Origin of the sequence: Rahnella laticis (assembly GCF_015644585.1) — a bacterium.
GTDB classification, from domain to species: domain Bacteria; phylum Pseudomonadota; class Gammaproteobacteria; order Enterobacterales; family Enterobacteriaceae; genus Rahnella; species Rahnella laticis.
Genome location: NZ_JADOBI010000006.1, coordinates 113742 through 344427, shown reverse-complemented (window position 1 = coordinate 344427; position 230686 = coordinate 113742). Strand labels below are relative to the sequence as shown.

Below are 230686 nucleotides of genomic sequence, written 5' to 3'. Positions count from 1 at the left end.
GTAAGCGTGTTCCCAAACGTCCAGACCCAGCAGCGGGTAACCGGAAACGCCTGAAACAGCTTCGCCCATAAGCGGGCTGTCCTGGTTTGCAGTAGAAACAACAGCCAGTTTGCCGTCTTTCAGAACCAGCCATGCCCAGCCGGAACCGAAGCGGGTTGCTGCTGCTTTCTCAAAAGCTTCTTTGAAAGCATCAACGCTGCCGAAATCGCGTTCGATCGCAGATTTCAGTTCGCCCTGTAAGGTTGTGCCAGTTTTCAGGCCTTTCCAGAACAGGCTGTGGTTAGCGTGGCCACCTGCGTTGTTACGCAGTGCAACTTTCTTATCCGCAGGTACTTTGTCCAGGTTAGAAATCAGCTCTTCAACAGACAGCGCAGCCAGTTCTGGCAGGCTTTCCAGCGCGGCGTTAGCGTTGTTAACGTAAGCCTGGTGGTGTTTAGAGTGATGGATTTCCATCGTTTCTTTGTCGAAATGCGGTTCGAGTGCGTCGTATGCGTAAGGCAGTGATGGCAGTGAATAACTCATGTTCATCGTCTCCATAGTGTAGGGCGGCACCGTCTTTGTGAGCACCGCGTAATCAGTCGGATCATTATAGTTAATTAAATGATATTGAAAATGATTATCTAAACCCGACGCTTGGTAAGGCTACGCGTAAGCCCCTGTTATTGAGGGCTTAGAACCAGATAACCGCAAACAATCCTAAATTGTCTAAAGGCACTGAGTGCTTAGAGGGTTCAATCATTGATTCTTCAGCCAGCAAGATAAAACCGGTAAGGCAAATCATCCAGAGACAGATCGTGTGCGCCGCTGCGATATAACTTTTGCTGAGTACGGCGTTGTTTTTTGCGTGCAGGCAGATTTAGCCCGTAAAGGTCGATCGTTACTTGCGCCCTTTCCTGATCATGCACAGTTGCAGCGGCAGAGGGTTCAATCGAACCATCATCATTACATACAAAAAAGTGTTCAAAATCGTAGAGAACGTCATCGGGTTTTAGCAGCGCAGGATTGTACTTCTCGCCCTTCTGTTCCTGGCATCGGTTGCAGCAGGGGAATAAATTTCCCCACGTATAAGCCAGCGCTGGAAAATGTTTTTTCGGTTGAAAATGCTCAACAGTTTCCAGGCTTTCAATGCCGATGATTCCATCACAAAAAGCGCAATGATTCAGCGTCATGGCTAAAAGCGCTTCACGCATTTGCTGATAGCTTTTTTTGGATCGCCAGCTAAATTTTGAACTGGAATTTGCAGCTCTGGCGATCATAAAATCATCTGTCCATTTGGCATGCCCTTTCGCTAAAAGGGGTGGGCAAACCGGTCTGGTAATTTTCAACATGTTAATTCCCTTTAGGTTTGCGCCTTGCAACTTGTCTCATTTCCATCTGGACAATACCTTCCAATTCTTCGCTATTTTTGGCTAACAGCAATTCAACCGTTTTCTTCAGTTCACTGTCATCCTGCGTGCCAGCTAAGTAACCATTTCTTGCAAGCTGGAGCTGTTCTAATAACTCTTCCGTTTCAACATCAAATTGTTCTTCGACGCCGAACACTTCTTCCAGAATCACCTGATAACTTTTCCCGCCTGCGGATTCCGTCGGCGTAATCACCTCGGAAATATGCGGATCACGGCACACCAGACGCTGCGGATCGGGCAACCGGTAAACCCAGGCATCTTCCACTGAACCCACGACAAACGGTGAATGCGTGGAAACAAAAACCTGCGCATTGGGCAGTAATTTTTGAATCGCCGGAAGAATGCGGCGCTGCCATTTCGGGTGCAGATGAATATCGACTTCGTCGAGGAATAAGATGATCGGTTGCGAGAAGATATCGCAATCTTCTTCCCATGGTATATCCTCAAGACGTAAGGCGAGATCTGCCACCCAGGCAATAATAGATTTCATCCCATCAGGTAAAACATTTAGAGGCACAGTCTCGCTATTTATATCTAAAGATATAGAACGAGGTTTTCTTACTAAACGAAATACAATTTCGAGATCACAAATTGATTTAATGAAGTCAGTGATTCTACTAAGCGAAAAGTCATATTTATTTTTTTCTTCCCATTCACCATCTTGCATTGCGAGTGCGGCATTTGAACGGTTGATTGCTATCCAATTAGAGATGGTTTTTGGGCGAACAGTAGAGCTAAAAGACAGAGCATTCTTGAAAGGAGATTCTCTAATTTCGGTATAGGAAAAGTTATCGAATTTTTCAGATAGTGTGGTTTGGCCTGAATAAGAGAACACGGCAAATTTGGTGGTTGTAAATAATTTATCAAACGGAAGGATCGCCTTTTTTTGATAATCATTAATCTCTTTGTGATTAGAACCAACCCAAGCCTCTAAGGTATCTGAATGTATGAATTCTTGGTCGATAAGACGACCATGATAAGAACCTTCATCATTATTAAAGGAAAATTCTACCCGGCTGTTATCACTCCGAAATCTTTTAAGAATTAATAATTCATCAGACATCCTCCCCTCAAAAACCGCCGCCAGCGCATACAGCAGCGTACTTTTGCCGCAGCCGTTCGGGCCGGTGAAGATATGAATCTCCGCCTTTTCCGCGTCAGCCTCGGCGCTTTTAATCGGTGGGAAATCAAAATGCGTATTCTCAAATACGCCCACATCCCTGAGAGTTATGCTTTCCAGTCGGTACGGCTGTCGCATTTGATTTCCTTATAATTATTGTTGAGGGGAGCTGTTCAAATTCTGCGCTGAGTTTACCGCAACCGCTGAGGATGCGTATACACCGTTGCCCGGCCGGGTTTGCTGAAACCGACCAACGTCAGGTTACATTTTTCTGCGACGTCTACCGCAAGCGTGGTGGCGGCGGAGACGGCGAACAGGATTTCAACGCCGCACATCGCGGCTTTCTGCACCATTTCATAACTGGCGCGGCTTGAAACCAGCGCGGCGCCGGTATTCCAGTCATTTTGTCGGGCGCGCAGGCCGAGCATTTTATCCAGTGCGACGTGGCGGCCGACATCTTCGCAGCCACCCGACAGCGTGCCTTCCGGGGTGATCCACGCGGCGGCGTGCGTGCAGCCGGTCAGCTGGCCGATGGTCTGAACGGATTTCAGCTGATGCAGCGCGGCGTCCAGATTTGCCAGATCGAAGGTTTGCGTAAACGGCAACGGCGCGAGAGGGCGAAACAGATCGCCCAGCTGTTCGATGCCGCAGACGCCGCAACCGGTACGGCCCGCCATCGCGCGGCGGCGCTCTTTCAGCCCGGCAAAGCGGCGGCTCGATAACTCAATATTAACCTCGATTCCGTTACAGTTTTGCGCGACGTCCATTCCGTAAATGTCGCTGGCCGATTCGATAATGCCTTCCGAGAGCGAAAAGCCCAGCGCGAAGGCTTCGAAGTCTTTTGGCGACGCCATCATCACCACGTGCGATATCCCGTTATAGACCAGCGCGACGGGCACTTCTTCAGCAATCCAGTCCTCTTCGGGCGCATCCAGACGGGCGCGCTGCATCACCGTTTTTTGGCGCGCTCCGATGATCTGAGTCACTTTTTTGTCATCTTTTTCGCCCAGTTCGTTTACTTGATGGACATCCATTGGCAATAACCTTATAAACAATCCGGCTACATAAGCCGTACAAAAAATATGGGTACTGAGCCTTAATTTTACCGCTTCCGCGTCTGACGGGGAAAGCGCCAATTTGAAAAGCAATGTGTTAACAAATGATGGGAAGGAGTCTTTCATGCAGGTCAGCAGAAGACAATTATTCAAAATCTGTGCGGGCGGAATGGCCGGTACAACAGCCGCGTTACTAGGGTTCGCCCCGACGCTGGCGCTGGCGGAAACCCGCCAATACAAACTGCTCCGTTCGCGTGAAACCCGCAACAACTGCACGTACTGTTCGGTCGGCTGCGGAATGCTGATTTACAGCCAGGGCGACGGTGCGAAAAATGTCACCGAGAATATCTTCCACGTTGAGGGTGACGCCGATCATCCGGTCAGTCGTGGCTCGTTGTGCCCGAAAGGGGCCGGCGTGCTGGATTATATTCACAGCGAAGGCCGTCTGAGATACCCGGAATACCGTGCGCCGGGCTCAGATAAATGGCAGCGCATCACCTGGGACGAGGCGATTTCCCGTATTGCCCGCCTGATGAAAGATGACCGCGACGCCAACTTCGTTGAGAAAAATGAGAACAACGTGACGGTCAACCGCTGGCTGACCACCGGAATGCTCTGCTCGTCCGCGGCGAGTAACGAAACCGGCCTGCTGGATCAGAAATTCACCCGCGCAATGGGTATGGTCGCCATCGACTGTCAGGCGCGCCTGTGCCACGGGCCGACCGTTGCCGCCTTAGCGCCGAGTTTTGGTCGCGGCGCGATGACCAACAACTGGGTGGATATCAAAAACGCCAACGTCATTTTGATTATGGGCGGTAATGCGGCGGAAGCCCATCCGGTCGGATTCAAATGGGTGATTGAAGCCAAAACCAAAAATAATGCCAAAGTCATTGTTGTCGATCCGCGCTTTAACCGCAGCGCCGCCGTAGCCGATATTTATGCGCCAATCCGCGCCGGTTCCGACACCGCCTTCCTGCTCGGCATGATCAACTACCTGATTACGCATAATAAAATTCAGACCGAATACGTCAGGGAATACACCAACGCCAGCCTGCTGGTGCGTGAAGATTATGCCTTTAATGACGGGCTGTTCAGCGGTTTCGACGCCACGAAAAAAGCCTACAACAAAGACAGTTGGCATTATCAGCTTGATGAAAACGGCATTGCAAAGCAGGACAAAACGCTACAAGACCCGCGCTGTGTCTGGAATCTGCTGAAAGAGCACGTTTCCCGTTATACGCCGGAAATGGTCGAACGCCTGTGCGGTACGTCGAAAGAAGATTTCCTGCTGATAAGCTCGATTCTGGCGGAAACCTGCGCGCGCGATAAAACCTCCACCATCCTGTACGCACTGGGCTGGACGCACCACACCGGCGGCGCGCAAATCATCCGCTGTGCGGCGATGATTCAGCTGCTGCTCGGCAATATCGGCATGCCTGGCGGCGGCGTCAATGCGCTGCGCGGCCACTCGAATATTCAGGGTTATACCGATCTCGGTTTGCTGTCGCTCAATCTGCCGGGCTACATGCCGCTGCCGTCTGAGAAACAAACCAATATCACCGATTACCTGAAGCAAATTACGCCGGGAACGCTGGTCGAAAATCAGGTTAACTTCTGGAAAAACACGCCAAACTTCTTTGTCAGTATGATGAAAAGTTTCTGGGGCGAACACGCCACGGCGGACAACGACTGGGGTTATGACTGGTTGCCGAAATGGGACAAAAGCTACGACGTGCTGCAACAGGCCGAGCTGATGACCCAGGGCAAACTCAACGGGTATATCGTGCAGGGCTTCAACCCGCTGGCGGCTTTCCCGGACAAAAACAAATCCTCGCGCGCGCTTTCAAAACTGAAATACATGGTGGTGATCGACCCGCTGGTGACTGAGTCTTCGAACTTCTGGCAGAACCACGGTGCGATGAACGACGTGCAAACCGCCGACATTCAGACCGAAGTGTTCCGCCTGCCGTCTTCCTGTTTTGCGGAAGAAAACGGCTCAATCGTGAACTCCGGCCGCTGGCTGCAATGGCACTTCCAGGCGTCTGAGCCACCGGGTGAAGCGCTGCACGACGGCAAAATCATTGCGCGTCTGTTCATGAAACTGCGCGAGCTGTACCAGAAAGAAGGCGGGGCGAACCCGCTGCCGGTGATGAACATGGCGTGGGATTATCAGGATCCGCTTGACCCGCTGCCGGAAGAAATCGCCCGCGAAGCCAACGGCAAAGCGCTGGCGGATATCCGCGACGATCAGGGCAATATTCTGGCGAAAAAAGGCCAGCAGATTTTCACCTTTGCACACCTGAAAAATGACGGTTCGACCGCCAGTTTCTGCTGGATTTACGCCGGCAGCTGGACCGAAGCCGGTAACCAGATGGCGCGCCGCGATAACGCCGATCCGTCCGGTCTGGGCTGCACGTCCGGTTGGGCATGGAGCTGGCCGCTGAACCGCCGCATTCTGTATAACCGCGCCTCCGTTGACCCGCAGGGCCAGCCGTGGGATCCAAAACGCGAAATCATCCGCTGGGATGGCGCGAAATGGACCGGTTTCGACGTTGCCGATTACAGCACCGCCGCGCCGGGCACCGGTGTGGGGCCGTTCATCATGCAACAGGAAGGCGTCGGGCGTTTGTTTGCGACCGACAAAATGGCTGATGGCCCGTTCCCGGAGCATTACGAACCGATCGAATCGCCGATTGGCACCAACCCGCTGCACCCGGACGTCATTTCCAATCCGGTCGCCCGCATTTTTGCCAGCGATTTACCGAATATGGGCACCGCGACAGACTTCCCGTACGTCGCGACCACCTATTCGATCACCGAACTTTTCCGCCACTGGACCAAGCACGCCTTGCTGAACGCCATCGCGCAGCCTGAGCAGTTTATCGAGATCGGCGAAAGTCTTGCCGCCTCGAAAAATATCGCCCAGGGCGATGAGATTAAAGTCTCCTCGAAACGCGGTTTTATCGTGGCGAAAGCCGTGGTGACCAAACGCATTCGCCCGCTGACCATCGACGGTAAGCATGTCGATACCATCGGCATCCCGTGTCACTGGGGTTTTGAAGGTGCGACGCGTAAAGGTTATCTGGCCAATACGCTGACGCCGTCAGTCGGCGACGCTAACTCGCAAACGCCGGAGTTCAAGGCGTTCCTGGTTAACGTGGAAAAGGTTTAACGGAGGCGAATTATGGCAATGCAATCTCAGGACATACTTCGTAAGTCCGCAACCAACGGGTTCACGCCAGCGCCGCGTGCCCGCGATCATCAGCAGGAAGTGGCGAAGCTTATTGACGTCACCACCTGCATCGGCTGCAAAGGCTGTCAGGTCGCCTGTTCCGAATGGAACGACCTGCGCGATGAAGTCGGCGTGAACACCGGCGTTTACGACAACCCGATGGATCTCAGCGCGAAATCCTGGACGGTCATGCGTTTCTCGGAAGTGGAAGAAAACGGCAAGCTGGAATGGCTGATCCGCAAAGACGGCTGCATGCACTGCGCCGATCCGGGCTGCCTGAAAGCGTGCCCGGCGGAAGGCGCAATCCTTCAGTACGCCAACGGCATCGTCGATTTTCAGTCGGAACACTGCATCGGCTGCGGTTACTGCATCGCCGGTTGCCCGTTCAACATCCCGCGCATTAACCCGCAGGATAACCGCGCTTACAAATGCACGCTGTGCGTAGACCGCGTCAGCGTCGGGCAGGAACCTGCCTGTGTGAAAACCTGCCCGACCGGTGCGATTCATTTCGGGACCAAAACGGAAATGCAGGATCTGGCGGCAGAACGCGTCAGCGAGCTGAAAGGGCGCGGCTTTGAACAGGCCGGTTTGTACGATCCACAGGGCGTCGGCGGCACGCACGTTATGTATGTGCTGCATCACGCTGATAAACCCGACCTGTACCACGGCCTGCCAAAAGACCCGGCCATCAGCACGGCGGTTACGCTCTGGAAAGGCATCTGGAAACCGCTGGCGGCCGTGGGTTTTGCTGTGACCTTCGCGGCGGCGGCCTTCCACTTCCTTGGCGTGGGGCCAAACTACGTGAAAGAAGATCACGCAGATGAGAAAGAGGAAGAAAAACAGAATGATGAGGAGACACACCCATGAAAAAAGAGAAGTTAATCCAGCGCTATAGCCTGGTGGAACGCCTCAATCACTGGATCGTCGCTTTTTGTTTTGTGACGCTGGCGCTCAGCGGTATTGGTTTCTTCTTCCCGTCATTTAACTGGCTGATGAATGTTTACGGCACTCCGCAACTGGCGCGTATCCTTCATCCGTTCTTCGGCGTGGTGATGTTCGTTTCCTTCCTCGGGATGTTCTTCCGCTACTGGAAGCACAATCTGCCGGAAAAAGATGACATCGTGTGGGCGAAAAATATTCATAAAGTCCTGATGAATGAAGAAGTCGGAGACACCGGTCGCTATAACTTCGGTCAGAAATGCGTATTCTGGGCGGCCATCAGCTGTCTGGTTCTGCTGATGGCGAGCGGCGTCATTATCTGGCGTCCGTGGTTTGCCGGTTACTTCCCGATCCCGCTGATCCGCCTTGCACTGCTGGTGCATTCGCTGGCCGGTATCGGGTTGATTCTGGTGATTATCATGCATGTATACGCGGCGACCTGGGCGAGAGGCTCCATCACGGCCATGACGGAAGGCAAAGTTCCGGCATCATGGGCGAAATATCATCATCCTCGCTGGTATCGTCAGGTGCGTGCTGAACAACTGAAAAAAGACAAGGATGAAAGGAAAGCCGGATGAGCATACAGATTGTTCCACAGGACGAACTGGCTGACGGCAAAACGGCGGGAAATATCCCGCCCGTATTGTTCGCCAATCTGAAAAACCTTTACCAGCGCCGCGCCGATCGTTTGCGCGCACTGGCTGAAGACAGCCCGCTGGACGGGTATCTGAATTTTGCCGCAACGATTTGCGACGCGCAGCAGCGCGTTCTGGCGGCATTCCCGCTGGAAATTGACCTCAGCGAAGAACTGCAAAAAGCCGCCGGTAAACCGCCGCTCGATTGCAGCCTGTTTCCGCGAACACCGTACTGGCTGGTTTTGCTGGATGCGCTGATTGCGGAACTCAAACCGGGTGCCGATGAAACAGTGCGCCAGGTACTGGAACGCCTCGAACATTCCCCGAGCCTTCAGCGGGAAATGATGGCGACGCAATTACTGAACCAGGATTTCGTACACGTTCCTGCCGACAAAGCGCCGTTTATCTGGGCAGCGCTGTCGCTGTACTGGGCGCAGATGGCTGCGCAGCTTCGTGGCGTTGGCCGCGCGGATTACGGTGAAAGCCGCCAGTTTTGCCCGGTGTGCGGCAGCATTCCGGTTTCGGCGGTGATTGCGATGGGTGCTAATAACGGCCTGCGCTATCTGCACTGCAATCTGTGCGAAAGCGAATGGCACGTCGTGCGCGCCAAATGCAGCAATTGCGACGAAATGGGCAATCTTCACTACTGGTCTTTAAGCGAAGATTCCGCCGGTGCTGAGCAGGCGACGATCAAAGCCGAAGCCTGCGATGATTGCGGCGCGTATCTCAAAGTGATTTATCAGGATAAAGATCCGCAGGCCGATGCCGTCGCCGACGATCTTGCCACGCTGTTGCTCGACGACCGCATGGAAGATAAAGGCTTTACTGGCAGCGGCGTGAACCCCTTCCTGTTCCCCGCCGGATGACTCTGAAAGCTGGCAGCCCGTCGCGTCTTTACTGGTAAAGCGTGCCGTGGCTGCTAGCTTTAACAGAGGTTCCGGTGAAAAACGTGGAGGCTCTGATGAAACTGATCGGCAGTTATACCAGCCCGTATGTGCGCAAAATTTCGGTGATGTTGCTGGAAAAAGGTATCCCGTTCGATTTCATCAACGACGTGCCGCACGACGCGGGCTGCAAAATCACCCAGTTTAATCCCCTCGGCAAAGTCCCCGCGCTGGTCACTGACGACGGCGAAGTGTTTTACGATTCCCCCATAATTGTGCAGTACATCGAGCTGATGAACGTCGCGCCGACCTTTTTGCCGTGGCAGCCGCTGGAAGCGTTGCGGGTAAAACAAATTGAAGCGCTGGCCGATGGCGTGACGGACGCCGCCGTGGCGCTGGTGCTGGAAAACCGCCGTGAAGCCGGTAAACGCAACGAAGCCTGGATTTTACGTCAGCGGGAGAAACTTCTGCGCGGGCTGGACGCGCTGGAAAAACACGCCGAAAACCGCACGCTGCTGAATTCTGACCATCTTAACGTCGCCGATATCGCCACCGCCTGTTCGCTCGGTTATATCAACTTTCGCCGCATTGCGCCGGGCTGGTGTGTTGAGCGTCCTGCGCTGATCAAACTGGTTGAACGCCTGTTCCTGCGCGAGAGTTTTGCGCGTACTACGCCACCCGGAAGTGGTAACGCGGGTCTTGCGACAAAAAAGGTGTGAAGCGGCTCGAAGAGTTCTCTTTACATCCCGCCGGTTAAGTTTCCACTGCCTAAACTTTATGCAGCGCTCTGCTAAAACCTGCTGCATAAAGGAGTCCGATCATGGCTTATGATAAAAATCCTCATGCCGTAAAACCGGAAGAATACGGTTTCCCGCTTAAACTCAAAAAACAATACGACAACTTCATTGGCGGTGAATGGGTCGCGCCGGTGAAAAAAGAGTATTACGACAATCTGACGCCGGTGACCGGCGAAGTGCTGTGCAAAGTTGCCAGTTCCAGTACCGATGATATTGAGCTGGCGCTGGACGCCGCGCACAAAGCCAAAGGCGACTGGGGCAAAATGCCAGTGCAGCAGCGGGCGAATTTACTGCTGAAAGTCGCCGACCGGATGGAAGAAAACATTGAGTTGCTGGCGAACGCCGAAACCTGGGACAACGGGAAACCGATCCGCGAAACCAGCGGTGCGGACGTTCCGCTGGCCATCGACCATTTCCGTTATTTCGCGTCCTGCGTGCGTGCGCAGGAAGGCGGGATCAGCGAAATCGACAGCGAAACGGTCGCCTATCATTTCCACGAGCCGCTGGGCGTTGTGGCGCAAATCATCCCGTGGAACTTCCCGCTGCTGATGGCGTGCTGGAAAATGGCACCGGCGCTGGCTGCCGGTAACTGTATCGTGCTCAAACCGGCCAAACTGACCCCGCTTTCCGTGCTGTTGCTGATGGAACTGGTGCAGGACATTCTGCCAGCGGGCGTCATCAACGTGGTGAACGGTTCAGGCGGTGAAATCGGCGAATATCTGGCGACGTCCAAACGTATTGCCAAAGTCGCCTTTACCGGTTCGACCGAAGTTGGCCAGCAAATTGCCGGTTACGCGGCACAAAACCTGATCCCAGCCACGCTGGAACTGGGCGGCAAATCCCCGAATATTTTCTTTGCCGACGTAATGGACAAAGAAGACGACTTCTTTGACAAAGCGCTGGAAGGTTTCGCGCTGTTTGCGTTCAATCAGGGCGAGGTTTGTACCTGCCCGAGCCGTGCCCTGGTGCAGGAATCCATCTACGAACGCTTTATGGAACGCGCCATCAAACGCGTCGAAGCCATCAAAACCGGTAACCCGCTGGATATCGAAACCCAGATGGGCGCGCAGGTTTCTGCCGGACAGATGAAAACTATTCTGGATTACATCGAAATCGGTAAGAAAGAGGGCGCGGAAGTGCTGACCGGTGGCGCGAAGAAAAAACTCGAAGGCTCGCTGAACGACGGTTATTACCTGCAACCGACCATCCTGCTGGGTAAAAACAACATGCGGGTATTCCAGGAAGAAATCTTCGGGCCGGTGCTGGCGGTGACCACGTTTAAAGATATGGATGACGCGCTGCAAATCGCCAACGATACGGCGTACGGGCTGGGGGCGGGCGTCTGGAGCCGTGACGGCAATGTGGCGTATCACATGGGGCGCAACATTCAGGCCGGTCGCGTCTGGACCAACTGCTACCACGCCTATCCGGCACATGCGGCGTTCGGTGGCTACAAACAATCCGGTATCGGGCGTGAAACCCATAAAATGATGTTGGATCACTATCAGCAAACGAAATGCCTGCTGGTGTCCTATTCAAGCAAACCGATGGGCTTGTTCTGATTCGGCGTTGCCATTAATACCCCATTCCGGTCCTCCTTCGCAGGAGAGGGAGCAGATCGGTTTTCGGCTCCTCCCCCTGCGAAGGGGGAGGCTGGGAGGGGGTTTAGCAGGCGACTCAGGACTACATTAAACCACGCTGTTCGGCGGCAATACGACCTGACGGCTGCGCAGGAAAACGACCACCAGAGCCAGCCACGACAGGCCGCTCAGCAGATTGAACAGGTTAAACATTCCCGCACCGCCTTCGACGTAAGCCACTTTCGCCAGCTCAATCCCTAACGTGAAAATCATCATACTGATGACGCCCATCGCCGCGGAAACGGTGCCTTTACTCATGTCGCTGGAGAACAGCGTCAGGCGGTACAAACCGGCGTTCGCCACGCCAATTCCGAAAGCGTACAGGCTCAGACCGGCGGTCATCCACAGATAAGCATGGGCGGAGAAAAGCGTCGCCGCAGCGGCAATCAGCAGACCGACGACCATCGGACCGGCACCGAGTTTAATCAGATATTCGACAGTCCGTTTGCCGGTCAGGCGCGCCAGCGTGACGTTACCGATAATCAGCGCACCGAAAATCGGCACCTGCAACAGGCCGTAATCGTATGCCGGTAAACCTTCGCCGCTGATTAAAATGACCGGCGACTGCGCAATCCACGTCAGCAGCGGCAGGCTGGCAAAGCCAATCGCCAGTGCGCCACACAGGAACTGGCGGTTTTTGAGCACCAGTTTGTAATCGTGCAGCAGGCTTGGCATGGAAAACTTCTCGCCGAGGCGCGACGCGGTTTCTGGCATGGATTTCCACAATCCCCACAGCGAAATCGCAGCCAGTACGGCGAAAATCACAAACATCAGTTGCCACGGCGCAACGTGGATCAGCGCCGCACCAGCCAGCGGGCCCAGCAGCGGTGCGATCAGCGCGACGTTTGCCATCATGGCCGTGATCTTAATGCAGATGGATTCCTCGAAGGATTCCTGTATCGCGGCATACCCGACCGCGCCGATAAAGCACAGGCTGATACCCTGAAGGAAACGCATCACCATAAATTGTTCGATGTTCTGTACGAACAGAATCGCCAGACAGGTGACGATGAAAAAGCTGACGCCCGCAAGCATCACCGGCCGACGCCCGCGCCGGTCGGACAGCGGCCCGAGCAGCCATTGCAGGAACATTCCGCCCGCGAGATACGCGGTCATTGAGGTGGGCACCCATTCTTCCCCGGCATTAAAATTAGCCACGACGGCCAGCATGCCCGGCTGGATCATATCGTTGCCGATATAGGTCGCAAACTCGAACAGCACCAGACACAGAGGGAACAAAAGCGCCTGCCGCCCCAGAAGGGACGCAGTATTTGGAGAATTATGCATATTTTTATTTCACAGACGTAAGGCTAATCGTTTGATTATTAGCGAAAAAATAAGAGACTGTCCGGGCGGGATTCGCAAGCGAGGCAGTAATGGGCGTTATTTTGCCCATTTTTTGAGCGTAGCGCAATCTTCTGATTCACGTTAAGCACAATCTGAGATCGGCACTTTTGCCTTGTTTGCGTCCAAAAAGGTGACTACGCTGCAAACAGCACATCAACGGGAAGGAAATGGCAGGAAATGAGCCAAAAAATCAGCTGGATAGATAACCTGCGCGCGCTCGCCTGCATGATGGTGGTGATGATTCACGCCAGCACCTCGCTGGTGGTGAATTTCCCGGCAATACACGCGGCGGAATGGACCGTGGCAAACCTGCTGAATTCGGCGTCCCGCGTCTGTGTGCCGCTCTTTTTCATGATTTCCGGTGCGCTATTCTTTGGTGAGAAGAGTGCGCAGAAGCGCCATTTTCTACGCGTCAGTTTATGCCTTTTGTTCTACAGTGTGGTCTCGCTGATTTATATCGTCACGATGACCAAAATTGGTTTTTGGCCGTCTCTGCGGCTGATTCTGGAAAAACCGGTGTTTTATCACCTTTGGTTCTTCTACGCGATTATCGTCATCTACTTACTTTCCCCGCTGATCAACGTAAAAGCCGTCTCCGGGAAATATTTACTGATCGCCGGAATTATTACCGGCGTTCTGGCGAACCCGCAGCTTCCGGCGTTCTCCTGGCAGAAAATCCATCTTCTGCCGCTGGATTTGTACATCAGCGGTGACACGTTTTATTACGTCCTCTATGCCCTGATGGGGCGCGCCATCAGCCAGCTTGATACCCGGAAACCCGGCGTGACGCTGACCGCCTTGGCCGTTTTCGTACTCAGCACGCTGGCGATAGCGGGCGGGACTTACCGGCAGATGCTGATTAACCAGAATTTCGCCGATACTTTCTACGTCTACACCGGCCCGCTGGTGTTTATCTCCGCGATGGCGCTGTTTATTACGTTCAAAAATGCATTCGCAGAACGTATTCTGCCAGGATTTTCGCTTATCTCCCGTCATTCGCTGGCGATCTACGGCTTTCATGCGCTGATCATCATCGGGTTGCGCGGCCGCCATCTCGATTTCCCCCAATTCCCGCTGCTCAATGTCGCGTACCTGTTTATCTGCGGACTCGGCGGCGGCCTGCTGCTGGCTATGGCTCTGGGGAAAATTGACCGGCGGAATTGGGTGAGTTAAACCCACTCAACTCCACCTTTCCTGTGCCCGTCTGAATTGCCTGCCGGAGGAGAATCCGGCGGCGAGGGCGGCTTTCTCGATGCCTGATCCTTGCTGGATGCGTTGCTGTGCGACGGCGATGCGCAGCTGTTCGTGGTAGTCGCGTACGCTAATGCCCAGATGCTGGCGGAACAGGCGCGTCAGGTGGCGGCCGCTGATGTGGGCTCTGGCGGCGACGTCTTCCACCTGCCACGGAGATTCCGGTTCGGCGGCCATCAGGTTTTGCGCACGATGGACGGCAGGATGCAGATGATTACGGTAGCGCAGCCACGGGGAGAGTTGCGGGTCATCGCCGCCGCGGCGGAAATACACCACCATTTCACGGGCGACGTCCAGCGCGGCCTGCGGGCCGAGATGTGTGGCGATCAGGTGCAGTGCCAGATCGATACCGGCGCTGATCCCCGCGCTGGTCAGCACGGAGCGGTCCTCGACAAATATCCGGTTATCTTTCACCTGTGCGGCAGGCACCTGCTGGCGCAGACGCGCGATCACGTCGTGATGCGTGGTGCACTGATAGCCGTCGAGCAGCCCGGCTTTTCCCGCCAGAAGGCTGCCGGAACAGATACAAACCAGCGTCAGCAAACCGTTTTCGATGGCGTTTTTTTGCTGACGCAGCCAGTCACAGGCTATTCGGGCGACGGGTGAGGAAAAATTTTCTTCCGAACGGTCAACGCCGGGCATGATCAGAATGCTGCCTTCCGGCAACGTTTCCGGCAGTGGCTGCAAATGGCTGACCGTAAGCCCGGTGGACATCGTGATTTCCGGCAGCGGGCCGATGTAGTGCAACGCAAACTGCCCGGCGATACGCAGTGCTTCCGCCGGACCGGTCAGGTCTAAGGCCATCACACCCGGCAGCGTCATAAAGTAGACATTTCGTTGCATATCGCCTCACAGATTCATCATCACTGCGCCCATCTTCACACAGCGCGTTCGAGTTCCGCCAGTGCGCCGTCCACATCCGCAATCGTGGCAAAACGGTCGGCCAGTACCAGCTCGGTACGCAATTTGATTTCAGCCGCGCTCAGCGTCACGCCGCTGGCGTGTGTCATCGGAAACGTCAGCGTCGCTTCGGTAACAAACGTCACTGTGTAACCCAGATCGGACGCCACGCGCGCCGTGGTTTCACAGCATTGTTCGGTACGCATTCCGGCAATGATCAGATGTGTGATGCCGCGTTCGCGCAGCCACGCGTCGAGGCTGGATTCGGTCAGGGAATTGTGGACATGTTTATGGACAACGTGCTGCGGCTGATGGGTGAGAAAAGCCATCGGCGTGACCAGCCCGGACTCAAGCGAAAACACACCGTCAGGATTGACGTGGAACACGTCGATGACGGGAACGTTACGGGTCTGACAGCCGTCGATCAGGCGGGCTAATGCCTGGCTGAAAGCCGGTAAATCATCCTGCTGCCAGAAGTCTTTTTGCTCGAAAGAACGTTGCACATCGATATTTAACAGGGCGCTGTGGGTCATTTTCGGACTCCGTCTGGTGAATGTGAAACCAGTCTGCGCCTGAAAACCTGTCGTGAGAATGCCAAAAACGGACATGATGCTGATGATGGCGGACGACCTGCATCGCCCGCTGATAATAATCAGATTTTCTGGTCAGCCCGCCAGTGGTGATAATCGATGTGATCGGCCTGAAAATTGGTGGTTTGGGCGTCACCGGTCAGGCGATACGCCAGCTGGAAAGCGAAATCAAATGCCAGCCCTAGGCCTTTTCCGCTGAGCAGATTACCGTCCTCGACGAAAGACTGATTCACATAAACGCCGTCTTTGACGTCTTTGTATAAATCGCCGGAACAGACATAACGCCGCCCTTTCAGCAGGCCGTTACCGCCCAGAACGCGCGCGGCCGCCGAGCACAGCGGGCAAATCAGCTTTCCGGCTTCGTCATGACGGCGGACAAATTCTACGACGTCTTTGCTGGCCGCCAGCGCCACCGAGCCTTCCGGCCCGCCGGGCATCACCACCGCGTCATACAAACGATCGCCCTGTGCGCTCAGCAATTCATTGGCCTGCATCTGAATGCCGTGATAAGTGCGCAGCGTCAGGCTTTTCTGGCAGGCCAGCGTCGTCACCTGAATCTCCAGCCGCTCCAGAATATCCAGCACGATCACCGCTTCGCCTTCTTCGAATCCGTCCGCCAGCAGCAGGGCGACCTGCTTTTTCGCGTTGTCCTTCACCATAATGCAAATGTCCTCTGAGGATGAAAATCAGAGGACATCATAAAATGAAACGATGTTTTGATATTGTGAATCCGTCAGCAGACTAGAAAACCAGCTGAACTTTCGACGCTCTGGATTTATCCAGCGCAAACTCCAGCGCTTCCACCAGATCCTGTTGCGGGAATTCGGCGGAAAGCAGCGGCATCGGATCAACGGCTTTATTCGCCAGCCATTCCACCGCCGTATTGAATTCTTCGGTGAAACGGAAGCTGCCGACCCAGTTAATTTCTCTAGCAATCAGCATCATCAGCGGGAATTCATTCACCACCGGCCCCATACCGACCTGCACCAGCGTGCCGCGCGCACGGGTGACTTCCAGACAACGGCGGATAGAAGAGGGATGGCCGGAGGCATCGAAAGACACATCGAAAAAGCCCTTTTCGGCCTGATATGCGGAGAAATCGCCCTGCGCGGCGTCAAGTGCCTGGCTGGCACCGACCGCCAGCGCCAGCGTACGGCAGCGTTCGCTAGGGTCGGTGACCACAATTTCCGCAGCACCTTTGGCTTTAGCGGCCAGCACGATTAAGCAGCCAATCGGGCCGACGCCGGAAACAAACACCGTTTTGCCGCGAATATCCCCGGCCTGATTGACCGCGTGAATGGCCACCGCCAGGGGTTCAGCGAAAACCATCAGCTGGTCGCTGACCTGATTGTCGTAAGGAATGCACTGGTCGCTGTCGACAATTTTATACTGCGTGAACGCGCCGTTGATGTGCGGGAAATACATCGCGCTGCCGAAGAATTTCATGGTGGTGCACTGGTTTTCATCACCGGAAAGGCAATATTTGCAGGCCTTGCATGGCTTGCTGGGGTTCAGCGCGACTTTCTGGCCCGGCTGCAAACGCGGGTTATCCGATTTTTCCACCACGCCGACCACTTCGTGCCCGAGAACCATCGCTTCGCGGACTTTGAAATCCCCGACCTGACCGTGCTCGTAGTAATGTAGATCAGAGCCGCAGATGCCACCGCGGGTAATCTTCACCAGCGTGCCCTGGCCGGTGTAGTCGAGGGTCTGGCCGATCACCGAGACGTCTTTTTTCCCGGTCACTACGCAGGATTGAGTGGCAATTGTCATGGAATTCTCGCTCTTTAAAGGGGGCGTTTTTGGCCTGATGGCTCCCAGTAAAGAGCGTTTGGACGGCGGAAAATGTGACCGCCGTCACCTTGTTTCGTGTTACGAAAACCTGTTACCCATAACTTGAACGGACTCAACCTTTCGCGGGCGGTTGCGCCTTGTTACGCGCAGGAATGCTGAGGATCAGGTGCGTAATCACGCCGCCAATTAAGCCCCAGAACGCCGAGCCGACGCCGAGCAGCGTCACGCCGGATGCGGTGATCAGAAACGTGATAATCGCTGCGTCACGCTGACGTTCATTTTCCAGCGCCCGGTATAAACTCCCGGCAATAGTGCCGAGCAGCGCCAGCCCGGCGATGGTATGAATAAGCGCGGGAGGCAGCGCGGTAAACACCAGGCCGATCGAACCGCCAAACACACCGGCAATCAGATAGAAAATCCCGGCGGCGACGGCGGCCATGTAGCGCTTTTTCGGATCCGGGTGGATATCTTCGCCCATGCAGATGGCGGCGGTAATGGCGGCGATACAGACGGTAAAACCGCCGAACGGGGCTAAAACTAACGCGGTCAGCGCCGTCCATGAAATCAGCGGTGAAACCGGCAGGTGGTAGCCGTGGGCTTTCAGCGTAGCGATACCTGGCGCATTTTGTGACGCCATGGTCACCACGAAAAACGGAATGCCGATGCCGATAATGGAAGACCACGTAAAGTGCGGCATCACAAATGCCGGCGCGGCAAACGTCATGGTCTGGCCGTGCAGCGAAATATCGCCCTGTAATCCGGCCACCACCAGCCCGGCGGCGAGGGCGAGAACCACCGCGTAACGCGGCAGGGCGCGTTTCGCCAGCAGATAAACCAGACACATCGTGCCTGCCAGTGTGAAATTACTGTGCAGCGAGGTAAAAGCATCCAGCCCGAAGCGCAGCAAAATCCCGCCGAGCATGGCGGCCGAAAGCGCCTGCGGAATATATTGCATCAGCCTGGCGAATAATCCGGTCACGCCGCACAGCAGGATCAGCCCGGTCGCAAACACAAAAACGCCAATCGCTTCGTTGATTGTTGTGCCGTGCAGGCTGGTGACCAGCAGCGCAGCGCCCGGCGTCGACCACGCCGTCACCACCGGCGTGCGGTAATACAACGACAAACCGATGCTCGTCACGCCCATTCCCAGCCCGAGCATACTCAGCCAGCCCCCAATCTGCGACACGCTGGCACCGGCGGCTTCGGCAGCCTGAAAGATGATCGCCGCTGAGCTGGTATAACCGACCAGAACGGCAACAAATCCGGCGATAACCGCCGAAAACGTCAAATCGTGAAAGCTTAATCGCGAGGGCATTGTTAAAAATCCTTCTGGTTACCGGGCGCGGGCGTTATGCTGTTGTGCGTTATAGCGCACATCGTGGCGCTCAAGATATCACTGTGCGTTATAGCGCACAATTGCGATCGTTAAAAATCCGATTGCCAGAGGAGTCAGGATGCAGGAACTCACCCGCCACATCGGCAGCCAGCTCAAAGCCGTGCGCAGCGAACGGGGCTGGAGCCTCAGCCAGACGGCAGAAAAGACCGGCGTCAGCAAGGCGATGCTCGGCCAGATTGAACGCGGCGAATCCAGCCCGACCGTGGCGACGCTGTGGAAAATCGCCAGCGGGCTGAACGTCTCTTTCTCCGAATTTCTCGAAACGCCGCCCGCGCAGTCTGCGGCGCTGCACCGCCATGGTTTGCTGACCACGTTTAACAGCGACACCTCGGGAATGCGCGTCGTGCCGCTGTTTCCGTTCGATACCACGCTGCGAATGGACATGTTTGTTATCGATCTCGAGCCCGGCGGATGCAGTGAATCTTCGCCGCACGAAGCGGGTGTGATCGAACATGTCATTGTGATTGAGGGCGAACTGACGCTGACGGTGGACGGCGTCACGCGCACGCTCAGCGCCGGTGAAGCGCTGCGGTTTGCGGCGGATTGTGCGCACGCATACCGCAATAACAGTGACCATTCCGTGCGTTTCCACGACCTGATACATTATCCGCAGTCCCGCCCGTAACGATTTCATTTACCGAGGAGAATGACCGATGAGCCAGCCGCAAGATGTTGTTATCCGTCCGTTAACGCCTGCCGACCGCGAAGGTTGGGAAAATTTGTGGCGCGGTTATCTGGACTTTTACCAGTCGGAGCTGGATCCGGCGCAGTTTGATTTCACGTTCCGGCGGTTGTCGGATCCTGACTATGACGGCATGTTTGGCTATGTGGCGGAATATCAGGGGAGGCTGGTCGGGCTGGTGAATTGCCTGAATCACGATCACGGCTGGCACATGAATCAGGTGGTGTATTTGCAGGATTTATACGTCGATGAGTCCGCGCGCAAACTGGGTATCGGGCAGAAACTGATTGAAGTGGTCTACGCACACGCCGACAAAAACGAAAAAGCCAACGTGTACTGGATGACGCAGACCACCAATTACACCGCGCGTCAGCTCTATGACCGCGTGGGTAAACCAACTAACTTTATGAAATACATCCGCTAAAGCGGTTTGCGCATATTCATTTTTGTCGTGACATAACCCAGGCTGGCATAAAGTGCCTGCGCGCCGGGGTTGCTGGCGAAAACGTTCAGTTCAATCGCCACGCTGCCCAGCTCGCGCAGGCGTTCTTCCATCAGCCGGAACGCCGCGATGGCATGTCCCTGACGACGAAATTGCGGATAAACCGTCAGCTCATACACGAAAGCGCTGCGTACGCCGTAGCGTTCAATATTGGCAAACCACAGATATCCCACGGTTTCGCCGGGTTCTTCCTGCCTGATTTCATACAAATAGTGATCCGGTGTTTCAACGCCCTGCGGCAGCGCGTTTTGTGTGGAGCTGCGCGCGCGTTCCAGCGCCGTATCCGGCAGCCACAGCCCGGCGGTCACATTCTCTTCGGCGTAATCTTTCGCCAGCAGTTCTGCAAATTCTTCATAAAATGCAGCGCTCATCGGTACTAAAACAGTCATCATTTCCCTCTGATTTATCGGGCAGTTTCTGCCTTTTTATACGGCGTTACATAACATTCGCTGATGGTGGTGGAATGGCTTTCAACCTGAGTGATGATGTAGCCTTTTTCGGTCAGCGCCACCGAGCTGTACGGCGTTTCATTGTGCTTGTCGGAAATAACATCTTCGAAAGACTTAATGATTTTGGCTTTCTCACCGGCGCGCGCCGGGTCATCCATTCCCTCGACCTGAATCATGGCCTGTTTGAACTGGTTAGAGAATGACGTCTTCCCCATCTTGCTTTCAATCACGGCTTTGATGTTCACCGTGACTTCGTTACCCAGCAAAAACAGCGTATTACTCTGGTAAATCAGCGCATTTTTACGCTTCGACACCACAAAACCATTCTCGATGACCTTCATTTTGCTGTTGTTGGCGTAGGTCACGTCATCGAGGCAAATGGTTTTATCCCCGACCTTAAACTGGCTGAAACGTGCTCTGATTTCTTTCGGGGTAGATGCCGCCTGCGAGCACAACGGAACAAGCAACAAAAGCGGTAAGAGCCATGACTTCATAGGAGTTTCCCAAACAAGGTGCTGAGCCAGCCGACATAACAGCAGTATAGGGAGACACCGGCAGGATGCGAACGTTTATCTTTGCGGGACAGTTTTTTACCGTTTTGGCTAAAGACCCGCCCCTGTGATGCCGATAATTCAGGCGATAAGGGAATTCCTGCTTATCTTCAGGGGGCACACATCAGGGACAGATAATCCGCGTTTTTTCATCGTGAATTTCATAGTACGTTGACTGTTCCGGGGTAATTATGAGTCAGATGCAGGCGCTTTCACCGGCAGCCGGAGTTGGGGTTGCACCACAGAAAACTGTTCCTAAAAAAACCATGCGTACCCGTACGCTGATGCTGATTGTCGGGCTTCTGACGATAAGTCTCGGCTATATCATTACGGTCGGATTGCTGAGCTGGCAGTCCGCCGAACAGCAGCGCGACATCGCCCGCCGTTATCTTCAGCAGACCGCCAATACCGACGGCTATCTTGCCCGCCAGAAACTCGACACGGCCCTGCATGCCGCGCGCGACCTGGTGCAGAGCATGATCAGCCTGCGTGAAGCCGGGCACACCGACCGTAAACTCGCCGATACGCTGTTACAAAATGCGCTCAAAAGCCATCCGGATTTTTTATCGATGTCACTGGCCTGGGAGCCGGACGCGTTTGACGGCAAAGACGGCGATTTTGCCGCAAAAGAAGGGCAGGATCCCGACGGGCGTTATGTCCGCTACGTTGACCGCGATACCAGCGGAAATATCGTGCTCCACAATCTCACCGACTACGAAACGCCGGGCAGCGGCGACTACTATTTGCTGCCGCGAAAGCTGCAAAAAGAAGTCATTCTGGAACCGTACAGCTATCCGTATAACGGCGTGGATACGTTGCTGACGTCCATTGCCGTGCCGATCATCGTGGACGGAAAATTTCTGGGTTCGGTAACGGCGGATTTCTCGCTGCAAACCTTGCAGACGCTGGTCAACGGCATCAAACCGTATCAGGGAACCGGCTACGCAATGTTGTTCTCACAGACCGGCCATTTCATCTCTTCGCCTGAAAAAGAGCAGGTGACGCACCAGCTTGAAAACGATGCGCCGTTGCTGAAAAGCATTCAGGCCGGGCAGATGACCAGCCGTGAACAGCCGGATCCGGTGCTGGGCGAAAACGCGTTTGCCGAGTTTGTACCGATTCAGATCGGCAATACCGGCACGCCGTGGATGCTGGGCATTGTCGCGCCGGTAAAAGCGGTGATGAAAGAAAGTACGCGTCAGCTTTATTACGCGCTGGTGCTGATGGTGCTGAGCATCGTGGTGGTGTTTGCCGTGCTGAGCGTGATTTTTACCCGCAAAGTTTTGCGCCCGGTGGGCGGCGAACCTGCTGATGCGGCGAAAATCGCGCTGACGGTGGCCGACGGTGACTTAACGCACCCGATCGTCACGCAGAAAAAAGACCACAGCAGCATCTTCTTTGCGCTGCAAACCATGCAGGCGCAGCTGCGGCATGTGGTGAACGACATTATTTCGACCAGCCACGCGGTCGGCAGCGGCGCGTCGCAGATTGCCGCGGGGAATATCGATCTGGCTTCGCGAACCGAGCAGCAGGCGGCCGCGCTGGAGGAAACCGCCGCCAGCATGGAACAACTGACGGCGACGGTAAAACAGAACGCCGATAACGCGCATGTGGCGACAGAACTGACGGCAAACGCCACGGAAATTGCCGGAAAGGGCGATCGCATTATGTCCGACGTTGTCGGCGTCATGAGCGCGATTGACGACAGTTCGCGGCGAATTGGCGACATCACAACGGTCATCAACGGTATTGCTTTCCAGACCAATATTCTGGCGCTGAATGCGGCGGTAGAAGCCGCCCGCGCGGGTGAACAGGGGCGCGGATTTGCCGTGGTGGCGTCTGAAGTACGCAGTCTGGCGCAACGCAGCGCCGACGCCGTAAAAGAGATTTCTGCCCTGATTGAGGAATCGACGTCCCGCGTTGATCACGGCGTCGGGCTGGTGAAAAGCGCCGGGGAAACGATGAAAGAGATCATGAAAGCGGTCACCGACGTGCGCGATATCATGAGCGAAATTGTCGCAGCTTCCGACGAGCAGTCGCGCGGGATCAGCCAGGTGACGCAGGCCGTACACGAAATGGACGGTGTGACGCAGCAAAACTCCGCGCTGGTTCAGGAGGCGTCCGCCGCGTCAGCGTCTCTGGAAGAACAGGCCCGCCGCCTCAACGAAATTGTGCAGGTGTTCCGGCTGAGATAGGTTTTCTAACCGCCTTCATCCGCCCGGGTGAAGGCTTTTTTAACGACATCCCCCTGTTTGTACGCTATGTTTTTTATCCTTTCGTTTGATTCTTCAGGAGTTCGCCATGAGCCAGCCTTCGCTGATTTTGTATTCCGACGCCGATTATTTCAGCCCTTACGTGATGTCCGCTTTTGTGGCGCTGACCGAAAAAGGCATTCCTTTTGAGCTGGAAACGGTCGATCTGGCGCAGGCGGATAACCTGAAAGAATCTTATTCGGCGATTTCGCTCACCCGCCGCGTACCGACGTTAATCAACGGCACCTTTGTGTTGTCCGAATCCTCTGCGATTGATGAATACGTCGAAGAACTTTTCCCCGCGCCGATGTTTCCGGCCATTTATCCGGCCGATCCGGAAAATCGCGCCAAAGCCCGTGAAGTTCAGGCGTGGTTGCGCAGCGATCTGGTGCCAATTCGTGAAGAACGTACGACGGAAATCGTGTTTGCCGGTGAGAAACGCCCGGCGCTTTCCGCCCGCGCAGAGCAGGCTGCCGAAAAATTGTATGCGGCGGCAGAACGTTTGCTGGGAGACAAAGAGCATTTGTTTGGCGAATGGAGTATTGCGGATGTGGATCTGGCACTGATGCTTAACCGCCTGTACCTGAACGGCGATGCGATGCCGGAAAAACTGGCGGCTTACGCGAAAGCCCAATGGCAGCGTGCATCGGTTTCAGAGTGGTTAGCGTTATCTGCGAAATAAATACGGCGCGCAGCAGGCGGAAAATCCCTGCTGCGCGAAAAAGTCAGAGCAGTTTCTTCGTCAGAAAATAACGGGTATGCGTGGACGGCGCGTTTTCCGGTGCGCGCGAATCGGCGATGTAATCTTCCAGCGTCATCTGCGTCGCATACCCCATGCGTTCATAGAAAGGCCGCGCCTGAAAACTAAACGTATCGACCAGCGAATACCGGCAGCCGCGCGCCTGCGCCTCTTCTTCGGCCTCGCGGATCAGCTGCGTCCCCACATCTTTCCCACGCAATGACTCATCGACCCACAGCATCTGGATATACATCCAATTACCGATGGTTTCAGCCACAATTCCTGCCTGTTTGTGACCATTTTCATCTTCAACAAAAATCCCTAACTCGCGAAATTTCGGCTGCGGAATGAAGTTCCTGTTGAAACTGCGCAGACCGGCTTTGATTTCATCGAGATCCTCTGCGGTCGGGGCATGGCTGAGTCGGGTCTTCATGACATTCTTCCTTTTTCGTTAGCGTTTGGTCGTAGCGAGTCGGACTGCAAAAGCAATAAAAACGGTACCGGTGAGACGATCCAGCGTTCTGACGACTGCAGGACGGTGCAGCCAGCGAGAAAGCGGACGTGTGGCGGAAATCATCGTGACCGACCACAACGTACCGATGACCGCGTGCATGGCCGCCAGACCAAAAATGTACGGACCGACCGGGTAACCGGTGGCGACAAACTGCGGCAGGAAAGAGATGTAAAACACACCGACTTTGGGGTTCAGGATGTTGCCAAATAACCCTCTGATAAACGGCGAATTGCCGATGCGTAACGCTTTTTTGCTACTTTCCGGCGCGGCCATGTTCATTTCACTGCGCGGGTTCAGCAACATTTGTAGCCCGAGCCAGCAAAGGTACGCGGCGCCAATCCATTTCAGCACGTTGAAGGCGATTTCCGAGGCGGCAAGTACCGCGCCCAGCCCGAGTGCGACCATCGCGCCCCAGACCAGACAGCCGGTACTGATCCCGAACGCTGAAGACAGCGCTTTTTTACTGCCCTGACTGGCGGCGGTACGCAGTACTAATGCGGTATCCAGGCCAGGCGTGAGGGTCAAAATGCCGGCGGCAAGCGCGTAAGAAATAAGGGATTCGGTGACGGTCATGGCTTTTCCTGATGAGCGAAAAAACCAGAATAGTTAACAAAATAGGTAAGATGCAATCAGCATGTAAAAGAAATTATGAGAGGGTGTCGCAGAAAAACAAAAAGCCTGTGGAAGATGCGCTTCCACAGGCTTTTTAAGAGGGTTTTATCGGGCTACGGTTCTGCGCGGCGATTATTTGTAGATTTCAGCGTCAGCGTGCAGTTTGTTATTACCGGTTACGGAGATGATGCGGTAAGAAGAAGCACCCGCTTCTTTTGCCTGCTGAGACAATTTCGCTTCCAGGCCACCGATGGTGGTGGAGTTAGCGGCAGAAATCACACCGATTTTCTGCATGTCGCCTGATGGCTGAGTAATCTGCTGAGCCGCGAAGCTGCCGAAAGAAATCAGAGAAAGGGTTGCAGCTACAGCAAAAATTTTGACGTTTTTCATGATAAGTATTCCGTTCAGGTTTGTGTGAGTGAAAGGTGTTTGCCTTTCGATGGATGCATAATATGCCTGATGGCAGGAGATGAAAAACGGATTGATTTGAGTATCTCATTCAAAAAATTTGGTCTACTTTTTACGCAATTTTACGTCCAGATGCGGGTGCCTGACGAAACCGCATTCGTGCTGACACAGCCTGAAACTGCCTTAGATTTCTCTGCGTTTCCTCCCTTCCTGCTGATTTTGGGCGGTTTTGTTCAAACGGTGCTAGACTTTAGACGTAGTGCAAGAAGAGGGCTGTTTGTGTGGAAAACACATCCGGCTCGCAGAACCTGAGTTGTTCTGCTTTTGTTTGGCTGACTTTGCTGAACAATATTCACGGTAACGGAAATTCATTCGGAGGAGTCGAAAATGGGAATTTTATCCTGGATTATCTTTGGTCTGATCGCCGGTATTCTGGCTAAGTGGATCATGCCGGGCAAAGACGGCGGCGGTTTTATTCTGACCGTCGTTCTGGGTGTTGTCGGTGCCGTTGTGGGTGGCTATATCAGTACTTTCTTCGGCTTTGGCCGCGTAGACGGTTTCAACTTCGGCAGCTTCGTTGTCGCCGTGATCGGTGCGCTGGTGGTTCTGTTTATCTACCGTAAAATCAGGAGCTAATGGTTTTCCATTACGCCTGAAAGCAAAAGCCGCGCTGAGTCGCGGCTTTTTTGTTTTTTTACTCCACCGGCGATGTCGGCAACCTCACGATGTCCTGATTTTTGTTACCCGTCGTGGATTTACTTCCCGCACAACTTCCCTTTCACGCCCGGCTCCAGCAGGTAATCCATGCACCACTGGCAGACTTTCCCCATGCCGTCGGTGCGGGCGGCGAGGAACAGCTGGGTTGCATGTTTATGTTCCTGCATGGGTTTTTTCACCAGCAGGCCGCTGTTGAGCAGGGGAAGGGCAAGGTGATGCGGAAGATAACCAATCCCGGTGTTGCGCTGGAAAAGGGCGACGGCCATGGCGAAATCCGGCACGAACAGCGGTTTTTGCCCTTCGAGCAACCAGGCCTGCTGATGCGCAAAATTCACGGCGGTATCGCGGATGCATATCGCCGGATATTGCCGTAATTCCGTGTTGGTCAGCGGCTGCATCAGCGTCGCCAGCGGATGTTGCGGGCCGACGACGAAATCCCATTCCAGCTGGCCCAGTGCTTCGCTGAAAATGCCTTCGGTGCTCGGGACATTGTGTGGCGCGCCGATCACCAGATCGGCGCGTCTGCTGTAAAGCGCGTCCCAGCAGCCATTATAAACTTCGACATTCAGCGTCAGGCGCGTGGAGGGAAATGCCCGTTCGAACGCGTCGGTAAACTCTACCAGAATGGGCATCGGCACAATGTTATTCACCGCGATAATGAATTCCTGCTCAACGCCTTCGTGGATCAGCGTGGTATTGCGTTTCAGGGCATCCAGATCGCTGAGAAGCGTTTTACTGTGGCGGATAAAATAGTGCCCGGCGGGCGTGAGTTCAATGTGATTTCCTTTGCGGATAAACAGCGCCACGCCAAGGCTTTCTTCCAGTTTTTTGACCGTATAACTGATCGCCGACGGCACTTTGTTGAGCTGTTCAGCCGCCGTGGTGATGCTCTGATACTTCGCCACCAGATGGACGATACGGATACTCTCATCGGAAATCAGCATAGTAAGGCGCTCCTGCCAGCAAAAAGGGAAACCGGTCGTCAGTGAACGGTTTCCCTTAATTATGCCGTATTCTTCAGCTGCAAAACGCTGGCGTTAACGTTTTTGCATGCGGCTTAACAGCGCGTAGCAGACGCACGCCACCAGAATGGAATCCACGGAAGGAATGGTGGTCAGCGTAATCATCCCTTTGACCGTCATAAAACCGGCGGCGGAACCCAGTAACCAGGCGACAAAAGTCAGCAGTTTGATTTGCGGTTCACGCGTCAGAACGCCCGCGTCATAGCCGTTGCGGCGATACAGGAAGAAATCGGCGATATAAATCCCGGCCACCGGTGGCGTGGCGATGCCCAGAAACAGCAGGAACGGAATGAACCACGCCATGATATCCATGCTGCCGACCACCGCCGAAAGCACCCCCAGCGCCAGCGTAATCTGCCATTTCGGGAAGCGGGTCAGCAGGGTGGAAACCACCAGCGTACCCTGGAACATATTCCCCGCATTGCCGGTGATGCAGGCAAAAATCAGCAACAACGCCGCCGGTAATACCGCGCCGAATACCGCCATCGCGGCGAGCAAAGAGCCCTGCCCGCTGAGGGCGCTGGGCATCGCGCCGGCCCAGTACAGCAGCGGATACGCCACCAGAAATGCGGCGGCGGCTGCAATCAGCGCGTGTTTACGGTTATGCACGAAACTGCCGAAATCTGGCAATGTCGCGACCAGCACGATAATGGTGCCGACGACGGTAGAAACCGCAACGCCGGTGTTCATCTGGCTGAGACTTTCCAGCACCGGTGCCTGACCGTGCAGCGCGATGTAAAGGATGTAGCAGAGCATCAGCGCAATCACCGGCACGGCGACCTGCGCGATTTTGCCGAGAACGGCAAAACCAAACGCGGTCGATGCCACAAACACACAGCATCCCAGAGCGACCAGCAGGGGAGCCGGTAATTCCAGGCCGTGCTGCGCCAGCAAATCATGGACCGAGTGGCCGAACATGTTCGCCGTGACCGCAATCCAGCCGAACAGACTGACCGCCATCAGAATGTTGATCGCCACCGCCCCCTTTTCTCCGAACGCATATTTCACAATTCCGTACGTCGGCAGGCGTGCTTTTTCACCCACGCAAATGGTGATCGCGGAAAGCAGGGCCAGAATAATTCCGCCCAGCGCGACGACGGTAATCAGCTGTGAACCGGACAGCTGATTACCCAGACTTGAAGAGGAAAGCAAAACGGGTGTTACCGCAATGCCGAGTAAAATCATGGCAATACGCAAACCTGACGCGGTATCCGGAGCATTTTCTGTTTTACGCATGTTCCTGTCCCTGTTGAATTATGCCGTGTGATGATGCCCGGTATACTGGCGCCAGCCGCCGGTTTCGGTGATCTCATTTTGCCCTTCGACCAGCCACGGTTCGGCCAGCACGCCCAGCACTTCGCTGCCATCGCGCAACCTCACTTTGCCGATGCTCAGCCCGGCCGGTTCGCTGCTCAGCAGCGCGGCAAACGACGCCGGAGGCAGCGCCCAGATTTCCAGACCGACCGAGTTTCCGCCTTGCGCCACGCGGATCATACCCGGATGCCTGTCGTTGATGGTCCACAACCGGTAATGCGCATCGGTGCTGTCTTCGCGGACGAAAACGCCGCCCGCTTTGGTCATATTAGGGTTCAGTTCCAGACCGCGCATCAGCGTGCCGTTGACGGCGAGCAGAACGTGATTTTTATCGGGAGTGTTCATGATCTTGTCCTTAATGGTTTGAAATCCAGGTGCCGGTCTGGTGATTCAGTGCGGCTTTAATCGCGTCCGGGCTGGTGATCAGCCCCTGCGCACTTTTTCCCTTTTGCTGGCTGTTATTGATAAATTTCACGATGGCTTCTACTTTTGGCTGCATGCTGCCAACGCCAAACTGCCCTTCGCGAATAAACGCTTCGGCCCCGGCGACGCTCAGCTGACTCAGCCACTTTTGCTGCGGCGTACCAAAATTCACGGCGACCTGCTCGACGCCGGTTGGGATCAGCAGCAGATCGGCGCTCAGTTGTTCGGCCAGCAGAGCGGACGCCAGATCTTTGTCGATCACCGCTTCCACGCCTTCGAGTTGCTGATTTTCATTGCGGATGACCGGAATGCCGCCGCCGCCGCAGGCAATCACAATGCAGCCCTGCGCCAGTAAATTACGGAGTGTTTCGCGTTCGAGCACGTCGAGCGGCAGCGGCGAAGGCACGGTTCTGCGCCAGCCGCGTCCGGCATCTTCCGCGATGCTCCAGCCCAGTTCCTGCTGACGTTGCTGCGCCGTCGCGTGATCCATGAACGCACCGACCGGTTTGACGGGATTCTGAAACGCCGGATCCTGTGCGCTGACTAACGTCTGCGTCACGATGGCAACCACCGGGCGCGAAATCCCCCGGCTTTGCAGTTCGTTTAACAGCGCTTTCTGGAACATGTAGCCAATGGCGCCCTGCGTATCGCCCACCGCGTAATCGAGCGGAACCGGCGAAACTTCACCGGCGGCCAGCTCCGAGCGGCGCAGGATAAAGCCGACCTGCGGGCCGTTGCCGTGGGTCAGTACGACGTCCCAGCCTGCTTCAATCATGTCCACCACCGGACGAACGCTTTCTATAACGGCCTGATACTGATCCGGAATACTGTTTTTCTTATCATTGATAATCAGCGCATTTCCGCCGACGGCCACAACGGCTAAAGGTTTGTTCATAAAGGGATCTCCTGTGCCAGCGCCTGAAGTGCATCGACGAAACATGACATGGGCGCGGTGGTGATCCCGGCACCAATCTGCCCGACGCCTGCCTGTTTATGGGCGATGCCGGTATTGATGATCGGAAGGATGGCGCGGTCCGCGACTTTGCGGGCGTCGATACCTGCGGCGGTCGGGGCGAAATTCAGCGCAGGCAGCGTAAAGGCCGGATTACCGCCGACCGTAATCTGCTGCATTTTGCGGCTGTTATTTGAGGCATCGGCAGGCGTGCCACCGACGAATTTCACGATGGCCGGAGAAGACGCCATCGCAAAGCCACCGACACCGGCGGTTTCGGTGATCGCGCTGTCGCCCAGATCGGCGGCGGCGTCTTCCACGCCGTAACCCGGGAAGAACAGGCCTTCCACCGGATTCGCCGGCGCCTGATACCAGCGGTCGCCGGTACCGGAAAGCCGGATACCAAAGTTAACGCCGTTACGCGCCATCACCGTGACCATCGAGCTGTGCGGCACGCCGGAAGCGGCGTCCATCATGGCTTTACAGGCGGCCATCGACAGATTCAGGAAGAAGTGATCGTTTCCGGTGATAAACGCCACGCAGCGCTGGATCTGATCCAGCGGCAGCGGGCATTCCAGCAGGGCAGGCACCAGACGTTTGATCAGCAAACCCGTCGCGGCGGCGTTGCGGTTATGCACTTCGTCGCCCATGTGCAGCGCCTGCGCCATCAGCGGTTTCAGCTCCAGTTCGCCCAGTTGCTGAATTGCCGCTTTCAGTGCGGGAGCCAGCTCTTTTGCCATCCAGCGCAGGCGTTCCAGCACGTCGTCACTGTTCGCGCCAAAGCGTAAAACTTTGCCCAGACCTTCGTTGAAATTACTGAACGCCAGCCTGCCGTTCGTTTTGTTTTCAATGACCCACAGCGGCATCGACGGGCTGATAATGCCCGCCATCGGGCCGACCGCGTGATGGTGATGGCAGGGCTCGAGCGCAATCTCTCCGGCTTCGATCAGCTGTTCGGCATTCTGATGACCGGTTGCCCAGCCTTCGTACATGACCGCGCCGATAATCGCGCCTTTCACCGGGCCGCACATATCGCGCCAGGCAATCGGCGGGCCGGAATGCAGAATGAGTTTGCGTTCGTTCATGGCCGGAATGGCTTCGCGGGCTGAGAGCACATCCGTCAGTACCGGCTGGGCGCTGAGATAGCGTTCGAACGCCACTTTATTGGCCTCTTCCACGCGCGGATGACGCAGCAACTGTGCCAGTTCCAGCCCGGCGTCAATATTGCCCAGCGCAGGCGGCTGCCAGCTCAGCGCTACAACGTCGCCACCGGCGGTTTTCAGATTCTCTGCAAAGCTGTTCAGCCCGGCATTCACCACGCAAAGCGGCTGATTCAGTAACGTATTCATTATTTAGTTTCCTTTTTTTCCGCCTGAATGCGGGCAATCTGGCTGGCCCACAGCGCGGCCTGCGCGTTGCATCCGGCGACCAGAACGCCTGCCTGGCGCAATGCGGTAATCTGATGTGAACGTTGTTGCGGATCGGCTTCAGTACCGCAGACGTGCGCAACCAGCAGCGGACGGTTTTCACGCGGTTGTTGCATGAGGATTTCGAGCAGCTGAGTTGCCGGTTCTGACGTTGCGCCGTAGCCCAGCACCAGATCAAACAGCAGTACGGCGGTATTCGGATCGCTGATTTCTGCTGCAATGCGCTGGTTGCGCAGCGTCGGGTCAATCATCGGATGCGGTTTGCCGCGGGTGAAATCGTCGTCGCCCATATCAATCAGCGTATGACCGGTGCTTTTCCACAAATCAGCCAGTTTCTGATTTCCGGCAACCGGCGTGTTGGAAGCCGCACTGAAGCCCTGTTGCTGGCAGATAAGCTGGCTTTCGTAGCAGAAGGTGCCACCGGCGAAGACGCCGCGAATATCCGTGCGCGAAGCCGGTAAATCCCGGCATTGCTTTGCGCTGAGCGGTTCATTGTCCGCCGCAGCGGCGGGATTGCCGTTGAGAAGGGCAACCGCCATATCCGCCGCCTGTGCCAATGTTGCTGCCGCAAAAACGCCACGGCGGGTGATGCTGGCTGCGTCTGCGCCGAGGAAATTCACCACCACCGGTTTCCCGCAGGCGCTGGCCTGTTCAAGGATGCGTTCCGCCACGGCGCGGGCAGGGGGTTTGGAAATCAGCACGATCACTTGCGTGGACGGATCACCGGCCAGCATTTCCAGACCGTATTGCATCGAAATCCCGCCGATGTCTTCGTGCAAATCATGGCCGCCGGTGCCGAGCGCCTGTGAAATTCCCGCGCCCAGATGATCCACGCGGCAGGTGACTTCCTGCACGCCGGTGCCGGACGCGCCGACCACGCCAATCGCGCCGCGATTCACCACGTTCGCAAATCCCAGCGGCAGCCCGTTGATGATCGCAGTGCCGCAGTCCGGCCCCATCACCAGCCGGTTCTTTTCGCGGGCCAGTGTTTTGATCTGCTTTTCCTGCGTCAGGCTGACGTTATCGCTGAACAGCATCACGTTCATGTCCAGTTGCAACGCCTTGATTGCTTCGGCGGCGGCGTAATCGCCGGGGACTGAAATCAGCGCCAGATTGATGTCCGGGTGACGCCCGAGCGCCATGTCCAGGCTCACCAGATTGGGCGCAAACACGCCGTCGTTGCTGCTTTCCTGCGGTTTGCTGCTGAGCAGTTCGCGCGCCAGCGTTATCGCGCCGTTGCACGCGGCTTCGTCGCCCATCACTGCAATAATCAAATCATTCGGCCCGGCTTTAACGCCGTCGCCCAGCCCGGCATCCGCCAGTTGTGCCAGATTGGTTTGCGTCCCCATGACCACCGATGCCTGCTCAATCCCGGCCTGCTGGCTGATTTTGGCGGAGATTTGCATCAGCGAAACCGAGTCCTGATACATGTTGCTGAAAACCTGAAATATGACGCTCATAACTCTGTACCTGTGTTCTGACTGCCTGTTTTTTCAGGCAAAGGGATCCCCTGCCGGAGGCCTGAGGGCATCCGGCATGAAGAAAAAAGAGTGAATTACAACGCTGTCTGAATCGTGCGTATTCCGTGCAGCATTCCGGCCAGGCAGTCCGCGCCTGAGCTGGCGCCAAACTGCATCACGTTCCGGGCGGCGGTCTGGATCTGACCGTTGCTGGCCTGTTGCGTCAGCAACATCATCAGGTCGCACACCGGTTCAGAAAAATGTCCGTGTGCCGCCCGCCCGAGATAATGGGCGCTGATGTCGTTGGTGCGGTTCAGCTGCCCGGTGATAATTTCGCGCATCAGGCGAAAATGTCCGGCGATAAGCGGCGTGTCCTGCCATCGCCACAGCGCCGCCAGATAGCCAAGCAGGTAATCATCGCCGTCCGGCGTCAGCCCGTTGCCAAAACCGATCAGCTGCGCAACCTGAGCCGTCAGCGCCTGCGCTGAACTTTGCGCTGATAACAGTGGCTGGCGCTTAGTGCTGTCGCCACCCGGCAGTAACATCAGGGCGCTTTCAACCGGCTGTTTTTGCAGTGCTTCTGCCAGCGCGGCGTGGTGTGCAGGCTGTTCACCGGTCTGCGCAAGAGCCCGTTCCGGTTGCCAGATTACGGCCTTTTCCAGCCCGTCCATCGCGCCGGTCATTTCACGCCAGTCCCAGCCGTGCGGTAACTGCAACCGGACGGCGTCGGGAAGATTCGGATAACGGCAGGCATCGAGCAGCGTCAGCAGATGTCCGTCGGCCGCCATGAAGTTCATCGCGTGCCGGAAGCGGCTGTGAACCCTGAGGCGCTGAGCCAGTCTTCCGGCCGCCAGATAACCGACGGAAACGACGGGCAGCTGCACGTTATGCTTTCGCGTTCAGGCCGCCGACAATGGCGTCAGCATCGCTGATCCAGCCGAAAATCGCGCCCTGCGCTTTGATCATCTCCAGCGCAGATTTCTGGAATTCCGGGAAATAAGAACCGACGCAATCCTGAGGAATAATGCATTCATAGCCGCGGTCATTGGCCTCGCGGACGGTGGTGGTCACGCAAACTTCGGTGGTGACGCCGCAGACAATCAGCGTGCGGATGCCGTGGTTTTGCAGAACCAGATGCAGATCTGTCTGATAAAACGCGCCTTTACCGGGTTTGTCGATCACCGGTTCGCCCGCCACCGGATACAGCTCCGGAATAATGTCGTGGCCCGCTTCGCCGCGCACCAGAATGCGACCCATCGGCCCGGCGGTGCCAATAAATGTCTGGCCGCCGCGCGTCAGTTTGGCTGGCGGGCAATCGCTCAGATCGGCGCGATGCCCTTCGCGGGTATGAATCACCAGAATTTCACGGGCACGGGCGGCATCCAGCACTTTTTTGCACGGCGCGATGGCGGTGCGGACCCGTGAAACGTCGTTGCCCAGCGCTTCGCCAAACCCGCCGGGTTCAACAAAATCGCGTTGCATATCGATCATGACCAGCGCGGTGGTTTGCGGATCAAACATCAGCGGGAACGGTTCGGCCTGAAATTTATGTGTGGTCATCATCAATCTCCTGAACATCCAATGTGGGTAAGAGAGCTACTGGCAGGAAGTATATGAATTGCCAGAAAAGCGAACAGCGAAATGATTCTTTGGCCAGCGACGAATATTTTGCAGAGGGATTTTCCGGAGGAAATAACTGTGAGGCACCGCATAAGCGCGCGGCGCGCAGCAAATTATTTGATGCCGCACGCCGCTCAGTGATAAAAAATTTGTTGAAGGAGTGTGACGTGTATCAGCGATGCCGTCGCACAAGGATCAGTGAGAATGCACGAACTGATAGCGCATTGGTTTTGTGAGTTTTTTTACGGAGCCTTCGTCTTCAGCGCGTTTCAGCCAGTCGTTCATCTGAGATTTATTCAGCGACATTGCTTCAATCAGGTACTCGGCAGTGACAGGCTCTGCGGCTAACCGGCTTAATTCACGAAGGAAGATCTGGTAAAAATCCGCCTGAGGATAAACGGCCACTTCTTCACGCAGTGACAGACCCGGAGGGGCTTGCGGGCGACGCGGGTATTCGAACGCCTCTGGCTGCGGCTCATCAGAGGCTGCAAACATCTCCGCTTGCTCGCCGTTGACTCCTTCAGTGAAATTGCCGGGCACAAACAATTCTGCAATGTCTAAAACCTGGATCTCAGACGCACACCATCTCCCCCCTTTTGCGACCAGATCGGAATTGGCTGACTGATTGTCCCGGCTGGGTTTCACCCACAGCGGTACCCACTGTTTTTTCAGATTCTCTTCCGCACCACTGAGCGTTCCGCCTTTCTGGCCGGAATGTACAACCAGAGCGCTGTCGGCCAGACAGTAAATATACTTATTTCTGCCCATCGCATTGCCCGCGTTAAATACCGCTTCCGGATAGTAAGGTGAAACTAAGACAACATTTCCCTCCATCAGGCCTTTGCGCCATTTCGCGCTGGTGGCTGCTTTCAGCAAACTGTCCGCCATCACACCAATCACTGTGCCGCCCTGATGCATAGCACCGAGCATCGCCGTTTCATCAACCCCCCGCGCTCCACCTGAAACAACAGATTTCCCCTCAGCGGCTGCTTTTTCGCCCAACTCTTGAGAGAAGTGCAAATCCTCGTTATCTGCATTGCGTGAACCGACAACCGCAAGGCCACCAGAGTTGAGCAAGCCCTTGTTACCGCAGACAAAAAGCACCGGCGGCGAATCATTTTTTAACCGGGATTTCAGGCGGTGCGGATAATCGCGGTCGGAGCGGGTCACAATCCACAGGCCAGCCCGCTGCCATTTTTCTACGGCTAAAGCCAGACTGTGTCCGCGTCCCAGCAGTGCGAGGATTCGTTCAGCGCTGATACTTTTGTCCTGCAACCCATGAATCAACGAGGCCACGTCAGGTGCCAGTAAATCGGCAGGAGTCAGTCCTTTTGTTCGCAACCACAAAGCAAAACGCCCCCATTCACTGTTCGTGAGAGGCTTTATTCCGTCAGTATTCGCGTTACCGAAATAACTCGTCAGAAGTAACGTAGCTTGTGCGGCGGGCAATAAATTCATGAACCTTTTACCGAAGAAGAAGCTAAAGCGACCGGATAAACGCAGCCACTTCCTGCTTGTTGTAATAATGCGGCCATCACTGTCAGTGTCCATCCCGAGTCGATGATGTCGTCAACCAGAAGCACAGGGCCTGCCGGGAGTTGCGGATGAACGACAAAAGCGCCGTCGAGATTTCTGCACTGATGATAGCGGTTTTGCTGCCCTTTTTGAGGCTGATTGTCCTTAACTTTTGATATCGCATCGTTAAAAGGCAATCCGAGGCACGTTGCAAGACGGCGTGCGAAAATTGCCCACAAGCTCAGGATGACGCAATGACGGCACACAACACACCCAGGCTGGCGCGGGGTATGGCTGCCAGCGTTCATGGATCATCTCCGCCATGGCATCCACCAGATCATTGCCAAATACTCCACGGTGTTTCCCTTCTGCGGCAATTTTACCCCAACCTGCATCCCCCCAGCGGGAAAGCACTCTGCCTGCCTGAGCCCGAAGTTCAACCGGCAAGTTGCCCTTAAATCCATATTGCGTAAATGCGTCCGCAGCAACCTGCACTTTGGGATCAATGATCATCTCCGCCTGCCTCAGAAAACTCGCGGCCTGATGTGCCAGCGCTGAATCGACCTGAATATCAATCACCGACTGTCCGAGACAAATTTCGCATTTACCGCAAGGCGTTGGATCATGATCGTCCAGTGACCGGCGGAGGAAAGTCATCTTGCAGCCTTGTTCGCCCAGGTAGGACTGGACTTCATCCCATTCCAGTACCCGCTGTCGGGTAAGGTGTGCGATGCGGGCGTGATCCATGGCATAAGGCACCGGTGTTCTTCGCCACTGGGAACCCACTTTGATCACTGGCGCAGGGTTTTCCACGCTCAGTAATTTCAGTACCTTTTCGATCTGACCGTGGCGCAGATTGGTTTGTTCTTCAATTGCGCGCAAAGACAGCCCGTCGCTGTTTGTCAGAACCTCCAAAATTTCATTCACTTGTGCTTCGGAAGGAAATGCGGCATCCCGGAAGAATTCATGAATATTCTGGTCTTCAACGCCGGACATCAGCACGCCAACCGCATGTCTGATGCCACGCCCGGCACGGCCTACCTGCTGGTAATACGCGACAATTGAGCCTGGCGCCTGATAATGAATGACAAAGCTTAAGTCGGGCTTGTCATAACCCATGCCCAGCGCCGTCGTTGCCACCAGAACTTTTAGCTGATTCGTCAGAAGGAGAGTTTCAAGATGCTGGCGATAGTCGTTACTGTTGGCAAAACCTTCAGCTTCAACACTGCCGTGGTACGCTTTTGCAATAATTCCGTTTTGAGTTAGCCAGAGTGCGACCTGTTCCGCATCGCGAACGGTGAGTGTGTAAACAATACCGGTGCCGGGCAGCGAGGGAATAACCTGTGCCAGCCACGCCAGACGTGATGCCTGATCGGGCAAAACCATCGTCTGGAGTGCCAGGCTTTCACGGGTTAATTTTCCGCGCTGGATGTGAATTTCGCCCAGCTGGTGCTGGATGTCTTCGACGACACGATTGTTCGCGGTAGCGGTGGTGCCTAAAACCGGCGTGTTCGGAGGAAGCTGGCGCAGAATGCTCACAATCCGCCGATAATCAGGGCGGAAATCATGCCCCCAGTCGGAGATACAGTGCGCCTCATCAATCACTATCAAACCAATCCGGTCGGCGACGGGAACCAGCACCGTTTCGATAAAGCGGTCATTGGCCAATCGTTCAGGTGAAATCAGCAGGCAGTCAATTTCGTTATTTAGCATGCGCGCCGTGACGGCCTGCCAGTCGTCAATATTGGTGGAGTTCATTGTTTGGGCGACAATACCCAACCGCTGTGCCGACTCAATCTGGTTACGCATCAGCGCCAGCAGCGGAGAGACAATAATGGTCGGCCCCATGCCACGGTCACGAAATATTTTAGCGCTGATAAAATAGACCGAGCTTTTCCCCCATCCGGTACGCTGAACAACCAGTAATTTTTTACGCTCATTGACCAGTGCGTTTATAGCTTCCCACTGGCCGTCACGAAATTGCGCCGACGGGTCAGATAATGCGGTTTTCAGAAGCTGTTCAGCCTGTTCTCGGTTCATCGTCAATCCCTTGTTTTGAACGGCTGGCGCGTCAGTTCCTTAGCCGTCGCTGGCGGAAAAATCATCGGCTTTTACGGTGTCAGGTACCGGCGTGTGTATCAACGAAAATCGAAAACTATTGTTTAAATTGCCACCATGCCTCGCACATTTTCCGCTTCCATCTCTTCACCGCGTCCGCGTTTCACGATGCTGCCGCGCGACATCACCAGATAGCTGTCGGCGAGTTCGGCGGCGAAATCGTAGAATTGTTCGACCAGCAAAATCGCCATGTCGCCTTTGGCGGCGAGCTGTCTGATTACCGCGCCGATTTCTTTGATGACGGAAGGCTGAATGCCCTCGGTAGGCTCGTCGAGGATCAGCAGGCCGGGTTTGCAGGCTAACGCGCGGCCAATCGCCAGCTGTTGTTGCTGACCGCCGGACAAATCGCCGCCGCGGCGGTGCTTCATTTCCAGCAGGATCGGGAACAGATGATAGATTTCATCGGGCACCTGCTTTGCCGCGCTACCGGAAAAACGCGAAAGCCCCATCAGCAGATTTTCTTCTACGGTCAGGCGCGGAAAAATTTCGCGTCCCTGCGGGACGTAGGCTATTCCCGCCTGCACCCGCTGGTGCGGTTTGCGGGAATTGATGACCTGATCCTGCCAGCTGATGGTGCCCGATTTTGCCGGGATCAGTCCCATCAGGCATTTCAGTAACGTGGTCTTGCCCACGCCGTTGCGGCCCAGCAGGCAGGTGACTTCACCGATTTTTGCATCAAAGGACAGGCCGCGCAGAATGTGGCTGCCGCCGTAAAACTGATTCAGTTCTTTCACTTCCAGCATGCGTGTTATTCCTCGAAAAAAACTCAGCGCCCTAAATAAACGTCGATGACCTGCTCATTGGCCTGCACGTCGCGCAGCGAACCTTCGGCCAGCACCTGGCCCTGATGCAGCACGGTGACGTGGTCGGCGATGGTTTCCACAAACCCCATGTCGTGTTCAACCACCATCAGCGAATGTTTGCCCGACAGCTGTCTGAACAGCTCGGCGGTGTACTCGGTTTCGGCGTCGGTCATACCCGCCGCCGGTTCGTCGAGCAGCAGCAAATGCGGCTCCTGCACCAGTAACATGCCGATCTCCAGAAACTGTTTCTGGCCGTGGGACAGCAATCCCGCCGGGCGATGGCGTTCTGCCGCGAGGCGCAGCGTTCCGAGCATTTCATCAATGCGGTCGCGCTGTTCGCTGTTCATTTTGGCGCGCAGACACGCCCACACCGATTTATTGGTTTTCTGCGCGATTTCCAGATTTTCGAAGACCGTCAGCGCTTCGAAGACCGTCGGTTTCTGGAATTTACGGCCAATGCCCGACTGCGCGATGCGCACCGGATCGAGCTTCGTCAGATCGGTCCGCTGGTCGTAAAAAACGCGTCCGCTTTGCGGTTTGGTTTTGCCGGTGATCACGTCCATCAGCGTGGTTTTTCCCGCGCCGTTCGGGCCAATCACGCAGCGCAATTCACCGACGCCGATGTTCAGCGACAAATTGGTCAGCGCTTTAAAACCGTCAAAACTGACGTTGATGTTTTCCAGCTGCAAAATCGGATCGGTCTGTTCGCGGTGCTTATCCGCCCGCTGCTGCTGGGTAAAAAGGTCTTCGGTCATGGTCATCGGGCTCATCAGGATTTCCTTTTGCGCAGCAGGCCAATCACGCCTTGCGGCAGGAACAGCGTCACCAGAATGAACATGCCGCCGAGAACAAATTGCCAGTATTCGGGGATGGCGACGGTGAACCAGCTTTTCGCGCCGTTGACGATGCCTGCGCCAATAACCGGGCCGATCAGCGTGCCGCGCCCGCCCAGCGCCACCCAGATGGCGGCTTCGATGGAGTTGGTCGGCGACATTTCGCTGGGGTTAATGATGCCGACCTGCGGCACGTACAGCGCGCCCGCCAGCCCGCACAGCATGGCGGAAATCGTCCAGACGAACAGCTTGAAACCTTTCGGATCGTAGCCGCAGAAAATCAGTCGGTTTTCGGCGTCGCGCACGGCGGTCAGCACGCGGCCATATTTGCTGCGTGCCAGCGCGAACCCGAGCGCCAGGCTGAAGACCAGCACCAAAACGGTCATCAAAAATAATCCGACGCGGGTGCCGGTAGCCGTGACCTGAAAGCCGAGCAGCGTGGTAAAACCGGTGAAGCCGTTGTTGCCGCCAAAACCGGTTTCATTGCGGAAAAACAGCAACATACCGGCGTAGGTCAGCGCCTGCGTCATAATCGAAAAATAGACGCCTTTGATTTTTGAACGGAAGGCGAAGTAGCCGAACACGAACGCCAGCGCACCGGGCACCAGAACGATCAGGCATAACGCCCAGGCGAAATGCTGCGTCCCGGCCCAGAACCACGGCAGTTCAGTCCATGACAGAAACGACATGAAATCCGGCAGGCCGCTGCCCGCCGCCTGACGCATTAAATACATGCCCATCGCGTAACCGCCGAGCGCAAAGAACAAGCCGTGGCCGAGCGACAACAAACCGGCGTAGCCCCAGACCAGATCCAGCGCGACCGCGACAATGGCGTAACAGAGGATTTTACCGATCAGCGTCAGCGTGTAAGTGGAGATTGCCAGCGGGCTGTCATCCGGAAGCAGCGCAAGAAACGGCAGGATAATCAGGACGATCAGCCCCAGCGTGCCCACGGAAATCGCAATCTTTGGCGCCTTCTGTACGCCGGTAATCGTTAACGGTTGGCTCATCAGTCAATCACCCTGCCTTTAAAGGCGAAGAGTCCCTGAGGACGTTTCTGGATAAACAGAATAATCAGCGCGAGGATCAGGATTTTGCCCAGCACAGCACCGATTTCCGGCTCAAGAATTTTGTTCACGATACCCAGACCAAAGGCCGCAACGACGGTTCCCGCCAGCTGGCCGACGCCGCCGAGCACAACCACTAAAAATGAATCGATGATGTAACCCTGGCCGAGTTCCGGGCCGACGTTGCTGAGCTGCGACAGCGCTACGCCGCCCAGCCCGGCGATGCCGGAACCGAGGCCGAACGCCAGCATATCCACGCGACCGGTCGGCACGCCGCAGCAGGCGGCCATTGCACGGTTTTGTGTCACCGCGCGCACGTTCATGCCGAGCCGCGTTTTATTGAGCAGCAGCCAGGTCAGGCCAAGCACCAGCAGCACAAAAATAATGACGGCGATGCGGTTGTACGGCAGCACCAGATTGGGCAATAACTGAATGCCGCCCGAGAGCCAGCCGGGGTTGGCGACCTCGACGTTCTGCGCGCCAAACAGCACGCGCACGCCCTGGATCAGAATCAGGCTGATGCCCCAGGTTGCCAGCAAGGTTTCCAGCGGGCGGCCATATAAATGGCGGATCACCGTGCGTTCGAGCGCCATGCCGATCCCAGCGGTGATGAAAAACGCCACCGGCAGCGCGACCAGCGGGTAGATCGCCAGCAGGCCCGGCGCGTAATGCTGAAACAGCGACTGCACCATGTAGGTCGAGTACGAACCGAGCATCAGCATTTCGCCGTGCGCCATGTTGATCACGCCCAGCAGGCCGTAGGTGATCGCCAGCCCGAGCGCGGCGAGCAGTAAAATCGAGCCGAGCGATAAGCCGGTAAATGCCTGTCCGAGCAAATCGCCGATCAGCAGGCGGTGCTGAACCGCTTTCAGGCTGATATCCGCCGCCGCGCGCACGGTGGCGTCGGTTTCGGTTTTGGGATCGGTCAGGCTTTGCAAGCGGCCCTGCGTATCCGGGTCGCCGGAGGTACCGAGCAGCTCGACGGCTTTCAGACGCACCTGCGGGCTGGCATCGCTCAGCTGTAAATTCGCCAGCGCGACGGCAAGCGCATCGTGAACCGCGCTGTCTTTTTCCGCGTCGAGACGACGGGTCAGCAGCGGCAACTGGTCGGCCTGCGCTTCACGCTGTAAGGATTTTGCGGCCTGTAAACGCACGGCGCTGTCGGTGCTGACCAGCCGGTGCGCGGATAATGCGTTGGCAATCAGAATGCGCAGGCGGTTGTTCAGCCACACTTTTTTGGTGTCGCCCTGCGGTTTCACATCGCCGTCGAGGGACGTCAGCTGATCGCCGTTTTGAGTGAAAGCGTGTTTAGCGGCGTCGGTGACGACGTTTTCCTGCTTCAGCGCCTCAAGCAGGGGCAATCTTTCCGGCTGCGGATCCGCCGCCCATTGTTGTAATAAGTCGGCTTGCTGGCTGCGGCTGGCGGCAGCAAAGTCATTCGCCGCCCCGGCCTGCGCCAGCAACGGCAGGCAACAAAGCAGGAAAAGCAGTGATCTGATGAGGATTCTCATAATGTTCTCGCCGCATAAAGTTGATGCTGATTTGCTCCTCCCCCTGCGAAGGGGGAGGTTGGGAGGGGGTTTAGCAGACAACTCAAGATTCAACGTTGCCATTAATACCCCACCCCAACCCTCCCCTTCGCAGGGGAGGGAGCTGACCGGTTTATCCTTCAACCCTTCCTCTGGGGGAGGTGCTTATTAGTTCGTCGTTTTCACCGGGGTATCAGGCTTCTTGTCGTTGCCCGGAATGTACGGGCTCCACGGCTGGGCGCGGATCGGTTTGTCGGTCTGCCAGACCACGTTGAACTGACCGTTCGATTCGATTTCGCCGATCATCACCGGTTTGTGCAGGTGGTGATTGGTTTTATCCATGGTCAGCGTGAAGCCTGACGGTGCGGCGAAGGTCTGTCCGGCCATCGCGGCGCGGACTTTATCCACATCCGTCGTTCCGGCTTTTTCAACTGCCTGTGCCCACATATGGATGCCGACATACGTCGCTTCCATCGGGTCGTTGGTCACGGCGGTGTCCGCGTTTGGCAGTTTGTGAGCTTTGGCGTACGCCTTCCATTCGGCAACGAATTTCTTGTTTGTCGGGTTATCGACGGACTGGAAGTAGTTCCACGCCGCGAGGTCGCCGACCAGCGGTTTGGTGTCGATGCCGCGCAGTTCTTCTTCGCCGACGGAGAACGCCACCACCGGCACATCGGTCGCTTTCACGCCCTGGTTCGCCAGCTCTTTGTAGAACGGCACGTTGGAATCACCGTTGATGGTGGAGATGACTGCGGTTTTACCGCCTGCGGAGAATTTCTTAATGTTGGAGACAATGGTCTGGTAATCGCTGTAACCAAACGGTGTGTAGACTTCTTCGATATCGCTGTCTTTCACGCCTTTGGAATGCAGGAAGGCGCGCAGGATTTTGTTGGTGGTGCGCGGATACACATAGTCCGTGCCGAGCAGGAAGAAGCGTTTGGCCGCACCGCCGTCTTCGCTCATCAGATATTCCACCGCCGGAATCGCCTGCTGGTTAGGCGCCGCGCCGGTGTAAAACACGTTTGGCGACATCTCCTCGCCTTCGTATTGCACCGGATAGAACAGCAGGCCATTCAGCTCCTCAAAGACCGGCAGCACCGATTTACGCGACACCGACGTCCAGCAGCCGAACACCACGGCAACTTTATCCTGCGTCAGTAACTGGCGGGCTTTTTCAGCGAACAGCGGCCAGTTGGACGCCGGATCGACCACCACGGGTTCCAGCTTTTTGCCCAGCACACCGCCGTGCGCATTGATGTCATCAATGGTCATCAGCGCGACGTCTTTCAGCGGCGTTTCGGAAATCGCCATGGTGCCGGAAAGAGAATGCATAATGCCGACTTTAATGGTGTCGGCAGCCTGCGCGCTCCAGGCTAATCCCATGCTGACTACGGTGGCGGACAGAGCAAAGGCTTTAATAAAACGTCGACGTTGCATAGATGTACCCTCTGTAAAAAACGCTGTGATTTAAGTGATTTCAGAGAAAAGCTGGACTGTTTTGAGTCGAAAAATGCCTTAAGTCGAAAAAAGATAAAAAGTCATGACGGTGTGTTTTCGTCACTCTCCGCCCGCGCCCGGTGCAACATATGCAGGGTAATCTTGCGCACCTCGGCTTTGCTGACGGCAATGTGGTCGTGTAGCTGGCGTTGCGCCTCCCCGGTTTGTTGTTGAATGATGGCGAGCAAAATGCTCGCGTGTTCCTTGTACGTCGCGTTAACGCGCTCGTCTTTGGTGAAATCCAGACGGCGGATAATGCGGATTTTCTCCGTCAGTTCGCGGTGGATGCGGGCCATCTCGGCATTCCCGGCCGCCGCCACCAGCGTCATGTGAAACTCTTCGTCGTAACGCGAAACCACCTGACCGTCTTCGAGCCGGGGCTGGTCAATCCAGAACGCTTTCAGCTCGGCCAGTTGCAGCGGTTGTGCCGCGGGCGGCAGGGCGCACAGGCGTTTCACCGCTTCCAGCTCCAGCACAATGCGCAGGTCATAAAGCTGCTCGAAAAAATCGAAATCGAACGGACGCACCTGCCAGCCGCTGCGGAAAAACACTTCGACATAGCCTTCGCGTTCCAGCCAGAACAGCGCCTGACGCACCGGTGTACGGCTGACTTCCATACGATCGGCGATGTCGTTTTCGCTGAATTTGTCGCCCGGCAGCAGCCGGAAACTGAAAATGTCATCTTTGAGTTGCTGGTAAATCCGCTCCGCCAGCCCTTCCGGCCGGTTTTTACTGCGTGAAGATTTAGAGCCCGTCAGTTGCATACAATATTCCCTGAATTTTTAAGCCGCTTTACGCGGCCAGAACGGCGTTAAACGGCTGCGTCCAGCCACAACAAAGCATCGCCCGGCCCGACCGGATGGCCCTGCTGGCAACTGATTTTCAGTACCGTACCGGCGCACGGTGCGTTAACGGACAGCTCCATTTTCATCGCCTCGACGACAATCAGCGGCTGCCCTTCTTCGACCTGCTGGCCCGGTTCCACCAGAATTTTCCAGACGTTGCCGTTGAGATCGGCGCTGACTAAATGCCCGTCCTGATCGGTTTCGTCTTCCACTAACCGCACGGCATTGGCGGCGGCTTCCACGGCAGCGCTTTCCGCTTCATGCCAGTGCGCCACTTCACGGCTGAACGCGTCGGCCTGTCTGGCGCGGAATTCAGTAATATCGGCGGCGTTATCGGCTAAGAATTGGGTGTATTGCGCAAAGTCGAACTCGGTTTCTTCGATGCGAACCTGCGCGCGGCCTTCGCGGAAAGCGTCGCGCTGAAGATCCAGATCGGCTTCACTGACTTCATAGAAACGCACCTGATCGAAGAAATGCAGGAGCCACGGTTCGCCGTTTTTGAACTGTTCGTTCCTGAGGAATTTGTTCCAGATAGGCAGCGTGCGGCCGACCAGTTGATAGCCGCCCGGCGAATCCATGCCATAAATGCACATATACATGCCGCCGATGCCGACCGTGCCTTCGGCGGTGAACGTGCGCGCCGGGTTGTATTTGGAACTGAGCAGTCGATGACGCGGATCGACCGGCACCGCACAAGGCGCGCCGAGATACACATCGCCCAGCCCCAGAATCAGGTAGCTGGCGTCGAAAATGATTTTTTTCACGTCTTCGCGGCTGGCCAGCCCGTTGGTGCGCTGGATGAAATCCACGTTATTGGGCAGCCACGGCGCGTCGGCGCGCACGGTTTGCTGATAGCGTTCAACTGCGCCGAGCGTGGCGGAGTCTTCAAACGCCATCGGCATATGCACGATGCGGGTCGGGATTTTGAGCTGGCTGACGTCCGCCAGATGGTGTTCGAGCGTCAGTAAATGCTGAAGCAGCGCACTCTGGTGCAGCACGCGGCTGTCGTAGCGGATTTGCAGTGAACGCACGCCCGGCGACAGCTCTTCGATACCTGCCTGACCGGCCGCTTTAATGGCATTCATCAGCAGATAAATGCGCATGCGCACCGCCAGATCCAGCACGTTATCGCCGTACTCAATCAGCACGTAGCTATCGCCCGCTTGCCGGTATTCCACCAACGGGCGTTCCGCAGTGGCCGGTAACGCAGCAAGAACCGTCGCGGAAACCGTGGTGTCCGGCAGCTGCGACGGCACCGGCAGCGCCATTGCATTGACGGGCATCAGTGAATCAATCGTGCCTTGTTGCGCCAGTTCCAGCGCCTGCGCCTGTTCGAAACTGATCGGATGGAAACGGATTTTATCGCCCGGTTTGACCTGACCGACTTTCCACAGCTCGGCTTTGGCGATGGTCACCGGGCAGACGAAACCGCCGAGGCTTGGCCCGTCGCGCGTCAGAATGACCGGGAAATCGCCGGTGAAGTTGATTGCGCCGATGGCGTATTCGCAGTCATGCACGTTCGACGGATGCAGACCGGCTTCGCCGCCGTCCTGCCGCGCCCATTGCGGTTTCGGGCCGACCAGCCGCACGCCCAGGCGGTTGGAGTTGTAATGCACCTGCCATTCGGCTTCGAAGAACGTTTCAATAGATTCGCGGGTGAAGAAATCCGGCGCGCCGTGCGGGCCGTAAAGCACGCCAATGTTCCAGATTTCGCCATAAGGCTGAACGATATTGGCGGCAGCGGCCTGCGGTAAATCCACTGGCGCAGGTGTGGTGCAGGCGGCAAGTTCCGGCTGCGAAACGGTCAGCATATCCGCGACACGCAGCGTGCGACCTGCGTGGCCGCCAAACTGTCCGAGCGCAAAGGTCGAGCGGCTGCCGAGATAAACCGGCACATCAAACCCGTTACGCACCGCCAGATAAGTGCGGCAGCCCTGCGTGGCGCGGCCCAGCGTCAGCGTCTGACCGGCTTTCACCGGCACCGGCTGCCAGTAAGCGACGCTTTCACCATCGAGATCGGCCGGGCAGCGAGCGCCGGTCAGCGCGATGGTCGCGTCACAATGAAAACGCAGCACCGGCCCCTGAAGCGTGAATTCCAGCCCGGCGGCGTCGAGATGATTCCCGACAATACGGTTGGCGAGGCGGAACGCAAAATCGTCCATCGGCCCGGAAGGCGGCACGCCGATATCCCAGTAGCCGAGACGGCCCGGATAATCCTGCACGCTGCTGTACGTGCCGGGCGCAATCACTTCGACGGCGTTTGGCGCGTAGACAAAACTGTCGAGCATCCGCGTCCACATTTCGCCTTCGCGGAACACCGGCGTGGCGACGACCTGACGCAGGTAATCAATATTGGTGGCGATACCGTGCAGGCGGGTGGCGGCCAGCGCGGCAGACATTTTCGCCAGTGCGTCCTGGCGATCTTTGCCGTGAACAATCAGCTTGGCGATCATCGGGTCATAAAATGCCGACACTTCGCTGCCGGTTGAAACCCAGCCGTCCACGCGAACGTCTGGCGGGAAAAATACTTCGGTCAGCACGCCGGGGCTCGGCTGGAAATTTTTCAGCGGATCTTCGGCGTAAATACGCACTTCCATCGACGCGCCCTGCGGGGCTTTTTCCAGCGCAGGCCAGTCCATCGGTTCGTCTGCGGCGACCCGCAACATGCATTCGATTAAATCCAGCCCGGTGACCATTTCGGTGACCGGATGCTCGACCTGCAAACGGGTATTCACTTCGAGAAAATAAAATTCGTCGCGCGCGGCGTCATAAATAAATTCAACCGTTCCGGCGCTGCGGTAATTCACCGATTCGCCGAGCTGTACGGCGGCACGGTGCAGCGCTTCGCGGCTGGCCTGCGGCAGATTGGGGGCAGGGGTTTCTTCCACAACTTTCTGATTGCGGCGCTGCAACGAGCAGTCACGCTCACCGAGTGCAACTACGCGGCCTTTGCCGTCGCCAAAAATCTGCACTTCGACATGCCGGGCGCGATCGACAAAGCGTTCCAAAAATACGCCGGCATCACGGAAAAACTGTTCGCCGAGGCGCTTCACGCTGTCCCACGCGGCGCGCAATGCGTCTTCGTCGTCGCAGCGCGTCAGGCCAATGCCACCGCCGCCTGCGGTACTTTTCAGCATCACCGGATAACCGATTTTCGCAGCGGCGCTGACCGCATCGTCAATGCTGTCGAGCAAACCGGTGCCCGGCGTCATCGGCACACTGGCTGCACCGGCTAATTCACGGGCGCGATGTTTGAGGCCAAACTCGCGGATTTGTCCGGCGGTCGGGCCGATAAACGCGATACCCGCGGCTTCGCAGGCGTCGGCAAACTCTGCGCTTTCGGATAAAAACCCGTAGCCGGGATAAATCGCCTGCGCGCCGGATTCTTTCGCGGCGGCCAGAATTTTGTCGATCATCAGGTAGCTTTCGCTGGCCTTCTCGCCGCCGATCGCGATGGCAATATCGGCATCCGTGACGTGCGGCGCATTGCGGTCGGCGTCGGAATAGACGGCAACGCTGGCGATGCCCAGACGTTTCAGCGTGCGGATCGCGCGGCAGGCAATTTCGCCACGGTTGGCGATCAGAACTTTAGTAAACATCATCGTGGCTCCTCAGCTTTTTACCGGTGAATTGAGGCTCTGGATGTAACTTCTCCAGCCGCCAAAATGGGTGATATCGGTGGCGTCAGGAATTGCCCACGGCTCGCAGATAAAGCCTTTCACCGTGCGGCCATCGGCCAGTTCGAGCGAACCTATGCCCAGCGGGGCCGGGATTTCCGCGACAAACTCCCCGAAGCGTGCCAGCGGGATATCCCACAGTTCGACGATAATCGCGCTGCCGCCTTCTACCCTGACCAGCCCCGGCTTCGGCGGTGTGGTATTGGCGAGCGCATAAAGTTTGTAACGGGCGGCGGTGGTGGTTTGCTCTGCGCGAACCGCGTTGCGGCGGGTGAGCTGGAAATTGAGCGGCATGCCGGTCAGGTGCGCACCGACCACGGCGACGCGCACGCACGCAGGGCTGAGCGGCGCAGAAACCATGAATTCTTCCGGTTTCACCGCAAGACCGGTGGCACCGAGGGGCAGGTTCAGGCTGCGCTGCCACTGACGGCCAAAACTGGCGAGCGCATCGTCGTGCCAGGCCGGGGCGATCAGCGTGATCCCGGCGGGCAGGCTGTCTGCGCGCATTCCGGCGGGCAGCGCCAGCGCAGATAAATCCGCCAGATTGGTGAAGTTGGTGTAAATCCCGAACTGCGAGTTGTAGAGCACCGGCTCCTGCGCCATCTCTTCCAGCGTGCGGATGGTCGGCGAGGTCGGCACAACCAGCGCATCAAACCCTTCCAGCGCCAGATTGATTTTGCGCGCCAGTTCCGCCCGCAGATATTCCGCCCGCCACGCATCGCAGGCGGTGTAATTCAGGCCGCTGGCGACAATGCCGCGCACCACCGGATCCATCGCTTCCGGGTTTTCTTCAAAAACTGCCCCGACGGCCACCGTCCGTTCCGCCACCCATGCGCCGTAATAAAGCTGCCCGGCCAGCTCGCGGAACGGCGTGAAATCAATCGTTTCCAGCGTCACGCCGTTTTGGCGTAAACGCTCGAGCGCCTCGCTGAACGCGGCTTCGGCCAGATCATCCCCAAAAAACTCAAGACGATCGGGTACCGCAATGCGCGGCTGAAGCGGCAGGGCGAACGGCGCGGTGTGCGGGTTTTTACGCGAATAGGTATCGGCGGCGTCATATCCGCCAGCCGCATGAGCAACGGTTTGCGCATCGGCGACGGTCAGGGCAAAAACGGATACGGCATCATTGAGGCGGCAGGCTGGCACCACGCCGGTATTCGACAGCCAGCCTTTGGTGGGTTTCAGGCCGACGATATTATTAAAACCGGCGGGCACGCGGCCGGAACCGGCGGTGTCTGTCCCCAGCGAAAACGCCACCAGACCGCGCGCCAGAACCGATGCGGAGCCGGAACTGGAACCGCCGCTGACATATTGCGGATTGAAGGTGTTTCGCACCGCGCCAAACGGTGAACGCGTGCCGACCAGGCCGGTCGCAAACTGATCGAGATTGGTTTTGCCAATGACGATGGCGCCTTTGGCTTTCAGATTGGCGACCACGGTGGCGTCAGCTTGCGCGGTGTAGGCAAAGGCGGGGCAGGCGGCCGTGGTCGGCCAGCCCGCGATATCAATATTGTCTTTTACGGCAAACGGCACGCCAAACAGCGGCAGGGCGGAAAGAGAGCCTTCGGCCTGACTGCGCAGGGTTTCCAGACGGGTAATCTGCGCTTCAAGCTGCTCCGCCGTGGCGAGATAAAGCCAGGCATTGTCGGTTTTGCTCAGGCTGCCTGAAACCAGTGAAAGCGTGGTTCGCAGGCTGTCCGGCGCGGTGCGGTAATGTTGCTGCCATTCCCGCAGCGTAAAACCGCGGTAAGGCGAGGTAACGGAGTCTGAAGTTGCAGCCATGTTTTGAATTCCATCTAGTACACAAGATTGAATTCATCTAAGCAATCGCTGTGCCACATCATTATTCATTGATTTCAAATGATTTATTATTTATTTCCCGAATGGGTTGCTCATTTGTTGCACCACGGACGGAATGCAACTGAACAAAAATGGGGCGATTTTGTGCGCGATGTCTCGCAAGAATAAGATTAAAGCCGTTTGTTGATTGAACCGGTATATAGTTGTCTGAATCGATGATTTATTATTGTTTGCAGAAAAGTGAGCGAATTTATGACACAGGAAACGATCGACCATTCAACACTGGTTTGTCTGGCAGAAGCAGGCGCGATTGGTCATCTCAATGTGACTGCACAACAAGGAGGGTGGACAATAATGATCAGATACGGCGAACATCAGCGCACCTTAGTGGCACAACGCAGTGGGAAAATACGGGTATTTAAGCGCTTTGACACACTGGCAGCCTATCTTAAAGACATGGGGATAAATCAGTTTGAAGTGGATATTACCGACTATGATCCTGAAGGTAGCGGTAAAGGAACGCGCCCCGACCGTTCGGCTGCATTGAAACGCGCCCATGAAGCGGCAGCTTTCGACGAAACGGCCTTTGACCTCTGGTTTCGCGAAAGAGTTAAAGAATCACTGGATGATCCGCGTCCCGCCATCCCGCATGAAGACGTTAAAGCTCAGTTTGCCGCCCGCAAAGAGGCATTGCTGAAAGGGCGGGACAAGTAACGGATGACGATCAAACAGGTATGGAAACCACACGCTCTGGAGGATCGCGAGCATATTTTTAACTATGTCGCGAAAGCAAATCCGCATGCGGCCATTGAACTGGATGAGGAGTTTGATGCCGCCGCAGAACGCATTTTCCTGCGTCCGGATATGTATGTTGCCGGGCGGGTTGCCGGAACGCGCGAATGCATCGTGCATATGCACTTCAGAATGGTTTATTGCATCACGGAAACAGAAATTCAGATTGTCAGACTTGTACATACCGCTCAGCACTGGCCTTAGGAAAACACAAACTAATGCAATTCCGTCACCTCTTTGAACGCCTGAAAAAACTGTTACTGGCGGTTATTCTTATCGTGCTGACTTTGTTGGCGGTTCGCACTTATGACGCATTACAGGGGCCGGCGCTGGAGCCGTGGCACAAACTGGTTCCTGATGAACTGAGCGCGTCGCAGCTGGATAAAAGCGACTGGGCTGCGTATTTACGGGCCGAGCAGCAGGCATTTCTGGAAGTGAAGCAGCAGGTGACGGACAAACTCGATGCTGAAGACCGTATTCCGCTGAACCGGTATTACGACCGCAGCCCGGTTTATCCTGAACATTTTGCGCAGGACTGGAACCGCTCATATGAGCTGATGCCTGACGGTAAACCGGTCGGTGCGGTGGTGTTATTGCACGGCCTGACGGATTCGCCCTACAGCCTGCGTCACATTGCAGAAGATTATCGCCGCCGTGGTTTTGTGGCTGTGGGGATCCGTCTGCCGGGGCATGGCACCGTGCCGGGCGGCCTGACGCGCGTTGACTGGGAACAATGGCTGGCTGCCACGCGGCTGGCGGTGAGAGAAGCGCATCGTGCGGCCGGTGAAAATGTTCCGTTGCAGATCGTCGGTTTCTCCAATGGCGGTGCGCTGGCGATGAAGTACACGCTGGATACGCTGGATGACAAATCCCTGGTACGCCCGACGCGTGTGGTGCTGGTTTCCCCGATGATCGGCGTCACCCGTTTTGCACGTTTCGCCGGATACGCCGGCTGGCCGTCGATCTTCCCGGCCTTTGCCAAAACTGCCTGGCTGAATCTGATGCCAGAATTTAATCCGTTTAAATACAATTCATTCCCGGTGAAAGCGGCGCGGCAGTCTTATCTGCTCACCCATGTTTTGCAGCAGCAAATCAGCGAGGATGCGCAGTCGGGCAAGCTGGCGCAATTGCCGCCGCTGCTGGCTTTCCAGTCGGTGATTGATTCTACCGTCAGCACCCGCGCGGTGGTCACGGCATTATTTAATCAGCTTCCCGCCAACGGCAGTCAGCTGGTGTTGTTTGATATCAACCGCAACGCTTATGTTGGCCCGTTGCTGCGGCCTGCGGCGGAGACCGCCGTTGAACGTCTTCTGCCTGCGCCGCCGCGCGCGTATCAGACAACCATTATCACCAATGCCTCACCGGATGACGCCGCCACGATTGCGCAGGTGACGCAGGCAGGGCAGACCACAGTCAGCAGCAGCCCGCTGGGGCTAAATTATCCTTCGGAATTCTATTCGTTATCGCACGTTGCGTTGCCTTTCCCGACGGATGATTCGCTTTACGGACGAAACCCTCAAGGGCCGGCGCAGTTCGGTATTCATCTTGGCACGCTGGCTGCCCGGGGTGAAAATGGTGCGCTGGTGGTGAGTATGGATCAGCTGATGCGGGTTTCTTCCAATCCTTTTTATCCGTATATGCTGAAAAGAATTGAAGGGTTTTGAATGAGATGCGCGGAAATCATCCGTTGATGATTAAATAATCATTAAAAGCGCTTGCGATAATATAGCGCGCTATATATATTGAAAGCATGAAGACGACAACAGACACTGACTTAACGCACAGCAGCATGCTACATCTTGATCAACAGATGTGTTTTGCCCTGTATTCCGCGAATCTTGCGCTGCACAAAGTGTACCGCAAGCTGCTCGGGCAGCTCGACCTCACCTATCCGCAATATCTGGTGATGTTGGTTCTCTGGCAGCGTGATGAAGTCACGGTTTCTGATATTGGCGAAAAGCTGTTTCTGGATTCCGCGACGCTAACGCCGTTGTTGAAACGTCTCGAAGCGGCGGGTTTACTGGTTCGTCAGCGTGCAAAAGCCGATGAACGTCAGGTGATTATTACCCTGACCGGCGTAGGTAAAGCCTTACGTGAAAAAGCTCAGGGCATTCCGGAAGCGATTTTTTGCGCCACAGAATGCAATATGGGCGAGATTACTGCGCTGAAACAGCAACTTGAAGCACTGCGCGACCATCTTCAGGATAAAGCCTGAGAAGAATGATTCAGCAAACGGAACGGAAGGCAGCATTTTCACTCCGTTTGTTTGCGGTAAATAAGTAGCGTGCGATTAAATCGCATAATGAATTTTAAGTATTTTCCTCATCAATCTCATCGAAAAGGAACGAAATATGTCTATTGAAAAAGTGGTATATCGTGCTCACGCTTCTGCAACCGGTGGCCGTGATGGTCGTGCGACATCTGATGATGGCGTTCTGGACGTTAAGCTGGGCGTGCCAAAAGAGATGGCCGGAATGGGCGGCGGGACTAACCCTGAACAACTGTTTGCAGCCGGTTATTCCGCCTGCTTCCTCGGCGCACTGAAAGCCGTTGCCGCGCAGGAAAAAATTAAAATCCCTGCGGATGCAAAAATTGAAGGCGCAGTGGGTATTGGCGCAATCCCTGGCGGTTACGGGATTGAAGTTCAGCTTGATATTACGCTGCCTGGCTTTGAACGCAGCGAAGCCGAAGCGCTGGTCGCTAAAGCGCATCTGGTTTGCCCGTACTCAAACGCAACCCGTGGAAACATCGACGTAACGCTTAACGTAAAATAACTGAAGCAGAATCAGCGCCTTCACCAGGGAGCTGTGAGTGTACCAATAAGAAGAAAATGACAAGGGGGCTTCGGCCCCCTTTTTCGTGCCGCAAACAAATGCAAAAATGATCACGTCCCGCCTGCAAGGCACGCCAGACGCAGAACTTTCCGGAATTGTGTATATAAACGTAATCTCGGCATTATCTGTGAACTCGCCTCGCACAATCATGTCACAATGATTCAGAATTTTAAAAAACACATTTGGAATGTAACGTTTTATGAATAGAGTGAAGACTCTATCGCAGCAAAATATCTCTTTATTGTTAGCGATTTACATTGGCATATTCCTGAACGCCTCGGTGTTCCAGCGCCGTTTCGCCGCGTTAATCCATCAGTTCACACCCACTGAGCTGATTCAGGCGATCACGGAAGTATGCGCCATCGTCCTGTTTACCTTCTTTGTGCTGCGTTTGCTGTCGCTGGGCGGAAAAATGTTTTTCCGCGTGGTGGCCAGTTTGCTGGTGCTGATTTCCGTCGCCGCCAGTTATTACATGATGATGTTCAATGTGGTGATCGGATACGGCATCGTGGTGTCCGTGATGACGACGGATATCGATCTCAGTAAGGAGATCATCGGTCTGCCGCTGTTTATCTGGATGGCGCTGGTCAGCGCTTTACCGCTGGTTCTGATCTGGAAAAATGATCTGCGGCAGACGCTGATTGAGCAGATGAAAACGCCGGGACAGCGACTGCTCCCGCTGGGCGTGATGCTGGCGACGGTTCTGCTGGTCTGGCTCCCTCTGCGTTCGCTTGACCACGCGCAAAGCGTCAACGAGAAAAAAACCAACATTGATTTGCCAAGTTACGGCGGCGTTGTGGCGCACTCGTATTTGCCGTCTAACTGGCTGGCTGCGCTCGGTTTATATGCTTACACGCAGGTCGACGAAAGCCAGGACGCTGGTAATTATCTGGATCCGGCCAAAGAGTTTACCTACGTGCCGCCGGCGGATATCGACGATACCTATGTGGTGTTTATTATCGGCGAAACGACCCGCTGGGATCATATGGGAATTCTTGGGTATGAGCGCGACACCACGCCGCGCCTGTCAAAAGAAAAGAATCTGGTGGCATTTCGCGGGACATCCTGTGACACCGCGACCAAGCTTTCGCTGCGATGCATGTTTGTCCGTGAAGGCGGAACAGAAGACAATCCGCAGCGAACCCTGAAAGAACAAAATATCTTTGCCGTGATGAAATCGCTGGGTTTCACCTCGGAGTTGTTCGCGATGCAAAGCGAGCTGTGGTTCTACAATAATGCGGATACCAATAACTTCTCTTTCCGCGAAATTATTGCATCAGAGAAGCGCAACGACGGTAAACCGGTCGATGACATGCTGCTGGTGAATGAATTACAGGAATCGCTGAAGAACCATCCGAAAGGCAAACATCTGGTGATCCTGCATACCAAAGGCTCGCATTACATGTATTCCCAGCGTTATCCGCGCAGTTATGCCCGTTTTACCCCGGAATGTATGGGCAACACCTGTAGCAAAGCCGAGCTGATTAACGCCTTTGATAATAGCGTGTTGTATACCGATACCTTTATCGACAGCGTGATTGATCAGCTGCGCGATAAAAAAGCGCTGGTGTTTTATGCCGCCGACCACGGTGAATCTATCGATGAAAACTCACACCTGCACGGCACGCCGCGTGAAATGGCACCGCCGGAGCAGTTCCGCGTGCCGATGATCGTCTGGGCTTCGGATACTTTCCTAGAACAGGCTGATCACAAGCAGGCGTTTGAGCAGTTACAGGCGCAGCAGCGGGTCGGGGAGAAGAAGCGCCATGTCGAACTCTTCGATTCGATTTTGGGCTGTCTGGGATATACGTCGCCAGACGGGGGTATTAACCCGGCGAATAACTGGTGTGCAAAACCTCAGGCTGAACAGAAGCTTTAGGCTATTTTGACGGCGCATCGGATGATTTATGGTCAGTCAGCATTTAAGTTTTAAAAAGCCGTTGACGCTCTGAAACCGCCGCAGTAAGATGCGCCCCACTCGCGGCGAGTAGCGCAGCTTGGTAGCGCAACTGGTTTGGGACCAGTGGGTCGGAGGTTCGAATCCTCTCTCGCCGACCATATCCCGATCTGATGATGCAGTTAATCCTCAGACAACAAAAAGCCCGCAGCCTTATGGTTGCGGGCTTTTTGTTTTGTACGAAGAAAAATCAAATGATTTCTTCCGCCATTTTTTCCCCGTTTGCGGCTTCAAGCAATGCTGCCCAGCTGTCCGGCGGCTCGCCACTTTTAAGCATCTTGCGAAAAACACGGTACACGTCCGTTTTACTTTCATAGGCACGTAATTCTTTATCGTCATTTACCCACGCATAAATGATGATTCGGGTTCTGAGGTTATAGCGGAAAAAAAGGCGGTATTGCTGGAAGAATTTTGCTCTGAACCAATGAGAAAACTCACCCCCTAATGTATCGCCTTGCCGAAATTCCACTCGCGCAGGATCTTGTGGGATGACTTCATGCATCAGCTTATTGATCGCTGCCAGTCTTTTGGAGGCGTTTTTGGTTTTGTATCCCACCGGATCTTTACGGCGGAGCTGAATCACCTGGTCAGTGAGTTTTTGTATTTGCTGTTGGATCAACGGGTGAGACAGCAGGGTCCATCCATTAACCTCAATTGCCTGATTATGCATAATCCATTACTCATCATCGTCAGAAAGCGGACTGTTCAGGTCGGCATCTATGCCTGCGGTCAGCACATTGATTTTTTCATGCATTGCTAAGGTGAGCGGTTGCAGATTTTCCGGGTTATTGAACATATCCGCCTCAACGAAATCCAGAAAGGCATTGATAACCGGATCACTGTGTTCTTCGAGCTGCCTCGAAATAACCACCTGTCCGTCAGGCAACACTTTGTATTGAATGCGGTCATTCTCGGTGAGGTTGAGTGCTTTGCGTATCGCTGCAGGAATGGTGGTCTGAAAACGACGAGTCACTTTTGATTCCGCTTCAAGTTTGATTCCCCAAGTGGCTGAGGCAGACATAAGTGCGGTTCCTTGTGATGAATAATTGAACGATGCGGCAGCGTAATGCAAATGCATTGCCAATGCAATTGCATTGCTTTTTAATTTTCAGTGCATCCAAACCACTTCAGTTCCATCCTAAAACCTCTGACGGGTGACAAGCTTCACAGTCTTGCAAAAAATACGCCAGGATTTAAAAAGTCATTAACACATTAGTTTCAATCCATTTCCGCCCTATACGGTCCTGATGCCGGAAAAACAGGCGATTTTTGTACGAATATTCGTCTGCACCACGATCGCGCATTTGCGCTATTTTGGGGGCTTTTCAGGGAACAGAAGCCAACTTGCTTTCTGACGAGTCGGAGCCGTTTGCCGCACTTCCCAGCATTTTCCGCTGGTTTTCACCCCGATCTCAAAAATAACCGTTCATATATTCATCATTTAGCCAGAAATTTTTAGGGATTTAAAATGGGCGAAACCCCCAGGAATATTCTTTTACATGGCGGATTGTGTGGGTATTGGACGTCATGACTGAACATTCATCCTGCATTCGTTAATAAAATGTTTTTTTATGTTTGTTTGCTGTTACTCACAGTCTGTGTAAATGCCTGATGGTTATATTGACGTCAAGGATAGGAGTTGCCAAATTGATAGCCCCAAGGAAGACCAGTGATTATTTCCGGTAAGGTTTTGTAAAGCCAGCTTTACAGAACGCAGGAAAAAAATGGCAGTTCACCATGCTCTGGTTGGACTTATTGCAGCGCACGAGCAAACACAGTCACCCGCAAATAAAAATAAAGGGTGACGTGAGCTGTAAAACACAACACACACATCCACATCACCATTAATCGATGGAGCAGAAGCGATGACAATCTCTTTAGGTAAGTCGGGGCTACTGAAATTCAGTATGGGCCTGATTGCGCTGACCGTTGCGGCCAGTGTCCAGGCAAAAACGTTAGTCTATTGCTCCGAAGGTTCACCTGAAGGCTTTAACCCTCAGTTGTTCACCTCCGGCACCACGTATGACGCAAGCTCCGTGCCTATCTACAACCGTCTGGTTGAGTTCAAAATCGGGACCACAGAAATCCAGCCTGGTCTGGCAGAGAAGTGGGACGTTTCCGCTGACGGCAAAACGTACACCTTCCATCTGCGCAAAGGCGTGAAATGGCAGGATAACAAGGACTTCAAACCGACCCGTGATCTGAATGCGGACGACATCATTTTCTCCTTCGAACGTCAGCTGGATAAAAACAACGCTTACCACGGCGTTTCCGGCGGCAGCTACGAATACTTCGAAGGTATGGGCATGGGCGATCTGATCAACAAGATCGTGAAAGTGGACGACAATACCGTGCAGTTCGTCCTGAACCGCCCTGAGTCTCCATTCCTGGCTGACCTCGCGATGGACTTCGCTTCCATTCTGTCTGCGGAATACGCTGACAACATGCTGAAAGCGAAAACCCCTGAGAAAGTTGACCTGGATCCAATCGGTACCGGTCCGTTCCAGCTTCTGCAATACCAGAAAGATTCGCGCATCCTCTACAAAGCCTTCCCGGGCTACTGGGGCACCAAGCCGCAGATCGACCGTTTAGTCTTCTCCATCACGCCTGACGCCTCCGTGCGTTACGCGAAATTGCAGAAAAACGAATGCCAGGTCATGCCGTACCCGAACCCGGCTGATATTGCGGCAATGAAGAAAGATAAATCCATCAACCTGATGCAACAGCCAGGTCTGAACGTGGGTTACCTGTCCTTCAACGTTGAGAAAAAACCGCTGGATGAAGTGAAAGTGCGTCAGGCGCTGACCATGGCTGTGAACAAAAAAGCCATCATCGACGCGGTTTATCAGGGTGCTGGCCAGCCAGCTAAAAACCTGATCCCACCAACAATGTGGGGCTATAACAAAGACATCGTGGATTACCCGTACGATCCGGCTAAAGCCAAAGAGCTGCTGAAAGAAGCAGGTCACGCAGACGGTTTCACTATCGACCTGTGGGCAATGCCAGTACAGCGTCCGTACAACCCGAACGCACGCCGTATGGCTGAAATGATCCAGGCTGACTGGGCGAAAATTGGCGTGAAAGCCAACATCGTGACTTACGAGTGGGGCGAATACCTCAAGCGTGCGAAAAACGGTGAGCACCAGTCTGTGATGATGGGCTGGACCGGCGACAATGGGGATCCGGATAACTTCTTCGCGACCCTGTTCAGCTGTGCCGCTGCGAAAGACGGTTCCAACTACTCCCGCTGGTGCTACAAGCCGTTTGAAGATTTGATCCAGCCAGCCCGTGCTGAATCTGATCACGCCAAACGTGCAGCGCTGTACCAACAGGCTCAGGTTGTGATGCATGACCAGGCGCCTGCGCTGATCATCGCTCACTCCACTGTGTACGAACCTGTTCGTAAAGAAGTCAAAGGCTATGTGGTTGATCCGTTAGGCAAACACCACTTCGAAAACGTCTCAATGGAGTGATCGCCTGCTGAATAACCCGGGAGCTGCGTTGTGTGGTGCTCGCAATCTTCGCCTGCCTGAAGGTATGTCTTGATTGCTGTGCACCTTCGCCTTGCTCGCGGGCCATTCAGTACAGCCTTGATTCTCAAGAAAGAAATGTGAGCCACAATAAGCCCGGAGCGCTACGGTTCTCCGGGCATTTTATACAGAGAGTACGGGATATGTTGCAGTTCATACTCCGACGTTTGGGGTTAGTTATCCCAACGTTTATCGGCATTACTTTGCTGACTTTTGCCTTCGTACACATGATACCAGGCGACCCGGTCACCATTATGGCAGGCGAGCGCGGTGTTTCCCCCGAGCGTCATGCCCAGCTAATGGCAGATATGGGGCTCGACAAGCCTCTTTATCAACAATACTTCAAGTACGTGAATGGGGTGCTGCACGGCGACCTGGGCACGTCATTAAAAAGCCGCACGCCTGTCTGGCAGGAATTCGTGCCGCGCTTTAAAGCCACGCTGGAGCTGGGTATCTGCGCGATGATCTTTGCGATCATTGTCGGTATTCCTGTCGGGGTGCTGGCGGCAGTGAAAAGGGGCTCGATATTCGATCACACGGCCGTGGGAATATCGCTGACCGGCTATTCAATGCCCATATTCTGGTGGGGGATCATGCTGGTTATGCTGGTCTCGGTGCAATGGAATCTGACGCCCGTATCGGGGCGAATAAGCGATACCGTCTTCCTCGACGACAGCCTGCCGCTGACCGGCTTTATGCTGATCGACACGCTGTTCTGGGGCGAACCGGGTGATTTCGTGGATGCCGTCATGCACATGATCTTACCGGCTATCGTTCTGGGCACCATTCCGCTGGCGGTGATTGTGCGTATGACCCGTTCTTCCATGCTGGAAGTGCTGGGTGAAGACTACATCCGTACCGCGCGAGCCAAGGGCGTCAGCCGTATGCGGGTGATCGTCATTCATGCCTTGCGTAATGCGCTGTTGCCGGTCGTGACCATCATTGGTTTGCAGGTCGGTACGCTGTTGGGCGGCGCCATCCTGACGGAAACCATCTTCTCCTGGCCTGGACTTGGCCGGTGGCTGATTGACGCACTCCAGCGCCGCGACTATCCGGTCGTGCAGGGCGGGGTGTTGCTGGTCGCTACTCTGATCATCGTGGTTAACCTGCTGGTAGACGTGCTCTACGGCGTGGTCAACCCGCGTATTCGCCACAAGAAATAAGGGGCGCACAATGTCTCAAACCACTGAGCCAGTCGCTAACGAGTTAGTGACGGCTGCGCCAGCGCCGATGCCGCCGATGCGCGAATTCTGGCACTATTTTAAGCGTAACAAAGGGGCCGTTACCGGTCTGGTTTACATCATCATCATGCTGATCCTGGCGGTTGGCGCGAACTTCATCGCCCCGCACGCACCGGCTGAACAGTTCCGCGATGCGTTGCTGCGCCCGCCGGTCTGGATGCAAGGCGGCAGCTGGAAATTCCTGCTGGGCACTGACGACGTGGGCCGCGATATTCTTTCGCGTCTGATGTACGGCGCGCGTTTATCGCTGCTGGTCGGATGTCTGGTCGTGGTGCTTTCCCTGATCCTCGGCGTGGTTTTCGGCCTGTTTGCCGGTTACTACGGCGGTGTCGTGGACGCCATCATCATGCGCGTGGTCGATATCATGCTGGCCCTGCCAAGCCTGTTGCTGGCGCTGGTGCTGGTGGCGATTTTCGGTCCGTCGATAGTCAACGCCTCGCTGGCGCTGACGTTCGTCGCCCTGCCGCACTATGTCCGCTTAACCCGCGCGGCGGTGCTGGTGGAAGTGAACCGTGACTACGTGACTGCTTCGCGCGTCGCCGGTGCCGGTTCTGCGCGCCAGATGTTCATCAATATTTTACCTAACTGCTTAGCGCCGCTGATTGTTCAGGCATCACTCGGCTTCTCCAACGCCATCCTCGATATGGCAGCGTTGGGCTTCCTCGGGATGGGCGCACAGCCGCCAACGCCTGAGTGGGGCACCATGCTGTCTGACGTTTTACAGTTTGCTCAAAGTGCCTGGTGGGTCGTGACCTTCCCGGGTGTGATCATTCTGTTGACGGTGCTGGCATTTAACCTGATGGGTGATGGCCTGCGTGATGCCCTCGACCCTAAACTCAAGCAGTAAGGGGTTGGAGATGGAAACAACATTAACGAATGACGTTCAGGTCGGTAAAACATTGCTGACCGTGGACAAACTCTCCGTTCACTTTGGTGACGAAGGTACGCCGTTCCGCGCCGTAGACCGTATCAGTTACAGCGTGAAGCAGGGCGAAGTGGTCGGGATTGTCGGTGAATCCGGCTCGGGTAAATCGGTCAGTTCACTGGCGCTGATGGGGCTTATCGACTTCCCCGGCAAAGTGATGGCGGAAAAACTGGAGTTCGGTGGCCGCAATCTTCAGGGGATCAGCGAAAAAGAGCGCCGTCAGATTGTCGGTGCGGAAGTCGCGATGATTTTCCAGGATCCGATGACCAGCCTGAACCCGTGCTACACCGTCGGTTTCCAGATTATGGAAGCCATCAAGGTGCATCAGGGTGGCAACAAAAAGACCCGGCGTCAGCGCACCATCGACCTGCTGAATCTGGTCGGTATTCCTGATCCGGCTTCGCGTCTCGACGTGTATCCGCACCAGCTTTCCGGTGGGATGAGCCAGCGTGTGATGATCGCGATGGCAATCGCCTGTCGTCCAAAATTACTGATTGCCGATGAGCCGACCACCGCGCTCGACGTGACCATTCAGGCGCAGATCATCGAGCTGCTGCTTGAGCTGCAACAGAAAGAGAACATGGCGCTGATGCTGATCACCCATGACCTGGCGCTGGTGGCGGAAGCCGCGCATCACATCATCGTGATGTATGCCGGTCAGGTGGTGGAATCGGCCAAAGCCACGGAGATTTTCCGTGCGCCGCGCCATCCGTACACTCAGGCGCTGCTGCGCTCGTTGCCGGAATTTGCGGCGGATAAAGCCCGTTTGCAGTCATTGCCGGGCGTGGTGCCGGGTAAATACGACCGCCCGAGCGGTTGTCTGCTGAACCCGCGCTGCCCGTATGCAACTGACCGTTGCCGTAAAGAAGAACCTGCGCTGCGTGACCTCGCGAACGGGCGTCAGTCGAAGTGCCATTATCCGCTGGATGATGCCGGGAGACCTACTTATGAGTCCTGATAACACCCAACCGCAGCCGCTGTTGCATGCGATTGACCTGAAAAAACATTACCCGGTGAAGAAAGGGATGTTCGCCCCGGAACGTACCGTAAAAGCGCTCGACGGTGTGTCTTTCACGCTGGAACGCGGGAAAACGCTGGCAGTGGTCGGTGAATCCGGCTGCGGAAAATCCACGCTGGGCCGTTTGCTGACCATGATCGAAGTGCCAACCGGCGGTGAGCTTTATTATCGCGGTCAGGATTTGCTGAAACCGGATGCCACGGCAGAAAAGCTGCGTCGTCAGAAGATCCAAATCGTGTTCCAGAATCCTTACGGATCGCTGAACCCGCGCAAGAAAGTCGGTCAGATCCTCGAAGAACCGTTGCTGATCAACACCAAACTGACAGCGGCCGAACGCCGTGAAAAAGCGCTGGCGATGATGGCGAAAGTGGGCCTGAAAACGGAACACTACGACCGTTATCCGCACATGTTTTCCGGCGGTCAGCGTCAGCGTATTGCTATCGCCCGTGGTCTTATGCTGGACCCGGACGTGGTGATCGCCGATGAGCCGGTTTCCGCGCTCGACGTTTCTGTCCGTGCGCAGGTGCTGAACCTGATGATGGATTTGCAGCAGGATCTGGGGTTGTCCTACGTCTTCATTTCTCATGATTTGTCCGTTGTGGAACATATCGCCGACGAAGTGATGGTGATGTACCTTGGCCGCTGCGTGGAGAAAGGCTCGAAAGACGCCATCTTCAGCAACCCCCGCCATCCGTACACACAGGCGCTGCTGTCCGCCACGCCGCGTCTGAACCCGGACGAGCGCCGTGAGCGCATCAAACTGACCGGTGAGCTGCCAAGCCCGCTGAACCCGCCAGCCGGTTGCGCGTTCAACGCCCGCTGCCGCCGCGCGTTCGGCACCTGCAAGCAGTTCCAGCCACAGCTGAAGCAATACGGTGATCAGCTGGTCGCCTGCTTTGCCGTCGATCAGGATGAAAACGGAACCACGCAAACCGTCGCGTAATTCTGATGGATTTGCAGAAATGAAAAAGCCCGCGAAAGCGGGCTTTTTTGTGGAAACTTATTGCGTATATACAATAACTACAGCGCCAATTTATTGCATATATACAATAAATTGGCCTGCAATAAATCCCTTAACCTTTATGACTCGCCCACCAGCTCAGCAGCTGGAGGCAGGAAGAATAATAGTCATCCTTCGGTGCCAGAGTCGGGCTGATGGCGCTGGTGTTTGCCATGGTGAAATCACGGATGGCTAACAGGCCCGGCGACATGTTGTAGCTGGCTTTGGTGCCGGTCATGACGTCAATCCAGGCCGGTGTCGCGGTGCGCGGAGATTTCTGCCACCACAGAATAAACGGCGCCAGCTGCGGGCTGCCAGGATGTGCCCAGCCGAGATACAGCGGGATACGCACAGCGTCATAGCTGAAACGCGTTGGCCAGCGGGTGGCCGGTTTCATCGTGCCGTCTGCCTGCATATCGACCCAGTCTGTCGGCAGGCGGAATTCACCAAATGCCATTTTGCTGAGCATCGCGGTGCCGCTTTCATCCAGATCTTTCCACACTTTTAAATGGCTGCGCGCAAAAAACGACTGCCAGGCGGGGAAGATGAAGTAAGACGGGTTGACCGTGATATTGCTGGTCTGATTGAAGCCTGATACGCCCGGCAGCATCACTTTGTAGCCCGCGTAATCAATCACATTATGTTTAATCAGCGCGGCCTGCAATTTGTCAGAAGCCTGGGTATAGCGGGATTCATTCCATTTATCCCCCGCCAGCAACAACGCCCAGGCGATGAGCGTATCGCCGTCAGAGGCGTTATTCTTGTCCGCGACATGGACGCTGCTGTTCGGGTCATAGCGCCATGAGTAGAGGCCGATATCTTTACGGTAAAGCGTTGTATTTGCCCACTGCCACAGTTTGTCGAATGTCGCCTGATCGTCGTTGAACACGGCCAGCAACATGCTGAAACCCTGGCCTTCTGTGTGGCTGACGTTTTTATTGGCGGTATCAATAATTCGACCGTCTGGCATCAGAAAGCGGCTTTTATAAGCCGACCAGCCTGCATCCTGCGCCATTACTGAAGAACTGAAAAATGCAACAATAAGGCTGAACCACAGCACCAGGCTGTAGCGCCGAAATAACCACATATAAATTCCTTACAAACCATTTTGATAGCGGAAAACAAAGGCGCCTTCCGGTGTGCTTTCCTGCCAGCGCAGGGGAACATAAGGCTGCCCGCCTTGTGATAACAACCACTCAGCATACAGACCTTCAAACAACGAAATCAGGGCGATACGCCACAATTCGTCATCCTGTCCTTGCGGCGACACCGGCCAGGCAATATGAACCAGCGCGAGCTGTTGCTGAGTGGCTTCCAGCTTCACCACACCCCAGTCAAAATGGCTGAGAATGTGGTTAATGTTATCTTCCAGTTCACCCAGCGTTGAAGAAGCCGGTAACGCATGCTGACGCGCCAGATTATTGCCCATCAGTGTGATAAAACGACGGCCATCTTCATCGTCGGCCGACGCCAGAATACCTGAAAAAAGCACCTGCACCAGGCTTTGCCAGCCTGGTGTGGTGTGACGCTGGCGGTAATATTCCTGCGCAACTTGTGCATAGTTCTGTTCTTGCATGGTTTTATTCCACCGGTGTTAATTTTGGCCCATCAGGTAACGGAAGTAGACCTGCGCGGTGCTTTCGTTGTAATCACCGAAAGTATCGTAGCCAACTTTTCCGCCAATCTGCATATTTTTATTCAGATGGTAGTTACCGCCAACGCCTGCGTTCCAGCCGATGCCATTTTGCGTTTTCCCGCCGTAATACGCTTCGGTGCCGTAGCCTTCTGCGACCAGATCTTCCAGCTGTTTCTGCAAGTCCGGGTTATTCGGGAAGTACGCACTCTTATCCTGAGAATAGGACTGATAGCCCACGGCGCCTGACAGTTTCAGATCCCAGTCGTCATACTTCTGGGTGTATTCCACCGGGAAGGAGACGCTGACGTAGTTCTGCGGGCTGAAGTAACCGCCCTGACCGTAGGAGTAGTAGCTGAGGTTCTTGTCGAAGTTCATGTAACCGACGTTGATCCCCGTTTTCAGCTCGCGGTCGTCATAACGATACGGACGAACGTACAACCCGGCGTTGGCATTTACCGACTGGTTGCTCTTCACGTTGTTACCCAGATAGCTGTAGTAACCGCCTTCGGCATAGAAACCGGCGTCGCCGTCATCGTAGGACAGATTAATGCTGCCGCCGTTTTTGGTGACCTGACCCCAGGTTTTGCCGCTGTAGTTATCTTTGGTGCCGACATAAGACAGAATGCTGTCGGTGACCGCACGACGCTCAGCCGTCAGGCGCAGCGTGGTGAAATCAGTCAGTTTCGGTGCCCATTGCACACCACCGACCAGTGAGTTCAGATCCTGTCCGAGCGGCGTACTGCCGATATCCGCTTTATAGCTGTCGCCGGTCAGCGCGGCGTTCACTTCTACGCCGGTCGCGCTTTGGTTGCCTGCATCCGGAGCGCTGTAGGTTGTTGGGTCAATACTGTTAATTGTGCTGTAAGCCGAACATGTCGCTGCATCGCCAGTGCTCGCACATGCCGTGCTAAGGTCATTAGCAGTGATGCTTTTCCTCAGATTAGCCAGACTTAATGTAGGATCCAATCCCGCTGCGACAGCTGCCGCTGCCACGTCTTTCTGCGCCGACTGTGCCTGCGCCAGAGCACCCTGACCAAACCGGGTATTGCCGGTGCCGGACGGGCTGCCTGCGCTGAGGGAAACCGGCGTGACGCCGATGCTCAGACGCGACGTATCAAACGGCACGAAAGCAAAGGTCATTGGCGCTTTCGCTTCGGTCAGCTGGCTGAGGCCGCTTTCACCGTCACGCCCGCGAATCGACATATCGCCCTGCGCCCAGGTCGCGGTTTTGCCCTGCAAATCGTCGAGCATGTCGTCGATCTGTTTTTCCGTTGCGGTACGCTGCGCGACGGCGGTTGGTACGGCAGGTGTCGGAATATTACCCGGCACCGGAACCTGATCAGAGACCTGCCATGGCAATACGGTGCCGTAAGAAGATTGTGTTGCCGGACGGCCCGGTGAAGTCCGGGTTGAGCGGTTGATAAACGGGTTGTCGCTGATCTGCAACCCGGCCACCTGCGCCGTGCTGTCTGCGCCTTCCAGACCAATCATCTTGCCCTTCGCGGAGCGCAGCAACGCCAGCGCCTGCTGGTGATCGCCCTGCGCTTCGGCCACGCGGGCTTCGAGTAACAAACGGTCCGGCGTACGTTCGCCGCGCAGGCCGGTTAACAGTTCCTGCGCCCGTTTGTTATCGCCTTCGCCCAGCGCGACATTGATGGCACCGACGCGTGCATCCTGCGTCGGCGTATCGTTCAGCATCAGATAGTTATAAACCTGACCGGCCTGTTTATTGAGTTTGCCGGACTGATAAAGGCGCGCCATCGCCAGCATCAGATCGCGGTTTTGCGGATCGGCCTGAAGTGCGACGACCAGTTTGTCGTAAGCGGCGGCGTACTGACCTTGCTCACGCAGCTGATCGGCCTGAGTGATCACGTATCCGTTACGCAGATTGGCCAGCGCGGTTGCGGATGTGCCGGACTGAATTTGCGGATTTTGCAGGAAAGCCTGAGCTTCGTTGCCCAGACCGGCGGAATTGAGCACGGTGATCTGATCGGCATAATCGCCCGCATTGCCGTTCACCCCCTGACGCATGTTCTGGCGAACCAGCTGCACGGCCAGCGGTACTTGCCCGGTGGCGGCGAGGTTTTTTGCCAGCGCGCCGACATCGGCGGGCGCCGTTGGCGGGTTCTGCGCCAGTGCGCGCAACGTATTGGCGGCCGCGGCGGTATTGCCCTGTTGCAGATAATTTTCGGCATCCGCCATTTGCGCATTGAAGTTGGCGCGCTGCGCCAGTTCACGCATACCCTGATTCTGGCTGCTGCGCGGAATGCGCGAGAGCAGGGCGTTGGCGGTGGCCCAGTTTTTGGTTTCGGATGCAAACAGCGCGGCGGCGTAAAGGTCTGCCGATGACGCGCCCGGACGCGAAGACGGCGCCATGATGGACTGCGCTTGTGCGGTCTGTCCCTGCGATTGCAGAATGCGCGCCATATCCAGTTTGACCCAGACGTTAGACGGCTGACGTTCCTGCGCCTGCTGAAGAATATTCAGCGCGCGCTGCGGATCGTTGTTGGCGACGGCCTGCGCGGCCTGCCGGCGCATCGGTTCGATGACGTCGGCCACGGTCGGCGGATTCATCTTCGCCTGCAAACTGGCTGGCAGGGTTTTCAGAACCTGATTGGCTTCCGCCGTTTTGTTTTGCTGACGCAACACGTAGAAAAGCCCGGCGCGGGCGTCGGCGTTGTCACCGAGTGCGCTGTACTGCTGTTCCGCACCGGCCAGATCGCCTTTGCGGCGCAGAATATCTGCACGCAGTAAACCGGCTGACTGGCCTTTTTCTCCGCCGACTGACGCCAGCGGGGTGACGGCGGCCAGCGCGGCGTCATAACTGCCGGACGCTGCGGCGGCTTTGGCTTTCGCCAGCTGGGCGTAAAACGCAGAATCCTGCGCCTGATTGCTCAGCTGCGCACTGTTCGCGCCGCCCTGTGCGGCGGCTTTGCTCAGATACTGCGACGCTTCTTCAAAGTTTCCGCTGCGCTGCGCGATGTAACCCAGACCGGCCAGTGCATCGGCGTCGTTCGGGTTATCGGCCAGCACGCTTTCAAACTTGGCTTTCGCGCTGTTGACGTCGCCGCTGTTCAGCGCCGTAAAGCCCTGACCCTTCGCCGCGCCGCCAATGTTTTTCTGGAAGTACGCCATCACGGCGGTGTCATTCGGATGACGCGCCTGATAGCCCTGATACAAATCGCGGTCATCTTCCTGCGGTGCCATCCACAACAACGCCTGACGCAGCGAGCGGTCAGCTTCGGTGCTGGAACCGGCCATCGTGCTCAGCAGTTTGATCCCGTCGCGGCGGGTCGATTCCTGATACGTCAGCACTTTGCCTAATCCGAGGCGCGCCTGCGTGTCGTCCGGACGGGCGGCGACGCGCTGCTGCAATCCCTGAATGGCCTGCGGCTGGAGCGATTTGTCGCCCGCCATGGTCAGGTAATATTCGGTCGCCAGGCTGTCGAGCGGCTGGTTGCCGTTAAAAATAGTGCGGTAGGCAGAAAGCGCGCCGCTGACGTTCCCCTGCGCCGCCATCTGACGGGCAGACGCCAGCTGCGCCGGAGGAATAGACTGCATCGCTTTAGCGCTGTTGAGCGATGCCAGACGCGGGTCATCCGGCGAAACGCTGGACAGTTTCTGACGCCACTGGTTTGCCGCCGTTTTGTCGCCGCTTTGCATGGAATACAGCGACATCAGGTACAACGCCTGCGCGTTATTCGGCTCGACCAGCAGGACTTTCTGCAAGGCATCTTTTGCCAGATCATCGTGGGCGCGTTCATGCCAGTAAGCGGCCTGGTCAAACAGGGCTTTCATGGCCGGATTAGTGGTATCCGCCGCAAACGTGGTGGCACTGAAACTTGCAACTCCGGCGATCCCTACCAGATAAATAGCCCTGATCACCGCCAGGGACAGTTTATGTTTTTTCATTTTCCAGCTCCGGTAATCGCCAGGTTATAGCCGGGAGTAACGGCTACCTTCATTGTTATTGTTGTTCTTCTTAAGACGACGCTTTTCATTTCTGACCCAGACGTTTAGCAGCATGACGACGCAACACGACGAACAGGCTCAGGCCAATCAGCAGTGAAACCAGTGTGGCAATCAGCGAGAGGATCACGATATGCGTGCTGGCGTACCAGAGCACCATCATGTACCACGGCATCTGGCCGGTCGGGAATTGCTGCCCGACGGAGAAGCTGCGGATGCCATTTTCATCGGTAATAATCGCCAGATCGCCACGCACGTTGGCGTTGATTTTCGGCGATTTCAGGTCGTTATGAATTTTCAGCAGTTGCTGATCGTCCGTGCCCGTTGCGACGACCACGACGTGATCGTTTGACCAGCGTGAGCGGTAGCTGACGAAGCCGCGCCATGCGCCGGTTGAGGACAGATAACGGTCAGCATCCACCGGCTGGCGGTACCAGTCGCCGGTGAGCCAGGCCACGATACGCTGAACCTGCGTCGGCGTTTTCACGCCCATCGAACCGGCATTCACGCTGAACGGCGAATCGGCCAGTAACTGCTGGTTGAACGGCGTATCGCCCAGGGTGGTGACGGCCAGAATATCGCGGTCAAACAACGCGTTATTTCTTTCATCGCCTTTCAGGCCAAAGGCGACCTGCACGTGATTCACCGGTACACCCGTCGCTTTCCCGGCGCGTGCGGCCAGATTCAGCAGCGTGTGGATTTCATCGGCGGAAGGCATTTCCGGCAGCAACATCAGCGTGTCGGTGAAGTCAGCCAGTTTGGAGTACGGATAAGACGCACCGACGAAATACGACAGGTTCGGCAACTGTGCGAAATGGTAGCTTCCGCTCAGGTCGATGAAGGATTTCGGATCGATACGGCTCTTGATGTTGTCGCTGGTCAGAATGCTGCACGGCGCATCTTTTTTCGGCTTGATGTCGAAATAGAATTGCAGCTGGTTATCCCCGTAAATCAGGTATGGCGCGAGTTGCAGGGTATAACGTTCCTGACGGCTGTCACCGCCCAGGCGACGCCAGATGTTTTCCACCAGACCGACTTTGTTCACTGTCAGGCTGCGCAGGAAGTTGCTGTTGATGGACACATTGAGGCGCGAGCTGTCTTCATCAATCCAGTTTTCCGTCGGGAAACGGTAATCGATGCGCACCGGAATGTTGTGGCCATCCCACATGAACAGATCCGGCGCTGCGCGGAAGGCAACCTGAATGCCGTCGTGATAAATCCCGTTGGAAATCAGGGAGTCCGGATCTTTGCCTGCCAGTTCGCCCAGCGTGACCGGGCGCGAGGTATCAATCCAGCGCGGCGCGTCATACGGTTTGCTCGACGGAATGGTTTGCTGCGTAACATCCAGACGCTCGGCGTTGTTCGGCATTCCGCCGCTGATCAGGCGGTACGCGGCCTGACGCAGTTCGTTATCGTCATTGCCCAGCACCAGCAGCAGTTTATAAACCGGGTTGATCGGGTTATCGATAATCTGAATCGATGCGCCGTTGCTGGCTGGCAACGTCAGTGAACCGATTTTATCGCCCGGCTTACCAAACAGAATGCCGTTCTGGTCCGGTAAATCGTTCAGGATGACCGGGAAATCGACGCTGCGATAATCGGACAACATGCCGAGATAAGAAGAGACCATCGCCGCTGCGCTGACATCGCCGGGTTTCATCGCCGCGGAGAAGCCCATCGTAATTTTCGATTCCTGCATTTGCAGGCCATCAAAGAACGGACGCGGGAAGTTACCCAGATTGCGGCCAATATTCAGCTGCTGACCTTCCAGACCAATGCTGGTGGTCGGCAAAATGGTGACCCAATATTTGTCCGACTGATCTTTCTCGCAGGTCATGGTGTTGCTGTCATGCACGCGGAAGCTCAGGTTGTTGTTGGAGACCACCATCGCCGACGGAATATCCAGATCGTAAACATCGCCGCCGTTGCTGCTTTGATTGAGCGGCAGATTGCCCAGAGGCTGACCGTTAAGCATCAGTTCCAGCGTAGTATCGCGGGCAATCAGCGCCGGGGAAATTTTCAGTGCCAGCGACAGGTGGGCGTTGGTGACCACTTCATCGGCTGGCAGCGTAAAGATAATTCCGGACTGTAACTGGCCGCCGCTGAGGGTCAGGCCGTTGGTCTGCCCCATTTCAGCCACGGTAATAGTGCTGGTCACCGGCTGAACCAGCGGAATGACCGGCGCAGGGGCTGCCGACGGATCGGCAGCGGGCGCGGTGCTGCTGGTATTCACCGGCGTGGTGTCGGTCTGAGGTGCATCGCCCGCCGTTGCTGGCGCGGCAGGTGCTGCGCTGGTCGGTGCGCTTTCATCCGGCATCGGCGTGACAGGCGGCAACCATGATGGCGCAGCGGGCAGGCTGGTCGCCGGATCCACGGCAGGTGCTGCGGCGTCTTCAGCATGAGTAAAAGGCAGGCTGCTGAAGGTCAGCAGCAGGCCGGCGGAGATTTTCCTGAGCAGGGACGCGCCCGGCACAGCAGATAAAGGGCGTTTTACGGTCTGTTTACGTGGTCGATTCATGCTGCTTCACTCTTGCTGGTGGCGTCAGCGGGTTTATTTTTGGCACGGCGCTCTTTCCAGGTGTTGTAGAACAGCTCAAACACGCAACGGATAATGCTGACCAGAGATTTGAACGGGTTGTCCGGCGGATACTCTTCGCCAATCCAGGCGTCAGCACGGCATAACACAACGCGTACCAGCTCGCGGCGTTTCGACAGCGGCAGGTTTTCAAATTGCAGACGCAGGCGTTCTTTATTGCCGCTGATTTGCGTCACCGGGAAACTCTCTGCACCGGAAGAAAGCTGAATTTCCACTTCTTCAATTTCTTCGTCGATGTAACGCACATCCGGCGTCACCAGCTGCACGCCGCCCATCGACATATCAATTGTGGTGGTGCGCAGTGAAATCCCATTGGCGTAATGAATGATGGCCGGAATGGCGACATCAATACGGATGGTTTTACGCACCTGACGGGTTTCTTTCGCCACGGCAATCGCCGCCAGCAAAATCAGCACGCTGAAACTGCCCCATGCGACGTTCAGGGCGATAACGTTCGGATCGATGGCAAAGTAGTCATGGAAAATCGCGCGCACCACGCCGTAGCCAATGCCGATAATCATCAGAATCGCGACAATCAGGTGCGGTTTCACGATGTTGAAGTCAAAGAAGCCGACGTCCAGCAGGCCGCCTTTGTCGGTCACGTTAAATTTCCCGCGTTTTGGCGCAAACATCGTGACCAGCGTGGGCAGGATCAGGTGGAAAGCCATGACGGTTTCGTAGATTTCACCCCAGAACGTATAGCGGAACCGGCCATTCATGCGGGAGTTGATGTACAGCGACATCACCAGGTGCGGCAGCGCGTAAGCAAAAATCAGGCTGGCGGACGAGGAAATGATGTTCAGGTTGAAAAGCAGGAACGCCAGCGGGGCGGTCAGGAACACCACGCGCGGCAGGCCAAACTGGAAGTGCAGCATGGCGTTCAGATAACACAGGCGTTGCTGCCATTTCAGGCCACGTCCCAGAAGCGGGTTATCGACGCGGAAAATCTGCGTCATGCCACGCGCCCATCGGGTACGCTGAATGACATGCAGACCCAGACGTTCTGTCGCCAGACCGGCGGCCAGCGGAATATCCAGAAACGCAGTATTCCAGCCACGGCGCTGCATTTTCAGCGCGGAGTGCGCATCTTCTGTCACGGTTTCAACGGCAAAACCGCCGACTTCTTCAAGCGCCACGCGGCGGATAACCGCACACGAACCGCAGAAGAACGTGGCGTTCCAGTTATCGTTACCTTGCTGAACCGGGCCGTAGAACAGCGCGCCTTCGTTTGGCATGGTGCGGCCGGCGGAAAGGTTACGTTCGAACGGGTCCGGCGAGTAGAAATAGTGAGGTGTCTGGATCAGCGCCAGACGCGGATCTTTCAGGAAGCTGCCCACGGTGGCCTGTAAAAAGGCGCGTGTCGCAACGTGGTCGCAGTCAAACACGCAAATCAGCTCACCTTTGGTGAGTTTCATCGCATGGTTCAGGTTACCGGCTTTGGCGTGGGAGTTGTCGTTACGGGTGATATAACCCACGCCCGCATCGGCGGAGAACACGGCGAATTCGTCGCGCTTACCGTCATCGAGCACGTATATTTTGATTTTGTCTTTCGGATAATCGATACATTGCGCGGCCAGAACGGTATCACGCACCACATCCAGACTTTCGTTGTAAGACGGAATATACACGTCCACGGTCGGCCACAGGGTGGTGTCATCCGGCAACGGTTCGATGGTGCGTTTCAGTGGCCACGTGGTTTGCAGGTAGCCCAGCAATAAAATAATCCAGACATACAGTTCGGCGAGGAATAACCCGATCCCTAAGATGGCTTCTATCGTTGAATTAAAATGCAGTGTCTCTGTCGCGCGCCAGTAAATATAACGCGTCGACATAATAACGGACATGATGACCATGACCACACTGATACGGCGGCTCTTGCTGATACCGAGCAGGAATAACAGCCCGATGCTGATCAGACCAAAAATGTACTGTTTCTGGCTGTCCATAGGGGTGATGATGATCACTGCTGCCACCGGCAGCAGCAGAAGCACAAGTAAGGAAAACAGGAATTTATTCATCGCTTTGGGGTCGCTGTTAACAGTGATAGTTAATAACTGCCAGATTTAGGCGCGGCGTGTAATTCACCATCACCGACTTTAATCCCTAAAATAGCGGCGACTTTTTTGCTGATCAGTTCAATATCAAATGCCGAAGCCGATACCGGACTAAAATCAATAATAGAGCGCTGCGAGGCATTCGCCTCTGGCACACATTCATCCCTGTGGATCGTGCCTAATAATCTTTCGTTCAGACGTTGCTCAAAAAATTGCGTCACGTCGCGACTTAATGTCCGGCGAGTGTCACTTTGGTTAACGACGTAAAATTCACCTTTCTTATTATTTAAAGGCGTGCCAATTAATTTATTTTTTTCCATTAATGGCAATAAAGATAATGACGCGGTATCCGCTAACATCACCACAATATGTAAATCCGCAAGCGCCTGAACGGCTTTTAACGCCGGGCTCGGGCCGGGAGGAAAATCGGCGACAATAATTAAACCCGGATAATTCAGTACGGTATTTAATCCCCGCTGCAAGAAATGCGGATCGCTGGCTAACTGGTGTTCGAATTCCAGACGCTGATCTTCCGTCACTTCGCCGTAAGGTAATACAAAGGTATTTGAACCCGCCTTGAGAATAAACTGGCTCCAGTCGGATTCATTGCCTGAACCGGCGACAAAGCCGCGGGTATCGGAAATAGGCACACCAAAATGAAGGCGAAGGGCGTTTTGCACATCAAAATCGATGACCAGAACTTTGCTGCCACTGCGGGCAAGCGAATAGGCCAGGTTGGAGGCCACCGTGGTTTTTCCTACCCCACCTTTCGGTGAACAAACGCAAACTAACGGCATGAGGCAATCATCTCTAACAGGGGTTGAAGCGGTGTGTCGCGATGTAAATAGGCGCTGGCAGGCTGCGGAGCCCGCTGTTTAAACATTTGTTTAAAGCGCTGGTTAGCATCAGCAGACGCCGGGGACGCGGGTGTAGCAGGCGCCGTGCTGGTTGTGTACGCGTTGGCCGGTGCCGGTTTGTGTACCGGAGCCGGTTGATATGCCGGTGCCGCAGGCTGTACGGGCTGGCTGCGAACCGGTGCGGCCTGCTGAACAGGGGCTGGCGTGTGAACCGGAGCCGGCTGAACAGGCGCAGGTCGCGCAGCCGATTCCGGCATCACTTTACGCAGTGAATCGAGCAGACTTCCGCCGTTGTCAGGAATAACTGACTGGGCGTGGAACGTCGGCGCGGTGTGAACCGGCTGATGCTTTCCGGGCTGCGCGGCCTGCACGGGAGCAGGCTGTGGCGGCACCGGAGGCAGCGTTTCACGCAAGGCATCGAGCAACCCAAAACCCGCCGCGGGCGGAGGGACTTCCGATGACATCGGTGTGGCCTGATTTTGCTGCACCGGCTGTGCGGCCGCGGCTTGTGGCAACGGTTGCTGAGGCTGATTCACCGGGGATTGCGTGAAAGAAGGTTCACTCACCGGCTGCGACGCAGCGAGTGAAAACTCATCGGCAGAAATAGACTGAGGCGTGGGTTGTGTCGTGCGGCCATTGTCGAGTGGTCCGGCCGGATCTTCGCTGGCTGACACTTGTTTAATCAACGTCCACTGGTTCATAGAACCGGTAATGGATTCACCCGTTGATTTTTCGTTAAGCTCTTTATAATCAAGCTTTTCCAACTTCGTTTTATCCATAAAACGTTTAATGTCGTCATATTTATTCATAAATCCCGCCCGCTAGGATTATATATATCGGTGTTTTCTGGACGTCAAAACGAACCTAAAAAGGCCGTTAACAAAGCATGAGAAAAGTTTAATTTTCTTTAAGTTTTTAGTGGGAATGAGACTCTTCTTAATATATCAGCTCTTTTACAGCATAGAGCACTTTTTACAAAAAATAGGATTTTCACGCATAAATATCATCACATTGATAACTGTCTGTCACAGAAGGTTTTTGATATTTATTATCTGAATTTTTGTGTTAGCACAGACTAATCATTTGCCTTTGCTGTGATCGGTAGCACACAAACTTCATTAAGTGTATTGAAGCTGGCATCTTCTTATGATGCTTATAATTCAATTACTCCTGGTAATGTATGTTTTTCGTAAGCGAAATAACCCTATGAATTTTGAGTGTAGATGCTGATTGCCAAACGTGTTGTTTTTTATAGCCAAAACATCGTGTTTCACCTCGAAATAACCGGTTATGAGGTATACTGCGCAGAAGTACCGTTCCTGTTAGTGTATGTGGGGCAAATCAGCCCGGCAGTTGATGGAGAAATAAGTTGCGGGTCAGGCGTTCATTAACGATTAAGCAGATGGCGGCGGTGTCCAGTATTGCTGCAATCACCATTTGTATTTTTATCGTCATCCAGTTGTTTCACTTTGTGCAACAACGGAGGGACGATTACGCCCAGCAACTTGAAAATATTGCACATTCTGTCCGTGAGCCCCTTTCGCAAGCGGTGCTTGATGTCGATCTGGAAGAAACGCAGGACATTCTCAACACCCTGCAACCGGTCGGGATCCTCAGTCGCGCCGACGTCGTGATGCCTAATCAGATTGCCGCATTGCACACGCATTTCCCGCCCGGCAGACCGGTGCCGCAGTGGGTTACCCGCGGTTTCAATCTGCCCGTTACTATTTCAGTTCCCCTTTATTCTGCGGCTGCCAGCCCTAAAGCCCCCAAGCCGCTGGCGTATCTGGTCCTTCAGGCGGATTCGTACCGCATGTATCAGTTTATCGTCAGCGCGCTGTCGACCATGCTGACAACCTATCTCCTGCTGTCGCTGATCCTCACCATTTCGGTGAGCTGGGTGGTGAACCGTCTGATCGTCAAACCGCTGCGCACCATTGCCAGCGAGCTGGAATCTCTGCCGGAAAGCGAAGTGCCTTATCATCAGCTGGTGCTGCCGGAGCGCCATGAAGACGATGAAATTGGCATGCTGGTGCGCAGTTATAACCGCAATCAGCAGCAGCTGGAAAAAGCGCAGCAAAGCATGAATGACGCGCTGCTGCCCGCGGAAGACACCCTCAATAATGCCGAGCAGTTTATGCAACGCCTGCAACACCGGCTGCATTCGTCGGAGCCGGAAAAGGGCTTCCACCTGTTGCTGATTGGCATTGAAAGCCTGCGCGACGACGGCCATGTCAGCTGCCCGCTGATCTCTTCTATTATGGATGTGCTGCCGGAACACTGTTTGCTGGCGCGTCTGAGTTACAACGAATTTGCGTTGCTGGCGGGCGATGTGCCGCGGCCATTTATGGCGATGCGCCTTGCGCGGCAAATCATGGAACGCATTAATGCGCCGCAGGAAAGCGATTCCGGCAATATGTCGCTGCACCCGACCGGCAGCATCGGTATTGTTCAGCACACGGGCGAAACGCCGGTGACTGCGCAGCAGCTGATGGCCAATGCGCGCGCGGCCAGAGTGTCGGCGTATCAGCAGGGCAAAAACCAGATTCTGTTCTTCGAACCGGAACTGACCGAGAAAATTCAGAAACGCCTGTTGCAGGAAAACGAAATTCTGCACGCGATGGAACAGAACGATTTCACGCTGTTCATCCAGCCACAGGTCAATATGGAAACCGGCACGGTGGTGGGCGCTGAAGCCCTGTTGCGCAGAAAAATGGCCAACGGCAGTTATGGTCTGGAAAGTGACTTCATCGTGCTGGCCGAAGAAATCGGCGTGATGAGCATGCTGGGTTACAAAATCCTCGAACTGGGCTGCGGCATTCTTGCCGACTGGCAACAGCGCGGCATTACCTTACCGCTTTCGGTGAATTTGTCCGGCGTTCAGGTTCAGCAGCGTAATTTCCTGCCGGAACTGCGCAGCCTGCTCAGCCGCTACAAAATTAATCCGGGTCAGCTGGTGCTGGAAATCACCGAAACGGCGCGCATTGATGATTTGGATCGCGCGCTGCTGTTGCTCAGCGAACTCCGCGCCGTAGGCGTCTCGATTGAACTGGATGATTTCGGCCTGGGTTATTCCGGTCTGGATTACCTCAACCGCCTGCGCTCCTTGCCTATCGACGTCATTAAAATTGACCGCAGCTTCGTCAGCGTTCTGCCGGAAGACGAAGTGATGGTAAACATTGTGGCCTCAATTGGCCGCGCGATGGATATTCAGCTCATTGCAGAAGGCGTCGAAACCGAAGCGCAGCGCCAGTGGCTGCTGAAAGAAAATATCCAGTTCGGGCAGGGCTATTTATTCTCTGCGCCGCTTTCTAAAGAAGAGTTCGAACAGAAATTCTGTCAGCCCGCCTGAATCCGATAAAGGGCAGGAAACCCCTTCCTGTCCGGCCTTTTTCACCCCTCCTTTACTTTTTTTAATTACATTACTTATTGCTGAATGCTTTCCGCTCTGGTTTTTCATGAACCGTCATTGCAGTGCGAAACGAAATATTTCCATCATGTTGTGTATGTGTTATTTCCCTGCTGCCGCTCATTACCTTTGACCTTACAAAAATAGAAGGCGGCGCAATCACTTCAGGATGGGTATTTATGAAAAAATCACTCTTCAAGAGTCTGTATTTTCAGGTTCTTCTGGCAATCACCCTCGGTATTTTACTGGGACATTTTTACCCCGATCTCGGCGCTCAAATGAAACCATTGGGTGATGGTTTTGTTAAATTAATCAAAATGATCATCGCTCCTGTCATCTTCTGTACAGTAGTGACCGGCATTGCAGGCATGGAAAGCATGAAAGCCGTGGGGCGCACCGGGGCGATCGCGCTGCTCTACTTTGAAATCGTCAGTACGCTGGCGCTGATTATCGGTCTAGTGATTGTGAATATCTTCCAGCCGGGCGCGGGGATGAACGTCGATCCGGCGGCGCTGGATGCCAAAGCGGTCGCGGTTTACGCCGAGCAGGCGCAGAGCCAGGGCATTATTCCGTTCCTGCTGGATGTCATTCCGTCGAGCGTGATCGGCGCATTTGCCAGTGGCAATATCTTGCAGGTGTTGCTGTTTGCCGTGCTGTTCGGCTTCGCGCTGCACCGCATGGGCCACAAGGGGCAGCTGATTTTCAACGTCATCGAAAGCTTCTCACAGGTCATTTTCGGCATCATCAATATGATCATGCGTCTCGCGCCGTTAGGGGCATTCGGGGCGATGGCATTCACAATTGGTAAATACGGTGTCGGTTCTCTGGTGCAGCTCGGCCAGCTGATTCTGTGCTTCTACCTGACCTGTATTCTGTTTGTGGTCGTGGTGCTGGGGCTTATCGCCCGCTTCACCGGCTTCAGCATCTTCAAGTTTGTTAACTACATTAAAGAAGAGCTGCTGATCGTGCTGGGTACGTCATCCTCTGAATCCGCGCTGCCGCGCATGCTGGATAAAATGGAGCGTCTGGGTTGTAAGAAATCGGTGGTGGGTCTGGTTATCCCGACCGGCTACTCGTTTAACCTCGACGGCACCTCGATTTATCTGACCATGGCGGCGGTGTTTATCGCGCAGGCGACCAATACTCACATGGATATCTGGCATCAGATCACCCTGATTGTTGTGCTGCTGTTATCCTCGAAAGGGGCGGCGGGCGTGACCGGCAGTGGTTTTATCGTTCTGGCGGCGACGTTGTCAGCGGTGGGGCATTTACCGGTTGCCGGGCTGGCGCTGATTCTGGGCATTGACCGCTTCATGTCAGAAGCGCGTGCGCTGACCAATCTGGTGGGTAACGGCGTGGCAACCATCGTGGTCGCAAAATGGTGTGATCAGCTGGACGAAGGCCAGTTAAAAGCGACGCTGAATGGTCAGAAAGGTCTGACGGAAGCTGAGAAATCGGCGTCAGGTTTCTGAATAATGGTCTCTGAACGGATGAAAATATCGCTAACCGTTCCAAAAAACGCATTTATTTAGGCTCAAAATCCCCTAATAACCACCGGTTGCTTGATGTAACCGGTGGATTATCTTCATAATAACTCCCCCGAAGGCCACCTCCGGCGCTTTTTACCAGAATATTTTCACGGGCTGCGCGACATTGCGAAAAACGCGCGGTCTAACGAAGGGCTGTAATTTACGTCCTTAACTTACGCATTCAGTTCCTGTGGGCTCGCCAACCGGCACCGGCAGGACAGCATATTTGAACATTAGATTGTCATTACGTAGGGGTTCACATGCAGGGCACCAAAATCCGTTTACTCGTTGGTGGATTGTTGCTGGCAGCAGCCGCAAGTCATGTGCAAGCTGAAGCATTACAACCTGACCCGGCCTGGCAGCAGGGCAAGTTGGATAATGGATTTACCTGGCAGTTGCTGACCACGCCGCAACGTCCGAGCGATCGTATCGAATTACGTCTGGTGGTACGCACCGGCTCGCTGGCAGAATCTGCCCAGCAGGCGGGCTACGCCCATTTCCTGCCGCGTCTGGCGCTGATGCACAGCGAAGGCTTCAGCACGTCTGAGCTGCAATCACTCTGGCAGCAAAGTATCAATCCGCAACGGCCATTGCCGCCCGCGGTCAGTTCCTATGATTTCACGATGTATAACCTGAGCCTGCCGAATAACCGCCCGGAGCTGCTGAAAGATGCGCTGAACTGGTTGGCGAATACGGCGGGTAAAATCTCCGTGACGCCTGCGCTGGTCAGCGCCGCGCGCCAGGAATCGCAGGATCCGGTAGGTTCATTGCCGCAAAATACGCAGGATGCCTGGTGGCGTACCCGTATCGTCGGCTCAACGCTGGTGGGACATAGCCCGGATCAGCTGCCGACCAAACCGGTCAATATAGAAGCCCTGACGAAGTTTTATCATCAGTGGTATACGCCGGACGCCATGACGCTGTTTGTGGTGGGTAATGTCGACAGCCGCTCGCTGGGTGAACAAATCAACCGGACATTCTCGCCGCTGAAAGGCAGCCGTCAGACGCCACAAACGTTGCCGACGCTGTCGGAAGTCACCACCAAATCCATGACCACGATGGACGGCAACCTGACGCAAGATCGTCTCTCATTAATGTGGGATAACGCGTGGCAGCCGATTCAGGATTCGCAGGCGCTGGCCGCTTACTGGCGCAGTGATCTGGCCCGCGAAGCGCTGTTCTGGCATCTTCAGGAAGCCCTGAAAAGTGCTTTCGAAAGCAAAAAAGACGCCACAACACCGGGCCCTGGCCTTGGTTTTGACTGCAACGTGCAGTATCAGCGTGCGCAGTGCGCCATCCGTATTGAAGCGCCACAGGCTAAGCTGACCGAGCTGTTCAAGCGTCTTTCCGAAGAACTTCTGGTCGTGCGTGACAAAGGGATTTCTCAGGCAGAGTTTGATGCGCTGATTGCGCAGAAGAACGATCAGCTGAGCAAACTTTTCGCCACTTACGCGCGTACTGACACCGACGTACTGATGAGCCAGCGTTTACGCTCGCAGCAAAATGGCGTTGTCGACATCGCGCCTGAGCAATATCAGCAATTGCGTCAGCAGTTCCTTACCACGCTGACCTTGCCGGTACTGAATCAGGAACTCAAACAGCAGTTATCGCGGGATCCGGCGTTGCTCATTGCACAGCCGAAAGGGGAACCCGAGGTGAATGCCGGCGAGTTACGGGCTATTTACGATAAGATCATGGCACCGGCTGATGTTGCGCCTGCGGCGGATGCCCCGGCGGCTTCTCAATAAGGGTTGGGCCCTTATTTATCCCCGTTTTGGGATGGAGAAAGTTTCGGTTTATCAATTGCGGTGACCGCTTAGCTTGTTGCGCCCAAACCGACCAAAAGGGGAAAGTGCTTTTCCCCTTTTGGATTTCCCCACGCTTTTTCAACACGCGCTCCGCTCGCTGGCTATGTTTCAGCCACGTCAGTTATTGCCGCGAAATCTTGCCGCTACGCGGTTCCCTTGCTCGGTTTCGAGCCATAGGTCTCGAAACACTTCGCTCGGCAAGCTTTCTGAAAGCGGCCGGAGGCTTATCTAAATTCAACAGCATTCTGTTTTCTTGCTTAATTTCAGGCGAGAAAATTCACTCGTTTTATAATTAACATTCAGTAGTGAGGTTGCGAATTAGAAAGTTTGTGGCCGCTTTCAAAACGACGTCGAGTGAGTGGTGAGAAACAGCGAGAGTGTTTTTTCGAGCAGGTTCGAACCCGAAGTGAGAGTACCGCGCAGCGGCGGAGTTTGCGGCACTAGCAGGCGTTTCTGAAACATAGCCAGCGAGCGATAGCGCGCAGTAAAAAAGACGCGGAGATTCCAAAGAGGCCCCGTCCTGGGCCTCTTTGGTCGGTTTCGGCGCAGTGCGTCAAGTGATCACCGCAATTGAGAAACCGAAATCTTCTCGGTCCATCCGTACGCTGGCAAGCGAAAACCGCCCTTATGCCCGGTTTGGCATAAACTCCACCGGAATGATCGCCCCGCGATGCTGAATCACGGTACTTGCCGTCTCATGCCCGCGCACGGCGGCTTCCACCGCGCTGCCGCCGGTTAACCGAACAGCCAGATACCCGGCGCTGAACGAATCGCCCGCCGCAGTGGTATCAATCACTTTCTCTTTCGGTAATTTAACCGCCGGAACGTCGTGCAGCTCGCCTTCGGCGCTGGACACGATGCAGCTGTCGGCGCCGCGTTTTACCACGACTTCGCTGACGCCAAGCGCGTGAGTGCGGGCAATCACTTCGTCGTACGGCTTCTGGCCCCACAGCATATCTTCGTCATCAAGCGTCAGGAACGCGATGTCCGTGCAGGAAAGCATGGCGTTGTAAGCCGCCTGCGTTTGCTCTTTGCTGGCCCACAGACGCGGACGGTAGTTGTTGTCGAAAATGACTTTCCCGCCGCGTGAACGGCAGGCTTGCAGCAGCGTCATCAGACGTTTACGGCTTTCATCGTTCAGAATTGCCAGGCTGATCCCACTCAGATACAGATAATCAAACTCTGCCAGCTTCTGGCAAATCTCTTCAGATTGCGGGCTGTCGAGCCAGTAACGCGCGGCGGCGTCGTTGCGCCAGTAGTAGAACGTGCGTTCACCGGTGCTGTCCGTTTCAATCACATACAGGCCAGGGAGTTTGTTTTCCAGACGCTGCGTCAGCGCGGTGTGGACACCTTCCTGCTGCCACGCTTCCAGCATTTCATTGCTGAAGCTGTCATTGCCGAGCGCCGTCACGTAGTGAACGTTCAGCGCTTCAGGTGAAACCTGGCGGGAAATATAAACAGACGTGTTCAGCGTGTCGCCACCAAAACCACGGTGAAGGGCATCGCCTTTCTGAGACAATTCGATCATGCATTCGCCGATAACGGCAATGTTTTTGCTGGTCATTGTACCTGGCCTATGTCTGAAGCATTAAAACGAAAGGAAAGAAAAGACCGTCATTATTGCGCTCTAGTCTCTTCATAAGAATGCGGTCAGTCAAATAAATTAAAACGAGGTTTTATTTTTTTAGGCGGGAAGCGAAAAAATGAAATAAAAGGAGGGTAAAAGTGGAAGCAGCAGAACTTCCACCTGGGGCATCACCGTGGGAAGGTTACTGGCTTTCTTTACGCAGTTCGGTCACCGGGCGGCCCCCGATCCCCCAGTTATCGGTATCGACTTCATCAATGACCACCACCGTGGTGGCCGGATTTTTACCCAGCGTATCGACCAGCAGCTGAGTCACGCCGGCGATAAGCACTTTTTTCTGTTCGGCGGTCGCGCCTTCGCGGGTGATTTTGATATTCACGTAGGGCATTTTTTTCTCCGTATCGGGTAAGCAAAAGGGAAATAACGTGAGGCTAGTTCTCCACTGTAGAAGCGGATGAAAAGAACCGCCAGCCTGCCTTTTTGGTTTTTTATGCGGGCAGAACGGCGAGAAATGCGGAGTGATTAAAGTTTCCCCGCGCAGCGCCGATAGATATCTCTATTAATGAAAGCCAGGAAATCGGGCTACTAATCACCTTGTAGTCACGCAACACATGTTGCCGCATGTCCCCTGATGATCTGATTCTTATTCATGACGGCAGAAAAATATGATAACTAAGATGATGTTAGGGCTGATTACGCCTTCTTTTACCGCTATCGAACGCGTAAAAGCACAGTCTTACTGGCGTCAATGTCAGAGAGTGTACCGTTTTCAGCCGATTTATCGCACCACAGGAAAACTGTTGGGCATTGAACTGCTGACCGGGGTTTTTCACCCTGCGAACCCGCATAAATTCATTTCGCCCGAAGAATATTTTGTCGCGATCGCCGTCGGTAAACGCCTGCAAATCGTTCAGGAACAACTCGACCTGTTGCAGCGCTGGCAAAATCTGTTCATCGATAACGAATTACTGGCTTCTATCAACGTCGATGGTCAGGTGCTGGAAGTGTTGCAGTCTGATTCTGCGCTGCAAGCGCAAATCAACGCGATGCCGTACGTCCGTTTTGAGCTGGTCGAAAGTGCTGAGCATGCGCTGAGCATTCCGTTATCGCAGATTCAGCAGTCTGACCGGTTGTGGCTCGACGACTTTGGTCAGGGCATTGCCAACTTCTCTTCCTTCACCACCTGGCACTACGAATACATTAAAATTGCCCGCGATTTGTTTATTCTGCTGGGCCAGAGCGAAGAAGGCTCGCGCCTGTTTTACACGCTGGTGACGCTCATGAAGCGCTACAGCAAAGGCGTCATTATCGAAGGGGTCGAAACCGCCGCCGAATGGGCGATGGTGCGTAATTCTGATGCGCTGGCCGCTCAGGGTTATTATCTGGCGCGACCGGTTGTTTTCGACCATCTGGATAATCTGCCAATACATTTCAAAGGATAATGAATCACACCTAACTCGCTGAGGCTAAGTCTCAAAATGCCGGGTGAGTTGATGTGGTGTGATACATTATCATCGCACTGATTTTTAAGGCTTTACCATTGCCTCTCCTTCACGTTTTATCCTTCCTGATACAGGCCGTTTCCGGCAAGTTGCGACGAATTCAACTATGGTTAAACTCTGGGATTCGTTAACTGTTTGAAAGGAACAGCGTTATGACGCGCACAGGTAAAGTGATCTCCTGGGTTGTCGGTGTGATTGTTATTCTGTTGATTGCCATCGTGATTTTCATCGCGATGTTCGACTGGAACCGCCTCAAACCCACGATAAATCAAAAAGTCAGCACCGAACTCAACCGGCAATTCGCGATCCGCGGTGATTTAGGCGTGGACTGGTCGCGGCAAAAAGATGAAGCGGGCTGGCGCGCGTGGGTTCCGTGGCCTCACATCCATGCGGAAGATATTGTGCTCGGAAACCCTTCCGACGTTCAGACCGGCGAAAAAGATGCGCAGATGGTGAAACTCGCCCGCGTCGATGCCAGCATTGCGCCGCTCGCGTTGCTGCACAAAGAAGTGCTGATCCCGCGTATCTGGCTGAAACAGCCTGATGCCTCGCTGCTACGTTTGGATAACGGCAAAAATAACTGGACGTTCAATCTCGCTAACAGCGACACCAAAGACCCTGCGCAGCCGCCGTCAGCCTGGTCATTTACCCTCAACGATATCGTGTTTGATCGCGGGCAGATTGACTATAAAGACGCCAAACTCAAAGCCGATTTCCGCGCCGTGATTGATCCGCTGGGTAAACCGCTGCCGTTTACGGAAGTGGTCGGCGATAAGAAAGATGCGCCGAAAACCAAAACCCCGCCTTACGTATTTGGCTGGAAAGTGGACGGTAAATATAACGGTGAATCCCTGTCGGGCAGCGGGAAAATTGGCGGAATGCTGGCGCTGAAAGACCCTGACGCGCTGTTCCCGTTACAGGCGGATGTGCGTTCGGGAAAAACCCGCGTTGCCGTCGCCGGGACATTGCAGGATCCGATGAACCTTGGCGGTCTGGATTTACGCCTGAAATTCTCCGGGCAGACGTTGTCTGATTTGTACGGTCTGACCGGCGTTCTGCTGCCGCAAACGCCGCCGTATTCTACCGACGGCCATTTGTCGGCGACATTGCACGGGAAGAACGGCGCAATTTACCGTTATCAGAACTTTAACGGCGAGATTGGCGACAGCGATATTCACGGCTCGCTGACCTATGAGGCCACCAAACCAAGGCCAAAACTGACCGGCGACGTGGTGTCCAAACAGCTGCGCTTTGCCGATCTCGCACCGCTGATCGGGGCTGATTCCAATACGGATAAAGCGAAGCGCGGCGAAACGACCCGTCAGCCTTCTGACAAAGTGCTGCCGGTAGAGAAGTTTGATACTAAAAGCTGGCGCGTGATGGACGCGGATGTGAAATTCAGCGCCAAACGTATTGAGCACGGTAAATCGCTGCCGCTGAGCGATTTAAGTACGCACCTGAAACTCACCGACGGCGAAATCCTGCTCGACCCTCTGCGTTTTGGCGTGGCGGGCGGTAATCTCAATTCCACCATCCGGCTGGAGGGCGACAAATCGCCGATGCAGGCACGTGCGGATATTCATGCGCGTAAGCTGAAACTGAAACAGTTGCTGCCGAGCGTACAGTCAATGGAGCGTAGTCTGGGCGATCTTAATGGTGATGCGACGCTGACCGGTACCGGGAATTCGGTGGCCGCGTTGCTCGGCACCAGCAACGGCGACATGAAAATTCTCATCAACGATGGCGTGATCAGCCGTGGTCTGATGGAACTGGCCGGGCTGAACGTGGGGAACTACGTGGTCAGCAAACTGTTCGGTGATGACGAAGTGGCGATCAATTGCGCCGCCGCCAACGTGAACGTCAAAAACGGGCTGGTGACGCCACGGTTGTTTGTGTTCGATACCGAGAATGCGGTGATCAACATCACCGGCAGCACCAATATGGCGACGGAACGTCTGGATTTGTCGATCAATCCGGAAAGTAAGGGCGTGCGTATTCTGACGCTGCGTTCACCGCTGTATGTTCGCGGCACGTATAAAAACCCGGACGCCGGTGTCAAACCCGGCCCGCTGATCGCCCGTGGCGCCGCCGCCGTAGCCCTCGGCGCGGTCGTCGCCCCGGCCGCCGCGTTGCTCGCACTGATTTCCCCAAGCGACAACGAAGAAAACCAGTGCGGCCCGATATTGCAGCAGATGAAAGAGAAGTGATTGATACGCTCCTCCTGGCGAAAGGGAGGGGCTGATTTCACCGGGGCAGCGGATCCAGTACCGCGCAGTTATGGTCCTGGATTTCCTCGGTCGAGGCGTTGTTGAGTTTCAGTAAGTCGCGCTCGCTGGCGAGCAGCAGGAAATCACCGCTTTGCAGGCTGACCATCGCCATACCGAAGTGGCCCATTTTTTTATCCGCGTCCGGCACGCCTTGCGCCAGAATTCTGAACGCGCCTTTCTCATTGAGCTCGGCGGGCGTTACTTTACGCGCCAGATACGTGTGGCCCAGCAGTTTGTCCGGCAGTTCCTGCCAGTTATAACCCATCTGCGCGCCATCTCTGGCCAGCGTGGTTTTTACCTGCGGCAACAGGCAGGAAATATGGATGTGCAGCTGATTCTGCGAGCGTCCGTATTGTGAATTAATCGCCAGCGAGATATTGCTGTCATCAATCGGTTTGCCATATTTATCCGCCATAAAATGCCGCGCATTCCAGGCCTGATTGAAGAAGTTCGGCGTTTCCGGCTCCAGCAGCGCCGGGCTTTCCATACCGGTGATCCGCGCGCTGGGCATCAGTAAATACTGCAACGGCCCGTTCAAATCCTTCAGCACCACAAATCCCTGTTGTTCATCTACCTGCGCGCAGGGATCGGGTTTTCCCGTGCTGCGCTCATTCGGCACGCATTTTTTGCTGATGATGTTCCACAGGGCGTTAGGATTGGAAGAGTGGGGCCAGAAATACCAGAAAGCGGCGGCTATGATGATAAGCAGGAGCAGGACAGGCAAAACTAATCGTCGTAAACGCATAAGAAACCTTCGCAGAAGGCACCGTGCCGGGCGAAAAACCTGGCACGGTGTCCGGATCAGTTACAGTGACTGATGGGCAGTTTCTTTGGACAGCAGCAGCGCGATCAGCGTCAGCGTTGCCATAAAGGCCAGATAAACGCCCACATAGAACAACCCGTAATGAGTTGCCAGCCAGGTGGCGATGTACGGCGCGACGGACGCACCCAGTATCGAAGACACATTATAGGAGAAGGATGCGCCGGTGTAGCGGACTTCTGTCGGGAACAGTTCCGGCAGCAGCGCGCCCATCGGGCCAAACGTCAGCCCCATCACCATAAAACCGCACAGCAGGAAGACCATCACCAGCGCCTGCGAGCCTGAACCGAGGATGGTCGGGAAGCACAGTGCGAAAACAATCATCAGCAAGGTAATGCAGATCATCGTTTTGCGACGCCCAAATTTATCCGCCAGCTGGCCGGCAACCGGAACCATCACGCCGAAACCGACTACGCCAATCATCAGCATCAGCAGGAATTCATTACGCGGAATGCCCAGACCGACGGGCTGCGCTGCCGTGCCGTAACCCAGTGAATACACGGTCATGATGTAGAACAGTGTATATGTCGCCACCATGATGAACGTGCCGAGCAGGGTCGCTTTTTTGTATTTGGTGAACAGTGTGCCAATCGGTACTTTCACCTGTTTACCGGCTTTGGCGATTTTGGCAAAGACCGGCGTTTCGTGCAGGGAAACACGCACGTAAAGGCCAACCAGTACCAGCACCGCAGAAAGCAGGAACGGCACGCGCCAGCCCCAGGAAATAAACTGTTCGTCAGTCAGCAGCCAGGACAGCAGCAGGAACATGCCGTTAGCGAAGAAGAAGCCAATCGGCGCGCCAAGCTGCGGGAAAGAACCGTACAGCGCGCGTTTTTTCGGTGGCGCATTCTCCGTTGCGAGCAATGCCGCGCCGCCCCATTCGCCGCCCAGGCCGAGACCCTGACCAAAACGCGCCAGCGCCAGCAGCATCGGTGCGAAAACGCCAATCGTCGCGTAAGTCGGCAGCAGACCAATGACAACGGTGGAAACACCCATGGTCAGCAGGGACGCCACGAGCGTCACTTTACGCCCGACGCGGTCGCCGAAATGCCCGAACAGCGCGGAGCCAATCGGACGCGCAATAAAGGCGATAGCGAAAGTGGCGAGCGACTGTAGCGTGGCTGCCGTCGGGTCACCCTGCGGGAAGAAGATATGCGGGAACACGATCACCGCAGCGGTGGCATAAATGTAAAAGTCGAAAAACTCGATGGCCGTCCCGATCAGCGACGCAACGATGACTTTTCCGCGTGAGTTCTGATTCACCAGATTGGCGTCAGCTTCTAATTCTTGAGCGATGGAGGCTTGCATAAGTGTTTCTTATTTGTTGTTGATGAAATAGAGGGTTTGTAAATAAATGTGTGGTGAAAGGGCATCTTATGCAGAGCCAGACGGGTTTTCAACGAGGGAGAAATGCTCAAAAACGGCATTTCGGGCGGGATCGGGGGAATCTATTTTGGTGTCGCCCGTTTGCAAATCATAAGTTTGCTCAATGGAACAAATTCAGAGTAACTGACTGCAAAACCGTGAAATAAAAGTACGGCCATTAGTCAGTTATTCTGGTTTTAAGGGCAGCGAGAAGCGCTATCTGGTGTTATTCACTGCTTTTTGGTTTCATTTTCAGAATTAACGGCGGTTATATGCATTTCATCTGGCACGATGAGGTCGTCAGGCGTGTATTCACTGTCGTTTCCCGACGCCGCTTTTGCGCCTTTTTTCCCATGATCGGGCATGACCGGGTCATCTTTGTATTTCGCGGTGGCAATCCACGCGGCAACAAACAACGTCAGGCGGGCGAAGAAATAGAAGAACGCCATCAGGCCAATGACCGAACCGAACGCCGCGCCGGAAGGCGAGGTGGCCAGTTTCGGCAGCGTCATGGTCATCACGAATTTAATCACCTCAAAGCCAATCGCCGCCAGCAACGTCCCGCGTAGCAGGGCTTTCTTGCGCGGTTTATGGCGCGGCAACATCCAGAAAATCCACAGGAACAGCAGATAGTTGGCCGCAATGGAAATCACCAGCGTAATACTGGTCATCACCGGCCTCAGCCACTCGATACCGCCTAGCCCCAGCGCATCCACAATGGTTTTTTGCGCCGCACCGGCAATAGACGTCAGCGACAGCGTGATGATCAGCGCCAGCACCAGCCCGGTCAGCGAAATAAAATCGCGAATGTAGCGGCGGTAAATCTTCTCCTGATCCTGCGGATTGCGTTCCCAGACGTCACGCGACTGCGCGCGGATCGCCTCGCGCAAATTTCCCATCCAGCTGATGCCGGAGTACAGCGCAATCAGCAGGCCGGATAACCCGACGGCGGTACGTTGCTGAATGGCAGTGTTGACCGTGCTTTTCAGCGTATTTGCCAGATTCGGGTCGCTGATGCTGTTCACGATTTTATTGATGAGACCGGCCAGCAGGTCCGGATTGGACGCCAGCACGAAACCCACGGCGGCGAAGGAAACCATCAGAATCGGGATCAGCGAGAGGAACGAGAAATAGGTGATCGCGGCACCAAACTGGCTACCCAGACGATCGTTGAAACGTTCCGTGGCCCGCAGCAAATGCGCGACCCAGCCCCAGGACTGAACGTGTTCCACCAGTCGCGAAAATCTGCCGATATTTTTATCCACCGTCGAATTGCCGGTTTTGATGTTAATCAGCGGAGCGGGTTTTTCCTGTTTTACCGGTTCTTGCTTAGAAATAATGGGCATTGATCCATGTTGTCCTTAAAAGTGCATCCAGCCTTAAGTATAGACGCCTGAGCCGTCCGGGCGATGTCCGGCGGGTTTAACCGCTCAGGCAATGAACGTTTGGGTGATTTCTGTCAGCCAGTCCATGAAGACTTTCACGCGCCGCGAAAGGTTCAGGCGGTGCGGATAAACCAGCGTCACGGGCATCGGCGGCGCGCGGAATTGCGGCAAAATACTCACCAGCTGGCCGCCCGCCAGCGCGTTACGCACACCAATCAGCGGCGCCTGAATAATTCCCAGACCGGCCAGACAGGCAGAAACATAGGTTTCCGTGCTGTTGACCGTCACCGCGCCGCCGCTTTTGACGGTTTTCACCTGCTTGCCGTCGAGATATTCAAACGCAGACGTATGGCTGCCGAGCGTTTGTTCGTAATGCACCATCGCATGCTGCGCCAGCTGATCGGGGTGATCCAGCGTGCCGTAGCGTTGCAGATAACCGGGGCTGGCGCAGTTAATCACGCTCAGATGCCCCAGCGGGCGGGCGATCAGGCCGGAATCCTTCAAAGTGCCGCTGCGCACCACGCAGTCAAACCCTTCGCGCACGACATCCACGCGGTGATCGGTGCTGCTCAGTTCGATTTCCAGTGCCGGATAGCGGTTCAGAAACTCCGCCAGACGCGGCAACACCAGATGCGTCGCCATGCCGACCGACATATCCACGCGCAACCGCCCGCTGATGCTCGCCGGGTTCGACTGAAACATCGATTCGAGTTCGTCCATGCTGGAAAGCAGTTCCTTGCAGCGCTGATAAAACACCTGACCGTCCTGCGTCAGCTGAACGCGGCGCGTGGAACGGTGCAACAAACGGGCGGACATGCGGATTTCCAGTTGCTGGACCAGCCGCGACACGCTGCCTTTGGGTAATCCCAGGCTTTCGGCGGCACGGGTAAAATTGCTCAGTTCCGCGACGCGAACGAAAACCTTCATTGATTGAATTTTATCCACATTTTGCCCGATTGTTGTTGGTTCTGAGACAGTGAAACTCATTATGGACTATTTATCATTACAACGGAGTCCAATAGGCTGTGTTTTAAACAACGAAAACGTACCAAAAGCCAATGAGGTCTGAAATGAATCGTAAAATCGCTATCGTAACCGGTGGGAGCCGTGGTTTAGGCCGGAATGCCATTGAAAAACTGGCGAAAAAGGGTGTTGATGTCATTTTCACTTACCACAGTCAGATTGACGCGGCGAAAGCCGTGGTGCAGACCGTGGAAGCTTCGGGCGGAAAGGCGGTGGCATTAGCGCTCAATACCGGCGAAACCGGATCGTTTGATGCGTTTGTGGCTGAGGTAAAAACGCAGCTTCAGCAGATCTGGCAGCGTGAGACTTTTGATTTTCTGGTCAACAATGCGGGCGTGGGGCTGCATGAAGCGTTCACCGACACCACCGAAGAGCAGTTTGACCTGATGATGAATGTCCACCTGAAAGGGCCGTTCTTCCTCACGCAAAAACTGTTGCCGCTGATGGCCGACGGTGGCCGTATTCTGAATATTTCCAGCGGTCTGGCGCGGTTTGCGCTGCCGGGTTCTTCGGCTTACGCCATCATGAAAGGCGCAATCGAAGTGCTGACGCGTTATCAGGCGAAAGAGCTGGGTGCGCGTGGTATCACCGCCAACGTTCTGGCGCCGGGAGCGATTGAAACGGATTTCAGCGGCGGAATGGTGCGTGATAATCCGCAGGTGAATCAGATTGTCTCCGCGAACACCGCGCTGGGGCGTGCCGGTTTGCCGGATGATATCGGCGGCATGGTAGCGCTGATGCTCAGCGATGAAGCGGGCTGGATGAACGCCCAGCGCGTAGAAGCGTCGGGCGGCATGTTTATCTGAGCCGTTTATCTCAGATCTGAACGTTAACTTTCCTGGAAACGTCTGGCTTTGAGATGCTGCTGTTTTTCCAGCTCGAAAATCGCCCGTTGCAGATCACGTTCCTGCGCGGGCGACAAATGCGGAAACCTAAAACTCAGCCGCTGCGTGCTGACCGTTTCGCCTTTGTTGCTGACAGATTTACGCGGCATCGAGCCGATGTATTGCAAATCCAGCTTGAACGAGCCGAGTTCCGCCAGCTGAATCAGCGAATCTTTCAGCACCGCGCCGGAAGCCATTTCCGGTGGCGTTGTGCCGTCAATTTCCAGCCCAAGACCGCCGAGAGAGATATCGCGCACGCGATAGGCAAACTCTGACGCATCCGGCAGTTTTCCGCTGCAACGGTAATCCGGCAGCCAGGGAACGTTCACGCGGAAATACTCGCGGCGCTGGATAAAATACAGGACGGGCGGAATATCGCAGGTAAACGTCGGCAAACCTTCGTACGTCACCTGACGTACCTGACCGCAGGCAAATTCCACTTTCGCACCGGTCGGTTCCGCGACAAAGTTCAGCGTCCCGGCATTAATCGCCAGGCCGTTTTCATAATCTGAGCTGCCCAGATCGAACAAAAACTGATGGTTATCAGAATCTACGTCCAAAATTTTACTGATAAATTGCCCGCGGGCGTGACTGACCATGACCAGCGTCTGGTTCTTCTTCAAGTCACGCAGTACGGACAAGATTGCCAGCGTGTTCCGCTTAGCAAACGACTCTCGGGATACTTCGCTCACCTGCCACACCTCTATATGCAATGATCACAAAATGTTCGTCCAGCCCTCGAAATAAAAAGTGCCTATTACGGATATCGGTTATTCAGAACAAAACTTTAATGTGCAATAACGGGTATTTTCTCCGGCTTAAGGTGAAATTCCGCCGAAGGCAGGCCGGAGTTTGTGCCGTCTTCACTTTATATATAGGCTATCTTTCACACTATCGAAGGTTATTTTCCGCCCCTGTCACGGATTTTTGTTGTCCGGTTCGCAGCGGGTTGCAGGAGTTGTATGGAACAAGTGATCAAGTCGCTGGATGCGCTTTACATTAATATTTGCGTGACTTACGCCAGCCTGGTGTTTTTCTATTTTTTCCTCAGCAGCGACAGCCCGCTCGGGCCGAACTCCCCACTCTACAAGCGAGTGTTGTTCGGGGTGCTCTGCGGTGCCGTGGCGGCTTTTCTGGATCGCGATTTGTTCCGCCTCAGCGACACGGTGTATTACAGCTTTGAGATGATCCCGCTGGTGATTTGCGTGTTCTACGTCGGCTGGTTCAGCGTGCTCTGCGGGTTTATGCTGAAATTTTTCCTCACCGGAATGTTCACTATCGATAACCTGTTTGTCGCGGTGATGATTGCGGGCATCTGCTATTTCAGGCCGTGGCGCGACAACAACATTCGTACCTTCGCTATCGCGACGTCGATAGTCCTGGTGATCCGGCTGATTGTCTCAGCCCCATACCTGAATTCCTGGGCGATTATCTGGAGTTCACTTGGCTACCAGCTGGTCACGCTTTTTTGCATGTTTATCTGCTACCACGGGCTGGGAGGTAAATTCCGTTACGTGCGCGCGTTTTTCCGCGAGAAAGAAAACTCGTCGATGGATTTCCTCACCAAAACCTTTAACCGCATGGGGCTGGAAGAGCACCTGAAAGCGGTGCAGAAAAACCACAGCGGATTCGGGCTGGCGATGCTGGATATCGATTTCTTCAAGAAAGTGAACGATACCTACGGGCATGCCATCGGCGATGAGGTGCTGGTGCGCGTGGCGAATGTGGCGCGGATGATGCTGCGAAAAGACGACGTTCTGGCGCGTTTTGGCGGCGAAGAATTTGTGATTCTGATTGCCAGCGGCAACACCTACGAATGCGTGAAATGCTGTGAGCGTATCCGCCGTGCGGTCGAAAGCACGGTCTTTATCAATGCCGACGGCGAACCTTTCAAGATTACCGTATCGCTGGGCGTGGCGAACTACCAGACGGGTAAAAGTTTGCAGGGAAATATCATTGTGGCCGACGGCGCGCTGTATCAATCCAAAACCAACGGACGCAACCGGACGACCAGCGTTTAACGATTTCTGAAAATTATTTTTTCCTCATACCGAATAAAAAGCGGTGCTCAGGTGTTTACCTCATATCGAACACTTACGGGCACCGTTTTTTATGCAAACTTCCACTTCTGTTTCCCGCCACCGTTACGACGGGCTGACCATTCTTCTGCACTGGCTGACGGCGCTGTGCGTCATTTTTCTGTTTGCCAGCGCGCATATCTGGGAAGTGCTTGAGCGCGGCACGCCGCTGCGCAAAGGGCTGCAATCCGTGCATATTTCTGTCGGGATTTTACTGGCGGCGATTATCCTCGGGCGTTTGCTCTGGCGTCTGTTTACGGTCAGCACCGGGCGCAGCAAACAGGAACCTGTCGCCATGCCGGTGATGATGAAAGCGGCGGCGCATCTGACCCATCTGGCGCTCTACATTTTGCTGGTCACGCAGATCGTGCTGGGCTTTTTGTTCCGCTGGTCGCAGGCCGAGCCCTTCTACTTCTTCGGGCTTTTCCCCATTCCTGACGTTTTCAACTTCGACAGCGTGATGACCCGAACCTTCGGCACGTTACACAACAACGTGGCCTGGGCGCTGATTGTTCTGGCGGGCGTACATGCGCTGGCCGCACTGTTCCATCACTACGTTCTCCGCGACGGCATTTTGCGCCGCATGCTGCCGGGCCGCGTCAGCCGCCCGTAAATAAACTCTCCCCTACAGGAAGACAAAAACTATGAAGACAAAAACAGTGATTCAGGCGTTGTCGGTGGTGTGTCTGGCGGGTAATTTGCTGATGTTCAGCGTCGCCGCGCACGCGATGGGTGATGAATCTGATGAGAAAAAAACGCCGGACTGCCCGAAAGGGCAAATCTACGACAGCAAAACCAAAAGCTGTATGGTGGACAAAGGCAGCATGATTTCCGATCAGGACAAAACCCAGTACGCCTATCATCTGGCGAAATCGGGCCGGTATCAGGAAGCGCTGACGGTGCTCGACACGCTGAAAGACCCGAACACCAAAGAAGCCTGGAACTATCGCGGCTACGCTACCCGCAAACTCGGGCGTACCGACGAAGGCATCAGCTATTATCAGAAATCTATCGCCATCGATGCGAATTACGCCAAAGTCCGGGAATATCTCGGCGAGGCTTATATGATTAAAGGGCGTCCCGATCTCGCGAAAGCGCAACTGGCGACCATCAAAGGCCTGTGCGGCACCGGCTGCGAAGAGTATCGCGATCTGAGCGCGGCTATCGACGGACATCCTGAATCCTGAAACGGGGAAACGCTAAATTTCACCCACCGACTTACGTCATGAACTGAGTCAGTGTCTGGCGCGTCTGTGGCGCTACGCGATGGTGTTATCGCGCAAGCCGGACGTGGCAGATGATCTGGTGCAATCGACCTGCGTGCGGGCACTTGAACGCTGCGCGCAGGTGGTTGATCGCGCCGGAGCCGATCGCTGGTTCTTTTCGATTCTGCACTCCATATGGGTCAACGAACTCAGGGCGCAGCACGTCCGTCAGGGGCAGGGATTTGTCGATGTCAGTGAAACAGACGTGCCCGCCGATGCGTTCTCTTTTGAAGACCGGCACTGGCATACGCAGGTGATGCAGCGGGTGAATGCCCTGCCGGAAGCCCAGCGGAACGCGGTGTTTCTGGTGTATGTCGAAGGTTTTACCTATCAGGAAGCGGCAATGACGCTGTCAGTGCCTATTGGCACCATTATGAGCCGTCTGGCGGCTGCCCGGCTTTCGCTGGCAAAAGACACCGGTTCCGGCGCTCAGCCACAACAGGGAGAGAAAAAATGACCCGCGAAATCCCGCCAGCGCCATTCTCCGATGAAGTTCTGGTCGCCTATCTCGATAACCGGCTGAGCGAAAATCAGCGGGCGCTGTTTGATACACGGCTCGCCGCAGACGACCTACTGGCCGGGCGTCTGGCGCAGATGGCGCGCAGCAATTTGCCTTTCCACGATGCGTTCGGGTCGATGTTACAGGACGCGCCGGTGGGGCGTTTGCAGGCAGCTTTGGATGCGATACCGGATGCACCGGTTGCCCGTTCGCGCGGATTCAGCCGCCGTGCGTTGCTGGCAGCGTCGGTCAGCTTTATGGCCGTCGGGCTGCTCGCCGGACGCTATTCCGCGCTGCTTTCCGGTGAATCTTCCAAAGACAACTGGCGCGATCGCGTGGCGGATTACATGTCGCTGTACACCGCGCAGACGCTGGCCGACGTGAATGACTCTGCTGAACAACAACAAATTCAGCTGGCGCGGGTGCATAAAACGATGGGCATCGGGCTCAGCCCGGCAGCGCTGGAAGTGCAGGGTGCTGAGCTGAAAAACGCCCGTATTTTGCATTACGACGACTACGATATTGCGCAGATCACTTACCTTGATGCGCGCTACGGGCCGATGGCGCTGTGCATTACCCGCAGCGAACACCGGGATAATACGGCGCAGGAAAGCGAAATTCGGCAGAAAATGAACGTCGTATACTGGCGCGAGGCGGGTTATAACTTCATGCTGATCGGCCACAGTCCCGCTGCCGTTATGGCCGCGCAGGCCGCGGCTTTGCGGGCTAATCTCGCCTGAATAGTTTCTCAGCGAAACTAACTTATGTAATTATTTAAAGTATTAAACTATTTTTAATGCACGTAACGACGATGTTAAATTGTTTACGAAATCTCGATAATATGAGTATTCGGTAACATTTGTGTGGTTGATTTGTCGTTGTTCACCGCGGTTTTCGTTACTCCCCATTATTGTCCTTTCAGACTCTGAGGAAATAATCGCTTATTTCCCCACCGCACCGGGTTGTTGATTTCGTTTATCCAGGGAATCTGGATAGCTTTCACCTGCAAAACTAAAACTAAACATTCAGAGAAACAGACGTCATGAGAAAGATACTCGCCATGATCCTCTGCCTTAACGTGGTTGCATTCAGCCAGTCAGCGTTCGCAGAAGATGAAAAGCCCGTTGATGTGTTACTGATCGGCGGCGGCATTATGAGCGCGACGCTGGGGACATACCTTCAGGAATTAGAGCCGGACTGGTCAATCGACATGGTCGAGCGTCTGGACGGTGTGGCGCTCGAAAGCTCCAACGGCTGGAACAACGCTGGTACCGGGCACTCTGCGCTGGCTGAAATGAACTACACGCCGGAAAAAGCCGACGGCAGCATCGACATTTCCAAAGCGGTCGAAATCAACGAATCCTTCCAGATTTCCCGCCAGTTCTGGACTTATCAGGTACAGAACGGCGTTCTGTACAACCCGCGTTCCTTCATCAACAGCACGCCGCACATGAGTTTTGTGTGGGGTGATGACAATATCAATTTCCTGCGTAAACGCTTCGCGGCGCTGCAACAAAGCACGCTGTTCCGTGGCATGGAATATTCAGAAGACCCGGCGCAAATCAAACAGTGGATCCCGCTGGTGATGGAAGGGCGTGACCCGAAACAGAAAATCGCGGCGACCCGTATTCCGATCGGCACCGACGTGAACTTCGGTGAAATCACCCGTCAGCTGGTAGCCTCGCTGCAGAAAAAACCAAACTTCTCGCTGAGCCTCGGTCATGAAGTGCGCGGTATCAAACGTAACCCGGATAACACCTGGAACGTGACGGTGGCTGATCTGAAAAATGACGGCAAAGAAAGCGTCATCAAGGCGAAGTTTGTCTTTATCGGTGCGGGCGGCGCGTCCCTGACCCTGTTGCAGGAATCCGGTATTCCTGAAGCGGATAACTACGGCGGCTTCCCGGTTGGCGGCCAGTTCCTGGTGACTGAGAACCCGGAAATCGTGAAACGCCATCTGGCGAAAGTGTACGGCAAAGCTGCCGTCGGCTCCCCGCCGATGTCCGTTCCGCACCTCGACACCCGTATTCTTGATGGTAAACAGGTTCTGCTGTTCGGGCCGTTCGCGACCTTCTCCAGCAAATTCCTGAAAAACGGTTCCCTGTGGGATCTGTTCGGCAGCGTCAATTTCTCCAACATCATGCCGATGACCCATGTGGGTATCGACAACTTTGATCTGGTGAAATATCTGGTCAGCCAGGTGATGTTGTCCGACGAAGACCGTTTCGATGCGTTGCGTGAATACTTCCCGGATGCGAAGAAAGAAGACTGGCGCTTGTGGGAAGCCGGTCAGCGCGTGCAGATCATCAAGAAAGATGAGAAAGAAGGCGGCGTTCTGCGTCTGGGCACCGAAGTGGTCAGCTCCAAAGACGGCAGCATTACCGCGCTGCTGGGCGCATCACCGGGCGCGTCTACCGCCGCACCGATCATGCTGCACCTGATGGAAAAAGTGTTTAAAGACAAAGTCGCCACACCGGAATGGCAGGCGAAACTGAAGGAAATCATCCCTTCTTACGGCACTGAGCTGAACGGCAACGTCGCCGCCACCGAGAAAGAACTGGGCGACACCAGCCGCGTTCTGATGCTGGACAACCCGCAACCCAAAGCGGCTGAACCGGCACCGGCGGCAGAGACAAATGCTGCACCGAAAAAAGAGCAAAAAGTCGTCGCTGACGTCGCGCTCTGATCGGATTTATTAAGCAGTGATTTTGAAGGCGCGGGAGACCGCGCTTTTTTTTTGTTTCTGCTTTCCACCCCTTTCCTGAAAATCCGATTTAGCACGAATAGCGCATTCTTTGTATGGCTCACATCCGCCTTAAAACCCTTTCAAACGCCTAAAAAACCCAGTCAGGCTGCGGGCTGTGAGAGAGATCACATCATCGGCTACCGTTTTTTTGAAACGTTAAATACTTTTTTAAAATATGTAGTGATAATGTTATATTCGTAGCCGTCATTTGAAAAAATGAAGTTTCAGTAACGATCCCGCGTGTTTTTTTGCTAATTTCTTGTTCGATAGTCTTAACAAAACAGAACCGAACATTTAGAGAAACAGACGTCATGAGAAAGATACTTGGTATGCTTCTCAACCGTGACTCACTGGGTGCCAGCGAGCCTGCGGCCGCAGAAGACGAAAAATCCGTTGATGTATTGCTGGTCGGCGGCGGAATTATGAGTGCAACGCTGGGGACGTATCTCCAGGAACTCGAGCCAGACTGGTCGATCCACATGATCGAACGCATGGATAGCGTGGCACAGGAAAGCTCCAACGGCTGGAACAATGCGGGCACCGGTCATGCGGCGCTGGCAGAAATGAACTACACCCCGGTGATGCCCGACGGTTCTGTCGATATCACGAAAGCTGTGGCGATCAACGAAGCCTTCCAGGTTTCCCGTCAGTTCATGGCGTATCAGGTGCAAAAAGGTGTGCTGAATAATCCGCGCTCATTCATCAACAGCGTGCCGCACATGAGCTTTGTCTGGGGCGATGAAAACATCGATTTCCTGCGCAAACGCTTCGCTGCGCTTCAGGAAAGCACCCTGTTCCGCGGAATGGAATATTCGGAAGACCCGGAGCAAATCAAACAGTGGATCCCGGCCGTCATGGATGGCCGTGACCCGAATCAGAAAGTCGCTGCGACACGCACCACGGCAGGCACGGACGTGAACTTCGGCGAAGTGACCCGTCAGCTGGTTGAAGCGTTACAAAAAAAATCCAACTTCACGCTGGCGAACGGCCAGGAAGTGCGCGATATCCAGCGCAACCGCGACAAGACCTGGCGCGTCACCATTACCGATCTGAAGCACAGCCACAAACATCACGTTGTGAATGCGAAATTCGTTTTCATCGGCGCGGGCGGTGCATCGCTGACGTTGCTGCAAAAATCCGGCATCCCGGAAGCGCGTGAATATGGCGGTTTCCCGGTCGGCGGTGAATTCCTGGTGACTGAAAATCAGGACGTGGTGAAGCGTCATCTGGCGAAAGTTTACGGCAAAGCCGCCGTGGGCGCGCCGCCGATGTCCGTTCCGCACCTCGACACCCGTATTATCGATGGCAAACAGGTTCTGCTGTTCGGGCCGTTCGCCACCTTCTCCAGTAAATTCCTGAAAAACGGTTCCCTGTGGGATCTGTTTGGCAGCGTGAACAGCTCCAACTTACTGCCGATGACGCACGTCGGCGTGGGTAATTTCGACCTGGTGAAATATCTGGTCGGGCAGGTCATGCTGAGCGATGAAGATCGCCATGCCGCGCTGAAGGAGTTTTTTCCGCAAGCCGAGCAGAAAGACTGGAAACGCTGGGTTGCCGGGCAGCGTGTGCAGGTCATCAAAAAAGATGGCAAGCACGGCGGCGTTTTGCGTCTGGGCACGGAAGTGGTCAGCGCGAAGGACGGCAGTATTGCGGCCTTGCTGGGCGCCTCTCCGGGCGCGTCCACGGCAGCGCCTATCATGATGAAATTGCTGGAAACGGTCTTCAAAGAGAAAGCCGCCAGTGCTGAATGGCAGGCGAAATTCCGCGAAATCATTCCGTCCTATGGCACAAAGCTGAACGGCAACGTGGAAGCGACCGAGAAAGAGCTGCTGGAAACCAGCCGCATTCTTGAACTGGAAACCCCGTCAATGAAAACGACGCCGGTTGCCGAAGTGATTCAGTTGCGCCCGCTTGAAGCTGAAGCCAAAGAAGAACCGAAACAGCCCGCGGATATCGCACTGTAAGTTCGGATCTCAGAAAAACAAAAACCGCCTTTTTTCAGGCGGTTTTTTTATGCTCATAATTCCGATCTATACGCCGGACAGCGGCTTTACGATATTCGCTGCTTTCACGCGCGCCGTTTCGTTCTGTGATTCCAGCACTATTCTCGCCAGCGGTGTGTCTTCGTGATAACGCGTTTTATCATCCAGCCCTTTGGAATATTTGTTGTATTTCCACCACGCATAGCCGAGGAAAAGTACCAGCCCGCCGACGTTATAAAACACGATGGTAATAATGCTGGCACCGGTCGGGAAGGTCGAAGCAATAAACCCGACGGTAAAAATCACAATCAGCGTACTGACGATGGTGATGCCCTGCATTCTGGAACCCATTTTGAAATCGCGTTCGACGTTATCGTATTTCAGCCGCAGGTTCAGGTACGCCAGCATAATAAACAGCGGCGGAAGCATGGACGCCGCGGCGGTCATGTTGATCAGCGTATTCATTAATTCCTGTACGCTGTCGGAGCCTAACGTTGGAATTAACATCAGCGGAATGACGATTAAAAACTGGATCCACGCCGCGCGTGTCGGCACGCCGTGCTTATTCAGACGGATGGTTTTCTCACCAAAAATCCCCTTAGGAATTTCAGTAAAGAAGATTTTTACCGGTGCCGCTGTCCACATCAACAGTGATCCAAACATCGCGGTGAAAGAAACCACGCCGACAAATCGGTTCATCAGGACGGCCGGTAAACCAAAGTGCGCCGATAATCCTTCAAAAACCTGTACCGTGCCGCCGGTGAAATGCAGCGCGGACTGCGCCACAAAAACGTTGATCAGCAATGACGCGATGGAATACAGCACGCCAATTACCAGCCCGGAAATAATAATGACTTTCACAAACGAACGGCTGCCGCCTTTGACGTCATTCACATAAACCGCGACGGATTCCGCACCGCCTGCCGCCTGGAATATCCACGCGATAATGCCTAAGAATGCCCAGTTAAAATGCGGCGTCATGGCCTCCACGTTAATCGGATTCGCCGGTTCCACGCCACCCATTAATGCCGCGCCTGCCAGCACAATGTAAGAGAACGTCAGCAACAACATTAGCGTGGACGTTACCGATGTCATCGGGCCGAGTAATTTCGCGCCGCTGTTGGAAATTAATGTCGAAAATGCGAACAGACAGATGCTGATAATCGCCGTAGTGATTGGCGTGAAAATATAGTCGTGCCCTAAAAAGGCGTACGACGCATAAGCAATGACGCGCGGAAGTAATGCCGTGAAGAAGAACAAATTCACGAACCAGTAAGTGTATGCGGTCATAAATGCCCAGCGTCCGCCCAGTGCGCTTTTTACCCAGGCGTAAACTCCGGCTTCCGAGTTTTTATTGAGCGAGACAAACTCGGCGATGATCAGACAGAACGGAATAAAGTAAATGATCGTCGCCACCAGAAAGACCGGCGCAGAGGCGATGCCTAACTGAATATTGTTATTAATGACGTTATTGAAGCTAAAAACGGCGGCAAATGTCATGGATAACAATCCAAATTTACCGATTGTGTTTCTGCTCGACCCGGCCATAAGTTCTCTCCAACTGCTTTTTGTAGGGTTAGGTTTTTTATTATTTATTAACGAAATAACTTTCTTCGATGGTCACTTTTAAGATGACTTTTTTGACGTCTTTTTCCGGCCTGAACCGGCTGGCTTCGCGGTTTTCAAAGATAATGACATTGCCTTTTTGGGCCGTAATTTTTTCTCCGCGGCCGGTAAACAGCTCACGGTCAGTTTCGTCGCAATAGGGCGCGCAATTGTGCAGAGCGGATTTGGCGGCGAATTCGATTTCTTCGCGTCCTTCGAGGTAATAATGCACGTCGAAATAACGGCGGTGGCCTTCGAACGTTTCCCGCTGAGGTTCCGCGCCGGATGCCAGCCGGTACACCAGCGAATCCCCGATGGAGTGAAAGACGCCGGGACGGAGTTTCTCAATATTATTAATGGCTTCCCTGCAACGCTGCCATTTTTTTCCGGCAGGATAACGCTGCTGAAATTCAGCCAAAGACCCGAGAATAATCATCAGTTTGCCTCCTGCGGCTGGATGCTGAATTGCGCGAGACTCAGGCTGTCGTTGTCCTGCTGGCGGAACGGCAGCATCGTGAAGCCGTAGCGAAATGCCGTGAAATACACGCGGTAGGAATCGAGCACTTCCGATCCCCATGAGTTCGAGCCGAGCCCCATGATCTGGAGATCGAGATTGAGCGTCAGGCAGCTGTCCGGCGTGAGTTCGTCGATGTGCTGCGCCTGTTGCAGCCTCTGCGAACTGTAAGGCCACAGACTGAAATTGAGCGGCTGGCGCGGCTGAATAAAAATGCCGTTGCCCGAGTTGTCGCGAAGGCTCAGCCAGCGAACGTCCTGCCGGTTGCCGTTGTCCTGCGGCATCGGGTAGTTTTCAAACAGGCTGGCCGCCGGTTGCTGATAATGGCCGATCAGGTTGGCCTGACGGCTGTCCGGATAGTTTTCACCCGGTCCGCGCCCGTAATATTCCACCTGTCCGAAGCGGCGGCTGAGGCCAAAATCCAGCCCGATTTTGGGGATCACGTGGCTGAAATCTCCATACGGCGTGCCGGATAAATCGAGGCTTACCGCGCCCTGCGGCGATATCTGCCAGCGGTAAACGCAGCGCATCCCGAAATCAAAGACCGGCGGCGCGATGATGGTGTGAACTTCAATCACCACGTCGTCATTTTGATTTTTCCAGCTCAGTGAGCGGAAATGTTGCTGCAGGATTTGCAGATGATTCGGCTGCCAGATGCCTTCGAACTCAGGCTTATGGTTGTCGATAACCGGCTTGAAGAAGCTGAGTTTCGGCGCGCGCCCGACGATTTCTTCGCCGTCCGTCTGCCAGGATTTCAGTTCGCCGTCGAGACGGGAAAATTCGAGACGGAAGTTTTCGCCGCGAACGATCAGCTGATGTTTTTGCTCGTCGCAGACCAGCGCTGCCGTGGCTTTTAGATCCGGTAAATTCTCCAGCGGCTGATCCGCCTGCAACAACACCTGATAATGGCCGAGCGGATAATTCGCGTCGCTGTAAGCGGTCGGGCTGTTTTTGCTGATGCGGATGTTCAGGAAGGTTTCCTGCCCGCTGGCGTTGAATTCCGGCAGCGGAACCGTTTCGCTTTCGCCGGATTGCAGATGCGGCAGGACGATTTGATGGTCTTCAAGGCAGCGGCCTGCCACCTGCACGGTGAGCGTCAGCGTGATGTCTTCCAGTGAGCTGAACCAGTAACGGTTTTTGACCCGCAGCGTATTGTCGTCGTGGCTGATTTCCACCGGACACAACACCTGTTTGTATTCGCGCAGGCCGGGGCCGGGGGTCTGGTCCGGATAAATCAGGCCGTCCATGCAGAAGTTGTAGTTGTTCGGATAATCGCCGTAATCACCGCCGTAGGCGTAACGCGGCTGACCGTTTTCACCGGTTTCCAGCAGGCCATGGTCGCACCATTCCCAGATGTAATGCCCCTGAAGGCTGGCGTGGCGGTTCATGACGGCCTGGTATTCAGCTAATCCGCCGGGGCCGTTGCCCATCGCGTGGGCATACTCGCAGATGATGCGCGGTTTGGCGTGCGGGTATTCGCCGAACGCATTCATCATTTGCACGCGGGAATACATGGTGCTGATGACGTCGGTGACGTCGGCGTCACGATCTTCTTCGTAATGGATCAGGCGCGTCGGGTCGAGGGCTTTGCAGCGCGCGGCCATCGCGCGGATGTTACAGCCATAGCCGGATTCGTTGCCGAGCGACCACATGATGATGGACGGGTGATTTTTCTGCGCCATCACATGCCGCTCGATGCGCTCAACATAGGCGTATTCCCAGCGCGGATCGTCGGTGATGCGGCTCAGATCGCCGACGTTCGCGAAACCGTGGCTTTCCAGATCGGTTTCGGCCATCACGAATAAACCGTAGATGTCGCACAGTTCGTAAAAGCGCGGATCGTTCGGGTAATGCGCGGTGCGCACCGAATTGATGTTGTGCTGTTTCATCAGAATGATATCGCGCTCAACCCGCGCCATATCGACCGCGCGGCCTTTACGATGATCGTGATCGTGACGGTTTACGCCGTGCAGTTTGAGGTAGCGCCCGTTGACGTAAAACAGCCCGTCGCGCACGCAGATATCGCGAAAGCCTATGCGCTGCGGCACCACGGAAATCACATTGCCCGCCTCGTCGTACAGCGTCAAAAGCAGCTGATATAACGCGGGTTGTTCGGCGTTCCACTGCCGCGGCTGGCTGACCGGAATTTCAAGATGGCAGCGGGTTTTATCCGCGAGATAAAGGTCAGTGAGAGAAAGTTCCGCCACGCAATTTTCGCCATCCAGTAACTGCGCGTGCAGGCGATAACCCTTCACCGGTTCACGCTGATTATCCAAAACGGCATCAATTTTCAGCGTGGCGTCGCAGTAGTTTTCATCGAACGCGGTGACGACGGTCAGGTCCTGAAGATGCACGGCATTCTGCCCGGTCAGAGTTACATCGCGGAAGATCCCGGCCATCCACCACATATCCTGATCTTCTATATAGGTCGAATCCGCCCACTGCAAAACGCGCACCGACAACAGGTTTTCGCCCTGTTGCACAAAAGCGCTGATATCAAACTCCGCGCACAGGCGGCTGCCTTTGCTGAACCCTGCGTAATGGCCGTTCACGTACACTTCAAAGTAGGTTTCGACGCCGTCGAATTTAATGAGGGTTTGCACATTGTCCCATGCGGCATCGAGATGAAATTTCCGCTGATACGCGCCGGTGGGGTTATTGGTCGGAACATAAGGAATGTCGATCGGGAAGGGGAAGCCTTCATCGGTGTATTGCAGCTGGCCATGGCCTTCCATCTGCCACATGCCCGGCACGTTAATGTCGCCCCAGCCGGACACCGGCTGATTATAGAATTCGTCCGGGACTAAAGCCGGGTGCTCAAAATAGCGAAACTGCCAGCGGCCGCTGAGCAGCTGAAAATGCTGACTGGCCGCACGGTCAAAGCTCAGTGCCTGCTGTGCATTTTCATAGCTGAAAAAGCGGGCACGCGGCGGTAAACGGTTTTCTGACTGCTTGTCGATATTTTCCCAATTATTCACGTAATCTCTCCTGAGACGTGTTTCTATGGGAAATAAGATAGTAAATATTTAGTAAAAATAACTAAAAACATTTACCGATTGTTCAGGGGATCACAAAAATTAAAAAATACGCAGAAGGATCATGCAGTTAATTTTTACTGCAACTGATGATCCTTTTTAAAGCCGGGGAATTTAGCGGCGGGTGGTGTCGCGCAGCTGGAGAGAGCTGGGTACAAACACGGAAAGCGGGACGCTGCGTTCATCACGCAGACGTTCGGTCAGCAGGTTAACGGCCTGCGCGCCCATGGTTTCGGAATGGATGCGAACCGTTGATAAAGAAGGGAAAACAAAGCGTGCGGTCGGGATGTCGTTGACGCTGATCAGCGCGATTTGCTCCGGGATTTTCACACCGTGTTCCAGCAGCGCGCGGGTGACGCCCAGCGCCATGGTGTCGGTGGCGATCAGCAGCGCCGGTGGAAACGGCATATTCTCCTGCAACATTTTCTTCGCGCACTGGTAGCCGGACTGGCTGGTGAAATCGCCGTAGTAAATATCCTGCGGCTGCACGACATTTTTCAGGCGGCCATATTCCACAAATGCCTGTTCCCGCTGGTCGGCAAATTCCGGGTGATCGCGCCCGCCGATAAAGCCGATCCGCGAATAACCCTGGCCGATAAAGAAGTCGATCACTTTCTGGCTGATCTTTAAGAGATCGACGTTCACGCAGTCGAACTGTGCGTCTTCCATCACGCCATCAATGAAAACTACCGGGCTGGATTGCTGACTGAGCTGAGTATGCAGCGCCGTTTGCGGCTGGCCGATAACCAGAAAACCGTCGGCGGCAGGCAGCGGTTTATCACCGGTGAAGTCATAGCCGGAAATCAGGGTGACGCCGAGTTTTTCGCACTGTGTTTCAATGCCATAGCGCATGGAAAGGTAGTAAGGATCGTCGATTTCCAGCCCCTGCCGGTAGGTGAAAAGCGCGGCGAAGGTCATCCGGTGCGTAGCATTACGTTTGGACGGCGACAGTTTATATTCCAGGCGTTCTGCCGCTTCTAAAATCTTCTGCCGGGTTTGCGCTTTCACGCTCAGGCTCGGATCGTCATTTAGCACACGTGAAACCGTCGCAACGGATACGTTCGCGGCCTCAGCGATTTCCTTCAAAGTAGCCATCAGCGTCTCATAATCAGGTAAACCAAAGCCGTAGCTTAATGTGATCAGCGGCTTATGTACACCAGCCCCGGATGCGTAAGCCCCCAAAATCTCAATGTGACAGGGTTAACGCTTTACCGATATTTAAGTATATTTTAGTAAAATATTTACTAGACTGCGTTTTGCTTTTTAGCTCAGTTCCTCTGAATTCTAAATACTCACCTTAAGTGAAGCGCATACCATGAAGAAAATATCATTCCACAAAATGTTCATGATTTTATTATTCGCCTCGCCAATGAGTTCATGGGCGCAGGAATCTGTCGTGCCCGCTGAACATAATGTTTTACCGCCACCGGAAATAACGCCACAAAGCGCCAATAACACTGCCTACCGATTTTATGGCGAAATGGGCGGCGGTGGCAGCGTATATCTGAACGGTAAAGACCAGCATAAATACAGCGACGGCACCTATATCGAAGGCGGTCTGGAAATAAAACACGGCAACTGGTTCGGGCTTATTTATGGCGAAGGCTGGACGGTGCAGGCCGATCATCACGGAAACGCCTGGGTGCCGGACCATAGCTGGGGCGGATTTGAAGGCGGTCTGAACCGTTTTTATGGCGGCTACCGCACGGATAACGGCACCGAAATGACCCTCAGTATGCGCAACGATTCTTCGCTGGACGACCTGCAATGGTGGGGCGATTTCACGCCGGAATACGGCTATGTGATCCCCAATACGCGCGATTTGACGCAGGCGGCAAAAATCCAGAATCTCACCGGAAAATTCCGCTACAGCGTGACTGCCGCACCGGAAAGCCGCGTGAATGAAAGTACCGCGTTGCTGCATTTCGGAAAATATGACCGCTATTCAGATAAATACACGTACCGCGCGATGGTCAACGGCTACACGCAATATGACCTGACGGAAGGGCTGACGCTGCTCAACGGCCTCGAACTTACCGACGGCACCGGGCAACTATTCCTCGCCGGATTGCAGGGCAAAAACCTCGCCGGGCGCGTCTGGCATCACACCGGAAAAGGCGACGGCAATCATCCGGGGAGCGAATCGGGCGCGATGGTCAGCGCCATGGTGGAAGCGGTATCCGGCCTCTATTTCTCCACCGCCTACAGTTACGCCGAACATCATTTAGATAACGCGGCGGACACCACCACATCCTACGCACAGGCCGGTATCTGGTACGAATATTACGGTGGCCGGTTCGCCACGGCGCTGGACAGTAAATTTTATATGAGCAACGACAATACCGGTGCCAGCAATTCCCTATTTCTGATGCAATATTTCTATTGGGGTAAATCATAATGAAAACCGTCAGCGAGCTAAAACCTGTTGCTTTATTTGTCGTCGCGACATTATTTATTTCCGGCAATGTTTTGGCCGAAACCGAAAATACCCTGCGCGCCGGTGAATATAAGAATGTGATAAACCGAACCGGCGCGCCGCAATATATGCTCGATTATGATTTTGATGAGCATCAGCGTTTTAACCCTTTATTTGACGACGGATCGTGGCACGGGCATTTATTACCGGCCAGCGCGGAAGTGGCAGGCGGATTCCCCGGCCCGGCGCTGCTGACGGAAGAGTACATCAACTTTATGGCGGATAATTTTGACCGCCTGACGGTCTGGAAAGACGGCAAAAAAGTCGCGATGAGCATGACCGCTTACAGCATTCCCGGCGCATTAATCCAGACGCTGACCGCGCCCGGGATCCGTGTCGATCTGATGCTGCGTTTTGTCACTAACCGCACCTCGCTGCTGGAAACCAAAATCACCACCGACGCGCCGCTGGAGCTGGTCTGGGATGGCGCATTGCTGGAAAAACTTCATGCTCAGGAAGGAAAACCGCAGTCCGATAAAACCATCGAACAGGAGTACCCGGGGTATACCCGAAAAATCATCCCGACCGCCGATGGCCTGAAAGTGACGTTCGGCAAGGTGCGTGCGGCCTCGAGCCTGATGACGTCCGGTGAGTCGGAATATCAGGTCCATAAATCGCTGCCGGTGCAGACTATCGCACAAGGCCATGAGTTTACCGCGAGGGCCAAAATCACCGGTTCTGCCACGATTTACACCACCTATTCGCATTTGCTGACCGCCGCCGAAGTGCAGCGGGAACAGCCGAAAATTGCTGACATTCTGGCGCATCCGCAAACCTATCTCGCTGCCTCGGAAAAGCGCTGGGAAGGTTATCTCAGTAAAGGGCTGACCAACCCTCACGCGACGGCGGCGCAGGAACGCGTGGCGGTGAAAGCGATCGAAACCCTGAACGGCAACTGGCGCGGTGCGGCGGGTGCGATGAAATTTGATTCCGTGACGCCTTCGGTCACGGGGCGCTGGTTCTCCGGTAATCAGACCTGGCCGTGGGATACCTGGAAACAGGCTTACGCGATGGCGCATTTCAACCCCGACGTGGCGAAAGACAATATCCGTGCGGTGTTTGCGTTTCAGATCCAGCCCGGTGATGCGGTTCGCCCGTGGGACGCCGGTTTTGTTCCCGATCTCATCGCTTATAACCCAAGCGCAGAACGCGGTGGTGACGGCACCAACTGGAACGAGCGCAACACCAAGCCGAGTCTGGCGGCATGGTCGGTGATGGAGGTCTATAAAACGACCGGCGATAAACAGTGGCTGGCAGAAATGTACCCGAAACTGGTCGCCTACCACGACTGGTGGCTGCGCAACCGCGATCATAACCACAACGGCGTGCCGGAATACGGCGCAACGCGCGATAAAGCGCACAACACCGCCGGTGGGAAAATGCTGTTTACCGTCAAGAACGGGCAAAAAGAACAGACCGAATCAGGACTGGAAAACTACGATCGCGTGGTGAAATCCGGCAAATACGACAGTATCGAAATCCCCGCGCAGATTGCCGCTTCCTGGGAGTCAGGTCGCGACGACGCTGCTGCTTTTGGTTTTATCGATGCGGATCAGCTGGCGAAATACATAAAAAATGGCGGTAAAAAGCAGGACTGGCAGGTCAGCTTCGCCGAAAACCGCGCCGCCGACGGGACGCTGCTGGGGTATTCGCTGCTACAGGAATCAGTCGATGAAGCCAGCTACATGTTCAGCGACAACAAGTACCTGGCTGAAATGGCTGACATCTTGGGTAAGAAAAACGACGCTCAAGACTTCCGCACAAAAGCCAGCAAACTGGCGGATTACATAAATACCTGCATGTTCGATGACCGCAGCGGCTTCTTTTACGACATCAGAATTGAAGAAAAACCGCTGGCCGATGGCTGCGCAGGCAAACCGATCGCCGAACGCGGAAAAGGCCCGGAAGGCTGGTCGCCTTTGTTTAACGGCGCGGCAACGCAGGTACACGCCGACGCCGTGGTGAAAGTCATGAAGGATGTACGTGAGTTCAACACGTACGTGCCGCTCGGCACCGCAGCGCTGACCAATCCGGCGTTCGGCGCTGATATTTACTGGCGCGGCCGGGTGTGGGTCGATCAGCTTTATTTCGGGCTGAAAGGCATGGAGCAATACGGCTATCGCAATGACGCCATTGCTATGGCGCAGGCCTTTTTCGATCACGCCGACGGACTGATGACTGACGGCCCGATCCGCGAAAACTACAATCCGCTCAACGGCCAGCAGCAGGGGGCACCGAACTTCTCATGGAGCGCTGCGCATCTGTATATGCTCTATAACGATTTCTTCGGGCAGGGAAAATAAGGAAATATTCACCGCGTAATGGCCGGATTTCAGGCACAAAAAAACCGCTCTTAGAAGCGGTTTTTTTGATGGGTGATTCAGTTAGCGCTAAATCAGCCCAGTTTTGATTCGCTAAAAATAAGCGGGTACAAGCAGCTCAAACGCCTCTAATTTACATGATGGTTATAATCACGACAAGTTTAAATTTTAATCACATATCCTTATTGTTTTTATGGTCATGATGATAGCATCTGCGCGGGGCTAGTTTGCCCGTTTAGCGACGGGTCACCGGGCATGAAATTAGCACTTGCGTACCGCGGGTACAAGTGGCTCAAACTCTGCTTGTCCTTCGTCAGTCAGTCCCGGTGCAGGTTGATGAAACGCGGCTTTAAAAGGCCGTATCAATGAAAAAGTGTATCGTTGTACTGGGTTCTTTGATGACGTCTGCTGGCGATGGATGGAACGTTAACGTTTCTGATATCAACATCAACGTCAACATGGGGTCTGGTTTAAAGCAGTAGAGGAACCGCCCTTCGGGGCGGTTTTTTTACGTTATCTTCTCCGCCCTAATCCCCAGCATACGGCCCCGGCCACGACCAGCGAAGGAATTGTCGCACCGACGTCAGGCAGCAGATTTGCCATGGCGTGATAAACCGCGATGCCCGCAATCCACGCAATCAGCGAGGTGACGTTCAGTGGTTTGCTTGTCGCTTTGCGCAGAACAAAATGATGCGTCAGCACCACGCCAAACAGCGGCGCAAACACCGAGCCAATCAGCAGCAGGAAGTTTTCGTACTGAGTGAGCGGAACGCCCCAGGCAATCAGCGTACACAACAGGCCGATGCCGAGCGTCAGCTTACCGATCCCGACGGGGACGGAAGTGCCTGCAGAAACCGCCGCCGAGTGAATATCGGCAAAGGCGTTTTCATGTTCATCCACCAGAATCAGCAGCAGCGGAATACCGAACGCGACGCCGGAAAGCGCCAGAAGTAACGCGTTTGCGTCGGTCGATGTGCTGACAAAGGCCAGCGTATACGCCGCGCCGAGCGACATCATCCAGACGCTTCCGAGGAAGTACCCGCAGGCGGTTCCCCAGAAATTTTGCCGGGCGGATTTGCCAAAACGCGTGTAATCCGATACCAGCGGCAGCCAGGAAAAAGCCATCGAAACCACGATGTCGCAGGCCAGCGCGAAAGGCATCGAGCCATCTCCGGCTTTGTGCCACAGCGTAAATAAATCGGCGTGCAGGAACAGATAACCGGTCAGCCACGCGCAGCTTGCCAGCAATAACCAGATGCCCCAGCGGCGCAGCACGACGCGGATAAACGCCAGCGGGCCGCTGGCTGCCAGCAGCGTGGCGACGGCGCCAAAGATGAATGTCCACATCGTGGGATTCGCCCAGACACTTTCTCCGCCCCACGCGTGTTTTGCCAGAAGGCTGGCTGCATCACGCATTACTACGATTTCGAACGCGCCCCAGCCAATCAGCTGGATCAGATTGAAGATGACCGGCAATGCGACTCCGCGTTTACCCAGACTGAGTTTCAGCGAGGCCATCGAAGACAAACCGGTCTGGCCGCCAATCACGCCGACCAGCGCGAGCAGCCCGACGCCGACTGCGGAACCGAGCACAATGGCAGCAATCGAACCCGCCAGCCCTAATCCGGGTGCCAGAATTGCACCGGCCTGCAAGACCATCAGGCCCATGCCTAACGAAAACCACAGCGAGAATAAATCGGACCAGCCCAGAACCCGTGATTTTTCCGGAACTGAAGCCTGAGGAGAATAAATACTATTATCTTTCATGAGGTTAATTTGGTTGCCACAGCGAACGCCTGTTATAGCATATTGCGGTGAGGATCTGATGACGGGGGGAGAAGCGCACTTTTCGGTTCGCCCTGTTTCAGGCACAAAAAAACCGCTTCGAAGAGCGGTTTTTTTGTTGGGCGATTCAGTTAGCGCTAAATCATCCCATTTTTGATTCGCTAAAAATAAGCGGGTACGAGCAACCCCAACGCGAAAAACTGTACAGCATTCAGGCAATATGGACAAGTTTTGATGTGAAAATAGTCCTTACAGTTGCTGCGGGCTTGGTGCTAGTCTCTGCGCGGGGCTGGTTCATCCGTTTAGCGACGGAACATCGGGCTCTGGAACTAGCACCTGAGTACCGCGTGGGCGAGCAATCCCAACTCTGCTTGTCCTTCGTCAGTTGGTCCCGGTGCTAATTGATGAAACGCGGTTTTTAAAAGGCCGCTTCAATGAAAAAGTGTATTTATGCACTGATCGTTGTACTGGGTTCTTTGATGACGTCTGAGGGCGATGGATGGAACGTTAACGTTTCCGATATCAACATCAACGTCAGCTTGGGATCGGGTTTATAGCAGTAGAGGAACCGCCCTTCGGGGCGGTTTTTTTATGTCTGATTTCCCTTCTCCGGCCAAACCGCTATTTTTGCCGGAAGGTGATAAGGGTAGAATGCCGCCATGCTTTTCACCGAACGATAAAGAGTGACGGACCCGAATGAACGATAAAGTAAAACAAGACGATATTAACAAAGCACTTTGGGACGCCTGCGACACCTTCCGTGGCACCATCAGCGCGGATACCTATAAAGATTTCATCCTGACCATGCTGTTTCTGAAATACATCTCTGACGTCTGGCAGGATCATTACGACACGTACGTCAAAGAGCACGGCGATTCCCCGGAACTGATTGAAGCGCTGATGAAAAGTGAGCGTTTTGTTCTGCCGCGTGACGCCAGCTTTTATGCTTTATATGACCGACGTTATGAAGCAAAAAACGGTGAGCGTATTGATAAAGCGTTGCAGGCTATTGAAGAAGAGAACGGCACCAAATTGAAAGAAGCCGGTACCAGCGTGTTTCAGGATATCTCCTTCAACACCCATAAATTGGGCGAAGAAAAACAGAAGAACGAAATTCTGCGTGCTCTCCTTGAACACTTTGATAAGCCAGAACTTAACCTTAAATTAAGTCGCGTCGGTACGCTGGATGTGATCGGCAATGCCTACGAATATCTGATCAAGAGATTTGCTGCGGGTGGCGGGCAGAAAGCCGGTGAGTTTTATACCCCGCCGGAAGTGTCGGATTTAATGGCGGAACTGTTAGACCCACAGCCCGGCGACACGATTTGTGACCCGGCGTGTGGTTCTGCTTCGTTGTTGATTAAATGTGGTGCCCGCGTGCGCACTAAGCACAATTCAAAAAACTATGCGCTTTTTGGTCAGGAAGCCATTGGCTCTACCTGGGCGCTGGCGAAAATGAACATGTTCCTGCACGGCGAAGATAACCACAGAATTGAGTGGGGTGACACGCTTCGTAACCCGAAATTGCTGGATAAGAAAGGTGGCCTGATGCTGTTTAGTCTGGTAACCGCCAACCCGCCGTTTAGTCTCTCAGACTGGTGGGCTCAGGATGAACTCGGCAATAACGAGCCAGACCATTTCAACCGCTTCCATCGGGGGATGCCGCCAAAAACCAAAGGTGATTTTGCGTTTATTTCGCATATGCTTGAAACCCTCGATCCGGCAAAGGGGCGCATGGGCGTTGTTGTCCCGCACGGCGTATTGTTTCGCGGTTCCAGCGAAGGGAAGATTCGCCAGCAGGTCATCGATGAAAACCTGCTGGATGCGGTGATCGGCCTGCCGGAAAAACTGTTTTACGGCACCGGTATTCCGGCGGCGATACTCATTTTCAAAAAGAACAAAATCGATAAAAACGTGCTGTTTATCGATGCCAGCCGGGAATATAAATCTAACAAAAACCAGAACGAACTCAGCCCGGAAAATATTGCTAAAATCGTCGCCACTTACCACGAAGGTGGGAGCGTAGAGAAATACGCCTATATCGCCAGCCTGAAAGAGATTCAGGACAACGACTACAACCTGAATATCCCGCGCTATGTCGATACCTTCGAAGAAGAAGATGAAATCGATCTGGTCGCGGTTCGTGAAGAGCGTCTGGCATTAACCGCTCAGCTCAATGCGCTGGAAGTGGAAATGGCGGGATATCTGAAGGAGCTGGGTTATGAGTAAGGTCCCGGCGGGGTGGGAGCTTCTCACTATCGGTCATATTGCCGATACAGTGATGGGGTTTGCTTTTAAAAGTTCTGACTTTGTACAAACAGGCACTCCTTTGCTAAGAATGGGAAATCTCTACCAAAATGAATTTAATTTAAACAGAAACCCTGTGTTTCTTCCTGAAAAATTTAAAGATCAATACCCAAGATTTATCGTCAAATCTGGTGATCTTGTAATGTCAATGACAGGAACAATGGGGAAACAGGATTATGGTTTCACAGTTAAAATACCAGTTGGTTCAAAAGTAGCTCTTCTGAACCAACGGGTGCTGAAATTCATTTCAAAAAAGAATAACAATTCAGAGTTTCTATTGAATGTGTTAAGGAGCGATTTAACTTTATCACTACTATATTCACTCCCTGGTGGCACTAAACAAGCTAACTTATCTGCAAAACAGATTCAGGAATTGCCAGTATTAGTCCCCCCAATCCCAGAACAAACAAAAATCGCCCAAATCCTCTCAACCTGGGATAAGGCGATTACTACCACTGAACAACTGATCGGCAATAGTCAGCAGCAGAAAAAATCGCTGATGCAGAGTTTGTTGACCGGGAAGAAGCGGCTGCCGGGATTTGAGGGGGAATGGTTCAAAGCAACACTAGGAAACGTCTCTAAGCCGCAACAATGGCCAACAATTACCTCAAACCAATTAACTGATTCAGGTTTTAAGGTTTTCGGAGCAAATGGTTTTATCGGGTATTACTCAGATTACAACCATGAATTTGAGTGTGTGACAGTGACATGCAGAGGGTCTACATGCGGAGAAGTTTCCCTGATTCCAGCAAAGTCATATATCACTGGGAATTCAATGTGTTTGGATGATATCGAATCTTTGATAAATTCATATAGATATATCTATTATGCATTATGTCATCGAGGGTTTAATGATGTAATTTCTGGTTCAGCTCAACCGCAAATTATCGGGGCAGCTATAAAGAAGATTAAAATTGCTCTCCCGCCACTCCAAGAACAACAAAAAATCGCCGCCGTTCTCACCGCCGCCGATAACGAAATAGAGCTTCTGCAAAAGAAACTGGCCTTCCTGAAACAGGAAAAAGCGGCTCTGATGCAACAATTGCTGACCGGTAAACGCCGGGTGAACGTGGAGACAGCCTGATGGATGAGAAAGTGACAACGGCTCCGGCGGGAGAATTTGTTCTGTTTCAAAGTGCTGACGGGCGCGTACGGCTTGAATGTCGCTTTGAGTCAGATACGTTGTGGCTTTCTCAGGCAGCGATGTCAGAGCTTTACCAGGTCACACCGCAGGCAATCACTCAGCATATCAAAGCGGTTTATGCAGAAGGTGAACATGCTCAAAGTTCAACCTGTAAGGATTACTTACAAGTTCAAACCGAAGGCGCTAGGCAGATAAACCGGCAGATCCGTCATTATAATTTGTCAGTGATTCTGTCCGTCGGTTATCGCGTCCGTTCTGTCCGGGGTACGCAGTTCCGCCAGTGGGCAACGCAGACCCTGCAGGAATATGTGATTAAAGGGTTTGTCATGGACGACGACCGTTTGAAAAATCCGCCTGTCGGGCAATCGGTGGTGCCGGACTATTTCGATGAGATGCTGGAACGCATCCGCGATATTCGCGCCAGCGAGCGCCGGGTTTATCTGCACATTAAAGATATATTTGCCATTGCAGCCGATTATCAGCCGTCAGACAAAGAAACCGCCCGGTTCTTTCAGGCCATCCAGAACAAATTACATTTTGCCTGTACAGGTTTAACCGCGGCGGAAATCATCGCTCAGCGTGCTGACGCTAATCTGCCTGATATGGGGCTGACCAGTTTCAAATACGACAGCGTGCGTAAAACCGATATCACCATCGCCAAAAATTATCTGCGCGGAGAGGAAATCGACCGGCTCAACCGTATTATTTCCATGTGGCTGGATTACGCCGAAGACCAGACTAAACGCCGTCAGCAGATATTCTTAAAAGCTGGCAGGATAAGCTGGAACAGTTTCTTAATTTTAATGAACTGGATATTTTGCAGGGCAGCGGTAAAACCAGTAAAAAAGAAGCTGATGAAAAAGCCTGCCAGCAATATGAACAGTTCACAGAACAGCGTCGTCGCCTGAAAGAAGCGGAAGGCGCGAAAAGCAATATTGAGGCGCTTCACGCCATTGCGCAGAAAAAGGACTAACTGATGTCGCAACCCAGGCTGCACACGCCACCGAAGTTTGAAGAAGAATACATCGCCAAATTACCGGCGCTGACTTTGCTGACCCATATGGGGTGGCGTTTTCTTTCTCCGCAGCAGGCGCTGGACGCCCGCGACGGCAAACAGGACAGCGTGATATTGCGCGAAGAGTTGCGGCGGGTGCTGCAAACCCGCCGTTTTCATTACGCCGGAAAAGAACATCCGTTATCCAAAAAATCTGTCGAAAACATTATCAGTGAAGTGTGCAGCCCGGCGCTCAACGAAGGGCTGAAGCTGGCGAATCAGCGGATGCACAATCATTTGCTGTATGGCATCACGGTGACCGAGTTTATTGATGGCCGTAAAACCAGCCAGACCGTTGAACTGGTGGACTGGAAAAATATCGCCAATAACAGCTTTCTGGTGACCGAAGAGTTTCGCGTCACCCGCACCGGTGGTATCGGATCCTCGCATTTTGATTGCCGGAAACCGGATATCGTCGGTTTTGTGAATGGCATTCCGATGGTGGTGATCGAGGCTAAGCGCCCGGTCAATCAGGGCAAGAAAGGCCCGACACTCGAAGAAGGTATTTCCCAAAACCTGCGTAATCAGATGCATGACGAAATCCCGCATCTGTTCGTCTACAGCCAGATTCTGCTCTCGATTAATGGCAGCGACGGGCGCTACGCCACCTGCGGCACACCGCTGAAATTCTGGGGTGGCTGGCGCGAAGAAGATATCACCGATGCCGAAATGCTGGCGGTGAAGAATAAAAAACTTAATCCGCAGCAAATCACCAGTCTGTTCAGCCACCGTAAACCCGAAGATTTGGACGGGTATCAGAACCTGATCGCGGGCGGGAAACTGGCTGTGACCGGCCAGGATCAGATGCTTATCAGCCTGCTTTTACCGGCGCGTTTGCTGGACATGATCCGTCTGTATACCTTGTTCGACAAAAAGATTGGCAGGGTGATTGCCCGCTATCAGCAGGTGTTCGGCATCAAACGCCTGACGGACCGCATTAAGCTGAAAAACGCCAAAGGTGGCCGCGAGGGCGGTGTTATCTGGCATACCACGGGTTCAGGGAAATCGCTGACGATGGTGCTGTTCAGCAAGGCGCTCTTGCTGGATGAATCCCTGAAAGCCTGCCGGTTCATCATCGTTACCGACCGCGTCGATCTGCAAGCCCAGCTCAGCAAGAGCTTTGCTTCGGGCGATCAGTTATCCGGTAAAAATGATTTCAGGAATGCGATTGCCACCTCCGGCGCGCGGCTGGCGGAACAGATCAGTAAAGGTAAAGAGCGGATTATCTTCTCGCTTATTCAGAAATTTACGTCAGCAACGGAATTGCCCGAGTGCTACAACGACGACGCCAATATTGTTGTGCTGATCGACGAAGGCCACCGCAGTCAGGGCGGCGAAAACCATATCCGCATGAAACTCGCGCTGCCGAATGCCGCATTTGTCGCGTTCACCGGTACGCCGTTGCTCAAAGACGACAAAACGACCAACAAATTTGGGCCGATAGTTCACGCCTACACCATGCAGCGCGCGGTGGAAGATAAAGCCGTATCGCCGCTGCTGTATGAAGAGCGAAAGCCCGAGCTGAACGTGAACGAGAAAGCCGTCGACAGCTGGTTTGACCGCATCACGAAAGGATTAAGCGAGGCGCAGCGCGCTGACTTAAAGCGTAAGTATTCCCGTAAAGGTGAAGTCCAAAGCGCCGATGATCGTATCCGCTTAATTGCGCTCGACGTCGCCAATCATTTCAGTAAACACATCGCCGACGGGCTGAAAGGCCAGCTGGCGTGTGACAGTAAACTTTCCGCCATCAAATACAAAAAGTACCTCGATGAAGCCGGTCTGTTTGAGTCTGCGGTGGTCATGAGCCCGCCGGACACCCGCGAGGGCAATACCGACATCGACGAAGCCACGCTGCCAGCAGTCTCCAAATGGTGGAAGGATAACGTCGGCAGCCAGGATGAACGCAAATATACTCAGGCACTTATCAACCGCTTCGAGAAAGATGAAAACCTGAAGCTGCTGATCGTGGTCGATAAATTGCTGACGGGCTTTGATGAGCCGCAGAACGCCGTGCTGTATATCGATAAATCACTGAAAGGCCATAACCTGATCCAGGCCATTGCCCGCGTAAACCGGCTGCATGACAAAAAGAAAGAAGGGCTGCTGATCGACTATCGCGGCGTGCTGGCCGAGCTGGATACCACAATTGCCAAATATCAGGATCTGGCTTCACGCACGCAGGGCGGATATGACATCAACGATATCGACGGCCTGTATAACCAGATGAGCAGCGAATATAAGCGTCTGCCTCTGTTATACAAAATACTGTGGGCGATTTTCGACGGTGTAAATACCGCTGATGCTGAACAGCTGCGTCAGGTGCTGGTGCCGAAAATGGAACAGCGCAACGGCGAGTTTGTGGATATCCATCTGAAGGCGCGGGAAGATTTTTACGAGGCGCTCAGTGCGTTTTCCAGCTGTCTGAAAGTGGCATTGCAGTCGGCGACTTTCTTCGAAGACAACAGTTTTAGTGATGCTGACCGTCATAATTACAAAGAGACCGTGCGCCAGCTTTCGATTTTGCGTCTGCAAATTAAAGAGGACGCCGGTGAAACGGTAGATTACGAAGAATATGCCAGCCAGGTAAAAAATCTGCTGGATAAACACGTGGTCGGCGTGCAGATACAGGAGCCGGAGGCGGTCTATGACGTCTCAAAAATGGGGCGGCACAAACCGAAAACCCCCGATGCTTCCTGGTCGGAAGATAAAACCCGCAATGAAACTGACATCATCAAAACCCGCGTCACGAAAATGATCGAACAAGATTTGCATGATGATCCGTATGCCCGCGAGCAGTTCTCCACCTTATTACTGAAAACTATCGAAGAAGCTGAAAAGCAGTTCGATCACCCGTCAAAGCAATATCTGTTGTATACCGAATTCATGCAGGACGTTGAAAACCGCCGGTTACAGGACATCCCGGATGCTTTTGGCAGCAATAAACACGCACAGGCTTATTACGGTGTTTTCAAAAAAGCCTTACCTCAGGTGTTTGCGCTGGCAGACCCGCAGGTTGAAAAGAAATGGACAGAACTGGCGTTTATCGTTGATACCGCCGTCGACCGCGCCGTCACTGAAAATTCTATTAATACGCAAAATATCGAATCAGCGATCCGTACCAGTTTGCTGCCGTGTTTATTCCAGGAATGTAAAAGCGTTGGCGCGGGTATCCATCAGGTGAATATGATTATTGAAAGCGTGGTGCAAATCACCCGTGTCGGCCTGTCCGGTGTCTGAGGGATAAAATGAGCGTCCGAATTGCAGTCCCGCGTCCGCAAAAAGCGTCACCGAACCTGTGCTTTCACTACGGGGATGAGCGGATTTGTTTTGAAATCAGCGTCCGGCGTAGCCAGAAAAGCAAAGTGCTGATCAAAGTGCATCCGGACTGCCGGATACAGGTGGCTGCGCCTGAAAATAGTTCAGATGAAGAAGTTCTCGGCGCGGTGAAAAAACGCGGGCGTTGGATCTGGCAACAGTTGCGGGAGTTTCGTGCCCAGCAACAGCACATTACCGACCGGCAATATATCAGCGGTGAAAGCCACTACTACCTTGGCAAGCAGTACATGCTGAAAATCCTGGTTGAGCCTGCGGAAAGGCAGCGTGTCAAAATGCTGCGCGGCAGGCTGGAAATCACCGTACGGGAAAGAAACCCGGAGCGGATCCGGGTGTTACTCAATGAATGGTACAAAGACCGCGCCAAAGAGGTCTTCGCCAGACGGCTGGAAGAAATGCTCGGACAGGCGTTATGGGTCAGTGACCGGCCGCCTTTGCGTGTTCAGACCATGCAAACCCAGTGGGGCAGTTGTTCACCGCAAGGGCGCATTACGCTGAACCCTCATCTGGTGAAAGCGCCGCGTGAATGCATCGATTACGTGATTTTGCATGAGCTTTGTCATCTGGCTGAACATAATCACAGCGAGCAGTTTTACCGCCTGATGAAACAGGTCATGCCACACTGGGAAAAAATCAAATCTCATCTTGATAGCATGGCCGCCGCGCTGCTCAATGGGAGCCATGCGGGATAATCGTGTCAGGAGCAAGATCATGAAGAAACAACAAGGTTTAGTCGATGAACTCGCTTTATTAGACAGCGTTGAGCTGGCGCGGTTTATTGTTTCGCTTTATGGTGAAGATGACTTTTTGGATGCAAAAATAGAGCGCCTCTTACTCAAAAAAGACATCAGTGAATTAGTTAAATCTCTCAAAAAAGAGATCAAATCTCTGGGCCGATCCACCTATTTTTACAGTTATTACCAAGCAGGTGAACTGGCTGAAGAAATCTATCAGTTACAGATGGATATCGAGAATACTGTTTTACCGGGCTCACCCGATTTGGCATTTAAATTAGCTGACGATCTTCTGGATACTGCAGAAAATAGCCTGAACCGTTGTGATGATTCGGATGGCAGCGTCGGCGACGTTTATCGGGATACTTGTTTACTGTGGTTAAAAACAGCCAGCCTGAGCGCTGTGCCGGCAACAGGTTGGGTGCCGGTTATCAAAAAATTAGCTGATAATAATGATTATGGCGTTCTGGATTTGTTATTGCCAAATGCAAACCAGTTGCTTTCAGAAGATGAATTAAGGCAACTGGCAGATTATTACGAGCGAGGGTTAGTTGCTTCGCTGAAGAAGAAAAAAGGCGACATAGAATCTATAAACTGGTCGGTTAATCTTCACAGTATTGCTGAGGCTTTGAAAGATCCCGCTCTGTACATCAGAGCGACTCTGTTGGGAAGTCCTGAGCCAAATTCTCTGCAAATGGAAAGCATGGTTCAATTCAGTCTTAACTGCGGCGCTTATGATGAAGCCCTGAATTGGTTGCAAAAAGACTGGGGAGAACATGGCTGGAGCAAACCTGATGCAAGACGTTTGTCGTTATTAGCCGAGTGTTATCTGGGGTTAAATCAACCGGAAAAACATCTGAGCACATTGATTGAGCTGATGGACGCCAGCCCGACTTTTGAGAATTTCCAACGTGTGCAGCCTTTGGTTTCTGAGGAAGGTGCGAGGGAATTACGCGAAAAGCTGATTGTTTTGGTCTCGAATGAAACAGAGCTTTACGATCAGCTGGACCCATTACTCAAGCTTGGGGAAAATTCTAAAGCCGAAAAAATCGCCATTGAACGGGCTGTTGAATTCTCTGAGTGGCATTATATCCAGTTAGTTTCACTGCTGGGTAAAGTGCCTGAGGAGAACAGACTTTTCCGCATCATCCTGCTACGCACTCTGACAGACGATATTTTAGAACGCGGTAGAACACAGGCTTATCATCACGGTGCCCGTTATTTACAGCAATTAGATCAGCTCGATAAAAATATAGATGCTTATTCTTCATTGCAAAACCATGTCGAGTATATGGCGAAAGTTAAAGCCAAACACGGGCGTAAATACAGTTTCTGGGCGCAGTACAATAAGGCGTCATGATTATTTCGAATGCTGTCACTTAGAGTGAATAACAACCACGCCCAACCTTTCCAGCAAATGGCTTTGCTGCCAGTCGTCGATTTTCACGCCGTCGAGATCGACTTTCCGGAGGTTTAATTCGCCCAGGTCGGAATTGGTCAGGTCGCAGTGGGTGATGTTCACATTATTCCAGTCGAACTCGGTGAATTCTCCGCCGGAAAGGTCGGAACCGCTGAGGTTAGCACCTTGCACATTGGCGCCGGTCCAGCGGTTTTCCCACAGCTCACATTTTTCCAGAATCACTTTGCTGAAGTTGGCATAGCTGAAGTTATTTTTAGTCATGAACGCGCTGCAAAACCAGGTGCGGGTAGTGATCATATTCATAAAGCTGGCGCCGCTGAAATCTGCGCCGGTGGCTTTGCTTTCACGGATCTCCAGGCCGAGTGCCTGAATGTTTTTGAAATCAGCCATTGTCAGATCGCAGTGTTTAAAACTGGCGTCCTGTAATTTTGCGTGCTGGAACGAGCAGCCGGTTTGTTCGTCGTCATCGTAAAACAGACAGTCAGTAAAAGCGGTTTCCGACAAATCGCAGCTGTCGAAATGGCAGCGGTAAAAGCGGCAGTTTTCCAGCGTTTCGCCGGTGAACTGTTTCACACCAAAACGCTGGCCGGTGAAAGTCTGGTCTTTAATCATGATGTTTTCCTGCCATTTTTACGCGCTGCGAAGGGCAATATCCTGACAGAAAAATTCCCCTGAAAATATTGAAACCCCTTGTCATCACACGATTTCCTTACGCACTTCTTTTGCCGGATCGGCGACCGGGGTCTATTCTCAATGGCTTAACGGAGCAATTTCTCTTAATCAGATAAGGAAGACTGAAATGCGTTTGTCCTACCTCTTTTTGGCAACCAGTCTGGCCATGAGCCAGTTTGCAGGCGCTGCGCAGAGCGTGCAGCCCGCCACGCAGGAGCCCGTCATGAACCATGCCATCAGTAAAGATAATCCGTTTCTGAAACCGAGCCCGCTTGAATATCAGGCACCGCAATTTAACTTGTATAAAGACAGCGATTACGAACCGGCGCTGTTCGAAGGTATCCGTCAGAAACTTGCCGAAGTCGATAAAATTGCCAACGACCCTTCACCACCGACATTCGAAAATACCTACGTTGCGCTGGAAAAATCCGGCGGCACGTTGCAGCGTGTACAGAGCGTTTTCGGTGCGATGACCGGCGCGAATACCAACGATACCCTGCAACAAATTGATGAAGATACCTCACCAAAGCTGGCGTCGATGGACGACAGCATCCATCTCAACAGCAAGTTGTTTGCCCGCCTTAAAACCGTGTATGACCAGCGTAATACGCTGAAGCTGGATGCGGAATCGCAGCGTCTGATTGACGTCACGTATAAAGATTTTGAGCTGGCGGGGGCGAATCTTCCGGATGCCGGTAAAGACAAACTCAAAGCGCTGAACCAGCAGGCGGCCACGCTGAGCACGCAGTTCACCAATAAACTTCTCGCGGCGACGAAAGCGGGCGGGCTGACGGTAAAAGATAAAGCGCAGCTGGCCGGGCTGAGCGAGGCCGAGCTTTCTGCGGCGGCGCAGGCGGCCAAAGACCGTAAGCTGGATAACGCGTGGTTGCTGGTGTTGCAGAACACCACGCAGCAGCCTTTATTGCAGTCGCTGGAAAACCGCGATACGCGCAAGGCGCTGTACGACGCGTCCGTCAATCGCGCTGAAAAAGGCGATGCCAACGATACGCGTGAGCTTATCGCGAAACTGGCGAAAGTTCGCGCGGAACAGGCCAAAGTGCTCGGATTCCCGAGCTATGCTGCGTGGAAGCTGGAAGACCAGATGGCGAAAACGCCGCAGGCTGCGCTGGATTTCATGCACAAAATTGTGCCAGCCGCGACTGCCCGCGCGGAGCGTGAGGCGAAAGATATTCAGTCAGAAATCGATAAACAGAAGGGCGGATTCAGCGTAGCGGCCTGGGACTGGCAGCATTACGCTCAGCAGGTACGCAAAGAGAAATACGATCTCGACGATGCGCAGATCAAACCCTATTTCGAGCTGAATAATGTGCTGGAAAACGGCGTGTTCTATGCGGCGAATCTGCTGTACGGCATCACGTTTAAAGAGCGCAAAGACCTGCCGGTCTGGAACCCCGATGTGCGTGTTTTTGAAGTCTTCGATAAAGACGGTAAATCGATGGCGCTTTTTTACGCCGATTATTATCAGCGCGATAACAAAGGTGGCGGCGCTTGGATGAGTAATTTCGTCGAACAGTCCAAACTGCTCGGCACCAAACCGGTGATTTATAACGTCGCTAACTTCCAGAAACCGGCGGCGGGTCAACCGGCGTTGTTGTCGTGGGATGACGTGATCACGATGTTCCACGAGTTTGGCCATACGCTGCACGGGCTGTTTGCCGACCAGCAATATCTGAGCCTTTCAGGCACCGCAACGCCGCGCGATTTCGTCGAATTCCCGTCCCAGTTTAACGAGCACTGGGCGAGTGACCCGAAAGTGTTTACTCACTTCGCGAAGCATTATCAGACCGGCGAAGTTATGCCGCAGGCTTTGCAGGATAAAATCGAGAAAGCCAGCAAGTTTAATAAAGGTTATGACATGACCGAGCTGCTGGCCGCCGCGCTTCTGGACATGCACTGGCACAGCCTGAGTGCCACGGAACCGCAGCAGGATGTCGATAAGTTCGAAGCCGAATCGCTGGCGAAGGACAAAGTGAATCTGGCTTACGTTCCGCCGCGCTACCGTTCCAGCTATTTCCAGCACATCTGGGGGAATGGCTATGCCGCCGGGTATTACGCGTACCTGTGGACAGAAATGCTGGCCGATGATGCCTTTGCCGGGATCACCGAGCAGGGCGGCCTGACTCGGGAAAATGGTCAGAAATTCCGTGATCAAATCCTCTCGCGCGGGAACAGCGAGGATCTGGAAAAACTGTATGAAACCTGGCGCGGCAAAGCACCGTCCATTGAACCGATGCTGAAAAACCGGGGCCTGGAAGAGTAATTCACTCCGCGATGAAAAAGCCCTGACCGCCGTGCGTTCAGGGCTTTTTTACGCCGTCCGCGCCGCCAGCCGGTGGCCCATCCAGAAGAACACCAGCCCGCCGGCCGAAGCGGCAATCAGCGCAATAAACATCACCGGCGGCGCGGCGTAACTGAGCAGGAATCCGCACATCACCGGGTTTATCGCGCCGCCAAGATTGCTCAGGTTTTGCATGCCGTAGTAGCTGCCTTTCATGTTTTCCGGTGCGATATAGTCGATAAACATGTATTCGACCGGAATGACGATCAGTTCGCCGAAGCTGAAAATTGCCATCGCGATGATCCAGAACAGCACGGATTGCCCGGCCGTCATGAAGCCAATCAGGCCGATGATGAAGAAAATAGTGCCGAGCAGCAGCCATTTCAGCAGGCTTTTTTGTTTCATCCGGCTGCTTAAAACGTACTGGAAGGCGATCACGATGACGGCGTTGGTGATCATCACGGCGCCGATAATTTTGTAAGCAAACGTCGCACTGGAAACCAGAATCAGGTATTGCGACAGATAACCGGCAAACTGCCCGAAGACGACTGAGCCCAGCGTGCTGCCGAGCGTGAAGTAAATCAGGCGGCGATCATGGGCCAGAATGCTGAGCGTCTGCCGAAGGTTTGGTTTGGGCAGCGGTTTTTGTTCCAGCTCAGTTTGCGGTGGTTTTTGCGGGATGTTACGCAATCCCCAGCCCAACGAAATCACGGTGCCCAGCGCCAGAACGCCGGAAATAATAAACGGCAGCATCGGGCTGAAACCGGCCAGCCAGACACCCAGCGACGACCCGACGGCCCAGCCGACGTTCACCAGCGTGTAGTTCATGGAGAACGCTTTGACCCGTTTTTCAACCGGTAACCAGCTGGCGATACAGGCTTTAAGCGTAATACTCAGCAGGGCGTAAGACGCATTGAGCAACGCCAGTACCAGCAAAACGCCGGTGACATCCGGCAGCATCGGCAGCAATAAAAAACTCAAGCCGAACGAACTGATCGACACGGTAATCAGCGTCCGGTGATTAAATTTATCCACCAGATAACCGCCGTACAGGCTGCTGAGGATCCCGATCGCCAAGCTGGCGCCCAGAATAATCCCGACGCTTTTGGGCAGCAGATGATAGTGCTCGGTGAGATAAATCGTGATAAACGGCAGAGTGACACCACGTCCGATAGTAAGCACTAACGAACTGGCGAGCAGCGCAAGGATCAGCGGCGGCATTCCCTTCATTGTTAAAGACATTCCCTAATTCAGAGCAACATTTTCGCTACATGATAGTCGAGTCTGCACAGTATTTTTCGGTACAAAAAGAAGGGATTAAAGAGAGTTGCGCGGGAGTCACCCGCGCGGTCAGAATTTCGCTCAGCGCTTCTGCGGCCCCAGCCCGTTAAAGAGCAGCAGGGAGACGTGCTGGCGCAGCATGTCGGGAGAAATCAGCGAGCCGCCTTCTTTTCTCATTTTCATGGAAGCCATCGGGAACAGCGTCAGGCCGAACAATGAAATAAACAGCAGCGCCGGGTTCAGATCGGGATTCAGACGCCCTTCGGCCTGCCAGCGAGTTATCGATTCATGAACGACTTTGCGGTTTTTGTCTCCGTTACGTTCTTCCATACGCTTTTTCAGCATGCCGCTTTCACTGATCACTTCCCGCACCCACAGCGGCGCGACCCACGGGTATTTTTCCGCGGCATCAATCATGCATTGCGCCATGTGCGTAATCGCCATCAGCGGATCGTCGGCGTGGGTTTCAAAAATATCGGTAAATCCGGCGCGCACCGGCTGAAAACGTTCGTCGATCATGACGTCCAGCAGCTGCTCGCGGGTATTAAAATAGTAATGCAGCATTGCAGTAGTCACGCCCGCTTCTTTGGCAATCTGGCTCAGCGGCGTTTCGGCGATACCGTATTGGGCAAACAGTTTCAGAGCGGCATCCAGCAGCAATTCCCGCTTATCCGCGCCTTTTTTTACGCTGCGCGGGCGGCCCGGACGGCGTGCTGACGTTTGATCCTTTTGTGCGGATCCTGTCGTTTCTGAGATTTTTCTGTCTGTCATAAGCGGTTTGATCCATTGACCGGATGGGGTGGATGCTTCAATATTAATTATACAGTTAATTAATTACAAGTCAGGAAGCTATTCATGACAACTATACATTCAGCGCAGAGTGATGTCGCAGAACAGAAGCCGTCGATAAAGCTGCTGTTCTCCGCACTGATGCTGGTAATGCTGCTGGCCGCGCTCGACCAGACGATTGTCTCCACCGCGCTGCCGACGATTGTGAGCGAGCTGGGCGGGCTGGATCAGCTTTCGTGGGTGGTGACGTCTTACCTGCTGGCGTCAACCATTGTCGTACCGCTGTACGGTAAATTCGGTGATCTGCTTGGCCGCAAAATCGTCCTGCAAACCGCCATCGTGGTGTTCCTGCTCGGCTCGGTATTGTGCGGGCTGGCGCAGAACATGACGCAGCTGATCCTGATGCGTGCCTTGCAGGGGCTGGGCGGCGGCGGGCTGATGGTGGTCAGTATGGCCGCCGTGGGCGACGTGATCCCACCGTCTGAGCGCGGGAAATATCAGGGATTGTTCGGCCTCGCGACGGTTATCGGGCCGCTGATCGGTGGTTTCCTGGTGGAGCATATTTCGTGGCGCTGGATTTTCTACATCAACCTGCCGCTGGGTATTTTCGCGCTGCTGGTCATCGGCGTGGCGCTGAAATCGCAGACCGCGCGTATCCGCCATGAAATCGACTTCCTCGGCGCGGGTTATCTTGCGGCGGCGCTGACCTGCATCATTTTGTTCACCAGCGAAGGTGGCACGGTCTATCAGTGGTCGGATCCGCAGCTGTGGTGCATTCTGGCGTTCGGACTGGTTACGCTCGGCGGATTCATCTATGAAGAAACGCTGGCCGCAGAACCGATTATTCCGCTCGGGTTATTCCGCGACCGTACGTTTCTGCTGAGCTGCGCCATCAGCTTTATTATCGGGATGTCGCTGATGGGGTCGATGACATTCCTGCCACTGTATTTGCAGGTGGTAAAAGGCTCGACGCCGTCACAAGCCGGGATGCAGTTGCTGCCGCTGATGGGCGCTTTGCTGGTCAGCTCGATTATCAGCGGACGGATTATCAGCCGCATCGGGCGTTACCGTATTTTCCCGATCCTCGGCACGTTACTGAGTTTCGCGGGCATGGTGTTACTGGGCTTTCTGAAAGTCGGCACGCCGCTTCATATGTTGTATCTCTATATCGGCGTGCTCGGTTTCGGGTTGGGCATGGTGATGCAGGTACTGGTGCTGGCGGTACAAAACTCGGTCTCGATGAAGCAAATGGGTGTTGCGACGTCCGGCGTTACGCTGTTTCGTTCAATCGGCGGTTCGATTGGCGTGGCGATGTTCGGCGCGATTTTCACGCATGTTTTGCGTAATCAGCTCGAAGCGCTGATCCCCGAAGGAACGCAGCTCCCGCGCTCACTGGGTGCGCAGGCCGTTCAGCAATTGCCCGCTGCAATCCGCGACGATTATTTGCAGGCATTCGGCACGGCGCTGCACTCGGTGTACCAGATTGCCGCAGGCGTGATGGTGCTGGCGTTTATTCTTTCGCTGCTGCAAAAAGAGGGCGTGCTGAAGAAAGAGCAAACCCGCCTTTAAGTTTTCCCTGGCGGTGGTGAGCTTTTTCTCACACACCGCCAGAATTTCAATTCAAAATCCCCGTGCGCTCTCCTTTCTGTTATTAATGCATTTTGATGACTTCCTGATCTGTTATTATTTTGGCAGGGGGATTGTATTGTTTTGATGAATGCTTATCAAATATCCCCATCTGATAATATATAAATTACTGAGCGTTATTTCATGCCAATAAGGATATTGAGATGTTCTCATCATTAAGCCGAAGTGTCGGGTATTTTGGCGTCAACTTATTCCATGACGTTATCGAAGTGCAATATCGTTTAAAACATTCCGGTTTCCCTGACCTGGTGGTTGATGGCAATTGTGGTCAGAAAACTGTCGCGGCAATAAGAGAATTTCAGCGTCGTTTTATGTCTTTGCCTGATGGCCTGGTTGAAGTTAATGGCGCAACGATTCGCCGGTTACAGTCCACGGCAATTTCACAAGGAAATGCTCGTCCGGATGCCCCTGCGCCGCAAGCGAGTAACGCTCCGGTGTCCGGTGGTGTGAGACGGAATGTTAATGAATTATCGGTAAGTCCTCAGGCTGAAGCACTGTTAAAAAACTATGAGAGTTTGAGGCTGAAGCCTTATTTTGATGGTACAGGACAAGAGATATCTGAGTATATAAAAGGTGCGACCATTGGATATGGGCATTTGATTAATGGGAAAGGTGATTTCGAGAATTATAAAAATGGCATAAATGAGATGAAATCAAATGAGCTATACAGAAGAGATATTTATGATATTGAAATCAAAACAAAAAAACTCATCAAAAATCCGCTTACACAAAATGAATATGATGCGGTTATGATTTTTGTATTCAATATAGGTTACGGATCCGTTGAAAAAGATAAGGGGTTTATTACTTCCGAGGTTTTAAAAATAATAAATGGCGAGTCTCAAGTAGATATAGATGAGGCATGGTTACGCTGGAAATATGCAAATGGACATATCACAAAAGGAGTGATCAATAGAAGGAAATCAGAGCTCAATGTTTTCCATAATGGAGTCTATGCACGATGAGATCATTAATGGTTTATTTTTTGATTACCTTTTTCTCGGCAAATTGCCATGCGGAAAAACATAAAATGCACTCTGATATCCATATATTTCAGGGGGGAAAATTCGAGATAGAACTGAAGGTTAACTGTCCGAAATCTGAACTAACGTGTAACGATGTGGGTTATAACGCAATCAACAAAAAAACAGGTAAAAAAATTCAGCTCAAAGGTCAACTCCTGTCCAACCCGACGGGTGATCGCCAATGGTATGAGTTCAAAAATGGGAAGTACTTATACGAATTAACGGCTGATTATACCCCCTCGACAACACCTCAGGAACGGTGGGTTTTGAATGTGATCCATGATGGAAAATACATCGCAAGTGACGAAGGTAATATGTACTAGTTGATATTGAAAAGGAATTAATAATTTATGAAGAAATCAATGTTAATAGTATTTATATGCATGTGTAGCATGAATTGTTTTGCGAAAGGATACGTCCTTCACTCAGGACGCCCCGGTTTTGAAGGGCAACGCTTTGATATTGATTTAAAATATAATTGCCCTGAAGGCGAAATGACTTGCAGGGATGTGGATTACGACGGGATTAATAAAAAAACAGGCGCGAGATTGCATCTCAAAGGCCGCGTAATGTTCAATTCTCATAACTATGATTTTCAGGGATATATATTTGACAACGGCGAGTATAGTTATGTCCTGACTCCTGATAATTCTAAAGAGACAGATTCAGGAAAAGTTTGGAATTTGAACGTATTTTACAAAGAAAAGGTCATAGCAACCGACCAGGGCATTATGCATTAACGTTTCACGCTCTCTGTCTGATAGTGCCATTTGAGATCAACCCAAATGGCACTGACGGAATCGTTAAGAAACTCTGTCAATCCATAAGCTATAACCAGAAGTTCCCGCGATATGATGCGTGACATCTATGGTTTCGTAGCGTAATGAAAGTGTCTCATAAGGCTGTGAATCTCCTCCCGGAAGCGTGCTGGGATTGGTCGAGGAAATACTTTCAATGGTGGCATCAGTCAGTTTGATGGTTAAATACTTCTCCTGCACGCCGTATTGCGAAGTTCTGTAGTAATCCAAAATACACTGAATACGTTCGTTATTAGAAATAGCGACCAGCAGTAATGGCGTCGATTTATCCAGAGGTTTAGTGACGTGCATCGGGTGATGATTCACGTTTTGCTCACGGGTAATATCATGCTGAGATGAATAGATAAGTATCTGATCTGCATGCCCTGCCTGGAATCTGTTACCGATTGAATTGTAGCTTGAACAACCGGCTGATATCAGACCCTGAGTCGTTCCATTTATGGTTAAATATGTACAGTTTGACATTCTTAAAAGTCCTTTTATAAGCGATTTATAGCTATATTTCAGTGTGAGATTTTCATACGTTTATTTTCTGCTAATTATTCTAACATGGTATATTTTTTAATTATGAGCCTCTGGTCGGATTATTTATTATTTTAAATAACTCTCCGTATTTATTAATTTGTTTATTTAACGCCAATCAATAAGCCAAATGAATATTATTTCTGGGTAAAGCGCTAAAAACCTTCTACGCTTAAAGGTTCTGTAACGTCATGCAAGCCAGAGCATCAGGGCAGGACAGCCCTGACGATAAATCCATTAAGAGGTGTACCATGCTTTTTCGCCGGTTCGAGCGAATGATCGACATTTTTCGGGAGGCACCGGGGGCTGAGCCGCCGGGTAAGGTCTGGCCTTTTTATCTTTATTATCTGCGTCAGGTCTGGCCGAGTTTTGCGGTGCTGCTGGTGGTCGGGCTGGTGGCGTCACTGATTGAGGTGTCGCTGTTTAGCTATCTCAGCCAGATTATCGATCTCACCAAAGACACGCCGCCGGGCAGTTTTTTCTCTGACCATATGGGCGAACTCCTGTGGATGGCGGCGGTGGCGATGGTCATGCGGCCGGTGTTTTTCGGGCTGAATGATTTACTGGTTCATCAGACGCTGACGCCTGGCATGACCAGTATGATCCGCTGGCAGAATCACAAATACGTCCTCAGGCAGAGCCTCAACTTTTTCCAGAGTGATTTTGCCGGGCGTATTGCCCAGCGCATCATGCAAACCGGCAGTTCGCTGCGCGATTCCGCGGTACAAATGGTCGATGCCATCTGGCACGTGGTGATTTACGCCGCCAGCGCATTGTTCCTTTTTGCGCAAGCCGACTGGCGTCTGATGATCCCGCTGATTATCTGGATTTTCTGTTACGCCATTTGCCTGTGGTATTTCGTTCCGCGCGTGAAGCAGCGTTCGGTTGAATCGTCCGAAGCCCGTTCGAAACTGATGGGCTGCATTGTGGATGGCTATACCAATATTTCGACGCTCAAACTGTTCGCGCATACCGATCTCGAGCAGCAGTACGCACGCGAAGCCATCACAGAACAAACCGTCAAAACCCAGCTGGCTGGCCGCCTGTTAACCGGCATGGCGTTTGCGATCACCACGCTTAACGGTCTGCTGATTGTCGCCAGCACCGGGCTGGCGCTGTGGCTGTGGACACAATCGTTGATCACCGTCGGGGCTATCGCGCTGGCGACGGGGCTGGTGATTCGTATCGTGAATATGTCCGGCTGGATTATGTGGGTGGTGAACGGCATTTTCGAGAATATCGGTACGGTGCAGGACGGCCTGCACACCATCGCGCAGCCGCTGACCGTCACGGATAAACCGCAGGCACCGGCGCTGAAAGTCGATCGGGGGGCGATCCGTTTTGATCACGTAGAATTTAATTATGGTAAAGAGAACTCCGGAAAAGGCAGCCCGGTGATCCGGAATCTGGATCTGGCGATCCGCCCCGGTGAGAAGATCGGCCTGATCGGGCCTTCCGGCGCGGGGAAATCCACGCTGGTGAACCTGTTGCTCCGGCTTTACGACATCGATGGCGGGCGGATTCTCATTGATGAGCAGAATATTGCCGACGTCACGCAGGGCAGTTTGCGTGCGCAAATCGGTATGATCACGCAGGACACGTCGCTGTTGCACCGTTCTATTCGCGACAATCTGCTGTACGGCAGACCGGGCGCGACGGATGAAGAATTGCAGCTGGCGATACGTCAGGCGCGTGCCGATGAATTCATTCCGCAGCTTTATGATTCACTGGGGCGAACCGGGCTGGATGCGCACGTCGGCGAGCGCGGCGTGAAACTTTCCGGCGGTCAGCGTCAGCGTATTGCGATTGCGCGCGTGTTACTGAAAAACGCACCCATCCTGATTATGGATGAAGCCACGTCGGCGCTCGATTCGGAAGTGGAAGCGGCGATTCAGGAAAGCCTGGAAACGCTGATGGGCGGCAAAACGGTGATTGCGATTGCACACCGGTTATCGACCATTGCCAAAATGGACCGTCTGGTGGTGCTGGAAAAAGGGCAGATTGTCGAGACGGGAAGTCACGCCGGGCTGCTGGCGCACGGCGGTCTGTATGCCCGTCTGTGGCAGCATCAGACCGGCGGATTTGTCGGGATGGATTAATCTTCGTTTGAAGACGGAGCGTGCCGGTAGGGCAGCACTTCACGGGCTTCATCGGCCCAGCGCTGCACGCCGGCACGTTCTTCCACCAGAAAATCTTCGACGGCGTCGCGCAAACCCGGATGCCGTAAATAGTGCCACGAGTCGGTGATCACCGGCTCAAACCCGCGCAGGAGTTTGTGTTCGCCCTGCGCGCCCGCATCGAACCGTGCCAGCCCGTGCGCAATCGCATATTCCATCCCCTGATAGAAACAGGTTTCGAAGTGCAGCCGGTCGAACTCCGCCAGACAACCCCAGTAGCGGCCATAAAATGTATCGCCACTGATTAAACTGAACGCCATCGCCACGTCACGGCCATTTTGCTGCGCCATTACCACGCGGATCGCCTCCGGCATTCTTTCTGTCAGCAGGCTGAAAAAGTCGCGGGTCAGATAGGGTGACTGGCCGCGGATCCGGTAGGTATTGCTGTAGCAGGCGTAGACGAAATCCCACTGCGTTTCGGTCAGCTCTGCGCCTTCCCGCCACACAAATTCGATGCCCTGCGCCGCGACCTGTTCGCGTTCCTTGCGGAATTGTTTACGTTTGCGTGAGGTGAGAGCGTCGAGATAATCCTGAAAATCGCGGTAGTCGCGGTTTTGCCAGTGATACTGACAACCCAGCCGGTGCTGCCAGCCGGGTTCATCGCCGAGCAGCCGGTTGGCGCGAGTATCCGTGAAATTGATGTGCGCACCGGTCAGTCCGTTTTCAACGAGATATTCCGGCAATGCCTGTATCAGGTTTACCGCCGCCGCTTCATCGCCCAGCAGCCGTGCGCCAGTCACCGGGCTGAACGGCACAGCGCCCAGCCATTTCGGGTAATACGCAATGCCCGAGCGCTGGCAGGCATCCGCCCAGCCCTGATCAAACACATATTCACCGTAAGAATGGCGTTTTCGATAGCCGGGAATGGCCGCCAGAATTTTGCCGTTTTCCTGCCACAGAAGATGTTCCGCACGCCAGCCGGAATTTGGCCCCAGGCTGCCGCTGTCTTCGAGTGTGGATAAAAACGCATGGCTGAGGAACGGTTGTTGCGCGGGCACCAGCGCATCCCACTGCGCGGCGGGCAAATCGGCCAGACGGTTTAACGGCATAACGGGCATCAGTTTTCTCACTCTGGTGGAAAAGGCGGTGGCGCGTTCAGATTATAATGAGTGTCGGTTTAGCGGGCGCTGATTTAGTGCTCTGGAAAGGATTATTTCAAATAACGAACGGGGTGATGCTTTGATTTATCATCCGGAATATTACCCACAATATTCCGGATGATAATTAATTTTCCGGCATGCGAAAAATAATTAACTGGCTCTGACTTCCGGATTATCTGACAGCGAAATAAAGCTGGCGCTCTTCGCATCAAATGCTTCGATACAGCCTGATTCAATATCATAAACCCAGCCGTGCAGGGTCACTTCGCCTTTCGCTAATGCCACCGCCACGCAAGGGTGTGTGCGCAGGTTGCTCAGCTGTGCGACCACATTCTGATGCACCATGCCGTTGACGCGCGCTTCCGGCGTGGCGTGTTCAGTGGCTTCGTTGATGGCTTTCGCCGCATCGGAATAACGCAGCCAGTGAGCTACCGCCGGCATGTGATCCAGGCAGGTGCAGTTGGCGATTGCGCCCATCGCGCCGCAGTTGGAATGCCCGCAGATCACGATATCTTTTACGCCCAGCGCCTTCACAGCGTACTCGACGGTGGCAGAGACGCCGCCCGGTTCCGGCCCGAATGGCGGCACAATGTTACCGGCATTGCGGATAACAAACAGTTCACCCGGTTCACGCTGCGTGACTAATTCCGGCACTAACCGGCTGTCAGAGCAGGATATAAACAGGGTCTTAGGATTTTGGTTTAATGCGAGTTCTTTGAATAACTTAGAGCGTTGCGGAAACGCTTCTTTCTGGAATCTGAGGAAGCCTTCAATTACGTCTTTCATAGGGGGGATTTCCTGTATTTCAATCGCAACGATACTGCCATGAAAAAAAATGCAGATCAATCAGATGGAAAATCACTACTCTTTATAAGGTAAATTAGTTTTCCTAAAATATTATAAATTTCAGCGCGGAAGAATTTCATCCGGCATTTTTTATTATCTTCTCTTTATCTCTGCGTGTTCCGCCCCCATTATTTCTTTGTCCCCTAAATCAAGGAGTCTGTATGACAATCGAATACGCTATCTTCGGTGGCGGCTGTTTCTGGTGTACGGAAGCGGTGTTCAAAGACGTCATCGGCGTGGAGTCGGTGGAAAGTGTTTACACGGGCGGCACGCGCCCGAACCCGACGTATGAGCAGGTCTGCACGGGCGTAACCGGTCACGCAGAAGCCATTCGCGTCGGTTTTGACCCGGCGAAACTCAGTTACGGCGATTTGCTGGATATTCACTTCGTCACGCATGATCCGACCCAGCTGAACCGTCAGGGAAATGACGTCGGCACGCAATATCGCTCGGTGATATTCCCCGCCGGTGAGCAGCAAAAAACCGAAGCGGAAGCCGCCATTTTGCGTGCGCAGCAGGATCATAACGATCCGGTTGTCACCAGCATCGAACCGCTGGGCGAAGTGTTTGTGGCGGAAGGTTATCACCAGAATTACTGGGAAGGCGCGGGGCAGCAGAACCGCTATTGCATGGCCGTGATCCCGCCGAAACTGCAAAAGCTGCGTAAAGGTTTTGCGCAGCGGACGAAATCGCTGAATCCGTAAACGGCAGAAGCCAGAACCTTAGTTCTGGCTTTTTTTGGCTCAAAATCCGTAACGGATGGCGTCCTTACTTTTTTGCATCAGCGCATCGATTTTCTCCGAATATACCTCCAGCCCCTTGCCGTCACCGGCCTGTGAACACTCGCGACGCCGCGTGTTATAGGCTTTCATCAGTTGCGCCTGCGCGAAACCGGGCTTTCCGTAGCACGCCATACTTTGCTCCCAGCAGGCAATGGCGGCCTCCAGATCCTGCTGCTCCTGATACTCTTTCCCCAGTTCGTTGAGCGCTTTGGCCGATTCCTGCGGTGGCAGCTGCTGCGATAAAATTTGCTCAATACGCGTATCCATTATTTTTTCCATCTGGAATGCCCTCCGGCTCAGTTAATGGAAGAAGTTAAGAATATGGCCGAACACCAGCCCGACGCTGATGACGTCCGAGTCGCTGAAGGTCACGTTCGAGAAGCCGAATTTACCCAGCAGCGGCAATAACAGCGCTGGCAGCAACGTGATAAACAGGCCGTGGAAGATGCCGCCGATAATCGCGCCGCGACGCCCGCCGACGGCGTTACCGAAGATGCCCGCCGTACCGCCCGCGAAGAAGTTGGTCAGCATGCCCGGTAAAATCATCGCCAGCCCGAGACTTGGGAACAGGAACATGCCGATAACAGAACCGATGGTGGTTGAGATAAAGCCGATGATGACCGCGTTCGGCGCGTAGGGGAAAAGCACCGGGCAATCGAGCGCCGGAATGGCGTTGGGCACGATGCGCAGGGCGATCCCGCGGAAAGCCGGGACGATTTCCGCCAGCAGCAGACGCACACCGGAGAGCAGCACGTAAACGCCGACCACAAACTGAATGGATTGCAGGAACGAGTAGACCAGATAGTTAACGCTGTTGGCGAAAGGCGCGACGACTTCCGGGCCGGCGGCGATGGCGGGGATCAGGTAAATCGGGATCATCACCACCATCATCGACAGGTAGGTATCTTGCAGGAAGGAGAGTGCCTGCGGCAATTCGAGATCTTCGGTGCTTTTGTTGACGTTACCGGTGATTTTCGCCACGCCAGCCTGCACGATGTAACCGATAGTGCAGAAATGGCCGAGCGCAAAGTCATCGGAGCCGGTAATTTTGCGCACAATCGGTTGTGCCAGCACCGGCATACCGACCGCCATCACACCCGCAATGACGCCGCCGGTAATGATCAGCTCTGCACCGCGCAGGCCGCCCATATAGCCGATGACGGAACAGACGGTCGCCATCCACAATGACGCCTGACCGGTGAGGAAGATATATTTAAAGCGGGTCAGGCGGGCTATCAGGATATTGACGATAAACGCCAGCACCATAATTAAGGCCGTTTCCCGCCCGAGCGTTTGTTGTGCGATACCGGCGATTGAACCGACGTCGGTGACCACGCCGCGCATATGGAAACCTTTCTGGAATATTTCACCCAGGAAAGTCAGCGCATTGACAATAATACTGGCGCCGGAAAGTAAAACCAGAAATCCGAGCAGCGTTTTTAAAGTGCCGGTAATAATTTGCCCCGGACTTTTCTTTAATGCAATCAGGCCAATCATGGCGATAAGAGAAATTAATATTGATGCCTGGCCTAATACATCATTGACAATAAAGTGAAGGAAAGACATAAGAGTCCCCTGTAGAGTTCACGGTAATTGTTCTGTCGGTTTAGTCGTTCTGTGAGTCAAAATGTTATTATTATCAGATTGCCAGATGACCCATTTCCTGTAGAACCGGCGTCAGCTTGGTTTTTATTTCATTTTTATCCACCAGGCGTTTCAGGTAAATAATATTGGCGCTGATGGTGTAATGCTGGAACTGCGATCTGAAGTTTTCGCCGGTCATAATAATGTCGGCTCTGGATGAGGTGGCGCTGGAAATATCGCAGTGCGATAAATCCGCCTCCACGCCTAAATCTTTCAGCGCGGCTTCGATACTCATTTCACAGGCAAAACTGCTGCCCAGACCCGCACCGCATACCGCAAGAATAGATAACTTTTTCATCACGTTTCCTTAGGTTCTTTGTAGGCGTTCATTAAGGGGTATATTCATCTCTCTACACTTCACGTCTAAAACTGCCGGATAATATCTAACGCTTCCTGCTTGTTTTTACTCTGTTTTAATTTTTTAGCCGCTTCATCATCGCAGAACAGATGAGAAAGGCTGGCGATCATTTCAATGTGCGAATGGCTGTCAACGGCGGCCAGCGCGAAGATGACATAGACCGGATCGTTATCTTCGCTGCCGAATTCAACACCTTCTGAAACAATCACCAGAGACAGTGCGGTTCTGACAGCACCTTCTTCTGGCCGGGCATGTGGCATGGCAATTCCTTCACCCAAAACATAATAAGGGCCGATTTCCCGGTGCATGTCATATATCGCCTGAAGATAGCGACTTTCGGCGGCGCCGGAATCAATTAAAGGTTGCGCAGCTAATGCGACGGCGCTTTGCCAGTCTTTTATTCTGGTGATAATGGTGGTGTTATTTTCATTAATCCAGTCGCTTAACATAATACCTCTTCACATTAATAGGGTCTTTTCTCAGTATGATATTTAATTAAAATAAAAACTGTGATCTATCCAATCCTATTTGCCATTAATGAAAGATAATAATTTCAAACGACATGAAGGAATTAATGATAGTAGGGCATTAGCCTGGTCCTGATATCAGAATGCACTGACTTTTCAGTAAATGAATTTTTCCTTTTGTGGATGTTTATTGTGTCTGGGTATGAAATGAATTTAATATCCATTCATGGATATCAACAATATTTACAGGCTTATTTTGTGCAATAACATTCTGGTCAACAGAATAAACTGGCCCTAACGCCATTGGTCGTGCATTTCCGGCGAGAATTTTTAATTCGGGAATATATTCTGCCCCGACGTGTCCGGGTAAACGTTCCCCGAGTCGTGAAGCAAAACGTTCCGCTGCGAGTTCTGCATCAATCTGACACCAGATTTCCAGAACCTGCGTGACGCCCGCCCGTTGCAGATAATCCTGCAACACGTCTTTTGGCTGGAAACCAAACCACGCATCGGTAATAAAGGTGCTGCCCTGCGGTGCGCCGCCGATGATATCCCAGATAACCTGATAACTTGCCAGCCCGAGCACGCGGTTAAAAGGGCGATCGACATTTTGCAGCCGCTGAAGAAACGGGTTTTTGATGCCATCAAGCGACAGTTGCAGCCAGCCGCTGTATTCAGAAAGCTCAACGGCGAGCCGGCTTTTACCTGACGCCGGGATCCCGTTTACCAGGATGACGCGTTTGCCGGTAAAGCCATTTCGTGAGGCGCTTCTGTTTTCAGACATGTTCCACCTGTTCAGTTTGGTTGCGGGCCGGGGCATGGAAATATTGCTGAATGACGGCCTGAAGTTCGTTCAGACGCGGAACCGCCAGCGATTCGAGCCGGGATTTTGTCGCGCTGCGATCCAGCGAGATACAGTCTTTCCACAGGGAACGCCCGGCAATCACGCCAGATGCGCCTTCGCTCATGGCATCTGCCACTTGTTTGAGGAAAGTGGCGTGGTCAACGCCCGCGGAAAGCACCGCCCAGGGCACGTCTCCGGCCAGTTTAGTGATGTCTGCGCAGGCCTGTTTTGAACCCGGATAAGGCAGTTTCAGCACCTTCGCGCCGCATTCCAGGCAAATCTTTGTACCGCCATAAATCAGGGACGGGACTTTTTCTTTATATTCTTCCTCGGTTTCGTTGTCGAGTTTATAGGTGAGGAACTCCACCACCAGCAGCAGATCTTCGCGGGCGAAATCGTCGATGCACTGACGCAGTATTTCAATGTTATGGCGGTTGGCGGCTTCCTGATCCGAACGCAGATACACCATAATTTTGCCACCGGTCGCGCCCAGTTCACGCACGCGGCGCGCATCTACGTTCGCCACTAACCGCGACAGACGGTAGCCTTCCGGCGAATTATCCCAGCCTGATGCGTCAAGGCCGATCAGCAGCGCGGTATCGCGGGCAATAATGCCGTTGTCCACCAGCTGCGGTACCGCGCAAACCGGATCGACCAGCACACAGGAGGCTTTGCTGGCGAGATATTGGGTGATGTCGGCTTTGATGAGACCCAGTTCGTGTTCGGAAATCGCGGATTGTTGCTGAGGGTCGCTGGCGAGCAGGCTGCGCATGGCACCGCGCTGGTCACAGGCGATCACCAGCATTGCGCCATTTTTACCGCAAATCTGCTGATAGCTGCGTAATTCTGAAGTAGACATTTTTGACATGGAACTCTCCTTTGCGTGAAATTTATTACAGATGAAAAAATCTCGATTACACTGGACGTTCTGTCTTTACCCCCTGGCTGAAAGGGGCGGAAAAATCGCGTAACACGCCGGTTTATAAGGGTTGAAGCCCGATCCGGCACATTGCATTTCTACAGGTGTTGCGCAATAATCCCTCAATCGACGATTTGAGTGTAATTCATTACTGAAAGGAATTTCAAGCTGAAAGAGCCAATTTTGCAAGATATTGCAGCAACGCGTGCCATGATGCATCTGGTGGCGAAGCTGCATTACGAGTCTGATATGTCTCAGGTGGAGATTGCGCGCAAGCTGGATGTTTCAACGGCGACAATCTCGCGGCTGCTGAATAAAGCCCGTGCGGCGGGCATTGTGCGTATCGAAGTGGTGGGATTATCTTCGCCGGAAGACATGACGTCTGACCTGATTAACCGCCTCGGGCTGAAGCACGCGTATGTGGTTGATGCGCCGCCGGGCAATGTGCTGGGTGCGCTGTCGACGCCGCTGGCCGCGTTATTGCAGGAAGCCGGTTTAGGTGCCGGTTCGGTGCTGGGCATTGGCTGGGGAAGGGCGGTGCGCGAGGTGACACTGGCCGGAATGCCGCGTTTGCCGGGCATTATGACCGTGGCGCTTAATGGCGGAATGCAGCAGTCTGCGCCGCATTTTCAGATCACCGAGTTCGTGCGCCGCGCGGCTGAACAGATGGAAGGCACGCCGTATTTTCTGCATGCGCCTTACATTTCTTCGGCAGAATTGCGTGATGCGTTTCTCGCGGACGGCAGCGTGCAGGAAATTATTTCCCTGTGGGACAAGCTGGACGCGGCGATTGTCGGCGTCGGCCTGACGCATACGCCGAAACCGAGTGAATCAACCACGGCGACGCCGGGCGAACAGGCGCTCAGCGATGCGGCGGGCGACGTGTTGCGCCACTACTTCACGGAATCCGGTGAGTTATTGCACTGGGAAGGCGAGGAGCGAATGATTGCGGCGTCGGTGGAACAGCTGCGCAAAACGCCGCTGACCATTGGAGTGGCCGCGACGCCGGAAAAAGCCGCCGGGATTATCGGCGCGGTGCGTTCGGGCATGATTAACTCGCTGGTCACCGACGTGAATACCGCGCAGGCGATTCTGGATAAACTGCCGGTGGCGTGAAGCGCTGTTTTTTTCACCAGAATATGCGCCAAAGAAAAAGGCATTCCCTTTGCGGGGAATGCCTTTTTAGCGTTCAGCGGCGGCGGTTACAGGCTTTTCAGAAACGCCAGCAAATCGTCATTCAGCTGATCCTGATGCGTGACCGCGAAACCGTGCGGTGCGCCTTCGTACACTTTCAGCTGTGAGTTTTCGATCATCTCAGCGGCCAGTTTGCCGGTGGCTTCAAACGGCACAATCTGGTCGTTGCTGCCGTGGATAACCAGCGTCGGCACGGTAATTTTTGCCATATCCGGTCGGAAATCGGTTTCAGAGAAAGCGGTCACGCAATCCACGGTACCTTTGAGCGAGGCCAGCAGCGCGATATTCAGCGTCTGCGTCATCACGCCGTCGGAAACGGTCATGCCCTGATTGGTGCCGTAGAACGGCGTCGCGAAATCACTGATAAATTGCGCGCGGTCTTTCAGTAAACCGGCTTTGATGCCGTCAAAGGCCGCTTTATCAATGCCTTGCGGATGATCGTCTGTCTTAATAAACAGCGGCGTCACCGCGCCGAGCAGCACTAAACTTGAAACGCGCGCTGTACCGTAACGGCTGATATAGCGGGTTACGTCGCCGCCGCCCATGGAAAAACCGACCAGCGTAACGTCGTGCAAATCGAGGTGTTCAATCAGATCGTTGATATCTGAAGCAAATGTATCGTAGTTGTACCCTTCCCACGGCTGGTCTGAACGGCCAAAACCGCGGCGGTCAAAAGCGATGGCGCGATAACCGCGTTCGGCCAGGAAATTCATCTGACTGTCCCACATATCCGCATCCAGCGGCCAGCCATGGCTGAATAAAACCGTCTTACCTTTTCCCCAGTCTTTGAAATAAATTTGAGTGCCGTCTTGCGTGGTGAATGTGCTCATTTGTCTTTCCTCAGCGAGTGATTTTGCAGGGCTTTAAGTGAATGTGTGTTGTGCTGCAATAAACAGTAGACGCTTCTTAGGAATAGTCATAATGCGTTATTTTTAATAACTCGTTAAAAGATTTTGTTGTTACTAACTCACTGACTGTATGGAATATTTTTGACTGTATATATTGGCGAAAGCCTGTCAAAAAAATCTGAACAACTTCGCAAATTCTTTCCGCTATCTGCGTTTTAACCTCTGCCGTATTGTGATTTCCAGCAGCACAACAACACAACGTTAAATACAAACACACAACCCAACAATGCACTCTGAGAGGAAATGAAAATGTCTAAATTCGATCTGCTGGACCCACAGAACTCCACCCTGATTTTCATCGACCATCAGCCACAAATGTCTTTCGGCGTCGCAAATATCGATCGCCAGCAGCTTAAAAATAACACCGTCGCTCTCGCTAAAGCAGGCAAAGTTTTTAACGTGCCGGTGATTTACACCTCCGTCGAAACCGAAAGCTTCAGCGGCTATATCTGGCCGGAACTGCTGGCGGTTCACCCGGATGTGAAGCCGATTGAACGTACCTCCATGAACTCCTGGGAAGACGCGGCGTTTGTGAAAGCCGTTGAAGCGACAGGCCGTAAAAAACTGATTATTTCCGCACTGTGGACCGAAGTGTGTCTGACTTTCCCGGCCCTGATGGCGCTCAAAGAAGGCTACGAAGTGTATGTGGTGACCGACACCTCCGGCGGCACCAGCGTGGATGCGCATGAACGTTCCATCGACCGAATGGTGCAGGCCGGTGCCATCCCGGTGACCTGGCAGCAGGTTCTGCTCGAGTACCAGCGCGACTGGTCTCGCAAAGAAACCTACGACGCCGTCATGGATCTGGTTCGCGAACACAGCGGCGCCTACGGCATGGGCGTGGATTACGCCTACACCATGGTGCACAAAGCGCCGCAGCGTAAAGCTTAAAAATACCGTCATCCTTCAGGCTACAGGCGCGTTGGCTGCGTTCAGTCACCCGAATCACTTACTTGAGTAAGCTCATCGGGATCCCTTCGCTTGCCGCCTTCCTGCAACCCGAATGATTTAGGTATTTAACTTTTATTAACGCCGGAACTGCGCTGCGAGCGGGTTCCGGCAGGAGAGAATGATGCGTAATGCACCTGTTTCCGGCCTGTCGGTTCCCGTTGTTCGTTTTGCGTTTATCCGCTGGTTTGCCCTGCTGGCCCTGTGTGCCGCGTATTTGCAGGGCGGTCTGGTTAAGTTATTTGATTTCGGCGGTGCGATTGCCGAAATGCAGCACTTTGGATTGTCCCCGGCGGCGCCGATGGCCGCTGCCGTGATTATTCTGGAACTGGGCGCATCGGCGCTGATCCTTTCCGGACGTTTTCGCTGGGCGGGCGCGCTGGCCCTGGCGTTGTTTACCGTCGTCGCCAACTTTATGGCAAACGCCTTCTGGCAGGCATCGGGACATGACCGGGCGATGCTGATGAACGGTTTCTTTGAACATATTGGTCTGGCCGGCGCATTTATTTATGTCGCGTGGGATGACCTGAAGGGGCGCGCATGAGCCAGAATAACGCCAGCATCAGCGTGTTTCGCATGCCGACGCCGATTTGCAAAGCGAGGTAACGCGTTATCACCGCGGTGAAAATAAGCCGGTGGTTCAGCATTATTTGTCTGTGAGATAAAAAGCAGGAAAGAAAAAAGGCCGCGCAATGCGGCCTTTCGGCTTAAACGGGCAACGATTATTCCCGGCTGTAAACGGAACAGATGCCGTCGAAATTCTGTAAATGTTCGCGCCACCACATGGCGGCGTTGCCGGTGGCCTTTTCGTTCCAGGCCATAAAGGCCTGATCGCGGCGGGTTTCAGTATCCAGACGGCGTTCTACCAGCGCACCGCTTTCCAGATGCGGCGCGGCCAGATAACGCGGCAGATAACCGCAGCCCAGGCCGGCGACCTGTGCGTGAACTTTGGCGTTGAAGTCGTGAACGCTCAGCATTTTCTGCTCGTCCAGCACGCGCAAATCCGTGCCTGCGCCATGACGCGACGTATCGTGAACCACCACCGCGCGGTACTGACGGATTTGTTCACGCAATAACGGCTCCGGCAGCGAGGCCAGCGGGTGATGCGGCGCGACGGCAAACACATATTCCAGCCAGCCAATAGGGCGGTATTCTATGCCGCTGCGCGTGACCGGTTCCTGCACCGCGCCGAAAACAATGTCGGCTTCGCCGTAGCTCAGCGCTTCCCAGCAGCCAGCGAGTACGTCGTGGCGAAACAGAAGTTGCGTGTGCTGATGTTGTTCGTAAAAGCGGTCGATAAGTGGCGTGAGCAGGGCGAAAGGGACGGAAGCATCGACGCTGATCGTCAGTTTGCTTTCCCAGCCGCTCTCGACATATTGCGCCTGTTGTTCCAGCTCACTGACCGCACGCAGTAAAACGCGGCCCTTTTCCAGCATCAGACGGCCGGTTGGCGTAAATGTCGCGCGGTGCCCGGAGCGGTCCAGCAGTTTGATACTCAGGTCACTTTCCATTTTCTGCACGGTATAACTGAGCGCAGACGCGGTTTTAAACAGTCTGGCCGCTGCCGCAGCAAAAGTGCCGTGACGATCCAGCGCATCCAGGATCAGCAGCGCTTCAAGGCTTAGTCGCATTATTTCCACCACCCCCAAAATTTGTTTAACAACTTCCCAAAAAATTTCCGTTATCAATAACTGTTCGCATTTCGTATTGTTCATCAATATAACGCAACAATCAGTTAACCAGAACAGCGGTTAACCAGAAGGAACATCCTGTGACTTACCCACATCAGCCCGAACACATCACCCTGGTGATTACGCACGGCGTGCAGCGCGATAAGCTGTCGGAATACGAAGGCTGGCTGGAAAAGCTGAAGGCGGATTCAGCCCGGTTTGTCGGTTACGAAAGTGTTAACGTTTTACGCCCGGTACACGGCGAAACGATTTACACCGTGCTGGTGCGTTTCGATAACATCGATAATCTGTATGGCTGGATCCAGTCAGACCAGCGCGAAACCCGCGAGGCTGCGTTAGCCAACTTACTGAATGGTCGGGAATATATTGAAATGCGCACGCAGGCGTAGTTTTCGCCGGTCAGAATTTACACTTTATTTTAGCTGCATGAGTTGAAGGCTGTACGGATAGCCAGTATTATCGGCCGTTGTTTTTTTAAACGATATCTTCCCCGATAACAACAGGTCAGCGATTTTGTGGAATCCGGAAAAAGAGCTTTTTACTGAGCTTTATAAGTACCCTGAACATCTTCGTCATACGCTCGAAAACTTACCGTCCCGCTCCGGGGTTTATATTTTCTATGGCGACGATAAAGCCTTTCCGCTGTATATCGGCAAAAGTGTGAATATCCGCAGCCGCGTGATGTCGCATTTCCGCAACGCCGACGAAGCCAAACTTCTGCACATGACGCGGGATATCGAATACATCGAAACCATCGGTGAAGTCGGTGCGTTATTGCTGGAATCTGACCTGATTAAAAACCGGCGTCCGCTGTTTAATAAGCGTCTGCGCAACACCCGCAAGCTGTGTTCAATCCGCCTTCATGGCCTGACCGCCACGGTTGTTTTCAGCAATGAAGTGGATTTTTCCCACACCGATGATCTGTATGGTCTGTTCAAAACCAAAATGTCCGCGCTGGAAAAAATCCGCGATATCGCCGATCAGGAAAAGCTGTGTTATGGCGCGCTGGGGCTGGAGAAACTGGCAAAAAACCGTGCGTGTTTCCGGTTCTCTCTGGGGAAATGTGCCGGTGTGTGCTGCGGAAAAGAATCGCCAGAAGCCCACCAGGAACGCCTGAAAAATGCGCTCAGCACCCTGAAAGTCCGCAACTGGCCGTATCCGGGACGCATCGCCATCGTGGAAGAAGCCAGCGGCGTGACGGAATATCACGTCATCAATCACTGGTTCTATCTTGGCACGGTGAAAACACTGGAAGACGCTAAAAAGTTTGATATCGCCGTCCCGCACTTTGACCGCGACAGTTATAAAATCCTCTGCAAACCGTTGTTTGAAACAGACAGCCCGAAGGTGATATTGCTGGACTGAGGGCAATAAAAAAGGCTTCTTTCACGCTGTTGCGGCTTCGGCCGGGCATCGTCGTCGTTAATACTCAGCGCCTAACCGGTGTGATCTGGTGGCGGCAGAATCCTTTACTTGTTTAACTTACGCCGTTCAGAAATCCATTCCTGCACTTCAATCGGAAAGGTATCTGGCGCTTTGCGGAAGGTTTTTCGCGCCAGATCTAAAATCGTATGCCGGGAAAGTTCTTCTTCCATACGTTGCTGTGCGCTGTCCATCACTGCGCGGATCCCGCACGGCCCTTCGCACGCCCAGGCGGGGGGCTTATCTTCAAAGACAGCCAGTCGCTGACGGATCTCTTTACATTCGAAAATGCCTTTTGCTCCATCGATGGCCTGTACAACATCCAGCATTGTGATCAATGCAGAGGAGCGGGACAGCCGGAAACCACCGCCTTTTCCCTCGCTGCTCACGACCAGCCCGCTGCGTGAAAGCCGGGTGAAAATTTTTGCCAGATAATCGTAAGGAACGCCCTGCAATTCTGCTATTTCACGGACATTCATTTCCCGATCGTCACCATTGATATCGACCATGCTAACCAGGCTGTGAATGCCATATTCAACGCCAGAACTGTAAAATGCCATAGTAAACTCCGCTATATCTTATCTTAGTCATTATACAGGAATTGCTTGTAACTGAAAGGGCCGGTTTGGCATGCGTTTTTTTAAATAAATAATATTAATGTTATTAATCATGTTCTTAATTTTAGTTAACGTTTGCTTTTTCTCTTAACTACGAAAACTATTGTCGCAGTTAACTACGACATGTATAGTCGCAGTCATCCCAGGGATATGACCTGACAATCAAAGGTAGGACTCATGAAAAAGCAAATTCTTATTCTCGGCAGCGGCTTTGCAGGTATGTGGGCAGCAATCAGCGCGGCGCGTCTGGCGCATATGAATGATCGCGATGACATCGTCATTACCGTGTTAGCACCACAGCCTGAACTGCGTGTGCGTCCGCGGTTCTATGAAAACCATGTGGCGTCGCTGGTTTCTCCACTCATGCCTCTGTTCACGGCGACGGGCGTAAACTTTATCGCCGGCAGCGTAGAACGCATTGATACCAATGAAAAAATTGTCTGGTACAAAGATGCGCAAGGCGGAACTGTTTTCGCAAGTTACGACCGCCTGGTGCTGGCAACAGGCAGCAATGCAAAACGGGCACCGGTTCCGGGTGTGGAGAAACATACATTTGATATCGATCAGCTTGAGTCGGCCCAGGTATTTGAAAAACACCTGAGTTCACTGGTTAATCAGGCTCCGACGCCAGCGCGCAATACCGTCGTGGTGTGCGGCGGTGGTTTCACCGGAATCGAACTGGCAACCGAATTACCGGCGCGGCTTCGCGAATTGTTTGGCCCTGGGATCCAGACCAAGGTTGTCGTAGTCGAGCGCGGCGCTGTTATCGGTGGCCGCTACAGCGAGGCGTTGCGCGGTGTTATTGAACAGGCATCGGAAGCGCTTGATATCGAATGGCGTCTTAACGCTGAGATCACCGCCATCGACGAAAATGGCGTCACGTTAAAAGATGGAAGCCACATTGCTTCATCCACCGTGGTGTGGACTGCCGGTGTACAGGCTAATGCGTTAACTGAACAGTTTGTGGCGGAACGGGATAACCAGGGGCGTTTATACGTTGATGAAAACCTGCAAATTCGTGGCGTGCCCGGTGTCTATGCAACCGGCGATGTCGCAAATGCCGCCAGCGATGATGTCGGGAATACGGCGCTGATGACGTGTCAGCACGCTATTCAGTTGGGCAAATTTGCGGGGAATAATGTCGCGGCAAGCGTTCTGGATTTACCGCCAATTCCTTACCGTCAGGTGAACTATGTGACCTGTCTTGATCTGGGGAGCTGGGGGGCTGTTTATACCGAAGGGTGGGATCAGAAAGTGCAGTCAGTGCGCGAGGAAGCGAAAAAAATCAAAATTGCCATTACCAACGAACTGATTTATCCGCCAAAGGCTGAACGTGAAATTGCCTTTTCCGCTGCTGACCCGCTGGCTAAATTTGTCTGATTAAACAATCTTCATAATTCTCCCGGAAAGATTCTCCGGGAGAATTATTCATTTCAACATCCGTGTGCTAAAAAGGTTATCGCTAACCTTTTTATGCGATTAACGCATGGTCACAAACTCTTCCGCGCCGGTCGGGTGGATTGCGACGGTGTTGTCGAAGTCTTTTTTGGTGGCACCCATTTTCAGTGCGACCGCAAAGCCCTGCAGCATTTCGTCCATGCCGTAACCGATGCCGTGGATACCGACGATTTTCTCTTCTTTACCAACGCACACCAGTTTCATGCGGCATGGCTGACGGTGCTGTGTGACCGCTGTATACATCGCGGTGAACGCGGATTTATACACTTTCACGTTTTCTACGCCGTACTGTTCGATAGCCTGCGGTTCGGTCAGGCCGACCGTGCCGATTGGCGGATGGCTGAACACGACAGTCGCGATGTTGCTGTAATCCAGATGCTCGTCCGGTTTGTTGTTGAACAGGCGCTCGGAAAGACGACGACCTGCAGCAACAGCCACTGGCGTCAGTTCAACAGCGCCGGTGTTATCGCCCACTGCGTAAATGCCCGGAACGCTGGTGTTCTGGAATTTATCGACGACGATGTAACCTTTTTCGTTGGTTTTCACGCCGGTCGCTTTCAGGTTGAAGTTGTCGGTTTCCGGTTCGCGGCCAATTGCCCAAACCAGGCTGTCGACTTCAAATTCCTGACCGTTTTCCAGTTTCAGCGTCAGGCTGCCATCTGCATTTTTCACCACTTCTTTCGGAATGGATTCTTTGTGCAGCGCAGGGCCTTCGGCTTCCATGACTTCAACCAGCGTATCAACCATCAGCGGATCAAACGTGCGCAGCGGCGCATGTTTACGCACGAACAGGTGAGTTTCAGCGCCCAGTCCGTTCATCACACCGGCGATTTCCACGGCGATGTAACCTGCGCCGACAACCGCAACGCGTTTTGGCATTTCGGTCAGATCAAAGAAACCGTCGGAATCGATGCCGTATTCTGCACCCGGAATATTGGGATGGCTCGGACGACCGCCGGTGGCGATCAGGATGTGATCTGCGGTGATCTTCTCGCCGTTCACTTCGACGGTGTGAGCGTCAACAAAGCGCGCAAAACCTTTGATCACATCAACGTTATTTTTGCCCAGCACGTTGTCGTACGAGGTGTGGATACGGTCGATGTAGGCGGTACGGTTGGCGACCAGCGTTTTCCAGTTGAAACTGTTCACGGTGGTGTCAAAGCCATAATCCGGGCCGTAGTTGCGGATAGCTTCTGCGATTTGCGCGGCGTGCCACATCACTTTTTTCGGGACACAACCCACGTTGACGCATGTACCGCCCAGCTCTTTAGCTTCGATCAGCGCACATTTTTTCCCATACATAGCTGCACGGTTGATTGATGCGATACCACCGCTGCCGCCGCCAATTGCCAGATAGTCATAATGTTTGGTCATCGGATTTTCCATGAGTTGTCGAAAATGAAGTACGCCTTACCGGCGTCGCTAATCTTAAAAATTGCCTAAGAGTTTAACTGGTTGTGGAAAAGATTGGATCAATGATTGCGATAGGTTTGATAGCTAAGGCCTATCCCCGTCACCCTTCAGGTTGCCCCTTCGTTGGCTGCCTTCATTCACCCCGGTCACTTACCTGAGTAAGCTCCCGGGGATTCATTCAGTGGCCGCTTTGATGCAACCCGAATGATTTTGGGGATTACAGAATTCAGGAGGGAATGACTTACTCGGGCACAACCCAGTTCACGGTGGTGTGGCCGGTGCCGGAAGGAACCAGCACTTTCAGCAGCCACGGCAGCACGTTGTTCATCTGCTGTTCGAGCTTCCAAGGCGGGTTAATGACAATCATGCCGGAAGCCGTCATGCCGCGCTGATCGCTGTCCGGGCGCACGCCCAGCTCGATTTGCAGAATACGGCGGATGCCGGTGGCTTCGAGATCACGCAGCATTTTTTTGATCTGCTGGCGCATCACGACCGGATACCACAGCGCATAGGTGCCGGTGGCGAAACGTTTGTAGCCTTCCTGAATGCCTTTTACCACGTCCTGATAATCGGTTTTCATTTCGTACGGCGGGTCCATCAGGATCAGCCCGCGACGGGACGGCGGCGGTAACTGAGCTTTCAGCTGCTGATAACCGTCGGCACGCGCAACGCGGGTACGGTCATCTTTCTGGAATTCACTGCGCAGTAACGGGAAATCGCTCGGGTGCAGTTCGGTCAGGTGCAGTTTGTCGTCTTCACGCAACAGCTGACGGGCAATCAGCGGCGAACCCGGGTAATAACGCAGGTTTTCGTTGCGGTTAAAGTGATTCACGACGGACATGTAAGCCGCCAGTTCTTCTGGGATATCATCACGTTGCCAGATGCGGGCGATGCCTTCCAGATATTCGCCGGTACGTTCGGCGTGTTCGCCACTCAGCTGATAACGCCCGGCACCCGCGTGGGTGTCGAGATAAAGGAAGGGTTTTTCTTTTTCTTTCAGAGATTCAATGATCAGGCTCTGAACAGTGTGTTTCAGGACGTCGGCATGGTTGCCGGCGTGAAAACTATGGCGGTAACTCAACATAACTTTTTTGTTCCGGAGTGGCGTATTGCGGACAGTATAAACATTCGGCCTTCAAGTTGCCCGTAAAACGCCGCTATCTTACTTCCCAACCCAGCTGTTCTTAATTTTGAACATGTCCGCGCGGTTAAAACTGATGGAGTAGTTGAAGGCTTTGCCGTCCTCCAGCTTGGTGACGCCGGAGACTTTCAGCATCGGGCTGCCGGTTTCGATGTTCAGTAATGCGCAGAGCGTTTCGTCGAACAGCGCGGCCTCGATCACCGAGTTATAGAATTTAATTTTCCGCCCGGTTTTGTTTTCAATATATTCATATAACGACGCTTCCTGTAAAACGGCTTCTGGAATTGATGCTATGACAGCGCAGGGAATATACGAATCTTCAATCAGCACCGGGATATTATCAACCAGCCGGATACGGCGAATATAATGAACGTCGTCATCCGGATGAATATCCAGCTGAGCGGCGATATATTCTCCCGCAGAAATTTTGTTTAACGTAATCAGTTTGCTGGAGACTTTGACCTGATTTTTAAATTCGCGTGAAAACCCTAGAATAGAATCGCTGGTGCCGTTATTGAGCAAATAAACGTTATCTTCAATGACTTTGGTGACATACATGCCTTTGCCGTGGATGCGCTCGATAAAGCCTTCCTGTTCCAGCACATGCATCGCTTTTTGCAGGGTGACGCGCGTGACGTCGTAGTGCAGCGCTAATTCCCGCTCAGAAGGAATTTTGTCCCCGACACGATATTCTTTATTGAGGATCGCCTGTTTCAGGCTGTTTTTAATATCAATGTAACGGGCGGCCATGGCGTAACGCCTTTTTTGCAGCGGTTTATTTTCGGGCAGTATAAACAGAACCTGCAGAGGTGTCATCCGGGCGCGCCGCCGTGAAAAATGCGCAGCGCGCCGGGGGACTAACGGAGTTTAATCAGCGCCGGAGCGGGTTGCTCAAAGGCGCGATGCAGAATTTCCATGGTGGTCATCACGTCCTGCTGAGAAATATAAGGCGGTTTTTTATCCACCAGCGTGGCGTACACCGCGTCGTAAACCCGGCCATAATCGCCGGTTCCTGCATCGACTTTTTCAGTGATAATTTCACCGCGCTGATTCTTGTATTTCAGCAAGCCGAATTCAGACTCCTGCCCGAAATGAGGGCTGCCCGGCATGATTCCGGCTTTAAGACAGGTTTCCTGCTGGTCGATATTCAGTTTGATAAATGATCCGTTTTCGCCGTGAACGATGAATTTCGGGTAAGGCTGCATGGCCAGATGGCTGCATTTCACCATTGCTTTGATATCGCCGTAATAAAGCTGCAATTCAAACGTATCGTCAGGGTTATTTTTATTCCGGACAGAGCGGATATCGTAATGCACAAATTCAGGCCGCCCGAAGAGACTGACGACCTGATCGATAAGATGTACGCCCAGCCCGTAAAACGCGCCGTGGGTGAAATCACCCGGCGCGTCCGGCGCGTCGGGGCGGAAATAATCGAAATGGCTTTCGAACTCGACGAGTTTTCCGAGCACGCCGCTGTTAATCACTTTTTTAGCGGCCAGAAAACAGCTGTCGAAACGGCGGTTCTGGAAAGGGGTGACCGTTAAGCCTTTTTCTGCGGCCAGAGCAAACAGCGCTTCCGCTTCTGCCAGCGTGCGGGTAAACGGTTTTTCGACGATGACGTTTTTGCCGTGCTCCAGGCACTGACGGGCGTAATCGTAGTGCGTTTCCGGCGGGGTACACAGCGTCACCAGCCGGATGCTTTCATCGAGCAGAATGTCGTTCAGGTTGTCGGTGAAATGAATGCCCTGATATTCGCTTTCGGCTTCGAGCGCCGTGCGGCGGGTCACATCAAAAATCGTTTTTACGCGAAACGTGTCGCGGCGCTGAAAAACGTAAGGCAAATGGTAACGTGTGGCACTTTTACCGAACCCTATAAATGCACTGTTTATCATCATGATAACGAACTCCCTTTGAGAAGATTTATGCACTGACCTGCGGCGTGTTTACCGGGGTTTCGGCGGATTCAGCCGCCAGTTGTTTCTTTTCCAGCAAACGGAAGAAGGGATAATAAATGATTGTCGAAATAATAATCATGACGCCTGACCAGATTGCCGCAGGAATATTTCCCCCGGTGGCGAAATAGGCATTTAAAAACGGCGGCATAGTCCAGGGGATCTGCAATACCGGACGGCCGATGATATTAAATTCCATCAGGAAATAAGACATCGTACACAGCAGCATCGGCGTGACAATTAACGGCAACATCATCAGCGGATTGAAAACCATCGGCACGCCGAATATCACCGGCTCATTAATACAAAACAGGGAAGGGGCGAACGCCATTCTGCCCAGCGATTTATAATAACGGCTTCTGGATACCATCATCGCCAGCACTAAGCCCATCGTCGCGCCGGATCCGCCGGTACAAATGAAGAAGTTATAAAACCCTTCGGCAAAGATATGTGGAATAGGCTGATGGCTGAGATAAGCCTGCGTATTTTCGACGATGAATTTCAGGAAGATTGGCGCGGTAATACCGGATAACACGTTGGTGCCGTGTATTCCGCAACACCAAAGCAGCGAAATCAGAAATACCAGAATTAACATCCCCGGCAATGTCCCCAGGCCAATCACCAGCGGGCTGAGGATCATCGTGAAGAACGCGTTGATATCAAAGTGCAAAATCATCCTGACGAACCAGACCAGTGCCAGGCAGACAAACGCCGGGATCACGCTGACGAAAGACTGCAACACCGCAGGTGGCACGCTTTCCGGCAGCCGGATGTAGATTTTATGTTCGATGAAAAAGCGGATGATATACACCGTCAGCACCGACAAAATAATGGCGGAAAATAACCCCGACGCGCCGAGATTATCGACGTTCAGCAGGTAATTATCATCAAGTTGCGCCATCAGAAAAACGGCCACGGTAATACCGCTGCACGTCAGGCCATCGAGTTTGTAGTGTTTCGCGAGGTTGTAGCTGATGCCGATGGCGGAAATTAAACCAATAATGCCGAACGTGACGATAACCGGCACATTCAGCGCCGTGCCAAAGGTGCCGAGATATTCCGTCCAGCCGGGAATGGGCAGGTTGGCGATAATTAAAAATACGCTGCCGGCAATAATAAACGGTAACGTGAGCGTGATGCCATTTCTGACGGCCACCAGAATCACGTTTTCCCCGACTTTCACCAGACAGGGCACCACGCGGGATTCTAAAAACTTCATCATGATATTTTCCCCGCCTTGCCGAATTTGTACTGAGGCAGGAAAGGCCGGTTTGCCGCCAGATATTCATCGAGAATTTTCCCGGCAATATCCACGGACGGGATCAGCGGATGCACCGACAGCGCCATTAATGCCGTGGAATAATCGCCGGTGACGGCGGCTTCAACGGTGAGTTCTTCAAACGCTTTAACGCTCTGGATCAGCCCGCGAATTTTCACCGGCAGGCGGCCATAAGCCAGCGGATGCGCGCCCTGACGGTCAATCACGGCGTTGGTTTCCACCACGCTTTCATCGTCCAGATCGCGCGTTGCGCCCCGGTTTGGCGTATTCACGACGTGGATTTCTTTCTTATCGTTATAAATTGAGCTGATGATGGAACAGGCCGTTTCCGAGTAATACGCGCCGCCGCGGCTTTCCAGCTCTTTCGGTTTGGACTCAAGCTGAGGATTTTTATAAATCTCAAACAACCGGTGTTCAATTTCGCGGGTCTGCTCGCCGCGTGTGCCGTGCGCTTTGCTGTCCTGAAGGCTGTGTTCGACCATTTCCCGGCTGAGATAAAAGTATTTCAGGTACGAGAGCGGAAACAGGCCGAGCGCGCGGATAAAATCAGGCGGTAAGCCAATGTCCGGGACATTTTTTAACGAGCTGCCGCCCGCGCCTTTCGCCAGCTTTTCAATAAATTCTGCGGTGACGTCCTGGCCTTTTACCGCAATCCGATCGGCAAAAATCAGGTGGTTCAGTCCCATCACTCTGGCGTAAACGTCGCGGCGCTCAACGCCGTAAACGCCCGCAACGTCCATCATCATGTTGTTCGCGCCGCTGCAAATGCCCAGTGTTTTTATCGGGGAGTATTTTTCGATGGCTTCCGTGACAATTCCGGCGGGATTGGTGAAGTTGATCAGCCACGCCTCCGGGCACAGCCTTTCCATATCGCGGCATAAATCCAGCAGGACGGGAATGGTGCGCTGTGCTTTCATAAAGCCGCCCGCGCCGGTAGTTTCCTGCCCGAGGACGCCGTATTTCAGCGGAATGGCTTCATCGTGAATGCGTGCTTCCTGCTGGCCGACGCGTAACTGCGTGGTGACGAAATCCGCGTCAAACAGCGCTTCGTTGCGGTGGGTGGTGAGGTGAACCGTCATCGGCAAACCCGATTTTTTCACCATGCGTTTTGCCAGTTCCCCGACAATTTTCAGCTTCTCCGCGCCCGCGTCGATATCCACCAGCCAGTAGTCGGAGACCGGCAATTCATCATAACGGCGGATAAAACCTTCAATCAGTTCCGGCGTGTAACTCGATCCGCCGCCCAGCGTGACAATCTTGAGTTTTTTCATTTTCCTTTCTGTCCCTGATGTGATTTTTCTATATTGAGTAACTGGCATATGCCAGATGAAAAATAACACGATTAACCCTGCTGTAAATAAGGTTTATCAGGCGGGAAGAACTCATGATGAAAAATGCGAGGCGGATCCAAATTGAGAATGATGTTTGAGATGTGAGTTATTGATACGGTGAATAACTTCTTCTGAACCGACGAATTTGCCCGGCCCATTGATTTCCCCTTAACTTGACCGCATGTTAGAAGTTACGTCATCTTTAAGACGACCCGAATTCACGGCGTGGTGCACCTCAGGCGCATCAAACCCACCCGAATTAACGAAGGACTGGCCCTATGACTGAACAGCAAAACGCGTCGAACAATCCGCTCTTAAAACCGTTCTCCCTGCCGCCTTTCTCTGCGATCCAACCTGAACAAATCGTCCCTGCGATGCAATCTGCGATCGAAGAAAGCCGCCAGACGATTGAACGCGTGGTCGCACAAGGCGCGCCTTACACCTGGGAAAATCTGTGCCAGCCGCTGGCGGAAAGCGACGATCGTCTGAGCCGTATCTGGTCGCCGGTCGGCCATCTGAACGCCGTCAAAAACAGCCCGGAACTGCGTGAAGCGTACGAGCAATGTCTGCCAATTTTATCTGAATTCAGCACCTGGACCGGGCAGCACGCCGGTTTGTATCAGGCTTACCGCGATTTAAAAGACAGCGAGCATTTCACAACGCTGTCAGTTGCGCAGAAAAAAGCGATTGATAACGCGCTGCGTGATTTCGAGTTATCCGGCATTGGTTTGCCGGTCGAAGAACAAAAACGTTACGGCGAAATTTCCGCGCGTCTGTCTGAGCTGGGTTCGACGTACAGCAACAACGTGCTCGACGCCACGATGGGCTGGAGCAAGCTGATCACCGACGAGGCCGAGCTGAAAGGCCTGCCGGAAAGCGCGCTGGCGGCGGCGAAAGCGCTGGCCGAATCGAAAGAACAGGAAGGCTGGCTGCTGACGCTGGATATCCCGAGCTATCTGCCGGTGATTACCTACGGTGAAAACCGCGCGCTGCGTGAGGAAATGTACCGCGCGTTCGGCACCCGTGCGTCCGATCAGGGCCCGAATGCCGGTAAGTGGGACAACAGCGAAGTGATGGCAGAAATTCTGTCGCTGCGTCACGAACTGGCGCAACTGCTGGGCTTTGATTCCTACGCTGATATGTCGCTGGCCACCAAAATGGCCGAAAGCCCGAAACAGGTGATTGATTTCCTGAGCGGTCTGGCGACGCGTGCCCGCCCGCAAGGCGAACGTGAGCTGGCGCAGCTTCGCGCTTTCGCCAAAGAACATTTTGGCGTGGACGAAATGGAAGCCTGGGATTTGCCGTTCTACGGCGAAAAACAGAAACAGCATCTGTTCTCCATCAATGACGAGCAACTGCGTCCGTATTTCCCTGAACAGCGCGCGCTGGAAGGGCTGTTCGAAGTGGTGAAACGCATTTACGGTATCACCGCCAAAGAACGCAAAGACGTGGAAACCTGGCACAAAGACGTACGCTTCTTCGATTTGTTCGATGAATCCGGCGATCTGCGCGGCAGTTTCTATCTTGACCTGTACGCCCGCGAACACAAGCGTGGCGGAGCCTGGATGAACGATTACGTCGGCAGCATGCGTAAAGCTGACGGCGAACTGCAAAAGCCGGTCGCGTATCTGACCTGTAACTTCAACGGCCCGGTCGGCAATAAACCGGCGCTGTTTACGCACAACGAAGTCACCACGCTGTTCCACGAATTCGGCCACGGTTTGCATCATATGCTGACCCGCATCGACACCCCGGGAGTTGCCGGGATCGCCGGTGTGCCGTGGGATGCTGTCGAACTGCCAAGCCAGTTTATGGAAAACTGGTGCTGGGAGCCGGACGCGCTGGCGTTCATCTCCGGGCATTTCGAAACCGGCGAACCGCTGCCGAAAGAGATGCTGGATAAAATGCTGGCCGCGAAAAACTATCAGGCGGCGCTGTTTATTCTGCGTCAGCTTGAATTCGGCCTGTTCGATTTCCGTATGCATGCGGAATATGACCCGGCGAAAGGCGCGCAGATTTTGCAAACGCTGGCAGAAATCAAGAAGCAGGTTGCGGTTGTGCCGTCACCAAGCTGGGGCCGTTTCCCGCACGCGTTCAGCCATATTTTCGCAGGCGGTTATGCGGCCGGTTACTACAGCTATCTGTGGGCGGAAGTGCTGTCTGCTGATGCGTATTCCCGCTTCGAGGAAGAGGGGATTTTCAACCGCGAAACTGGGCAGTCGTTCCTCGACAATATTCTGTCGCGCGGCGGTTCCGAAGAGCCGATGGAGTTGTTCAAACGCTTCCGCGGGCGTGAGCCGCAGCTGGATGCTATGCTGCGCCATTACGGTATCAAAGGATAATTTCTGCCTGTGAGTGTGTGTTTACTCTGTGAAGAAGGCGCCGATGAAGGCGCCTTATCTGTTCTGGCGCAGCGCTGGAATCTGACGTCTGATCCGGACGCCGTGATGGCGCTGGTGCTGACGCCTGAGCGTCTGGAATTACGCAAACGCGATGAGCCAAAACTCGGTGCCATTTTTGTCGATTTCGTCGGTGGCACGATGGCGCATCGCCGTAAATTCGGCGGCGGGCGCGGTGAAGCGGTAGCAAAAGCGGTCGGTATCAAAGGCAGTTATCTGCCGGATGTCGTCGATGCCACCGCCGGTCTGGGCCGTGACGCGTTTGTGCTGGCGTCCCTGGGTTGCAAAGTGCGGATGCTGGAACGCAATCCGGTGGTGGCGGCTTTGCTCGACGACGGGCTGGCGCGTGGCTATCGCGATGCAGAAATCGGCCCGTGGTTGCGTGAACGCATGACGCTGCTGCACGCTTCGAGCCTGACGGCGCTCTCTGAGCTTTCGCCAAAACCGGAAGTGGTGTATCTCGACCCGATGTATCCGCATAAACAGAAAAGTGCGCTGGTGAAGAAAGAGATGCGCGTGTTTCAGGGGCTGGTTGGCCCGGACGAAGATGCCGACGGCCTGCTGGAACCGGCGCGCCGGTTAGCGACCAAACGCATTGTGGTGAAACGCCCTGACTATGCGCCCCCGATGGCGGATATCGCCGCGCAGGCTGCGGTCGTCACCAAAAGCCACCGGTTTGATATTTATACGCCGCTGTAAATCCCCATAAAAAAAAGAGGTGCCGCTGGCACCTCTTTCTCATTAAAGCGCAGACATCACGTCTTACGCTTCTTCTTCCTCGTCACGCAATGGCACGATCAGCATGTCGATATGGACGGTGTTGATCAACTGGCGTGCTGAGGACATCAGCTTGCTCCAGAAATCCTGGTGATGACCACACAGCACGAGATCTACGCCGTATTTGTTGATGGCATCGACCAGTACCTGGGCTAAATCACCGCTGCCGCTCAGGGTTTCTGAAATTGGGTAACCGGCGTTTTGCGAAAGCTCGTTCAGCGCGTGGTGCGTTTCTTCGGAAATGCGTTTCTGCATGTCGCCCAGGTTCACGTCAATCAGGCCGGTGTAGAGGTCTGAATAATTCACATCAACGTGGATCAGAGACACTTTGGCGTTGTACGGGCGCGCCATGGAAACGGCTTTCTCGACCAGAACCTTGCTCTCCGGTGACAGGTCTACAGCGATAAGGATGTGTTTGTAAGCCATAGGGAAACTCCTTCCATAAGTCGGTTAATAGCAATATCAGCATCATGCGAATCTCATGAGATCAGTATAGCCCCAAAATGGTTAAAGAAATCAAGCATACAGATCCCATTTCCTAATCTGACAATCTATAGATACAAATAATATGAACACTTACAGATTCGTTTCCTACACTCAATAATGCAGGCTTCTCCTGCTTTAGCATTCTTCTGTGATAAGAAAAGAGGGCGGGCGAAGGTTGCCCGGGGGTGTGAAATCGCGGAAAGGCAGGGCGAAACGTCGGGTGTGCGGCAGATTTTGAGCGGCATTGCGCGGTGTCAGTTCGCCTTGAGGGGGAATCATGATCAGTCCCGTTGCGCTGTTTTGGGCTTTATGTTTTGTGTGTGTGGTGAATATGCTGCGTTATTACTCGTCTTTGCGCGCGTTGCTGGTGGTGCTGCGGGGCTGTGATCCGTTGCTTTATCAGTACGTGGACGGCGGGGGATTCTTTACTTCCCACGGCCAGCCCAGCAAGCAGATAAGACTGGTTCGCTATATTTATGCTCAGCGCTATGTTGAACATCACGACCCTGAGTTTATTCGCCGGTGTGAAAGAGTACGCGGCCAGTTTGTCCTGACGACATGTCTGGTTGGACTGATTCTTATCAGTATGCTGGCCATGTTGATCTGGTACTGACACGCCTAAAGTCGTTGTGAGGAATGTGTGAAAAAGGGAATAAAAAAAGGCGACCTGTTCTGAGAACAAGGCCGCCTTTTTTACCTCCGTGCCTGAGCACGCAGGTTTATCAGATAAGCTTCAGTGCAATCCAGTACAGCACGCCGGAAAGAACAATCGACACTGGCAGGGTTAAAATCCACGCCATCGCGATGTTTTTCACGGTTTTAGACTGAACACCGCCGCCATCCACAATCATGGTGCCTGCAACCGCAGAGGACAACACGTGCGTGGTGGAAACCGGCATACCGGTGTAACTGGCCACACCGATAGATACCGCTGCCGTCATCTGCGCAGACAGGCCCTGAGCGTAGGTCATGCCTTTCTTACCAATCTTCTCACCGATGGTGGTCGCAACGCGCTTCCAGCCAATCATGGTGCCCAGCGCAAGCGCCAGTGCGACCGCGATGATGATCCAGATAGGAGCATATTCGACAGTTTGCAGAATGTCGGTTTTCAGCTCGCCTAAGAAGCGTTTATCCGCCGCGGAGGTTTCCGGCAGCTTAGCGACTTTATCGGCAGTATCAGAAACACACATCAGCAGACGGCGCATGTGGCTGCGTTCTTCCGGTGCCAGATCGCTGTAAGACTGAAGATTCGTCAGCAGTGTCTGCGCACGGCCAATCGCATCAAGCGCGTGGCTGCTGTCGCAATGGAACACTTTTGTCTCATCGGCTGGCGCGATATTGACGTCCGGTGCAGGCACCAGAGGCGTCTGTGCCACAACGTGCGGCACCGCATCAACATGCTGAGAATAATACTGACCGAGGTGCGTCACGGCGTCGCGGGTACGGGCAATGTCGTAACCGGTCGCGCTCATGTTCACCACGAAACCTGCCGGAGCCACGCCAATCAACACCAGCATGATCAGGCCGATACCTTTCTGACCGTCGTTCGCACCGTGAGAGAAACTCACGCCGATTGCGGACAGAATAAGGCCAATACGGGTCCAGAATGGCGGCTTCTTCTTGCCGTCTTTCTTTTCACGTTCTGCCGGCGTCAGGTGGATACGGGCGTGTTTTTTATTCCCGCTCCAGTAACGACGCAGCAGGAAAATCATGGTTCCCGCCATAATCATCCCGACCAGCGGTGAGACGATCAGTGAGGCAAAAATGCCAATCATTTTCGGGATGTTTAACGCATCAACCACCGACGTGTGGGTCATCAGTGCGTTAGTCAAACCCACGCCGATAATGGCGCCAATGAGGGTATGGGAGCTGGACGCCGGCAGGCCAAAATACCAGGTGCCGAGGTTCCAGATGATCGCCGCCAGTAACATAGAGAACACCATGGCAAGGCCATGCGCGGAACCTACATTCAGCAACAAATCGGTTGGGAGCAAATGGACAATGGCATAGGCCACGCTCAAACCACCGAGCAGGACGCCAAAGAAGTTAAATACCCCTGCCATCACGACCGCTAATTGCGAACGCATTGCCCGGGTGTATATGACGGTTGCTACTGCGTTGGCCGTATCATGGAAACCGTTAATGGCTTCATAGAACAGAACAAACAGTAACGCGAGAATCAATAACGAACCGGTATGAATATCCAACCCGGCAAATAGATGCAGCATAATTGTTACGCCAGTTAGTGGTCATGAACGCCGCGCATTATCTGCGAGAACAGGGGGACGGGAAAAGGAAAATATGACATTTTTTTGACTAAAAACAGTTCAATATTTGGCTCTGTTTCAATTAATTTTTTATATATCAAAATCTTATTCCTCCTTTGGGCGCTGAAACATTTACTTACGACGTTCAGAAAACCACCTCTCCGGCTGGTTTAAGGGGCGTCTGTCCCTTACAATCCGCGTCGCAATGCGGCTAAAGCCCATTGGCACAGGGGGAAGCCCTGTCTAAAACGTAGCTGAAATTTTCGTAAAGAGAGGCCAAAAGTGGAACAGGTTGATGTGGTAGTCATTGGTGCGGGTGCGGCAGGCATGTTCTGTGCAGCGCAGGCCGGACAGGGTGGCTGCCGGGTTCTGCTGCTGGATAATGGCAAAAAAACCGGACGCAAAATTCTGATGTCAGGCGGCGGTCGCTGCAACTTCACCAATCTGTACGCCGAACCGGCTGCCTATCTTTCAGAAAACCCGCATTTCTGTAAATCCGCGCTGGCGCGTTACACCCAGTGGGATTTCATCGATCTGGTCAACCGCTATAACATTGCCTGGCACGAGAAAACGCTCGGCCAGCTTTTCTGCGATGATTCAGCGACGCAAATTGTATCGTTGCTGGATAAAGAATGTGAACTGGGGAATGTCGATGTGCGTCTGCGCAGCGAGATTTCAGACGTTCAGAAAACCGAAGATGGCTTTATTATCAAAGTGAATGGCTCAACTGTAAGTACTCACTCACTTGTGATTGCCAGCGGCGGACTTTCCATGCCAGGGCTGGGCGCTTCGCCTTTAGGTTATCGTCTGGCCGAACAGTTTGGCCTGAAAGTGTTACCGACCCGCGCCGGTCTGGTGCCGTTTACGCTGCACAAGCCGCTGCTCGACCATTTACAGACGCTTTCCGGCGTCTCCGTGCCCGCTGTGCTGACCGCGCAGGATGGCACGGTGTTCCGCGAAAGCATTTTGTTTACGCATCGCGGGATGTCCGGCCCGGCGGTTCTGCAACTTTCCAGCTACTGGCAGCCTGGCGAGTTTGTGAGCGTTAACTTACTTCCTGATGTCGATCTGGCGGCGTTTCTCAATGCGCAGCGGCAGGAACACCCGAACCAGAGCCTGAAAAATACGCTGGCGATGCAGCTGCCGAAGCGTCTGGTGGAATGCCTGCAAACGCTCGGGCAACTGCCGGACGTCACGCTGAAACAGCTGAACGTGCCGCAGCAGGCCGAACTGGTTGAGCAATTGCAAAACTGGCAGGTCCAGCCGAACGGCACCGAAGGTTACCGCACGGCGGAAGTGACGCTGGGCGGCGTCGATACGCGCGAACTTTCCTCCAAAACCATGGCCGCGGCAAAAGTGCCGGGTCTGTATTTTATCGGCGAAGTCGTGGACGTGACCGGCTGGCTGGGCGGATACAATTTCCAGTGGGCGTGGAGCTCCGCCTGGGCGTGCGCGCAGGATCTGATTTCCCGACCGAAAGGCGCGAAATAGCCACATGACAGGGGGATTTCACCGTTTCTTCATTTTACTCCCCCTGTTTCTGACATCCTGCGGAACGTTATCCGACATGCAGGTGAAAGAGCATCCCGACGCCGTGCGGGCGCTGGCCTGTTCGGGCGATCTCGATGAGATGGTTAATGGCGTTGTCCGCCAGTATCAGAAAAAAGAGAAAGCTGCGGGCCTCGCGATAGGCATTATCAGAAACAACGGCGAGGCCAGAACCTGGGGCTACGGCTACACCAATTCCACCCACAGCTACAAAATTGACGGGGAAACCCTGTTCGCGCTGGGTTCTGTCAGTAAAGGCGTGACCGGCGAAGTGGTGGCCGGGCTGGTCAATAAAGGCCAGCTGCGCTGGGACGATAAACTTTCTGATTTGCTGCCGAAAAATATCCCGCTGAGCGAGGATGCAAAAAACATCACGCTGTTGCAGCTGGCGACGCACACGTCCGGCCTGCCGCGACAAAACATGAATAAAGATATGCTGGAGAGTTTTCTCCGCTATCTCTACACCGGCGACAACTTCTATCACGAGCTGGACAGCGATTCCGTCGTCAACGATCTGTCCGGGTTTAAAAAGCCTGAAAAGCGCGAGCCGCAGTATTCCAATTTAGGCTACGCGCTGCTGGGCTACATTCTCAAACTGAAAACCGGCGAAGACATCCAGCAGCTGTCTTATGATTTCATTTTCCGTTCGCTGAAGATGGATAACACCAGTTTTTATGCGACGCGCCTGAAGGACTATCCTTACCGCGCCATCGGCCATGCGGGTGATCAGCCAAAATTTATCCCGCGCGGCGAAGTGGTGCCTGACTGGCATTTCTCCAATAACATGGTGGCCGCCGCCAGCCTGTACAGCAATGTGGATGATCTGCTGAAGTATTTGCGTGCCCATATCAACGGCTCGCGAAACGGCGACCTTAATCTGGCGATCAGCGCCACGGAAAAAGTGTATTTCCAGCGGAATATTGAAGCGGCCAATATTGCCTGGGTAACGGATCATATTAATAATCAGACGATTACCTATCAGGTCGGCTATATCGGCGGTTATTCCAGTTATATTGGTTTTGATAAAAAACATCAGAATGCCGTGGTGGTATTACAAAACACGTTTAACTGGAGCAATTATATTGGTCATGATCTTTTACTGAGAATGGCGATGGCCGATGATTATCGTGGGAAGTGTCATTGATATTGTTTTCATGAATGCGCGGACGCTGAATAATCTGAAGGGTCTGTGTAAATTAAGATTTTTACATATTAGAATTCTGACGGGTGGGCTGTTTCATAACAGTTTTATTGTTTCTTTTCGACAGTCTTGCGCCGAATCAGATATTTCTTTTCCGAAAATAATATAACCTGCCTGAAAATTATCACGCCCTGCGGGGACTCTCTCTTAGCAAAGGACTGTTATGTTCTCTCTGACTCGTAAAAAAAACGCCTGCCTTGCTGGTTTACTGATGTTGTCCGGCGCAGCCGTTGCCGCTGATCCCGCGCCGGTCGTCACCCCGGAACCTGCCGTAACGTCGGCGCCTGCTGTTCCCGCTGAATCTGCTCCGGCAGCGCCTGAAAAACCGGCGCCTGCTGTTTCCGCCGAAGCTGCACCGGCAGTGCCTGAAAAACCGGCTCCTGTTGTTTCCGCCGAAGCTCCTCCGGCAGCGCCTGAAAAACCGGCGCCTGTTGTTTCCGCCGAAGCTGCTCCGGCAGTGCCTGAAAAACCGGCTCCTGTTGTTACTGAAACCCCGGCTCCGCTGACGACTTTACCGACATCGGCAGCCACCGTTCCTGCGGTGAAAGAAGAACCGAAAGCGCCGGTGAAACCAGCGTTCAGCCTCGACAGTGAAGAGCAGAAACGCGCTTACGCCAGCGGTGTCGCGATGGCGCGTTACATCGAAGAACAGATTGAGCAGCAGAAGGCGCTGCACATCACCATGAGCAAAGAGATCATGCTGGCCGGGATCGCCGACACCTTTAATAATCAGGTGAAAATGAGCGATCAGGACATTCACACGACGCTGACGGCGTTTGATGAACAGGTCAAAGTCCTGACGAAAGCGGAAATGGATAAAAAGAGTGCCGCGGATAAAGCCTTCCTGGCTGATTTCGCCAAACAAGATGGCGTGAAAAAGACCAAACAAGGTTTGCTGTATCTGGTTAAAAACAAAGGTGAGGGCAGCATTCTCAAAGATACCGACATGGTAGAGGTCGGTTATCAGGGCAAACTGGTGGACGGCACCATCGTAGACGGCCCGCAGGTTGAGAATGCTAATCAGGTCTTCCGCGTGGCGAATATGCCGCCGGTTCTGCGCGACAGCGTAAAACTGATCCGCAAAGGTGGTGAGATTCAGGTGGTCATTCCGCCTGCTGCCGTTGAAAACGCCAGTGACGCCAAACGGCCGGACGTAGTGGTGATTTACACCATTACCGTAGTGGATGTGAATAAAGCGCAGTAATCCCGATTAATAAGAAAAGGCGCCTTTGTTTATACAGAGGGCGCCCTTTTTTTATGTCAGAAAAAGGGATTCAGCCCTGGTGCACCGCGATATAGCGTTCAAACTTAGACGGTTTCAGCTGACTGAGATCCACCAGAACCAGCCCGTCGATGCAGTGGTTGAATTCCGGGTCGCTGCCGAAATCAATAAACTGCACGCCGCCGGTTTCGCAAAGTTCTGAATACTGCTTATACAGCGCCGGAATACTGCAACCGAGGTTTGCCAGCAGACGTTTCAGGCGCTGCAAATCTTCCTGATAGTCATCACCGCAAAACTGTGCGAGCACGTCGGGCAAAGACGCCGGATAAGGGCGGCGCGACGTCGCCAGCGGCAGTGCGGGCGCGAAATACAGGCGATAGAAGGCGACCAGTAAATCGCGTGCGGCCAGCGGTAATCCCCCCGAAATCGACACCGGGCCAAACAGGTAACGCGTTTGCGGATATTTCGCCAGATACGCGCCGATGCCGAGCCATAAATAATCCAGCCCGCGTTTGCCCCAGTACGCGGGTTGAATAAAGCTGCGTCCGAGTTCAATGCCCTGCGCGAGAATCGGGTCCATCTGATGGCCGTACTGGAACAGGCTCTGGCTGTAAATGCCGTTCAGACCTTTGCTGGCAACCTGTTCGGCGGTCGAGATAAACCGGTAAGCGCCGACGATTTCCAGCGCCTGCGGATCCCACAATACCAGGTGATAATAATCGTCATCGTAACCGTCGAGATCGCGTCGACGGCCGCTGCCTTCGCCCACTGCACGGAACGCAATTTCGCGCAGCCGCCCCAGTTCGCGCAGGATCGGCACGTAATCTTCGCCGTGGCGGCGATAGAGGTAAATCATTTTGCCGTCGGGCGTTTTACCCAGCACTTCACTGGCTTCCAGCGCGTGTTTCAGCACGGCGCGGTCTTCGGCGCGGGCAATCGACGTTTCGGTATGAAACAGCTCAGGCTTTCCGCTGCCAAGGCGATAAACGTGTTTTCTAAAACGCGCGGCCAGATCGCCCGCCGTCATTTGTCCGTCGTGCCAGCTGGAATAAGGAATACGCGCGCCGATTTTCAGCGTGAGGCTGTTGCCGCGTTGACCGAACATTTCATGAACCAGCAATAAGGTGCTGAGCGGGCGGTAAATCATTGAGCTAAGATAAAATAGTGCGCTGTTGCTGCCGCCGATATGCACCGGAACCACCGGAGCACGGGCTTTGGCGGCAAGGCGGATAAAACCGGTATGCCATTTTCCGTCGCGTACGCCTTTGGTACTCATGCGCGACACTTCACCGGCCGGGAACACAATCAGCACGCCCTGATTCGCCAGATGCTCCTGCATCTGCGTGACCTGGTTGCGGCGGGTGCGGTTGCCCATATTATCAACCGGGATCATCAGGCTGCCGAGCGATGTCACCAGCGACAATATCTGGTTCGCGACCACTTTGACGTCAGGGCGTACAGACGCCACCGCGTGCAGCAATGCCAGCCCGTCGAGCGTCCCGATCGGATGGTTGGCGACGATAACCACCGGCCCGTAGCTTGGGATTTGCTCCCGATCGCGTTCCGTCAGTTCACAGCGAATATTAAAATGCTCAAGCACCTGTTCGGCCATATCAATGCCTTTCAGATGCTGATGTTGTTCGGCAAAACGATGGAATTCTTTTTCGCGGAACAGGGCTTTTAAGAGACGGCGTTGCCAGGAAGGGGTTTTGTGCTGCGGGTCGAGATCCTGAAACAGGGTATCCATGCTGAACATAGGATGTCCTCCGGTTGAAGTCATCTGACCATAGTCAGCCGGTGTGACAGTGATGTGTCAGCGAAATGACAGAATAACGAACCTTTCCGGCGCAGAATTATTTCCGTATAGTGCCCGCGCCGGACTATAGTGTGTAGGTAAACTCAACAATTCAGGGGAAAGGGTACGTAAAATGGATAAAAGGCCTGTTCCTGATTTATTAACCCCGATGCTCAAGCCGATTGAGACCATTAATACCCTTATTACGGCATTTCGGACGGCGTCGGCTCCCCTTGATATAAAAGCAAAAGATTCCGTTGTTCAAATTCAGCCTGAGAACGCTGAGGCGCGAGTTATTCTGATTCTAGACGGCGCGTTGAATATTTACCGTACCGCCGATAATTTGCGATTTGTGAGAGCCGCTGCGCCTAATTTATTTGGGATGCAGGGATCCCCTTTTCGCAATAACCTTTATCAGTTCAGGAGCGAAAAGGGCGCAGTGCTCGAGACGCTGCCTTATTCCCGCGCTGTAGAGCTTGTCAGCGAACATCAGCTGTTCAAAGAAGTACTGGATTTCCAGACGTACCTCAGTGATTTTCAGGCCTACCGGACCAATTTGCTGATCAGCAAATCAACGTACCAGATCGTCTGCGCATTTCTCTTCGAACTGGAAATGATGCCGCCGGAACAGCGGCTGCGTACCAGTGTTTTTAATTATATTCACGAACATACTCACCTGGCCCGGAGCGGGGTAATGAAGATTTTGTCCGATCTTCGCCAGGGTGAATATATTAATATTGAGAATGGCAAACTTGTTGCGATCCTCAAAAAATTACCGCGTGAATATTGAAATACGTACGACGTATTTTTAATTTACCAGACAGGCAACACCTTCACTGGCTGTTTGACGGTTAGATGTTATACGACCGTCATCAATATACATATAGTAAGCACTATCCCCTCCCCATTCATCTGAAGACCAGAAAACGATGCCAGAATATTGCGCGTTTTGTTGAGATATATCGCCCCATTCCTGCCATAAAGCATCTGCTGGGATCTTTCTCAAATTTTTTGCAGTAGATAAATGGTCGGAGTCAGGCAAGGTATATCCCTGAGATTCGCACCAGTCTTTTGCATCCTGCCAGTTCATTTTTACGGTGCTGAAAATAAAGAATTCGGACGGATTAAATTTTATACGCGCAATGGCTTTGTCATTTCTGGCCTGTATCGTGACCGGGCCTTTTGTCAGAAAAGTCACCAGCCCGTCCTGAGTGACGGTGGCGACGTTTTTATTGCTACTTGCCCAGATAATCTGAGATTCCGGGTTGTCCGTTTCCAGCTGAACTTCTGCGCCAACCCAGCCGGTATGCAGAATTTTATCCGGGCTGACCGTTTTACTTTCACTGGTACCGGGCGCGACAATATAGTCTGTAAAATTAACAGAGTGCGGGTTGACCGGCCCTTCGATAATATTATCGTTGTCATCATAAGCACTAATATCGGTAACAGTAATAGCGTCTCCGCTACGGGGAATACCCGTTTGCGTTTTAGGTTGTAACGCCACGCTAATATCGCAGCCATAATCTGCTGAAGTAATCGTGTAGCTGTTAACCTGCGTCGCCAGTACACGCGAGCCTTTGGTCGGGTGATCGCAGGTCCAGACGATGGACGCCAGCGTGGCATCGGCATCGCCTTCGTTATCCTGTAATTCCCACGTCAATGTGACGATATCGCCATCATCGAGCTCATCGCTGTCGTCGTGTTCGCTGATTTTTTTGAAATCGACTTTATTGCTGTCACCGGCATTATTTTTGATGACCGGAGGGGTGCCATTCAAAATACCCGTCGCTGCCGTCATGAAATCACCGGCCTGTGGCTCCGTTGCCTCAGCCCGACAGTGTGTACTGAAGGCAAGTATTATCAGGAGAGAAAGCCCTGATAACTTGAAATATCGTGAAAACATAATGTCATCCTGATTATTTGAGCCTGAACATGCTCAGAGGATGTGAAAAGTTGAGCACTTTCGTGCCCAACTTTTCTTAAGTAACGCTTTAAATGAAATCGTTACTCTTCCGGGTTAATTATTTCCTGACGGATTTAACGGTTCTTACTGATTTCAGTAATGGAGAGTAATCAACTTTCAGGCTGTAACCCTGAACACCGTCTGCGCCGGCGGTCGCGAAGATACCTTTCGCCAGGGTATTCGTAGCAGGAATAACCAGATCTTTGCCGTTCGTTGCAGGGACCGCATAACCGCCCGCTGTGTTGGTAGTTGCGCTGTTGCCTTCGAAGAACCATTTGTAGGTGTAGTTGCTGGTTGCTTCCAGTTCGCCCGCATCCCACGTGCCGTTATTGTTGGCGTCATACCAGGCTTTGAACTGGTAAGTGTGGCCGACCAACAACTGGCTGTTTGCCTTACCGATCAGGTTGACGGTTGGTGCGGTCGCATCAACAATCTCTACGCCAACCTTGCCGCCGACGATCGGGCCGTTCGGGATCGCATCCGTCGTATCGTTGGCGCTGACGTCTTCGATAGTAATAACCTGACCTTTTGACGGCATACCGGTCGAGGTTTGTTCGGTAATTTCTGCCCCCAGATAGCGGCCTGCATCAACCGCCGCGATGGTATAGGAATCCTTACCGTCGTTGGCTAATGCAGTTTTATCGGCACCTTTACCGTCGCTGGTGGTGAACCATTTGATGGTGGTTTTACTGCCGTCAACGTCGCCTTCTGCGTCTTTAAATGTATAATTTAACGTGATTTTATCGCCAGGAGTCATCGCTTCTGTCGAACCGCTTTCGTGTCCGTTCGAGAAGGAAACGCTGTGGTCTGACTGGCCTGCGTCGGTACCTTTCAACACCGGCACGGTCCCGATCAGCTGACCGGCAGAATCCGTCATATCAGCTAAAGCAACGTGTGAGCAGCCGGCAAATAACAGGCTGGCCAGAAGGGTTTTATTAAACTTTGTCATATCAATATCACTCTGTAAGTTTGTATTCAGTTAACGTTCAAATAAATTTCGCCAGGTTTAATTGGCGGAGAGACTTTTAAGAAGCTTTGAACCTGCATCTGAAAGCTCAAAGTCTGCTTTTAATTCAAATCCCTGAATTCCGCTTTTTCCTGCCGATGCTAATACGGTATTGGCTTGCGCATTGGTATCCGGAATAACCAGATTGTGGTTATCGGTATTACTATTTGCATAGCCGCCTTTTTCGCCTTGCGGATTAATTCCGTCAAACAGCCATTTATAATTCACCAGAGAAATAATCGGTGTCTTGTCTGTATCAGAAATAGTTTCGCGATCTGTCGGATCCCATTGCCCGTTCTTATTACTGTCATAAGCCACCCTGAACTGATATTCGTGACCTAACAAAAGCTGATTGCCTTTTGTTGCGGTCAGATTCACATCCGGATTTTGTGTATCCACAATGGCCGTGACGATTTCTTTATTTCCGGCATTAAAGTCCACCAGAACCTGATTTGTTTGCTGGTTTTCATGATCGGCCGGTGTGGCAATAATCGAGAAAATACCTGGCAGCGTACTGGCAATGGTTGATTTCCCTTTATCCGGAGAATTCACGTAATAAAGGTCGCCGGTATTTTTATCGCAATCCTCTCTGGAGGCGTGGATTTTAATTTCATGCTCATGATTTTTATCTGCAACGGCATAAGCATGGAAATTCATGTTCAGGTTTTCGCCGGTCAGCGCCGTCGTTTCGCCCTGTAACCCGGAAACTTTCGCGCCAGTGGCTTCCAGATCGACCGTGTCTTTGCCATTTGCGCTGCGTTTCACGGCTTTATCACTTTGCGGATCGTTTTTAATCGCCAGCTGATAACTGACCGGCGCTTCGGACACTTTAATTTTCACCACATTGGACTGCTTGCTGTCGCCTTTATCATCGCTAAAGGTCACCGCTAAATCGTATTCGTTAGCGTGCGGGTCTTTCGAGCTGACCCACGCCGGGAACGTCAGCGTCCAGTGGTTATTGTTACCGGCACTGATGTTCGATGACGGTGACAGCGCCGGTAAGGCCAGCGTATTTTCGGCAGAATATCCGCCAACCGGCACCCACCGCGCCGATGCAATTTTGCGGTGAGATTTAATGTCCGCATTCAGCGTCCAGTGACATCCTTCGTAAGCCTGTGCCTCATCGGGGTCATCGCCCAAAATACATTGCGGCGCGGTGCTGGTCGGTTTGAGGTAGACGTCGATATCGAGATCTTTAACTTCACTGTATTCCAGCACGATATCGTTGTTGCGATCGACAAAGTCCATCCGGCTGCCCGCCAGCGTACGCATATCGGCAACCGCAGAGGTGTCCAGCTGTTTAGAAAGAGGGGTACCGATGTGATAATCAAAACTGACATTAGCAGTCAGTTCCTTCTCGCCAGAATCACCCTGTTTATAACCGGCACCCATCGTCACTAATGGCACCGGCGTATAGTCTACGCCCAGCGTCACAGAGGATGGATCTTCCTGGAGATTGTCGGTGCCAAAAAGCGCGACCTGATCGCCATAATATTGTTCGTAAATAAGCGATGAACCTAATTGCGGATAAAAAGGTAAATAGGTCTGGAGACGGACATCCCAGCCCTGAGCCGGACGTTCTTCGTAATTATCGAAGTCCGCTGACGCTTTCCACTTAGACAAAGGAATATAATAGTTTCCGTTAATTTTTAAGAAATTCGTCCACACTTCTGAACCAAGACTTCCCCGGCGGTGACTACGGCTGATGTCATAATCATAGAAAGTATTCACCCCCAGCATCCAGTCTTTACTGACGTTATATCGAACGCCTGCACCGATATTGGCGATATTACGGCCATCTTTACTGTGCGCTGAAAATTGGTTAAAAATTAGCGTACTTTCACCGGCATACCAGGGAATTAAATAATCCAGTGATGAACCGTCCAGGTTGCCGTCATCGCCAACATTCAGCGTCGTTTTGATATGGCCGTAAGGCGACAACAATTGCTCCGCCTGTGACTGCACGGCCTGGGTCGCCGCGCCTTTTCCGTACTGATACAGCTGACTTTTCGCGCCTTCGACGCTGAGATTTTGGAAGCCTTGTTGCGCTTCATTTGTTAAAACCTGTGCAGATTTATTCCCGAGAGTCTGACTAACGCTTTCATTATTACTGGCCGGAGCCTTGTCTGAAAATACATCCTGGCTGCCCAGCGTTGGAAGGATGAAACCTTCTTGTGCGCAGACAGGAAAGCTCATCAAAATACAAAGTATGATCTTTATATATTTAAATGGCGTATGTTTTTTCATATTAAATAATAATTTTCTATAAGTTTAAATATCGTTAAGATATTGTGGTTGTCCAGTATTGGACCATGCTATGACTTGCCAAAGACTAGTTTCGGGCCGCTATTATCTTTATCCTTGAACTTTTTACAATATATAACCGAGGAAATGCGCCTGAAAAATAATATCATCCGGAAATTTATTTTTTATATTATTTGTTTGGCGAATGAATAATACCCTTATTGATTTTTATTTTGTATGTCCAAAAAAGGACGTCCATTTTATTTTCAGGCGTGCGTGGATCCCTTTCGCAAAAACCGGAGCGCCAATTTGTTGCTAAAACAACCTATTGCTAATAAAGTCAAAGACTCATTTACGGCTGTGCAACATGCCAGAACCTTCTTCGTGAGACGTCGATTTCCATGCCTGCTCCCGCTTTGCCCGAAAGTTCGTCTTCAAAAACCACATTACGGATCCTCTCCATTCTGGTTTTCAACTTTGCTAACTACCTGACGATCGGCCTGCCGCTGGCGATTTTACCGGGGTATGTCCACGACCATCTTGGCTACAGCGCGTTCTGGGCGGGGCTGGTGATAAGCCTGCAATACTTCGCGACGTTGCTGAGCCGTCCGCACGCCGGGCGTTACGCCGATAAAGTCGGGCCAAAGCGCGTGGTGATGCTCGGGCTCAGCGGCTGCCTGCTTAGCGGCGTGTTCTATTTGCTGGCGTTATGGATGGACGCGTCACCGGCGGTCAGCCTGACGCTGTTGTGTGCCGGGCGTTTACTGCTGGGCGCGGGACAAAGTTTTGCCGGAACCGGTTCGACGCTCTGGGGCATCGGCGTGGTCGGTTCGCTGCATATCGGCAAGGTGATTTCGTGGAGCGGGGTGGTGACGTATGGCGCGATGGCGATTGGCGCGCCGCTCGGTGTGGGGATTTTCAGCCTCGGCGGCCTGACGCTGTTGTCGGTGTGCATCATTCTGGTGGCGCTGACGGCGTTACTGGTGGCGTGGCGTAAACCGCCGGTCGCGGGGAAAGCTTCGACGCAAATTCCGTTCAGCCAGGTGCTGGGGAAAATTTTGCCCTACGGCATAATGCTCGCGCTGGCCTCCACCGGTTTTGGCGTTATCGCGACGTTTATCACGCTGTTTTACGATGCTAAAAACTGGTCCGGCGCAGCGTTCTCGCTGACATTCTTCAGTGCGGCGTTTGTCGGCATGCGGTTACTGTTTCCGAATTGCATCAATCGTTTTGGCGGCTTACGCGTCGCGCTGGCGTGCTTCGTTGTGGAAATCGCCGGGCTGATCCTGGTCTTTTTCGCGCCGACGTCGCTGGTCGCGATGGGCGGCGCATTCCTGACGGGCGCGGGGTTCTCGCTGGTCTTTCCGGCGCTCGGCGTGGTGGCGGTTAAAAAATTGCCGCAGGAAAATCAGGGAAGCGCGCTGGCGACCTATTCTGCATTTCTCGATTTATCACTGGGAATTACCGGTCCGCTGGCGGGAATGCTGATGGCGCAGGCCGGGATTGATTCGATTTATCTGGGTTCTGCGTTGCTGGTGTTGATTGCGATGGCGCTGGTTCTGCGGCGTTTACCGCGCGAAACCAGCGCCTCCGTCAGAACAGATTAAACGCCGTGGATGCGCCCCATGTGCAGCGTATCCACCAGCTCGCCGTCGCGCAGGGCGTAGTACGGGCTGCGGCCTTCAATGCTAAAACCATACTTCTTGTAAAGCCCGATAGCGGCGTCGTTATCGGCATACACTGTCAGCTCGACGCGCTTCACCTGCAACCACTTGTCGCAGAGTTCCAGCGCCGCCGCGAGAAGTTTGCTGCCGACGCCGCGCCCCTGAAAGCCGGTATCCACGCCAATCCCGAAGGTCGCCACATGACGACGCCGCCACGGCTGCTCGACCATCAGCGTGAGATTGCCGACGAGTTTGTCGTCAATGCAGGCCACCAGCGCGAATCTTCCCGGCGCAGAGTTTGCCAGACGGTCTTCCCATAGCGAGGCGGGCGGATAAGGGAGCTGGAGAGTGTCGCTGTAAACAGGAACCTGAGCGTATAGGTGTTGAAGCGCTTCGGCGTCTCGGGCTTCTGCGTGGCGGATGACTATTTCGCTCATGGCGACACTCCTCTTTTTGTGGTTACTGTTTGAATATCCTCTACATTTATCAGGAATTGGATAAGAGTCAATCGAATGTTGGGTGAAAAATAATGCTTTACAAGTGCGAATGATAATGATTATTATTGCCATGCGTTCCGGGGATGGCCTCACACCAAGGTCAAACGGGTCCCCAAGAATGCACGACATTGCTCACATTGCTTCCAGTATTACTTAGCCAGCCGGGTGCTGGCTTTTTTTTTGCCTTTTTTCCTTCATATTTCCGGCTGGTAGTGCGTTGGCTGTACTCGCTCACCCCGGTCACATACTTATGTATGCTCCCGGGGATTCGTTCCCTTGCCGCCTTCTCCCAACCTGAACTATTTTGGAAAAACTTTTTTCTTATCTTTCCCACAACACGAACTACTTCGAAAAAACGCTATTTCTCTTTTCCAAATCTTTCTCATGTCTTCCACAAATCCTTTGGATTTAATCATCTGCGTTTGTTCATATTTTTTGAACAGAGGGGTGAAGTTTTTACGCTTTCTTATTCTCAGGCGTTGACTAGACTAGAGAAAACATTGAGGAGAGTTGAACATGATCTACTTACGTCAGGCACAAGAACGCGGTCACGCAAGTCACGGCTGGCTGGAAAGCTGGCATACCTTCTCTTTCGCCGATTACTACGATGCGAACTTTATGGGCTTCTCCGCGCTGCGGGTGATCAATGAAGATTTCATCGATGCGGGGCAAGGTTTTGGTAAGCATCCGCACAAAGACATGGAAATTCTGACCTACGTGCTCGAAGGCACCGTGGAACATCAGGACAGCATGGGCAACAAAGAGCAGATTCAGGCGGGTGAGTTCCAGATTATGAGCGCCGGGACCGGTGTGACGCATTCCGAGTACAACGGAAACAGCGACCGTAAACTGCATCTTTATCAGATTTGGATCATTCCGGACAAAAAAGGTCTGGAGCCACGTTACGAACAGCGTCTGTTCGACGCGCCGCAAGGCCGCCAGCTGGTGCTTTCTCCAGATGCCCGCGACGGCTCGCTGAAAGTTTTCCAGGATATGGAGCTGTCACGCTGGGCGCTGAAAAAAGACGAACAGTCGGTTTACACGATCCAGGCTGAACGCCGTGTGTGGATCCAGGTGGTGAAAGGCACCGTGTCCATTAACGGCCAGAAAGCCGGGCCGAGCGATGCACTGGCGATCTGGGATGAAACGGCGTTGTCCGTGCATGCCGATGAAGACAGCGAAATTCTGTTGTTCGATCTGCCACCGGTCTGATGATTTCTGGCTCAACGCTAAAGGCGACTCCGGTCGCCTTTTTTGTTTTTGTCCCTTAGTCTTTTTCCCCGCGTTTGCATTGCTGAATTTTTCGGCTTCGTGACGGCATTCACACCCGCAACAAATCGACCAGCAATTCTTTGACCCCCTTCGCACATTGGTTTCTGTTCTATGGAAACCGGTTTCCAAAGTGATTCAAATACCCTCAGCAAGAGAAACGGGCAGAACATAAATCATCTGGGAGTGAAGCAAAAATGAAAAGAATCATGCTTTGTTGTTCGGCGGGAATGTCGACCAGTTTGTTAGTTCGCAAAATGAAAGAGGTTGCGGAACAGCGCGGCGAAGACGTGCAGATTGATGCGTTCGGAGCCAGCGAGTTTGACGAAAAATTCCGTGATTATCAGGTGGTGTTGCTCGGGCCGCAGGTGCGTTACATGCAGGGTGATTTGTCGGCGAGAGCGGCGGAATTCAATATTACGGTCGAAGTTATCAACATGATGGATTACGGCATGCAGCGCGGTGATAACGTGCTGGACTTCGCCTTCGGCCTGATCGCACAGGAAGGAAGCCGCGTATGAGTGGCCTTTATCAGGCGATGGTTAACGTCATCGAAAAGCACATCACGCCGCTGGCGGGCAGCGTCGGCCAGCAGCGGCATGTGATTGCGATCCGCGACGGTTTTATCGCCGCGCTGCCTTTCATGATTATCGGGTCGTTCATGCTGGTCTTTATTTTTCCGCCATTTTCGCCGGATACCACCAACGGTTTCGCGCGCGGCTGGCTGGACCTCTCGCTGAAATACCGCGAACAGCTGATGCTGCCGTGGTATCTGAGCATGGGCGTCATGACCTTTTTCATTTCCGTCGGTATCGGCGCGAGCCTGGGGAAATATTACAAACTCGAACCGATCATGACCGGTTTACTGGCGTTTATGGCCTTTTTGCTGGTCGCCGCGCCGTATCACGACAAACAAATTTCAACGCAATACTTCTCCGGCGAAGGCATTTTTACCGCGATCCTGACGGCGATTTATGCCGCCGAAGTGTATGCGCTGCTCAAACGCCGCAACATTACGATCCGCCTGCCAAAAGAAGTTCCGACCGGCGTGGCGCGCTCGTTTGAAATCCTGATCCCGGTGGTCGTGATTGTCGCCACGCTGCATCCGCTGAACCTGTTTATTCAGTCCACCACCGGCATGATTATTCCTGAAGCGATTATGCATCTGCTCGCACCGCTGGTTTCCGCGTCGGATTCCCTGCCGGCGATTCTCATTTCAGTGTTTATCTGTCAGGTGCTTTGGTTTGCCGGTATTCACGGCGCGCTGATTGTCACCGGCATTATGAACCCGTTCTGGATGACCAATCTGGCTCTGAACCAGACCGCGTTACAGGCGGGCGAACCGCTGCCGCACATTTATCTGCAAGGTTTCTGGGATCACTATCTGCTGATTGGCGGCGTCGGCTCGACCCTGCCGCTGGCGATTTTGCTGTTGTGCAGCAAGGCCGTGCATCTGCGGACGATTGGTAAAATGGGCGTGGTACCGAGCTTCTTCAACATCAACGAACCGATCCTGTTTGGCACGCCGATTATCATGAATCCGGTATTTTTCCTGCCGTTCACACTGGTGCCAATGCTTAACGCCGTTTTCGCGTATACCGCCACAAAACTCGGCTGGGTCGCGCAAGTGGTGTCGCTCACACCCTGGACAACGCCTGCGCCAATTGGTGCGTCATGGGCCGCAAACTGGGCATTCAGTCCGGTAATTATGTGCCTGTTCTGTATGGTGTTATCAGCAGTGATGTATTACCCGTTCCTGAAAGCGTACGAACGTACCTTACTCAAACAGGAAGCGGAAAAGGCCGGTGCCCAAACGGCGGGTAACGCCGTACCGGTCAACAGCTAAACGCAAAGCAACGGACAGCGAGGATGACGATGAAATACGCATTTCCAAAAGAGTTCTGGTGGGGCAGCGCCAGTTCTGCGCCGCAAACGGAAGGTGAAGCCCTGAGCCACGGTAAAAGTGCGACGGTCTGGGATCACTGGTATTCGCAGCAACCGACGCGTTTCCATAACGACGTCGGCCCGCAGGACACATCGACGTTTTATAAAAACTGGCGCGAGGACATCGCGCTGCTGAAACAGCTTAACCACAACACGTTTCGCACCTCCATTTCCTGGGCGAGGCTGATCCCGGGCGGAAAGGGCGAAGTGAACCCGGAAGCCGTGGCGTTTTATAATCAGGTGATTGACGAAATGCTGGCGCAGGGCGTGCAGCCGTTTATCAACCTGTTCCATTTCGATATGCCGATGGCGATGCAGGAAATTGGCGGCTGGGAAAATCGCGACGTCGTGGAGGCTTACGCAAAATATGCCGATACCTGTTTTGCGCTGTTCGGTGACCGCGTCAAACACTGGTTCACGTTCAACGAACCGGTCGTGCCGGTGGAAGGCGGTTATTTGTATGATTTCCATTATCCGAATGTGGTGGATTTCAAACGCGCTGCGACCGTGGCCTATCACACCATGCTGGCGCATTCGCTGGCGGTGAAAGCCTATCGTGCCCGACAGCAGGGCGGCGAAATTGGCATCATTCTCAACCTCACGCCGTCGTATCCGCGTTCGCAAAATCCGGCAGATTTGAAAGCCGCGAACATTGCTGACCTGATGTTTAACCGCAGTTTCCTCGATCCGGCGCTGCGTGGTGAATATCCGCAGGAACTGGTGGAATTGCTGAAAAAACACGGCCAGCTTCCGGCGTGTCAGGAAGGCGATGCAGCGCTGTTGCAGCAGGGCGTGGTGGATTTACTCGGCATCAATTATTACCAGCCGCGCCGTATCCAGTGCCGCGACAGCATGGTGAATCCTGAAAGTCCGTTTATGCCGGAGTGGTTCTTCGATAACTACGTGATGCCGGGCCGTAAAATGAACCCGCACCGTGGCTGGGAAATTTACGAGCAGGGGATCTACGATATCCTCACCAATCTGCGTGAAAATTACGGCAATCCGCGTTGTTTCATTTCCGAAAACGGCATGGGTGTGGAAAATGAACTGCGCTTCGAACAGGCGGGCCGTATTGACGATGACTACCGTATCGAATTTGTCAGCGGACATCTGAAATGGTTACACCGCGCATTGCAGGAGGGCAGCGGCTGTCTCGGTTACCATATGTGGACATTTATCGACTGCTGGTCATGGATGAATGCGTACAAAAACCGCTATGGTTTTGTGCAACTGGATCTCGCCACCCAAAAACGGACGGTGAAGAAAAGCGGCGAATGGTTCGCTAACGTGTCTAAAAACAACGGTTTCGATTAACAAAGGAACGGCATGGCAAACATAAACGACGTCTCGCGGCTGGCGAACGTGTCGAAAGCGACAGTTTCCCGTGTCCTGAGTGGCAGCCGCGGAGTAAAAGAGGAAAGCCGCCTGGCCGTAATGCAGGCGGTGGAAACGCTGCAATACAAACCGAGCGTGATTGCGCAGTCGCTGTCCACGCAGTCCACCGGCTGTATCGGTGTGATTTGTGCGGCCGAAAACATCAACCAGTCCACCGGTTATCTGCACGCGCTGGAAAAAGAGTTACGGCTGAACCAGAAATATTTGCTGCTGAGATTCGCCACGGATGCGGCGGGTCTGGCGCATTCGGTTAACGAAATCGGCAGAGGATTATGCGATGCGATGATCGTGATCGGCGCGCGCTTTGAACTGCCTCCTTTGCCGGAAAACGTGATTACCATTGATTGTCTGGATGAAGACTCCGACCGCAGCATTCATTTTGACCGCAGCTTTGCCGCCGAAACCGCCTGCCAGTATGTTTTGCAGCAAGGGCGCAGACAGATTGCGCTGATTAATGCAGAAAATGGCGAAACCGCCGGGCAAATCTTGCAGGGTTATCATCAGGCGCTGGAAAAATTCCTGCTGCCGTACGACCGGCGGTTAGTCCACAGTGGCGAACAGGCGCTGGCGCAGCTGCTGGCGCAAAACGTTCCGTTCAACGCATTGCTGGTGCCGGACGATGCCCGCGCGCAGGACGCCTTGCGCCAGCTCGCACAACACGGGCGCGCGGTGCCCGCCAGCGTGATGGTTTTCAGCCTCGACAGCACGTTACCGCCGGGTATTTCCGCCGTTCCGGCCATCACGTATCCGCTGGAAACGCTGGCACAAACCGCCATGGCGCTGCTCGCCGGGCAATTTTCAGCGAACGCGGGCTCGCCGGTGCGCGGGCAGCTTTCTATCCCTTTCTGACCCACATCTCATGTCGCGCAGCAACGGATACCCGCCTGCGCGATTGTTTGCTACCATTACGCTCTGATCCCCTTAATCCAGTTCATTGAAAAACGTGAAGAAAAAAAGGCCCGTACTCCAGGATGTTGCCGACAAAGTGGGCATCACCAAAATGACGGTCAGCCGTTATTTGCGCAATCCCGAACAAGTTTCCAGCGCCTTGCAGGAAAAGATTTCGGCTGCGCTCGATGAACTGGGTTACATCCCAAACCGCGCCCCGGATATTCTCTCGAACGCCAAAAGTCGCGCCATCGGCGTGTTATTGCCGTCACTGACCAATCAGGTGTTCGCCGAAGTGCTGCGTGGCATCGAAAGCGTCACGGATATTCACGGCTACCAGACCATGCTGGCGCACTACGGCTACAGCCAGGAGCGCGAAGAACAGCGTCTCACGTCGCTGCTTTCTTACAATATCGACGGCCTGATTTTGTCCGAACGCCATCACACCGCGCGTACGCTGAAAATGATCGAAGTGGCCGGCATTCCGGTAGTTGAGATGATGGACTGCGTCTCGCCGTGCGTGGATCTGGCGGTCGGTTTTAACAACTTCGAAGCCGCGCGGCAGATGACGCAGCAGATCATCGCGCACGGGCACCGGCATGTGGTGTATTTCGGCGCGCGTCAGGATGAGCGTACGATCATCAAACAGCAGGGTTACGAGCAGGCGATGCGTGAATCCGGGCTGGAGCCTTACAGTGTGATGACCAGCCGTTCATCCAGCTACAGCGGCGGTGCGGAATTACTGCGTCAGGCGCAAAAAGACTGGCCGCAAATCGACAGTATTTTCTGCACCAACGATGACCTCGCGGCGGGTGCTTTCTTTGAATGTTTACGGCAGGGGTTGAGCATTCCGTCACAAATGGCGATTGCCGGTTTCCATGGTCACAATATGGGGCAGGCGATGGAGCCACCGCTCGCCAGCGTACTCACGCCGCGTGAAAGAATGGGGCAGATTTCCGCCGAACGCCTGCTGGCAAGATTGCGCGGCGAAGAAGTCTTTCCGAGGATGGTGGATGTTGGGTTCACCATCTCGGCAGGCGGAAGCATTTGATTTAAAACTCCTTCCCCTCTCATGAGGGGAAGGCTGGGATGGGGTGTTGGTTTTGCGCATGGCAGGGTTGCCATTAAAACCCCCTCCCGACCTCCCCCTTCGCAGGGGGAGGAGAAAGTCTTACTTCTGTAATGTTTTCAAGGCCGCTACGCAGCGATCGACGACACCTTCAAACTTATGATCGATATTTACGCGCAAGACATCCGGCTCATCTTCGCCCGGTTCTTCGAGCGCATCGAACTGGCTTCTCAGTAAATCCGTCGGCATAAAATGCCCGGCGCGCGCTTTCAGGCGCTCGGCAATCACGTCAAAACTGCCTTTCATGTAGATGAACACCATGCCTTCGTTGTCTTTACGCAGCGCGTCGCGGTAGCGGCGTTTCAGCGCGGAACAGACAATAATGCCGGTTTCATTTTTATGGCGCAGGCTGTAAGCCGCGTCATTCAGACGTAATAACCACGGCGCACGATCGTCGTCATTGAGCGGCGTACCGCTGGCCATCTTTTGAATATTTGCGCGGGGATGAAGATCATCACCGTCGATGAATTTTGCGTTAATTTCACGGGCCAGTGCCGCGCCGACGGTGGATTTACCGCTGCCTGACACGCCCATCAGAATGATGCTTTGTCCTGCCATAAGTATGATCTCTATCCCAAAATGAACATTTCGACTGCGTAGTGAGTCCTAATATTAGCATGTTACCGGTATCATGATACCGGTAACAAATGGAGATGTGACTAATATCACAAAGGAATGCACTGCTGTTTTAGCGGTCGCGGTCTGTACCCGTTGCACTGTTAATTCCTACAACATGTTGAAAATTAAAAACAATGCGTCACCTGTCTGGCCACGATGCCACGGTGACCGCATGAGGGGAAGAATATGCCAATAGTTATTGTAGCGGTGGGCGTTGCACTGCTGTTGTTACTTATGATCCGATTTAAGCTGAACGGCTTTATCGCGCTGATCCTGGTCGCCCTGGCGGTTGGGATTATGCAGGGTATGCCGGTCGATAAAGTTATTACGTCGATTAAAAACGGGGTAGGCGGAACGTTGGGCAGCCTGGCGCTGATCATGGGCTTCGGGGCCATGCTCGGTAAAATGCTGGCGGATTGCGGCGGCGCGCAACGTATCGCGACGACGCTTATCGAAAAATTTGGCCGTGAGCACATCCAGTGGGCCATCGTGCTGACCGGTTTTATCGTCGGTTTTGCGCTGTTCTATGAAGTCGGCTTCGTGCTGATGCTGCCGCTGGTCTTTACCGTTGCTGCCGCTGCGCGTTTGCCCCTGTTGTACGTGGGTGTGCCGATGGCTGCCGCGTTATCCGTGACTCACGGTTTCCTGCCTCCGCACCCGGGCCCGACCGCAATCGCGACCATTTTCCATGCTGACATGGGCAAAACCTTGCTGTACGGTTCGCTGCTGGCGGTACCGACGGTAATTCTGGCAGGGCCGGTGTTTGCGCGATTCCTGAAAGGTATCGATAAACCGGTGCCGGAAGGTCTGTTCAACCCGAAAACCTTTACTGAAGAAGAGATGCCAAGCTTTGGCGTGAGCGTCGCGACTTCTCTGGTGCCGGTAATTCTGATGGCATTCCGCGCGGTCTGCGAAATGATCCTGCCGAAAGGCCATCCGGTTCTGGCGTACGCTGAATTCTTCGGTGACCCGGTGATGGCAACGCTTATCGCGGTGCTGATCGCCATCTTCACCTTCGGCCTGAACCGTGGCCGTAAGATGGAAGACGTCATGGCAACCGTGACCGATTCCATCAAAATCATCGCGATGATGCTGTTAATTATCGGCGGTGGCGGTGCGTTCAAGCAGGTTCTGGTCGACAGCGGTATTGAGAAATACATTGCAGCCCTGATGGATGGCAGCAACTTATCTCCGATCCTGCTGGCCTGGTCAATTGCAGCCGTTTTACGCCTCGCGCTGGGTTCCGCAACCGTTGCGGCGATCACCGCCGGCGGTATCGCGGCTCCGTTGATTGCGACCACCGGCGTCAGCCCTGAGCTGATGGTGATCGCGGTCGGTTCCGGGAGCGTTATTTTCTCTCACGTAAATGATCCGGGCTTCTGGCTGTTTAAGGAATACTTCAACCTGAGCATCGTCGAAACATTCAAATCCTGGTCCGTGCTGGAAACCATTATTTCCGTGTGCGGCCTGGTGGGATGCCTGTTGCTGTCGATGGTTGTTTGATTAATTGCTGAAATCATAAAAAAGGCGAGCCATCGGGCTCGCCTTTGTTTTTTTAAATATCTGACTATGTCGCCGTTTTATGCAAACACGACTTTCAGTGTGCCAGTGACTTGCCGGGATTCAGCGATCACGATTTGTACATCCCGGCCTAACTTATTAAGACACTCAATCATCTTCGCTTCGCTGATCCCACGGAACTGACCACGAAGCAATGCAGAGACTTTCGGTTGAGTCATGCCGAAAAGTTTAGCGGCTGCAGCCTGGGTCAGGCGTCGGCTCTGCATGAGCTCTCCGATTTTCTGAGCAAGCTGAGCTTTAACCAGCATTTCTTCTGCATCGGGTAAGCCGATGTCGGCGTAAACATTCCCGCTGCTGATTTCAACTTCAATTGGGTCTTTCATTAGTTTTGTCCTCTTGCATGAGCTTCAGCAATTTTCAGACGTTCATTAATCTTATCAATGTCAGGTTTTGGCGTAGCGATTCCACTGGAGGACTTTTTCTGGAAAACGTGTAAAACATACACGGCGGTGGCAATTTTCACTGTATAAACCGCGCGATAAGTATCTCCTGACAAATCTTCCACAACTTCTAAAACGCCTGCACCTTTGTAGCCTTTCAGCGGTTTTGCATGACAATGTTTGCTGCCCGTTTGTGCCAGATGCAGGGCGTAACCGAAAGAATCCTGAATATCTTCCGGCAATGACGCCAAATCTTTTTTACTGCTTCCAATCCAGAAAAGCGTTTTCATACGTGTTCTCATCCCTGAACATCCGAAATTCAAATATACCCATATGGGTATATATTGTCTATTTAATATTCACTAAATCTTCAAATACGCCCTGATCCCGTCGAGGAACATCTGTGTGGAAAGCATGACCAGAATCAGGCCCATCAGGCGTTCGAGGGCGCTGACGCCTTTGTCGCCGAGCAGACGCAGGAACAGATTCGACAGCAGAAGAATGGCCATCGATAAGCCCCAGGCGATGAACAGGGCCAGCGTGAGGTGGCTCATCTGATTCGGATACTGGTGCGAAAGCAGCATCAGCGTGGCGAGAATCGACGGGCCGGCGACCAGCGGGATCGCCATCGGCACGAGGAACGGTTCCTCACCGGCAGGCAGGCCGCTGCTGCTTTTCTCTTCCGACGGGAAAATCATTTTGATGGCAATCAGGAACAGAATGATGCCGCCGGAAATCGACACGGTTTCCGTACGCAAATTCAGGAACGACAGGATTTTTTCCCCGGCGAACAGGAAAATCAGCATCAGGATCAGGGCAATCAGCATTTCGCGGATCAGCACCACGCGGCGGCGTTTCGGATCAAGATGTTTTAGCACCGACATAAAAATCGGTAAGTTGCCCAGCGGATCCATAATTAAAAACAGCAAAATGGTTGCTGAAATCATTTCGGTCATGACTACCTCAGAATGATGAAATTAGGGTTAAAAACGCTTGTTATAAGTTGTGCTGCTATTAATGGCGGCACTATTGATTAAATTCACTTGCCACTTTTAGTACATTTTGTAAGGTGGTAGACCAGCGCGTTAACAGAGCATGGCGCATCATAAAAAGGCGCCAACGTAGTGCAAAACGCGCATTAAGCTTTTTAAGCCGTTATCACCCTCAGGGCAGGACAGATATTATGAAAAATGTAGGTTTCGTTGGCTGGCGTGGAATGGTCGGTTCTGTACTCATGCAACGCATGATTGAAGAACGCGATTTCGACGCTATCCGTCCGGTATTCTTCTCCACCTCTCAGCACGGTCAGGCCGCGCCTTCTTTCACGGGGCAGTCTGGTACCTTGCAGGATGCCTATGATCTGGACGCACTGAGTGCGCTGGACATTATCATCACCTGTCAGGGCGGCGATTATACCAATGAAATCTACCCGAAGCTGCGTGAAATCGGTTGGTCTGGCTACTGGATTGACGCAGCATCCTCTCTGAGAATGGAAGATGACGCGATAATCATCCTCGACCCGGTCAACAGCGCGGTGATCTATCAGGGTATCGACAAGGGCATCAAAACCTTTGTGGGCGGTAACTGTACTGTCAGCCTGATGCTGATGTCCCTTGGCGGTTTGTTCGCCAATGACCTGATTGAATGGGCGTCAGTTGCCACCTATCAGGCCGCTTCCGGCGGCGGTGCGCGCCACATGCGCGAACTGCTGACCCAAATGGGCATGCTGCATAACAGCGTCGCGAAAGAACTGGAAAACCCGGCTTCTGCCATTCTGGATATCGAACGTAAAGTCACGGCGCTGACCCGCAGTGGCACGCTGCCGACTGACAATTTTGGTGTTCCGCTGGCGGGCGGTCTGATCCCGTGGATCGACAAACAGCTCGATAACGGCCAGACCAAAGAAGAGTGGAAAGGCCAGGCGGAAACCAACAAAATTCTCGGCACCTCCAGCATCATTCCGGTGGATGGCCTGTGCGTGCGCATCGGTGCGCTGCGCTGCCACAGCCAGGCGTTCACGCTGAAGCTGAAAAAAGACGTGTCGATTCCAGAAATCGAACAAATGCTGGCTTCACATAACGACTGGGTTCGCGTCATCCCGAACGACCGCGAATTGTCGATGCGTGAACTGACGCCTGCGGCAGTGACCGGCACCATGAATACCCCGGTGGGTCGTCTGCGTAAACTGAATATGGGCCCGCAATATCTGTCTGCGTTCACCGTCGGTGACCAGCTGCTGTGGGGCGCGGCAGAGCCACTGCGCCGCATGTTAAGAATTTTGCTCTAAAGGCATAATTACCCTGATTTCATCCCAACGGGACACCAGCACGGTGTCCCGTTTTTATTTCTGTCTTCAACCACTTCACCGTTAAACCGCATTTTCCCAGCGCAACCCTCTGAATTTCATTTTGCGAAAAATTCATCGGCTTCTGCCCACTGATTTACCGAACCTTTGTCTATGCTTAGTAGAAGAGCTCTGCCTCTTTGAGAAGCTGAAACAGAAACTTATTTGGAAATTGTGAACATAAGCGCCATCGCGCATTTTTTGGCAAAACGAAATCACGCCAGATCACAAAGTGACAGGAAAAAGGGGAGCACACTGGGATCACGTTTCGTATTGAATACCTGAATGATTTTATTGGATTTATTGATTTAATTAATCATAGGACGAAATTCATGTCTGTACTTCCCGATCAGCACGTCATTAATCAAATTATATCTGGCCATTACGCTGATCCTTTTTCTCTTTTGGGAATGCATTCCGTGAGCGCCGGGCTGGAAGTTCGTGCGCTGTTGCCGGATGCCGATCAGGTCTGGGTCATTGATGTAGAAAAAGGTAAGCAGGTCGCAGAACTGCGTCGTTATGACGATCGCGGTTTTTTTGTCGGCCTTATTCCCCGCCGTAAAAATGCCTTCCGTTACAAGCTGGAAGTGCGCTGGGGCGAGAATCTCCATGTGATTGACGACCCGTACCGCTTCGGCACGTTGTTGCAGGAACTGGATATCTGGCTGCTGGCGGAAGGGACACACCTGCGGCCCTACGAAAAACTCGGCGCGCATCCGCAAACGCTCGACGATGTTGATGGCGTCAGTTTTGCTGTCTGGGCACCGAACGCGACGCGCGTTTCTGTCGTCGGTGAATTCAACTTCTGGGACGGTCGCCGCCATCCGATGCGTCAGCGTCGCGAAAATGGCATCTGGGAGTTGTTCATTCCGGCCGTTCACGAAGGCCAGCTGTATAAATTCGAAATTATCGACTGCCGCGGCAATATTACCCTGCGCGCCGACCCGTACGCGTTTGAAGCCCAGATGCGCCCGGACACCGCGTCCTGCGTGCGAAAAATCCCGGACGTTGTGCCTTTTTCAGAAACCAGAAAGAAAGCCAACGCGCTGAATCAGCCGGTTTCGGTGTACGAAGTTCACCTGGGTTCGTGGCGGCGTCATACTGACGATAATTTCTGGCTGAGCTACGGCGAGCTGTCAGAACAGCTGGTCTCTTACGCCAAATGGATGGGTTTTACGCACATAGAACTGATGCCGGTCAACGAACATCCGTTCGACGGCAGCTGGGGTTACCAGCCGCTGGGCATGTACGCACCGACCCGCCGGTTTGGCACGCCGATGGATTTCAAAGCCTTCGTTGATGCCGCACACGACGCCGGTCTGAACGTGATCCTCGACTGGGTGCCGGGGCATTTCCCGAGCGATTCCCACGGTCTAGCAGAGTTTGACGGCACCGCGCTGTATGAATACGCCGATCCGCGCGAAGGTTATCATCAGGACTGGAACACGCTGATTTATAACTATGGCCGCCACGAAGTGCGTAACTATCTGGCGGGGAATGGTTTTTACTGGATTGAGCGTTTCGGCATTGATGGCCTGCGCGTCGATGCCGTGGCCTCCATGATTTACCGTGATTACAGCCGCAAAGCCGGAGAGTGGATCCCGAACTATTACGGTGGCCGCGAAAATCTTGAGGCGATTGCCTTCCTGAAATATACCAACCAGACCATCGGGCGCGAGCTGGGTGGCGCGGTGACATTAGCGGAAGAATCGACGGATTATCCCGGCGTCACCATGCCGCCGGATGCCAACGGGCTGGGCTTCCATTACAAATGGAATCTGGGCTGGATGCACGATTCGCTCCAGTACATGCAGCTGGATCCGGTTCACCGCAAATACCACCACAATCTCATGACGTTCGGCGTGCTTTACGCCTACAGCGAGAATTTCATTCTGCCGCTTTCGCATGATGAAGTGGTTCATGGCAAAAAATCCCTGCTCGACAGAATGCCCGGCGATACCTGGCAGAAGTTCGCCAACCTGCGCGCGTATTACGGTTTCATGTGGGCGCATCCGGGCAAAAAATTGCTGTTCATGGGCGGTGAATTTGCACAGGGGCGCGAGTGGAATTTCGACGCCAGCCTCGACTGGCACTTGCTGGATGACCCGACCGGCTGGCACAGCGGCGTTCAGCATCTGGTGCGTGACTTGAATCTGACCTATCAGGCCAACGCGCCGCTGTATGAGCTCGATTACAACCCGCGCGGCTTTGAATGGCTGGTGGTCGATGACCATGAGAACTCCATTTTTGCCTTTGCGCGCCGCGATGAAAACGGCGGCGAAGTGATTGTTATCAGCAACTTTACGCCGGTCCCGCGCGAACACTACCGGATTGGCATCACCCGTCCGGGGCGTTATCACGAAATTCTCAATACTGATTCGCACTTCTACCGTGGCAGCAACGTCGGGAACTGCGGTGACGTTTACAGTGAAAATATCGGCCATCATCAGCGTGAGCATTCGATCAGCGTCACCATTCCGCCGCTGGCGACCGTCTATTTGCGAAGAGAAGAGGCGTAATGAAACAGCTCGAAACCGGTCAGTCCGCGCCATTTGGCGCACATCTCAGAGATAACGGCGTGAATTTTTGCCTGTACTCCGCGCAAGCGGAAAAAGTGGAGTTATGTCTTTTTGATGAGACCGGCAGCGAGCAGCATCTGCCTTTACCGGGCCGGACCGGCAATTTGTGGCACGGCTTTTTGCCCGAAGCGAAAGCCGGGCTGCGTTACGGTTACCGCGTTTACGGGCCTTTTGATCCGCAAAACGGCCACCGCTTTAACCCGAAAAAAGTGCTGATTGACCCCAGTGCGCGGGCGATTGACGGCGTACTTCTGGATAACGCGCGGTTCACCGGCGGCACCGATGCGCCGGACGATAAGGACAGCGCCGTGGTGGCACCGAAATCGGTGGTCGTCGCCGGTAAGTTTGACTGGGAAGACGACAAACCGCCCGCCACGCCGTGGGGTGAAACTGTGATTTACGAAGCGCATGTGCGCGGGCTGACGCGCCAGCATCCGCGTATTCCGGCAGCCATCCGCGGTACTTACGCCGGGCTGGCGCATCCGGTCATGCTCGAATATTTGCAGCATCTGGGTGTTACGGCCATTGAATTATTGCCGGTTCAGCATCATGCCGACGAACCGCGTCTGCAACGTCTCGGCCTGAGCAATTACTGGGGCTACAACGTGCTGGCGCCTTGTGCGGTTGAACAAAGTTATGCCAGCGGGCTGGGCGGCGTGTCGGCGCTGAGCGAATTCAAATCCGCGGTGAAAGCACTGCATCAGGCGGGCATAGAAGTGATCCTCGACGTGGTGTTCAACCACAGCGCGGAGCTGGATATCGACGGGCCGTTTATTTCGTTTCGCGGTATCGACAATGCCAGCTGGTACTGGCTCAACGACGATGGCTCGGACAATAACATGACCGGCTGCGGCAACGCGATGCGCCTGACAAATGACGAAGTGATCGCCTGGACGCTCGATTGCCTGCATTACTGGGTACGAGAATGTCATGTTGATGGTTTCCGTTTTGATCTGGCGACGCTTCTCGGCAGAACGCCGGAGTTCACCGCGCAATCGCCGCTTTTCGAGGCGATTAAGCAGGACGCTGTCCTTTCAAAAATCAAACTGATTGCTGAGCCCTGGGACATCGGCACCGGCGGCTATCAGCTCGGGAAGTTCCCGGCACCTTTCGCCGAATGGAGCGACATCTGGCGCGATGAAATGCGTCAGTTCTGGCTGCACGGCGATATCTCCATCGGGCAGTTTGCGGGGCGTATCGCGGCGTCGGCGGACACATTCAATCCCGCGCAGCGCGAACCTTACGCCAGCATCAACATGCTGACCGCGCACGACGGTTTTACGCTGCGTGATTTAGTGAGTTTTAACCAGAAGCATAACCAGGCCAACGGCGAGGAAAACCGCGACGGCCATAACGAAAATTTCAGCCAGAACCACGGCGAGGAAGGGCTGGAGGCGTCTGCCGACGTATTGCGACAACGCCGTCTCAGCCAGCGGGCATTGCTGGCGACGCTGTTTCTGTCACAGGGCACGCCGATGTTGCTGGCCGGTGACGAACAAGGCAACAGCCAGCAGGGAAACAATAACGCCTATTGCCAGGACAATCCGCTGACCTGGCTCGATTGGGAAAATGCCGACGAAGGCCTGATGGCCTATGTCTCCGCGCTGATTGCGCTGCGCCGGAAAATTCCTGCGCTGACGCAAAACCGGTGGTGGCAGGACGGCGGTGATGACGTGCAATGGTTGAATCAGCAGGGGCAACCGATGAGTACCGGCGACTGGGAGCAGGGGCCGCAGCAATGGCTGCAAATCTGCCTGTCGCGACGCTGGTTGTTGATCGTGAATGCCTCACTGCATGAGGTTGATCTGCATCTGCCGCCGGGAAACTGGCAGCCGGTTGCGCCGTTCAACAGCGTGCTTTTTGATGAGGAACCCCGGCGCGTCATGGAAGGCTCGCAATGGCGGGCAGCAGCAAAAACCCTCTGTGTCCTACAAGATTTTACTCCACAGAGCCGGTAACTATAAAAACGAAGGAGTCAGATATGGCGACATTAGATAATCGGGACCCGGTCATGCTGGCGCGACAATTGCCGCTGAAATCCGTGGCGTTGATTCTGGCCGGGGGACGGGGTTCAAGACTGAAAGATTTGACCTCTACCCGGGCAAAGCCCGCCGTCCACTTTGGCGGGAAATTCCGCATCATTGATTTTGCCCTGTCGAATTGCCTGAATTCAGGGATCCGCCGCATCGGCGTGATCACACAATATCAGTCACATACGCTGGTTCAGCACATCCAGAGAGGCTGGTCTTTCCTCAACGAAGAAATGAACGAGTTTGTGGATTTACTCCCGGCGCAGCAACGCCACAGCACTGAACACTGGTACAAAGGCACCGCCGATGCGGTGTATCAGAATCTGGATATCATCCGCCGCTATGACGCCGAGTTTGTGGTGATTCTGGCCGGGGATCATATCTACAAAATGGACTACTCGCGGATGCTCATCGACCACGTACAGAAGGGCGGAGAATGCACCGTCGCCTGCCTTGAAGTGCCGATTTCGCAAGCCAGTGAATTTGGCGTGATGGGCGTAACGGAAGATTACCAGATCACCAGTTTCGTCGAGAAACCGAAAGATCCGCCGCCGATGCCGGGCAATCCGGACATGGCGCTGGCGAGCATGGGCATCTACATTTTCAATGCAGACTATCTTTTCCGCATGCTTGAAGAAGACATGGCGAGCGAGGAGTCCAGCCATGATTTCGGCAAAGATCTGATCCCGAAACTGACCCGTCAGGGGGTAGCGCGCGCGCATCCGTTCGGCCTGTCCTGCGTGACGCAAAACGACGAACTGACACCGTACTGGCGGGATGTGGGCACGCTCGACGCCTACTGGCGCGCGAATCTGGATCTGGCATCGGTGACGCCGGAACTGGATATGTACGACCGCAACTGGCCTATCCGCACACACATGGAACCGCTGCCGCCCGCCAAATTTGTGCAAGACCGGTCGGGCAGTCACGGTATGACCATGAACTCGCTGGTGGCCGGTGGCGTGATTGTTTCAGGTTCGGTGGTGGTGCATTCCGTGCTGTTCCCGCGGGTGCGCATCAACTCTTTCTGCAATATTGATTCGACGATTATTTTGCCGGATGTGAATGTGGGACGTTCCTGCCGTTTACGCAAATGTGTGATTGACCGCGCCTGCCAGATCCCGGAAGGCATGGTGATTGGTGAGAATGCCGATGAAGACAGCCGTCGTTTTTACCGTTCGGAAGAGGGCGTTGTACTGGTGACGCGCGCGATGCTGGCGAAACTATAAAGACACGTTAGAGAGCAGTATTTTTCGTCATCCCGGTGAACGCCGGGATGACCGGGATAATCAGGAGCGCGAATGCAGGTTTTACATGTTTGTTCCGAGCTGTTTCCGCTGTTAAAAACGGGCGGCCTTGCGGATGTTGCGGGGGCATTGCCCGCCGCTCAGATTGCGGAAGGCGCTGACGTCCGCGTGCTCATTCCGGCTTTCCCCGATATCAAAAAAGGGCTGGGAGAGACGAAGGTCATCGGCACGCTGGCGACCTTCGCCGGGCATGTCACCCTTTCACTGGGCTACTTTGACGGCGTGGGCATTTACATCATTGATGTGCCCGGTTTGTACGACCGCCCCGGCAGCCCGTATCACGATCAGTCATCTTTCGCTTATCCGGATAACCATCTGCGTTTCGCCTTACTGAGCTGGATGGCGTGCGAACTGGCGCTGGGTTTTGACCCGCACTGGCAACCGAATATTGTGCATTCTCACGACTGGCACGCCGGGCTGGCGTCGGCGTATATCCGCGCCCGCAACGCGCCGGTGCGCACCGTTTTCACCGTACATAATCTGGCATTCCAGGGGCTGTTTGGCGCGCATCACATCGATGAGCTTTACCTCCCGCGTGAATTCTTCCAGATGCACGGGCTGGAGTTCTACGGCCAGATTTCCTACCTGAAAGCCGGGCTGTATTACTCTGATCACGTGACGACCGTCAGCCCGACGTACGCCAAAGAAATCACGCGTCCGGAATTTGGTTACGGCATGGAATCCCTGTTGCAGGAACTTGAAATACAGGGGCGTCTGACCGGTATCCTCAACGGCGTCGATGACGCCATCTGGCAGCCGCGCGATGACGTGCTGCTTTCTGCCCGTTATGACGCCGACGATTTACGTTCCAAAGCCATCAATAAAGCCTATCTGCAACGCGCGATGGGGCTGGATGTGGACGATTCGCGGCTGGTTTTTGCCGTGGTCAGCCGTCTGACCAGCCAGAAAGGGCTGGATCTGGTGCTGGAAGCTTTGCCCGATTTACTCGAACGTGGCGGCCAGCTTGCGCTGCTGGGCGCAGGCGATGCCGTATTGCAACAGGCGTTTCTGGCCGCCGCGGCGGACAATCCGGGCCAGGTCGGCGTGCAGCTCGGTTATCACGAAGCGTTTTCCCACCGCATTATCGGTGGCGCGGATGTCATTATGGTGCCGAGCCGGTTTGAGCCGTGCGGATTAACCCAACTTTACGGACTGAAATACGGCACGTTGCCGCTGGTGCGCCGGACCGGCGGGCTGGCGGATACGGTCGTGGATTGTGCGCTGGAAAATCTGGCCGACGGAACAGCCAGTGGTTTTGTCTTTGAAGAAGCAACGGGGAAATCGCTGGGAAATGCGATCCGCCGGGCCTTTGTTTTGTGGAGCCGTCCTAAGCACTGGCGACACGTCCAACAACACGCCATGGGTATTGATTTCGGCTGGAAGGTGGCAGCGCAGGAGTATCTCACGCTGTACAACCGTCTGTTGTCCTGAACCCTGAACATAGCTAACCAGATCGGGAATGTAACGTTATGACTTCACCGTTTAATTACAACTCACCGACAGTCAGTGTCGAAGCGCTGAAACACTCTATTGCCTATAAATTGATGTTTATCATCGGCAAAGATCCGTCCATTGCGACGCAACATGACTGGCTGAATGCCACCTTGTTTGCGGTGCGCGATCGTATGGTGGAACGCTGGCTGCGCTCCAACCGGGCGCAAACCTCACAGGACGTACGGCAGGTTTATTATCTGTCGATGGAGTTTTTGATTGGACGGACTCTCTCTAACGCGCTGCTGGCGATGGGTATTTATGACGATCTCAAAAGTGCGCTCGATGAAATGGGTTTTGACCTCGAAGAACTGATCGGCGAAGAGAATGACCCCGGTTTGGGCAACGGCGGTCTGGGGCGTCTGGCGGCGTGTTTCCTCGATTCGCTGGCCACGCTGGCATTGCCGGGGCGCGGTTACGGCATCCGGTACGAATACGGAATGTTCGCGCAAAACATCGTCAACGGTGAGCAAAAAGAGTCACCGGATTACTGGCTGGAATACGGTAACCCGTGGGAATTCCAGCGCTACAACACCCGTTATAAAGTGCGTTTCGGTGGCCGTGTACAGCATGAGGGCGTGAAAACCCGCTGGCTGGAAACTGAAGAAGTTATCGCCTGCGCCTACGATCAGGTCATTCCCGGCTACGATACCGACGCCACCAACACGCTCCGGCTGTGGGGCGCGCAGGCCAGTAACGAAATCAATCTGGGTAAATTTAACCAGGGCGATTATTTCGCGGCGGTGGAAGATAAAAACCATTCCGAGAACGTATCGCGCGTGCTGTACCCGGACGATTCCACCTATTCAGGCCGTGAGCTGCGTCTGCGTCAGGAATATTTTCTGGTGTCGGCGACCGTACAGGACATCCTCAACCGCCATTACACCACGCACCATACCTACGATAATCTGGCTGACAAAATTGCTATTCACCTCAACGACACGCACCCGGTGCTGTCGATTCCTGAGCTGATGCGGTTACTGATTGACGAGCATAAATTCGAGTGGAAAGACGCGTGGGAAACCGTGTGTCGGGTGTTCTCGTACACCAACCACACGCTGATGAGCGAAGCGCTGGAAACCTGGCCGGTGGATATGATCGGCAAGATCCTGCCGCGTCATCTTGAGATTATTTTCCAGATTAACGATCACTTCCTCAAAGAAGTCGCGGAACAGATCCCCAACGATAACGGCCTGCTGTCCCGCGTTTCTATTATTGATGAAGGCAACGGCCGCAAAGTCCGGATGGCGTGGCTGGCAGTGATTGCCAGCCATAAAGTGAACGGCGTATCTGCACTGCATTCCGACCTGATGGTGCAGTCGTTATTTGCGGATTTCGCCCACATTTATCCTGACCGTTTCTGCAATAAAACCAACGGGGTTACGCCGCGCCGCTGGCTGGCGCTGGCCAATAAACCGCTGTCTGCGGTGATTGATGATGCGATCGGCCAGACCTGGCGCTCTGATCTCAGCCAGCTGGCGGAGCTGAAGCAAAATCTGGATTACCTGAGTTTCCTTCAGGCAATCCGCAAGGCCAAGCTGGATAACAAGAAAAAACTGGCGCTGTTTATCGCCCAGAAACTGAATATTGTCGTCGATCCGAAAAGTCTGTTCGACGTGCAGATCAAACGTATCCACGAATACAAACGCCAGCTGATGAATGTGCTGCACGTCATCACCCGTTATAACCGCATTCTCGAAGAACCGGATGCCAACTGGGTGCCACGCACGGTGATATTTGCCGGGAAAGCTGCGTCGGCGTATTACGCAGCGAAACAAATTATCCGGTTGATCAACGACGTGGCGTCAGTGATCAACAACGATCCGCGTATTGGCAATAAACTGAAGGTGGTGTTTATTCCGAACTACAGCGTCAGTCTGGCGCAGCTGATCATTCCGGCGGCGGATCTTTCCGAGCAGATCTCGCTGGCGGGTACTGAAGCATCGGGAACCAGTAACATGAAATTCGCATTAAACGGCGCGCTGACGATTGGCACGCTGGACGGCGCGAACGTCGAAATGCTCGAACACGTTGGCGAGGAAAATATCTTCATCTTCGGCAATACCACGCCACAAGTCGAAGAACTGCGACAAAAAGGCTACAACCCGCATACCTACTTTGAACAGGACGCCGAACTGCATCAGGTGCTGACGCAAATCGCGACCGGCGTATTCAGCCCAGGCGAGCCAAAGCGCTACACGAACCTGTTCGACACGCTGGTGAATCTGGGCGATCACTATCAGGTGCTGGCGGATTACCGCAGTTATGTCGATACGCAGGATAAAGTCGATGAGCTGTATAAACTGCCGGAAGAGTGGACGCGGCGTACGCTGCACAACATCGCCAACATGGGCTATTTCTCGTCAGACCGCACGATTCAGGAATACGCGGATGAGATCTGGAACATTAAGCCGGTGAAGTTGTAGGGGGAAGTTTTGAAGATAAACAAAAGGCACCCTCGGGTGCCTTTTGCATTGAAGCAACTGATCAGGACGCCAGCGATAAATGTTTCTTCTGCTGTTTGTGCGTTTCCAGCCATTCGGCGACGCGCTGTTGCTGCGCTTTATCCAGCCACATACCGAGTTTAGTACGACGCCAGATGGCATCATCAAGCTGTGAAACCCACTCTTTTTCAACCAGATAACGCAACTCGGCTTCATATAAACCGTGACCGAAATCTTCGCCCAGCGATTCGATGCCGGTTGCGTCATTCAGGAACAGTTCCGTCTGGCTGCCGTAGGTGCGCGCATAACGGCGGGCCAGTGATTCCGGCAACCATTTGAAGCGGCTGCGCAGATTCGCGCTGTAGGTATCGCGGTCACCATTCAGCTTCCCGCCAGGCAGCACGGCGGTTTTCGTCCAGGCCGGGCCGGCTTTCGGATAATACTTCACCAGTTTTTCCAGCGCGTGCTCGGCCAGTTTACGGTAGGTGGTCAGCTTGCCACCAAACACGGAAAGCAGCGGCGCTTTGCCATCCTGATCGTGAACATCCAGCGTGTAATCACGGGTAACCGCCTGCGGGGAATCTGACTCATCGTCGCACAGCGGACGTACACCGGAGTATGTCCAGACGATATCTTCGGTGGTCAGCTGCTTTTTAAAGTGGTCGTTATACACTTTCAGCAGATAGCTCACTTCGTTGTCGTCGATTTTCACGTCTTTCGGATCGCCGTGATATTCCACGTCGGTGGTACCGATAATCGAGAACTCATCCATCCACGGGATCACAAACACAATACGGTGATCTTCGTTTTGCAGAATGTAGGCCTGCGGCTGATTGTGCGCGCGCGGAACCACAATATGGCTGCCTTTGATCAGACGGATGCCATACGGCGATTTCAGTTTCAGGCCGTCGTCGAAGAAATGTTTGACCCACGGACCGGTCGCATTTACCAGCCCTTTGGCGCGCCAGGTGAAGGTTTTGCCGGTATCAATATCTTCGGCTTCCACCATCCACAAACCGTCTTCACGCCATGCGCGGGTCACGCGGGTGCGGGTACGTACTTCGCCGCCGCGTTCTTCCACTTCCTGCGCGTTGACGACGACTAAACGCGCATCGTCAACCCAGCAGTCTGAGTATTCAAAACCTTTGGTCAGTTCTGGTTTCAGTACCGAATCGCTGCCAAATTTCAGGCCTTTACTGGCGGGCAGACTGGTACGTTTACCCAGGTGGTCGTACAGGAACAGACCGGCGCGGATCATCCAGGCCGGACGCAAATGCGGCTGATGCGGCAAACGGAAACGCATCGGGAAGGCAATATGCGGTGCCATTTTTAACAGCACTTCACGTTCGGCCAGCGCTTCGCTGACCAGACGGAATTCGTAGTGTTCCAGGTAACGCAGGCCACCGTGGATCAGTTTAGAACTGGCCGAAGAGGTCGCGCAGGCCAAGTCTTGCGCTTCAAGCAGCAGAACAGACAGCCCGCGGCCAGCTGCATCTACTGCGATGCCGGTACCATTAATACCGCCACCAATTACGATCAAGTCTTTGGTTTCCACGTCATCTTCCTCCAGATGTTCGCAATAGCTCTTTTATGTTCGTTTTCGCTCACGATTGTAATCGAGATTCGATAAACAAGCCAAGAGTTAACCAAATAAAAACAATTATGCGTGATGGAGGTAACATTTTTGTGTCAGTAACGAGCAAAACGGTGCGGCGGGGACAAAACCGAACGCAACAACGCGTGGAATTTTTCGAAATTGTTCGTTTTAAGCAGAAGCAGGGAAGGGAGATAAAGCAGGAGCGCCCGGGAGACGCTCCCTGAAAGAGCCGGAAATCAGCAAAGCTCGAGGTGTACGTCGTACTTATCGATGATTTGCTTCACGCTCTCGGGTGGCTGTTTGTCGGTAAAAAGATAGTGAATCAAATCCATTTTACCGAGGTTAACCATTGCGTTACGGCCAAACTTGGAATGGTCAGTCACCAGCATTACGCAGCGGGAGTTTTCGATAATCGCGCGCTTGGTTCGCGCTTCGTGATAGTCGAATTCGAGCAGCGAGCCATCCATATCAATACCGCTGATACCGAGAATGCCGTAATCGAGGCGGAACTGAGAGATAAAATCGAGCGTCGCTTCACCCATCACCCCGCCGTCGCGGGCGCGGACTTCGCCACCGGCGAGGAACAGGCGGCAATCGTCTTTGGCGCTGAACAGCGTCGCCACGTTCAGGTTATTGGTTACAATCCGCAGGTCCTTATGATTGAGCAGTGCGTACGCCACCGCTTCCGGCGTGGTGCCGATATCGATAAACAGCGTCGAACCGTCCGGTATCTGGCCCGCAACGCGTTGAGCAATACGCGCTTTTGCTTCTGACCACATCACTTTACGGTCGTTGTAGGCCGCGTTCACGGAACTTGATGGCAGCGCCGCACCGCCGTGATGGCGATGGATTTTATTCTGCTCGGCCAGATCATTGAGATCGCGGCGGATGGTTTGCGGGCTGACCGCGAAATGATCGACCAGTTCTTCAGTGCTGACATAACCTTGCTGGCGAACTAACTCGATAATCGCGTCATGGCGTTGTGTTTGTTTCACCCAAATCCCCTACTTGCGTTTTTTGCGCGGTAAGCGCGTATCAACAAATGCCATCACCAGACCCAGACCCAGGCCAAATGTGTGGGCGGCATTAGCCACCGCTGCACCGCCTGTGGCATAGCCGATGAACATGAAGATCAGCGAAATAGCCAGTAATCCGCCGGGAACGTACAACCGGCTTTCAGGTTTCAACACGCCGGTCAGCCAGACATAACCCATCAGAGCGTAGACCACGCCGGACAAACCGCCGAACCAGGAACCGTTGACCATCGACTGGCCCCAGCCGCTGATCAGCGCCGCAATCAGCGTGACGGTGAATAATTTTCCGCTGCCAAGATGCTGTTCAATCTGGCTGGCCATATACCACCACCAGACCAGATTGATGAGCAATGAAAATAAGGAAAAATTCATCAGTGCAGGCGTAAACCAGCGCCAGACCTGCAAATACCGCGAGCTGTCCGGCCACGCCAGCCAGTTCATGACCTGCTCGAAACCGACCATTTGCTGAAGAATATAGACGGCGATACACAGCACGATCATGCCAATCGTCAGCGGGCCTGCACGGCTGCGCAGCGTTTTCATAAAGGGGGTATGCGACATCCGCAAACCCGGCTGCGCCTTGCCGGTTTGCCAGCTGGCGGCCTGATAACGAGGGTGCAGCGGGTCACGAACAAACAGCGCAACCTGCTTCTCTGCCTCTTCCAGACGTGATTCGTCTTCCAGCCAGAGCTGGACTTCCTGACTTTCGTGTTTAATCGTCAGCGTGAAACCCTGCGTCGCCATGTAATCGACAAAAGCCTGAGCGAGGCGAGGGTTGTTCAGGTTAAGAATGCGCACCATAGCGTTAAGTGATTTCCCTAATTGTTTGATTTGTAGATTTCATTTCACATAGCGATGTTTTCGTCATCTGATTATCTGTCACCATCATCATGGTTAACAGGCTCATGCTAACCTAAATGCTGACGACATCGCATTTTGCTCACGGGAAGACACCCCAATTTTGCTGGCAAGGGTCGGCCACTGTCTGACAATTTGCTGGCAGTGACGAATAATTTCCTGTGCATCACTGTTTGAAACCCGAAATACGGGCGCGACAGAAAGCGCTAAATCCAGATCCATAGCGTTATCGGCTTCGCTGATGTTCAGTTTTAATCCTGCACTTTGCGCCACCGGATTCATGTCATACGCCGGTGAAAGCCGCCAACCTTTTCCCGGTTCCAGCAGAAAACCATGATTGCGCAGGTGATCGTCAGTATTGGAAACCAGCAAGTTAAAAACGATTCGCGACCACAGTTCGCGTAAATCCCTGTTCGGCTGGGCGCCCTGATTAATGAGCACAGCAGCCAGTTCAAGATAACTGACACCGGTGGACGCGTCATCGCCATCCTGGTGCCCGGTCAGAGTCATCGCCGAAGCGAAGTGTCTGCGCCGGCCCTGCAATGTTCGGTCAAAACGTTTCACTAAAAAACAGTGATGGGGATTGGCATAACGGCGGGCAAGGCTTTCGGGCACGTTCAGGCCACAGGCTTTTGCCAGCGTATTGACGACCAGTTCCCACGCGCCAACGTTGTATTCATCATTGATGCTGGGGAATTTCGCGATCCAGAGATGACCATCTGGCGCACAGACGCTGGCTTTGGGGCGTGCGCCACCGAGAGAGCCGCCCGGTGCAATCAGCAACCGAAGCCATTCATCTGCATCCGTGGCCAGATTTTCACTATCTTTTTCCAGCGCGAGGCTGGCGGCCTCAAGCTCGCGAATTTGTATGAAAGGCGGAGCGGCGACATCGTGCCGGTCATCCAGAAAATGGCCTTCATCATTAAGCCTGAAGCGCAGCGCCCCGATGCGGTAATTATCATGAACGCCAAGCAGATAGTCGGATTCATGCAGTCGCTGTGTGGCAATCAATCCTGCACGTTTTTCACGTTCCAGCCGCCTTTTCATTAACAGCCGACCCCAGCGGTCAGGGCTGGTATCGGCGAAGGCGCCAAAAATTTGCTGGCCTTGTGCGGGATATTGCGGGCCAGTGAACAGGCCAATGCGGGGATCGAGCTGGAGATTAGCGAAGTCAGGATGTACCAGCACCTGATGGTCGAATTCCCAGGCAAACACTTCACGCCCTGCAGCCTGATGCACATTCAGAAAACCGAGGCGCAAAGGCGCAGGAAGTGGCTCCCAGTCAGCATACACGGCTATCCTTACCGTCATTTTTTAGTCCTTTTTTTCTTATCCTTGTCCGTCTTTTCATCACTGCTGAGCAGTAAGGCTAAAGATTCTGCGCTGAGGAAATCTTCATCCGCCCAGCCACTTTGCGCATCAGGTTCATCGTGATGAAAAGGACGGGGATCGGAAACCTCGTTCGGAAGCGTTTTTTTGGCACGAGATTTACGTGAGGCAGGTTTGCCGGGCAGCAACTTGGCATCCTGCAACTGACGCCCGAAGGGATCATCCTTGAGGAGAAGATTTAAATCTTCTTCCACACCTAATACCTGCATGACGGCGAGATACGCCCCAATAGTCACACCCACACTGCCACGCTCGAGATTTCGTAGCGTCATGGGAACCATCCCCGCACGCTCTGCGACCTGCGCCGCCGTCAGCTTACGGCGAAATCTCGCCAGACGTAGACGATCGCCAAACGCCATTAATAATGATTCTGTCGCGGGCAGTAACGGAGATGTTTTTCTGGGCATGGGCGCAGCCAATGTGGAAGCTAAACTGCCACTATTATGGCGATATTACGCAAATATCGCCATAATAATTACACATTGATGCGCCGAAGTTGTGATGTGGCGCTCTAAAGAAACGGAGAATTAAAGTCCTTCCAGCGCCTGTTCCAGATCGGCAATCAGGTCGTCGGTGTCTTCGATACCGATGCTGATGCGTACCAGACCGTCGGTAATCCCGCTCTGACGGCGGACTTCCGGCGCGACGGCGCTGTGAGTGGTGGAGGCCGGATGGCAGGCCAGCGAATCGGTATCGCCGAGGGAAACTGCCTGCGTGATGATATTTAGCTTATCGAGGAAAGTCCGTGCGGCGTTCAGCCCGCCTTTCAGCTCAATCGCCATAATCCCGCCGAACAGTTTCATCTGACGCGCCGCGATGGCATGGCCCGGATGTTCCGGCAGCCCCGGATAGAATACCGTTTCCACTGCGTTGTGACTGTCGAGGAATTCCGCTACCGCCTGTGCGCTCAGTGAGCTGGCTTCCACGCGCAACGGCAGAGTTTTCAGCCCGCGGATCAGCAAGCTGGCTTCGAACGGGCTCAGGCAACCACCGAACTGTTTCAGGCTCAGCGTGCGGATTGGTGTAATTAATGCCGCAGAGCCAGCCACCACGCCGCCGGTCGCATCGCCGTGACCGCTGATGTATTTGGTCGCCGAGTGCAGAACGATGTCGATGCCCAGCGCCAGCGGACGCGTCAGGTAAGGCGTCGCAAAGGTGTTATCTACCACGCTGATGGCGCCAGCCGCTTTGGATAAACGCGCGATTTCTGCCAGATCGGCAATGTCCAGACCCGGGTTTGCCGGTGTCTCAACCAGCACCACTTTGGTGTTTTTAGTGAATGCTGATTCCAGTTCGCCGACGTTCGCGACGTGAACCGGTTTGATGCCATAACGTGGCAGAAGATTACGCACCACACCTTCGGTCCCGCCGTACAGCGTGCCGACATGAATGATTTCATCGCCCGGCACCAGCAGGGCAAATAATGTGGCGCTGATCGCCGCCATGCCACTTGCGCAGGCCACGGAGGTTTCTGCGCCTTCCAGCGCGGCCAGTTTTTGTTCAAAAACGGTCACCGTCGGGTTAGCAAAACGGCTGTACATATAGCCCGGCTCTTCACCGCTGAAACGACGTGCGCCGCTGTCAAAATCAGGATAGGAGAACGCGGAAGAGGCGGTAATCGGTGTCGCGACGGCACCGGTCTGGGCATCCGGCTGCTGGCCACCATGAACGGCGAGCGTACGCATACCCAAAGAACGTGTTTTGTTCAGTTGTTTCATCTTGAAATCCTGTCGATAGTAGGCGGAAATTATATCAACACTGGAGAACGGTAGCTTTTTCGGCTTAAGAACATTTTCGGCGCAAACCGGATAGCCTGGTTATAAAGACTCGGTTTATAAAAACTCGGTTTATAAAAACGTTAGTCTGCGCCGGAGAGAGGGAATCAGGCTTCGATATCTTGCGGGAAGGTTTGTGACCAGGCTTCAAAGCCGCCGTCAACGCTGTAAACCGATTCAAATCCCTGACTGATCAGGAATTGTGCCGCGCCACGGCTGCTGATGCCGTGATAGCACATGACCAGAACCGGCGTTTTGGCATCGGCCTGTTCCATAAAGGCGCGCATGCTTTCATTGCTCAGATGGAATGCGCCGGGCGCATGTGCGGCACCAAAACTTTGCGGGTCGCGAATATCGACCATTACCGCTTCGCCGGATTTCAGGCGGGTATGCGCCTGTTCAACGCTGATTGCTTCAAATTGTTCCATCGGAGGTGCCTCTTAAAAGATGATTCCGCCATTCTACCCAATTATTGGCTTATCAAGACCAGACAAACTACAGGGGAAAAGCGTTAAACCAGAATCACCTTCACACCTTTGAGGAGTAATTTTTCGATAATTTCGCCGTCGGCTTCTTTGCCGGTGATGAGCACATTGATTTGTTCCGTGCGGCTGAACAGCATACCTGCGCGTTGCCCGACTTTACTGCTGTCGACCAGCACCGCCAGATTTCCGACGTAATTCAGCATCTTCTGTTCCGCCATCGCGGTCAGCATATCGGTTTTATACAGGCCATCGGTGGTCAGCCCTGCGCCGCTGGTAAACATCCAGTGCCCGGCGTACAGGCTCGCATCGCCATCCTGCGGCGCCAGCGTAATCGACTGACTTTTATTGTACTGACCACCCATGATCACCACGCTGTCGTGTTCCTGCTCAATCAGGTAATTGGCCAGCGGCAGGTAGTTGGTGATCACCTGAATGTCTTTTCCGCACATCTCGCGGCCCAGCAAAAACGCTGTCGAACCGCAGTTAATCACCACGCTTTCACCCGGCTGGCACAATTCGGCGGCGGCTTTGGCGATACGCATTTTTTCGTTGAGATTATGGGTCTGGTGAATATTAAGCGGAGTCCAGTTCTGGCGCGGCTGGTTAACGGCTTCAGCGCCGTTGCGCACTTTACGCAATTTCCCCAACTCGTTGAGCTTAGTGATATCACGACGTGCTGTGGCCGGGGAAATATCAAAATGATCAATGACATCAGCGACAGAAATCTGGCCCTGACGCTGCAAAAGATCAAGGATGGCATTGTGGCGTTGTGGCTCTGTCATGGTGTCTCCGCGGGGAAATCCGAAAGTAGATGATTACCGCGTGATTATAAACGAGCAGTAATGCGAATAACATTGTTTCTGAAAAGGCGGAGAGAATAGTCTCCGCCTTTTCTCACAATGGCTTAGAGGAAGGATTTAAACGGTAAGTCGGTGTCTGTCGTAAAGCAATCTTCGAATCCACGCGGGTAGTGATATTCGAAATTGTCTTTGTCATTCGGATAAGTGAATTTGCCGCCAACCTGCCAGATAAAGGGTTTGAAGCCGTATTTCAGGCGGTCTTTTTTCATTTCCCACAGCACACGGATTTCCTGCGGATCGGCCTGGAAATTCGACCAGATATCATGGTGGAACGGGATCACGACTTTTGTATTCAGTGATTCCGCCATGCGCAGCATATCGACGCTGGTCATTTTGTCGGTGACGCCACGCGGATTCTCGCCGTAGGAGCCGAGTGCGACATCAATTTTGTACTCGTTGCCGTGTTTCGCGTAGTAGTTGGAATAATGTGAATCGCCGCTGTGATACAGGTTTCCGCCCGGTGTTTTGAACAGATAATTTACCGCGCGCTGATCCATCATATCCGGCAGAACGCCAGCCGCTTTCTGATCGGCAGGCAAAGTAATCAGCACGGTGCGGTCGAAAGAATCCAGCGCATGGATTTCCACATCTTTGATTTTCACCACTTTGCCCGGCGTCATCACGATGCAACGTTCTCTCGGCACGCCCCAGCTGATCCACAAATCCACGCAGGTTTGCGGGCCGATAAACGGCACATCGGAAGCGCAGTTTTGCATCACGGCCGCCGCAACGTTGACATCAATATGATCGTTGTGATCGTGGGTGGACAATACGGCGTCGATCTCTCTGATCGCGAACGGATCCAGCACGAACGGCGTGGTGCGCAGGTTCGGTTGCAGCTTTTTCACGCCTGCCATGCGTTGCATCTGGTGGCCGGTTTTCATCAGCGGACTGCTGTGATTTTGCTTGCCCACGCCACACCAGAAATCGACACAAATATTCGCGCCGCCCTCAGATTTCAGCCAAATCCCCGTACAGCCCAGCCACCACATCGCAAAAGTGCCCGGCGCGACTTTTTCCTGCTCGATTTCTTCGTTCAGCCAGGTGCCCCATTCCGGGAAAGTGTTGAGGATCCAGGATTCGCGGCTGATCGTTTCTACTTTGCTCATTGTATTCCCTCATCTGAGTTTGGTTTGAATGATTAAATCACAATAAGTCATTTAATGATTATATGTGATTCGATTGTGAGAAACTTATCATCGAAATTTTGTCATGACAATGATTTTAATTGACGGTTTTTGGACGAATTCGGGCGAAGTAAAGACTGGCTATCTGAATGAGCAGGAAATGCAGGTAATAGAATAATCTATTTATTTATATGATAAATATACAAATTATGAATTTATCTATTTATGTGTGTAACAGAGAGATGACGATATCTTGCGAGACCGCTCACAAATAATCATTGTGAATCTTTATCTGATTCAATGTGAGCATTAGAGTTCGTCTGTCCCTCACTTTTACGTGCAGAGTCCTGCGCTGAAGAGATCAAACAAGGTCAGACGGAGAGTTATATGGAATTCCTCTACACCCTCTTTACCGTATTTTTTAATCAGGTAATGACCAATGCGCCGTTATTGCTGGGGCTTGTAACCATGCTCGGTTACATCCTGCTCAGAAAGAGCGCGACGGTTATCATCAAAGGCACCATCAAAACCATCATCGGTTTTATGTTACTGCAGGCAGGGTCCGGGATTTTGACGGGCACATTCAAACCTGTGGTGGCGAAACTTTCTGAAGTCTACGGCATTAACGGCGCTATTTCAGATACCTACGCCTCAATGATGGCAACGGTCGAACGCATGGGCGATGCCTACAGCTGGGTCGGCTACGCGGTGCTTATCGCGCTCGCGCTGAATATCCTGATGGTGGTTTTCCGCCGCATTACCGGCATCCGCACCATCATGCTGACGGGCCACATCATGTTCCAGCAGGCGGGTCTGATTGCCGTCTTCTTCTACATCATCGGCTGGCCGATGTGGACCACCATCTGGTCGACGGCGATTTTGGTTTCGCTGTACTGGGGGATCACCTCCAACATGATGTACAAACCGACGCAGTCCGTAACGGAAAACAGTGGTTTTTCTATCGGGCACCAGCAGCAGTTTGCGTCATGGATTGCCTACAAAATCGCACCATATCTCGGTAAGAAAGAGGACAGCGTTGAAGACCTCAAACTGCCCGGCTGGCTGAATATTTTCCACGACAATATCGTTTCTACCGCCATCGTGATGACCGTGTTCTTCGGCATTATCCTCTGCTCGTTCGGTCTTGATACGTTGCAGAAAATGGCCGGTAAAACACACTGGACGATTTACATCCTGCAAACCGGCCTGATGTTTGCGGTGGCCATTTTCATCATCATTCAGGGCGTGCGTATGTTCGTCGCTGAACTGACCGAAGCCTTTAACGGGATTTCCCAACGCTTGATTCCCGGTGCTGTTCTGGCGATCGACTGCGCGGCGATTTACAGCTTCGCGCCGAACGCCGTGGTCTGGGGCTTTATGTGGGGCACCATCGGCCAGCTGATTGCCGTCGCCATTCTGTTTGGCGTGGGTTCTTCCATCATGATCATTCCCGGCTTTATCCCGATGTTCTTCTCCAACGCCACCATCGGCGTATTCGCAAATCACTTCGGTGGCTGGCGCGCCGCGCTGAAAATCTGCCTGGTGATGGGGATGATCGAAATCTTTGGCTGCGTCTGGGCCATCAAACTGACCGGCCTCAGCGCCTGGATGGGCATGGCCGACTGGTCAATTCTGGCACCGCCAATGATGCAGGGATTCTTTAGCGTCGGCATGGCCTTTATGGGCGTGATTGCCCTGATCGCGGTGCTGTATATGTTCTTCGCCGGTCGCACACTTCGCGCCGAAGAAGATGCCGAAAAACAAGCTCTTAATGAGTCCACTACTCACTAATCAACGAGGTTCCCATGACAGTACGAATTCTGGCAGTTTGCGGTTGCGGGCAAGGCAGTTCGATGATCATGAAGATGAAGATCGGGCAGTTTCTGACACAGGAAGGCGTGGATCACACCATGAACAGCTGCGCGGTGGGTGAGTACAAATCTGAGCTGGGCGGCGCGGACATTATCGTCGCCTCCACGCACGTTGCCGACGAAATCACCGTCAGCGGCAACAAATACGTCGTCGGTGTGCGCAACATGCTTTCGGCGGCGGATTTCGGCCCGAAAGTGATGGAAGTCATTAATGCTCACTTCCCAACCTCGCTGAAAAAGTAAGGAGCGCGCAATGAAACTGCGAGATTCGCTGGCCGAGAATAACTCGATTTGCCTGAACGCGGAGGCAGAAACCTGGCAGGAAGCGGTGAAAATGGGCGTCGATATGCTGGTCGCCGCCGATGTCGTCGAGCCACGTTATTACCAGGCGATTCTGGATGGCGTTGAGCGTTTCGGGCCTTACTTCGTGATTGCGCCGGGCCTGGCCATGCCGCATGGCCGCCCGGAAGAGGGCGTCAAAAAAACCGGTTTCGCGCTGGTTACGCTGAAAAAGCCGCTGGTGTTCAACCATGAAGATAACGATCCGGTGGATATCTTGATCACGCTCGCCGCCGTGGATGCCAACGCACATCAGGAAGTCGGCATCATGCAGGTCGTCAACCTGTTTGATGATGAAGCCAACTTCGACCGCCTGCGCGCCTGTACCACCGCCCAGCAGGTGCTGGACTTGATCGACCTGACATCCGCTTCGGCGGCTCACTGATTCATTATTTAGTCTTCAGAGAAGGAATTCACTATGTCTCATTCATTACCGATGTTGCAGGTTGCGCTGGATAACCAGTCCATGGACGACGCTTACAAAACCACGCGTCTGATTGCCAGTGAAGTCGACATTATCGAAGTCGGCACCATCCTGTGCGTGGCCGAAGGCGTGCGCGCGGTGCGTGATCTGAAAGCGCTTTATCCGGAAAAAATCGTGCTGGCTGACGCCAAAATTGCCGACGCGGGCAAAATCCTCTCACGCATGTGTTTTGAAGCCAACGCCGACTGGGTCACCGTGATTTGCTGCGCCGACATCAACACCACCAAAGGCGCGCTGGAAGTGGCGAAAGAATTTGGCGGCGATGTGCAGATTGAACTGACCGGTTACTGGACGTGGGAACAGGCGAAAGAGTGGCATGACGCGGGCATTCAGCAGGTGGTTTATCACCGCAGCCGCGACGCTCAGGCCGCCGGTGTGGCGTGGAGCGATGCCGATATCACGGCGATCAAACGTCTTTCCGATATGGGCTTTAAAGTCACGATCACCGGCGGTCTGGCGCTGGAAGATTTGCCGCTGTTCAAAGACATTCCGGTTCACGTCTTCATCGCAGGGCGCAGCATCCGTGACGCGAAAGACCCGGTAGACGCGGCGCGTCAGTTCAAAAAATCCATCAGCCAGCTCTGGGGCTAAGGAAAATCGCATGATGCATAAAGCCGTTCCACTCGGGATCTATGAAAAAGCTTTGCCTGCGGGCGAAGACTGGCTGATGCGCCTGACGCTGGCGAAAGAGCTGGGTTTTGATTTCGTCGAGATGTCGGTCGATGAAACCGATAGCCGGTTGGCGCGGCTTGACTGGTCACGCGAGCAACGTTTGCTGGTTGTTGATGCGATTTCTCGTACCGGCATCCGCATTCCGTCGATGTGCCTGAGTGCGCACCGGCGTTTCCCGCTGGGCTCTGAAGACGATGAAACCCGTAATCAGGGGCTGGAAATCATGCGTAAAGCCATCGTGCTGGCGCAGGATTTAGGCATCCGTGTCATTCAGCTTGCCGGTTATGACGTCTATTACCAGCAGGCCAACGATCATACCCGTGAGCGTTTCCGTGCCGGTTTGCAGGAATCCGTCGAAATGGCCAGCCGGGCGCAGGTTACGCTGGCGATGGAAATCATGGATTACCCGCTGATGAATTCGATCAGCAAAGCGTTGGGATATACGCATTACCTGAATAACCCGTGGTTCCAGCTGTATCCGGACATCGGCAATTTATCCGCCTGGGACAACGACGTGCAGATGGAACTGGCGAGCGGTGCCGGGCATATCGTCGCGGTACACATTAAAGATACGCAGCCGGGCGTATTCAAAAATGTACCGTTTGGCAGCGGCGTCGTGGAATTTGAGCGCTGCTTCGAAACGCTACAGAAAAGCGGCTATCGCGGGCCTTATCTCATCGAAATGTGGAGTGAAACCGCGGCTGACCCGATGCAGGAAGTCCGCAATGCGCGCGCGTGGGTCGTGGATAAAATGCAGAAAGCCGGGCTGGATATGGGAGAAGTGGCATGACGGAATCACTGAAACAGCGTGTTTTTGAAGCGAATATGGCGCTGCCTGCGTACGGTCTGGTGACTTTCACCTGGGGCAACGTCAGCGGCATCGACCGCGAGCGCGGGCTGGTGGTCATCAAACCGAGCGGTGTGGAATACGAAAAAATGCAGGCCAGCGATATGGTGGTCGTGAATTTGCGCGGTGAAGTGGTGGAAGGGCGTTACAGACCGTCATCGGATACCGCTACGCATCTCGAGCTTTACGCCCGTTTCCCGGAACTCGGCGGCATCGTGCATACCCATTCGACCCATGCCACATCGTGGGCGCAGGCTGGCGTTGCGATCCCCGCGTTAGGTACCACGCATGCGGACTATTTCGCGGGCGCCATTCCGTGTACACGTCCGCTGTCGCGTGAAGAAGTGGCCGGTGAATACGAACTGGAAACCGGCCGGGTGATTGCCCAAACGCTGGAAGGCATTAACCCGCTGCACATGCCCGGCATTCTGGTGGCGCAGCACGGCCCGTTCTGCTGGGGAATCACGCCGGAGCTGGCGGTGCATAACGCCGTTGTGCTGGAAGAAGTCGCGAAAATGGCGTGGATCACCGGCACGCTGCAACGCTCGCAGCCTCCGATGGATGATTATCTGCTGCACAAACACTTCAGCCGTAAACACGGGCCGGATGCCTATTACGGGCAAAAATAGAAAATCATTACATAAGTTCTGAATCGCCAGCCAAACCCCCTCCCAACCTCCCCCTTCGCAGGGGGAGGCGCAAAAAACTCGATCTGCTCCCTCCCCTGCGAAGGGGAGGGTTGGGGTGGGGTATTAATGACATCTCCGGCCATGCCGAAATTCCCTCAGACATGATTTCATGCATTTTTTGCCGTTCAGGCAGTGAGCATTTTTTCGGCATTGGGTTTATACATAAGTGTGTAGAGATCACACTTTTAACCGCAATCCGGCTTTTTCTCACGGAAACGTTCCGTCCCCACTGACAGAAAAGAGACTGCCCTATGTCGAAAATCACGCTCAAGCAGGATGTTTTTTTGGCGGCACTAACCCGCCAGTGGCAAGCGTTTGGACTTACTTCAGCCAGGGACATGACCCGGCATCAATGGTGGCACGCGGTCAGCGCCGCCGTGGCTGAACAACTCCCGCCGCAAAATGAGTCCGTGAGCAGTAAAAGTAAAAAGATCACCCGTCACGTTAACTACATATCGATGGAATTTCTGGTCGGGCGTCTGACCGGTAATAACCTGATTAACCTCGGCTGGTACGAAAAAATTGCCAGCGCGCTTGAGCAGTTTGATATCAACCTGACAGACCTGCTTGAAGAAGAAATCGATCCGGCGCTCGGTAACGGCGGGCTCGGTCGTCTGGCGGCCTGTTATCTCGATGCGATGGCGTCGGTCGGGCAACCGGGCACCGGCTATGGCTTGAACTATCAGTACGGTTTATTCCGTCAGCGCTTTGTCGATGGCAAACAAAAAGAGTCGCCGGATGACTGGCACCGCAGTGAATATCCGTGGTTCCGCCATAACAGTTCGCTGGCGGTGAATGTTGGCATTGGCGGGAAAATCGTGAAGAACGAACAGGGTGTTTCCCGCTGGGAACCCGAATTTACGCTGCGCGGCGAAGCCTGGGATTTACCGGTGATGGGCTATCGAAACGGAATTACGCAGCCGCTGCGTTTATGGGAAGCCACGCATCCGCACCCGTTTGATCTCGAAAAATTCAATGACGGCGAGTTTCTCAAAGCCGAGCAGCAGGGCATTGATGCGGCCAAACTCACCAAAGTGCTGTATCCGAATGACAACCATCAGGCCGGTAAACGCCTGCGCCTGATGCAGCAATATTTCCAGTGCGCCTGTTCGGTGGCGGATATTTTACGGCGTCATCATTTCCTTGGCCGCAAAATCAGTGAGCTGCCGGATTACGAAGTGATTCAGCTCAACGATACCCATCCGACCATCGCGATCCCGGAAATGCTGCGTGTTCTGATCGACGAACATCAGCTGAGCTGGAACGATGCCTGGCATATCACCAGCCGCACGTTTGCGTATACCAACCACACGTTAATGCCGGAAGCGCTGGAAACCTGGGACGAAAGCCTGGTGCGCAGCCTTTTGCCGCGACATTTCCAAATCATCAAGCAAATCAACACCAACTTCAAAAAGCTGGTCAGCAAAACCTGGCCGGGCGATGAGGCGGTTTGGGCGAAACTGGCCGTGCATCACGACAAACAGGTAAGGATGGCGAACCTCTGCGTGGTGGCCGGTTTTGCGGTAAACGGGGTGGCGGCGCTGCATTCTGATCTGGTGGTCAAAGATCTGTTCCCGGAATATCACCAGCTGTGGCCGGAAAAATTCCACAACGTCACCAACGGCATCACACCGCGCCGCTGGCTGAAACAGTGTAATCCGGCGCTTTCCGCGCTGATTGATGAACGCCTGAAAACGGATTCCTGGGTGAATAATCTGGATCTGCTGAAAGATCTGGAAGACGGTGTTAAAGATAAAAAATTCTGTAAGCATTACCGCAAAATCAAGCACGACAACAAAGTCCGGCTGGCGGAATACGTCTGGCATCGCATGGGCATCAGGCTCAATCCGGATGCCATTTTCGATGTACAGATTAAGCGCCTGCACGAATACAAACGTCAGCATCTCAATTTGCTGCACATTCTTTCGCTTTACCGCCAGATCCGCGATAACCCGAAACTTGATATCGTGCCGCGCGTTTTCCTGTTTGGTGCCAAAGCGGCGCCGGGCTATTACCTGGCAAAAAATATCATTTATGCGATCAATCAGGTCGCGGAGAAGATCAACAACGATCCGATCGTGGCTGATCGAATCAAAGTGGTATTTATCCCGGATTATTGCGTGTCGGTAGCGGAACTGATGATCCCGGCGGCGGACGTTTCCGAGCAGATTTCAACGGCAGGGAAAGAAGCGTCGGGCACCGGCAACATGAAGCTGGCGCTTAACGGCGCGCTGACTGTCGGCACGCTGGACGGCGCAAATGTCGAAATTGCCGAGCAGGTGGGCGAAGACAATATTTTCATCTTTGGCCTGACCGTTGATGAAGTGAAAGCCGAGCTGAAGAAAGGCTATAAGCCGAAAGCCGTGGTGAAAAAAGACAAACATCTCAAGGCGATTCTCGATGAACTGGCCAGCGGTTTTTATGCCAACGGCGATAAAAAGGCTTTCGATCTGATGCTCAACAGCCTGCTCGATGGCGGCGATCCGTATCTGGTTCTGGCGGATTTTGCGCAGTATTGCGAAGCGCAAAAACGGGTCGATGAACTGTACCGCAACGCTGACGAATGGACGCGCCGTACGCTGCTTAACACTGCGCGCGTCGGGATGTTCAGTGCCGACCGTTCAATCCGCGATTACCAGCAGCGCATCTGGCAGGCAAAACGTTAGGAGCAGGCATGGAGGATAAGCAACTGGTTGAGGCTGCGCGCCGGGCAGGTATTTTAGAAAGCTTTATCAATATGTCGGATGAAGTGGAAACGGTGTCCAGCGAAACGCGGGCATCGCTGCTGGCGGCCATGGGGCGTGATCCGGAAGATGTGCCCGAGGTCACGCCTTTGCCTGCGGTAAAAGTGTTTACGGAAGGCAAAAAAGTGCTGCTGACTCCGGAGGGCAGTGGCGCATTCGGCTGGCTGTTCACGCTTGAAAACGGCGACCAGACCGAAGGAACCGTTGAGGTTGGCAAGGTTCTGAATCTCAGCGCCGGATTGCCAACGGGTTACCATCAGCTGACGTTATCGCAAAACGGCAAAATCTGGCCGTGCCGGATTATTGTTGTGCCGTCACGCTGTTACGAGCCGCCCGCGCTGCTGGCAGGTAAAAAACTGTGGGGCGCAACGATTCAGTTGTACACGCTGCGGTCGGAAAATAACTGGGGCGTCGGCGATTTTGGCGACCTGAAAAAAATGGTGGAAGAAGTCGGTCAGCGCGGCGGCGCGTTCGTCGGGCTGAACCCGATACACGCGCTGTATCCGGCCAATCCTCTCAGCGCCAGCCCGTACAGCCCGTCGTCACGCCGCTGGCTGAATCTGGCGTACATCGACGTGAATGCGGTGGAAGAATTTACCGCCAGCGATTTGGCACAAAGCTGGTGGCATTCCATCGAAACGCACGATGCATTGTTGCAGGCGCGCAGCATCGAGTTTGTTGATTATCCGCTGGTGATGCGGCTGAAATTGAAAGCGCTGAAACTGGCGTGGCCGCTCTTTGGTGAACTGCCGGAAGCCAGCCAGCGCAAGCGGGATTTCCGTCGTTTTGTGCTACTGGGCGGCGAAAGTTTGCGCCAGCAGGCGCTGTTCGATGCGCTGCATGAACACCTGCGGGAATTAGATCTGGGATTGTGGGGCTGGCCGGTATGGCCCGACGCTTATCGTGACGCCAAAGGGGCGGATGTGGCGAAATTCAGCCAGCATTATGCCGGTGAAATTGAGTTCTACCAGTGGCTGCAGTGGCTGGCGCATACGCAATTCTCTGCGTGTTATCAGCGCAGTGTGGAGCTGGAGATGCCGCTGGGTTTATACCGTGATCTGGCGGTCGGTGTGGCGGAAGGCGGTGCGGAAACCTGGTCAGATCCGTCGCTGTATTGTCTGAATGCCACGATTGGCGCACCGCCGGATATTCTGGGGCCGCAGGGGCAAAACTGGGGCCTTCCGCCCATTGATCCTCACGAAATGAAAGCCCGTGCCTATCAGCCGTTTATCGATTTGCTGCGTGCAAATATGGCAGAATGCGGGGCTTTGCGCATCGACCATGTTATGGGGCTGCTGCGTCTGTGGTGGATCCCGTTTGACGAAGAGGCGGGCAACGGCGCGTATGTCCGTTATCCGCTGGAAGACCTGCTCGGGGTGCTGGCGCTGGAAAGCCAGCGGCATCAGTGCATGGTGATTGGTGAAGATCTGGGGACTGTGCCGAGAGAAATTGTCGCCAGCCTGCGTGAAAGCGGCGTCTATTCCTACAAAGTGCTGTATTTCGAGCACGATAAAACCTTCACCTATCGGCCGCCTGAAAACTATGTCGTTCAGGCGATGGCGACGGTGACCACGCATGATTTACCGACCTTGCGCGGCTACTGGGAAGGCGGGGATTTAACCCTCGGCGCGACGCTGGGCGTCTATCCGGATCCACAGGTGCTGGGAAAGCTGCGTGCCGAACGTGAGCGAAGCAAACAGGGATTGCTGGATGCGCTGCATCTGACGCATTGTGTGCCGAAATCCACCGGACATACGGCGGAAAAAATGCCGATGACGCCGGTGCTGAACCGGGGTTTACAGCGTTATCTGGCGGACAGCGCCAGTGCGCTGCTCGGGCTGCAACCGGAAGACTGGCTGGATATGTCGACGCCGGTTAACGTGCCGGGTACAAACACTGAATACCCCAACTGGCGGCGAAAACTGACGCACACCCTGGAAGCGTTGTTCAGCGATGAGCACATTAATCTGCTGCTGGCGGATTTGAACCGCAGACGGTTAGCAACTTCTGAGTCGTCTGCTAAACCCCCTCCCAACCTCCCCCTTCGCAGGGGGAGGAGCTAAAAGCCAAACATTGAGGCGGCTTCGGGCAACTCCCTCCCCTGCGAAGGGGAGGGTTGGGGTGGGGTATTAATGGCGACACCCGTATTCAAACCATAAAAAAAGCACCCAACGGAAGGGTGCTTTTTACATTCTGTCTGATTAACGGTTAATCAGTAGAAAGAGTGCTCGCCGCGCTGGTGTTCGGTCAGATCGCGAACGCCTTTCAGTTCCGGGAAGTTTTGCAGCAGTTCTTTCTCGATGCCGTCTTTCAGAGTGACATCAATCATAGAACAACCGTTACAACCACCGCCGAACTGGAGAACCGCAATGCCGTCGTCGGTGATTTCCATCAGGGAAACACGACCGCCGTGGCTGGCCAGTTGCGGGTTAATCTGTGACTGCAACTGATATTCAACACGTTCCATCAGCGGCGCATCGTCAGACACTTTACGCATTTTGGCGTTAGGTGCTTTCAGCGTGAGCTGGGAACCGAGCTGATCGGTAACAAAGTCGATCACCGCGTCCTGCAAATAAGGCGCGCTGAGTTCATCGATGAAAGCGGACAGTTTCTCGAACTTCAGTTCGGTATCCGTCGCTTCCACGGCGTCTGGCGGGCAATAAGAGACACCGCATTCTGCGGTCGGCGTACCGGGATTGATCACGAATACGCGGATTTGGGTGCCTTCTTCCTGGCTTGCCAGCAATTTGGCAAAGTGCTCTTGGGCAGCATCGGTAATAAGGATCATAACATTCGCTCAATAGTTGACTACTCTAGTTGGTTATAATACGCCCTTTGTTTTTACCCGTCACCCTTCGCGTTGCCAGAGTGTTAGCAGCACGTGCTCACGTCTGTAATGTCCGGCAGATACACGCGATTTGCACTGAAGCAACTCCCTGATTGATGAGCATTTTGCTGATTTCCCGCACCGTGCTGCCGGTGGTGACCACATCATCAAGCAGCATTACGTTTTTACCGCGTAAATCGGCATGGCAGCTAAAGGCTTCACGCAGATTCCACTTTCTTTCCCGCTCGCTCAGGCTTTGCTGCGGCACGGTTTGCCGGTCGCGGCTCAGGGCGTAAGGGCGGTATTCGCAGTGCAGCCAGCGGGCCAGCGGCCGGGCGAGTAATTCACTCTGATTGTAGCCTCTGGAGAAATAACGTTTCTGATGCAGCGGCACGCTGAGGAGGATATCCGGGCGCGGCAGATTGCCGGACCGCCAGCGCGCCAGCCAGCGCAGCAGAAACAGACGTGCGAGCGTGGTATCCAGCTCGGGAAGATGGGCGAATTTGAGCCGGAGCACCAGCCCGCTGACCGGCGGTTCATACGGGCTGGCGAAAACCAGCGCGTCCCACGGCGGTGGTTGCAGCAGGCAGCGCCCGCAATCGAGATTTCCTCCGGTGCCGGGTAATCCGCAGCGCGGGCAGCAGGGCGGTGCGGCGGGTAAATGTCGCAGACACAGACTGCAAATGCCCTGTATCGCCAGATGGAGCGGACACTGACATAGCCAACAGCGGCTGGCAATTGTTAGCATAGCGGCGGGTTCCTTTTGCCATTTTTATGGATCGAACAATCAGACTGACACGGACAATACGCTATGAATAAGCTTTACCGGGAGACAATCGGCGAAGGAGATCGCCATCTTGTGCTGCTTCACGGATGGGGACTGAATGCAGAGGTTTGGCGTTACACGGCGGAGCGACTTGCGCCGCATTTTTGTCTGCATCTGGTGGATTTGCCGGGCTATGGCCGCAGTGAGAATTTTGGCGCTATGACGCTGGCGGAGATGGCCGAAATCGTACTCGACGGCGCGCCTGAAAAAGCGTCGTGGTTGGGCTGGTCATTAGGCGGGCTGGTCGCCAGTCAGGTTGCGCTGAGCGCGCCGCAGCGGGTGGAAAAACTGATCACCGTGGCCTCCTCGCCGTGTTTTGCCGCGCAGGAAAACTGGCCGGGGATCCGCCCCGATGTGCTGCACGGTTTTCAGCATCAGCTGAGTGAAGATTTTCAGCGCACTGTGGAACGTTTTCTGGCATTACAAACGCTCGGCAGCGACAGCGCGCGGCAGGATGCGCGGTTGCTGAAATCTGTTGTCCTCGGCCAGCCGGTGCCGTCGGTGGACGTGCTGAACGGCGGGCTGGAAATCTTACGCAGCGTGGATTTACGCCAGCCAATGGCGGCGCTGACGGTTCCGCTTTTACGCATTTATGGTGCACTGGACGGGCTGGTGCCCAGAAAAATCGTGCCGTTACTGGATGCGTTACTGCCTGATTCTCACTCGGAAATCATTGAAAAAGCAGCCCATGCGCCGTTCATCTCACACCCGGATGCTTTTTGTGAAATTGTCGAACGCTTTCTGATTACAGACTGAAAGCCAATGTAAAAATATTTGTCTAATTTCTGGCTAATTCCCAATGGTGACTAATACTTAAGCCGATGATGACGGGGTAAGGCTGGCGTAAGTTTTTACGTGTACCTGTTTGCGTCTCTGGGGAGTTTACTGGTGTTTAACCATGAAGGTCATGCCAGCGCAAATGTACCTGCTGTTCATATCTTGACTGCTTTCTTTGAAAATTATTCATCCAATTTAGAGGTAATGTCATGAAATCAAATAAAATTATTATTGCAGCTGTTCTGGCAGGGTTATTCTCGGTCAACGCAATGGCGGCAGATCTGATTACAAAAGAAGAAGCCAAAGAAAAAGGCTATACCAGCCTGGGCGTTGTCACGACCAGCAATGAATACACCGCGCCATCGGATGCCAGAGAAGAACTGGCAAAACTGGCGGATGAAAAAGGCGGTAAGTATTTCGTGATCATCGCCGCTCAGGAGAAGAAGAAAATCACTGCAACGGCTGAAGTGTTCAAATAATTCCTTCTTTCCTCTGCAAATCCGGGGGATGCCAGCGTGCATCCCTTTTTATTTTCATTAAATCTGCGTCATCTCACTTTTCAATATCACCATCCTTCTGATTTTAAAGAATTCTCTTGAATCATTACTCTGAGAGTAACGAAGTGTCTGTCCGCTTAATTGATAGAACTGACATAGATTCCTACACTTAGCAGGCTACTTAAACAGGTCAAATGTGATGCAACCGCCACTTGACTGAACTTCCCACCGTCCTCTTTGTTTCATCACGCCGGGAAAAATTCAGCAAGCTCAACCCAGGGAGGTTTGGCATGCCGCAACATCCGCAGACCACGAAAGCGTGGGACACCCGCCGCAATGAAAAACAACGGCGTATCGACAGTGTCCGTTCCGTGGCCGAGGGTAAAGTATTACCCACAGATAAAATTATTCCTGTCCTCGAAACGCTGATTGCCTCCGGTGACCGCGTGGTGATGGAAGGTAACAACCAAAAACAAGCTGACTTCCTTTCCCGCTCACTGGCGAAAGTGAACCCTGAAAAACTGCATGATTTGCACATGATCATGCCAAGTGTCAGCCGCGCAGAACATCTGGATCTCTTCGAACGCGGCATTGCCCGTAAGCTCGATTTCGCCTTCTCCGGCCCGCAAAGCCTGCGTATCGCGCAGTTGCTGGAAGATGGCCAGATGGAAATCGGCGCGATCCATACGTACATCGAACTGTATTCCCGTCTTTACGTCGATCTGGTGCCAAACATCGCCCTGATCGCCGGCTTTAAAGCAGACCGCAAAGGTAACCTTTATACCGGCGCAAGCACCGAAGATACGCCAGCGCTGGTCGAAGCCGCGGCCTTTAAAAACGGCATCGTCATCGCGCAGGTCAACGAACTGGTAGATGAAGAAACCGATCTGCCGCGCGTTGATATTCCGGGCGACTGGATTGATTTCGTGGTTGTCGCCGACAAGCCATTCTTCATCGAACCGCTGTTCACCCGCGATCCGCGTCTGATTAAACCGGTTCACGTGCTGATGGCGATGATGGCGATCAAAGGCATTTACGCCAAACACAACGTGCAGTCGCTGAACCACGGTATCGGGTTTAACACCGCGGCGATCGAACTGCTGTTGCCGACTTACGGCGAACAACTCGGCCTGCGCGGCAAAATCTGTAAACACTGGACGCTTAACCCGCATCCGACGCTGATCCCGGCTATTGAAAGCGGCTGGGTCGACACCGTTCACTGCTTCGGCGGCGAACTCGGGATGGAAGAGTATATCCGCGCCCGTCCGGACGTGTTTTTCACCGGCTCTGACGGTTCCATGCGTTCCAACCGCGCGTTCTGCCAGCTGGCAGGCCAGTACGCAGTGGATATGTTCATCGGTTCCACCTTGCAGGTCGATGGTCTGGCGAACTCCTCAACCGTAACCCGTGGCCGTCTGGCCGGTTTCGGTGGCGCACCGAACATGGGGCATGACCCGCACGGTCGCCGTCACTCAACGCCTGCGTGGCTCGACATGATTGAAGAGCCGGATCCTATGGCGCGCGGTAAAAAACTGGTCGTGCAGATGGTGGAAACCTTCCAGGCCGGTGGCAAACCGACGTTTGTTGAAAAACTGGAAGCGGTCGATGTGGGTAAAGAATCCGGAATGCCGCTGGCGCCTGTGATGATTTACGGCGACGACGTCACGCACGTGCTGACCGAAGAAGGGATTGCGTATCTGTACCGCGCCCGTTCTCTGGAAGAGCGCCGCGCTATGGTCGCTGCGGTTGCCGGTATCACTGACATTGGTCTGGGCGTTGACGCCAAACGCGTTGCCGACCTGCGCCGTCAGGAACTGGTGGTCTTCCCGGAAGACATGGGGATTCGCCGCACTGACGCCACCCGTTCATTACTGGCGGCTGGCAGCGTGAGCGAGCTGGTTGACTGGTCCGGCGGTTTGTATAACCCGCCTGCCAAATTCCGCAGCTGGTAATTGATGATGCCGCAGACTTTAACGATTGGCGCTGTACTCACAGCGCAAGAGCTGGCCGAAAGGCTGGCAGACACGGCGACGCAGGCGCTGATCGACGAAGCGCGGCTTAGCCCGAAACCGGGGCTGGTGGACAGCCGGAGTTCCGGCGCACATCAGGATTTGACGTTAGACCTGATGGTGCGTTCGGCACGCAGTCTGACCCCAACTTTTTATGCGCTGGCGTTACACAGCTGGCAGCGCCCGGCGGATATCGCCCTGCGTCAGGAAGTTGGTCGTCTGGGCCGTGCAGGCGAAGCACAAATGATGGCGGAAACCGGCGGAGTGAATACTCACCGGGGCGCTATCTGGGCGATGGGGTTGCTGGTCAGCGCCGTTGCCATGCAGCCGGAAAATCTGATCCCGCAGCACATTGCACAACGTGCCGCGAAAATCGCGAAATTACCCGACGCCTTCAGCCCGAAAAAATTCAGTAAAGGTTCGCACGCCGTGCAGCGTTATCAGGTGCCCGGTGCCCGCGAAGAGGCGCAGAGCGGCTTCCCGCACATTCTCGATTGTGCGTTGCCGCAGCTTCATCACAGCCGCACGCGCGGTGCCAGCGAAAGCGAAGCACAGGTCGATGCGTTGCTGGCGGTGATGACACGGCTTTCCGATACCTGCGTGTTATCGCGCGGCGGATTACCGGCGCTGGAAGCCATGCATCAGGGCGCGCAGGCCGTGCTGGATGCCGGCGGACTTCAGACGCGCGCAGGCAAACAACGGCTGCGCCATCTGGAACAGCGGATGCTGGCCGATAACACATCGCCCGGCGGTGCCGCCGATTTACTGGCTGCCACCCTGTTTCTCGACCGCGTCAGCGTGGCCTGACTGAACCGGATACGAATTAACTAACATCAGTACAAAGAGGTGTTATGGAACGTTTTGAATTTAACTACCCGGCGGCAAAAGCGCTGCCAGGCCGCGCCGAAGCTGGCGTGGTGGGTTCCGGCGATTTAGAAGCGCTGTATGAACCAAAAACAGCAACTGAGCTGAAAATTATTGTCACTACCTCCGTCGATGGCAGCCACAGCCTGTGGCAGCACTTTTTCGACCGTCTGAACGCCCTGCGCGAATTACCGGCAGGCCGTCTGGACATTAATGATTTTGGCGCCACACCAGGGGTTGCCCGTCTGCGTATCGAACAGGTCTTTGAGGAGGCTGAAAATGCCAACTGATACTGATCAGAGCTTTATCGAACTGAGCGCCCGTCAGCGCGCCCGCAAATTGCTGGACGCCGGGACTTTCCGTGAACTGCTGGGGCCGTTCGAACGCATTATGTCGCCGTGGCTGGAACCGCAGGGCATCGTCCCGCAGGCCGATGACGGCATGGTTGTGGCGAAAGGCCAGATCAACGGTCAGCCCGCGGTAGTCGTCGCGATTGAAGGTAGTTTCCAGGGCGGCAGTATGGGCGAAGTGTCCGGTGCCAAAATGGCCGCTGCGCTGGAAATGGCGGCAGAAGATAACCGTAACGGCATCCCGACTCAGGCAGTGCTTCTGCTCGAAACCGGTGGTGTGCGTTTGCAGGAAGCCAATCTGGGCCTCGCGGCTATCGCCGATATTCACGCCGCCATCGTTGATTTACGCCGCTACACGCCGGTGATTGGCGTGGTGGCCGGGACCGTCGGCTGCTTCGGCGGGATGTCCATCGCCGCGGCCTTATGCAGCTACCTGATTGTCACCCGTGAAGCGCGTCTGGGCCTGAACGGTCCGCAGGTTATCGAACAGGAAGCCGGTATCGATGAATACGATTCCCGCGACCGTCCGTTTATCTGGAGCATGACCGGTGGCGAAGTGCGTTATCACAGCGGTTTTGTGGATGCGCTGGTCAAAGACTCCCTTGCACAAGTGAAAGACAACGTGCTCGCCTTCATCAAAAAAGGCGTTCCGGCGACACATCGTTCTGATAATTATGATTATTACCTGCCAAAACTGACCGGTTTTGACACCGCGCAGCAGGCCAGCCGTGAAGTGACGGAAGCCCTGTTTAACCGGGAGGATCGCGCATGAGCAACGTAGAAAGCAACATCGTCAGCCGGGGTGATTACTGGTTTGCCGAACTGACCAAAGAGGCCACTCCGATCAGCGGTCTTTGCCCTTCGGTGAAAGCCGCCGATGGCAAACTCAATGATCAGGCTGTCCGTTTCATTACGGTCGTGCCGGATAAAAATAATCACTATCCGCGCGCAGCGGGCGGCGAAGTCGGTCTGCTGGAAGGCTGGACGCTGGCAAAAGTCGTTAACGACGCCATTGCCGCTGATGCAAACTCCGGCACCAAACGCGCCATCGTGGCAGTGATTGATGTGCCAAGTCAGGCTTATGGCCGTCGCGAAGAAGCGTTTGGTATTCATCAGGCGCTGGCCGGTGCCGCAGGCGCTTACGCCAAAGCCCGTCTGGCAGGGCATCCGGTGGTCGGTCTGATTGTGGGTAAAGCGATGTCCGGTGCGTTTCTGGCGCACGGTTATCAGGCCAACAAGCTGATCGCCTTCAAAAACAACGGCGTCATGATCCATGCGATGGGGAAAGAATCCGCCGCACGCATCACGTTACGCTCTGTGGATGCGCTGGAAAAACTGGCCGCAACCATCCCGCCGATGGCTTATGACATCGAAAACTACGCCACTCTGGGGCTGCTGTCGCAATTACTCGACATCGCAAACCCGGACAGCGCAACACCCGACGACATCACGCGCGTACAAAGCGCGGTATGGCAAAACATCCAGGACGCTCGCAAAGAAGGCGTTAGCCTCAGCAACCGTCTGGGTGCAGAAAATCGCGCAAGTTCGCAGCGCGTTCGCCAGCAGATGCGTCAGGAATGGTAATTCGTTAACAACTTTCAGTCTCAACCGGTAACGCACCTGCAAACAGCGTGACGCAGCCGCATTTGCAGGTTCCCGCCCCTGGCGTTCAGGGGCGAGGGCCTGCTGTTGTCTGCAACTGGACTGTCATACTAAAAAAACCATCGCACCGGCGCCGACTGAGCATTCATACTTTGCCTCAGGAAAAACGCTATGACTTACGTAATATTGCACGCGCTTGCCCCTATTTTCGTCATCATGATCCTCGGTTTTTATGCCGGGAAAGCGAAAATGGTGGATAACCAGAATGTCTCTTTACTTAATATTTTCGTGATGGATTTTGCTTTACCCGCTGCGCTGTTTGCAGCAACCGTACAAACGCCGTGGGCCGGTATTGTTGAACAATCACCGCTGATTCTGGTGCTGGTTCTGGCGATGTGGATCACCTATGCCGCGATTTACTTTATTTGCACCAAAGTGTTTAAGAAATCTCCGCAGGATGCTGCCGTTCTGACGCTGACTGTGGCGCTGCCAAACTACGCGGCGCTCGGCCTGCCGATTCTGAGCAGTGTTCTGGGTGATGCACCGTCAACATCATTGTCCGTGGCGGTGTCTATCGCCTGTGGTTCCGTGCTGATGACACCGTTCTGCCTGCTGATTCTGGAACGTGAAAAAGCGCGTCTGAGCGGCGAAAATCAGGGTTCATCTCTGGCATTGTTGCCGGTTCTGATGTGGCGTTCAGTGAAGAAGCCGATCGTCTGGGCACCGCTTCTGGGTGTGATTCTGGCGGCATTTGGCATTAAAATGCCGGAAATCTTCCTGGCCTCAATCAAACCGCTGGGCCTGTCAGCGACCGCGTCTGCGCTGTTCCTGACCGGTGTTATCCTGTCAGCCCGTAAGCTGAAAATTAACGGTCCGGTGTTGTTGTCCTGTGTCGCCAAAAACCTGGTTCAGCCGTTTATCGCCTGGGGTCTGGTTCTGGCGTTCGGCCTGAGTGGTCAGGTGGCGGTGACCGCAATCCTGATGATTGCGCTGTCTGCCGGTTTCTTCGGTATCGTGTTCGGCAACCGTTTCGGCGTTCAGTCTCCGGATGCAGAAGCTTCACTGCTGATCAGCTCCGTGTTGTGTATTGTGACACTGCCGCTGTTCATCTCTCTGACGGCTGCACTTCACTGATAAGACAGGATTTATAAAGATGTCCGACCCGCGTGCCCATGATTTTATCTGGATTAGCGACCGTTCCGCGCTGGAAAGCGACAACGTTTTACCCGACTGGGTCAACAGCAGCTGGCGCACCGCGCTGCCGCTGGTGGTCCGTCGCGACCAGCGTGCGGACGGGGCCATTCCGGTTGGGATACGCGGGCTGACCCGCATTCAGCGTGCGGCGGCCTGGGTGAAACCGGCCGCTGTGGTACGGGTCGTCACGCCGGAATCGCTGGTCAGTGACGTCAATGCGCTTTTGCAATCCCCGTTTGTTTCACAGCAACCGGTGCAGGCATTGATTACGTTAAGCAGTCTGCAACTGCCTTTCCCGTGGGGCGTGACGGGCAGTTGTGCGTTTGCGCTGGCCAGCGATATTCCTGTTATGCATGCTGACAGCGATCTGGATTTGCTGGTGCGCTGCGATTTTCCGGCGACACCCGCGCAGTTTCTCGATTTTTACGACCAGCTTCAGCGGCTTCCGTGCCGTGCCGATGTTCAGATCAATACGCCGCAAGGGGGATTTGCCCTCAGCGAATGGCTGCGCGGCGGTGATGTGATGCTGAAAACCGCGACCGGCCCGTTCCGGGTACGTGATCCGTGGCAATCGCTGACAGGCTGATGTCTGGCAAAAGAAGCAAGGAGCACGATGAAAATCTTATTTACCTTCCCCGGTCAGGGCCCGCAGGTGCCGCAAATGCTGCACAATTTGCCCGATAATGCCCTGACCCACTCCCTGATTGAACAGGCCAGCCTGGCGCTTGGCGAAGATGTTCTCCTCCTTGATAACGCCGACGCTTTTCATTCCACCCGCGCGGTCCAGCTCTGTCTGCTGATTGCCGGTGTCGTTTGGGCAAAACAATGCCAGGCCGAAGGCATCGACGCGGATTTTTGCAGCGGGCTGTCGATCGGGGCCTTTCCTGCTGCCGTCATCGCGGGGGCGCTGGAATTTTCCGATGCTGTAAAACTGGTCGCCCTGCGCGGCGAGTTAATGCAGCAGGCTTATCCGCAAGGCTTTGGCCTTTCTGCCATCACCGGCCTGCGTCAGGCGCAAATAGAAGCGCTGGTGGCGCAGGTTGACAGCGACAATCTTCCGGTTTATCTGGCCAACATTAATGCGGAAGATCAGCTGGTTATCGCGGGCAGCGATGCCGCGATGAAACAGGTGATGCTGCTGGCGAAAGAACAGGGCGCGCAGAAAACTCACCGGCTGGCGGTTACGGTACCGTCGCATTGCGCGCTGCTTGATGAACCTGCGGCCAGACTGGTGGAAGCCTTTAAACAGGTGAAAATTTCACGCCCGGTTTGCGGTTATCTCAGCGGAACGACCGGACGCGTTTACTGGCAGCCGGAGAAAATCGCCGATGATTTAGCGATGAACATGGCGCGGACCGTGAACTGGCGGGATGCCATGGTTGCGGCCTACCAGCGCGATGTCCGTCTGGCACTCGAAATGCCGCCCGGCTGTGTGCTGACCGGCCTGACAAAACGCGCCATGGATCAGGGCGAAGCGCTGTCCGTATGCCAGTCCGGCATGCATGTTGCGGGACGTCTCGCAACCCGGTTACGCGAAAACGGGCGTTAGAAATTAGTGTGATAGGTTGGCGCAGCTACGGAATCAAAGCCTTTCCAGAGTGAAAGGCTTTTTTGTTTTTATCCACGGATGACACAAGGACGTTACCTGCATGCCAGTGATTTTGCGCTTCAAAAACTACCGCTTTTTCTTTTATTCCAATGAAGGAAACCCTCTGGAACCTGGTCACATTCATGTAAGATCGGGTCAGAAAGAAGCCAAAATGTGGCTTTCTCCCGTAGCGATTTGTCGCCAGACAGGTTTTTCGCCCCGGGAGATCAAGGAAATCATAACGGTAACTCACATTTATCAGCGCATATTTCAAGGAGCATGGAATGACTATTTCGCCTAAAAGCGTTTGTTTTGATGAAGGTACGATGTGGGTGAGCCTCGAAGACGGGCAGATCCTGCCAGTGGCATTAACGCAGTTTCCGGCCTTACTGAACGCAACGCCGCAGCAGCGTGAGAAGTACGAAATCAGCGCTTATGGCCTGCATTGGGAAGAACTGGATGAGGATATTTCCATCGAGGGTTTGCTGATGGGAAAGCAGATCGTTAAACCTGCCCTGTATCCCGTTGATTCAACGCTTTCTGTTCGCTAGCGCATACATCCGGCTTTCTGCCGCCAGCGCGAGTAAGTTCGGATCGTGTTCGCGGCTGTGCGGGAACACCAGCGCGATGGTCTGGCGCATCTGGTAGGCTTCGGCCAGCGGCAAAAGCCGGACCGTATTTTCATACACCCCTTTCATTCTGCCGGGGATCAGCGTGTACCCGACACCCGCCTGCACCAGGCTCAGCATCGAGAAAATGTCGTTCACGCGTGTGACGATATCCGGTTCGAAACCGGCCACCTGAAAGGCTTCCTGAAATCCGTGGTAAGTCGCGAAACCTTCCGCCAGCGAGACAAATTTCTTCTGCTTAAAATCACGCAAATCGGCGGTGCCTTCACATGCCAGATCGGAACTGGCGGGTGCAGCGAGGAAAATATCGTCCTGAAATAACGGCAACTGATCGTAACGCTGGGCATCGACGCTGGAGTCGCTGGTGGAAATCAGAATTGCATCCAGCTGTCCGTCCTCCAGCTTTTGCAGCAGATCGTTGTTCGAGCCCATCACCAGTTCCAGTTCAAGCTCCGGACGCCGCATTTTCAGCCCCATAATTAAACGGGGAATGGTTTCCAGCGTCAGCGAATAGAGCGTGCCGACTTTAAGCCGTTTATCACCAAAACCGGCGGCGCGCTGCGTGGCTAAAATACCGTGTTCCATCTGCTCGATGACCTGGGTCGCGTGTTCCAGCAATGCCTCGGCGGCAGGCAGCGGCAGCAGGTTTCGCCCGCGGTGGATAAACAGCGGGCAGCGCAGGCCTTCTTCCAGCGAATGCAGGGCGCGATGCACGCTGACGCTGCTCAGGCCGAGTTGTTCGGCTGCGCGGGTGATGTTCTGCTTTTCCATGTAGGCGAGGAAAATTTCAAGTTTACGGAAGGTAATTTCACTGTCGATCATGCAGGCTCCTGCGGCGCATTCATGGCCGTTGCGACCTGTGGATGATAGCTGAATAGCCGCAGCGCGACTATTCAGTAAGGGCGACGTGCCTTAGTTAATGAGCGTATAGGAAACCGTCAGGCATTTTTTGCCGTCGGCGCAGCTTTTACAACTGCCGCTCAGGCAGCTGTCATCGGCGTCGACCGTTTTCGCTTTTCGCATGGCGACCAGCCTTTCGAGCATCGCTTCAATCAGTGGTTGAGGCGTATTCAGCTGGCGGCTGAGCTGGCGGGCATCTGCCCGCCCGGCCAGCGCAAGGCTGTCGCGTACCTGAATCAGACTGGCCATCATTTCTCCTAGTGGCAATCGCTGCCGGTGGCGGGTTCACAACAGGCCGCCACGTTGCGCGGTTGCAGATGAACGCTGACGCGGCTGCGCGCTTTGCGCAGGCTGGTGAGCACCACGGCGTTGAAGATCAGCACAATCAATATGATGAGTGCGCTGTGTCCCGGATGATCGCTGAACGTAGCGGCCTGATAGAACAGCGTAGCCAGCGAGTAGGCAACATTCAGCCCCCAGAAAATGGAGAATGTCATCCAGCTGCGGCTGGTTTCGCGGGCGATTGCGCCCATTACGGAAACACAAGGGACGTAAAGCAGTACAAAAATCAGATAGCTGTAAGCCGAAACCGCGGAGCCAAATTTAGTGCTCATCACGCCCATTGAGCTGACGCCCATTTCGCCGTCGCCTTTGCTGGCTTCGATAGGGTTAGAAAGTACGCTGATGCTGAAGGTATCTTTCAGGCCCTGCCAGGTTTGCTGGACTGCGCCGTTCAGCTCGCTCAGCAGGTTGAAATTCGCGGCATCAAACTCTTCATTGGTGATGTGCTCGGCGGTATACAACGTATTGAGCGTCCCGACGACCACTTCTTTCGCCATCGCACCGGTGACCAGCCCGACGGTAGCCTGCCAGTTATCCGGATGAACGCCCATCGGGATAAGCACCGGTGTCAGCACTTTACTCACCGACGCCAGCGCGGAGTCATTAATATTATCGACCGCCTGGCCGCTGAAGGAGAAGCTGTTTAGCGCGCCGATGAAAATACTGGCGACCACGATCACTTTACCGGCACGCAGCACGAAACCTTTCAGACGCTGCCAGGTTTGCAGCAGCAGGCTTTTCAGATGCGGAACGTGATACACCGGCAGTTCCATCACGAACGGAGACGCTTCGCCGCGCATGATGGTATATTTCAGCAAAAGCCCGGTCAGGATCGCGACGACAATACCCAGCAGATACAGCGAGAAGACGACGGATGCGCCGTCCTGCCCGAAGAAAGCGGCGGAGAAGACGGCGAAAATCGCCAGACGCGCACCGCAGGACATAAACGGTGCCATCATGACGGTGATCAGACGTTCACGCGGCGCATCCAGCGTACGGGCACCCATAATGGACGGCACGTTACAGCCGAAACCGACAATCAGCGGCACGAAAGATTTGCCCGGCAGGCCGAGCGATTGCATCAGGCGATCCATCACAAACGCAGCGCGCGCCATGTAACCGGAATCCTCAAGGAAAGAGAGGAACAGGTACATCATGCCGATTTGCGGAACCAGCGGCAGAACGGTGTTGATACCGCCGCCAATACCCTGCGCAAGGAAAATCGTCAGCCACTGCGGGAAGTGCAGCGTAAAGCCAATCCACTGCATGCCCTGAATAAAAATGGCCGCAGAGCCGATATCAAAAATCGGTTGCAGCGCGCCGCCGATGTTGATCGCCAGCACGAACATCAGGTACATCACCAGCAGGAAAATCGGCACGCCGAGGAATCGGTTGAGGATCACGCGGTCGAGCACCTGCGTCAGTTTATTTGGCGCGGTGAGGTGTGAATTACTGACCGCCGCGCAAAGCGACGCAATGCTCTGATAGCGCGCATCGGCGATCAGCAGGGCAGGATCGTCAACCTGTTGTTCGGCCAGGCGCGTTTTCACTTCCGGCAGCAGTTTTTGTGCGTTACCCGCGTGAGTCTGGCTGTAAATATCCCCTTCGAGAATTTGCAGCGCCAGCCAGCGGCGTTGTTGCATCGCCATGTTTTCCGGCATGGCAGCCGCGAGTACGTCCACTTCCTGCTGCAGAACCGGATGATAGGTCACGCGTTCGAGTTTTTCGACCTGCGGGATCGTATCGATGGCGGCTTTCAGTTCTTTGATACCGCTGGCGCGGGTGGAAACCAGCGCGACGACCGGGCAGCCCAGACGGGCGGAAAGTGCAGGGATATCAATGTTGATATTCTGGATCTTAGCGATGTCGAGCATATTGAGCGCGACGATGCACGGAACGCCGAGCTCAAGCAGTTGTAAGGTCAGATACAGATTGCGTTCAAGATTTGAGGCATCGACCACGTTGATCATCAGATCCGCGTCGCCGCTCAGAATGTAATGGCAGGCGATTTGTTCATCGAGCGAGGTCTGCTCGGAAATGGTCGTCAGGGAATATGTGCCCGGCAAATCCACCAGAGTGACCTGATGGTCTTCTGTGGAGAAATGGCCTTCCTTGCGTTCTACAGTCACACCGGCCCAGTTACCGACGCGCTGACGGGAGCCGGTTAACTGATTGAAAAGCGTGGTTTTGCCTGAGTTGGGGTTACCAATCAGGCCGATAGTCAATGGTTTCATACGTTAAGATCTACGTGTGAGAAAGGGAAAACGCGGGGAGTCAAAGCGGCCCGCCCCAAAAAGGTCAAAACGACTACGTGGCCAGATGCTGAAGATCAGGCCAATATCTCGAGCTGGAGAAGGTCGAGGTCTTTCTTTCTGACCACAAGGCTGGTGCGGCGGGTTTCGATTTGCACCGGATCACCCATCGGCGCGACGCGGATAATGTTGAAGAATGATCCCGGCAGCATGCCCAGTGAGAGCAGTTTCTGGCGGTAAGCCGGGCTAATCTCATGGGAAAAGCCGGTAATTTTATAAGCACATTTTGATTTAAGTTGCATAGTTTCCTCGCGAAGCGATCCGGTAAATGTGGAGACGGCGGCAGGAGAGTAAAGGTCCTGCAGTGCCGCGCTTCCTTGCCCGGTGTTCCCACTTAACTGCGATTATTGTGGCAAAAAGAATTGCTCAGAAATTGTCCCTGGTGCGAAATTGTCAGCCTGAAACTGACGGCGTAGCGAATACGCAAAGAAGTACAAACGAGAATAGTTATCATAATTAGTACGCGTGAGGAGACAAAAGAAAAGAGGTTGGCCTCTTCACGGGTATCTCCACCGCGAGGCTATGCTATGCCTGTGGGGCAGCTGTTTTATTGATTTACCTCAGTGATTGATTCATTAGGACAGAGTT

Annotated in this window: 198 protein-coding genes, 1 tRNA gene and 3 pseudogenes (1 of these 202 running past the window's edge); 101 read left to right on the top strand and 101 right to left on the bottom strand. The window is 53.9% G+C overall.

Annotation, left to right across the window (positions count from 1 at the left end):
• The 4 genes from sodA to fdhD all read right to left on the bottom strand — a co-directional run.
• Window positions 1-522, bottom strand: partial view of a superoxide dismutase [Mn] gene (gene sodA / locus IV433_RS15745; protein ID WP_195814931.1) — the 5' portion only. Its footprint begins 99 nt before the window's first position; the window shows 522 of its 621 coding nt (coding positions 1-522); it begins with the start codon at window positions 520-522; its stop codon lies off the left edge, out of view.
• Window positions 523-746: 224 nt separating this feature from the next.
• Complete coding sequence (locus IV433_RS15740; RefSeq protein ID WP_195814930.1) at window positions 747-1328, bottom strand: retron system putative HNH endonuclease; 582 nt, start codon at window positions 1326-1328, stop codon at window positions 747-749.
• 1 nt (window position 1329) lies between these two features.
• A complete protein-coding gene (locus tag IV433_RS15735) occupies window positions 1330-2664 on the bottom strand; it encodes an AAA family ATPase (RefSeq protein ID WP_195814929.1) in 1335 nt (444 codons plus the stop codon).
• Between the two features lie 53 nt (window positions 2665-2717).
• Entirely contained in the window at window positions 2718-3560 is an 843-nt protein-coding gene (gene fdhD / locus IV433_RS15730; protein ID WP_195814928.1) for a formate dehydrogenase accessory sulfurtransferase FdhD, read from the bottom strand.
• A 145-nt stretch (window positions 3561-3705) separates the two neighbouring features.
• Here fdhD and fdnG point away from each other — a divergent pair, with 145 nt between their 5' ends.
• The 6 genes from fdnG to exaC all read left to right on the top strand — a co-directional run bounded on the left by fdnG (window position 3706) and on the right by exaC (window position 11630).
• A complete protein-coding gene (gene fdnG / locus IV433_RS15725) occupies window positions 3706-6753 on the top strand; it encodes a formate dehydrogenase-N subunit alpha (protein WP_195814927.1) in 3048 nt (1015 codons plus the stop codon).
• Window positions 6754-6765: 12 nt separating this feature from the next.
• Entirely contained in the window at window positions 6766-7680 is a 915-nt protein-coding gene (gene fdxH, locus IV433_RS15720) for a formate dehydrogenase subunit beta (protein ID WP_152323699.1), read from the top strand.
• On the top strand, window positions 7677-8330 hold the full coding sequence (gene fdoI / locus IV433_RS15715; protein ID WP_195814926.1) for a formate dehydrogenase cytochrome b556 subunit: 654 nt from the start codon (window positions 7677-7679) through the stop codon (window positions 8328-8330). Before fdxH ends, fdoI begins: the two co-directional genes overlap by 4 nt.
• Window positions 8327-9253: a formate dehydrogenase accessory protein FdhE gene (gene fdhE / locus IV433_RS15710; protein ID WP_195814925.1), complete on the top strand. Its 927-nt coding sequence runs from the start codon at window positions 8327-8329 to the stop codon at window positions 9251-9253. The genes fdoI and fdhE overlap by 4 nt, the downstream gene beginning before the upstream one ends.
• Window positions 9254-9348: 95 nt before the next feature.
• Complete coding sequence (locus IV433_RS15705; protein WP_195814924.1) at window positions 9349-9990, top strand: glutathione S-transferase; 642 nt, start codon at window positions 9349-9351, stop codon at window positions 9988-9990.
• 101 nt (window positions 9991-10091) lie between these two features.
• Window positions 10092-11630: an acetaldehyde dehydrogenase ExaC gene (gene exaC / locus IV433_RS15700; RefSeq protein WP_195814923.1), complete on the top strand. Its 1539-nt coding sequence runs from the start codon at window positions 10092-10094 to the stop codon at window positions 11628-11630.
• 126 nt (window positions 11631-11756) lie between these two features.
• On the opposite strand, the gene IV433_RS15695 is transcribed toward exaC, so the two are convergent.
• Window positions 11757-12995, bottom strand: a complete 1239-nt coding sequence (locus tag IV433_RS15695; RefSeq protein ID WP_195814922.1) for an MFS transporter — start codon at window positions 12993-12995, stop codon at window positions 11757-11759.
• Between the two features lie 237 nt (window positions 12996-13232).
• On the opposite strand from IV433_RS15695, the gene IV433_RS15690 reads away from it, so the two are divergent.
• Window positions 13233-14228: an acyltransferase gene (locus tag IV433_RS15690; RefSeq protein WP_195814921.1), complete on the top strand. Its 996-nt coding sequence runs from the start codon at window positions 13233-13235 to the stop codon at window positions 14226-14228.
• A gap of 6 nt (window positions 14229-14234) precedes the next feature.
• On the opposite strand, the gene IV433_RS15685 is transcribed toward IV433_RS15690, so the two are convergent.
• The 5 genes from IV433_RS15685 to IV433_RS15665 form a co-directional block, all read right to left on the bottom strand.
• Window positions 14235-15149 carry a GlxA family transcriptional regulator gene (locus IV433_RS15685; RefSeq protein WP_195814920.1) on the bottom strand — a complete coding sequence of 305 codons (915 nt, stop codon included), beginning with the start codon at window positions 15147-15149 and terminating at the stop codon, window positions 14235-14237.
• Between the two features lie 35 nt (window positions 15150-15184).
• Window positions 15185-15739 carry an isochorismatase family protein gene (locus tag IV433_RS15680; RefSeq protein WP_195814919.1) on the bottom strand — a complete coding sequence of 185 codons (555 nt, stop codon included), beginning with the start codon at window positions 15737-15739 and terminating at the stop codon, window positions 15185-15187.
• A gap of 119 nt (window positions 15740-15858) precedes the next feature.
• Window positions 15859-16455 carry a DJ-1/PfpI family protein gene (locus IV433_RS15675; RefSeq protein ID WP_152323689.1) on the bottom strand — a complete coding sequence of 199 codons (597 nt, stop codon included), beginning with the start codon at window positions 16453-16455 and terminating at the stop codon, window positions 15859-15861.
• 82 nt (window positions 16456-16537) lie between these two features.
• Window positions 16538-17569, bottom strand: a complete 1032-nt coding sequence (idnD, locus tag IV433_RS15670) for an L-idonate 5-dehydrogenase (protein WP_195814918.1) — start codon at window positions 17567-17569, stop codon at window positions 16538-16540.
• A gap of 133 nt (window positions 17570-17702) precedes the next feature.
• The gene (locus tag IV433_RS15665) at window positions 17703-18905 is read right to left on the bottom strand and encodes a benzoate/H(+) symporter BenE family transporter (protein WP_195814917.1); all 1203 of its coding nucleotides are present in this window, start codon (window positions 18903-18905) and stop codon (window positions 17703-17705) included.
• Between the two features lie 139 nt (window positions 18906-19044).
• Between IV433_RS15665 and IV433_RS15660 the strand changes: the two genes are divergently transcribed.
• Both IV433_RS15660 and IV433_RS15655 read left to right on the top strand, forming a co-directional pair.
• The gene (locus IV433_RS15660) at window positions 19045-19611 is read left to right on the top strand and encodes a helix-turn-helix domain-containing protein (protein ID WP_195814916.1); all 567 of its coding nucleotides are present in this window, start codon (window positions 19045-19047) and stop codon (window positions 19609-19611) included.
• Between the two features lie 28 nt (window positions 19612-19639).
• Entirely contained in the window at window positions 19640-20092 is a 453-nt protein-coding gene (locus IV433_RS15655) for a GNAT family N-acetyltransferase (RefSeq protein WP_165060747.1), read from the top strand.
• Here the strand turns inward: IV433_RS15655 and IV433_RS15650 are convergent.
• Both IV433_RS15650 and IV433_RS15645 read right to left on the bottom strand, forming a co-directional pair.
• On the bottom strand, window positions 20089-20559 hold the full coding sequence (locus IV433_RS15650; protein WP_195815006.1) for a GNAT family N-acetyltransferase: 471 nt from the start codon (window positions 20557-20559) through the stop codon (window positions 20089-20091). The two genes, IV433_RS15655 and IV433_RS15650, sit on opposite strands and share 4 nt — an antisense overlap.
• Window positions 20560-20573: 14 nt before the next feature.
• Window positions 20574-21113, bottom strand: coding sequence for a hypothetical protein (locus IV433_RS15645; protein ID WP_195814915.1), 540 nt, complete (start codon window positions 21111-21113; stop codon window positions 20574-20576).
• A gap of 257 nt (window positions 21114-21370) precedes the next feature.
• On the opposite strand from IV433_RS15645, the gene IV433_RS15640 reads away from it, so the two are divergent.
• Together IV433_RS15640 and yfcF are read left to right on the top strand one after the other, a co-directional pair.
• Window positions 21371-23365, top strand: coding sequence for a methyl-accepting chemotaxis protein (locus tag IV433_RS15640; protein ID WP_370530265.1), 1995 nt, complete (start codon window positions 21371-21373; stop codon window positions 23363-23365).
• A 106-nt stretch (window positions 23366-23471) separates the two neighbouring features.
• On the top strand, window positions 23472-24104 hold the full coding sequence (gene yfcF, locus IV433_RS15635; RefSeq protein ID WP_195814914.1) for a glutathione transferase: 633 nt from the start codon (window positions 23472-23474) through the stop codon (window positions 24102-24104).
• A 43-nt stretch (window positions 24105-24147) separates the two neighbouring features.
• Here yfcF and IV433_RS15630 read toward each other — a convergent pair whose 3' ends face one another.
• From IV433_RS15630 to bhsA, 3 genes are all read right to left on the bottom strand, one after another.
• Window positions 24148-24594 (bottom strand): GNAT family N-acetyltransferase, encoded by a 447-nt coding sequence (locus IV433_RS15630; RefSeq protein ID WP_195814913.1) that lies wholly within the window; start codon window positions 24592-24594, stop codon window positions 24148-24150.
• Between the two features lie 18 nt (window positions 24595-24612).
• On the bottom strand, window positions 24613-25248 hold the full coding sequence (locus IV433_RS15625) for a LysE family translocator (protein ID WP_195814912.1): 636 nt from the start codon (window positions 25246-25248) through the stop codon (window positions 24613-24615).
• Window positions 25249-25419: 171 nt separating this feature from the next.
• Window positions 25420-25677 (bottom strand): multiple stress resistance protein BhsA, encoded by a 258-nt coding sequence (gene bhsA / locus IV433_RS15620; protein WP_195814911.1) that lies wholly within the window; start codon window positions 25675-25677, stop codon window positions 25420-25422.
• A gap of 69 nt (window positions 25678-25746) precedes the next feature.
• Between bhsA and IV433_RS15615 the strand changes: the two genes are divergently transcribed.
• Window positions 25747-26007, top strand: coding sequence for a hypothetical protein (locus tag IV433_RS15615; RefSeq protein WP_195814910.1), 261 nt, complete (start codon window positions 25747-25749; stop codon window positions 26005-26007).
• 75 nt (window positions 26008-26082) lie between these two features.
• On the top strand, window positions 26083-26331 hold the full coding sequence (locus IV433_RS15610) for a GlsB/YeaQ/YmgE family stress response membrane protein (RefSeq protein WP_195814909.1): 249 nt from the start codon (window positions 26083-26085) through the stop codon (window positions 26329-26331).
• A gap of 119 nt (window positions 26332-26450) precedes the next feature.
• Here IV433_RS15610 and IV433_RS15605 read toward each other — a convergent pair whose 3' ends face one another.
• The 18 genes and pseudogenes from IV433_RS15605 to atzF all read right to left on the bottom strand — a co-directional run bounded on the left by IV433_RS15605 (window position 26451) and on the right by atzF (window position 50296).
• Window positions 26451-27356, bottom strand: coding sequence for a LysR substrate-binding domain-containing protein (locus tag IV433_RS15605; protein WP_195814908.1), 906 nt, complete (start codon window positions 27354-27356; stop codon window positions 26451-26453).
• Between the two features lie 93 nt (window positions 27357-27449).
• Window positions 27450-28670, bottom strand: a complete 1221-nt coding sequence (locus IV433_RS15600; protein WP_195814907.1) for a cytosine permease — start codon at window positions 28668-28670, stop codon at window positions 27450-27452.
• A gap of 18 nt (window positions 28671-28688) precedes the next feature.
• Window positions 28689-29093, bottom strand: coding sequence for an allophanate hydrolase-related protein (locus IV433_RS15595; RefSeq protein WP_195814906.1), 405 nt, complete (start codon window positions 29091-29093; stop codon window positions 28689-28691).
• Between the two features lie 10 nt (window positions 29094-29103).
• The gene (locus IV433_RS15590) at window positions 29104-30066 is read right to left on the bottom strand and encodes a carbamate kinase (protein WP_195814905.1); all 963 of its coding nucleotides are present in this window, start codon (window positions 30064-30066) and stop codon (window positions 29104-29106) included.
• Window positions 30063-31472, bottom strand: a complete 1410-nt coding sequence (locus IV433_RS15585; RefSeq protein ID WP_195814904.1) for a YlbE family protein — start codon at window positions 31470-31472, stop codon at window positions 30063-30065. Before IV433_RS15585 ends, IV433_RS15590 begins: the two co-directional genes overlap by 4 nt.
• Window positions 31472-33010: an acyl-CoA synthetase FdrA gene (gene fdrA, locus IV433_RS15580; protein WP_195814903.1), complete on the bottom strand. Its 1539-nt coding sequence runs from the start codon at window positions 33008-33010 to the stop codon at window positions 31472-31474. Before fdrA ends, IV433_RS15585 begins: the two co-directional genes overlap by 1 nt.
• 95 nt (window positions 33011-33105) lie before the next feature.
• On the bottom strand, window positions 33106-33894 hold the full coding sequence (locus IV433_RS15575) for a DUF2877 domain-containing protein (protein WP_195814902.1): 789 nt from the start codon (window positions 33892-33894) through the stop codon (window positions 33106-33108).
• Between the two features lies 1 nt (window position 33895).
• Complete coding sequence (locus tag IV433_RS15570; RefSeq protein WP_195814901.1) at window positions 33896-34570, bottom strand: cysteine hydrolase family protein; 675 nt, start codon at window positions 34568-34570, stop codon at window positions 33896-33898.
• Between the two features lie 255 nt (window positions 34571-34825).
• Window positions 34826-36088, bottom strand: coding sequence for a DNA-processing protein DprA (locus IV433_RS15565; protein WP_195814900.1), 1263 nt, complete (start codon window positions 36086-36088; stop codon window positions 34826-34828).
• Window positions 36085-38185: pseudogene (locus tag IV433_RS15560) on the bottom strand (RecQ family ATP-dependent DNA helicase). Before IV433_RS15560 ends, IV433_RS15565 begins: the two are co-directional and overlap by 4 nt.
• A gap of 122 nt (window positions 38186-38307) precedes the next feature.
• Window positions 38308-39006: an urea ABC transporter ATP-binding subunit UrtE gene (gene urtE, locus IV433_RS15555; RefSeq protein ID WP_195814899.1), complete on the bottom strand. Its 699-nt coding sequence runs from the start codon at window positions 39004-39006 to the stop codon at window positions 38308-38310.
• Window positions 39007-39029: 23 nt separating this feature from the next.
• The gene (gene urtD / locus IV433_RS15550) at window positions 39030-39827 is read right to left on the bottom strand and encodes an urea ABC transporter ATP-binding protein UrtD (protein WP_195815004.1); all 798 of its coding nucleotides are present in this window, start codon (window positions 39825-39827) and stop codon (window positions 39030-39032) included.
• An 8-nt stretch (window positions 39828-39835) separates the two neighbouring features.
• Entirely contained in the window at window positions 39836-40909 is a 1074-nt protein-coding gene (gene urtC, locus IV433_RS15545; RefSeq protein WP_195814898.1) for an urea ABC transporter permease subunit UrtC, read from the bottom strand.
• The gene (urtB, locus tag IV433_RS15540; RefSeq protein WP_195814897.1) at window positions 40909-42477 is read right to left on the bottom strand and encodes an urea ABC transporter permease subunit UrtB; all 1569 of its coding nucleotides are present in this window, start codon (window positions 42475-42477) and stop codon (window positions 40909-40911) included. The genes urtC and urtB overlap by 1 nt, the downstream gene beginning before the upstream one ends.
• A gap of 186 nt (window positions 42478-42663) precedes the next feature.
• Window positions 42664-43932: an urea ABC transporter substrate-binding protein gene (gene urtA / locus IV433_RS15535; protein ID WP_195814896.1), complete on the bottom strand. Its 1269-nt coding sequence runs from the start codon at window positions 43930-43932 to the stop codon at window positions 42664-42666.
• A gap of 101 nt (window positions 43933-44033) precedes the next feature.
• The gene (locus tag IV433_RS15530) at window positions 44034-44756 is read right to left on the bottom strand and encodes a GntR family transcriptional regulator (protein ID WP_195814895.1); all 723 of its coding nucleotides are present in this window, start codon (window positions 44754-44756) and stop codon (window positions 44034-44036) included.
• Window positions 44757-44803: 47 nt separating this feature from the next.
• Window positions 44804-48436, bottom strand: a complete 3633-nt coding sequence (gene uca, locus IV433_RS15525) for an urea carboxylase (RefSeq protein ID WP_195815003.1) — start codon at window positions 48434-48436, stop codon at window positions 44804-44806.
• Window positions 48437-48448: 12 nt separating this feature from the next.
• Window positions 48449-50296 (bottom strand): allophanate hydrolase, encoded by a 1848-nt coding sequence (gene atzF, locus IV433_RS15520; protein ID WP_195814894.1) that lies wholly within the window; start codon window positions 50294-50296, stop codon window positions 48449-48451.
• 270 nt (window positions 50297-50566) lie between these two features.
• Here atzF and IV433_RS15515 point away from each other — a divergent pair, with 270 nt between their 5' ends.
• The 7 genes from IV433_RS15515 to IV433_RS15485 all read left to right on the top strand — a co-directional run bounded on the left by IV433_RS15515 (window position 50567) and on the right by IV433_RS15485 (window position 55998).
• Window positions 50567-51028: an antitoxin PaaA2 family protein gene (locus tag IV433_RS15515; protein WP_195814893.1), complete on the top strand. Its 462-nt coding sequence runs from the start codon at window positions 50567-50569 to the stop codon at window positions 51026-51028.
• A gap of 3 nt (window positions 51029-51031) precedes the next feature.
• Window positions 51032-51310, top strand: a complete 279-nt coding sequence (locus IV433_RS15510) for a type II toxin-antitoxin system RelE/ParE family toxin (protein ID WP_195814892.1) — start codon at window positions 51032-51034, stop codon at window positions 51308-51310.
• 14 nt (window positions 51311-51324) lie between these two features.
• Window positions 51325-52770: an alpha/beta hydrolase gene (locus IV433_RS15505; RefSeq protein ID WP_195814891.1), complete on the top strand. Its 1446-nt coding sequence runs from the start codon at window positions 51325-51327 to the stop codon at window positions 52768-52770.
• A gap of 86 nt (window positions 52771-52856) precedes the next feature.
• Window positions 52857-53321 carry a MarR family winged helix-turn-helix transcriptional regulator gene (locus tag IV433_RS15500; RefSeq protein ID WP_195814890.1) on the top strand — a complete coding sequence of 155 codons (465 nt, stop codon included), beginning with the start codon at window positions 52857-52859 and terminating at the stop codon, window positions 53319-53321.
• A gap of 136 nt (window positions 53322-53457) precedes the next feature.
• Window positions 53458-53880 (top strand): organic hydroperoxide resistance protein, encoded by a 423-nt coding sequence (locus IV433_RS15495; RefSeq protein WP_195814889.1) that lies wholly within the window; start codon window positions 53458-53460, stop codon window positions 53878-53880.
• 259 nt (window positions 53881-54139) lie between these two features.
• Window positions 54140-55819: a kdo(2)-lipid A phosphoethanolamine 7''-transferase gene (gene eptB, locus IV433_RS15490; RefSeq protein ID WP_195814888.1), complete on the top strand. Its 1680-nt coding sequence runs from the start codon at window positions 54140-54142 to the stop codon at window positions 55817-55819.
• 102 nt (window positions 55820-55921) lie between these two features.
• A tRNA-Pro gene (locus tag IV433_RS15485) sits at window positions 55922-55998 on the top strand.
• Between the two features lie 89 nt (window positions 55999-56087).
• Here the strand turns inward: IV433_RS15485 and IV433_RS15480 are convergent.
• Window positions 56088-56567, bottom strand: a complete 480-nt coding sequence (locus IV433_RS15480; RefSeq protein ID WP_195814887.1) for a type II toxin-antitoxin system YhaV family toxin — start codon at window positions 56565-56567, stop codon at window positions 56088-56090.
• Between the two features lie 6 nt (window positions 56568-56573).
• Window positions 56574-56918 carry a type II toxin-antitoxin system PrlF family antitoxin gene (locus IV433_RS15475; protein ID WP_195814886.1) on the bottom strand — a complete coding sequence of 115 codons (345 nt, stop codon included), beginning with the start codon at window positions 56916-56918 and terminating at the stop codon, window positions 56574-56576.
• 844 nt (window positions 56919-57762) lie between these two features.
• Here IV433_RS15475 and dppA point away from each other — a divergent pair.
• From dppA to dppF, 5 genes are all read left to right on the top strand, one after another.
• Window positions 57763-59370: a dipeptide ABC transporter periplasmic-binding protein DppA gene (gene dppA, locus IV433_RS15470; protein WP_195814885.1), complete on the top strand. Its 1608-nt coding sequence runs from the start codon at window positions 57763-57765 to the stop codon at window positions 59368-59370.
• A gap of 200 nt (window positions 59371-59570) precedes the next feature.
• Window positions 59571-60590 (top strand): dipeptide ABC transporter permease DppB, encoded by a 1020-nt coding sequence (dppB, locus tag IV433_RS15465; RefSeq protein ID WP_195814884.1) that lies wholly within the window; start codon window positions 59571-59573, stop codon window positions 60588-60590.
• 10 nt (window positions 60591-60600) lie between these two features.
• Window positions 60601-61515: a dipeptide ABC transporter permease DppC gene (gene dppC, locus IV433_RS15460; protein WP_195814883.1), complete on the top strand. Its 915-nt coding sequence runs from the start codon at window positions 60601-60603 to the stop codon at window positions 61513-61515.
• 10 nt (window positions 61516-61525) lie between these two features.
• The gene (gene dppD / locus IV433_RS15455; RefSeq protein WP_195814882.1) at window positions 61526-62551 is read left to right on the top strand and encodes a dipeptide ABC transporter ATP-binding protein; all 1026 of its coding nucleotides are present in this window, start codon (window positions 61526-61528) and stop codon (window positions 62549-62551) included.
• Complete coding sequence (gene dppF / locus IV433_RS15450) at window positions 62541-63554, top strand: dipeptide ABC transporter ATP-binding subunit DppF (protein WP_104923792.1); 1014 nt, start codon at window positions 62541-62543, stop codon at window positions 63552-63554. The genes dppD and dppF overlap by 11 nt, the downstream gene beginning before the upstream one ends.
• Before the next feature lie 130 nt (window positions 63555-63684).
• On the opposite strand, the gene IV433_RS15445 is transcribed toward dppF, so the two are convergent.
• The 7 genes from IV433_RS15445 to IV433_RS15415 form a co-directional block, all read right to left on the bottom strand.
• Window positions 63685-64698, bottom strand: a complete 1014-nt coding sequence (locus IV433_RS15445) for a glycosyl hydrolase family 8 (RefSeq protein WP_195814881.1) — start codon at window positions 64696-64698, stop codon at window positions 63685-63687.
• Window positions 64699-64707: 9 nt separating this feature from the next.
• Window positions 64708-65187 carry a cellulose biosynthesis protein BcsD gene (gene bcsD, locus IV433_RS15440; RefSeq protein WP_195814880.1) on the bottom strand — a complete coding sequence of 160 codons (480 nt, stop codon included), beginning with the start codon at window positions 65185-65187 and terminating at the stop codon, window positions 64708-64710.
• Window positions 65188-65205: 18 nt separating this feature from the next.
• Window positions 65206-69159, bottom strand: a complete 3954-nt coding sequence (locus tag IV433_RS15435) for a cellulose biosynthesis protein BcsC (RefSeq protein WP_195814879.1) — start codon at window positions 69157-69159, stop codon at window positions 65206-65208.
• Between the two features lie 85 nt (window positions 69160-69244).
• Window positions 69245-71734, bottom strand: coding sequence for a cellulose biosynthesis cyclic di-GMP-binding regulatory protein BcsB (gene bcsB / locus IV433_RS15430; RefSeq protein WP_195814878.1), 2490 nt, complete (start codon window positions 71732-71734; stop codon window positions 69245-69247).
• Window positions 71731-73830, bottom strand: a complete 2100-nt coding sequence (gene bcsA, locus IV433_RS15425) for a UDP-forming cellulose synthase catalytic subunit (RefSeq protein WP_152323658.1) — start codon at window positions 73828-73830, stop codon at window positions 71731-71733. The genes bcsB and bcsA overlap by 4 nt, the downstream gene beginning before the upstream one ends.
• A 29-nt stretch (window positions 73831-73859) precedes the next feature.
• On the bottom strand, window positions 73860-74663 hold the full coding sequence (bcsQ, locus tag IV433_RS15420) for a cellulose biosynthesis protein BcsQ (protein WP_195814877.1): 804 nt from the start codon (window positions 74661-74663) through the stop codon (window positions 73860-73862).
• The gene (locus tag IV433_RS15415; RefSeq protein ID WP_195814876.1) at window positions 74654-75532 is read right to left on the bottom strand and encodes a cellulose biosynthesis protein BcsO; all 879 of its coding nucleotides are present in this window, start codon (window positions 75530-75532) and stop codon (window positions 74654-74656) included. Before IV433_RS15415 ends, bcsQ begins: the two co-directional genes overlap by 10 nt.
• 560 nt (window positions 75533-76092) lie before the next feature.
• Here IV433_RS15415 and hmsP point away from each other — a divergent pair.
• From hmsP to IV433_RS15400, 3 genes are all read left to right on the top strand, one after another.
• The gene (hmsP, locus tag IV433_RS15410; RefSeq protein ID WP_195814875.1) at window positions 76093-78075 is read left to right on the top strand and encodes a biofilm formation regulator HmsP; all 1983 of its coding nucleotides are present in this window, start codon (window positions 76093-76095) and stop codon (window positions 78073-78075) included.
• Between the two features lie 236 nt (window positions 78076-78311).
• Window positions 78312-79604, top strand: a complete 1293-nt coding sequence (locus IV433_RS15405; protein ID WP_195814874.1) for a dicarboxylate/amino acid:cation symporter — start codon at window positions 78312-78314, stop codon at window positions 79602-79604.
• Between the two features lie 317 nt (window positions 79605-79921).
• Window positions 79922-81409 carry a M16 family metallopeptidase gene (locus IV433_RS15400; RefSeq protein WP_195814873.1) on the top strand — a complete coding sequence of 496 codons (1488 nt, stop codon included), beginning with the start codon at window positions 79922-79924 and terminating at the stop codon, window positions 81407-81409.
• Window positions 81410-82094: 685 nt separating this feature from the next.
• On the opposite strand, the gene kdgK is transcribed toward IV433_RS15400, so the two are convergent.
• Window positions 82095-83033 (bottom strand): 2-dehydro-3-deoxygluconokinase, encoded by a 939-nt coding sequence (gene kdgK / locus IV433_RS15395; protein WP_195814872.1) that lies wholly within the window; start codon window positions 83031-83033, stop codon window positions 82095-82097.
• A gap of 205 nt (window positions 83034-83238) precedes the next feature.
• A complete protein-coding gene (locus IV433_RS15390) occupies window positions 83239-83442 on the bottom strand; it encodes a 2-hydroxymuconate tautomerase family protein (RefSeq protein WP_195814871.1) in 204 nt (67 codons plus the stop codon).
• Between the two features lie 277 nt (window positions 83443-83719).
• Here IV433_RS15390 and pdeH point away from each other — a divergent pair, with 277 nt between their 5' ends.
• Both pdeH and IV433_RS15380 read left to right on the top strand, forming a co-directional pair.
• A complete protein-coding gene (gene pdeH, locus IV433_RS15385; protein WP_195814870.1) occupies window positions 83720-84496 on the top strand; it encodes a cyclic-guanylate-specific phosphodiesterase in 777 nt (258 codons plus the stop codon).
• 212 nt (window positions 84497-84708) lie between these two features.
• Window positions 84709-86763 (top strand): AsmA family protein, encoded by a 2055-nt coding sequence (locus tag IV433_RS15380; protein WP_195814869.1) that lies wholly within the window; start codon window positions 84709-84711, stop codon window positions 86761-86763.
• A 37-nt stretch (window positions 86764-86800) separates the two neighbouring features.
• Here the strand turns inward: IV433_RS15380 and IV433_RS15375 are convergent, their stop codons facing one another.
• The 4 genes from IV433_RS15375 to IV433_RS15360 form a co-directional block, all read right to left on the bottom strand.
• Window positions 86801-87568, bottom strand: a complete 768-nt coding sequence (locus IV433_RS15375) for a CDP-diacylglycerol diphosphatase (protein WP_195814868.1) — start codon at window positions 87566-87568, stop codon at window positions 86801-86803.
• A gap of 60 nt (window positions 87569-87628) precedes the next feature.
• Complete coding sequence (locus IV433_RS15370) at window positions 87629-88951, bottom strand: MFS transporter (RefSeq protein WP_195814867.1); 1323 nt, start codon at window positions 88949-88951, stop codon at window positions 87629-87631.
• 287 nt (window positions 88952-89238) lie between these two features.
• Window positions 89239-90354, bottom strand: a complete 1116-nt coding sequence (gene yhjD, locus IV433_RS15365) for an inner membrane protein YhjD (protein ID WP_195814866.1) — start codon at window positions 90352-90354, stop codon at window positions 89239-89241.
• Window positions 90355-90438: 84 nt separating this feature from the next.
• Complete coding sequence (locus tag IV433_RS15360; protein WP_195814865.1) at window positions 90439-91338, bottom strand: LysR family transcriptional regulator; 900 nt, start codon at window positions 91336-91338, stop codon at window positions 90439-90441.
• A gap of 125 nt (window positions 91339-91463) precedes the next feature.
• Between IV433_RS15360 and IV433_RS15355 the strand changes: the two genes are divergently transcribed.
• Entirely contained in the window at window positions 91464-92222 is a 759-nt protein-coding gene (locus tag IV433_RS15355; RefSeq protein WP_195814864.1) for an SDR family NAD(P)-dependent oxidoreductase, read from the top strand.
• A gap of 23 nt (window positions 92223-92245) precedes the next feature.
• On the opposite strand, the gene IV433_RS15350 is transcribed toward IV433_RS15355, so the two are convergent.
• Window positions 92246-92992 (bottom strand): flagellar brake protein, encoded by a 747-nt coding sequence (locus IV433_RS15350; protein ID WP_195814863.1) that lies wholly within the window; start codon window positions 92990-92992, stop codon window positions 92246-92248.
• 270 nt (window positions 92993-93262) lie between these two features.
• Between IV433_RS15350 and IV433_RS15345 the strand changes: the two genes are divergently transcribed.
• From IV433_RS15345 to mqo (IV433_RS15315), 7 genes are all read left to right on the top strand, one after another.
• Window positions 93263-94321: a GGDEF domain-containing protein gene (locus IV433_RS15345; protein ID WP_195814862.1), complete on the top strand. Its 1059-nt coding sequence runs from the start codon at window positions 93263-93265 to the stop codon at window positions 94319-94321.
• Between the two features lie 91 nt (window positions 94322-94412).
• Window positions 94413-94991 carry a cytochrome b gene (locus IV433_RS15340; RefSeq protein WP_165060829.1) on the top strand — a complete coding sequence of 193 codons (579 nt, stop codon included), beginning with the start codon at window positions 94413-94415 and terminating at the stop codon, window positions 94989-94991.
• Window positions 94992-95022: 31 nt separating this feature from the next.
• Window positions 95023-95565 carry a tetratricopeptide repeat protein gene (locus IV433_RS15335; RefSeq protein ID WP_195814861.1) on the top strand — a complete coding sequence of 181 codons (543 nt, stop codon included), beginning with the start codon at window positions 95023-95025 and terminating at the stop codon, window positions 95563-95565.
• 43 nt (window positions 95566-95608) lie between these two features.
• On the top strand, window positions 95609-96100 hold the full coding sequence (locus IV433_RS15330; RefSeq protein ID WP_305079899.1) for an RNA polymerase sigma factor: 492 nt from the start codon (window positions 95609-95611) through the stop codon (window positions 96098-96100).
• The gene (locus IV433_RS15325) at window positions 96097-96882 is read left to right on the top strand and encodes an anti-sigma factor family protein (RefSeq protein WP_195814860.1); all 786 of its coding nucleotides are present in this window, start codon (window positions 96097-96099) and stop codon (window positions 96880-96882) included. Before IV433_RS15330 ends, IV433_RS15325 begins: the two co-directional genes overlap by 4 nt.
• Window positions 96883-97184: 302 nt before the next feature.
• A complete protein-coding gene (gene mqo / locus IV433_RS15320) occupies window positions 97185-98828 on the top strand; it encodes a malate dehydrogenase (quinone) (protein WP_195814859.1) in 1644 nt (547 codons plus the stop codon).
• A 371-nt stretch (window positions 98829-99199) separates the two neighbouring features.
• Window positions 99200-100852, top strand: a complete 1653-nt coding sequence (gene mqo, locus IV433_RS15315) for a malate dehydrogenase (quinone) (protein ID WP_195814858.1) — start codon at window positions 99200-99202, stop codon at window positions 100850-100852.
• A 66-nt stretch (window positions 100853-100918) separates the two neighbouring features.
• Here mqo (IV433_RS15315) and IV433_RS15310 read toward each other — a convergent pair whose 3' ends face one another.
• The 4 genes from IV433_RS15310 to ebgR all read right to left on the bottom strand — a co-directional run bounded on the left by IV433_RS15310 (window position 100919) and on the right by ebgR (window position 107119).
• A complete protein-coding gene (locus IV433_RS15310) occupies window positions 100919-102418 on the bottom strand; it encodes an amino acid permease (RefSeq protein WP_195814857.1) in 1500 nt (499 codons plus the stop codon).
• A 40-nt stretch (window positions 102419-102458) separates the two neighbouring features.
• Window positions 102459-102911, bottom strand: a complete 453-nt coding sequence (locus IV433_RS15305; RefSeq protein WP_195814856.1) for a beta-galactosidase subunit beta — start codon at window positions 102909-102911, stop codon at window positions 102459-102461.
• A complete protein-coding gene (gene ebgA, locus IV433_RS15300; protein ID WP_195814855.1) occupies window positions 102911-105967 on the bottom strand; it encodes a beta-galactosidase subunit alpha in 3057 nt (1018 codons plus the stop codon). The genes IV433_RS15305 and ebgA overlap by 1 nt, the downstream gene beginning before the upstream one ends.
• Before the next feature lie 171 nt (window positions 105968-106138).
• Window positions 106139-107119 (bottom strand): transcriptional regulator EbgR, encoded by a 981-nt coding sequence (gene ebgR, locus IV433_RS15295; protein ID WP_195814854.1) that lies wholly within the window; start codon window positions 107117-107119, stop codon window positions 106139-106141.
• 220 nt (window positions 107120-107339) lie between these two features.
• On the opposite strand from ebgR, the gene ygjJ reads away from it, so the two are divergent.
• Together ygjJ and ygjK are read left to right on the top strand one after the other, a co-directional pair.
• Window positions 107340-108422 carry a protein YgjJ gene (ygjJ, locus tag IV433_RS15290; protein WP_195814853.1) on the top strand — a complete coding sequence of 361 codons (1083 nt, stop codon included), beginning with the start codon at window positions 107340-107342 and terminating at the stop codon, window positions 108420-108422.
• Window positions 108422-110803 carry an alpha-glucosidase gene (gene ygjK / locus IV433_RS15285; protein ID WP_195814852.1) on the top strand — a complete coding sequence of 794 codons (2382 nt, stop codon included), beginning with the start codon at window positions 108422-108424 and terminating at the stop codon, window positions 110801-110803. The genes ygjJ and ygjK overlap by 1 nt, the downstream gene beginning before the upstream one ends.
• Before the next feature lie 531 nt (window positions 110804-111334).
• On the opposite strand, the gene cytX is transcribed toward ygjK, so the two are convergent.
• Complete coding sequence (cytX, locus tag IV433_RS15280; RefSeq protein WP_195814851.1) at window positions 111335-112588, bottom strand: putative hydroxymethylpyrimidine transporter CytX; 1254 nt, start codon at window positions 112586-112588, stop codon at window positions 111335-111337.
• A 714-nt stretch (window positions 112589-113302) separates the two neighbouring features.
• On the opposite strand from cytX, the gene IV433_RS15275 reads away from it, so the two are divergent.
• The 6 genes and pseudogenes from IV433_RS15275 (at window position 113303) to IV433_RS15250 (ending at window position 122538) form a co-directional block, all read left to right on the top strand.
• Complete coding sequence (locus IV433_RS15275) at window positions 113303-114835, top strand: type I restriction-modification system subunit M (RefSeq protein ID WP_195814850.1); 1533 nt, start codon at window positions 113303-113305, stop codon at window positions 114833-114835.
• Window positions 114828-115997 carry a restriction endonuclease subunit S gene (locus IV433_RS15270; protein WP_195814849.1) on the top strand — a complete coding sequence of 390 codons (1170 nt, stop codon included), beginning with the start codon at window positions 114828-114830 and terminating at the stop codon, window positions 115995-115997. The genes IV433_RS15275 and IV433_RS15270 overlap by 8 nt, the downstream gene beginning before the upstream one ends.
• Window positions 115997-117030 (top strand): annotated as a pseudogene (locus IV433_RS15265) (virulence RhuM family protein). The gene IV433_RS15270 and the pseudogene IV433_RS15265 overlap by 1 nt, the downstream one beginning before the upstream one ends.
• Window positions 117031-117033: 3 nt before the next feature.
• Window positions 117034-120348: a type I restriction endonuclease subunit R gene (locus tag IV433_RS15260; RefSeq protein WP_195814848.1), complete on the top strand. Its 3315-nt coding sequence runs from the start codon at window positions 117034-117036 to the stop codon at window positions 120346-120348.
• An 8-nt stretch (window positions 120349-120356) separates the two neighbouring features.
• Window positions 120357-121136: a M48 family metallopeptidase gene (locus tag IV433_RS15255; RefSeq protein ID WP_195814847.1), complete on the top strand. Its 780-nt coding sequence runs from the start codon at window positions 120357-120359 to the stop codon at window positions 121134-121136.
• A gap of 19 nt (window positions 121137-121155) precedes the next feature.
• Entirely contained in the window at window positions 121156-122538 is a 1383-nt protein-coding gene (locus IV433_RS15250; protein ID WP_195814846.1) for a DUF6880 family protein, read from the top strand.
• Between the two features lie 15 nt (window positions 122539-122553).
• Here IV433_RS15250 and IV433_RS15245 read toward each other — a convergent pair whose 3' ends face one another.
• Window positions 122554-123210 (bottom strand): Qnr family pentapeptide repeat protein, encoded by a 657-nt coding sequence (locus tag IV433_RS15245; protein ID WP_195814845.1) that lies wholly within the window; start codon window positions 123208-123210, stop codon window positions 122554-122556.
• 187 nt (window positions 123211-123397) lie between these two features.
• Here IV433_RS15245 and dcp point away from each other — a divergent pair, with 187 nt between their 5' ends.
• Entirely contained in the window at window positions 123398-125551 is a 2154-nt protein-coding gene (gene dcp / locus IV433_RS15240; protein WP_195814844.1) for a peptidyl-dipeptidase Dcp, read from the top strand.
• A gap of 48 nt (window positions 125552-125599) precedes the next feature.
• Here dcp and IV433_RS15235 read toward each other — a convergent pair whose 3' ends face one another.
• Complete coding sequence (locus tag IV433_RS15235; RefSeq protein ID WP_195814843.1) at window positions 125600-126799, bottom strand: MFS transporter; 1200 nt, start codon at window positions 126797-126799, stop codon at window positions 125600-125602.
• A 132-nt stretch (window positions 126800-126931) separates the two neighbouring features.
• On the bottom strand, window positions 126932-127621 hold the full coding sequence (locus IV433_RS15230; RefSeq protein ID WP_195814842.1) for a TetR/AcrR family transcriptional regulator: 690 nt from the start codon (window positions 127619-127621) through the stop codon (window positions 126932-126934).
• Window positions 127622-127705: 84 nt separating this feature from the next.
• On the opposite strand from IV433_RS15230, the gene IV433_RS15225 reads away from it, so the two are divergent.
• From IV433_RS15225 to IV433_RS15210, 4 genes are all read left to right on the top strand, one after another.
• A complete protein-coding gene (locus IV433_RS15225) occupies window positions 127706-129208 on the top strand; it encodes an MDR family MFS transporter (RefSeq protein ID WP_195814841.1) in 1503 nt (500 codons plus the stop codon).
• A 221-nt stretch (window positions 129209-129429) separates the two neighbouring features.
• Window positions 129430-130251: a glycoside hydrolase family protein gene (locus IV433_RS15220; RefSeq protein ID WP_195814840.1), complete on the top strand. Its 822-nt coding sequence runs from the start codon at window positions 129430-129432 to the stop codon at window positions 130249-130251.
• A complete protein-coding gene (locus tag IV433_RS15215; protein ID WP_195814839.1) occupies window positions 130248-130634 on the top strand; it encodes a hypothetical protein in 387 nt (128 codons plus the stop codon). Before IV433_RS15220 ends, IV433_RS15215 begins: the two co-directional genes overlap by 4 nt.
• Before the next feature lie 27 nt (window positions 130635-130661).
• Window positions 130662-131051, top strand: coding sequence for a hypothetical protein (locus tag IV433_RS15210; protein WP_195814838.1), 390 nt, complete (start codon window positions 130662-130664; stop codon window positions 131049-131051).
• A gap of 63 nt (window positions 131052-131114) precedes the next feature.
• Here the strand turns inward: IV433_RS15210 and IV433_RS15205 are convergent, their stop codons facing one another.
• A complete protein-coding gene (locus IV433_RS15205) occupies window positions 131115-131594 on the bottom strand; it encodes an Hcp family type VI secretion system effector (protein WP_195814837.1) in 480 nt (159 codons plus the stop codon).
• 308 nt (window positions 131595-131902) lie between these two features.
• Here IV433_RS15205 and IV433_RS15200 point away from each other — a divergent pair, with 308 nt between their 5' ends.
• A complete protein-coding gene (locus tag IV433_RS15200; RefSeq protein ID WP_195815001.1) occupies window positions 131903-133750 on the top strand; it encodes an ABC transporter ATP-binding protein in 1848 nt (615 codons plus the stop codon).
• Here the strand turns inward: IV433_RS15200 and IV433_RS15195 are convergent.
• Complete coding sequence (locus IV433_RS15195) at window positions 133747-134886, bottom strand: GNAT family N-acetyltransferase (protein ID WP_195814836.1); 1140 nt, start codon at window positions 134884-134886, stop codon at window positions 133747-133749. The genes IV433_RS15200 and IV433_RS15195 overlap by 4 nt on opposite strands.
• A gap of 192 nt (window positions 134887-135078) precedes the next feature.
• On the bottom strand, window positions 135079-135714 hold the full coding sequence (locus tag IV433_RS15190) for a carbonic anhydrase (protein ID WP_152327605.1): 636 nt from the start codon (window positions 135712-135714) through the stop codon (window positions 135079-135081).
• A 221-nt stretch (window positions 135715-135935) separates the two neighbouring features.
• Here IV433_RS15190 and msrA point away from each other — a divergent pair, with 221 nt between their 5' ends.
• Window positions 135936-136478, top strand: a complete 543-nt coding sequence (gene msrA, locus IV433_RS15185; protein ID WP_195814835.1) for a peptide-methionine (S)-S-oxide reductase MsrA — start codon at window positions 135936-135938, stop codon at window positions 136476-136478.
• Between the two features lie 39 nt (window positions 136479-136517).
• Here msrA and IV433_RS15180 read toward each other — a convergent pair whose 3' ends face one another.
• From IV433_RS15180 to IV433_RS15155, 6 genes are all read right to left on the bottom strand, one after another.
• Entirely contained in the window at window positions 136518-136823 is a 306-nt protein-coding gene (locus tag IV433_RS15180; RefSeq protein ID WP_195814834.1) for a hypothetical protein, read from the bottom strand.
• A 33-nt stretch (window positions 136824-136856) separates the two neighbouring features.
• On the bottom strand, window positions 136857-138122 hold the full coding sequence (locus IV433_RS15175; protein WP_195814833.1) for a PTS sugar transporter subunit IIC: 1266 nt from the start codon (window positions 138120-138122) through the stop codon (window positions 136857-136859).
• Between the two features lie 73 nt (window positions 138123-138195).
• Window positions 138196-138498 (bottom strand): PTS sugar transporter subunit IIB, encoded by a 303-nt coding sequence (locus IV433_RS15170; protein ID WP_165060888.1) that lies wholly within the window; start codon window positions 138496-138498, stop codon window positions 138196-138198.
• Window positions 138499-138563: 65 nt separating this feature from the next.
• Window positions 138564-139007 carry a PTS sugar transporter subunit IIA gene (locus IV433_RS15165; protein ID WP_195814832.1) on the bottom strand — a complete coding sequence of 148 codons (444 nt, stop codon included), beginning with the start codon at window positions 139005-139007 and terminating at the stop codon, window positions 138564-138566.
• A 205-nt stretch (window positions 139008-139212) separates the two neighbouring features.
• Window positions 139213-139809, bottom strand: coding sequence for an AAA family ATPase (locus IV433_RS15160; protein ID WP_195814831.1), 597 nt, complete (start codon window positions 139807-139809; stop codon window positions 139213-139215).
• Entirely contained in the window at window positions 139802-140737 is a 936-nt protein-coding gene (locus tag IV433_RS15155; protein ID WP_195814830.1) for a tagatose-bisphosphate aldolase, read from the bottom strand. Before IV433_RS15155 ends, IV433_RS15160 begins: the two co-directional genes overlap by 8 nt.
• Window positions 140738-140971: 234 nt before the next feature.
• Here IV433_RS15155 and IV433_RS15150 point away from each other — a divergent pair, with 234 nt between their 5' ends.
• Window positions 140972-141904, top strand: a complete 933-nt coding sequence (locus IV433_RS15150; RefSeq protein WP_218522032.1) for a sugar-binding transcriptional regulator — start codon at window positions 140972-140974, stop codon at window positions 141902-141904.
• An 86-nt stretch (window positions 141905-141990) separates the two neighbouring features.
• Here the strand turns inward: IV433_RS15150 and IV433_RS15145 are convergent, their stop codons facing one another.
• Entirely contained in the window at window positions 141991-142812 is an 822-nt protein-coding gene (locus tag IV433_RS15145) for an alpha/beta fold hydrolase (protein WP_195814829.1), read from the bottom strand.
• Between the two features lie 327 nt (window positions 142813-143139).
• Here IV433_RS15145 and IV433_RS15140 point away from each other — a divergent pair, with 327 nt between their 5' ends.
• The 3 genes and pseudogenes from IV433_RS15140 to IV433_RS26300 all read left to right on the top strand — a co-directional run.
• Window positions 143140-143781 (top strand): hydrolase, encoded by a 642-nt coding sequence (locus tag IV433_RS15140; RefSeq protein WP_101077598.1) that lies wholly within the window; start codon window positions 143140-143142, stop codon window positions 143779-143781.
• 181 nt (window positions 143782-143962) lie between these two features.
• Window positions 143963-144382: a DoxX family protein gene (locus IV433_RS15135; protein WP_195814828.1), complete on the top strand. Its 420-nt coding sequence runs from the start codon at window positions 143963-143965 to the stop codon at window positions 144380-144382.
• A gap of 22 nt (window positions 144383-144404) precedes the next feature.
• Window positions 144405-144503 (top strand): annotated as a pseudogene (locus IV433_RS26300) (hypothetical protein); the annotation flags it as partial.
• A 57-nt stretch (window positions 144504-144560) separates the two neighbouring features.
• On the opposite strand, the gene IV433_RS15125 reads toward IV433_RS26300, so the two are convergent.
• Window positions 144561-145469 carry a LysR family transcriptional regulator gene (locus IV433_RS15125; RefSeq protein WP_195814827.1) on the bottom strand — a complete coding sequence of 303 codons (909 nt, stop codon included), beginning with the start codon at window positions 145467-145469 and terminating at the stop codon, window positions 144561-144563.
• 140 nt (window positions 145470-145609) lie between these two features.
• Here IV433_RS15125 and IV433_RS15120 point away from each other — a divergent pair, with 140 nt between their 5' ends.
• Both IV433_RS15120 and cho read left to right on the top strand, forming a co-directional pair.
• The gene (locus IV433_RS15120) at window positions 145610-145918 is read left to right on the top strand and encodes a transporter (protein WP_195814826.1); all 309 of its coding nucleotides are present in this window, start codon (window positions 145610-145612) and stop codon (window positions 145916-145918) included.
• 124 nt (window positions 145919-146042) lie between these two features.
• Window positions 146043-146894, top strand: coding sequence for an excinuclease Cho (cho, locus tag IV433_RS15115; protein WP_195814825.1), 852 nt, complete (start codon window positions 146043-146045; stop codon window positions 146892-146894).
• A 104-nt stretch (window positions 146895-146998) separates the two neighbouring features.
• Here the strand turns inward: cho and IV433_RS15110 are convergent, their stop codons facing one another.
• Entirely contained in the window at window positions 146999-147511 is a 513-nt protein-coding gene (locus IV433_RS15110) for an RrF2 family transcriptional regulator (RefSeq protein WP_195814824.1), read from the bottom strand.
• 234 nt (window positions 147512-147745) lie between these two features.
• On the opposite strand from IV433_RS15110, the gene IV433_RS15105 reads away from it, so the two are divergent.
• Window positions 147746-148948 (top strand): NAD(P)/FAD-dependent oxidoreductase, encoded by a 1203-nt coding sequence (locus IV433_RS15105; RefSeq protein WP_195814823.1) that lies wholly within the window; start codon window positions 147746-147748, stop codon window positions 148946-148948.
• 99 nt (window positions 148949-149047) lie between these two features.
• On the opposite strand, the gene gorA is transcribed toward IV433_RS15105, so the two are convergent.
• From gorA to IV433_RS15075, 6 genes are all read right to left on the bottom strand, one after another.
• Window positions 149048-150400, bottom strand: coding sequence for a glutathione-disulfide reductase (gorA, locus tag IV433_RS15100; protein ID WP_195814822.1), 1353 nt, complete (start codon window positions 150398-150400; stop codon window positions 149048-149050).
• Window positions 150401-150680: 280 nt separating this feature from the next.
• The gene (locus IV433_RS15095) at window positions 150681-151523 is read right to left on the bottom strand and encodes a 23S rRNA (adenine(2030)-N(6))-methyltransferase RlmJ (protein ID WP_013573521.1); all 843 of its coding nucleotides are present in this window, start codon (window positions 151521-151523) and stop codon (window positions 150681-150683) included.
• Window positions 151524-151601: 78 nt separating this feature from the next.
• Window positions 151602-152396: a GntR family transcriptional regulator gene (locus tag IV433_RS15090; protein WP_229893407.1), complete on the bottom strand. Its 795-nt coding sequence runs from the start codon at window positions 152394-152396 to the stop codon at window positions 151602-151604.
• Window positions 152397-152437: 41 nt separating this feature from the next.
• The gene (locus tag IV433_RS15085) at window positions 152438-153475 is read right to left on the bottom strand and encodes an oxidoreductase (protein WP_195814821.1); all 1038 of its coding nucleotides are present in this window, start codon (window positions 153473-153475) and stop codon (window positions 152438-152440) included.
• Between the two features lie 25 nt (window positions 153476-153500).
• Entirely contained in the window at window positions 153501-154754 is a 1254-nt protein-coding gene (locus IV433_RS15080) for a PTS sugar transporter subunit IIC (protein WP_195814820.1), read from the bottom strand.
• Complete coding sequence (locus IV433_RS15075) at window positions 154751-156082, bottom strand: 6-phospho-beta-glucosidase (protein ID WP_195814819.1); 1332 nt, start codon at window positions 156080-156082, stop codon at window positions 154751-154753. Before IV433_RS15075 ends, IV433_RS15080 begins: the two co-directional genes overlap by 4 nt.
• A 338-nt stretch (window positions 156083-156420) precedes the next feature.
• Between IV433_RS15075 and prlC the strand changes: the two genes are divergently transcribed.
• Both prlC and rsmJ read left to right on the top strand, forming a co-directional pair.
• Complete coding sequence (gene prlC, locus IV433_RS15070; RefSeq protein WP_195814818.1) at window positions 156421-158484, top strand: oligopeptidase A; 2064 nt, start codon at window positions 156421-156423, stop codon at window positions 158482-158484.
• A gap of 9 nt (window positions 158485-158493) precedes the next feature.
• A complete protein-coding gene (gene rsmJ, locus IV433_RS15065; RefSeq protein WP_104923726.1) occupies window positions 158494-159240 on the top strand; it encodes a 16S rRNA (guanine(1516)-N(2))-methyltransferase RsmJ in 747 nt (248 codons plus the stop codon).
• A 63-nt stretch (window positions 159241-159303) separates the two neighbouring features.
• On the opposite strand, the gene uspA is transcribed toward rsmJ, so the two are convergent.
• Window positions 159304-159744 carry a universal stress protein UspA gene (gene uspA, locus IV433_RS15060; RefSeq protein ID WP_014333460.1) on the bottom strand — a complete coding sequence of 147 codons (441 nt, stop codon included), beginning with the start codon at window positions 159742-159744 and terminating at the stop codon, window positions 159304-159306.
• Window positions 159745-160081: 337 nt separating this feature from the next.
• Here uspA and uspB point away from each other — a divergent pair, with 337 nt between their 5' ends.
• Window positions 160082-160417, top strand: a complete 336-nt coding sequence (gene uspB / locus IV433_RS15055) for a universal stress protein UspB (RefSeq protein WP_195814817.1) — start codon at window positions 160082-160084, stop codon at window positions 160415-160417.
• A gap of 109 nt (window positions 160418-160526) precedes the next feature.
• On the opposite strand, the gene pitA is transcribed toward uspB, so the two are convergent.
• Window positions 160527-162032 (bottom strand): inorganic phosphate transporter PitA, encoded by a 1506-nt coding sequence (pitA, locus tag IV433_RS15050; protein ID WP_152327584.1) that lies wholly within the window; start codon window positions 162030-162032, stop codon window positions 160527-160529.
• A 321-nt stretch (window positions 162033-162353) separates the two neighbouring features.
• On the opposite strand from pitA, the gene IV433_RS15045 reads away from it, so the two are divergent.
• The 3 genes from IV433_RS15045 (at window position 162354) to IV433_RS15035 (ending at window position 166024) form a co-directional block, all read left to right on the top strand.
• Window positions 162354-163562: a BaiN/RdsA family NAD(P)/FAD-dependent oxidoreductase gene (locus IV433_RS15045; protein ID WP_195814816.1), complete on the top strand. Its 1209-nt coding sequence runs from the start codon at window positions 162354-162356 to the stop codon at window positions 163560-163562.
• Between the two features lie 4 nt (window positions 163563-163566).
• Window positions 163567-164763 carry a serine hydrolase domain-containing protein gene (locus IV433_RS15040; RefSeq protein ID WP_195814815.1) on the top strand — a complete coding sequence of 399 codons (1197 nt, stop codon included), beginning with the start codon at window positions 163567-163569 and terminating at the stop codon, window positions 164761-164763.
• A 220-nt stretch (window positions 164764-164983) separates the two neighbouring features.
• A complete protein-coding gene (locus IV433_RS15035) occupies window positions 164984-166024 on the top strand; it encodes an FKBP-type peptidyl-prolyl cis-trans isomerase N-terminal domain-containing protein (protein ID WP_195814814.1) in 1041 nt (346 codons plus the stop codon).
• A 70-nt stretch (window positions 166025-166094) separates the two neighbouring features.
• Here IV433_RS15035 and IV433_RS15030 read toward each other — a convergent pair whose 3' ends face one another.
• Window positions 166095-167798: a lysophospholipid acyltransferase family protein gene (locus IV433_RS15030; protein WP_195814813.1), complete on the bottom strand. Its 1704-nt coding sequence runs from the start codon at window positions 167796-167798 to the stop codon at window positions 166095-166097.
• A 172-nt stretch (window positions 167799-167970) separates the two neighbouring features.
• Here IV433_RS15030 and IV433_RS15025 point away from each other — a divergent pair, with 172 nt between their 5' ends.
• Entirely contained in the window at window positions 167971-168627 is a 657-nt protein-coding gene (locus tag IV433_RS15025; protein ID WP_195814812.1) for a helix-turn-helix domain-containing protein, read from the top strand.
• 18 nt (window positions 168628-168645) lie between these two features.
• Here IV433_RS15025 and IV433_RS15020 read toward each other — a convergent pair whose 3' ends face one another.
• The 3 genes from IV433_RS15020 to IV433_RS15010 form a co-directional block, all read right to left on the bottom strand.
• Window positions 168646-169635: an Ig-like domain-containing protein gene (locus IV433_RS15020; RefSeq protein WP_195814811.1), complete on the bottom strand. Its 990-nt coding sequence runs from the start codon at window positions 169633-169635 to the stop codon at window positions 168646-168648.
• Between the two features lie 223 nt (window positions 169636-169858).
• Window positions 169859-170749, bottom strand: coding sequence for a SinI family autotransporter-associated protein (locus tag IV433_RS15015; protein ID WP_195814810.1), 891 nt, complete (start codon window positions 170747-170749; stop codon window positions 169859-169861).
• 57 nt (window positions 170750-170806) lie between these two features.
• The gene (locus IV433_RS15010) at window positions 170807-173002 is read right to left on the bottom strand and encodes an inverse autotransporter beta domain-containing protein (RefSeq protein WP_195814809.1); all 2196 of its coding nucleotides are present in this window, start codon (window positions 173000-173002) and stop codon (window positions 170807-170809) included.
• 449 nt (window positions 173003-173451) lie between these two features.
• Between IV433_RS15010 and IV433_RS15005 the strand changes: the two genes are divergently transcribed.
• Window positions 173452-174657 carry an MFS transporter gene (locus tag IV433_RS15005; protein WP_195814808.1) on the top strand — a complete coding sequence of 402 codons (1206 nt, stop codon included), beginning with the start codon at window positions 173452-173454 and terminating at the stop codon, window positions 174655-174657.
• Here the strand turns inward: IV433_RS15005 and IV433_RS15000 are convergent.
• The gene (locus tag IV433_RS15000; RefSeq protein ID WP_195814807.1) at window positions 174654-175151 is read right to left on the bottom strand and encodes a GNAT family N-acetyltransferase; all 498 of its coding nucleotides are present in this window, start codon (window positions 175149-175151) and stop codon (window positions 174654-174656) included. The genes IV433_RS15005 and IV433_RS15000 overlap by 4 nt on opposite strands.
• 576 nt (window positions 175152-175727) lie before the next feature.
• Between IV433_RS15000 and IV433_RS14995 the strand changes: the two genes are divergently transcribed.
• From IV433_RS14995 to gntR, 6 genes are all read left to right on the top strand, one after another.
• Window positions 175728-176423 (top strand): pirin family protein, encoded by a 696-nt coding sequence (locus IV433_RS14995; RefSeq protein ID WP_195814806.1) that lies wholly within the window; start codon window positions 175728-175730, stop codon window positions 176421-176423.
• A gap of 254 nt (window positions 176424-176677) precedes the next feature.
• The gene (locus IV433_RS14990; RefSeq protein ID WP_195814805.1) at window positions 176678-177001 is read left to right on the top strand and encodes a PTS sugar transporter subunit IIB; all 324 of its coding nucleotides are present in this window, start codon (window positions 176678-176680) and stop codon (window positions 176999-177001) included.
• The gene (locus IV433_RS14985) at window positions 176998-178326 is read left to right on the top strand and encodes a PTS sugar transporter subunit IIC (protein ID WP_195814804.1); all 1329 of its coding nucleotides are present in this window, start codon (window positions 176998-177000) and stop codon (window positions 178324-178326) included. The genes IV433_RS14990 and IV433_RS14985 overlap by 4 nt, the downstream gene beginning before the upstream one ends.
• Before the next feature lie 29 nt (window positions 178327-178355).
• Window positions 178356-179738: a glycoside hydrolase family 1 protein gene (locus IV433_RS14980; protein WP_195814803.1), complete on the top strand. Its 1383-nt coding sequence runs from the start codon at window positions 178356-178358 to the stop codon at window positions 179736-179738.
• Between the two features lie 12 nt (window positions 179739-179750).
• The gene (locus tag IV433_RS14975) at window positions 179751-180668 is read left to right on the top strand and encodes a LacI family DNA-binding transcriptional regulator (protein WP_195814802.1); all 918 of its coding nucleotides are present in this window, start codon (window positions 179751-179753) and stop codon (window positions 180666-180668) included.
• 94 nt (window positions 180669-180762) lie between these two features.
• On the top strand, window positions 180763-181758 hold the full coding sequence (gene gntR, locus IV433_RS14970) for a gluconate operon transcriptional repressor GntR (protein WP_152327569.1): 996 nt from the start codon (window positions 180763-180765) through the stop codon (window positions 181756-181758).
• Window positions 181759-181878: 120 nt separating this feature from the next.
• Here gntR and IV433_RS14965 read toward each other — a convergent pair whose 3' ends face one another.
• The gene (locus tag IV433_RS14965) at window positions 181879-182394 is read right to left on the bottom strand and encodes a gluconokinase (protein WP_152327568.1); all 516 of its coding nucleotides are present in this window, start codon (window positions 182392-182394) and stop codon (window positions 181879-181881) included.
• 246 nt (window positions 182395-182640) lie between these two features.
• On the opposite strand from IV433_RS14965, the gene gntT reads away from it, so the two are divergent.
• On the top strand, window positions 182641-183957 hold the full coding sequence (gntT, locus tag IV433_RS14960; RefSeq protein ID WP_195814801.1) for a gluconate transporter: 1317 nt from the start codon (window positions 182641-182643) through the stop codon (window positions 183955-183957).
• A gap of 77 nt (window positions 183958-184034) precedes the next feature.
• On the opposite strand, the gene IV433_RS14955 is transcribed toward gntT, so the two are convergent.
• The 3 genes from IV433_RS14955 to IV433_RS14945 form a co-directional block, all read right to left on the bottom strand.
• Window positions 184035-184358 carry a helix-turn-helix domain-containing protein gene (locus tag IV433_RS14955; RefSeq protein WP_195814800.1) on the bottom strand — a complete coding sequence of 108 codons (324 nt, stop codon included), beginning with the start codon at window positions 184356-184358 and terminating at the stop codon, window positions 184035-184037.
• Entirely contained in the window at window positions 184358-184705 is a 348-nt protein-coding gene (locus tag IV433_RS14950; protein ID WP_195814799.1) for a type II toxin-antitoxin system RelE/ParE family toxin, read from the bottom strand. Before IV433_RS14950 ends, IV433_RS14955 begins: the two co-directional genes overlap by 1 nt.
• A gap of 72 nt (window positions 184706-184777) precedes the next feature.
• Window positions 184778-185371 (bottom strand): YhgN family NAAT transporter, encoded by a 594-nt coding sequence (locus IV433_RS14945; RefSeq protein ID WP_095923864.1) that lies wholly within the window; start codon window positions 185369-185371, stop codon window positions 184778-184780.
• Window positions 185372-185598: 227 nt separating this feature from the next.
• Between IV433_RS14945 and asd the strand changes: the two genes are divergently transcribed.
• The 6 genes from asd to glgP all read left to right on the top strand — a co-directional run bounded on the left by asd (window position 185599) and on the right by glgP (window position 196592).
• A complete protein-coding gene (gene asd / locus IV433_RS14940) occupies window positions 185599-186702 on the top strand; it encodes an aspartate-semialdehyde dehydrogenase (protein WP_195814798.1) in 1104 nt (367 codons plus the stop codon).
• A 389-nt stretch (window positions 186703-187091) separates the two neighbouring features.
• Window positions 187092-189278 carry a 1,4-alpha-glucan branching enzyme gene (gene glgB / locus IV433_RS14935; RefSeq protein WP_195814797.1) on the top strand — a complete coding sequence of 729 codons (2187 nt, stop codon included), beginning with the start codon at window positions 187092-187094 and terminating at the stop codon, window positions 189276-189278.
• Window positions 189278-191296: a glycogen debranching protein GlgX gene (glgX, locus tag IV433_RS14930; RefSeq protein WP_195814796.1), complete on the top strand. Its 2019-nt coding sequence runs from the start codon at window positions 189278-189280 to the stop codon at window positions 191294-191296. Before glgB ends, glgX begins: the two co-directional genes overlap by 1 nt.
• A gap of 23 nt (window positions 191297-191319) precedes the next feature.
• Window positions 191320-192597, top strand: coding sequence for a glucose-1-phosphate adenylyltransferase (gene glgC / locus IV433_RS14925; protein WP_195814795.1), 1278 nt, complete (start codon window positions 191320-191322; stop codon window positions 192595-192597).
• Between the two features lie 72 nt (window positions 192598-192669).
• Window positions 192670-194106 carry a glycogen synthase GlgA gene (gene glgA / locus IV433_RS14920; RefSeq protein ID WP_152327562.1) on the top strand — a complete coding sequence of 479 codons (1437 nt, stop codon included), beginning with the start codon at window positions 192670-192672 and terminating at the stop codon, window positions 194104-194106.
• Between the two features lie 38 nt (window positions 194107-194144).
• A complete protein-coding gene (glgP, locus tag IV433_RS14915) occupies window positions 194145-196592 on the top strand; it encodes a glycogen phosphorylase (RefSeq protein ID WP_195814794.1) in 2448 nt (815 codons plus the stop codon).
• A gap of 61 nt (window positions 196593-196653) precedes the next feature.
• On the opposite strand, the gene glpD is transcribed toward glgP, so the two are convergent.
• The 9 genes from glpD to ulaG form a co-directional block, all read right to left on the bottom strand.
• Window positions 196654-198165 carry a glycerol-3-phosphate dehydrogenase gene (gene glpD / locus IV433_RS14910; protein WP_195814793.1) on the bottom strand — a complete coding sequence of 504 codons (1512 nt, stop codon included), beginning with the start codon at window positions 198163-198165 and terminating at the stop codon, window positions 196654-196656.
• 278 nt (window positions 198166-198443) lie between these two features.
• Window positions 198444-199202, bottom strand: a complete 759-nt coding sequence (locus IV433_RS14905; protein ID WP_104923688.1) for a DeoR/GlpR family transcriptional regulator — start codon at window positions 199200-199202, stop codon at window positions 198444-198446.
• A 9-nt stretch (window positions 199203-199211) separates the two neighbouring features.
• On the bottom strand, window positions 199212-200042 hold the full coding sequence (gene glpG / locus IV433_RS14900) for a rhomboid family intramembrane serine protease GlpG (protein ID WP_104923687.1): 831 nt from the start codon (window positions 200040-200042) through the stop codon (window positions 199212-199214).
• Between the two features lie 102 nt (window positions 200043-200144).
• Window positions 200145-201410, bottom strand: a complete 1266-nt coding sequence (locus IV433_RS14895) for a type II toxin-antitoxin system HipA family toxin (protein ID WP_195814792.1) — start codon at window positions 201408-201410, stop codon at window positions 200145-200147.
• On the bottom strand, window positions 201407-201895 hold the full coding sequence (locus tag IV433_RS14890) for a helix-turn-helix domain-containing protein (RefSeq protein ID WP_195814791.1): 489 nt from the start codon (window positions 201893-201895) through the stop codon (window positions 201407-201409). The genes IV433_RS14895 and IV433_RS14890 overlap by 4 nt, the downstream gene beginning before the upstream one ends.
• A gap of 120 nt (window positions 201896-202015) precedes the next feature.
• On the bottom strand, window positions 202016-203206 hold the full coding sequence (locus tag IV433_RS14885; protein WP_195814790.1) for a trans-sulfuration enzyme family protein: 1191 nt from the start codon (window positions 203204-203206) through the stop codon (window positions 202016-202018).
• 164 nt (window positions 203207-203370) lie between these two features.
• Entirely contained in the window at window positions 203371-203691 is a 321-nt protein-coding gene (gene glpE, locus IV433_RS14880) for a thiosulfate sulfurtransferase GlpE (RefSeq protein WP_104923683.1), read from the bottom strand.
• Between the two features lie 83 nt (window positions 203692-203774).
• Window positions 203775-204530 (bottom strand): HTH-type transcriptional regulator UlaR, encoded by a 756-nt coding sequence (gene ulaR, locus IV433_RS14875; RefSeq protein WP_195814789.1) that lies wholly within the window; start codon window positions 204528-204530, stop codon window positions 203775-203777.
• Window positions 204531-204652: 122 nt separating this feature from the next.
• The gene (gene ulaG, locus IV433_RS14870; RefSeq protein ID WP_165060948.1) at window positions 204653-205717 is read right to left on the bottom strand and encodes an L-ascorbate 6-phosphate lactonase; all 1065 of its coding nucleotides are present in this window, start codon (window positions 205715-205717) and stop codon (window positions 204653-204655) included.
• A 405-nt stretch (window positions 205718-206122) separates the two neighbouring features.
• On the opposite strand from ulaG, the gene ulaA reads away from it, so the two are divergent.
• The 8 genes from ulaA to malQ all read left to right on the top strand — a co-directional run bounded on the left by ulaA (window position 206123) and on the right by malQ (window position 215444).
• The gene (gene ulaA, locus IV433_RS14865; RefSeq protein ID WP_195814788.1) at window positions 206123-207526 is read left to right on the top strand and encodes a PTS ascorbate transporter subunit IIC; all 1404 of its coding nucleotides are present in this window, start codon (window positions 206123-206125) and stop codon (window positions 207524-207526) included.
• Between the two features lie 14 nt (window positions 207527-207540).
• Window positions 207541-207849, top strand: coding sequence for a PTS ascorbate transporter subunit IIB (gene ulaB / locus IV433_RS14860; protein ID WP_195814787.1), 309 nt, complete (start codon window positions 207541-207543; stop codon window positions 207847-207849).
• 10 nt (window positions 207850-207859) lie between these two features.
• Entirely contained in the window at window positions 207860-208330 is a 471-nt protein-coding gene (gene ulaC / locus IV433_RS14855; RefSeq protein WP_195814786.1) for a PTS ascorbate transporter subunit IIA, read from the top strand.
• A gap of 33 nt (window positions 208331-208363) precedes the next feature.
• Complete coding sequence (locus IV433_RS14850) at window positions 208364-209020, top strand: 3-keto-L-gulonate-6-phosphate decarboxylase UlaD (RefSeq protein WP_195814785.1); 657 nt, start codon at window positions 208364-208366, stop codon at window positions 209018-209020.
• 10 nt (window positions 209021-209030) lie between these two features.
• A complete protein-coding gene (locus IV433_RS14845) occupies window positions 209031-209891 on the top strand; it encodes an L-ribulose-5-phosphate 3-epimerase (RefSeq protein WP_195814784.1) in 861 nt (286 codons plus the stop codon).
• Entirely contained in the window at window positions 209888-210577 is a 690-nt protein-coding gene (locus IV433_RS14840; protein ID WP_195814783.1) for an L-ribulose-5-phosphate 4-epimerase, read from the top strand. The genes IV433_RS14845 and IV433_RS14840 overlap by 4 nt, the downstream gene beginning before the upstream one ends.
• Before the next feature lie 311 nt (window positions 210578-210888).
• The gene (gene malP, locus IV433_RS14835; protein WP_195814782.1) at window positions 210889-213303 is read left to right on the top strand and encodes a maltodextrin phosphorylase; all 2415 of its coding nucleotides are present in this window, start codon (window positions 210889-210891) and stop codon (window positions 213301-213303) included.
• A gap of 8 nt (window positions 213304-213311) precedes the next feature.
• A complete protein-coding gene (malQ, locus tag IV433_RS14830; protein ID WP_195814781.1) occupies window positions 213312-215444 on the top strand; it encodes a 4-alpha-glucanotransferase in 2133 nt (710 codons plus the stop codon).
• Between the two features lie 149 nt (window positions 215445-215593).
• On the opposite strand, the gene nfuA is transcribed toward malQ, so the two are convergent.
• Window positions 215594-216169 (bottom strand): Fe-S biogenesis protein NfuA, encoded by a 576-nt coding sequence (nfuA, locus tag IV433_RS14825; RefSeq protein WP_120135273.1) that lies wholly within the window; start codon window positions 216167-216169, stop codon window positions 215594-215596.
• A 97-nt stretch (window positions 216170-216266) separates the two neighbouring features.
• A complete protein-coding gene (gene gntX / locus IV433_RS14820) occupies window positions 216267-216956 on the bottom strand; it encodes a DNA utilization protein GntX (protein WP_195814780.1) in 690 nt (229 codons plus the stop codon).
• Window positions 216957-217019: 63 nt separating this feature from the next.
• Between gntX and bioH the strand changes: the two genes are divergently transcribed.
• The 12 genes from bioH (at window position 217020) to IV433_RS14760 (ending at window position 226466) form a co-directional block, all read left to right on the top strand.
• Window positions 217020-217790, top strand: coding sequence for a pimeloyl-ACP methyl ester esterase BioH (bioH, locus tag IV433_RS14815; RefSeq protein ID WP_195814779.1), 771 nt, complete (start codon window positions 217020-217022; stop codon window positions 217788-217790).
• Window positions 217791-218020: 230 nt separating this feature from the next.
• The gene (locus IV433_RS14810; protein WP_195814778.1) at window positions 218021-218290 is read left to right on the top strand and encodes a YdgH/BhsA/McbA-like domain containing protein; all 270 of its coding nucleotides are present in this window, start codon (window positions 218021-218023) and stop codon (window positions 218288-218290) included.
• Between the two features lie 308 nt (window positions 218291-218598).
• Window positions 218599-220260, top strand: coding sequence for a malonate decarboxylase subunit alpha (mdcA, locus tag IV433_RS14805; RefSeq protein WP_195814777.1), 1662 nt, complete (start codon window positions 218599-218601; stop codon window positions 220258-220260).
• A 6-nt stretch (window positions 220261-220266) separates the two neighbouring features.
• Window positions 220267-221124 carry a triphosphoribosyl-dephospho-CoA synthase gene (locus IV433_RS14800; RefSeq protein ID WP_195814776.1) on the top strand — a complete coding sequence of 286 codons (858 nt, stop codon included), beginning with the start codon at window positions 220267-220269 and terminating at the stop codon, window positions 221122-221124.
• Window positions 221125-221168: 44 nt separating this feature from the next.
• Window positions 221169-221471, top strand: coding sequence for a malonate decarboxylase subunit delta (locus tag IV433_RS14795; protein ID WP_195814775.1), 303 nt, complete (start codon window positions 221169-221171; stop codon window positions 221469-221471).
• Window positions 221461-222303: a biotin-independent malonate decarboxylase subunit beta gene (locus IV433_RS14790; RefSeq protein WP_195814774.1), complete on the top strand. Its 843-nt coding sequence runs from the start codon at window positions 221461-221463 to the stop codon at window positions 222301-222303. The genes IV433_RS14795 and IV433_RS14790 overlap by 11 nt, the downstream gene beginning before the upstream one ends.
• Complete coding sequence (gene mdcE, locus IV433_RS14785; RefSeq protein ID WP_195814773.1) at window positions 222300-223115, top strand: biotin-independent malonate decarboxylase subunit gamma; 816 nt, start codon at window positions 222300-222302, stop codon at window positions 223113-223115. Before IV433_RS14790 ends, mdcE begins: the two co-directional genes overlap by 4 nt.
• A 189-nt stretch (window positions 223116-223304) precedes the next feature.
• The gene (locus tag IV433_RS14780; RefSeq protein WP_195814772.1) at window positions 223305-224267 is read left to right on the top strand and encodes an AEC family transporter; all 963 of its coding nucleotides are present in this window, start codon (window positions 223305-223307) and stop codon (window positions 224265-224267) included.
• A gap of 19 nt (window positions 224268-224286) precedes the next feature.
• Complete coding sequence (locus tag IV433_RS14775) at window positions 224287-224913, top strand: malonate decarboxylase holo-ACP synthase (protein ID WP_195814771.1); 627 nt, start codon at window positions 224287-224289, stop codon at window positions 224911-224913.
• Window positions 224914-224940: 27 nt separating this feature from the next.
• On the top strand, window positions 224941-225876 hold the full coding sequence (gene mdcH, locus IV433_RS14770; RefSeq protein WP_195814770.1) for a malonate decarboxylase subunit epsilon: 936 nt from the start codon (window positions 224941-224943) through the stop codon (window positions 225874-225876).
• A gap of 100 nt (window positions 225877-225976) precedes the next feature.
• Window positions 225977-226216 (top strand): DUF4160 domain-containing protein, encoded by a 240-nt coding sequence (locus IV433_RS14765; RefSeq protein WP_195814769.1) that lies wholly within the window; start codon window positions 225977-225979, stop codon window positions 226214-226216.
• Entirely contained in the window at window positions 226200-226466 is a 267-nt protein-coding gene (locus tag IV433_RS14760) for a DUF2442 domain-containing protein (RefSeq protein ID WP_195814768.1), read from the top strand. Before IV433_RS14765 ends, IV433_RS14760 begins: the two co-directional genes overlap by 17 nt.
• Here the strand turns inward: IV433_RS14760 and IV433_RS14755 are convergent.
• The 4 genes from IV433_RS14755 to feoA form a co-directional block, all read right to left on the bottom strand.
• Window positions 226446-227366: a LysR family transcriptional regulator gene (locus IV433_RS14755; RefSeq protein WP_195814767.1), complete on the bottom strand. Its 921-nt coding sequence runs from the start codon at window positions 227364-227366 to the stop codon at window positions 226446-226448. The genes IV433_RS14760 and IV433_RS14755 overlap by 21 nt on opposite strands.
• A 90-nt stretch (window positions 227367-227456) precedes the next feature.
• Window positions 227457-227693, bottom strand: a complete 237-nt coding sequence (locus IV433_RS14750; protein ID WP_195814766.1) for a FeoC-like transcriptional regulator — start codon at window positions 227691-227693, stop codon at window positions 227457-227459.
• A gap of 8 nt (window positions 227694-227701) precedes the next feature.
• On the bottom strand, window positions 227702-230020 hold the full coding sequence (gene feoB / locus IV433_RS14745; RefSeq protein ID WP_195814765.1) for a Fe(2+) transporter permease subunit FeoB: 2319 nt from the start codon (window positions 230018-230020) through the stop codon (window positions 227702-227704).
• A gap of 95 nt (window positions 230021-230115) precedes the next feature.
• A complete protein-coding gene (feoA, locus tag IV433_RS14740; RefSeq protein WP_195814764.1) occupies window positions 230116-230340 on the bottom strand; it encodes a ferrous iron transporter A in 225 nt (74 codons plus the stop codon).
• Window positions 230341-230686: the final 346 nt, after the last annotated feature.

Coding starts and splice junctions, on each gene's coding strand:
- IV433_RS15025 (WP_195814812.1), top strand. CDS start 167,971: ATGGATAAAAGGCCTGTTCCTGATTTATTAACCCCGATGCTCAAGCCG.
- IV433_RS15405 (WP_195814874.1), top strand. CDS start 78,312: ATGAAAAAATCACTCTTCAAGAGTCTGTATTTTCAGGTTCTTCTGGCA.
- IV433_RS15380 (WP_195814869.1), top strand. CDS start 84,709: ATGACGCGCACAGGTAAAGTGATCTCCTGGGTTGTCGGTGTGATTGTT.
- IV433_RS15005 (WP_195814808.1), top strand. CDS start 173,452: ATGCCTGCTCCCGCTTTGCCCGAAAGTTCGTCTTCAAAAACCACATTA.
- IV433_RS15270 (WP_195814849.1), top strand. CDS start 114,828: ATGAGTAAGGTCCCGGCGGGGTGGGAGCTTCTCACTATCGGTCATATT.
- mdcA (WP_195814777.1), top strand. CDS start 218,599: ATGCCGCAACATCCGCAGACCACGAAAGCGTGGGACACCCGCCGCAAT.
- IV433_RS14950 (WP_195814799.1), bottom strand. CDS start 184,705: ATGAAAACGCTTTTCTGGATTGGAAGCAGTAAAAAAGATTTGGCGTCA.
- IV433_RS14750 (WP_195814766.1), bottom strand. CDS start 227,693: ATGGCCAGTCTGATTCAGGTACGCGACAGCCTTGCGCTGGCCGGGCGG.
- IV433_RS15030 (WP_195814813.1), bottom strand. CDS start 167,798: ATGTTCAGCATGGATACCCTGTTTCAGGATCTCGACCCGCAGCACAAA.
- ulaG (WP_165060948.1), bottom strand. CDS start 205,717: ATGAGCAAAGTAGAAACGATCAGCCGCGAATCCTGGATCCTCAACACT.
- urtB (WP_195814897.1), bottom strand. CDS start 42,477: ATGAGAATCCTCATCAGATCACTGCTTTTCCTGCTTTGTTGCCTGCCG.
- IV433_RS15245 (WP_195814845.1), bottom strand. CDS start 123,210: ATGATTAAAGACCAGACTTTCACCGGCCAGCGTTTTGGTGTGAAACAG.
- dppB (WP_195814884.1), top strand. CDS start 59,571: ATGTTGCAGTTCATACTCCGACGTTTGGGGTTAGTTATCCCAACGTTT.
- IV433_RS15215 (WP_195814839.1), top strand. CDS start 130,248: ATGAGATCATTAATGGTTTATTTTTTGATTACCTTTTTCTCGGCAAAT.
- glgP (WP_195814794.1), top strand. CDS start 194,145: ATGACTTCACCGTTTAATTACAACTCACCGACAGTCAGTGTCGAAGCG.
- IV433_RS15225 (WP_195814841.1), top strand. CDS start 127,706: ATGACAACTATACATTCAGCGCAGAGTGATGTCGCAGAACAGAAGCCG.
- IV433_RS15015 (WP_195814810.1), bottom strand. CDS start 170,749: ATGACAAAGTTTAATAAAACCCTTCTGGCCAGCCTGTTATTTGCCGGC.
- IV433_RS15160 (WP_195814831.1), bottom strand. CDS start 139,809: ATGTCTGAAAACAGAAGCGCCTCACGAAATGGCTTTACCGGCAAACGC.
- IV433_RS14760 (WP_195814768.1), top strand. CDS start 226,200: ATGACTATTTCGCCTAAAAGCGTTTGTTTTGATGAAGGTACGATGTGG.
- ygjJ (WP_195814853.1), top strand. CDS start 107,340: ATGAAGAAAATATCATTCCACAAAATGTTCATGATTTTATTATTCGCC.
- IV433_RS15305 (WP_195814856.1), bottom strand. CDS start 102,911: ATGATTATTCTCGGGTCTTTGGCTGAATTTCAGCAGCGTTATCCTGCC.
- IV433_RS14845 (WP_195814784.1), top strand. CDS start 209,031: ATGATGCATAAAGCCGTTCCACTCGGGATCTATGAAAAAGCTTTGCCT.
- IV433_RS15610 (WP_195814909.1), top strand. CDS start 26,083: ATGGGAATTTTATCCTGGATTATCTTTGGTCTGATCGCCGGTATTCTG.
- IV433_RS15170 (WP_165060888.1), bottom strand. CDS start 138,498: ATGAAAAAGTTATCTATTCTTGCGGTATGCGGTGCGGGTCTGGGCAGC.
- IV433_RS14945 (WP_095923864.1), bottom strand. CDS start 185,371: ATGACCGAAATGATTTCAGCAACCATTTTGCTGTTTTTAATTATGGAT.
- IV433_RS15690 (WP_195814921.1), top strand. CDS start 13,233: ATGAGCCAAAAAATCAGCTGGATAGATAACCTGCGCGCGCTCGCCTGC.
- IV433_RS14890 (WP_195814791.1), bottom strand. CDS start 201,895: ATGCCCAGAAAAACATCTCCGTTACTGCCCGCGACAGAATCATTATTA.
- ulaB (WP_195814787.1), top strand. CDS start 207,541: ATGACAGTACGAATTCTGGCAGTTTGCGGTTGCGGGCAAGGCAGTTCG.
- IV433_RS15650 (WP_195815006.1), bottom strand. CDS start 20,559: ATGACTGTTTTAGTACCGATGAGCGCTGCATTTTATGAAGAATTTGCA.
- bhsA (WP_195814911.1), bottom strand. CDS start 25,677: ATGAAAAACGTCAAAATTTTTGCTGTAGCTGCAACCCTTTCTCTGATT.
- msrA (WP_195814835.1), top strand. CDS start 135,936: ATGACAATCGAATACGCTATCTTCGGTGGCGGCTGTTTCTGGTGTACG.
- bcsQ (WP_195814877.1), bottom strand. CDS start 74,663: ATGCCGTTAGTTTGCGTTTGTTCACCGAAAGGTGGGGTAGGAAAAACC.
- gntX (WP_195814780.1), bottom strand. CDS start 216,956: ATGCTAACAATTGCCAGCCGCTGTTGGCTATGTCAGTGTCCGCTCCAT.
- IV433_RS15355 (WP_195814864.1), top strand. CDS start 91,464: ATGAATCGTAAAATCGCTATCGTAACCGGTGGGAGCCGTGGTTTAGGC.
- IV433_RS15685 (WP_195814920.1), bottom strand. CDS start 15,149: ATGCAACGAAATGTCTACTTTATGACGCTGCCGGGTGTGATGGCCTTA.
- idnD (WP_195814918.1), bottom strand. CDS start 17,569: ATGACAATTGCCACTCAATCCTGCGTAGTGACCGGGAAAAAAGACGTC.
- IV433_RS15510 (WP_195814892.1), top strand. CDS start 51,032: ATGACGATCAAACAGGTATGGAAACCACACGCTCTGGAGGATCGCGAG.
- IV433_RS15195 (WP_195814836.1), bottom strand. CDS start 134,886: ATGCCCGTTATGCCGTTAAACCGTCTGGCCGATTTGCCCGCCGCGCAG.
- IV433_RS15735 (WP_195814929.1), bottom strand. CDS start 2,664: ATGCGACAGCCGTACCGACTGGAAAGCATAACTCTCAGGGATGTGGGC.
- IV433_RS15220 (WP_195814840.1), top strand. CDS start 129,430: ATGTTCTCATCATTAAGCCGAAGTGTCGGGTATTTTGGCGTCAACTTA.
- IV433_RS15205 (WP_195814837.1), bottom strand. CDS start 131,594: ATGTCAAACTGTACATATTTAACCATAAATGGAACGACTCAGGGTCTG.
- IV433_RS15105 (WP_195814823.1), top strand. CDS start 147,746: ATGAAAAAGCAAATTCTTATTCTCGGCAGCGGCTTTGCAGGTATGTGG.
- IV433_RS15505 (WP_195814891.1), top strand. CDS start 51,325: ATGCAATTCCGTCACCTCTTTGAACGCCTGAAAAAACTGTTACTGGCG.
- IV433_RS14780 (WP_195814772.1), top strand. CDS start 223,305: ATGACTTACGTAATATTGCACGCGCTTGCCCCTATTTTCGTCATCATG.
- IV433_RS14790 (WP_195814774.1), top strand. CDS start 221,461: ATGCCAACTGATACTGATCAGAGCTTTATCGAACTGAGCGCCCGTCAG.
- IV433_RS15075 (WP_195814819.1), bottom strand. CDS start 156,082: ATGAAAAAACTCAAGATTGTCACGCTGGGCGGCGGATCGAGTTACACG.
- IV433_RS14955 (WP_195814800.1), bottom strand. CDS start 184,358: ATGAAAGACCCAATTGAAGTTGAAATCAGCAGCGGGAATGTTTACGCC.
- IV433_RS15605 (WP_195814908.1), bottom strand. CDS start 27,356: ATGCTGATTTCCGATGAGAGTATCCGTATCGTCCATCTGGTGGCGAAG.
- gntT (WP_195814801.1), top strand. CDS start 182,641: ATGCCAATAGTTATTGTAGCGGTGGGCGTTGCACTGCTGTTGTTACTT.
- IV433_RS15140 (WP_101077598.1), top strand. CDS start 143,140: ATGTCTAAATTCGATCTGCTGGACCCACAGAACTCCACCCTGATTTTC.
- IV433_RS15250 (WP_195814846.1), top strand. CDS start 121,156: ATGAAGAAACAACAAGGTTTAGTCGATGAACTCGCTTTATTAGACAGC.
- IV433_RS15595 (WP_195814906.1), bottom strand. CDS start 29,093: ATGAACACTCCCGATAAAAATCACGTTCTGCTCGCCGTCAACGGCACG.
- IV433_RS15590 (WP_195814905.1), bottom strand. CDS start 30,066: ATGAACAAACCTTTAGCCGTTGTGGCCGTCGGCGGAAATGCGCTGATT.
- IV433_RS15370 (WP_195814867.1), bottom strand. CDS start 88,951: ATGCAAGCCTCCATCGCTCAAGAATTAGAAGCTGACGCCAATCTGGTG.
- uspA (WP_014333460.1), bottom strand. CDS start 159,744: ATGGCTTACAAACACATCCTTATCGCTGTAGACCTGTCACCGGAGAGC.
- feoA (WP_195814764.1), bottom strand. CDS start 230,340: ATGCAACTTAAATCAAAATGTGCTTATAAAATTACCGGCTTTTCCCAT.
- IV433_RS15435 (WP_195814879.1), bottom strand. CDS start 69,159: ATGAAAAAACATAAACTGTCCCTGGCGGTGATCAGGGCTATTTATCTG.
- IV433_RS15495 (WP_195814889.1), top strand. CDS start 53,458: ATGTCTATTGAAAAAGTGGTATATCGTGCTCACGCTTCTGCAACCGGT.
- glgC (WP_195814795.1), top strand. CDS start 191,320: ATGGCGACATTAGATAATCGGGACCCGGTCATGCTGGCGCGACAATTG.
- IV433_RS15255 (WP_195814847.1), top strand. CDS start 120,357: ATGAGCGTCCGAATTGCAGTCCCGCGTCCGCAAAAAGCGTCACCGAAC.
- glgB (WP_195814797.1), top strand. CDS start 187,092: ATGTCTGTACTTCCCGATCAGCACGTCATTAATCAAATTATATCTGGC.
- IV433_RS15655 (WP_165060747.1), top strand. CDS start 19,640: ATGAGCCAGCCGCAAGATGTTGTTATCCGTCCGTTAACGCCTGCCGAC.
- fdoI (WP_195814926.1), top strand. CDS start 7,677: ATGAAAAAAGAGAAGTTAATCCAGCGCTATAGCCTGGTGGAACGCCTC.
- IV433_RS15165 (WP_195814832.1), bottom strand. CDS start 139,007: ATGTTAAGCGACTGGATTAATGAAAATAACACCACCATTATCACCAGA.
- IV433_RS15260 (WP_195814848.1), top strand. CDS start 117,034: ATGTCGCAACCCAGGCTGCACACGCCACCGAAGTTTGAAGAAGAATAC.
- yfcF (WP_195814914.1), top strand. CDS start 23,472: ATGAGCCAGCCTTCGCTGATTTTGTATTCCGACGCCGATTATTTCAGC.
- dppA (WP_195814885.1), top strand. CDS start 57,763: ATGACAATCTCTTTAGGTAAGTCGGGGCTACTGAAATTCAGTATGGGC.
- IV433_RS15615 (WP_195814910.1), top strand. CDS start 25,747: ATGGCAGGAGATGAAAAACGGATTGATTTGAGTATCTCATTCAAAAAA.
- mqo (WP_195814858.1), top strand. CDS start 99,200: ATGAGAAAGATACTTGGTATGCTTCTCAACCGTGACTCACTGGGTGCC.
- IV433_RS14895 (WP_195814792.1), bottom strand. CDS start 201,410: ATGACGGTAAGGATAGCCGTGTATGCTGACTGGGAGCCACTTCCTGCG.
- IV433_RS14965 (WP_152327568.1), bottom strand. CDS start 182,394: ATGGCAGGACAAAGCATCATTCTGATGGGCGTGTCAGGCAGCGGTAAA.
- IV433_RS15325 (WP_195814860.1), top strand. CDS start 96,097: ATGACCCGCGAAATCCCGCCAGCGCCATTCTCCGATGAAGTTCTGGTC.
- IV433_RS15445 (WP_195814881.1), bottom strand. CDS start 64,698: ATGTGGTTATTTCGGCGCTACAGCCTGGTGCTGTGGTTCAGCCTTATT.
- IV433_RS14975 (WP_195814802.1), top strand. CDS start 179,751: ATGGCAAACATAAACGACGTCTCGCGGCTGGCGAACGTGTCGAAAGCG.
- IV433_RS15335 (WP_195814861.1), top strand. CDS start 95,023: ATGAAGACAAAAACAGTGATTCAGGCGTTGTCGGTGGTGTGTCTGGCG.
- glpG (WP_104923687.1), bottom strand. CDS start 200,042: ATGGTGCGCATTCTTAACCTGAACAACCCTCGCCTCGCTCAGGCTTTT.
- IV433_RS14840 (WP_195814783.1), top strand. CDS start 209,888: ATGACGGAATCACTGAAACAGCGTGTTTTTGAAGCGAATATGGCGCTG.
- urtC (WP_195814898.1), bottom strand. CDS start 40,909: ATGAGCCAACCGTTAACGATTACCGGCGTACAGAAGGCGCCAAAGATT.
- IV433_RS15585 (WP_195814904.1), bottom strand. CDS start 31,472: ATGAATACGTTACTGAATCAGCCGCTTTGCGTGGTGAATGCCGGGCTG.
- IV433_RS14980 (WP_195814803.1), top strand. CDS start 178,356: ATGAAATACGCATTTCCAAAAGAGTTCTGGTGGGGCAGCGCCAGTTCT.
- bcsB (WP_195814878.1), bottom strand. CDS start 71,734: ATGAATCGACCACGTAAACAGACCGTAAAACGCCCTTTATCTGCTGTG.
- glgX (WP_195814796.1), top strand. CDS start 189,278: ATGAAACAGCTCGAAACCGGTCAGTCCGCGCCATTTGGCGCACATCTC.
- IV433_RS15660 (WP_195814916.1), top strand. CDS start 19,045: ATGCAGGAACTCACCCGCCACATCGGCAGCCAGCTCAAAGCCGTGCGC.
- ulaC (WP_195814786.1), top strand. CDS start 207,860: ATGAAACTGCGAGATTCGCTGGCCGAGAATAACTCGATTTGCCTGAAC.
- IV433_RS15500 (WP_195814890.1), top strand. CDS start 52,857: ATGAAGACGACAACAGACACTGACTTAACGCACAGCAGCATGCTACAT.
- bcsD (WP_195814880.1), bottom strand. CDS start 65,187: ATGCAAGAACAGAACTATGCACAAGTTGCGCAGGAATATTACCGCCAG.
- IV433_RS14765 (WP_195814769.1), top strand. CDS start 225,977: ATGCCAGTGATTTTGCGCTTCAAAAACTACCGCTTTTTCTTTTATTCC.
- ulaR (WP_195814789.1), bottom strand. CDS start 204,530: ATGACAGAGCCACAACGCCACAATGCCATCCTTGATCTTTTGCAGCGT.
- uspB (WP_195814817.1), top strand. CDS start 160,082: ATGATCAGTCCCGTTGCGCTGTTTTGGGCTTTATGTTTTGTGTGTGTG.
- IV433_RS15235 (WP_195814843.1), bottom strand. CDS start 126,799: ATGAAGGGAATGCCGCCGCTGATCCTTGCGCTGCTCGCCAGTTCGTTA.
- IV433_RS15180 (WP_195814834.1), bottom strand. CDS start 136,823: ATGGATACGCGTATTGAGCAAATTTTATCGCAGCAGCTGCCACCGCAG.
- IV433_RS15080 (WP_195814820.1), bottom strand. CDS start 154,754: ATGATGAAGTTTTTAGAATCCCGCGTGGTGCCCTGTCTGGTGAAAGTC.
- IV433_RS15010 (WP_195814809.1), bottom strand. CDS start 173,002: ATGAGCTTTCCTGTCTGCGCACAAGAAGGTTTCATCCTTCCAACGCTG.
- urtE (WP_195814899.1), bottom strand. CDS start 39,006: ATGCTGGAAGTGAAAGAACTGAATCAGTTTTACGGCGGCAGCCACATT.
- urtD (WP_195815004.1), bottom strand. CDS start 39,827: ATGACCATGACCGAAGACCTTTTTACCCAGCAGCAGCGGGCGGATAAG.
- cytX (WP_195814851.1), bottom strand. CDS start 112,588: ATGAAAGATAATAGTATTTATTCTCCTCAGGCTTCAGTTCCGGAAAAA.
- IV433_RS15565 (WP_195814900.1), bottom strand. CDS start 36,088: ATGAATTTATTGCCCGCCGCACAAGCTACGTTACTTCTGACGAGTTAT.
- fdhD (WP_195814928.1), bottom strand. CDS start 3,560: ATGGATGTCCATCAAGTAAACGAACTGGGCGAAAAAGATGACAAAAAA.
- IV433_RS15475 (WP_195814886.1), bottom strand. CDS start 56,918: ATGTCTGCCTCAGCCACTTGGGGAATCAAACTTGAAGCGGAATCAAAA.
- IV433_RS15375 (WP_195814868.1), bottom strand. CDS start 87,568: ATGCGTTTACGACGATTAGTTTTGCCTGTCCTGCTCCTGCTTATCATC.
- IV433_RS14985 (WP_195814804.1), top strand. CDS start 176,998: ATGAGTGGCCTTTATCAGGCGATGGTTAACGTCATCGAAAAGCACATC.
- IV433_RS15020 (WP_195814811.1), bottom strand. CDS start 169,635: ATGACGGCAGCGACGGGTATTTTGAATGGCACCCCTCCGGTCATCAAA.
- mqo (WP_195814859.1), top strand. CDS start 97,185: ATGAGAAAGATACTCGCCATGATCCTCTGCCTTAACGTGGTTGCATTC.
- dppC (WP_195814883.1), top strand. CDS start 60,601: ATGTCTCAAACCACTGAGCCAGTCGCTAACGAGTTAGTGACGGCTGCG.
- IV433_RS14810 (WP_195814778.1), top strand. CDS start 218,021: ATGAAATCAAATAAAATTATTATTGCAGCTGTTCTGGCAGGGTTATTC.
- IV433_RS15515 (WP_195814893.1), top strand. CDS start 50,567: ATGACACAGGAAACGATCGACCATTCAACACTGGTTTGTCTGGCAGAA.
- dppF (WP_104923792.1), top strand. CDS start 62,541: ATGAGTCCTGATAACACCCAACCGCAGCCGCTGTTGCATGCGATTGAC.
- IV433_RS15675 (WP_152323689.1), bottom strand. CDS start 16,455: ATGGTGAAGGACAACGCGAAAAAGCAGGTCGCCCTGCTGCTGGCGGAC.
- IV433_RS15625 (WP_195814912.1), bottom strand. CDS start 25,248: ATGACCGTCACCGAATCCCTTATTTCTTACGCGCTTGCCGCCGGCATT.
- IV433_RS15275 (WP_195814850.1), top strand. CDS start 113,303: ATGAACGATAAAGTAAAACAAGACGATATTAACAAAGCACTTTGGGAC.
- uca (WP_195815003.1), bottom strand. CDS start 48,436: ATGTTTACTAAAGTTCTGATCGCCAACCGTGGCGAAATTGCCTGCCGC.
- pitA (WP_152327584.1), bottom strand. CDS start 162,032: ATGCTGCATCTATTTGCCGGGTTGGATATTCATACCGGTTCGTTATTG.
- ulaA (WP_195814788.1), top strand. CDS start 206,123: ATGGAATTCCTCTACACCCTCTTTACCGTATTTTTTAATCAGGTAATG.
- IV433_RS15200 (WP_195815001.1), top strand. CDS start 131,903: ATGCTTTTTCGCCGGTTCGAGCGAATGATCGACATTTTTCGGGAGGCA.
- IV433_RS15040 (WP_195814815.1), top strand. CDS start 163,567: ATGACAGGGGGATTTCACCGTTTCTTCATTTTACTCCCCCTGTTTCTG.
- IV433_RS15340 (WP_165060829.1), top strand. CDS start 94,413: ATGCAAACTTCCACTTCTGTTTCCCGCCACCGTTACGACGGGCTGACC.
- IV433_RS14755 (WP_195814767.1), bottom strand. CDS start 227,366: ATGATCGACAGTGAAATTACCTTCCGTAAACTTGAAATTTTCCTCGCC.
- glpE (WP_104923683.1), bottom strand. CDS start 203,691: ATGGAACAATTTGAAGCAATCAGCGTTGAACAGGCGCATACCCGCCTG.
- kdgK (WP_195814872.1), bottom strand. CDS start 83,033: ATGACCAGCAAAAACATTGCCGTTATCGGCGAATGCATGATCGAATTG.
- IV433_RS15230 (WP_195814842.1), bottom strand. CDS start 127,621: ATGACAGACAGAAAAATCTCAGAAACGACAGGATCCGCACAAAAGGAT.
- feoB (WP_195814765.1), bottom strand. CDS start 230,020: ATGAAACCATTGACTATCGGCCTGATTGGTAACCCCAACTCAGGCAAA.
- bcsA (WP_152323658.1), bottom strand. CDS start 73,830: ATGAATAAATTCCTGTTTTCCTTACTTGTGCTTCTGCTGCTGCCGGTG.
- fdhE (WP_195814925.1), top strand. CDS start 8,327: ATGAGCATACAGATTGTTCCACAGGACGAACTGGCTGACGGCAAAACG.
- nfuA (WP_120135273.1), bottom strand. CDS start 216,169: ATGATCCTTATTACCGATGCTGCCCAAGAGCACTTTGCCAAATTGCTG.
- IV433_RS15085 (WP_195814821.1), bottom strand. CDS start 153,475: ATGATGATAAACAGTGCATTTATAGGGTTCGGTAAAAGTGCCACACGT.
- IV433_RS15110 (WP_195814824.1), bottom strand. CDS start 147,511: ATGGCATTTTACAGTTCTGGCGTTGAATATGGCATTCACAGCCTGGTT.
- pdeH (WP_195814870.1), top strand. CDS start 83,720: ATGATAACTAAGATGATGTTAGGGCTGATTACGCCTTCTTTTACCGCT.
- atzF (WP_195814894.1), bottom strand. CDS start 50,296: ATGGCTGCAACTTCAGACTCCGTTACCTCGCCTTACCGCGGTTTTACG.
- IV433_RS15480 (WP_195814887.1), bottom strand. CDS start 56,567: ATGCATAATCAGGCAATTGAGGTTAATGGATGGACCCTGCTGTCTCAC.
- yhjD (WP_195814866.1), bottom strand. CDS start 90,354: ATGCCCATTATTTCTAAGCAAGAACCGGTAAAACAGGAAAAACCCGCT.
- IV433_RS14800 (WP_195814776.1), top strand. CDS start 220,267: ATGCCGCAGACTTTAACGATTGGCGCTGTACTCACAGCGCAAGAGCTG.
- dppD (WP_195814882.1), top strand. CDS start 61,526: ATGGAAACAACATTAACGAATGACGTTCAGGTCGGTAAAACATTGCTG.
- IV433_RS15035 (WP_195814814.1), top strand. CDS start 164,984: ATGTTCTCTCTGACTCGTAAAAAAAACGCCTGCCTTGCTGGTTTACTG.
- IV433_RS15155 (WP_195814830.1), bottom strand. CDS start 140,737: ATGTCAAAAATGTCTACTTCAGAATTACGCAGCTATCAGCAGATTTGC.
- IV433_RS14995 (WP_195814806.1), top strand. CDS start 175,728: ATGATCTACTTACGTCAGGCACAAGAACGCGGTCACGCAAGTCACGGC.
- fdrA (WP_195814903.1), bottom strand. CDS start 33,010: ATGAGCGTCATATTTCAGGTTTTCAGCAACATGTATCAGGACTCGGTT.
- IV433_RS15210 (WP_195814838.1), top strand. CDS start 130,662: ATGAAGAAATCAATGTTAATAGTATTTATATGCATGTGTAGCATGAAT.
- IV433_RS15345 (WP_195814862.1), top strand. CDS start 93,263: ATGGAACAAGTGATCAAGTCGCTGGATGCGCTTTACATTAATATTTGC.
- ebgR (WP_195814854.1), bottom strand. CDS start 107,119: ATGGCTACTTTGAAGGAAATCGCTGAGGCCGCGAACGTATCCGTTGCG.
- gorA (WP_195814822.1), bottom strand. CDS start 150,400: ATGACCAAACATTATGACTATCTGGCAATTGGCGGCGGCAGCGGTGGT.
- IV433_RS15000 (WP_195814807.1), bottom strand. CDS start 175,151: ATGAGCGAAATAGTCATCCGCCACGCAGAAGCCCGAGACGCCGAAGCG.
- IV433_RS15190 (WP_152327605.1), bottom strand. CDS start 135,714: ATGAAAGACGTAATTGAAGGCTTCCTCAGATTCCAGAAAGAAGCGTTT.
- malQ (WP_195814781.1), top strand. CDS start 213,312: ATGGAGGATAAGCAACTGGTTGAGGCTGCGCGCCGGGCAGGTATTTTA.
- IV433_RS15530 (WP_195814895.1), bottom strand. CDS start 44,756: ATGCAACTGACGGGCTCTAAATCTTCACGCAGTAAAAACCGGCCGGAA.
- IV433_RS15095 (WP_013573521.1), bottom strand. CDS start 151,523: ATGTTGAGTTACCGCCATAGTTTTCACGCCGGCAACCATGCCGACGTC.
- eptB (WP_195814888.1), top strand. CDS start 54,140: ATGAATAGAGTGAAGACTCTATCGCAGCAAAATATCTCTTTATTGTTA.
- IV433_RS15695 (WP_195814922.1), bottom strand. CDS start 12,995: ATGCATAATTCTCCAAATACTGCGTCCCTTCTGGGGCGGCAGGCGCTT.
- IV433_RS14885 (WP_195814790.1), bottom strand. CDS start 203,206: ATGAAACAACTGAACAAAACACGTTCTTTGGGTATGCGTACGCTCGCC.
- mdcH (WP_195814770.1), top strand. CDS start 224,941: ATGAAAATCTTATTTACCTTCCCCGGTCAGGGCCCGCAGGTGCCGCAA.
- IV433_RS14795 (WP_195814775.1), top strand. CDS start 221,169: ATGGAACGTTTTGAATTTAACTACCCGGCGGCAAAAGCGCTGCCAGGC.
- IV433_RS15665 (WP_195814917.1), bottom strand. CDS start 18,905: ATGCCCTCGCGATTAAGCTTTCACGATTTGACGTTTTCGGCGGTTATC.
- IV433_RS15630 (WP_195814913.1), bottom strand. CDS start 24,594: ATGAAGACCCGACTCAGCCATGCCCCGACCGCAGAGGATCTCGATGAA.
- IV433_RS15600 (WP_195814907.1), bottom strand. CDS start 28,670: ATGCGTAAAACAGAAAATGCTCCGGATACCGCGTCAGGTTTGCGTATT.
- IV433_RS15680 (WP_195814919.1), bottom strand. CDS start 15,739: ATGACCCACAGCGCCCTGTTAAATATCGATGTGCAACGTTCTTTCGAG.
- malP (WP_195814782.1), top strand. CDS start 210,889: ATGTCGAAAATCACGCTCAAGCAGGATGTTTTTTTGGCGGCACTAACC.
- fdxH (WP_152323699.1), top strand. CDS start 6,766: ATGGCAATGCAATCTCAGGACATACTTCGTAAGTCCGCAACCAACGGG.
- IV433_RS15640 (WP_370530265.1), top strand. CDS start 21,371: ATGCAGGCGCTTTCACCGGCAGCCGGAGTTGGGGTTGCACCACAGAAA.
- IV433_RS15705 (WP_195814924.1), top strand. CDS start 9,349: ATGAAACTGATCGGCAGTTATACCAGCCCGTATGTGCGCAAAATTTCG.
- IV433_RS15400 (WP_195814873.1), top strand. CDS start 79,922: ATGCAGGGCACCAAAATCCGTTTACTCGTTGGTGGATTGTTGCTGGCA.
- IV433_RS15740 (WP_195814930.1), bottom strand. CDS start 1,328: ATGTTGAAAATTACCAGACCGGTTTGCCCACCCCTTTTAGCGAAAGGG.
- IV433_RS15390 (WP_195814871.1), bottom strand. CDS start 83,442: ATGCCCTACGTGAATATCAAAATCACCCGCGAAGGCGCGACCGCCGAA.
- IV433_RS14775 (WP_195814771.1), top strand. CDS start 224,287: ATGTCCGACCCGCGTGCCCATGATTTTATCTGGATTAGCGACCGTTCC.
- IV433_RS15175 (WP_195814833.1), bottom strand. CDS start 138,122: ATGTCTTTCCTTCACTTTATTGTCAATGATGTATTAGGCCAGGCATCA.
- urtA (WP_195814896.1), bottom strand. CDS start 43,932: ATGCAACGTCGACGTTTTATTAAAGCCTTTGCTCTGTCCGCCACCGTA.
- bioH (WP_195814779.1), top strand. CDS start 217,020: ATGAATAAGCTTTACCGGGAGACAATCGGCGAAGGAGATCGCCATCTT.
- glgA (WP_152327562.1), top strand. CDS start 192,670: ATGCAGGTTTTACATGTTTGTTCCGAGCTGTTTCCGCTGTTAAAAACG.
- dcp (WP_195814844.1), top strand. CDS start 123,398: ATGCGTTTGTCCTACCTCTTTTTGGCAACCAGTCTGGCCATGAGCCAG.
- IV433_RS15135 (WP_195814828.1), top strand. CDS start 143,963: ATGCGTAATGCACCTGTTTCCGGCCTGTCGGTTCCCGTTGTTCGTTTT.
- IV433_RS15310 (WP_195814857.1), bottom strand. CDS start 102,418: ATGGCCGGGTCGAGCAGAAACACAATCGGTAAATTTGGATTGTTATCC.
- IV433_RS15090 (WP_229893407.1), bottom strand. CDS start 152,396: ATGACACCTCTGCAGGTTCTGTTTATACTGCCCGAAAATAAACCGCTG.
- ygjK (WP_195814852.1), top strand. CDS start 108,422: ATGAAAACCGTCAGCGAGCTAAAACCTGTTGCTTTATTTGTCGTCGCG.
- IV433_RS15125 (WP_195814827.1), bottom strand. CDS start 145,469: ATGCGACTAAGCCTTGAAGCGCTGCTGATCCTGGATGCGCTGGATCGT.
- exaC (WP_195814923.1), top strand. CDS start 10,092: ATGGCTTATGATAAAAATCCTCATGCCGTAAAACCGGAAGAATACGGT.
- IV433_RS15645 (WP_195814915.1), bottom strand. CDS start 21,113: ATGAAGTCATGGCTCTTACCGCTTTTGTTGCTTGTTCCGTTGTGCTCG.
- IV433_RS15570 (WP_195814901.1), bottom strand. CDS start 34,570: ATGACCACACATAAATTTCAGGCCGAACCGTTCCCGCTGATGTTTGAT.
- asd (WP_195814798.1), top strand. CDS start 185,599: ATGAAAAATGTAGGTTTCGTTGGCTGGCGTGGAATGGTCGGTTCTGTA.
- IV433_RS15145 (WP_195814829.1), bottom strand. CDS start 142,812: ATGAGCACATTCACCACGCAAGACGGCACTCAAATTTATTTCAAAGAC.
- prlC (WP_195814818.1), top strand. CDS start 156,421: ATGACTGAACAGCAAAACGCGTCGAACAATCCGCTCTTAAAACCGTTC.
- IV433_RS14850 (WP_195814785.1), top strand. CDS start 208,364: ATGTCTCATTCATTACCGATGTTGCAGGTTGCGCTGGATAACCAGTCC.
- IV433_RS15415 (WP_195814876.1), bottom strand. CDS start 75,532: ATGAATAAATATGACGACATTAAACGTTTTATGGATAAAACGAAGTTG.
- IV433_RS14990 (WP_195814805.1), top strand. CDS start 176,678: ATGAAAAGAATCATGCTTTGTTGTTCGGCGGGAATGTCGACCAGTTTG.
- fdnG (WP_195814927.1), top strand. CDS start 3,706: ATGCAGGTCAGCAGAAGACAATTATTCAAAATCTGTGCGGGCGGAATG.
- mdcE (WP_195814773.1), top strand. CDS start 222,300: ATGAGCAACGTAGAAAGCAACATCGTCAGCCGGGGTGATTACTGGTTT.